At 64.5% G+C, this 177850-nt stretch carries 172 protein-coding genes and 1 other RNA gene; 53 read left to right on the forward strand and 120 right to left on the reverse strand.

Features of this window, described 5'->3' with window-relative positions:
• Positions 1-81: 81 nt before the first annotated feature.
• From trpB to NY78_RS11780, 4 genes are all read left to right on the forward strand, one after another.
• The gene (gene trpB, locus NY78_RS11765; protein ID WP_043636432.1) at positions 82-1266 is read left to right on the forward strand and encodes a tryptophan synthase subunit beta; all 1185 of its coding nucleotides are present in this window, start codon (positions 82-84) and stop codon (positions 1264-1266) included.
• Complete coding sequence (gene trpA / locus NY78_RS11770) at positions 1263-2033, forward strand: tryptophan synthase subunit alpha (RefSeq protein WP_043636045.1); 771 nt, start codon at positions 1263-1265, stop codon at positions 2031-2033. The genes trpB and trpA overlap by 4 nt, the downstream gene beginning before the upstream one ends.
• Before the next feature lie 137 nt (positions 2034-2170).
• Entirely contained in the window at positions 2171-2782 is a 612-nt protein-coding gene (locus NY78_RS11775) for a LysE family translocator (RefSeq protein ID WP_043636048.1), read from the forward strand.
• Positions 2783-2835: 53 nt separating this feature from the next.
• A complete protein-coding gene (locus NY78_RS11780) occupies positions 2836-3936 on the forward strand; it encodes a hybrid sensor histidine kinase/response regulator (protein ID WP_043636051.1) in 1101 nt (366 codons plus the stop codon).
• Here the strand turns inward: NY78_RS11780 and NY78_RS11785 are convergent.
• A complete protein-coding gene (locus NY78_RS11785; protein WP_043636053.1) occupies positions 3917-4330 on the reverse strand; it encodes a response regulator in 414 nt (137 codons plus the stop codon). The two genes, NY78_RS11780 and NY78_RS11785, sit on opposite strands and share 20 nt — an antisense overlap.
• 212 nt (positions 4331-4542) lie before the next feature.
• Entirely contained in the window at positions 4543-5199 is a 657-nt protein-coding gene (gene phoU, locus NY78_RS11790; RefSeq protein ID WP_043636056.1) for a phosphate signaling complex protein PhoU, read from the reverse strand.
• A 188-nt stretch (positions 5200-5387) separates the two neighbouring features.
• Here phoU and NY78_RS11795 point away from each other — a divergent pair, with 188 nt between their 5' ends.
• Positions 5388-6770: an MFS transporter gene (locus tag NY78_RS11795; RefSeq protein ID WP_043636059.1), complete on the forward strand. Its 1383-nt coding sequence runs from the start codon at positions 5388-5390 to the stop codon at positions 6768-6770.
• 403 nt (positions 6771-7173) lie between these two features.
• Here NY78_RS11795 and NY78_RS11800 read toward each other — a convergent pair whose 3' ends face one another.
• Both NY78_RS11800 and pyk read right to left on the reverse strand, forming a co-directional pair.
• The gene (locus NY78_RS11800; RefSeq protein WP_231583985.1) at positions 7174-7788 is read right to left on the reverse strand and encodes a MarC family protein; all 615 of its coding nucleotides are present in this window, start codon (positions 7786-7788) and stop codon (positions 7174-7176) included.
• 81 nt (positions 7789-7869) lie between these two features.
• Positions 7870-9306 carry a pyruvate kinase gene (gene pyk / locus NY78_RS11805; RefSeq protein ID WP_043636063.1) on the reverse strand — a complete coding sequence of 479 codons (1437 nt, stop codon included), beginning with the start codon at positions 9304-9306 and terminating at the stop codon, positions 7870-7872.
• Between the two features lie 179 nt (positions 9307-9485).
• On the opposite strand from pyk, the gene NY78_RS11810 reads away from it, so the two are divergent.
• The 6 genes from NY78_RS11810 (at position 9486) to NY78_RS23115 (ending at position 14591) form a co-directional block, all read left to right on the forward strand.
• Positions 9486-9797 (forward strand): DUF1844 domain-containing protein, encoded by a 312-nt coding sequence (locus NY78_RS11810; RefSeq protein ID WP_043636064.1) that lies wholly within the window; start codon positions 9486-9488, stop codon positions 9795-9797.
• A gap of 13 nt (positions 9798-9810) precedes the next feature.
• Positions 9811-10863, forward strand: a complete 1053-nt coding sequence (gene argC, locus NY78_RS11815; RefSeq protein ID WP_043636065.1) for an N-acetyl-gamma-glutamyl-phosphate reductase — start codon at positions 9811-9813, stop codon at positions 10861-10863.
• A gap of 117 nt (positions 10864-10980) precedes the next feature.
• Positions 10981-11226, forward strand: coding sequence for a Nif11-like leader peptide family natural product precursor (locus tag NY78_RS11820; RefSeq protein WP_043636067.1), 246 nt, complete (start codon positions 10981-10983; stop codon positions 11224-11226).
• A 4-nt stretch (positions 11227-11230) separates the two neighbouring features.
• Entirely contained in the window at positions 11231-11932 is a 702-nt protein-coding gene (locus tag NY78_RS11825; protein ID WP_043636069.1) for a DUF1847 domain-containing protein, read from the forward strand.
• Between the two features lie 137 nt (positions 11933-12069).
• Positions 12070-12843, forward strand: a complete 774-nt coding sequence (locus NY78_RS11830; RefSeq protein ID WP_043636071.1) for a bestrophin-like domain — start codon at positions 12070-12072, stop codon at positions 12841-12843.
• A 326-nt stretch (positions 12844-13169) separates the two neighbouring features.
• Entirely contained in the window at positions 13170-14591 is a 1422-nt protein-coding gene (locus tag NY78_RS23115) for a tetratricopeptide repeat protein (RefSeq protein WP_053062197.1), read from the forward strand.
• A gap of 195 nt (positions 14592-14786) precedes the next feature.
• Here the strand turns inward: NY78_RS23115 and NY78_RS11840 are convergent, their stop codons facing one another.
• Complete coding sequence (locus tag NY78_RS11840; RefSeq protein ID WP_043636074.1) at positions 14787-16088, reverse strand: phenylacetate--CoA ligase family protein; 1302 nt, start codon at positions 16086-16088, stop codon at positions 14787-14789.
• A 35-nt stretch (positions 16089-16123) separates the two neighbouring features.
• On the reverse strand, positions 16124-16990 hold the full coding sequence (locus NY78_RS11845; RefSeq protein WP_043636076.1) for a DMT family transporter: 867 nt from the start codon (positions 16988-16990) through the stop codon (positions 16124-16126).
• Positions 16991-17175: 185 nt separating this feature from the next.
• Here NY78_RS11845 and NY78_RS11850 point away from each other — a divergent pair, with 185 nt between their 5' ends.
• Both NY78_RS11850 and NY78_RS11855 read left to right on the forward strand, forming a co-directional pair.
• A complete protein-coding gene (locus NY78_RS11850) occupies positions 17176-17667 on the forward strand; it encodes a PH domain-containing protein (protein ID WP_043636079.1) in 492 nt (163 codons plus the stop codon).
• Positions 17668-18015: 348 nt separating this feature from the next.
• A complete protein-coding gene (locus NY78_RS11855) occupies positions 18016-18279 on the forward strand; it encodes a hypothetical protein (protein ID WP_231583971.1) in 264 nt (87 codons plus the stop codon).
• Between the two features lie 226 nt (positions 18280-18505).
• Here the strand turns inward: NY78_RS11855 and NY78_RS23120 are convergent, their stop codons facing one another.
• The 3 genes from NY78_RS23120 to NY78_RS11870 form a co-directional block, all read right to left on the reverse strand.
• Positions 18506-19474, reverse strand: a complete 969-nt coding sequence (locus NY78_RS23120) for an ankyrin repeat domain-containing protein (protein ID WP_053062198.1) — start codon at positions 19472-19474, stop codon at positions 18506-18508.
• Between the two features lie 1311 nt (positions 19475-20785).
• A complete protein-coding gene (locus NY78_RS11865; RefSeq protein WP_043636085.1) occupies positions 20786-21325 on the reverse strand; it encodes a carboxypeptidase-like regulatory domain-containing protein in 540 nt (179 codons plus the stop codon).
• Between the two features lie 9 nt (positions 21326-21334).
• A complete protein-coding gene (locus NY78_RS11870; RefSeq protein WP_047960166.1) occupies positions 21335-22108 on the reverse strand; it encodes a DUF4198 domain-containing protein in 774 nt (257 codons plus the stop codon).
• Between the two features lie 150 nt (positions 22109-22258).
• Between NY78_RS11870 and NY78_RS11875 the strand changes: the two genes are divergently transcribed.
• The gene (locus NY78_RS11875; protein WP_043636087.1) at positions 22259-22924 is read left to right on the forward strand and encodes a precorrin-8X methylmutase; all 666 of its coding nucleotides are present in this window, start codon (positions 22259-22261) and stop codon (positions 22922-22924) included.
• Between the two features lie 178 nt (positions 22925-23102).
• On the opposite strand, the gene ychF is transcribed toward NY78_RS11875, so the two are convergent.
• The 3 genes from ychF to tpx all read right to left on the reverse strand — a co-directional run bounded on the left by ychF (position 23103) and on the right by tpx (position 25497).
• A complete protein-coding gene (gene ychF, locus NY78_RS11880) occupies positions 23103-24209 on the reverse strand; it encodes a redox-regulated ATPase YchF (protein ID WP_043636094.1) in 1107 nt (368 codons plus the stop codon).
• A gap of 102 nt (positions 24210-24311) precedes the next feature.
• The gene (locus NY78_RS11885; protein WP_043636095.1) at positions 24312-24941 is read right to left on the reverse strand and encodes a YajG family lipoprotein; all 630 of its coding nucleotides are present in this window, start codon (positions 24939-24941) and stop codon (positions 24312-24314) included.
• Positions 24942-24981: 40 nt separating this feature from the next.
• Complete coding sequence (gene tpx, locus NY78_RS11890) at positions 24982-25497, reverse strand: thiol peroxidase (protein WP_043636096.1); 516 nt, start codon at positions 25495-25497, stop codon at positions 24982-24984.
• A gap of 187 nt (positions 25498-25684) precedes the next feature.
• Here tpx and NY78_RS11895 point away from each other — a divergent pair, with 187 nt between their 5' ends.
• On the forward strand, positions 25685-26344 hold the full coding sequence (locus tag NY78_RS11895) for a M15 family metallopeptidase (RefSeq protein ID WP_047960167.1): 660 nt from the start codon (positions 25685-25687) through the stop codon (positions 26342-26344).
• A 58-nt stretch (positions 26345-26402) separates the two neighbouring features.
• On the opposite strand, the gene NY78_RS11900 is transcribed toward NY78_RS11895, so the two are convergent.
• Entirely contained in the window at positions 26403-28976 is a 2574-nt protein-coding gene (locus NY78_RS11900) for a PAS domain S-box protein (RefSeq protein ID WP_043636097.1), read from the reverse strand.
• Positions 28977-29183: 207 nt separating this feature from the next.
• Here NY78_RS11900 and NY78_RS11910 point away from each other — a divergent pair, with 207 nt between their 5' ends.
• Positions 29184-30440: a diguanylate cyclase gene (locus NY78_RS11910; RefSeq protein ID WP_043636101.1), complete on the forward strand. Its 1257-nt coding sequence runs from the start codon at positions 29184-29186 to the stop codon at positions 30438-30440.
• A 288-nt stretch (positions 30441-30728) separates the two neighbouring features.
• On the opposite strand, the gene NY78_RS11915 is transcribed toward NY78_RS11910, so the two are convergent.
• The 30 genes from NY78_RS11915 to NY78_RS12055 form a co-directional block, all read right to left on the reverse strand.
• Entirely contained in the window at positions 30729-31298 is a 570-nt protein-coding gene (locus tag NY78_RS11915) for a WbuC family cupin fold metalloprotein (protein WP_043636104.1), read from the reverse strand.
• Positions 31299-31308: 10 nt separating this feature from the next.
• Positions 31309-31632, reverse strand: a complete 324-nt coding sequence (locus NY78_RS11920; RefSeq protein ID WP_043636106.1) for a hypothetical protein — start codon at positions 31630-31632, stop codon at positions 31309-31311.
• 28 nt (positions 31633-31660) lie between these two features.
• Positions 31661-32803 (reverse strand): glycosyltransferase, encoded by a 1143-nt coding sequence (locus NY78_RS11925; protein ID WP_043636109.1) that lies wholly within the window; start codon positions 32801-32803, stop codon positions 31661-31663.
• Positions 32800-34428 (reverse strand): glycosyltransferase family 4 protein, encoded by a 1629-nt coding sequence (locus NY78_RS11930; protein WP_231583973.1) that lies wholly within the window; start codon positions 34426-34428, stop codon positions 32800-32802. Before NY78_RS11930 ends, NY78_RS11925 begins: the two co-directional genes overlap by 4 nt.
• 97 nt (positions 34429-34525) lie before the next feature.
• Positions 34526-34915 carry a rhodanese-like domain-containing protein gene (locus NY78_RS11935; protein ID WP_043636127.1) on the reverse strand — a complete coding sequence of 130 codons (390 nt, stop codon included), beginning with the start codon at positions 34913-34915 and terminating at the stop codon, positions 34526-34528.
• A 9-nt stretch (positions 34916-34924) separates the two neighbouring features.
• Positions 34925-35770, reverse strand: a complete 846-nt coding sequence (locus tag NY78_RS11940) for a 4-hydroxybenzoate octaprenyltransferase (protein ID WP_043636130.1) — start codon at positions 35768-35770, stop codon at positions 34925-34927.
• Between the two features lie 627 nt (positions 35771-36397).
• Positions 36398-37672 (reverse strand): tyrosine--tRNA ligase, encoded by a 1275-nt coding sequence (tyrS, locus tag NY78_RS11945; RefSeq protein WP_043636133.1) that lies wholly within the window; start codon positions 37670-37672, stop codon positions 36398-36400.
• 37 nt (positions 37673-37709) lie between these two features.
• A complete protein-coding gene (locus NY78_RS11950; RefSeq protein ID WP_047960168.1) occupies positions 37710-38087 on the reverse strand; it encodes an SPOR domain-containing protein in 378 nt (125 codons plus the stop codon).
• An 11-nt stretch (positions 38088-38098) separates the two neighbouring features.
• Positions 38099-38575 carry a hypothetical protein gene (locus NY78_RS11955; RefSeq protein ID WP_043636135.1) on the reverse strand — a complete coding sequence of 159 codons (477 nt, stop codon included), beginning with the start codon at positions 38573-38575 and terminating at the stop codon, positions 38099-38101.
• A gap of 34 nt (positions 38576-38609) precedes the next feature.
• Entirely contained in the window at positions 38610-39386 is a 777-nt protein-coding gene (locus NY78_RS11960; RefSeq protein WP_043636138.1) for a TIGR00282 family metallophosphoesterase, read from the reverse strand.
• 25 nt (positions 39387-39411) lie between these two features.
• Complete coding sequence (locus NY78_RS11965) at positions 39412-40152, reverse strand: DnaJ domain-containing protein (RefSeq protein ID WP_156180930.1); 741 nt, start codon at positions 40150-40152, stop codon at positions 39412-39414.
• Positions 40153-40226: 74 nt separating this feature from the next.
• Positions 40227-41786, reverse strand: coding sequence for a ribonuclease Y (gene rny / locus NY78_RS11970; protein WP_043636142.1), 1560 nt, complete (start codon positions 41784-41786; stop codon positions 40227-40229).
• A 162-nt stretch (positions 41787-41948) separates the two neighbouring features.
• A non-coding RNA gene (gene ssrS, locus NY78_RS23720) (6S RNA) lies at positions 41949-42130 on the reverse strand.
• A gap of 35 nt (positions 42131-42165) precedes the next feature.
• Positions 42166-42420, reverse strand: coding sequence for a cell division protein ZapA (locus NY78_RS11975; RefSeq protein WP_043636143.1), 255 nt, complete (start codon positions 42418-42420; stop codon positions 42166-42168).
• Between the two features lie 45 nt (positions 42421-42465).
• The gene (zapB, locus tag NY78_RS11980) at positions 42466-42645 is read right to left on the reverse strand and encodes a cell division protein ZapB (protein WP_043636146.1); all 180 of its coding nucleotides are present in this window, start codon (positions 42643-42645) and stop codon (positions 42466-42468) included.
• A 44-nt stretch (positions 42646-42689) separates the two neighbouring features.
• Positions 42690-44051: a bifunctional UDP-N-acetylglucosamine diphosphorylase/glucosamine-1-phosphate N-acetyltransferase GlmU gene (gene glmU / locus NY78_RS11985; RefSeq protein WP_043636149.1), complete on the reverse strand. Its 1362-nt coding sequence runs from the start codon at positions 44049-44051 to the stop codon at positions 42690-42692.
• Between the two features lie 88 nt (positions 44052-44139).
• Positions 44140-44580 carry a F0F1 ATP synthase subunit epsilon gene (locus NY78_RS11990; RefSeq protein WP_043636152.1) on the reverse strand — a complete coding sequence of 147 codons (441 nt, stop codon included), beginning with the start codon at positions 44578-44580 and terminating at the stop codon, positions 44140-44142.
• A gap of 142 nt (positions 44581-44722) precedes the next feature.
• On the reverse strand, positions 44723-45148 hold the full coding sequence (locus NY78_RS11995; RefSeq protein WP_043636155.1) for a F0F1 ATP synthase subunit epsilon: 426 nt from the start codon (positions 45146-45148) through the stop codon (positions 44723-44725).
• Positions 45149-45153: 5 nt separating this feature from the next.
• Entirely contained in the window at positions 45154-46566 is a 1413-nt protein-coding gene (gene atpD, locus NY78_RS12000; RefSeq protein WP_043636157.1) for a F0F1 ATP synthase subunit beta, read from the reverse strand.
• Positions 46567-46584: 18 nt separating this feature from the next.
• Positions 46585-47469, reverse strand: a complete 885-nt coding sequence (locus NY78_RS12005) for a F0F1 ATP synthase subunit gamma (RefSeq protein WP_043636158.1) — start codon at positions 47467-47469, stop codon at positions 46585-46587.
• A gap of 91 nt (positions 47470-47560) precedes the next feature.
• Positions 47561-49069 carry a F0F1 ATP synthase subunit alpha gene (atpA, locus tag NY78_RS12010; RefSeq protein ID WP_043636161.1) on the reverse strand — a complete coding sequence of 503 codons (1509 nt, stop codon included), beginning with the start codon at positions 49067-49069 and terminating at the stop codon, positions 47561-47563.
• A gap of 4 nt (positions 49070-49073) precedes the next feature.
• Positions 49074-49625, reverse strand: a complete 552-nt coding sequence (locus NY78_RS12015; protein WP_043636164.1) for a F0F1 ATP synthase subunit delta — start codon at positions 49623-49625, stop codon at positions 49074-49076.
• The gene (locus NY78_RS12020) at positions 49622-50215 is read right to left on the reverse strand and encodes a F0F1 ATP synthase subunit B family protein (protein ID WP_442855200.1); all 594 of its coding nucleotides are present in this window, start codon (positions 50213-50215) and stop codon (positions 49622-49624) included. The genes NY78_RS12015 and NY78_RS12020 overlap by 4 nt, the downstream gene beginning before the upstream one ends.
• 45 nt (positions 50216-50260) lie before the next feature.
• On the reverse strand, positions 50261-50680 hold the full coding sequence (locus tag NY78_RS12025; protein WP_043636167.1) for an ATP synthase F0 subunit B: 420 nt from the start codon (positions 50678-50680) through the stop codon (positions 50261-50263).
• Between the two features lie 123 nt (positions 50681-50803).
• Positions 50804-51211, reverse strand: a complete 408-nt coding sequence (locus NY78_RS12030) for a bactofilin family protein (RefSeq protein ID WP_043636170.1) — start codon at positions 51209-51211, stop codon at positions 50804-50806.
• 57 nt (positions 51212-51268) lie between these two features.
• Positions 51269-52381, reverse strand: coding sequence for a rod shape-determining protein RodA (gene rodA, locus NY78_RS12035; RefSeq protein WP_043636173.1), 1113 nt, complete (start codon positions 52379-52381; stop codon positions 51269-51271).
• Positions 52382-52409: 28 nt separating this feature from the next.
• The gene (gene mrdA, locus NY78_RS12040) at positions 52410-54257 is read right to left on the reverse strand and encodes a penicillin-binding protein 2 (protein WP_043636176.1); all 1848 of its coding nucleotides are present in this window, start codon (positions 54255-54257) and stop codon (positions 52410-52412) included.
• Positions 54247-54717, reverse strand: a complete 471-nt coding sequence (locus tag NY78_RS12045; protein WP_043636178.1) for a hypothetical protein — start codon at positions 54715-54717, stop codon at positions 54247-54249. The genes mrdA and NY78_RS12045 overlap by 11 nt, the downstream gene beginning before the upstream one ends.
• Positions 54714-55667: a rod shape-determining protein MreC gene (mreC, locus tag NY78_RS12050; protein ID WP_231583975.1), complete on the reverse strand. Its 954-nt coding sequence runs from the start codon at positions 55665-55667 to the stop codon at positions 54714-54716. The genes NY78_RS12045 and mreC overlap by 4 nt, the downstream gene beginning before the upstream one ends.
• 154 nt (positions 55668-55821) lie before the next feature.
• Positions 55822-56862 (reverse strand): rod shape-determining protein, encoded by a 1041-nt coding sequence (locus tag NY78_RS12055; protein ID WP_043636181.1) that lies wholly within the window; start codon positions 56860-56862, stop codon positions 55822-55824.
• Positions 56863-56968: 106 nt separating this feature from the next.
• Between NY78_RS12055 and NY78_RS12060 the strand changes: the two genes are divergently transcribed.
• From NY78_RS12060 to leuS, 10 genes are all read left to right on the forward strand, one after another.
• Positions 56969-57922, forward strand: coding sequence for a TIGR01212 family radical SAM protein (locus NY78_RS12060; RefSeq protein ID WP_047960169.1), 954 nt, complete (start codon positions 56969-56971; stop codon positions 57920-57922).
• Between the two features lie 93 nt (positions 57923-58015).
• The gene (locus NY78_RS12065; RefSeq protein ID WP_043636183.1) at positions 58016-58825 is read left to right on the forward strand and encodes a penicillin-binding transpeptidase domain-containing protein; all 810 of its coding nucleotides are present in this window, start codon (positions 58016-58018) and stop codon (positions 58823-58825) included.
• Between the two features lie 237 nt (positions 58826-59062).
• Positions 59063-59539 carry a methylated-DNA--[protein]-cysteine S-methyltransferase gene (locus tag NY78_RS12070; protein ID WP_043636184.1) on the forward strand — a complete coding sequence of 159 codons (477 nt, stop codon included), beginning with the start codon at positions 59063-59065 and terminating at the stop codon, positions 59537-59539.
• 194 nt (positions 59540-59733) lie between these two features.
• A complete protein-coding gene (locus NY78_RS12075; protein ID WP_043636187.1) occupies positions 59734-60387 on the forward strand; it encodes a riboflavin synthase in 654 nt (217 codons plus the stop codon).
• Positions 60388-60429: 42 nt separating this feature from the next.
• On the forward strand, positions 60430-60852 hold the full coding sequence (locus NY78_RS12080; protein ID WP_043636191.1) for a DUF4019 domain-containing protein: 423 nt from the start codon (positions 60430-60432) through the stop codon (positions 60850-60852).
• 79 nt (positions 60853-60931) lie between these two features.
• Positions 60932-61408: a VOC family protein gene (locus NY78_RS12085; RefSeq protein WP_043636193.1), complete on the forward strand. Its 477-nt coding sequence runs from the start codon at positions 60932-60934 to the stop codon at positions 61406-61408.
• Between the two features lie 155 nt (positions 61409-61563).
• Complete coding sequence (locus NY78_RS12090) at positions 61564-62787, forward strand: bifunctional 3,4-dihydroxy-2-butanone-4-phosphate synthase/GTP cyclohydrolase II (RefSeq protein WP_043636195.1); 1224 nt, start codon at positions 61564-61566, stop codon at positions 62785-62787.
• A 49-nt stretch (positions 62788-62836) separates the two neighbouring features.
• Positions 62837-63307, forward strand: a complete 471-nt coding sequence (ribH, locus tag NY78_RS12095) for a 6,7-dimethyl-8-ribityllumazine synthase (protein WP_043636198.1) — start codon at positions 62837-62839, stop codon at positions 63305-63307.
• A gap of 12 nt (positions 63308-63319) precedes the next feature.
• Positions 63320-63796 (forward strand): transcription antitermination factor NusB, encoded by a 477-nt coding sequence (gene nusB, locus NY78_RS12100; RefSeq protein WP_043636201.1) that lies wholly within the window; start codon positions 63320-63322, stop codon positions 63794-63796.
• A gap of 70 nt (positions 63797-63866) precedes the next feature.
• On the forward strand, positions 63867-66380 hold the full coding sequence (leuS, locus tag NY78_RS12105) for a leucine--tRNA ligase (protein WP_043636204.1): 2514 nt from the start codon (positions 63867-63869) through the stop codon (positions 66378-66380).
• A 186-nt stretch (positions 66381-66566) separates the two neighbouring features.
• Here the strand turns inward: leuS and NY78_RS12110 are convergent, their stop codons facing one another.
• The 5 genes from NY78_RS12110 to NY78_RS12130 all read right to left on the reverse strand — a co-directional run bounded on the left by NY78_RS12110 (position 66567) and on the right by NY78_RS12130 (position 73807).
• Complete coding sequence (locus NY78_RS12110) at positions 66567-67766, reverse strand: acyltransferase family protein (protein WP_047960170.1); 1200 nt, start codon at positions 67764-67766, stop codon at positions 66567-66569.
• 401 nt (positions 67767-68167) lie between these two features.
• Positions 68168-69676: a metallophosphoesterase gene (locus NY78_RS12115; protein WP_231583977.1), complete on the reverse strand. Its 1509-nt coding sequence runs from the start codon at positions 69674-69676 to the stop codon at positions 68168-68170.
• Between the two features lie 507 nt (positions 69677-70183).
• Positions 70184-71329: a heme b synthase gene (ahbD, locus tag NY78_RS12120; RefSeq protein ID WP_043636207.1), complete on the reverse strand. Its 1146-nt coding sequence runs from the start codon at positions 71327-71329 to the stop codon at positions 70184-70186.
• Between the two features lie 216 nt (positions 71330-71545).
• The gene (gene hemB, locus NY78_RS12125; protein ID WP_043636210.1) at positions 71546-72529 is read right to left on the reverse strand and encodes a porphobilinogen synthase; all 984 of its coding nucleotides are present in this window, start codon (positions 72527-72529) and stop codon (positions 71546-71548) included.
• Positions 72530-72556: 27 nt separating this feature from the next.
• On the reverse strand, positions 72557-73807 hold the full coding sequence (locus tag NY78_RS12130) for an HDOD domain-containing protein (protein WP_043636213.1): 1251 nt from the start codon (positions 73805-73807) through the stop codon (positions 72557-72559).
• Positions 73808-73988: 181 nt separating this feature from the next.
• On the opposite strand from NY78_RS12130, the gene NY78_RS12135 reads away from it, so the two are divergent.
• Positions 73989-74207 (forward strand): hypothetical protein, encoded by a 219-nt coding sequence (locus NY78_RS12135; protein ID WP_047960176.1) that lies wholly within the window; start codon positions 73989-73991, stop codon positions 74205-74207.
• 18 nt (positions 74208-74225) lie between these two features.
• Here the strand turns inward: NY78_RS12135 and NY78_RS12140 are convergent, their stop codons facing one another.
• The 4 genes from NY78_RS12140 to NY78_RS12155 all read right to left on the reverse strand — a co-directional run bounded on the left by NY78_RS12140 (position 74226) and on the right by NY78_RS12155 (position 80993).
• Entirely contained in the window at positions 74226-75734 is a 1509-nt protein-coding gene (locus NY78_RS12140; RefSeq protein WP_197084241.1) for an SGNH/GDSL hydrolase family protein, read from the reverse strand.
• A gap of 87 nt (positions 75735-75821) precedes the next feature.
• Positions 75822-77009, reverse strand: coding sequence for a 12,18-didecarboxysiroheme deacetylase (ahbC, locus tag NY78_RS12145; protein ID WP_043636217.1), 1188 nt, complete (start codon positions 77007-77009; stop codon positions 75822-75824).
• Between the two features lie 112 nt (positions 77010-77121).
• Positions 77122-79605, reverse strand: a complete 2484-nt coding sequence (locus NY78_RS12150; protein WP_043636219.1) for a glycogen/starch/alpha-glucan phosphorylase — start codon at positions 79603-79605, stop codon at positions 77122-77124.
• 104 nt (positions 79606-79709) lie between these two features.
• Positions 79710-80993, reverse strand: a complete 1284-nt coding sequence (locus NY78_RS12155) for a glycosyltransferase family 87 protein (protein WP_231583978.1) — start codon at positions 80991-80993, stop codon at positions 79710-79712.
• 255 nt (positions 80994-81248) lie between these two features.
• On the opposite strand from NY78_RS12155, the gene NY78_RS12160 reads away from it, so the two are divergent.
• The gene (locus NY78_RS12160; protein ID WP_043636221.1) at positions 81249-81446 is read left to right on the forward strand and encodes a hypothetical protein; all 198 of its coding nucleotides are present in this window, start codon (positions 81249-81251) and stop codon (positions 81444-81446) included.
• Positions 81447-81536: 90 nt separating this feature from the next.
• Entirely contained in the window at positions 81537-82703 is a 1167-nt protein-coding gene (locus NY78_RS12165; protein WP_043636223.1) for a DNA polymerase IV, read from the forward strand.
• A gap of 573 nt (positions 82704-83276) precedes the next feature.
• On the opposite strand, the gene NY78_RS12170 is transcribed toward NY78_RS12165, so the two are convergent.
• The 37 genes from NY78_RS12170 to NY78_RS12350 all read right to left on the reverse strand — a co-directional run bounded on the left by NY78_RS12170 (position 83277) and on the right by NY78_RS12350 (position 119177).
• Positions 83277-83981 carry a hypothetical protein gene (locus tag NY78_RS12170; RefSeq protein WP_043636225.1) on the reverse strand — a complete coding sequence of 235 codons (705 nt, stop codon included), beginning with the start codon at positions 83979-83981 and terminating at the stop codon, positions 83277-83279.
• A 32-nt stretch (positions 83982-84013) separates the two neighbouring features.
• Complete coding sequence (locus NY78_RS12175) at positions 84014-84349, reverse strand: hypothetical protein (protein WP_043636227.1); 336 nt, start codon at positions 84347-84349, stop codon at positions 84014-84016.
• Between the two features lie 119 nt (positions 84350-84468).
• The gene (locus tag NY78_RS12180) at positions 84469-86148 is read right to left on the reverse strand and encodes a YIP1 family protein (protein ID WP_231583980.1); all 1680 of its coding nucleotides are present in this window, start codon (positions 86146-86148) and stop codon (positions 84469-84471) included.
• 105 nt (positions 86149-86253) lie between these two features.
• Positions 86254-87483 carry a hypothetical protein gene (locus NY78_RS12185; protein ID WP_082139990.1) on the reverse strand — a complete coding sequence of 410 codons (1230 nt, stop codon included), beginning with the start codon at positions 87481-87483 and terminating at the stop codon, positions 86254-86256.
• A 157-nt stretch (positions 87484-87640) separates the two neighbouring features.
• Entirely contained in the window at positions 87641-88501 is an 861-nt protein-coding gene (gene fliS, locus NY78_RS12190; RefSeq protein ID WP_043636232.1) for a flagellar export chaperone FliS, read from the reverse strand.
• Between the two features lie 39 nt (positions 88502-88540).
• Positions 88541-90232 (reverse strand): flagellar filament capping protein FliD, encoded by a 1692-nt coding sequence (gene fliD / locus NY78_RS12195; RefSeq protein ID WP_043636233.1) that lies wholly within the window; start codon positions 90230-90232, stop codon positions 88541-88543.
• Positions 90233-90349: 117 nt separating this feature from the next.
• Complete coding sequence (locus tag NY78_RS12200) at positions 90350-91243, reverse strand: flagellin N-terminal helical domain-containing protein (protein WP_043636235.1); 894 nt, start codon at positions 91241-91243, stop codon at positions 90350-90352.
• Positions 91244-91457: 214 nt separating this feature from the next.
• Positions 91458-92351 carry a hypothetical protein gene (locus NY78_RS12205; protein WP_231583981.1) on the reverse strand — a complete coding sequence of 298 codons (894 nt, stop codon included), beginning with the start codon at positions 92349-92351 and terminating at the stop codon, positions 91458-91460.
• Between the two features lie 17 nt (positions 92352-92368).
• On the reverse strand, positions 92369-93532 hold the full coding sequence (locus NY78_RS12210) for an SPOR domain-containing protein (protein ID WP_156180931.1): 1164 nt from the start codon (positions 93530-93532) through the stop codon (positions 92369-92371).
• 14 nt (positions 93533-93546) lie between these two features.
• A complete protein-coding gene (locus tag NY78_RS12215) occupies positions 93547-94914 on the reverse strand; it encodes a tetratricopeptide repeat protein (RefSeq protein ID WP_043636241.1) in 1368 nt (455 codons plus the stop codon).
• A gap of 21 nt (positions 94915-94935) precedes the next feature.
• Positions 94936-96150: an HD domain-containing phosphohydrolase gene (locus tag NY78_RS12220; protein ID WP_043636244.1), complete on the reverse strand. Its 1215-nt coding sequence runs from the start codon at positions 96148-96150 to the stop codon at positions 94936-94938.
• Positions 96151-96171: 21 nt separating this feature from the next.
• Entirely contained in the window at positions 96172-97833 is a 1662-nt protein-coding gene (locus tag NY78_RS12225; RefSeq protein ID WP_047960171.1) for a PAS domain-containing protein, read from the reverse strand.
• Positions 97830-98660 (reverse strand): hypothetical protein, encoded by an 831-nt coding sequence (locus NY78_RS12230; protein WP_043636247.1) that lies wholly within the window; start codon positions 98658-98660, stop codon positions 97830-97832. Before NY78_RS12230 ends, NY78_RS12225 begins: the two co-directional genes overlap by 4 nt.
• A gap of 33 nt (positions 98661-98693) precedes the next feature.
• Positions 98694-99509 carry a tetratricopeptide repeat protein gene (locus tag NY78_RS12235; RefSeq protein ID WP_043636249.1) on the reverse strand — a complete coding sequence of 272 codons (816 nt, stop codon included), beginning with the start codon at positions 99507-99509 and terminating at the stop codon, positions 98694-98696.
• Between the two features lie 97 nt (positions 99510-99606).
• Entirely contained in the window at positions 99607-100806 is a 1200-nt protein-coding gene (locus NY78_RS12240; protein ID WP_043636252.1) for an HD domain-containing phosphohydrolase, read from the reverse strand.
• Between the two features lie 94 nt (positions 100807-100900).
• Entirely contained in the window at positions 100901-101416 is a 516-nt protein-coding gene (locus tag NY78_RS12245) for a hypothetical protein (protein ID WP_043636255.1), read from the reverse strand.
• 8 nt (positions 101417-101424) lie between these two features.
• Complete coding sequence (locus NY78_RS12250; protein ID WP_043636257.1) at positions 101425-102831, reverse strand: hypothetical protein; 1407 nt, start codon at positions 102829-102831, stop codon at positions 101425-101427.
• An 8-nt stretch (positions 102832-102839) separates the two neighbouring features.
• On the reverse strand, positions 102840-103136 hold the full coding sequence (locus tag NY78_RS12255) for a hypothetical protein (protein ID WP_043636259.1): 297 nt from the start codon (positions 103134-103136) through the stop codon (positions 102840-102842).
• 10 nt (positions 103137-103146) lie between these two features.
• Positions 103147-103668: a hypothetical protein gene (locus NY78_RS24695; protein ID WP_043636260.1), complete on the reverse strand. Its 522-nt coding sequence runs from the start codon at positions 103666-103668 to the stop codon at positions 103147-103149.
• A 3-nt stretch (positions 103669-103671) separates the two neighbouring features.
• Entirely contained in the window at positions 103672-104091 is a 420-nt protein-coding gene (locus tag NY78_RS12265) for a hypothetical protein (protein ID WP_043636262.1), read from the reverse strand.
• A 360-nt stretch (positions 104092-104451) separates the two neighbouring features.
• A complete protein-coding gene (locus NY78_RS12270) occupies positions 104452-106371 on the reverse strand; it encodes a hypothetical protein (protein ID WP_043636265.1) in 1920 nt (639 codons plus the stop codon).
• Entirely contained in the window at positions 106368-107786 is a 1419-nt protein-coding gene (locus NY78_RS12275; RefSeq protein WP_043636268.1) for a hypothetical protein, read from the reverse strand. Before NY78_RS12275 ends, NY78_RS12270 begins: the two co-directional genes overlap by 4 nt.
• Positions 107786-108244, reverse strand: a complete 459-nt coding sequence (locus tag NY78_RS12280) for a hypothetical protein (protein ID WP_043636271.1) — start codon at positions 108242-108244, stop codon at positions 107786-107788. Before NY78_RS12280 ends, NY78_RS12275 begins: the two co-directional genes overlap by 1 nt.
• Positions 108241-109869, reverse strand: a complete 1629-nt coding sequence (locus NY78_RS12285) for a transglutaminase domain-containing protein (protein WP_043636274.1) — start codon at positions 109867-109869, stop codon at positions 108241-108243. The genes NY78_RS12280 and NY78_RS12285 overlap by 4 nt, the downstream gene beginning before the upstream one ends.
• Entirely contained in the window at positions 109856-110041 is a 186-nt protein-coding gene (locus NY78_RS12290) for a hypothetical protein (protein WP_043636277.1), read from the reverse strand. The genes NY78_RS12285 and NY78_RS12290 overlap by 14 nt, the downstream gene beginning before the upstream one ends.
• A 31-nt stretch (positions 110042-110072) precedes the next feature.
• Positions 110073-110741 (reverse strand): discoidin domain-containing protein, encoded by a 669-nt coding sequence (locus tag NY78_RS12295; RefSeq protein ID WP_043636280.1) that lies wholly within the window; start codon positions 110739-110741, stop codon positions 110073-110075.
• A 9-nt stretch (positions 110742-110750) separates the two neighbouring features.
• Positions 110751-111332: a hypothetical protein gene (locus NY78_RS12300; protein ID WP_043636283.1), complete on the reverse strand. Its 582-nt coding sequence runs from the start codon at positions 111330-111332 to the stop codon at positions 110751-110753.
• 304 nt (positions 111333-111636) lie between these two features.
• Positions 111637-112095, reverse strand: a complete 459-nt coding sequence (locus tag NY78_RS12305; protein ID WP_043636285.1) for a hypothetical protein — start codon at positions 112093-112095, stop codon at positions 111637-111639.
• A gap of 38 nt (positions 112096-112133) precedes the next feature.
• Positions 112134-113045 carry a hypothetical protein gene (locus tag NY78_RS12310; protein WP_043636287.1) on the reverse strand — a complete coding sequence of 304 codons (912 nt, stop codon included), beginning with the start codon at positions 113043-113045 and terminating at the stop codon, positions 112134-112136.
• Positions 113042-113764, reverse strand: coding sequence for a phage adaptor protein (locus NY78_RS12315; protein ID WP_043636289.1), 723 nt, complete (start codon positions 113762-113764; stop codon positions 113042-113044). Before NY78_RS12315 ends, NY78_RS12310 begins: the two co-directional genes overlap by 4 nt.
• 30 nt (positions 113765-113794) lie before the next feature.
• Entirely contained in the window at positions 113795-114514 is a 720-nt protein-coding gene (locus tag NY78_RS12320; RefSeq protein ID WP_043636292.1) for a hypothetical protein, read from the reverse strand.
• A gap of 31 nt (positions 114515-114545) precedes the next feature.
• Complete coding sequence (locus NY78_RS12325) at positions 114546-115517, reverse strand: phage major capsid protein (protein ID WP_043636295.1); 972 nt, start codon at positions 115515-115517, stop codon at positions 114546-114548.
• Positions 115518-115535: 18 nt separating this feature from the next.
• Positions 115536-116081: a hypothetical protein gene (locus NY78_RS12330; RefSeq protein WP_043636298.1), complete on the reverse strand. Its 546-nt coding sequence runs from the start codon at positions 116079-116081 to the stop codon at positions 115536-115538.
• A 91-nt stretch (positions 116082-116172) separates the two neighbouring features.
• The gene (locus NY78_RS12335) at positions 116173-116436 is read right to left on the reverse strand and encodes a hypothetical protein (RefSeq protein WP_043636301.1); all 264 of its coding nucleotides are present in this window, start codon (positions 116434-116436) and stop codon (positions 116173-116175) included.
• Between the two features lie 178 nt (positions 116437-116614).
• Positions 116615-116980 (reverse strand): zinc ribbon domain-containing protein, encoded by a 366-nt coding sequence (locus NY78_RS12340; protein ID WP_043636305.1) that lies wholly within the window; start codon positions 116978-116980, stop codon positions 116615-116617.
• A 125-nt stretch (positions 116981-117105) separates the two neighbouring features.
• Positions 117106-118890, reverse strand: coding sequence for a hypothetical protein (locus tag NY78_RS12345; protein ID WP_043636308.1), 1785 nt, complete (start codon positions 118888-118890; stop codon positions 117106-117108).
• Positions 118890-119177 carry a hypothetical protein gene (locus NY78_RS12350; protein WP_043636311.1) on the reverse strand — a complete coding sequence of 96 codons (288 nt, stop codon included), beginning with the start codon at positions 119175-119177 and terminating at the stop codon, positions 118890-118892. Before NY78_RS12350 ends, NY78_RS12345 begins: the two co-directional genes overlap by 1 nt.
• A gap of 224 nt (positions 119178-119401) precedes the next feature.
• Here NY78_RS12350 and NY78_RS12355 point away from each other — a divergent pair, with 224 nt between their 5' ends.
• Positions 119402-119818 carry a hypothetical protein gene (locus NY78_RS12355; RefSeq protein WP_043636314.1) on the forward strand — a complete coding sequence of 139 codons (417 nt, stop codon included), beginning with the start codon at positions 119402-119404 and terminating at the stop codon, positions 119816-119818.
• 23 nt (positions 119819-119841) lie between these two features.
• The gene (locus tag NY78_RS12360) at positions 119842-120036 is read left to right on the forward strand and encodes a hypothetical protein (RefSeq protein WP_043636317.1); all 195 of its coding nucleotides are present in this window, start codon (positions 119842-119844) and stop codon (positions 120034-120036) included.
• Between the two features lie 387 nt (positions 120037-120423).
• Here the strand turns inward: NY78_RS12360 and tsaA are convergent, their stop codons facing one another.
• Together tsaA and NY78_RS12370 are read right to left on the reverse strand one after the other, a co-directional pair.
• A complete protein-coding gene (gene tsaA, locus NY78_RS12365; RefSeq protein ID WP_043636319.1) occupies positions 120424-120939 on the reverse strand; it encodes a tRNA (N6-threonylcarbamoyladenosine(37)-N6)-methyltransferase TrmO in 516 nt (171 codons plus the stop codon).
• Between the two features lie 26 nt (positions 120940-120965).
• Positions 120966-121811 carry a hypothetical protein gene (locus tag NY78_RS12370; RefSeq protein WP_043636321.1) on the reverse strand — a complete coding sequence of 282 codons (846 nt, stop codon included), beginning with the start codon at positions 121809-121811 and terminating at the stop codon, positions 120966-120968.
• A gap of 165 nt (positions 121812-121976) precedes the next feature.
• Between NY78_RS12370 and NY78_RS12375 the strand changes: the two genes are divergently transcribed.
• A complete protein-coding gene (locus tag NY78_RS12375; RefSeq protein WP_043636323.1) occupies positions 121977-124631 on the forward strand; it encodes a methyl-accepting chemotaxis protein in 2655 nt (884 codons plus the stop codon).
• 29 nt (positions 124632-124660) lie between these two features.
• A complete protein-coding gene (locus NY78_RS12380; RefSeq protein WP_043636325.1) occupies positions 124661-125026 on the forward strand; it encodes a response regulator in 366 nt (121 codons plus the stop codon).
• Positions 125027-125204: 178 nt separating this feature from the next.
• Here the strand turns inward: NY78_RS12380 and tsaB are convergent, their stop codons facing one another.
• The 6 genes from tsaB to NY78_RS12410 all read right to left on the reverse strand — a co-directional run bounded on the left by tsaB (position 125205) and on the right by NY78_RS12410 (position 131348).
• On the reverse strand, positions 125205-125981 hold the full coding sequence (gene tsaB / locus NY78_RS12385) for a tRNA (adenosine(37)-N6)-threonylcarbamoyltransferase complex dimerization subunit type 1 TsaB (RefSeq protein WP_043636326.1): 777 nt from the start codon (positions 125979-125981) through the stop codon (positions 125205-125207).
• Positions 125974-127053, reverse strand: coding sequence for an RIP metalloprotease RseP (gene rseP, locus NY78_RS12390; RefSeq protein ID WP_043636329.1), 1080 nt, complete (start codon positions 127051-127053; stop codon positions 125974-125976). The genes tsaB and rseP overlap by 8 nt, the downstream gene beginning before the upstream one ends.
• Positions 127054-127179: 126 nt before the next feature.
• Positions 127180-128451: a 1-deoxy-D-xylulose-5-phosphate reductoisomerase gene (gene dxr, locus NY78_RS12395; RefSeq protein ID WP_043636330.1), complete on the reverse strand. Its 1272-nt coding sequence runs from the start codon at positions 128449-128451 to the stop codon at positions 127180-127182.
• Positions 128448-129962, reverse strand: a complete 1515-nt coding sequence (locus NY78_RS12400; RefSeq protein ID WP_043636333.1) for a hypothetical protein — start codon at positions 129960-129962, stop codon at positions 128448-128450. Before NY78_RS12400 ends, dxr begins: the two co-directional genes overlap by 4 nt.
• A gap of 15 nt (positions 129963-129977) precedes the next feature.
• Complete coding sequence (locus NY78_RS12405; RefSeq protein ID WP_043636334.1) at positions 129978-130766, reverse strand: phosphatidate cytidylyltransferase; 789 nt, start codon at positions 130764-130766, stop codon at positions 129978-129980.
• Between the two features lie 90 nt (positions 130767-130856).
• The gene (locus NY78_RS12410) at positions 130857-131348 is read right to left on the reverse strand and encodes a hypothetical protein (protein ID WP_043636337.1); all 492 of its coding nucleotides are present in this window, start codon (positions 131346-131348) and stop codon (positions 130857-130859) included.
• A gap of 128 nt (positions 131349-131476) precedes the next feature.
• On the opposite strand from NY78_RS12410, the gene NY78_RS12415 reads away from it, so the two are divergent.
• The 3 genes from NY78_RS12415 to NY78_RS12425 are packed head-to-tail and all read left to right on the forward strand — an operon-like array spanning position 131477 to position 133514.
• Entirely contained in the window at positions 131477-132472 is a 996-nt protein-coding gene (locus NY78_RS12415; protein WP_047960172.1) for a sensor histidine kinase, read from the forward strand.
• A complete protein-coding gene (locus NY78_RS12420) occupies positions 132469-132852 on the forward strand; it encodes a response regulator (RefSeq protein ID WP_043636339.1) in 384 nt (127 codons plus the stop codon). The genes NY78_RS12415 and NY78_RS12420 overlap by 4 nt, the downstream gene beginning before the upstream one ends.
• The gene (locus NY78_RS12425; protein ID WP_231583982.1) at positions 132849-133514 is read left to right on the forward strand and encodes a class I SAM-dependent methyltransferase; all 666 of its coding nucleotides are present in this window, start codon (positions 132849-132851) and stop codon (positions 133512-133514) included. Before NY78_RS12420 ends, NY78_RS12425 begins: the two co-directional genes overlap by 4 nt.
• Before the next feature lie 109 nt (positions 133515-133623).
• Here NY78_RS12425 and NY78_RS12430 read toward each other — a convergent pair whose 3' ends face one another.
• On the reverse strand, positions 133624-134739 hold the full coding sequence (locus NY78_RS12430) for an OmpA/MotB family protein (protein WP_043636345.1): 1116 nt from the start codon (positions 134737-134739) through the stop codon (positions 133624-133626).
• Between the two features lie 165 nt (positions 134740-134904).
• Between NY78_RS12430 and NY78_RS12435 the strand changes: the two genes are divergently transcribed.
• The 3 genes from NY78_RS12435 to NY78_RS12445 all read left to right on the forward strand — a co-directional run bounded on the left by NY78_RS12435 (position 134905) and on the right by NY78_RS12445 (position 138254).
• Complete coding sequence (locus tag NY78_RS12435) at positions 134905-136674, forward strand: chorismate-binding protein (RefSeq protein WP_043636348.1); 1770 nt, start codon at positions 134905-134907, stop codon at positions 136672-136674.
• A 123-nt stretch (positions 136675-136797) separates the two neighbouring features.
• Complete coding sequence (dapF, locus tag NY78_RS12440; RefSeq protein ID WP_043636350.1) at positions 136798-137655, forward strand: diaminopimelate epimerase; 858 nt, start codon at positions 136798-136800, stop codon at positions 137653-137655.
• A gap of 20 nt (positions 137656-137675) precedes the next feature.
• On the forward strand, positions 137676-138254 hold the full coding sequence (locus tag NY78_RS12445; RefSeq protein WP_043636352.1) for a VOC family protein: 579 nt from the start codon (positions 137676-137678) through the stop codon (positions 138252-138254).
• A gap of 247 nt (positions 138255-138501) precedes the next feature.
• Here the strand turns inward: NY78_RS12445 and dsrP are convergent, their stop codons facing one another.
• From dsrP to NY78_RS12475, 6 genes are read right to left on the reverse strand one after another with little or no spacing between them, the layout of a single operon-like run.
• The gene (dsrP, locus tag NY78_RS12450; protein ID WP_043636355.1) at positions 138502-139695 is read right to left on the reverse strand and encodes a sulfate reduction electron transfer complex DsrMKJOP subunit DsrP; all 1194 of its coding nucleotides are present in this window, start codon (positions 139693-139695) and stop codon (positions 138502-138504) included.
• An 8-nt stretch (positions 139696-139703) separates the two neighbouring features.
• A complete protein-coding gene (gene dsrO / locus NY78_RS12455; RefSeq protein ID WP_043636358.1) occupies positions 139704-140480 on the reverse strand; it encodes a sulfate reduction electron transfer complex DsrMKJOP subunit DsrO in 777 nt (258 codons plus the stop codon).
• A gap of 41 nt (positions 140481-140521) precedes the next feature.
• On the reverse strand, positions 140522-140938 hold the full coding sequence (gene dsrJ, locus NY78_RS12460; RefSeq protein ID WP_043636361.1) for a sulfate reduction electron transfer complex DsrMKJOP subunit DsrJ: 417 nt from the start codon (positions 140936-140938) through the stop codon (positions 140522-140524).
• 3 nt (positions 140939-140941) lie between these two features.
• Positions 140942-142555 carry a sulfate reduction electron transfer complex DsrMKJOP subunit DsrK gene (dsrK, locus tag NY78_RS12465; protein WP_043636364.1) on the reverse strand — a complete coding sequence of 538 codons (1614 nt, stop codon included), beginning with the start codon at positions 142553-142555 and terminating at the stop codon, positions 140942-140944.
• 43 nt (positions 142556-142598) lie between these two features.
• A complete protein-coding gene (gene dsrM, locus NY78_RS12470) occupies positions 142599-143600 on the reverse strand; it encodes a sulfate reduction electron transfer complex DsrMKJOP subunit DsrM (protein ID WP_043636366.1) in 1002 nt (333 codons plus the stop codon).
• A 36-nt stretch (positions 143601-143636) separates the two neighbouring features.
• On the reverse strand, positions 143637-144179 hold the full coding sequence (locus NY78_RS12475; RefSeq protein WP_043636369.1) for an RsbRD N-terminal domain-containing protein: 543 nt from the start codon (positions 144177-144179) through the stop codon (positions 143637-143639).
• Between the two features lie 167 nt (positions 144180-144346).
• Here NY78_RS12475 and NY78_RS12480 point away from each other — a divergent pair, with 167 nt between their 5' ends.
• Positions 144347-144859, forward strand: coding sequence for a hypothetical protein (locus tag NY78_RS12480; RefSeq protein ID WP_047960173.1), 513 nt, complete (start codon positions 144347-144349; stop codon positions 144857-144859).
• On the opposite strand, the gene NY78_RS12485 is transcribed toward NY78_RS12480, so the two are convergent.
• Together NY78_RS12485 and NY78_RS12490 are read right to left on the reverse strand one after the other, a co-directional pair.
• Entirely contained in the window at positions 144856-145113 is a 258-nt protein-coding gene (locus NY78_RS12485; protein WP_043636372.1) for an amphi-Trp domain-containing protein, read from the reverse strand. The genes NY78_RS12480 and NY78_RS12485 overlap by 4 nt on opposite strands.
• A gap of 95 nt (positions 145114-145208) precedes the next feature.
• Positions 145209-145712, reverse strand: coding sequence for a CinA family protein (locus tag NY78_RS12490; protein WP_043636375.1), 504 nt, complete (start codon positions 145710-145712; stop codon positions 145209-145211).
• A 235-nt stretch (positions 145713-145947) separates the two neighbouring features.
• Here NY78_RS12490 and serS point away from each other — a divergent pair, with 235 nt between their 5' ends.
• Positions 145948-147237 carry a serine--tRNA ligase gene (gene serS, locus NY78_RS12495; RefSeq protein ID WP_043636378.1) on the forward strand — a complete coding sequence of 430 codons (1290 nt, stop codon included), beginning with the start codon at positions 145948-145950 and terminating at the stop codon, positions 147235-147237.
• Positions 147234-147422: a hypothetical protein gene (locus tag NY78_RS12500; protein ID WP_043636381.1), complete on the forward strand. Its 189-nt coding sequence runs from the start codon at positions 147234-147236 to the stop codon at positions 147420-147422. The genes serS and NY78_RS12500 overlap by 4 nt, the downstream gene beginning before the upstream one ends.
• A 275-nt stretch (positions 147423-147697) precedes the next feature.
• Here NY78_RS12500 and NY78_RS12505 read toward each other — a convergent pair whose 3' ends face one another.
• Positions 147698-149314, reverse strand: a complete 1617-nt coding sequence (locus tag NY78_RS12505) for a TolC family protein (protein ID WP_043636383.1) — start codon at positions 149312-149314, stop codon at positions 147698-147700.
• Positions 149315-149560: 246 nt separating this feature from the next.
• Between NY78_RS12505 and polA the strand changes: the two genes are divergently transcribed.
• Positions 149561-152242, forward strand: a complete 2682-nt coding sequence (gene polA / locus NY78_RS12510) for a DNA polymerase I (protein ID WP_043636386.1) — start codon at positions 149561-149563, stop codon at positions 152240-152242.
• Positions 152243-152354: 112 nt separating this feature from the next.
• Positions 152355-153179 carry a tetratricopeptide repeat protein gene (locus NY78_RS12515; protein WP_043636389.1) on the forward strand — a complete coding sequence of 275 codons (825 nt, stop codon included), beginning with the start codon at positions 152355-152357 and terminating at the stop codon, positions 153177-153179.
• 110 nt (positions 153180-153289) lie between these two features.
• Here NY78_RS12515 and NY78_RS12520 read toward each other — a convergent pair whose 3' ends face one another.
• From NY78_RS12520 to dsrA, 5 genes are all read right to left on the reverse strand, one after another.
• Positions 153290-154366: a hypothetical protein gene (locus NY78_RS12520; RefSeq protein WP_043636391.1), complete on the reverse strand. Its 1077-nt coding sequence runs from the start codon at positions 154364-154366 to the stop codon at positions 153290-153292.
• Between the two features lie 173 nt (positions 154367-154539).
• Positions 154540-155964 carry a cobyrinate a,c-diamide synthase gene (locus tag NY78_RS12525; protein ID WP_047960174.1) on the reverse strand — a complete coding sequence of 475 codons (1425 nt, stop codon included), beginning with the start codon at positions 155962-155964 and terminating at the stop codon, positions 154540-154542.
• A gap of 159 nt (positions 155965-156123) precedes the next feature.
• Positions 156124-156351, reverse strand: a complete 228-nt coding sequence (locus tag NY78_RS25505) for a dissimilatory sulfite reductase D family protein (RefSeq protein ID WP_043636396.1) — start codon at positions 156349-156351, stop codon at positions 156124-156126.
• 57 nt (positions 156352-156408) lie between these two features.
• A complete protein-coding gene (gene dsrB, locus NY78_RS12535; RefSeq protein ID WP_043636397.1) occupies positions 156409-157572 on the reverse strand; it encodes a dissimilatory-type sulfite reductase subunit beta in 1164 nt (387 codons plus the stop codon).
• 16 nt (positions 157573-157588) lie between these two features.
• Positions 157589-158902 carry a dissimilatory-type sulfite reductase subunit alpha gene (gene dsrA / locus NY78_RS12540; protein WP_043636399.1) on the reverse strand — a complete coding sequence of 438 codons (1314 nt, stop codon included), beginning with the start codon at positions 158900-158902 and terminating at the stop codon, positions 157589-157591.
• A gap of 349 nt (positions 158903-159251) precedes the next feature.
• Here dsrA and NY78_RS12545 point away from each other — a divergent pair, with 349 nt between their 5' ends.
• The 8 genes from NY78_RS12545 (at position 159252) to NY78_RS12580 (ending at position 167226) form a co-directional block, all read left to right on the forward strand.
• The gene (locus tag NY78_RS12545) at positions 159252-159905 is read left to right on the forward strand and encodes a hypothetical protein (RefSeq protein WP_043636480.1); all 654 of its coding nucleotides are present in this window, start codon (positions 159252-159254) and stop codon (positions 159903-159905) included.
• Between the two features lie 56 nt (positions 159906-159961).
• Positions 159962-160477, forward strand: coding sequence for a hypothetical protein (locus NY78_RS12550; protein ID WP_231583983.1), 516 nt, complete (start codon positions 159962-159964; stop codon positions 160475-160477).
• A gap of 2 nt (positions 160478-160479) precedes the next feature.
• Positions 160480-161541: an acyltransferase gene (locus tag NY78_RS12555; protein WP_043636401.1), complete on the forward strand. Its 1062-nt coding sequence runs from the start codon at positions 160480-160482 to the stop codon at positions 161539-161541.
• Between the two features lie 261 nt (positions 161542-161802).
• Positions 161803-163128, forward strand: a complete 1326-nt coding sequence (locus NY78_RS12560) for a DUF2325 domain-containing protein (RefSeq protein WP_043636403.1) — start codon at positions 161803-161805, stop codon at positions 163126-163128.
• A 99-nt stretch (positions 163129-163227) separates the two neighbouring features.
• On the forward strand, positions 163228-163608 hold the full coding sequence (locus NY78_RS12565; RefSeq protein WP_043636405.1) for a RidA family protein: 381 nt from the start codon (positions 163228-163230) through the stop codon (positions 163606-163608).
• Positions 163609-163917: 309 nt separating this feature from the next.
• Positions 163918-164160 (forward strand): (2Fe-2S) ferredoxin domain-containing protein, encoded by a 243-nt coding sequence (locus NY78_RS12570; RefSeq protein WP_043636406.1) that lies wholly within the window; start codon positions 163918-163920, stop codon positions 164158-164160.
• 139 nt (positions 164161-164299) lie between these two features.
• On the forward strand, positions 164300-166051 hold the full coding sequence (locus NY78_RS12575) for a [Fe-Fe] hydrogenase large subunit C-terminal domain-containing protein (RefSeq protein WP_043636408.1): 1752 nt from the start codon (positions 164300-164302) through the stop codon (positions 166049-166051).
• Entirely contained in the window at positions 166048-167226 is a 1179-nt protein-coding gene (locus NY78_RS12580) for a SpoIIE family protein phosphatase (RefSeq protein ID WP_043636410.1), read from the forward strand. Before NY78_RS12575 ends, NY78_RS12580 begins: the two co-directional genes overlap by 4 nt.
• Positions 167227-167306: 80 nt before the next feature.
• On the opposite strand, the gene NY78_RS12585 is transcribed toward NY78_RS12580, so the two are convergent.
• Positions 167307-167672: a tetratricopeptide repeat protein gene (locus tag NY78_RS12585; protein ID WP_043636412.1), complete on the reverse strand. Its 366-nt coding sequence runs from the start codon at positions 167670-167672 to the stop codon at positions 167307-167309.
• A gap of 146 nt (positions 167673-167818) precedes the next feature.
• Complete coding sequence (locus NY78_RS12590; RefSeq protein ID WP_043636415.1) at positions 167819-168262, reverse strand: flavodoxin; 444 nt, start codon at positions 168260-168262, stop codon at positions 167819-167821.
• 181 nt (positions 168263-168443) lie between these two features.
• Between NY78_RS12590 and NY78_RS12595 the strand changes: the two genes are divergently transcribed.
• Positions 168444-168977 carry a class IV adenylate cyclase gene (locus NY78_RS12595; RefSeq protein ID WP_043636418.1) on the forward strand — a complete coding sequence of 178 codons (534 nt, stop codon included), beginning with the start codon at positions 168444-168446 and terminating at the stop codon, positions 168975-168977.
• A gap of 21 nt (positions 168978-168998) precedes the next feature.
• On the opposite strand, the gene NY78_RS12600 is transcribed toward NY78_RS12595, so the two are convergent.
• The 6 genes from NY78_RS12600 to NY78_RS25510 form a co-directional block, all read right to left on the reverse strand.
• Positions 168999-170810: an ABC-F family ATP-binding cassette domain-containing protein gene (locus tag NY78_RS12600; protein ID WP_043636421.1), complete on the reverse strand. Its 1812-nt coding sequence runs from the start codon at positions 170808-170810 to the stop codon at positions 168999-169001.
• A gap of 33 nt (positions 170811-170843) precedes the next feature.
• A complete protein-coding gene (locus NY78_RS23125) occupies positions 170844-173015 on the reverse strand; it encodes a sensor histidine kinase (RefSeq protein ID WP_053062201.1) in 2172 nt (723 codons plus the stop codon).
• Positions 173012-174049 carry an ABC transporter substrate-binding protein gene (locus NY78_RS12610; RefSeq protein WP_043636425.1) on the reverse strand — a complete coding sequence of 346 codons (1038 nt, stop codon included), beginning with the start codon at positions 174047-174049 and terminating at the stop codon, positions 173012-173014. Before NY78_RS12610 ends, NY78_RS23125 begins: the two co-directional genes overlap by 4 nt.
• A gap of 71 nt (positions 174050-174120) precedes the next feature.
• Entirely contained in the window at positions 174121-175827 is a 1707-nt protein-coding gene (locus NY78_RS12615) for a GGDEF domain-containing protein (protein ID WP_043636427.1), read from the reverse strand.
• 10 nt (positions 175828-175837) lie between these two features.
• Positions 175838-177097 carry a branched-chain amino acid ABC transporter substrate-binding protein gene (locus tag NY78_RS12620; RefSeq protein ID WP_043636430.1) on the reverse strand — a complete coding sequence of 420 codons (1260 nt, stop codon included), beginning with the start codon at positions 177095-177097 and terminating at the stop codon, positions 175838-175840.
• Positions 177098-177638: 541 nt separating this feature from the next.
• Positions 177639-177850 (reverse strand): hypothetical protein (locus NY78_RS25510; protein WP_231583984.1); only part of this gene is annotated, 212 nt, incomplete at its 5' end.

Consider the following 177850-nt stretch of genomic DNA (forward strand, 5'->3'; position numbering starts at 1 on the left):
GTTAAAAGTTTTTGGGAAGGGGTCCGGGGAAACCTTTTTTTCAAAAAAAGGTTTCCCCGGCCGCCGGAGGCACTCCTCATCATGAAAAAAGGTTATTACGGCGATTTTGGGGGACAGTTCGTGCCCGAACTGCTCATGCCGCCCCTGTTGGAACTGGAAGAGGCCATGCGCACCATTGTGCCGAGCGAGGCCTTTCAGACGGAATTGAAGGCGCTGCTGGCGGATTACGTCGGCCGGCCGTCGCCGCTCTATCGCTGCCCCAATCTGTCCAAGGAGCTGGGCTTTGATCTATGGCTCAAGCGCGAGGATTTGAACCACACCGGCGCGCACAAGATCAACAACACCATGGGCCAGGGCTTACTCACCAAGTACATGGGCAAAAAAGTGCTGCTGGCTGAAACCGGGGCCGGCCAGCACGGCGTGGCCACGGCCACGGCTGCGGCCATGCTTGGCCTGGACTGCATCGTCTACATGGGGGCCGAGGACGTGGTGCGCCAGTCCCACAACGTGCGGCGCATGAAGCTCCTTGGGGCCACGGTCGTGCCCATCGAGTCCGGCACCAAGACGCTGAAAGACGCCATCAACGCGGCGCTGCGCTATTGGATCGCCGAGCAAAACACCACCCATTACTGCTTTGGCACGGCGGCCGGGCCGCATCCGTTTCCGCTGCTGGTGCGCGAGTTCCAGGCGATTATTTCGCTGGAGGCCCGGGCCCAGTGCCTGGGCAAGATGGGCCGGCTGCCGGATTACGTGGTGGCCTGCGTCGGCGGTGGTTCCAACGCCATCGGCATGTTCCACCATTTCGTGCCCGACGCCTCGGTCAAGCTGATCGGCGTCGAGGCCGGCGGCACGGGCGAGCCGGGCTGCTACCACAGCGCGCCCATCAGCCTGGGCACGCCCGGCGTGCTCCACGGCATGCGCACCATGCTGCTGCAAACCACCGAGGGCCAGATCCAGCCGTCCCACTCGGTGTCGGCCGGCCTGGACTATCCCGGCGTCGGCCCGGAACACGCCGCGCTCGGGGCCTCGGGCCGGGTGCGCTACGACGTGGCCGTGGATAGCCAGGCCCTGGCCGCCTTTGAGGCCTTGTGCCGGCGCGAAGGCATCATCCCGGCCCTGGAAAGCTGCCACGCCGTGGCCTGGGCCTTGAATCCGGCCTCGGACATCCCCAAGGGATCGCAGGTGGTGGTCTGTCTGTCCGGGCGCGGCGACAAGGACCTCGACATCATCGAGTCTTATGCAAACAAGCCGGGAGGCGCGAAATGAGCCAGTCTCTTCTGACCACCCGCATGCTGGAGGCGCTCTCCGCCGGGCGCAAGGCGCTCATTCCCTTCCTGCCGGGCGGCTTTCCGGACAAGGAGCGGTTTTTCGACGAGCTGGCGGCGCTTGATGCCGGCGGAGCCGACATCATCGAGATCGGCGTGCCCTTTTCCGACCCCGTGGCTGACGGGCCGGTGGTGGAGCAGGCCTCGCTTGATTGTTTGCTTAACGGCACCTGCCTGTCCTGGCTGCTCCACGAACTGGAGAAGCGCAAAGGCCAGTACCGGGCCGGACTCGTGCTCATGGGCTATTACAACCCGTTTTTGCAATACGGCCTGGACCAGCTGGCCGAGGACGCCGCCGCCGCCGGGGTGTCCGGGTTTATTGTGCCCGACGTGCCCCTGGAGGAATCCGGTCCCTTGCGCGCCGCTTTGGACAAGCACAACCTGGACCTGATCCCGCTGGTTGGACTCAACACCTCCGAGGAACGGCTGGCCGCCTATGCCAAGGACGCGCGCGGCTACGTCTACTTTGTCTCGGTGCTCGGCACCACCGGCATGCGCGAATCCCTGCCGACCGAGATCAAGGAGCGCCTGACCGCCGTGCGCCGGCTTTTTAAGGTGCCCGTGGCCCTGGGCTTTGGCATCAAATCCCCGGACCAGTTGACCGCCTTCGGCGATCTCGTAGACGGTGTGGTTTTCGGTTCGGCCCTTATCGCCCACATCAAAGCCGGCGGCACGGCCGCCGAATTCATGCTCCGCTGGCGCAGCTGACCGCCCCTGATGCAGGCGACCGCCTCCCTGCCGTCCCGTCCCCGGCCTTTCCTGGGGCGGGGCGCGGGCGGGCGGTCCAAGGCTCCCGGCCGGCATGCGACCCGGCCGGGCAGCCTTTCCTGTCGCGGGAAGCCGCCATGACGACCAAAACCTATCTCGCCTATCTGCTGACCCTGGCCGCCAGTATGCCCACCCCTGGCCCGGCCATGTTGCAAGCCATGACCCTTGGCATGCGCCACGGCCCCCGGCCGGTGGCGGCGGCGGCCCTTGGCAACGCCTGCGCCACCGGCCTGCAAGTGACGGCCATCCTGTTTGGCCTGTCGCTCCTGGCCCGGGAACCGATCCTGTTGCGGCTGGTCCGCCTGACCGGCACAGCCTACCTGGCCTGGCTGGGGCTGCGCTTGTGGCGCGCCCCGTGCCGGCTTGTCCTGCCGGCCGATGGTGTGCCCACCACCCGTCTGACCGGGCTTTTCGGCCAGGGGCTGCTCGTTGCGGCGGTCAACCCCAAGGCCTGGGGTTTTTTGTCGGCCATGCTGCCGCCGTTTGCCGCTGCCGGCATGCCGGATGCGGCCGGCGTGGCGTTGCTCGTTTCGCCGGTCTGCCTGATCGGCTTTGGCGGCATGATGGCCTACGCCGTGTTCGGGTCGTGGCTGGTCCGGGTTCTGGCTTCGCCAGTGGCCCTGCGGCGGGTGTTCCGGCTGATGGCCGTGGTCATCTGGATCTGCGCGGCCTTTTTCGCGGCCGGATAATTCCCCTCACCCGGGCTTTGAGGTATGGCTCAGGCAACATGCAAGGATGTGCCATGCCCCAGTGCGCCAAAATCCTCTTTGTGGACGACGACCCTTCGGTGCTCGCTTCCCTGCGCCGCAGCCTGGGTCGTTGCTACGACCTGGACACGGCTCTTGGTCCTGAAGAGGGCCTGATCGCCCTGGCCGAAAAGGGTCCCTACGCCGTCATCATCTCCGATCTGCGGATGCCGGGCCTGTCCGGCGTGGAATTTCTGCGCCGGGCCAAGGTCATAGCCCCGGACGCCGTCCCCCTCATGCTCACCGGCCACGGCGACCTTGACGCGGCCATGGAAGCCATAAACGAAGGCCACATCTTCCGTTTTTTGACCAAACCCTGCCCGCCGCCCGTCCTTGCCCGTTCCCTGGACGCGGCGCTGACCCAGTACCGGCTGGCCGCCGCCGACCGGGAACTGCTGCGGGTGACCCTGGAAAACGCCCGGCTCAAGGACGACGTCGAGCGCATCATGCGCCACGACCTCAAAACGCCGCTGACCACCATCATCAGCCTGCCGCAAGTCCTGCGGCTGGCCGAGAACCTCGACGACGACCAGCGCGACATGCTCTCGCTCATTGAAGACGCCGGCTACACCATGCTGTCCATGGTCAACCTCTCGGCCGCCCTGTTTCAGATGGAGCGCGGCCAGTACCGCCTTGCCCCGGTTGCCGTCGATCTCATCCCCACCGTGCGCAAGCTCTTTGCCGCCCACGCCGACACGGCCGAAACCCACGGCCTGGCCCTGGAACTGACCCTGGACGGCCGCCCGGCCGGCCCGGAAGAACGCTTCATGGTGCGTGGGGAAGAGTTGTTGTGCTATTCCATGCTGGCCAATCTGCTGGCCAATGCCGTGGAGGCCTCGCCGGACGGCGGGCGGGTGGCGGTGGACCTGCGCCAGGCCGGCGACATGGCCGCCGTCGCCATAGCCAACCAGGGGGCGGTGCCGGAGTGCGTGCGGGAACGGTTTTTCGAGAAGTACGCCACGGCCGGCAAGACCAAAGGCACGGGCCTTGGCACCTACTCGGCCCGGCGCATCGCCCTGGTCCACGGCGGCGACATCGCCATGACCACCAGCGAGGCCCAGGGCACGATGGTGACGGTCAGCCTACCGAAAGCTTGATGAGGCTTGGACTGTGCGCGCAGACGTCTTCAAGTTTTTTAAGCAAGGTGTTGGGCGAAAACGGTTTGACCACGTAGTCGGTCACCCCGGCCTGCATGGCCGTGAGCACATGGTCGGTGTTGGCTTCGGCCGTGACCATGATCACCGGCAACTTGGCAAAGGTTTCGCTTTTGCGGATGCGTTCCAAAAGCGACAGCCCGGACAGGCGCGGCATGTTCCAGTCGAGCAGGACGAGGTCGACCCTGGTTTCATTGATATGTTTCCAGGCCGCGTCACCGTCTTCGGCGAACTGAATGTCTTTGATGCCCAGCTGGCGCAGGATATAGGCGATGGTCTTGCGCATGGGCTGCTGGTCGTCCACCACGAGGATGGCTATCTTCTTGGGAACGCTCACGGGCCGCCTCCTTGGCTAGCAGGTACGGAGGATAGCCCGACGGCCGAAAAATTTCCATGCCCCGGACGGGTTGGCCGCACCCAGGCTGCTTCGGGCGGCCTGGGTGCGGCAGTGGCCCGCAAGCGGCTGCCCTGCCCTTGCCGCCAAACGCCGTCTGGTCCTTGTCGGTCCGCGCGACTCGCTTTCGCCGCGCCGGGGATGCCGACCCGGCGCTAGTCGCAGCGATGCCGGCTGCAGGCCCCTTCGCGGGTAAAGACCACGGATTCGGCGATGTTGGTGCACTGGTCGCACACGCGCTTTAAGCCATGGGCGATGAAACTGATCTGTACGGCCCGCTCCACCGGCCGGGCAGCGTCGCGGATGATCTCGGTCATCTCTTTGAGGATGGCAACGTTGAGCTCCAGAATTTCGTCGGACTCCTCGCACAGCCGCTTGGCCATGACCATGTCGAGGTTGCTGAAGCACAGGGCGGTGTTGGCCAGGAAATCCCGGGTGGCCTCGGCCAGTTCTTCGAGCTTGGGCGGCGGCGGCACCGCGTCCAGCTCCAGCAGGATCAGCCCGCGTTCGGCGATGTTGACCGCCTGATCGCCAATACGCTCGATGTCGCCCACGCAGCGCATACAGCCGACGATGGCCCGCAGATCGCTGGCCACGGGCTGATACAGGGCCAACATGCGCAGGATTTCGGCGTCCAGGGCGCATTCCAGGACATCAATGGCGGCGTCGCCGGTCATCACGGCATCGGCCAGGGCCGGGTCACGCTCGAAAACCGAACGCACAGCCTTGTCTACGGCGGCCTGGGCCATGTGAAAAGCGGTCAGGGTTTCGGTCTTCAGTCGCTGGAGATCGGCCTCGATAATACGTTCCACACGCTCCCCCATCAGTCGGCTGGTTGCCGGTCTGACCCAAAAGACTACCCGCCGCCAGGGAAACTGGCAAGGGGGGCGCCAAAATGTCACATACCCCCGCGCGGCAGTCCCCACGCCGGCCAGCCGCCGCTTGACGCCGGCTGCGGGAAAGCCCACACCCACCGAAAAATCGTGATGAGGATGCCCCTATGTCCCGTGCCGCATCCGGCTCCCCGGCCATGGTCCTGGCCACTGTCTGCATCGCCCAGTTCATGGCCCCGTTTATGCTGACCGCCGTGGGCGTGGCCCTGCCGTCGCTTGGACGCGACCTCGGGGCCTCGGCCATGCAGCTTGGGCTGGTCGAACAACTCTACGTCGTCTCCCTGGCCATGGCCATGCTCGCCTTCGGCCGCCTGGGCGACATCGTGGGCCAGCGCCGGGTCATGCTGCCGGGGCTGGTGCTCTTCACCGGGCTGACCTGCTCGCTCGGGTTTACCGAGTCCGTGGTCATGATCATGATCCAGCGGTTTTTCCAGGGCCTTGGCGCGGCCATGATGCTCTCGGGGTCCCTGGCCATGGTGGCGGCGGCCTATCCGCCCCAGATGCGCGGCCGCAAAATCGGCCTTGTCTCGGCCTTCACCTATGCCGGCCTGTCGGTCGGGCCGGTCCTTGGCGGCTACGTCACCGGCCATTTCGGCTGGCGCTCGGTCTTTCTCATGTCCGCCCCGCTGGGCCTGGCCGCCACGGCCATGTGCCTGTTTGGCGTCCGTCCCGAAGTCCGCGACGCCTCGGACGAAACCATGGACTGGCCCGGCGCCCTGGCCTACGCGGCCAGTGTCTGTCTGGTGATGCTTGGCGCGGCCCATGCCCGGGAACTGCCCCTGGGACCGGCCATGATCGCCGGAGGCGTCATCGGGCTGGCGGTCTTTTTGCGCTTGCAGGCCCGCACCCAAAGTCCGCTGCTCGATGTCGGGCTGCTGCGGCGCAACCGGTTTTTCACCCTGAGCTGCTTTGCCGCCCTTGGAAACTATGCCGCCACCTTCGGCATCACCTTTCTCATGAGCCTGTATCTGCAATACGCCAAAGGCCTGCCGCCGCGTCTGGCCGGGCTGGTGCTCCTGGCCCAGCCGGTCATGCAGGTACTGGCCTCGCCCCTGGCCGGCCGGCTGACCGAGCGCATGGCCCCGGCCCGGCTGGCCACCATCGGCGCGGGGATAAGCGCCGTCGGCCTGCTGGCCGCAGCCGCCAGCATCGGCCAGGAAACCCCGCTGTGGCTGCTCGTCCTGGAACTGGCCGTGATCGGCACGGGCTTTGGCGTCTTTGTCACGCCCAACTCCACCGCCATCATGGGCAGCGTGCAAAAACGCCAGTTCGGGCTGGCCTCGGGCATGGTGGCCAGCATGCGTACGCTTGGCATGGCTGTCTCCATGACCAGCGTCACCCTGGTTTTTGCCGTTTTCATGGGCGATGCGACCATCAACCCCGGGACGCTGCCGGCCTTTGTCGCCAGCATGCGGGTGGGGCTGATCGCCTTTGCCGCCTATTCCTGCCTGGGAGTGATCGTGTCGTTTTTGCGCGGGGGCGCGCGGTGAGCGAGAGCGAGAGCGAGAGAAGAAAAGGCAGAAACGGAGACAGAGACAGAAGATGCCTCCGGCGGCCAAAGGGGTGACCCCTTTGGAATCCCACCTGGGGTTCGTTTGTTTTGACCGGGTGCGTTGTCAGGTCGATGCGCGAAAGTTGCGCAAGAGAAGACGAGAAGAGCCCGGGGTCGTGACAACTGGTCTTTGAGTTTGACGGGAACCACCGTTGCAGGGGTCCGGGGATGATCCTCCCGGCCCCCTGCAACGGGAGAAGTTTGGAGAGGGGGGTTCTTGCCGTGGGTTGCTCGTGGCAACGTCGGGCAGCTTCTCATAACAATACGAGAATATTAAAAAAACAACTCTTCTCGGGTATTGTCCCGTGTCGTTGGAAAAAACGAACTTCGCTGATGCGAAACTAATGCAGCGCCGGGAAGGCGGCCGCCAGCCCCGTGATGATGAACTGGATGCCCAGGGCCAGGGTAATGAGGCCAAAGATTTTGGTGAAAATATCCATGCCGGTGTGGCCGAGAAAACGGACAATGACCGGGGAATAGAAAAACGTCAGGTAGTTGACCACGCTCACGCCGCCGATGGCCGCGGCGATTTTGAGCAGCCCGTTCATGGAGCCGGCGCTTTCGGCAAACAGGATGATGGTGGACATGGTGCCGGCCCCGGTGGTCAGCGGGATGGCGATGGGCACCACGGCCAGCGGGATCATCTCGGACAGGGTGGCCGGAATGAAGCCCTCGGGCTCGTTGCACTTGCTTTTGAGCATGCCAAGACCGCTGGTGACCAGGAGCAGACCGCCGGCAATGCGGAAAGCGGCGATGGAGATGCCGAAAAATTCCAGCACGGCCGCGCCGATGACCAGGGAGACGACCATGGTGACAAACGAGCTGCCCGTGGCCACGGAGCACATGCGGTGCTGGCCCGGCACGTCGATGCCCCGGCACAGGTTCATGTGCAGCGGCAAGGCCGGGATGTTGTTGGCCACGGCAAAAAGGCCGAGGAGATAGTGCTGGAAGGTCATTTCCACAAAATGTCGCCGCCTTTGCGCTTGGCCTGGCCGGCCGGGAGAGGCTCCTGCTGACGCCTCCCCCGGCCGCCTGCCTTATTTGCAATAAATCTTGATCTCGTTGGTGCCCGGCGCGGCATTGCCCGGGGTCGGCAGGCCGGCGGTAATGACCACCGACTCGCCCGGGGCGAAATCCGGACAATCATCCACGAACGCTTCCACCCGCTCCATGTGGTCGGCCTCGCCGTCCCGGCCGAACTCGATCAGCCGCGGTTTGACTCCCCAGGCGAAGTTCAAAAACCGCATGACCCGCGGATCGGGCGTCATGGCGTAGATGTTCTGGCGCGGCCGGCGCGACGAGGTCAGCCGGGCGTTGGCTCCGCTGACCGTGTGGCACAGGATGGCCTTGGCTTCCAGGTTTTCAGCCAGCAGGCAGGCCGAATAGGCCACGAACTTGCGCGGATTCTTTTCGCGCTTGGGCGCGTACGGGGCCTGGATGCGCTCCAGATAATACTCCAGAGCGTTTTCCGAAATCTGCTGCATGACCTTGACCGCTTCCACGGCATAGTCGCCAACGGCCGTCTCTTCCGAAAGCATGACGCAGTCTGCCCCGTCCAAAATGGCATTGGCCACGTCCGTGGACTCGGCCCGGGTGGGGATGGGGTTTTTGACCATGGACAGAAGCATCTGGGTGGCCACGATGACCGGCCGCTGGGCATGGCGGCAGGCCCGGATGATCTTTTTCTGCATGATGGGCAGTTGCGGGATGGGACATTCCAGGCCCAGGTCGCCGCGAGCCACCATGACCGCGTCGGTCACGGCCAAAATCTCGTCGAGATTGTCCACGGCGTTTTGCCGCTCAAGCTTGGACACCACCGGAGCCCAGACGCCATGGCGCTTGATCTCTTCCTTGGTCTGCACCACGTCGGCGGCATTCTGGACAAAGGAAATGGCCACGGCGTCCACGCCGACGTCGAGACCCTCGTGCAGGTCTTTGATGTCCTTGGGGGTGAGCGCCGGCATGGGATGGTGTTTGCCCGGGAAGGCGATGCCCTTGTTCGAGGACAAAAGGCCGGCGTTTTGCGCCTCGATCTCATAGAGCCGGTCGGCCTTGAGTTCCCGGGTGACGTGGAACTGCAGCAAGCCGTCGCTCAAATTGACCGGCATGCCGACCCGCAGCCCGGCCAGCAGTTCCGGCACGTCGAGGGACACGAACACGCGCTCGTCCCGGGCCGGATCCGGCCGCTCGTCAGGCAGCCCGAGGAGCAGGGCCTCGCCCTTGTCCACCGTGCGCGGCGAGGCGGCCACCTCGCCGATGCGGGTCTTGGGACCGCACAGATCGGCCATGGCCGTCAGCGGCACGCCGAGTTCGCTTTCCAGCGACCGGATGGTCTGAACGATGGGCGCGAAATAGGCTGCGCCGGCATGGGAAAAATTCAGACGGAAAATGCGCACGCCATGGCGCACCATCTCGCGCATGGTGTCCGGCGCAAGGGATGCGGGTCCAAGGGTGGCGACAATCTTTGTCAGCATGTGTGCCTCCAGGTCATAAGCCGCATCCGCCCGGAGAAGCCGGGAAAAAGCGGATGCAAGCCGGACGGGTTTGGGGTAAGACTACCCCCGGCTGGTTGCCGTTTTGCGTCATCACCCTATGTAATAGGGAGCGCGGCGCAGGACAAGGCCCAATGCCCGCGCAAGGAGGACGTCGCCACATGAACATCGATTCCGACAACAAGGGAGAAGGGACCTGCAAGGGACACCGGCCCGGCCAGGAACCCTGCTTTCCCCCGGTCTCGTTTATCACGTTTGTCTTGTCCCTGGCCCAATCGGCCATGGTCCTCATGGGCGAAGCCCCGGAGCCGGAAAGCGGCCAGTACATCAGCAATCTTTCCGAGGCCAAGCACACCATCGACATCCTGGCCATGCTCGATTGCAAGACGCGCGGCAACCTGACGGCCGAGGAAGGCGACATCCTGGCCAGCCTGCTGTGCGACCTGAGAATGATTTTCGTCAAAAAGCAATAGCCGGAGGTCCGCCATGCAATCCATCCCCGTCGGTCTTGTCGGCGTCACCGGGTACACCGGCATGGAACTGGCCCGGATTCTGGCCGTCCATCCGGTCTTGAAACTCACCCGGGCCACCTCCCGGGCCGAAGCCGGCAAGCCCTTAAAAGCCATCTATCCCTTTCTGGAAGGCTTCCCGGCCGGCGATGTGGGCATAAGCGCCCCGGACGCCGCTGATCTGGCCGCCTCCTGCAAGCTCGTCTTCCTGGCCGTGCCCCACGGCGCAGCCATGGACTACGCCGCCGAACTGCTGGCCGCCGGGCTGAAGGTGGTTGACCTGTCGGCCGATTTCCGCCTCCACGACGCCGGCGTCTACGCCGACTGGTACAACCAGGATCACCGCCACCCGCACCTGCTGCCCGAAGCGGTCTACGGCCTGCCGGAACTCAACAGCGACCGTCTCAAGACGGCCAAGCTCACGGCCAACCCGGGCTGCTACCCCACCTCGGTCATCCTGGGCCTGGCCCCGGCGCTCAAAAACGGCCTGATCGAATTGACCGACATCGTGGCCGACAGCAAATCCGGCGCATCCGGGGCCGGACGCAAAGCCGCGACAGCCATGCTGTTTTGCGAGGTCCACGACAGCTTCCGGGCCTATAACCTGGGCAAGCACCGCCACACCCCGGAAATCGAGCAGGAGCTGTCCAAACTGGCCGGCGCGGCCATCACGCTGTCGTTTAATCCGCACCTGCTCCCCATTGACCGGGGGATCCTGTCCACCATCTATACCAAGCTGACCCGGGTGCTGGCCGTGGAAGACATCCACGCCCTGTACGCCGCCCACTACGCCGACAAGCCCTGGGTGCGCGTCCTGCCCGTGGGCAAGCTGCCGGAAACGCGTTACGTTCGCGGCACGATGTTTTGCGACATCGGGCTGGTGGTCGATCCCCGCACGAACCGGCTCATCGTCGTTTCGGCCATCGACAACCTGTGCCGGGGCGCATCGGGCCAGGCCGTTGCCTGCGCCAACCTCATGTCCGGCCTGCCCGTGGACGCGGGACTTTTTCTCGCGCCCATGATGCCCTAGGCGGCGAAACAATGCGGGGAGGGAAACCCTTTTTGAAAAAAGGGTTTCCCTCCCCGCGCCCCTCCCTTCCCCAAAACTTTCAAAGGGACGGTAGGGTTGCCAGGGGGATGTTCTGCCATGACCATGGACAATGTGCGCCGGCTGTTTGAGGTCTTCGAGACCGACAAGGAACTGCGCAAAAATCTCTATCTGGCCGAAAGCAGCGAGGCTCGCGAGGCGGCGTTGCGCGAGGCCGGACTGTTTTTCACGGACGACGAATTCGACGCCATGATCGATACCCTCCACGTCAAATGCCAGACCGTGGAAGAGGCCGAACGCTTTTTCGAGTTCCGCAACTGGTGGGATTTCCTGCGTCGGAGCTGACCCCATGCCCGATACCCCGGAACCGACTCTGCCCCGTTGCGCCGCCTGTCCCTATGACTGGTCCGAACGCTGGTGCCGCAGCGCCAAGGGCAAGGCCCCGGCCGATTGCCCGTCGCTTCGGATGCGCGATCTGGCCGAAACCTCGGTGGCCTGCATGGCGGCCGAGCCCTGCGGCGAATTCGCCCGGCAGGCCTCGCTCCAGGAAGCGAGCTGCTATGGCGGCCGTGAGGCCGGCTACGGAGCGGTCGTGCCGCTCAAGCCCCGGATCGTCGAGATCGTGGAGTTCGCCCGGCGCATGGGCTACCGCCGCCTCGGGCTGGCCTTTTGCATCGGCCTTCGGGCCGAGGCCGGCGTGGTCCATGAAATTTTGACCACCAACGGCTTTGACGTCGCCTCGGTCGGCTGCAAGGTCGGCGGCAAGCCCAAGTCGCTCCTGGGCCTGGGGCCGGCCGATCAGGTCGATCCCGAGGCCAGCCACGAGACCATGTGCAATCCGGTCTTCCAGGCTTTGGCCCTTAACGAAGCGCGCGCCGAGTTCAATATCCTCCTTGGCCTGTGCGTGGGCCATGACTCGCTTTTTTTCAAGCACGCCACAGCCATGGGCACGGTGCTGGCGGTCAAGGACCGGCTGCTCGGCCACAACCCCCTGGCCGCGATCTACCACTACGACAGCTATTATCGGTATCTCAAAAAACCCTTGCCCTAGGCGGGCTTTGATCCCGACGGGCGCACGGCTGCAGGACACGAAAACCGCTGTCCAGGCATGCGGCCCGCCCCGGGGTGGCCTTTTGCAACCGTTGCAGCCCCCCGGCGCATTGCCGGACGAGCGAGGACGCATCCGTCATGTACAACCTCTTTTGGTCCAGCGAGACTGCCGTCATCGTCGTCCTTGGCCTGCCGACCCTGCTCTATCTCGTGGCCGCCTCCCGCAAAAAGACCCCCCCGATCCAGTATTTATCCGAAACCATTGCCAATTACAGCCTGTTTAATTCCCTCTATTCCATTTTCCTCAGCATGGCGCTGGTCACCCTGCTCATCAATTTTTACACCGTCCAGGACGACACCCGCAAGGAATCCGAGGCCATGATCTCCATGGCCCGGCTCCTAAACGGCCTTTCCGACGCCCAGGGCCTCAAAACACGGCTGGTCGCCTATGCCAAGGCTGTGGTCGAGTACGACCTTCCGGCCCTCAAGGAAGGCCGGATGTCGCCGCAGGCGTCCGACGCCTTCGACGCCCTCTGGAATGCGGCCTACAAAGTCGCCCTGACCGCCAAAAACGAAGAGGCCATCCACCACCTGGTGCTTGAAGATTTAAGCGACATGACCAAATGCCGGCTGACCCGGCGGATCAAGGCCACGGAAAACCTGCACCCCATGATTTTCAGCCTCATCGTCGTCGGCTACTATGTCATGCTCATAAAGACCTGGCTCACCCGGGTGCCCAACCGGAAAACCCAGCTCGCCTTTGAACTGCCCATGTTCGTCATGATTCTGCTGGTCATCACCGCCATCATCGATCTCAACACGCCCTTTGTGGGCATCGTCAATATCGACGTGTCCGCCTTTGATTTCGCCCTCCAGCGGGTCACGGCCCTGTCGGGCCAGCCCCGCCCCTGACCGGGAGGGAGCGGGCGCTTGCCCCGCGCCAGTTTCCCGGGCAGCGTTCTCCCCGACCGCACAGGCAAAGCCGCCCCGCCGCATGAAGGGTCCGGTCCCAGGCCGCGCCCGGCCGGGACAGCCGGGCGCATAAATGGCTTTTGACGAGGGCCGGTCCGGGAACGTATGCTGCCCCGCGCCAACAGCTCCCAAACGGCCCGACGCCCAACCGGTCTGCGGTCGCCGGCAAGCCGCCCCTGGCCCTCCTCCCCGAGGAACCGGCAGCGGCACAATGGCCCAGGCGGCGCAGCGGGCCAAACGCAACCCCAAGACAGCATGGAGATTCAATGCGACAGGGTCACAAGGCATCCGGGCGCGCCCGCCACGATACGGTTGAGACGCTTTACGCCAAGGCGCTCACCCTTCACAAACGGGGCCAAAGCGAGCAGGCCGCCCCGCTGTACCGCAAAATTTTATCGAAAAACGCCAGCCACGACGGCGCGCTGCATCTCCTTGGCCTGTGCGCCCTGGAGGGCGGCGACCCGGAAAAGGCCGTCGGACTGATCGGCCGGGCCATTGCCGTGCGCCCGGATTATGCCGAGGCCCTGTTCGACCATGGCCGGGCCTGTCTGGCCTTGGGCCGCATCGAAGAGGCTGCCCGCGATTTCAGCCGCGCGACAGCGTGTTCGCCGCAATACGCCGAACCCCGGCACGCCCTGGGCCTGCTCCACCTGGAGACGGGCAACCCGGAAGCGGCCCTCCAGTGTTTCTACGGAACCCTGGCCATTGTGCCGGACGATCCGACCCTGTGGCTGCACACGGCCTGGGCGCTCAAATCCCTGGAGCGTCCCGAGGACGCCATCAAGGCCTGCACCCGGGCCGTGGAATTCGGGCCGGACACGGTCCCGGCCCGGTTGGAGCTGGCCGAGCTGCTCATCGAGGCCGGCCGGACGGACGCGGCGGCCGAACACCTGCAGGCGGTGCCGCAGTCGGCCTGGCAGTCCTTCCTCTGCGGCCGGGCGGCCCTGGCCGGGCAGGATATCCCGGCCGCCGAAAGGCATTTCCGGCGCTGCCTGGAGCTTGATCCCGAAGATGCCTTTGGCGCGGTAGCCCAGCTTGCCCTCCTTGGCCTGGAGCCGGCCCCGGAGCGCGCCCCCCTGGCCTGGGTGCGCCGGGTCTACGACGGGCAGGCCCGGCTCTGGGACCAGAGCGCTGCCGGGGAACGCGGCTACGCGGCCCCGGAGTTGCTGGCTGCGGCCCTGGCCGAGGTGCCGGGCGAACGCTCGGGGCTGGCGGTGCTCGACGCCGGCTGCGGCAGCGGCCTGTGCGCCCCCATGCTGCGCCCGATGGCCACGCGCCTGGACGGGGTGGACCTGTCCCCGGCCATGCTGGAGCTGGCCCGAGCCAAGGGCCTCTACGACCGCCTGGTCTGCGGCGACGTCGCGGAGTTTCTGGGCGGCGGCCGGGAGGAATACGACCTGATCCTGGGGGCGGCGGTGTTTATTTACATCGGCGAACTGGCCCCGATCCTGGCTGCGGCCTTTGCCGCCCTGCGCCCGGGCGGCCTGCTTGCCTTGACGCTCTTTCCCGGAACCGGGCAGGCCTACAGCCTGACGCCGGCCGCCTATTACCTGCACGACATCGACGCGGTCATCGACCGGGCCGGACAGGCCGGCTTCACCCTGGCGGCGCGCCATTTGGGCGTGCATGAATACCGCGATGACGCGCCCGTGACCGGCTGCGCCCTGGTCTTTGGCAAACCCGCTTAAGATCGTCCCGGCCACGCCCCAATTCCCACCCGCAGCCTCAAAAAAAGCCCCTGTCGAGCAACCGTCGACAGGGGCTTTTTCGCAGCGGGACACAGGCCTTGCCCATGCGGGAGGGGCCGGGGCCTCCCCGGCGGGTCCGGACAACACCCTGGCGGTCCAGGGCAAGGCCCAGCCCGCCCGTCGCGCTTCCGGGCCTTACTCTTCCTCGATGCCGTTGCGGTCGTCGATGACCCGCCGGGTCTTGCCGAAGCTGCGGGGCAGCGCGCCCGGGGCCAGGATGTCGATCCAGCCGCGCACGAAGAGGTGCTTGCGCATCTCGATGGAAATGGCCTCGGACAGGTTTTGGTCCTGCTCCGGGTTCACGTCCGGCTTGCGCTCCACCCGCACCACCATCTGGTCGCGGCCGTCGCGGCGCACGAGGCGGATCTGGAATTCGCTGTCCACGTCCTTAAAGGTCGACAAGACACTGGCGATCTGGCCGGGATAGATATTGACCCCGCGAAAGACGAACATGTCGTCGGAGCGCCCGAGAATCCGGTCGTGGCGCGGCAGGGTCAGGCCGCAGGGGCAGGGATCGGGCATAAGGCGGGTCAGGTCGCGGGTGCGGTAGCGGATAAGCGGCGCGGCCTCCTTGCAAAGCGAGGTCACCACCATTTCGCCGACTTCCCCGGGAGCCACCGGGGCCAGCGTCACCGGATCAAGCACCTCCAGGATGAACATATCGGCCCAATAGTGGATGCCGTCGTGGGCCGAGCATTCCAGACCCGCGCCGGGACCGTAGAGTTCGGTCATGCCGGTGATGTCAAAGCTCTCCTCGATGTCGAGCCACTTCTCAAAGCGCCGGCGCATCTTGTCGGTGTGGGTCTCGGCCCCGAAAATGACCTTTTTGAGCTTGATGCGCTTGCGCAGATCGCGCTTGTGGACCTCTTCGGCCAAAAGGAGCGCCATGGAGGCCGTGGAGCACAGACAGGTCGCGCCCATGTCTTCCAGCAGTTGGAGATGAATCTCCATGTTGCCCGGCCCGACCGGCAGGGCCATGGCCCCGAAATGCTCGCAGCCGAGCTGAAAGCCGGCCCCGGCCGTCCACAGGCCGTAGCCCACGGCGATCTGCACCCGGTCGAGCGTCGTCAGCCCGGCCAGCTCGTAGCAGCGAGCGAACATCTCCTTCCAGACGTCGATGTCGCGCTGGGTATAGGCCAGGATCTTGCGCTTGCCCGTGGTGCCGGAAGAGGCGTGGATGCGAACGACCTTCTCCTCGGGAACGGACAACAGCGGCAGCGGATAGCCCTGGCGCAGGTCCTCGACGGTGGTGACCGGCAGCCGGGTCAGGTCGTCCAGGGTCAGGGTCTGGCCCGGCTCGTACCCAACCGACGCCAGCCGTTCCCGATAGACGGGGTTGCCGGCAAAGGCGTGGCGGCAGGTCCAGTTGAGTCCGGCGGCCTGTTTTTCGGCCAGGGATTCCGGGGTCAGGTGCGGTAAAAAACGGTGTGCGGTCATGAACGGCTCCGGGGAAGCAAGATCGGTGGGGGCTTTTATCCGAAAACGGCAATAAAGAAAACGCCCACGACCATGACGGCTGCGCCGGGCAGGCGGTGGGCCAGATCTTGTTCGTGAAAAACCACTGCGCCAAGGAGCACGCCCAGGATGATGCTCAGGCGCTTGACGGCGATGACGTAGGACACCTGGGTCAGCGGCAGGGCGTGCATCTGGCAAAAAAGCCCGATTCCCTCCAGCAGCCCGGCCGTGGCTATGGCAAAGGGGAAACCGGGCAGTTCGCCCACAGACCGGCGCAGCCGCCTGGCGGCAAAAGGAATGAGGGCCAGGGCGCTGGCGGTATAGATGCTGGCGGCCCACACAGCCGGAGAGGAGGCCTGCAGGCCAAGCTTGTCGAGATTGGCCCCGATGCTCCAGACCACGGCCACAAGCAGCATCAGGCGCGTGCCGGTATTGGTCACCAGGGCCTTGATCGGCCCGAAAATGCCGTGGCGGCGTTCGCGCAGATTGAGCACGTAGGCCCCGACCGCAACCAGGGCAATGCCGACCAGGCCGCCGGGGCGGGGAAATTCGTCCAGGGTCAGCGGCGAGGTGATGAGCAGAAACAGCGGGGTAAAGGCCAGCATGGGCAGGGCCAGGGACAGGTCGCCGCGGTTTAGGGCCAGCCCGTACAACCAGAAGGTGATGCCGCCAAACGCGCCGCCAATAAGGAGCAGCGGCCAGAAGGCCGGGGCGAAAACGACCTCGGGCGAGCCTATGGCAAAGACCCATAAAAAGGCGGCCGCCACGGAACTGTAGAGGAGCATGGCCAGGGTGGGGTCGGTGCGGCCCATGGCCGATTTGAGGAAGGTGTCTTTGACCGCCTGGGTCGTGGCCGTAACCAGAGACAGAAAAAACCAGTTCATGCGCCGCCGTGCCGCCTTGTGCCCGGCCGCGCGGGCCGTTTTGGCGCACGGTACAGACGCGGGGCCTCCAGGGCAAGCGGCGCGGACCGGTTCGAGGCGCAGCAGCGGTTGCCAAACCATACGGCTTGGGCCACACATTAGGCAAAACACGCGGCGGACGGGCTCGCCGCCGCCCGGAGGCAGGCATGGAATGGGGGCAGGTCTTTCCGCTGGCGCCGGCGGCGTTCAAAACCGGTTGGCTGACGGCGCTCTTTGGCGGGATGCTCATCCTGTGGGTGGGGCTTTTTTTCTTTCTTTCCCACATGATAAACGGCGCTGCCGCCGCCGAGATTGCGCTGCGCCAGGGGATGCTGACCGCCCGGGGCGGGTTCTACGGCCGCGACATCCCGCTGGGCCAGGTGGACGTGGCCGGGGCCATGCGCCTCAATCTTGGGGCGGGTGGCCCCAAGGGCCTCAAATGGCGCACCAACGGCGTCGGGCTGCCGGGCTTGGCCGCCGGCTGGTACCGGCTCGTCGACGGGGAAAAGGCGCTGGTCTTCGTGACGGACAAGGCCCGGGCGGTCTATGTGCCCACCCGCCTGGGCTATGCCCTGGTCGTCAGCCCGGCCGACCCGGATGGATTCTTAAGCGCCCTGCGCCAGGCCGAACCAAGCCCGACAGCGGCCCCTGGCGATTAAACGTCGGCAGGGCCGACGCTCTCGTGTGGCCTTTTTAGCCAACAGTTCTCTGGCGCCATGGTTGTGTACACGTGCGTGGCGACGAGCACTCTTCATTGTTACCATTAAAACAGTTAAACATGCAATAAGTTCAATTAAAAAAACACTTGCCCGATCATGATTCCTGTGTGATGGAGGAAACCATCGGGGACTGTCCAGGCGTTGTATCCGGACAAGATGCAGTCACAATTCAAAGTGTCGTGCGCCAGACAATCTAACCAGAACAGAAACCCATGCTTCTCGGTGTTCGTATGATTCTGACGGACAAGCAACAGCATTACAAAACACTATTTCATGGAGGCTTTTCAATTGAAGAACGCATTGTTGACGCTCACCATTCTTGCTTCTCTTTGTGCGACCACCCTGGCCTTTGCCGGTTCGGACGACGCCAAATGGGTGGCCAAATGTATTGCCGACAACAAGGATGAAAAAGTCTCCATTGAAGTCATCACCAAATACTGCACCTGCATGAACAACAAGATGGACGACAACGAAACCCTGTCCATTTCGGCCTGGGAAAAGACGCATCCGACCGAACAGGCCGCCTGCGACAAGGAATCAGGCTGGAAGTAACGGTCGCGCCTGACCGGGATGGCCTCATCCCGGTTTGAGGTCGTAGTGCCGAAGCGGTGCGGCGACAGGACAAAGACAGTGAACCACCCGGGGCGGGACGCCATGTCCTGCCCCGGGTTTTGTTTGGCCAAGCGGTGGCGGCGTCATTTTTTGGAGGAGGCTGGCGGAGGGCACGAGAAAGCGGTGCGTGTGCTCCAGGAAAACAGTGACCCGCAGGGCCGCAGGGTCATGGTGCTGCGGCCGGGGGCGGGGCCGCCTCCAGGACCGCTGCCGCAGCGGCAAGGCCCCGGTCGCGGGCGGCCCCGGCCGGAGTTTTGCCCCCCTGGTCAAGGATGGCCGGATCGGCTCCGTAGGCCAAAAGCAGCCGGGCAATGGCCGCCGGATCGTCCCGGTCGAGCACGGTCTTGTCGAGCGGCTCCGGGTGGACTGGTTGCAGGCTGTGCAGGGCGGTGCGGCCTGCGGCGTCCTGGCGGTTTGGAGCAACGCCGGCTTCCAGCAAAAACCGCACAATCCGGATATCCCCCAGCCGAACCGCCGCCATAAGGGCCGTGCCGCCGCGAGCCGCCGCGTCCAGATCGGCACCCCAGGCACCAAGCAATCGCAGCGTGTTGACCGGATCGCCCCAGCCTGTGACGGCCTGGACGGCATAGGGGACGGCGTGGGGCGCGCGCGGGGCGGCCAATGCTCCGGCCGCCGCCAGTTCGGCCGCCCGGGCCAGATCGCCCCGATTGACGGCCTGCTCCAGGCTGGTCATGGGCGCTCCGAGCAGATGGGCAGGCCAGCGGGCGAAATCCCCGGCCAGGGTGAATACGCTCCAGGCCACCCCGGCCAGCGGCACGACCACGACCAGGGCCGCCGTGGCAACAGGCCGGCGGCAGGCCAGCCGGGCCAGAGAGCAGGTGAGTGCGGCCAAAAGACCGGTCAGCCCGGTCAGGGCAATGAGCCCCTCACAGGCCGGGACCGGAAACCCCCGGTACAGGTTGAGCGGCACGAGCAGGGCCATGGCGGCAACAAAAGCCCGGCCCAGGCAGCGGACCAAGGAGCGGCCCTGGCGCGGCCAGCCGACCAGCAAGGCCACAGGCACAGCCCAAAAGCCGTAGCGGCAATCCCAATACAGGGCGTCAAAGGACGGATACCGGACCAGAAAGGTCAGATAATCGACGGCGCAGGACAGGCAGGGGGAGAGGTCGGACATAAGCTCCTATCGGTGGATGGCTGAGTTCTGAACTCCAACCATTTCAGCGCATATTCCCGCCCACGCAGCTCACAAGTCAACATCCTCGGCGCAGCTGATTGACAAAAACAAGGATAACCTATAACCAACACCAAATGATTGACAGTTGCATATCAAAATACGATTACTTGCCGCAATCCTCTTGTGCTCCCTTCAGCGCTCTACTTTAAATATTTGCGATGCAACTAATTGATTTTATACATACATAAGGCCACTCATGCAGACAGGTATACCTATGGAAACAACAAAAATAGCATCTTTGTCAATTATATTCACCCTTTTTCTCACAATACTGATCGCAACTATGCCAAACAAAATCCATGCGACAGATGGATTCTATGTTATCAGCACGGCATTTATGACTTTCAAAGGAGACTGGAGCATCAGCCAAAAGTATTCAGCTCACGACGTTGTTTTCTATGCAGGCTCAAGTTGGTTTAGTCTGAAAAATGAGAACAAGGGCAATCAACCGAACACATACCCCCTCCAATGGACACTCCTGGCAAAGAAAGGCAACGATGGCAATGCTGGAGCCACAGGTCCGCAAGGTCCAACGGGAGCGACCGGACCACAAGGCCCAACAGGCCCAGCCGTGCAAACCGTTGCCGTTTGTTCTGACGGAGGGCAAACTGGAGCAGGAACCTGCTCGTGCAGTAACGGCAGACTCATCTCAAAAACAATAGCACAAGGGTATCAATATTGTAGGATAACCTCAGACACTGGACCCTGCATCGCATTTGGCGGATACAATAAAACGGGAGAATGCTGTATTTGCGCTCCAAACTAAAAATCAACAAATTCAGACAACTATTTGCGGCACATTTTCCCACCGTTACAAATTCCGGCAACAAAGCTAACTTCATCACTTTAAAGTATCATCCACTCCTTTGCCATTATCGTTGCCAGACCATTACTTTTGCAGTGCTTAACTAAATGAATAATTCAACTTACCACATTTTACCCAACAAAACAAACGGCCGGAACTTGCACAAGTTCCGGCCGCTGTCGTGGGGTTGGTTGGAGGGTTGTGGAGGTTGTGTGGGATGCGATCTATGGCTTGCCGGGAGAGGTCCCGGCCGGCTTGCCTGGGTATCGGGCCGGTGGCCGCGTCCAGACGCCACCGGTTGTGGCGGCCACCCGTACCGTCGGTTTGCGTCGACGTGTTGGAATCGCTTCTAGATCAATTGAAATTAAGAATCAAGATCAAAATTGAGATTGTCGCAATTTTCCCGCAAGACTGAGCCAACTCGCGAAGTTGAAAGGCTTTTTGCGCTAATAAGGAGAACAGGACGCCCGGCGTCGCCACCACCTCGCCCCGAGGGCCAGATTGGCCAACAGACTGAGGCCCAGGGCGACATCCCGCCAGCCCGGACCGATGCCGGCACTCGTCCCCAACGCGCCCGCCGCGCCAGCCCCGGCCACGCCCGCAGCCAAAGTCGCCGATGGCCCTCCCCGCGCCCCAACCGGCCCGGTCCCGTCGGCCTTCTCGGCCCCAAGCTCCACCGTCACGTTCCGCACGGCCCGATGCCCCTGGCCGTCGGAAGCGGCCACCTGCCACAGGCCACGCCCCGACGGCAGGAAGGCAAAGCCTCCCCGACCGTCGGTACGGGCGCTCTGGTAGACCGCCCCATCCGGGCCGGTCACCTGGACCTGGGCAAAAGCCATGGGGTCCCCATCGGCGTAGAGAAACACCATGGCCCGGGCCACACCCGGGTCCGCCTCGCGTGAGCCGACGCCATGGGCGGCCGCAGCAACCGGGTGCCAGACAGTCGCCGCCGCCGCCAACGTCAACACCACAAGCATCCGGAACATTGTTGCACCTTACTTCACAAAAAAGGTCAGGGTCGAACGCAACACTTCCTGATCGACCGCCCCATCAGCCGGCGCGCCTTTCATCTCGGTGCGCACCAGCCACAATCCCGGATGCGTGATGCGCACCTTGGCCGCCCCGGTATCGTCGGTCTCGGTGTAATAGGCGTAGGTGTTGGGGTTCTTGGTGAAGCCGTCATAGGTGGCGAGCACTGTGGCCGGGGTCGGCTGACCGTCGTAGAGCACCTTGACGGCCAGGTCCTGCCCGACCGCCACCGTGGCCGGATCGGTCAGAGGCACCAGTTCCAGACGCTGGCCGACCACCGTGTCGAACCCGGCCGTCTGGTCGCCAACCGCCACCAGGGCTTTGGCAAATTTCTCGTACAGATTGCTCCTGGTCGCGCCCGGCAATTCTTTTTTCGTTCCTTTCTTCATGCCCTCCGGCGTCAGGCTCCAGACCTGCGGCAGCCGGTTGACCAGGATAATCCCGGTTCCAGGCTTGGCAAAGGTCGCCTCACCAGTAAAGGTCAATGCCTTTTGATCGGCCGCCAACGACACCGGGACGGCCTTGCCATCGACAAAGACAAACGCCTGGACATCCGCCGGCGTTTCCAACTCCTCGCTTTCAATGAACACATGGGCCGAATGCACCCCAAATGGCACCGCCTTGCCAGGAACAGTCGACGCCGCCCCGGGCTTGATCACGGTTTCATGAGCCGTCGCCACTCCGACCAGGGCCAGGACCAGCGCCCCGGCGCACAGCGTAGCCGTCGTCAATTTATTCATGTCATCCTCTTTTCTCGATCTATTTATAAAATTACATAGTTGCTATTTCGTCTTAAATTAAATTTCGTGCTACTTGTCAACTCAAAATATCCTGCTTCCCGGCTTGGCCCAACGGCCGATGCCGTCTATCATGCCCGCAAGAGGTGGCCCATGCCCGAAACAACCCGCATCCTGCCCATTACCGCCCCGGAAGCCATAGAAGCCGCATCCCTGGCCATCATCGATGCCGAGGTCCCAGAGCCGCGGCCCTTTTCCGGCCCCCACTGGGCCATCGTGCGCCGGCTCATCCACACCACCGCCGACTTTGAACTGCCAAGCCTCGTGCGGTTTTCCGACGGCGCGGTCGAAGCCGGCCTGACCGCCCTGGACCAGGGGGCGACGATCATCACCGACACTGAAATGGCCCGCTGCGCCATCCCGCCGCGCCGTCTGGAACCCTTTGGCTGCACCGTGCGCTGCTTCATGAACGAACCGGCTGTCGTAGCGGCCGCCAAGGCCGCCAATTCCACCCGGGCCGCCCTGGCCGTGGACTTCGCCCTGGATCTGCCGGGACCGCTCATTTTCGTCATCGGCAATGCCCCGACCGCGCTTCTGCGCCTCCTAAAGCGCATCGACGGCGGCACGCCGGCCCCGGCCCTGGTCATCGGGATGCCCGTCGGCTTCGTCAATGCCGCCGAATCCAAGGCCCTGCTCCAGACCCGGGCGGATTTCCCCTGGATCACCATCAAAGGGCGCAAAGGCGGCTCGGCCCTGGCCGGGGCCACGGTCAATGCCTTGGCTATTTTGTTGCGTGAGGCGGGGGAAGAGAAGGCCTGATCGGGGCGCTGGCCCGGACGCGCCGGGGGGAGGACGTCCTCCCCTCGGCACCCGCCTGGGGAGACGTCATGCGGATGGATCGTATCGTCTGGCCGTCAATTGCGCAGGAGTGCAACTCCCGGCCCCCAAAAAAAGCCCGTCCAACCCCATGGCTGGACGGGCGGCGGCATCGAACAAACTAGACGTTAAACAGAAAGTGCACCACGTCGGCGTCGGCCATGACGTAGTCCTTGCCTTCCTGGCGCAGGACGCCGGCGGCCCGGCATTTGGCCTCGGTTAGGTGCTTGGTGTAGTCGTCAAAGGCGATGACCTCGGCCCGGATGAAACCGCGCTCGATGTCGGAATGAATCTCGCCGGCAGCGGCCGGGGCCTTGACGCCGGCAGTGATGGTCCAGGCCCGGACCTCTTTGGGACCGGCGGTGAAAAAGCTGATCAGGCCAAGGGTGTGGTAGGCCAGCCGCACCACCCGGTCCAGGCCGGATTCGGTCAGCCCGTAGGAGGCGAGGAATTCCAGGCGCTCCTCGTCGGAAAGCCCGGCCAGATCCTCTTCCATCCGCGCGCACACCACCACCATCTCAGCGCCCCGCGACTCGGCCACGGCCCGCACCTTGTCCACCAGGGGATTGTCCTTCCCGATGTCGTTCTCGGCCACGTTGGCGCAATAGATGACGCGCTTGGCCGAAAGCGGACGAATCTCCTCAATGAGGGCGATCATGCCCGGGGTGTCCGCGCCCTCGACCGAAATGGCCGGTTTGCCGGCCATGAGGTGGTCCAGCAGGCGTTTGCCGGCCTCGACCTTCTCAAGCAGATCGCGGTCCTTGCTGGCCCTGGTCTGCTTGATCATCCGGTCGAGCCGGTTTTCCAGGATCTGGGCGTCGGCCAGAATCAGCTCGGTGTCGATGACGTCGATGTCCCGGGCCGGGTCCACCGAGCCGGAGACATGGACCACGTCCGGGTCTTCAAAGGCCCGGGCCACGTGGATGATGACCTCGGTTTCGCGGATGTGGGCCAGAAACTTGTTGCCCAGACCCTCGCCCTTGCTGGCCCCGGCCACGAGGCCGGCGATGTCGGTGAAGCGCACCGTGGCCGGCAGCACCTGCTGCGGCTTGACCAGTTCGGCCAGGGCGGTCAGACGCGGATCGGGCACCGGGGCCACGGCCACGTTGGGTTCGATGGTGCAAAAGGGGTAGTTGGCGGCCTGGGCGTTCTGGGCTTTGGTCAGGGCGTTAAAAAGCGTGGATTTGCCGACGTTTGGCAGACCCACGATGCCGACGGAAAGGGCCATGGGGCGGTGATCCTTTTGCGGCGGAGGGAACCGCCGGATGGGGCCGTCTGGCGGCCGTTTGAAACGGAATAACCCGGACCGCGCGCGGCGGTCCGGGCCGGATTACTTGATTTCCCGCGTGCGCAGGATGGTCTTTTCCATGAAATGGATCAGCTCGTAATCGGACGCCATGCGGCTTAAGGCCTTGGACACGGTCATGCTCAACAGCTTGTCGAACTCCGGTTCGACCCCTTCGGCCGGCAGCTTCCAGACCGTTTCGGCCTCATAGCGCCGGGTCAGCTTCTGGCCGTTGTTATCCGCCGTGACATTGACCACGGCCACAGCCCGGGCCGCCAGCTGGGTCCCTTCCTGGCGGGGCTTGTAGGCCAGTTCGGCCAGTTCCACGGTGAGGGTGCGCACCACCGATTCCCGGGCCGGCGACGGGGTGAACCCCTTGTCGCGCAGGCCCTTTTCCACGGCAGTATGCATGGCCGGCGACGGATCGCAGGCCGTCGAGAGCTTGCCGCTCATGGACGAGGCCGGGTTGCACAACCCCACCTCGGCGCTTGGCCGGGCATCCTTGACCACGGTGGAGACTTCCACGCCGCGGCCCAGGGCTTCAGGTTCGACAACCACCGAGGGCGTCACCGTGGCCTGCTGGCCGGCACAGCCGGCAATCAGGACCACCAGGGCCAGAGCCGCAAAAAGGGCCGACGCCCGCAGGCGTCGGCACCGAGAGGAAACAGTATTCATGGTCGCACCTGCGACCGCCTCTTGGGCGGACAGGCCGTCTCTACAAGACCTTGCCCAAGGCCGCAAGGGCGGCGGCATAGTCCGGCTCATGGGTCACCTCGGGGACAAGCTCCATGTAGGCCACCTTGCGGTCGGCCCCAAGGACCAGCACGGCCCGGGCGAGCAGGCGCAGTTCCTTGATCAACAGGCCGTAGGCCAGGCCGAAGGAGGCGTCGCGGTGGTCGGACAGGGTCACGATGTTGGTGACGCCGGCCGCCTCGGCCCAGCGTTTCTGGGCAAAGGGCAGGTCCATGCTGATGACCAGGGCCTTGGCCTTGCCGGCAAGGCTGGCCATTTCCTTGTTGAATTTGCGGGCCTCAAGATCGCACACGGCCGTATCCAGGGACGGTACGGCAATGAGGATGAGTCCCTTTTCCGTGAAGTCGCCCAGCTTGGCCGGGGCCAGTTCGTTGGTCAGGACGGTGAAATCCGGGGCTGCGGCTCCAACGCCGACCGGGGCGCCGGACAGGGTCAGGCCGCCGCCAAGAAAGGTAATAAGACCGGTGCGCTCGCTCATAGGCGCGTTCCTCCTGGGTAATATGGGCCGCCGCAAAAGAGGTGACCTTAGGCTCTTATGGCCCCGCAAGGATTGAACGTCAACCCGATAGATCGGGCGGCAGTGAGACCACGCAGGAAAATATGCCTCCCACGATATTGACACCAGTCGGGCAGCAGGCATTGTACCCCCCAAAAGGAGTCCTCCCATGCCCACCTGCCGCCTTTCCCGTTGGCTGCTGGCCGCCCTTGCGGCCACCGCCCTCCTCGCCCCGGCTGTCCCGGCCATGGCCCAGGCCACGCCGGCCGAGGCCGGCCTGGTCGACATCACCGCCATTGCCCCGGATATCAAGCTCGACATCCGCTACGCCACCCCGGACAATTTCACCCATGTGGCCGTGTATCCGGCCCCGCGCTGCTTCCTGCGCGCCGACGTGGCCAAACGGCTGGTCGCGGCCCAGGCCGATCTCAAGGCCCAAGGCCTGGGACTCAAAGTCTACGACTGCTATCGGCCTTTTTCCATCCAGAAGAAGTTCTGGGCCTTGGTGCCAAACGAGGACTGGGTGGCCAAGCCGGTGGAAAAAGACGGCAAGCCGGCCACAGGTTCCAAGCACAACCGGGGCGCGGCCGTGGACCTGACCCTGGTGGACGCCGCCGGCCAGGAACTGCCCATGCCGTCCGGCTTTGACGACTTCACCGACAAGGCCCGGCGCGACTATGCCGGCGGCGACCCGGCGGCCCGGGCCAATGCCAAGCGCCTGGAAGCGGCCATGGCCAAGGCCGGATTCGATCCGCTGCCGAGCGAATGGTGGCATTTCGACGGCCCGGGCTGGCAAGGCTACGAGCTCCTGGACGTGCCGCTCAACTAAGCTGAACTATTTCAAGGTGCTGCCCCAAATACCCGCGCCATAAATCATGGACCCAGCCCTAGGCCGGGCGGGTAACGAGGGGCAGGTACACCGTAAACTGGCTGCCCTGGCCGGGCGTGCTCGAAAGCAGCACCGCACCGCCACAGCTTTTGACAATGCCGTGGACGGCAGCCAGGCCCATGCCGGTGCCCTGGCCGGGCTTTTTGGTGGTGAAAAACGGCTCGAACACGCGCTCGGCGATGTCCGGGGCCAGGCCGTAGCCGGTATCGGCCACCCAGACCCGCACGTAGGGGCCGGGACTGAGGCGGGCCAGGGGCATCCCGGCGGCAATGACGCCGCTTTCGGGCCGGGGCGGCGCGGGCACGGCAGCCAACCCGACGTGCATGACGCCGCCTTCGGGCATGGACTGGGCGGCGTTCAGGCACAGGTTGACCAGCACCTGATGGATCTGGGCCGGATCGGCCCGCACGCAAAGCGGTGCGTCAGGCGCAATCTGGCGCACCTCCACCCGGGCGTCCACCATGCCCCGGATGAGCTTGACCGTTTCCTTGACCAGCGGCCCGATGGGCAGTTCCGACACCGTGATTTCTCCCTGGCGGCTGAACATCAACAGTTGGCGCACCAGATCCCTGGCCCGCTCCGAGGCCCGCACCACATCGCTAAGCGGGCTAAAGAGCGGGTGGTCGGGGACGATATCGGACAGGATCATTTCGGTATTGAGCAGTATCGGCGTCAGGATGTTGTTGAAATCGTGGGCCACGCCGGCGGCCAGCACGCCGATGGCTTCGAGCTTTTCCGACTGCCGCAGCCGCCGTTCGAGTTCCAACTCGTAGGTCATGTCGCGCACCAGAAGGATATGGTTGACCACCTCCCCGTCGCTGTCGCGCACCGGCGAGATCAGGCCTTCGGCCACAACCTCGGCCTCATCCGGCCGCGTCAGGCGAAGCCGCCCCGACCAGCGCAGCCCCAAGGCCAGCATCTTGCGCACGGATTCGCTCAAAAACGGGGCAAGGAGTCCTTCCAACTCCTCGCGCCCAACCGCCCCCTGGCCGCCGGCCACGATCTGGGCAAAGGCCGGATTGGCATACTCCAACCGAAAATCCCGGCTGACAATGACCAAGCCCTCGGCGCTCTGGTCCACGGCCGAAACCAGGAGCATCCGTTCCCCCTCGGCCCGCTTGCGGTCGGTGATGTCCCGGGCCGCTCCCTCCACCCGGTCCAGCCGGCCGGCCTCGTCGAGGACAGCCCGGGCGTTGAGGGACAACCAGGCCGTGCGGCCGTCGCGCCGCATGACCGGCAGCTCGAAATCATAGACCCGGCCGTTTCTGGCCAACAGCCGCAAAAACTCCAACCGATCTTCCTGCCGAAGCAATATCCGCTGGAAAAAATCACCCTGCTCCCGCACCACATCCCCGGGTGAGAGATAGCCCAGGATGCGGGCCAGGGCCGGGTTGCAGGCCGCCATGGCCCCGCTTGGCTCAAACTGGAAAATGCCCTCGGCGGAGTGCTCGAAAATGTCGCGGTACTTGGCCTCGCTGCGAAGCAGCTCCCGCTCCATGTGCCAGTAGGCCGACACATCCCGGCCCATGGCCTGATATTCACCGATGCGCCCGGCCTCGTCAAAGATGGCCCGCACCGTCCAGCTCAACCGGCGCACCTCGCCCGAGGGCAGCATCAACGCATGGCGCAGTTCACACACCGGCTTGCGGGGAGTCAGGGCCAGCAGGCGGCGACGCATGATGCCGGCCTCGGCCGGGGGCAACTGCTCGTCAAAACTCCTCCCCACAAGCGCTTCCACCGGCATCCCCGCCAGTGCGGCCAGATTCCTGTTGACGAACACCTGGCGAAGCTCCGGATCAAGGCGCAGCACCAGCTCGGTCTGGTCCTCGACCATGGCCTGATACCGCCGCCGGCTTTCACTCAATTCCCGCTCGGTCGTTTTATGATCGGTGATGTCGGTGAGCATCCCGCACAACCCTTGCACCACCCCGCCCAGGGACAAGGGAATGCGGGCAGCCAGAAAAAAGCCTTCCCGGCCGTCCAGGCAAAGCTGTATCTCCTCCTCGCTGACGATGCCTGTGGCCATGGCCCCAAGCGCCGATGTTTGGAACCGGGCAAATACTTTCGAATCAATGCATTGGCTCAGAGGGCGACCGAGAAAATCGGCGGCGCTGCAGCCATGCAGCCGCACAAAGGCCCGGTTGACGTAGCGCACCACAAATTCCCGATCCACCAGATAAACGGCTGTCGGCGTGTGCTCTAGAACCTGCATGACATCAAGGTCCATCCCAGACGGCGCAGGCATCTCAAACACGCTCACCACGCCCCCCCAGCCTTCCTCTCCCAACCCCACGCAGGCCACCGCTGCCGTGGCGGCCGGTTGGCCGGTGGCCAGAGGGCAATCAGGGCAGGGGTCGGCATAGCCGCGCAACAGCCGGTGGCAGCTCTTCTCGGCGCCGCGCGAGAGGACTTCCCGGGCCAGGCTGTTGCCGCGCAACAACCGTCGCCTTGCATCAAAGACCGCCACGCCCACAGCCAGCCCTTCGACCAGGGTACGCGACGGCTCCCGGGTCAGAACCAGACTGCCTTCCTGGGCCAGGGACGCAGCCAGATGGATGGGGGAAACCGGCATCACGGCATCATTCCTTGCGAGTTCGTGTTCATCCGCGACATCCGCATACGCAACGAGACAGCCAACCGTCAAAAAAAAGACACCGCCAGCCCGGCCGGGACGCCCACCTGCTCCGGATCAATAGAAAATACCATCGTCTGTCTCTGGCCTTTTCTCCGGGATCAGATTAAGCTCACGAGTGTCCAGCCTTTCCATTGGTTGTAGCACATGGAAAAAGTCCTCATTGTTGAAGACAGCAAGGTCTTTGCCCGCATTCTCATCCGCAAGATTGAGGACGAACTTTTCTTTGATGCCTGTTGGGCCTCCAACTTTGAAGAAGCCCGTTACCTTATCGAAGAGAATCCCGACAACCACAACTACTTCGTCGCCCTGCTCGACCTGCACCTGCCTGACGCCGCCGATGGCCGCATTGTGGATTACGTTATACAAAAGGGCATCCCGTCCATCGTTTTCACCGGCGATGTCCAATCCGAGGTGCGCGACCGCATCTGGTCAAAAAAGGTCGTGGACTACGTCTCCAAGGAATCCCCGGACAGCCTCGACTACCTGTGCTCCCTGGTCCGCCGGATTTCACTGAATAAATTCATCCAGGTCCTGGTGGTGGACGACTCCTCCACCGTGCGCCGCCATCTCATGCGCCTGCTTGAGGCCCATGAATTCATCGTCCACGAGGCCGACACCGGCGACCGGGCCATTGACGTCCTCACCCGCCATCCGGAAATCCGGGTGGTCATCACCGACTACTTCATGCCCGGCATGGACGGCGTGGAACTGACCCGGCGCATCCGGCGGCTGCACCGCAAGGACGAACTGGCCGTCATCGGCATCTCCGCCTACGGCAACACCATCCTGTCGGCCCGCTTCATCAAAAACGGAGCCAACGACTTTCTCAACAAGCCGTTTTCCAGCGAGGAATTCTATTGCCGGGTGACGCAGAACCTGGAGATGCTCGAATACATCCAAAAGCTGCGCGAAACCTCCATCCGCGACCCCCTGACCGGCCTGTACAACCGCCGCCATTTCTTCGACGCGGCCAAGGCGCTCCACGATCAACTTTGCCGGGGCGAGTCGCCCATGACCCTGGCCATGATCGACATCGACCATTTCAAGAAAGTCAACGACACCTACGGCCATGGCGTGGGCGACGAGGTGCTCAAGCACGTGGCCCAAGGTCTGGCCAACCGGTTCCGGGGACATGACGTGGTGGCCCGCCTGGGCGGCGAGGAATTCTGCGTCCTGGCCCGGGGGCTGGCCGGCGAGCAGGCCATGGACGTCTTTAACGATCTGCGAAACAGCATCGAACGCTCCAAGGCCAAGGCCGGCAAGGCTTCCGTCGGCGTCACCATCAGCCTTGGCATCTGCGACAAACCCCACGCCTCGGTGGACGCCATGCTGGCCGCTGCCGACGCCGCCCTGTACAAGGCCAAACGAAGCGGCCGCAATCGCGTCCTCTGGGCTGAATAATTTCGCCTGAAAGGGAAGAGGCCTCCGGCGGCCGGGGCTTTGCCCCGGACCCCACCGGGGGGATGATCCCCCCGGACCCCTCAACGGGAGAACTTTTTCAAGGGGTTCATGGCGCTGGCAGGCTGTCCGGTCGACTCGTGCGGCGTCCCAGAAAACATACGATAGTCTAGTTTAAAACGTTACTATTCTTGCGTGTTGTCCTGTGTATCGCACAAACGCATTTCGTGACCCGACACACGCCAACCCCGATACTCGGACAGCACCCGCTCCGGCCGCCGGGTCGCACGGTCACCCCTTCCAGCCAAGCTTTGGCAATCCGACCAACTCCCGAAACCGGGCCTCCAGCCGCTGCAAATAGCCCGTTGCGGCTGCGTCGCCCTCGGCCGGGGCAAAGACGGCGAAATCCTTGTCGTCAACCGCCAGATACGGACCGGGCTTGACTTCAAAGACCGCCGTGTCCGGAACCAGGGCAAACACGGTATGCCAGACCCCGGGACGGATATCGATGGCCAGGAGGCCGGACTCCCGGGACAACACCACGCAGTCCGCGGCCCCAAAGCTGCCGTCGTCGGCAAAAGCCACATGCCCCAGGCTCCCGGCCAGCAACACAAAAGACTCGGACTTGGCCGGCGACAGATGCCGGTGGGGACGCACATAGCTGCCGGGTTGCAGCGTGTTGACCATGCGATGGGGATTGTCGGCGTCGGTTGCGTGGAAGCGGTGCATCGCCCGCAGCCGGGGACTTTCAGCCGCATCCCGGGCCTTTTGGGCCAGCAAGGCCGCATCGACCACGGCAAACCGGTCGTGGCCCGACTCGGTGGCCCCGGGGCCGATGCGGCGATAATGCGGCAGGGTCACAGCGGCTCCGCTAGCCGTGCAGCGGCAGACCAGCCGCAGTCAGGCGGCAATAGGCGGCCACAAGCTGGCCGGACAGGCACATGTCGCGCAGCACAACGGCCGCGATGACCAGCCAGAAACCCCAGCAGCAGGCGCTTTTCTCGCAACCGGAGGTCTGGCCGCGCTGCACGTGGAACAGATACAGGCTGATGATGGCGATGGGCAGCATGATCCACCAGCGGATGGTGGTGGCCTCGAAGAACATGAAAAGGACAAACAAAGCGCCAAGCGCGCCGGCAATCCAGGTCATGGGGGCATACGACGCGCACGGGCAGGCGCATTTCTGGTCGGACATGGCAGACTCCTTTAGGGGTTTGCCCGCCTTATAGCCCTGGCGACGCGCCCCTGTCCAGACAGGCATAGGCCTGGCCCAGGGCCTGGGCCACGGCGGCCGGGGAATAGGGTCCGGCCACGGCGGCCAGCCCCCCCGCGCCCAACTGTCGGCAAAGGGCCGCATCGCCAACGAGCCGGACCAACGCAGCGCCCAAGGCCGCAGCGTCGCCCGGCGGCACGAGAAGCCCGGTCACCCCGTCGCGGTTGACCGCCGGCACGCCCGACCGGGCAATGGCCGTGGACACCACCGGCTTGCCAAAGGCCATGGCCTCCAGCTGGACAATACCGAACATCTCGGCCCGCGCAACCGACGGCAGGCAAAATATATCGCAGGCGGCAAACCAATCGGAGAGCGCCGCATCCGGGATGCGCCCGGCCAGGACCACCCGCTCGCCAAGCCCGGCCGATTCGATCTGCCGGGCAAGCGCCCCGGCCAGGGGACCGCCGCCGCCGATGACCACCACCGCCTCCTCAGGCAAGGACTTGGCCGCCTCCACCAGTACGGCAAAGCCCTTGTAGGGCACCAGCCGGCCCAGGGCGAAAATGAGGCGACGTCCGCCAAAACGCGCCCGGATGGCGGCCACGCCGGCCGGATCGGCGAGCTTCGGCCCGGCCATGGTCTCGTCCACGCAAAACGGCGCCACCGCCCCCTTGCCAACAAACTCCCCGGCCCGGTCGGAGGCCGTCAAATGGACGGCCGTGGGGCCGATGACCAGATCGGCCCGACGGCACAGCCAGGTCTCCAAGGGGCGGACCAGGGCCAAAAGCGCCTTCTTGCCGATGACGTCGCTGTGCCAGTGGAGCACGACCTTGCCCCGGGGACGGACCAGATACAGGGCCAGGGCGGCCAAAATATTGGGGCAATGGACGTGGAACACGTCAAAGTGCGGGGCCATGGCCCGAAGCGCCGTGATATAGGCCAGGGAAACCGGCTGGGAAGACAGGGTGGCCAGCACCGGAGCCCGGGTCACCGGCACCAGCCCGCCGGCGTCGTCATAGGGTCCCGGCCCGGCAAAACAGAGCACTTCGCTGGCTATGCCCAGGCTGGCCAGGGCCACCGCCGTCTGCCGGCTGGCCGTCTCCACCCCGCCCGGGTCCGGCGGATAAAACTTGCCGACCTGGAGCACCCTCATGGCGAGACAGCCAGCCCCTCCAGGGCAGCGGTCACGGTGCGGCGCAGATTCTCCACCCGGCGCAGGGTGAATTCATTGAGCGGATCGGCTGCCACGTCCTTGACCAGCCACAAAGCCCCCAGCGGCTGGCCGGACTTGGCCAGAAGCGGCAGTTCAAGCTTCATCACCGCCGGCGAACACAACAGCTCCCGGTCCGAGGCGGCCGCGCCCTCGCGTCGCCACCGGAACACCGGGACCCCATCCGTGCCGGCCGCTCCAGGCAGGTCCGGCGCAATCCGGCACGACCCGGTCCCGGCCCCGGACAGCACCATCTCGGCCAGGTCAAAGCGCAGATGCTCCAGCGCCTCGGTCATGCGCGTCCACAACTCGGCCAGATCCCGGGACTGGGAAATTTCGATCTGATAGTGCAGAAACGTCCGCCGACCTCGGGCAATGCCGGTGTCATCAGACACGTCGCGCAGCCAGCCGAAAATCTTGTCCACGGCAAAATAGCTGAAATAGCCGGCTTTTCGCACCAAGAGCACCAGGGCCGCGCCGACAACCAGCAAAAAGACGCCGGCTGGGGCATTGCGCAAATTGACCAGCACCAGGGCGGACAAGGCCAGAAAAATGGTGATGCCGTACAAAAACAGCACGACCTTCCGCTGGGACCAACCCCGGCTCAAAAGCTTGTGATGCACATGGCGCTTGTCCGGCTCAAACATGTCCCGGCCGCGCATGAACCGCCGCAAGGGGGCGGTGATGGTGTCGAGCAGCGGCACGCCAAGGGCAATGACCGGCATAAGGAGCGTGGCCCCGACCTGGCTCTTGACCGAACCGGACACCGACAAGGCCGCCAGCATATAGCCGAGAAAATAACTGCCGCCGTCGCCAAGAAACAGGCTGGCCGGATTGAAATTGTAGCGCAAAAACCCAAGCGTCGCCCCGGACAAGACCGCAAAAAGCGCCGCCGTATGCGGTTCGCCGCGCATCAGCGCCAAGACGGCCTGGACGCCGCTGCCAAAAAAGACCACCCCGGCCGCCAAACCGTCCAAGCCGTCAATAAGATTGATGGCGTTTATCAGCAGCACAAACCAGAAGACCGTCACCAGATAGGACGAGATGTCGAACTGGATGACGAACAAGCCCGGCAGGGCAAACGACGCAATGCGCGCGCCGCCATAATAGGCGATGGACGCCGCCGCCACCTGGACCGCGAGCTTCAACTTGGAGGGCAGCGTCCATTTGTCGTCGGCAAAGCCCACGGCAAAAATCAGACACGCGCCCGCCAGGACAAAACACATGGTGCGATCAAAAAGCACCGCTGTCGCGGCCTCGGGCAACACCCAGCCAGCCAGGGCCAGACAGGCGAAAAAAGTCAGGAACAAGGCCAGCCCGCCGCTTCGGGGCATGGGCGAGGCGTGAATATTGCGCGCTTCGGGCATGGCCAGAACGCCAAAACGCCGCCCCACCCACCGGGCCACGGGGGTGAGAAACAGCGACAGGCCCAACGCGGCCATAAAAAGCACGATAATCGGCGTCATAACTCTTAGAGCGGCTTCCCGGCCGCCGGGCGCACCATAGGCCAACCCCGCCCGCCCGTCCACAGGCTGGGGCGTTGCCCCAGACCCCAGCAGGAGAGGCACTGCCTCTCCTGCACCTCTCCGCCAGGGCGCTGCCCTGGACCCGCCGGGGGGATGATCCCCCCGGACCCCTCGACAGGGCAAAAGGGAGGCGGCATTGCTAGGGGGTGGAGCCGGCGGTGGTTTTGCCAAAGGAGGCAAACCAGCCAAGCATGCCCCAGGTCAGGTTGGAGGCGTCAAAGCCCTCTTTCGCCAGTTTTTGAGCCACAAAGGGCGAGCGATGGCCGGTCATGCAGACCACCACCACCGGACGGTTCGGATCAAGCCCCAGGGCCGCCGGGGGGACGACCAGGGCGTCGGGCCGGTTTATGGCCCCGGGGATGTGAAACAGGGCGTATTCCCCGGCAGTGCGCACGTCCAGGAGCTGCGGCGACTTCTCCCCCATTTGCCGGCGAAGCCGCCACGGCGGCGTCTGGACCACGCCGGCCAGCAGCCAGACCAGATCCCAGACACCGAAAAACAGGACGAGAAAGAGCACCAGTCCCTTCATGCCAGCCTCCTACCGTAAAAAAACCGCCAACAGCGTCCCAACCCCCAACAGCGCCGCGATAATGCCGTTTAGGGTGAAAAAAGCCACATTGATCCGGGACAGGTCGTGCTCGGAAATGAGCCGGTGCTCAACGAGCAACACGGCCGAACACACGCCCCAGAACACATAGTACACCCAGGACAGCCCGGCGGCATAGCCGGCCAGCAGATAAAACAACGCCGCATCCACATGGGCAAAGGCGGCCAGGGCCAGGGCCGTGCCGACGCCGAACTTTGCCGGTATGGAATGCAGCCCCTGGCTGCGGTCAAAGTCCACATCCTGGCAGGCATACAGGACGTCGAACCCGGCCACCCAGCAGGTCACGCCGCAGCCGAACAACAGCGCCGGCAAGGCAAATTCCGGCCGGACCGCCAGCCAGCCGGCAATCGGGGCCAGACCCAGCACCGAACCCAAAACGAAATGGCACAGCCAGGTGAAACGCTTGGTCAGACTGTACAACGCGCCCCAGACCAGGGCCACCGGAGCCAACGCCAGACACAGCGTATTCAAGCCGGCGCAGGACGCCACAAAGACCACGGCCGAGCCTGCCGTGAACGCCCAGGCCGCCCGGAAGCCAACCTCGCCCGTGACCAGTTCTCGGCCCGCCGTTCGCGGGTTGATCCGGTCATAGCGCACATCGGCCAAGCGATTGACCGCCATGGCATAGGACCGCATGGCCACCATGGCCACGGTCAGCAGCACAAACGGACGCCAGCCCGGCCAGCCGCCGGCCGCAACAAACAGGCCAATATACGCAAACGGCAAGGCAAATACCGAATGCTCAATCTTCACCAACCGCGCTAAGGCCCCGATCATATGCAATGCTCCTGTGGAGTGGAGGGAGGAAGACCTGGGGGAGGGGACCCCTTTTTGGAAAAAAGGGGTCCCCTCCCCCAGACCCCCACCCTCCCCAAAAACTTTCAAGGGGTTGCAAGGGGAAGCTCTGTTTCACCTGCATTTCGTATAACGCTTCGAAACACCTTGCCGGGCAAGCGCCCAAGATGTTGCCGGAGTGCCGCCTGCCAAAACCTCGCCCCGTTTGCTGGGCCTTCCAGCCAACCCAGGCCCCGGGTGTTGCATCCAATCCCCGTACCCAAGGCGTTGCGTCCGCCTTCCTGTCCCGGGCAACCCTGTCTGGTTGTTCTTCCTCGAACCTGTCGGCCCCGTTTCGGGGCCGAGGGCAGGTTGGGGGCGGAATTTGGCCTGATGAGCCTGCCGCGCCAGCGGCGGCATCATCGGGCCAAATTCCGCCCCCATCTTCGGCAGCTTCCCGCCGCCGTCTTCTCTCCCGGCCCACTTCCCCCACTCCCGCCACCCCATCCGGGGGTCCGGGGGGATGATCCCCCCGGCGGGTGCAGGGCAGCGCCCTGCCAGGGTCCGGGACAGCGTCCCGGCGGGGTCCGGGGCAGCGCCCCGGCTATGCGCCCCAGCGCAGCGCCCCGGCTATGCGCCCAGCGTCACGACGCCGTAGTTCTTTTTCCCTTTGCGCAAAAGCAGGATGTTGCCGCCGAGGCAGTCGGCGGCGGTGATGGCCTGGGTTTCGGCCACGCGGGTATTATTGAGGTAGATGCCGCCGGCTTTGATGTCTTTGCGGGCCTGTCCAAGCGACGGGCACAGGCCGAGATCGACCAAGAGGTTGGGCAATTGCGGCAGTTCGGCCAGGGCCGGATAGTTCTTGCCGGGCGCGGCTTCCAGGGCGGCGCGCAGGGTGGCGGCATCCACGGCGTGCAGGTCGCCGCCGCCGAACAGGGCGTCGGTAACGGCTTCGACCTTGGCCAGTTCGTCTGGGCCGTGGATCATGATGGTGGTTTCCCGGGCCAGGGTTTTCTGGGCGGCGCGCAGATGCGGGCGTTCGGCGATCTCGACGGCCAGGGCGTCGATGGCGTCTTTCTCGAGGAAAGTGAAATAGCGCAGGAAGTTTAGGACGTCGCGGTCGTCGGCGTTGATCCAGTATTGGTAGAAGGCATAGGGCGAGGTCAGGGCGGTATTTAAGTAGATGGCCCCTTTTTCGCTTTTGCCGAATTTGGCTCCGGAGGCGGTGGTAATGAGCGGAAAGGTGAGGGCAAAGGCTTGAGCGCCTGTCTTGCGACGAATGAGTTCCAGGCCGGCGGTGATGTTGCCGAATTGGTCGCCGCCGCCGATTTGCAAGGTGCAGCCCATGGCTCGGTTCAAATGCCCGAAGTCCATGGATTGCAGGATCATGTAGCTGAATTCGGTGTAGGAGATGCCGGTATCTTCGCGGCCGATGCGCGATTTCACGGAATCCTTGGCCAGCATATAGTTGATGGTGAAGTGCTTGCCGGTATCGCGCAAAAACTCGATGACGGACATGGCCTGGGTCCAGTCGAGATTATTGACCGGAGTGACGCGGTCGGCCACGCCCTGGCGTTCGAAGAAAGCCATGGCCTGGGCCCGGATTTTTTCGGCCGAGGCAGCGACCATGTCGGCGGTGCGCAACTGGCGTTCCTTGTCCTTGCCGCTGGGGTCGCCGATGAGTCCGGTGGCTCCGCCAAGGAGAAACAGCGGCTTGTGCCCGGCTTTGGCGAAGCGGGCCAGGGCCAAAAGCGGCACGAGATTGCCGATGTGCAGGCTGTCGGCGGTCGGGTCGAAGCCGCAGTACATGACGCGGCCGGGGGTGTTGAGGTGTTGGCGCAGTTCGGCCTCGTCGGAGGATTGATGGACGAGGCCGCGCCAGGAGAGTTCGTCGAAGATGTTCACGGCGATTCCTTTAGGCGGTCAGGTGGTTAGGCGAAGATCAGAGGCCCGAGGCCGGCGCCGTTCCCGGCTTTGCAGCAGGCGTTCCTGGCGAGGTGGTCTTGGACGGCGTTTTACCGCGCAGCAGCGGCTTGGTCCCGGTGATAGTCTCCAGGCGCGACACGGTGTCGGGCTGGGCGTTGTAGACGTCGACCAGGACATTGAGGGCAAACTGGCCGTTTTTGATGTCGGTTTCAATGCGGCTGTCAAAGCCGTTCTGGACCAGCTTGGCCTTGAGCGCGTCGGCCTTCTGGGCGTGGCTAAACGAGCCGACCTGATAGGTGTCGTGGGGTTTTTGCCAGTCGTAAACGGTTTCATCGGCACAGCCGCCAAGGGCGAGCGCGGCCAGCAAGACAAGGGAAGCGAGGATACCGCGCATGGGCAGACCGCCTAGGGTTTGGCGTCGGGGCGACGACGCTGCTTGTCATTGTACTCAATGATCTCGGTGCGGCCGTTTTGCCGCTCGGTCACAATCATGAGCCGGTCGCCGTCCACATTGATGTTGAGGATGCGCGAGCACTTGGTGATGTCTGGAATGACGGCGTAGGTTTTGTCCCGGCCAACGGCCACCAGATCATAGGTGATGGGACATTCGGCGTTGCCCACGCCATGGCGGATAAGCACGGCGTCGTAGCCGTCGGCGAGGTCGCCCACGCTCATGTAGGACTGGGCGGTGAGCGCCGCGCCGGTGGCCTGATGGATGGTGCGTCCGCCAAGGAGCACGGTCGAGGCTGCGCCGTCGCGCACCACTTCCAGGGGGCCGGCCACGGTCATATAGATGGCCGTGCGCTCAGGCGCGGCCTGGGCGGCTTGGGCGGCCAGACCAATGCAGGCAAGGGCAAGAATCAGACGGGTGGCGATGCGCATGGGGAAATCCTCCAGTCGGGAGCTTGTGTGGCCCTCAGGCCAGCCGCCAACCACTGATAGTTACGACCTTGCCCGTGGCCGCGTCAATATCCAGCAACGCGCCCTGCATTTCCGGCGCGGCCCTGGAGACGACAAAACGGCGCGGCAGGCCGGTGCGAAAGCGGGCAATGACTTCCTCGGGGTCCATGCCGAGGCATGAGGCGGCCGGGCCGGTCATGCCGATGTCGGTCATATAGGCGGTTCCCCGGGGCAGATGCTGGGCATCGGCCGTCTGGACGTGGGTGTGGGTTCCAAGGACCGCGCTGACCCGGCCGTCGAGATAATAGCCCATGGCTTTTTTTTCACTGGTGGCTTCGGCGTGAAAATCCACCAGCCGCAGGGTCACGTCGCCGGGCAAACCGGCCAGGATGGCGTCGGCCGAGGCAAAGGGGCAGTCCACGGCCGGCATGAAGGTGCGGCCAAGGAGGTTGATGACGGCATAGGGCGGTCCGTCTTTGGGGCGATAGACGGCCCATCCGGCTCCCGGCGCACCGGCGGGATAGTTGGCCGGACGCAAGAGGCGGTCGGTGGTCTCCAGAAAAGGGGTGATGTCGGCGTTGCGAAAGATGTGGTTGCCGCCGGTCATGACGTCGATGCCGGCGTCGAGGAGTTGGCGCGCAGCCTTGGCGTTGAGGCCGATCCCACCCGAGGCGTTCTCGGCGTTGGCCACCACCCGGGCCACATTCCAGTCGCGGCGGACCTGGCGCAGGCGCTCAAAGACGATGGAACGGCCCGGCCGGCCGAAGATGTCGCCCAGAAACAGCATGCGCATGGTCCAAACCGGTCCTTGGCTGGGGTTAGACGGCCCAATCGGACGCCAGGGCCGGAAACAGGCGGATGGTCACCAGGAGATCGCCGGCCGGCCGGCCGCCCGTTCCGGGCTGCCCGGCTCCGCAAACGCGCAGTTGCGCCCCATCCGGGGTACCCGGGGCGATGATGAGACTCCCGCGCCGGGGCTGGTCGTTGCGCCCCCGGCCGAGACAGGCCGGGCAGGGGCTGCGGGCCACCCCCTGGCCGTTGCAGGCCGGACAGGCCCTGGCCGCCCGACCGGGACCGGCCGGCTGCCAGATACTGCCCCGGCCGTCGCACACCCAGCAGGTCCGCAGCCGGTTGCCCGTCCCCCGGCAGGCCGGGCAGGCCGCCCCCGGACCGAGGTTCAGGAGCAATTGGCCACCGGTCCGGGCCAGCGAGTCGGGGATGTCAAGGGCCAGGGCGACATCGTCGCCCTGCCTGGGCACAGCTTCGGTCTGGGAAACGGCCACGACCCAGGACCCGACAGTGGACGGGGATGGAGCCGGACCGTTTGCGTTGGCGGCCCGGGCCAGCCGGCGCTGCCCGTCGTAGGCCGCCCGCCTGGCCGGATCGTGGAGCACGCCGTAGGCTGCGCTGACAGCCAGAAACAACGCGGCAGCGGCCGGGTCGTTGGGAGCGGCATCGGGGTGGCAGGTCCGAACCAACCGGCGATACGCCTGTTGCAGCTGCCCGGCGTCGGCGTCCTGGGGCACGTTGAGGACAGCGTAGAAGTCGGGCTGGTTCATGGCCCCCTCAGACGGCCCGCCGGGCCATTTGGGCAGGCCCCCGGAGGACACGTCCGGGGGCCTTGCAAGCGGTGCTACTTGGCGATGCCGACGGCCCGGCGTTCGCGGATGACCGTGACCCGGATCTGGCCGGGATAGGTCAGGTTGTCCTCAATGCGTTTGGCGATGTCCTTGCAGAGGATAAACGTCTTGTCGTCGTCGACGTTTTCCGAATCCACCATGACCCGGACTTCACGGCCGGCCTGGATGGCGTAGGCCTTGGACACGCCCTCGAAATCAAGAGCCAGATTCTCAAGCTCTTCCAGACGCTTGACGTAGCTCTCCAGCAGTTCCTTGCGCGCGCCGGGACGGGCTCCGGACAGGCTGTCGGCGGCCTGGACCAGGGTGGCCAGGATGGACTTGGGCGGCACGTCCTCATGGTGGGCCATGATGGCGTGGAGAATGTCGCCGGATTCGCCGAACTTCTTGGCCAGATCCGCGCCGATGACGGCATGGGGGCCTTCGATTTCGTGGTCCACGGCCTTGCCGATGTCGTGGAGCAGCCCGGCGCGTTTGGCCCGCTTGATGTCCACGCCCAGTTCGGCGGCCATGATGCCGGCCAGGGAGGCCACTTCCAGGGAGTGCTGGAGCACGTTTTGAGAATAGCTGGTCCGGTATTGCAGCTGGCCTAAAAGGCGCACGAGCTCGGGATGGATGCCGTGGACGCCGGAGTCGAAGGTGGCCTGCTCGCCGATCTCGCGGATCTTGACGTCGAGTTCCTGCTCGCACTTCTTGACGATGTCTTCGATGCGGGCGGGGTGGATGCGGCCATCGGTGATGAGGCGCTCCAGGGCCATCTTGGCGATCTGGCGCTTGAGCGGCGAAAAGGCTGAGAGGATGACGGTTTCCGGGGTGTCGTCGATGATGAGATCGACGCCGGTGGCGGCTTCCAGGGCGCGGATGTTGCGACCTTCGCGGCCGATGATGCGGCCCTTCATTTCTTCGGAAGGCAGGGCCACGGCGGTCACGGTCTGTTCGCCCACGAAATCGCCGGCATAGCGCTGGATGGCCAGGGCCAGGATCTTCTTGCCGCTTTTATCTGCGGTTTCCTTGGCTTCCATCTCGATCTGGCGGACCATGCGGGCGGCTTCGTGGCGGGTCTTGGACTCGATCTCGTCCATGAGCCGCTTTTTGGCCTCTTCCATGGTCAGGCCGGACACTTCCTGGAGGCGCTTGTCGTGTTCGTCGGCCAGGCGCGAGAGTTCCTCGCTCTTTTCCTCGAGGTCGCGCTCCTTGGCGGTCAGGCGCTTTTCAACGGCGAGCAGCTCGGTTTCCTTGACAACAACCAGCTCCTGCTTTTCCTCCAGGCGTTCGCGGCGTTTGCGCACCTGTTCTTCCCGGTCGTCCAGGGACTGGGTCTTGTCGCGGAACTCTTTTTCCAGTTCCTGTTTTTGCCGGTACAGATCGTCCTGGGCAGCCAGGACAACTTCTTTCTTGTGGGCCGAGGCCTCTTTACGGGCTTCGTCGAGAATCCGCTCGGCCAGGGTTTTGGCCTCGTTGAGCGTTTTCTGGGAAATCCATTTATCGAGGTAATAGCCGGCCGGCACGCCCAGGCCGATGCCCACGAGGCCCATGAAGATGGTCGAAAATTCCATGGCTTCTCCCGAAGCGGGGAGAACACGGGCAAAGCCCAAGGGCAAGGGATCGGACGAATCACAATCCGGAAGATGCATGGCCCAGGCCGCGTGAGGTGTGGCAAAAGTCTGGTTGGGGATGCCGCTTGGGACAACAGCGGCACTCCGCATTCCAGTTTATAGCAAAGCCCCAGAGAGCCGTGTCGTCAGTTCTTTTGAACCTTGGCAACCAAGGCGGACGCCGCTGTTTGACCTTCAGGCCACCCGGTCGAAGCCGGGCACGCACACCAGCCACGCGTCGCGGCATCCAATTTTTGAGTATCGGCTCAAAAACAAACGAACGATCACGCACACCCCAGGGAACTTTTTATCAAGGCTCGCCGCCACGCGGCGCAACCGATCAATCTATCTTATGCAGCAGATTGTCCACCCGATCATGCAGATGGTCAAGTTGCTGGTTCGACATCAACATATCGTCAGCCAGACCTAAAGCGACAAAGGCCAGCAATTTCTCCTTGCCGAGCGTTTTCCCGCCCGCTTTAAGCAAGTTATATCGTTGCTCCACCAATTCCTTGGCGGCACTTACGCGCTCCGGTCCGGCATCTGTCTTAAACGACAGCTCAAGGCCCATTATGGACAGTGAATAACTGGGCATCGAAGGACCGAAGATTCCCCGCCAGTCTCAAGACCGGCCGGAGTGTTAGGGTTCAAGCTCCTCCTGAAGCTTTTCCAGAAGACCGTCTATGCGCTCGGCGACGGCCTTTTTCTCTTCGGCATAACGGGCCACTTCGGCCCGAAGCGCCGCATTTTCTTCTTCCAGAGTCTTTTTACGCGCAACGAGTTGTTCGACCCGTTGTTCGAGGGCGTCGAAAATGTCCATGGCTTCCTGCTAGCCTGATTTTCGTCGGAAAGCAAGCCGGGGCCTCATTTTCGGGCTTTGGTCACCTGCCGGCCCCGGCCCAGGGCCAACATCCCGTCCGCTACATCGGAAGTAATCACGGAACCGGCCCCGACAAGGGCGTCGTTGCCGATGGTCACCGGCGCAACCAGGGCGGAGTTGGAACCGATGAAGGCCCGCTCGCCAATGACCGTCTGGTGCTTGTGCACTCCGTCGTAATTGCAGGTAATGGTGCCGGCTCCGATATTGGACCCGGCCCCGATCACGGCGTCGCCCAGATAGGTCAGATGATTGGCCTTGGCTCCGGGACCAAGCACGGATTTCTTCATCTCGACGAAATTGCCGACCCGCGCCCGTTCTTCCATGACCGCCCCCGGGCGCAGCCGGGCATAGGGGCCGACCTGGCAGCCGGCGTCCACCCGGGCCTTTTCCAGATGGCAAAAGGAATGGATCACGACGTCTTCGCCAACCTCGGCGTCAAGGAGCACGCCGTGGGAGGCCAGCGTCGCTCCGGCCTTGATGCGGGTTTCACCGGAGAGTTCCAACGGCCCGCACAGCTCCACGCCCGGGGCAATGGCGACCTCCGGACCGATGCGCACGCTGTCGGCCGCCCGCACCACCACCCCGGCGTCGATATGGGCGTCGACAATGCGCCGGCGTAAAATTTCTTCGGCCCCGACCAGTTCCCGCGGGCTGTTGATGCCAAGATAGGCCTCGTCCGCCCCCCGGTTGACCGGCAGCACCCGCAGCCCGGCGGCCTGGGCCAGCCCGATCAGGTCGGTGATGTAGTATTCGCCGCTCTTGTTGTCGTTAGACAGCTCGGCCAGAAGCGGCGCGACAACGGCCAGACGCACAAGGTAGACCCCGGCGTTGATTTCGCCCGTGGCCGGTCCGTGGAGCGCCGGGTCAAAATCCTTGGCCTCGACAATCCGTACCGCGTCCCCCTGGCGCACCACCCGGCCGTAGGCGGCAGGATCGGGCAGCTCGATGGAGACAAAGGCGACGTCGGCCTTGGCAGCCAGGGCGGCGTCACGAAACCGTTGCAGACTCTCGGCCGTCACCAGCGGCGCATCGCCGTTGACCACCAGCACATGGTCAAGGCCGGCGGCGGCCAGAACCGGCAGGGCCGTGGCCAGGGCATGGCCGGTGCCGAGCTGTTCGGTCTGGCGCACGAAGCGGCCGGCCAGTTCCGGAAAGACGGCTTCCACGGACTCGGCCCGGTGGCCGACCACCGTATAGACCGCTTGGCCGCACAAAATCGCCAGGGCCTGCTCGACATACCAGAGCATGGGTTTGCCAAGCAGGGTTTTGAGCACCTTGGGGGCGTCGCTTTTCATACGGGTGCCCTTGCCGGCGGCCAGGACCAATGCTCCGATACGCTGTGCCATGAGGTCTTCTCCGATCCGTCAGAAGTGTCCGCCCGGCCAGGGGCCGGGCGGCGTCTTGGAAGTGTTGCCGCCAGGTCGGCGGCGGGGTCTAGCGCCCGCCGGACGGGGCCGAGCCGGGCAACCGGGCCACCTGGTGCAGTTTCATACGGGCCATGGCCCGCTGCAGGGCCGCTTTGGCCCGGGTATAATCCACGGCCTCCTGCCGCTCGACCGCCAATCGGGCTTCGGCCCGATCCCTGGCTTTACGCGCCCGGTCCAAATCAATCTCTTCAGGCAGTTCAGCCGCTTCAGCCAAAATCAACACCTTTTCCGGCGACACATCGGCAAAGCCGCCGCTGACAAACACGTACTCTGTTTTGCCGGCCACGCGGTAGCCAAACGATCCAATGCTCAGGGCGGTCAGAAAGGGAACGTGCAACGGCAGGGCGGTAAATTCGCCGGCCACGCCTGTGGCCGTGACCGATTCAACGGTCTTGGCCAGCACCAGCCGGTCCGGGGTGACAATCTCAAGGGCAAAGGTCCGGGCCATAGTGGATCCTTGGCAAAGGGTTTCACGGACTGCTTCCGGGGTGCTACCAGAAACACCCCGGGTCCGACAATGCAGACCAGGACGCATAAAAAAAAGGCGGCTCCTTTCGGAGCCGCCTGGGGTTCACATGTCCGAGGCGTGTTTAGTGCGTCGAAGCGGCAATGGTCCCGGCGTTTTCGCGCACGCGCATGCGGTAGAACGCACGCTGCATGGCGGCCTGGGCCCGGGCGAAGTCAACCTTGTCGCGTTCACGCTCGACGCGCTGTTTGGCCCGATCCTGGGCCTTGCGGGCGCGCTCGATGTCGATGTCCTCGGGGCGTTCGGCAACCTCGGCCAGAATGGTGACCTTGTTCCCGGACACTTCGGCAAACCCGCCGGCAATGAAGACGTAGTGCGCCTTCCCGTCGAGCTTGTACATCAGGCTGCCGATGCCAAGGGCCGACAGAAACGGGATGTGGTTTGCCATGATGCCGAATTCACCGAGCAGACCCGGAGCGCCCACGTAGTCAACATCCTGGGACAAGACAAGCTTGTCCGGGGTGACGATTTCAAGGCGGAGTTGGGCCATGATCGTTATCCTTTCTTGGCGTTTTCAACGGCCTCGTTGATGTCGCCGACCATGTAGAACGCGCCCTCGGGGATGTCGTCATGCTTGCCGTCGATGATGGCGCGGAAGCCCTTGATGGTGTCCTCAAGCTTCACGTAGCGGCCTTCCTTGCCGGTGAACTGGGCGGCAACGAAGAAGGGCTGCGACAGGAAGCGCTGGATCTTACGAGCGCGGGCAACGGTCAGCTTGTCGTCGTCGGACAGTTCGTCCATACCGAGGATCGCGATGATGTCCTGGAGATCCTTGTACTTCTGGAGGCTCGACTGGACTTCGCGGGCCGTGGCGTAATGCTCGGCGCCAAGGACCAGCGGGTCCAGGATGCGCGAGGTGGAGTCAAGCGGATCCACCGCGGGGTAGATGCCGAGCTCGGCGATCTGACGGGACAGAACCAGCGTGCCGTCCAAGTGGGAGAACGTGGTGGCAGGGGCGGGGTCGGTCAAGTCATCGGCGGGCACGTAAACGGCCTGGACCGAGGTGATGGAGCCTTTCTTGGTGGAGGTGATGCGTTCCTGGAGAGCGCCAAGGTCGGTGCTCAGGGTCGGCTGGTAACCGACCGCGGAAGGCATGCGGCCAAGAAGGGCCGACACTTCGGAACCGGCCTGGGTGAACCGGAAGATGTTGTCGATAAACAGCAACACGTCCTGGCCTTCCTCGTCGCGGAAGTACTCGGCGCAGGTCAGAGCGGTCAGGGCGACGCGGGCGCGGGCTCCCGGAGGCTCGTTCATCTGACCGTAGACAAGCGAGGCTTTGCTCAGAATGCCGGCTTCTTTGAACTCGTTGTAAAGGTCGTTGCCTTCACGGGTACGCTCACCGACGCCGGCGAACACGGACAGACCGCCGTGGTGCTTGGCGATGTTGTTGATGAGCTCCATGAGAACGACGGTCTTGCCGACGCCGGCGCCGCCGAACAGGCCGAGCTTGCCGCCCTTGGGGAAGGGGATGAGCAGGTCGATGACCTTGATGCCGGTTTCGAGCAGCTCGATGCTGGTGGACTGATCCACGAAGGCCGGAGCCGAACGGTGGATCGGCCACATGGCCGAGCTGTCAACCGGGCCCATTTCGTCCACGGGACGGCCGACGACGTTCAGGATGCGGCCAAGGGCGCCCTTGCCGACCGGAACGCGGATGGCCGCGCCGGAGTCGATGGCGGTCATGCCGCGCACCAGACCGTCGGTGGAGTCCATGGCGATGCAGCGCACGACGTTGTCGCCGAGGTGCTGGGCCACTTCGACCACGAGGTCGGTAGCGAATTCATTGTTAACGTTCTTGATGTCGAGGGCATTCAAGATATTCGGCAGTTTGCCCTCGGGAAATTCGACGTCGATAACGGCGCCGATGACCTGCACGATTTTTCCGACATTTCCGCTTGTCGCGCTCATTGTATCATGCCCCCTTGGTTATCCCTTGAGTGCTTCGGAACCGCCGACGATGTCCATCAGTTCCTTGGTAATGGCCGTTTGCCGGGCCTTGTTGTAGACCAGGGTAAGCGAGCTGACGAGGTCGTCGCAGTTCCTGGTGGCATTGTCCATGGATCGCATACGGGCAGCGTGTTCGCTGGCCGAAGTGTCAAGCAGCCCGCGGTAGATCTGGACATTGATGAACCGGGGAAGCAACTCGGCGAGCAAGCCTTCCACAGACGGTTCGTAGATGTACTCGGCCTTGGCTCCGCCATCCGCCTTGACTTCCTCGCCGGCTTCGGCAGGGGACAGGGGCAGCACGGGCAAAAGCGTCGGTTCCTGACGGGCGAGGCTGGCAAACTTCCCGAAGGCCATGATCACTTCATCGTAGGAGCCGCCGACGTAGCCGCCGATGACTTCGGAACCGATGCGTGTGGCCAGGGAGAAGTCGAAGGCTGCCATTTCGTTGACGTAGGCGGCAACGATCTCGAAGCTCGAGCGGCGGAAGCTGTCGCGGGCCTTGCGGCCCACGCACATGATCTTGACTTCCTTGCCTTCGGCGGCCTTGACCCGGGCTACTTTCAGGGCCGCGTTAATGATGTTGTTGTTAAAAGCGCCGCACAGACCGCGATCGGACGTGATGACGACCATAAGGACGGTCTTCACTTCGGCCCGGGCCTCCAGCAGCGGATGGATCGAGGAGTCGGCGCCCTTGGCCAGTTCTCCGAGCATCTCGTAGAACTTGTCGGCGTAGGGGCGAAACCGCTCGATGCGCGACTGGGCGTGGCGCAGCTTGGCCGAGGCCACCATGTTCATGGCCTTGGTGATCTGCTTGGTCTTTGTGACCCCGTTGATCTTGTTCTTGACGTCTTTGAGCGCAGGCATGGCTCCCCCTTTAGGCCTGTGTCAGCGTTGCGCGGCAGCCGCTTGCGGCCGCCTTTTTGCAAAAACCCTTCATGGTTTTTAAGCGCGACGCTTAGGCCTTGAAGCCCTTTTTGAACTCGTCGATGGCCGCGCCAAGCTTGGCGATAAGCCCATCGTCGAGCGCCTTTTTCTCCCGAATTTCGTTCAGGATGTCGCTCTTGGCGTTGGCAAAGTACTCCTGCAGGCCTTCTTCGAACTTGCGCACGGACTCGACCGGCACGTCGTCCATGAAGCCGCGGGTACCGGCGAACAGGGAGATGACCTGCTCGGCCACGCTCATGGGCTTGTACTGGGGCTGCTTGAGCAGTTCCACCATGCGCATGCCGCGATTGAGCTTCAACTGGGTGCCCTTGTCCAGATCGGAACCGAACTGGGCAAATGCGGCCAGTTCGCGGTACTGGGCGAGGTCGAGACGCAGCGTGCCGGCGACCTGCTTCATGGCCTTGACCTGGGCGGCGCCGCCGACGCGGGAGACCGACAGACCGACGTTGATGGCCGGACGGATACCGGCGTTAAACAGGTTCGGCTCGAGGTAAACCTGTCCGTCGGTGATGGAGATGACGTTGGTCGGGATGTAGGCCGACACGTCGCCCGCCTGGGTCTCGATGATGGGCAGAGCGGTCAGCGAACCGGCTCCCAGGGCATCGGACAACTTGGCGGCGCGCTCCAGCAAACGGGAGTGGAGGTAGAAAACGTCGCCGGGGTAGGCTTCACGTCCGGGGGGACGACGAAGCAGCAGGGCCATCTGGCGGTAGCTGACGGCCTGCTTGGAAAGATCGTCATAGATGATCAGGGCGTGGCGGCCGTTGTCGCGGTGGAACTCCGCCATGGTGCAACCGGAGTAGGCGGCCATGAACTGGAGCGAGGCCGGCTCGGAAGCGGTGGCCGAGATGATGGTGGTGTATTCCATGGCGCCGTAACGACGCAGGGTTTCGGCAACCAGGGCAACCGTGGACTTCTTCTGGCCGATGGCGACGTAGAAGCAGAACACGCCCTGTCCCTTCTGGGCCAGGATGGCGTCGATGCAGACAGCGGTCTTGCCGGTCTGGCGGTCGCCGATGATCAGTTCGCGCTGGCCGCGACCGATGGGGGTCATGGCGTCGACGGCTTTGAGGCCGGTGTACATCGGCTCGTGGACCGACTTACGGGCGATGATGCCGGGGGCCTTGATTTCGACGTTGCGGACTTCCTTGGCTTCAATGGGGCCAAGACCGTCGATGGGGCTTCCCAGGGGATCGATGACGCGGCCGGTGACGGCGTCGCCGACGGGCACCGAGAAGATCTTGCCGGTACGCTTGACCGGGTCGCCTTCTTTAATGTGGGTGTCTTCACCAAGAAGGGCCACACCGACGTTGTCCTCTTCCAGGTTGAGCACCAGACCCATGACGCCGCCCGGGAATTCCAGAAGCTCCATGGCCATGGCGTTCTGGACGCCGTAGACGCGGGCGATCTGGTCGCCGACGGACAGCACAGTGCCAGTCTCGCTCATCTCGACGCGAGACTCATAGTGCTGAATCTGCTGTTCGATGATCTGGCTGATCTCTTCCGCTTTGATTTGCATGGCCCTACTCACCCCTCTTGATTTGTTCTTTCAATATTTCAAGTTGGGCGCGAAGGCTCGCGTCCAACACCTTGTCGCCGACCTTGAGGACCACGCCGCCAATGATGGCGGGGTCGACGGCAAAAGACAGCACCAGCTTTTTGCCGGACTGTTTCTCAAGCTTGGACTTGATCTGATCCTGGCGGGCATCGGCAAGGACAAAAGCAGTGAGCAGCTGTCCGCGCATAACGCCTTCGGCTTCGTCCAAAAGGGTCCGGTAGTAGGCGGACACTTCAAGGACGAAAGGCAGGCGTTCCTTGTCAGCCAGAAGCGACAGGAAGTTAACGACCATGGGCTTAAGGGCCAGCTTGCCGACCACCCCGGAGAGCACCGCTTTCTTCAGATCGGCGCTGATGATGGGGTTGGCGAACACCTTAAGCAGATCCGGAGACGCCTCAAGGACGGAAGCAAATGCCTCCAGATCCTTGCCGTATTCCGCCGGGGCCTTCTTGCCGGCCTTCTTGGCCAGCGCGAAGAGCGCCTTGGCGTAACGGCGCGCGACGATGTTGCCGGTCAATTGAACACCACCTTGGTTAAGTATTCATCCACAAGCTTGTCCTGGTCTTTGGCGGTCAGCTTCTTTTCCAGCGAAGCCTTGGCGGCGGCGACCACGGAATCGGCCAGCTCGGACCGAAGTTCCTGCATGGCCACCCGGGCTTCGGCTGCGGCGGCGGTAGCGGCCTGCTCTTTGATCTGGACGGCCTTGGCCTCGGCAGCGGCAACGATGGCGTCGCGAAGGGCCTCGCCCTGACGACGATACTCGTCTTCGATGCGGGCCTTCTCGGCGGCCAGATCGCTGATCGAAGCCTCGATCTCGGCCAGACGCTTGGCCGCGTCGAGCTTGCGGCTGTCGAGGTCGGCCAACTGGTTCTCAATGGCCTGGCCGCGGCCACGGAAAAACCCGACCATCTTTTTGCCGGCCAGCTTGGCAATGACGCCGAACACCAGCACGAAGTTGACCACGCGGAACAGGAAATCCTTCCAGTTCAGTTCGTGGTGGGCCTCCGCGCCCCCGGCATCGCCCGACGCATACGCCAGGGCGGCCACGCCAAGCACCAGGGCCACTGTGGCGATGAGGTGGAGCCTTTTCAGGTGGAGCCTTTTCAATTGAACCCTCCCTTTCCTTGAGAAATCCACGAAAATCTTCGGGCCTTAAGCCGCCAGCACCCTGGCCACGGCCTTGGAAGCCAACCCCGACACCTTGCCCTCAAGGGCCTTTTTCGCCGCAGCGGACTGCGACGCGATCTCCGCCTTGGCGGCCTGCAGCTTGGCGACGGCGTCAGCGCCGGCAGCGTCGAGCAGTTCCTTTTCCTTGGCCTGCCCCTCGGCCTTCATGGCCATACGGCCGGCCGTGGCGGCCACCCGGGCAGCGTCCAGAGCCGACTCGTAGTCTTTGAGCTTGGTGTTGGCCGTGGCAGTGAAGGATTCAATGCCGTCCATCTGGGAGGCCATGAATTCAGCCCGCTTTTTGAGCACCCGGCGAATGGGTCCGATGAGAATGACATTGAGCAGGAACAGGATGAGCACAAAATTGACGAGTTGGACAAAAAACGTTGCGTTTAAGTCAATCATCGTCGCCCTCCGGGAGGTTGTGAAAATTTTTGCAAAGTCAGCAAGCGGCTGTAGCCGATTTGAGCCGGCCTGTCCAGCCCTTTTTGACAAAAATCGTACTGCCCCAAAGCCCTTGAATCCGCTCTACGACTCACTATCCGGGGTTTGTGAAGGTTCGGTCAAACTCCCCGCCGTCAAGGCGACCGGGGCCGCTTCCCCCGCTATCGCATCGCCCATGGACACCGTCCCGTCCAGACAGCCCCCCTCGTTGACCGACAGCACCGGTGTGCGCACCCTTCCGGCCAGCCGGCCCCGGGCGTGGATGGTCACCGAGGACGCAGCCGTCACCTCGGCCGACACCGACCCGTCGCACACCAAATGCCCCACCGCGACCCGGCCTTGGACCCGGGCCTCGCGGCCGACGACAAGGGTTCCCGACGAAACGATCTCGCCCTCAAATTCGCCGTCAATGCGCACCACCCCAGCAAAGGTCAGCCGTCCGACAAAGGACGTGCCGGCCCCCAGGAAGGCGTTGATGTCGTGCTTGCCCACAAAGCCCTCCGACCGCCGGGAAACGTGTCGCCCCGGGGGTCGCAAGACTCGGCCACGCTAGCTTTTCTTGAAAAGAAAGCGCCGCATCGAGACGTTGACGACGATGCCCACAAGGGTGAAATTCACGATGGTGGCGCTCCCCCCGTAGCTGATAAACGGCAGGGGGATGCCAACGACCGGCATGATGCCGAGCACCATACCCATATTGATGAGGATTTGCCAGAAGAAATAGAAGAATACGCCCGCCGCCAGGTAACTGCCAAAACGGTCTTTGGCATTTTTGGCCGTTGCGTAAAACTGAAGCAAAAACAGACAGAAAAGCGTCAGCAGCAAAATGCCGCCGATAAATCCCCACTCCTCGGCAAACACGGCCACGGCAAAGTCGGTGTGCTTTTCCGGCAGGTAGCGCAACTGGCTCTGGGTCCCCTCCAGAAAGCCCTTGCCCCACATTTGTCCGGAACCAATGGCGATCTGGGACTGGATGATGTGGTAGCCGGCCCCGAGCGGATCGCGCTGGGGATCAAACAGGGTCAGGATGCGCCCCTGCTGGTAGGGTTTGAGAAAAAACCAGCCGCACGGGACGAGGATGGGGCCGGCAATGGCCAGGGTCTTGAAAACCGGCGCGGTCAGCCCCCGGTAGAGGATCAGCCCGCACACGAGCAGCAGCACGTTAAGCCCCGTCCCCAGGTCCGGCTCGACGATGATGAGCAGGGCCACCGGCAGCGACACGGCCAGGATGGCGGCCAGATCCAGCCAGCCCATCCGCTCGGACCGCTTGGACAGGATCTTGGCCGTCAGCAGCAGCATGGCGATTTTGGCGATCTCGCTTGGCTGGAAGGAATAGCCGCCGATGGGCAGCCAGCGTTTGGCTCCGGCCACGGTCTTGCCAAAAAGCAGGACCAGCACCAGCATGACGGCCATGGCGATGAAAAGCGGCCAGGCGATGGTCCCCAGGTGCTTGTAGTCAAAGAGCACCATGGCCAGCATACAGCCCAGTCCGGCCAGCCCCCAGATGAGCTGGCGGTTGTAGAACGGCTGCATGGCCAGCTCGTCGCCCATGCGAAAGCCGCTGGCCGAATAGAGGTTGAGCACTCCCACGCCGAATAAAAGCGCTGTCAGGCCGAGCAGCGGCCAGTTCACGCACTGGATGAGACGTCTGTCAAAAGGCATGGCTTCCCCGGTTGCGGATCGGTTGGGGCTAATCCCCGGCGTCGACCGGATCGACGGCCGGCACTGCCGGCGCAGCCGTCCGCGGCCCCCGGGCCGGAGCTGGCCCGAAAAGCTGTTCGTAGACCTTGCGCACGATGGGTCCGCTGACCTCGCCGCCATGGCCGCCGTGTTCCACCAGACAGACCACGACGTAGGTTTTGCCGTCTTTTCGGCCCCAGCTGGCGACCCAGGCATGGTCGCGCTGCTCGTAGGGCATCTGGTTGGCCTTGCGCCGGACATCGGCGTTGATGAGCTTGACCACCTGGGCCGTGCCGGTCTTGGCCCCGGTGACCACATCGGAACGCAACAGCGACTTGCCTGTGCCTTGCTCGACGGTGGTCACCATGGCGTCGAGGATGATCTGACGGTCCGAGTCCTTGACCGGCAACTCGGCATCCACCTGGGGGGGCTCGGTCTCCACCAGCTCCGGCTTCATGAGCTTGCCGCCGCCGACCAGGGCCGAAAGATAGCGGGCAATCTGCAGGGGCGAGGCCAGCACATAGCCCTGGCCGATGGAGGCGATGACTGTTTCGCCCTTGGACCAGGCCGCCCCGAAACGCTTGCGTTTCCATTCCTTGGACGGGATCAGTCCGGCCTTTTCATGGGGCAGTTCGATGCCGGTGCGCACCCCGAACCCGCTGGCCGTGGCGTAGTCGTGCAGGCGGTCGATGCCCATGCGGTCGCCGAGCTTGTAAAAATAGATGTCGCAGGAATGCACCAACGCCCCGCGCAGATCCAGGGCGCCGTGCCCGCCCTTTTTCCAGTCGTGGAAATCCCGGTTGCCGACCTTGTAGACGCCCGGGCAGGCGACGATGTCGCCGGGCTTGATCAATCCTTCGGACAGGCCGGCTGCGGCCATGAGGAGCTTGAAGACCGACCCCGGCGGATAGACGCCCTGGGTCACCCGGTTCTGGATGGGATGGCGGGGATTGTCGCGCAGCTCCCGCCACTTCTCGGCCGGCACGCCCAGCACGAACATGTTGTTGTCAAAGCTTGGTTCGCTGACCATGGCCAGCAGTTTGCCCGTCTCCGGCTCCATGACCACGATGGCCCCGGCCTGGCCTTCGAGCAGTTTGGAGCATTCGCGCTGCAGGTTGGTGTCGATGGACAGCTTGAGGTCCTTGCCGGCCTGGGGCGGCTCCAGGATGAACTCGTTGTGCTGCCGGCCAAAGGCGTCCACCTCGACCTGCTTGCGGCCCTTGGCCCCCCGCAGTTCATCTTCGTGGGTCAGTTCAAGACCCTGCTTGCCCACCGAATCGCCAAGCGAGAGTTGGGGGTTTTTCTCCAGCTCGTCCTCGTTGGCTTCGGCCACGTACCCCAGCACATGGGACATGAGCGCGCCGGTTGGATACGAGCGTTTCTGGCGGATGACGATCTCCAGGCCCGGATAGAGGATGGAATTGGCTTCGACCCGAGCCAGGGCCTCGAAGGGCAGATCCGTGATCAGGATCAATGGTTCGAACGGTTTGACCCGTTTCTTGCCGCGTTTGAGCGTCTCGGCCAGGACATGCTTGTCCACGCCCGTCCACTCCGACACCTTGGCCAGGGTGGCGTCCACGTCCTCGCAGTCCTCGCGCACCAGGCCCAGGGCAAAGGAGGGTTCGCTCACCGCCAGGGGCACGCCGTTCTTGTCGACAATGCGGCCCCGGGCCGAGCCGATGAGCACTTGGCGCAGCTGGTTGTCCCGGGCCAAATCGGCGAATTTGCCGCCCTTGTGGACCTGCAGATACCACAGGCGCAGGGTGAACAGACAAAAAAGCCCCAGCACCAGGGCCTGGAGCAGAATCAGGCCGGAACGCGGGCCGTGTTGTTGCGGAGCTTCGGTTTCAAGCCGCATGGCGATTGTCCGGGAGATAATGGTGAATCAGGTAGAGCAGCCCCCACTCGATGGGAAAAATAAGGGTCTGCTGAGCGCACTCCACAAGCAGTCGGTCCATGGGCAGCGACCAGTCCTGCAGCAGGGCCATGATGTTTATGAGCAGAAAATGCATGGAGCCAAGGCTTGCCCCCAGGATGAACATGAAGAGAAAATTGCGGGCCTCAAAAAGCCAATGCCCGAAAAAATAAATCCCGGCCAACGCGCCGTACCACAAAATGCCGGCCCCGAAGGGCATGGAACCGGTGCCTTCGTGGATAAAGAGCCAGATAAAGGCCAGCCAGACCGACACGGGCCAGCGCTCTTCCTGCATGGCCAGGATAAGGCCGGGGGCCAGGAAGTCCACCCCGGGCACGAGGTTTTGCAGCCACACCCCGCCGAAGGTCACGCACACCCAAAAGACAATGTGGGCCGGTCTCATTGCCCTGTGGTCCGGACCGTCTTGCGGTGTTTCTTCTCGGCGTCGGGTTTGGCGGCGTCGCGTTTTTTGGCGGCCTCGGCGGGCTTGGCCGCCGCCGGAGCCGGCTGGGGAGCCGGCGTCGGGACAGCCGCCGGAGGCGGGGGCAGCGGCGCGCCCTGCCCCGGGGCCGGGGGAATGGCCGCCGGGCTTTTGAGTCCCTTGGCAGGCTTGGCCAGGGGGGCCTGGGGCGTGACCACCGGCGAGACCGGCTGGGCCGGGGCCGGCGCGGCCCCGCCTGGCGTCTGGAGGTCGGTGGTGCGAAAGAGCAGCCCCACTTCTTCAAGCTGGCGCGGCGAAAAGAGCGGCTGGGCGTGGATGAGCTGGAACAGCGACGACCCCGACCGGCCAATGCTCGTCACCCGGGCGATGGGCAGGCCCTTGGGGAAAATTTCCTCCAGCCCCGAAGTGACCAGGATCTCCCCTTCTTCGATGGGCGCTCCCTGCGGCACGTACTGCAGGGTCAATTCCTTGGACGGGCCTTCGCCCTTGACCAGGCCCTGGGTGCGGTTTTTCTGGGAAACGACCGGGATGTGGCTGTTGGGGTCGGTGATGAGCAGGATGGTGGCCGCGGTGGGGGAAATGCGCAACACCCGGCCGACCACCCCGTCCGGGGAGACCACCGGGGCGTTGACGGTCACGCCGTGGGCGCTGCCTTTGTCGATGAGAAACGTCTCCAGGGCGGCATTCGGCCCCAGACGATGGGAAATAATACGAGCCCCCAGGCGTGTCCAATCGACGGGCGGCGTCAAGGACAACAACTGGCGCAGGCGCACCACTTCCGAGGCATTTTCACGCAGCCCGGAAAGCTCCAATTTCGCGGCATCAAGCTCCAGACGCAGCTGGTCGTTCTGCTGCCGGATGCCCACGAAATACAGATAGCGGGTCCAAAACGACGAGACCTGTTCGTTCACCCATTTGCCCGGGGCCAAAACCCACCTGGCGAACTCCAGTCCGGTATGGCTCGCCAAGGTATCGACGTAGCCTGTCCGGATGTTCCAGGTGAAAAGGCCCAGGTAGAGAAAAAGGACGACGAGCAGGCCGATCGCGATCCGCTGGGGAGAAGGTTTAATCTATCGTGACCTCTTTTAACACGTCCAGGTTGTCCAGAGCCCGACCGGACCCGAGGACCACCGTCGAAAGCGGGTCATCAACAACCGTGATGGGCAGCGAGGTCTCCTCGCGCAACAGCTGGTCAAGGCCGCGCAGGAGTGCGCCGCCGCCGGTCAGGACAATGCCCCGGTCCACAATGTCGGCGGCCAGTTCCGGGGGCGTCTGTTCCAGGGCGATACGCACGGCCTGGACAATGCTTTCCACCTGCTCGGAGATGGATTTCTGCACTTCCTCGGCGGTGATGGTGATGTTTTGCGGAATGCCCGTGACCAGATCGCGGCCCTTGACTTCCATCTCCCCCTGGCTGGTGGAGTGGTGGGCCGAGCCGACCTGGATCTTGATCTGTTCGGCCGTGGATTCGCCGATCAGCATATTGTACTTGCGTTTGACGTACTGCATGATGGCTTCGTCCATCTTGTCGCCGCCAACGCGCACCGACTTGGAATAGACCACGCCGGACAGGGAGATGACCGCCACCTCGGTGGTGCCGCCGCCGATATCCACCACCATGTTGGAGGTCGGTTCGGTGATGGGCAAATTGGCCCCGATGGCCGCAGCCATGGGTTCCTCGATGAGGTAGACCTCACGCGCGCCGGCGCTCTGGGCCGATTCCTTGACCGCGCGCTTTTCCACCTGGGTGATGCCGGTCGGCACGCAAATGATGATCCGGGGCCGCACCAGCCGCCGGGAGTTATGCACTTTGGAAATAAAATGGCGCAACATGGCCTCGGTCACCTCGAAGTCGGCAATAACGCCGTCCTTCATGGGCCGTATGGCCACAATGTTGCCAGGGGTGCGGCCGAGCATACGCTTGGCTTCCAGGCCAACGGCCAGCACCTTGTTGCCGCCCCGGGGGTCTTTTTTGACCGCCACCACAGACGGCTCGGACAGGACAATACCCTTGCCCTTGACGAACACCAATGTGTTGGCCGTCCCCAGATCGATCGCCAGATCGTTGGAGAAAAGCCCCAATATCCTATTCAAAAAACTGGACATACCGCCTCGCTTGCCGCAAAATCGGCGCATACTCTCGCAGACGCGTTGTGTTTGCCGATTCGTCCCGCATTGTCAACGGTTGATTTGACACCCCGGAAAACCTGCCATGCCGCCCCGCGTCAGAACACTTTCCCAGGCCTTCCGAGCCATATTCGGCCGTCGGGCCAAAAAGATTCCGCTTGATGCCGGGAGTTCCTGTCCCAACCGGGACGGGGCACTGTCCCAAAACGGCTGTCTGTTTTGTAACGCGGCCGGATCGGGGACGGGATTGCACCTTAAAGGCTTCGGCCTCCGGGCGCAATGGGCTGTGCTGTCCCAACCGGCCAGAAGACGCAATGAGGCCCTTTTGGCCTACCTCCAGTCCTTCTCCAACACCTACGGACCGCCCGAACGCCTGGCCGCGCTCCTGGCCGAAATGGCCCAACTCCCTGACATTGAAGGGATTTGCCTGGGGACCCGGCCAGACTGCTTAAATAATAAAAAAATAAAGCTCCTGGCCGCCGCGCCGGTCGCCCACGTCCGCCTGGAACTGGGCCTGCAATCGGCCAACGACGCCACGCTCACCCGCATCAACCGGGGCCATACCGCCGCCGACTTCGCCCGGGCCACGATCGACGCCGCCGCCGCCGGCCTGTCCGTCACCGCCCACGTCATGGCCGGATTGCCCGGCGAGTCCGTGGCCGATTTCCTGGCCACCGTCGATTTCGTCGCCGCCCTGCCCATTGCCGGCGTCAAACTCCACAACACCCTGGTCGTGGCCGGCTCGCCCCTGGCCGCCCTCTACGCCGCCGGCGGCTACGTCCCCATGGCCCGGGAAGACTATGTTACGGCCGTCTGCCGGGCCATCGCCCGCCTGCCCGTCCAGGTCGCCATCGAACGCCAGAACGCCGACCCCGCCCCCGGCGAACTCCTCGCCCCGGCCTGGGCCGCCGACAAACAGGGAATCTTGCGCGATATTGCCGAGCGCCTGGAGCGTGAGGATATTTGGCAGGGGATGGAGAGGAAGACGGGGAAATGCCTCCGGCGGCCGGGGGGGATAATCCCCCCCGGACCCCCTTGATGGGAAACCTTGTTGGCGTTGGCTGACAATCTGCAATGAGCAATTTCACCTGGAACCGCAGCAAGCAATCGGCACCACAACAAGGCAACACCCATGCGACACGCCACCCTGCTCCTTACCCTTTTCCTGCTGGCCGTCCCGGCCGCCCAGGCCGGCGACGCGCCAGCCCTGGTCGAACGCCCGGACTGGCAGGCCCACTTCGCTGCCGCCGGCGTCGCCGGAACCATGGCGCTCCAAAAAGACGGCGCGCCTGAAATCCTGGTCTACGACGCCAAACGCGCCGCCACGCCCTTCCTTCCCGCCTCCACCTTCAAGATCCTCAATTCGCTCATCGCCCTGGAAACCGGCGTCGTCTCCGGACCGGAAGAAGTCTTTCCCTACGACGGCCAGCCCCGGTTTCTGCCAGCCTGGAACGCCGACCTGACCCTGCGCCAAGCCTTTGCCCTGTCCTGCGTGCCGATCTACCAGGACATCGCCCGGCGCATCGGTCCCGAGCGCATGGCCTGGTACGTGGTCGCCTGCAACTACGGCAATGCCTCAATTGCCGGCGGCATCGACCAGTTCTGGTTAAGCGGCGGGCTGCGCATCTCGGCCCTTGAGCAAATCGAGTTCCTCAAACGGCTCCACCATCGCCAGCTCCCCTTTGGCAACGCCGCCATCGACGCCGTCCTTGACATCATGATCGTCGGGCAAACCGGCCAGACTACCCTTCGGGCCAAGACCGGCCTGACCGCCCGCATCCAGCCCGGCACAGCCTGGTACGTCGGCCTGGTCAACCGCGGCCCGGACACCTGGTACTTCGCCCTGAACCTCGCCGTCCCCCACCCCGACGCCGCCGCCCCGCTAGCCGCCCGCAAAGACGTGGCCATGGCCATTTTGCGTGGCGAGGGGATCATGCAATGAAATAGAGATGCTGGGAGGGGGTCACCCCCTCCCAGACCCTCCCGTCCTGGGGCGTCGTTTGGGGCCGGACGAAGCGTCCGGCCCTAAAAGCCGCCCCAAGCCAGGTGGATCCGGGAAGATGGCAAGGCGGGATAAAATATCGTACAAGCACCCCAACGATCCCCCATTGCGGGGTCCGGGGGAATCATTCCCCCGGTGGGGTCCGGGGCAAAGCCCCGGCCGCCGGAGGCGCACACCATGTCCACATCCACTTCCACCATTGAGACCTGTCTGGCCGGGCCGTTGGCCCTGGAAATCGTTTGGAATGGCGACACGGTTGCGGGGCTGAAGCTGTCCTGGGCCGAGGGTAAGAGCCTGGAGCTGCGCACCCCGGCCGGCGAGGCCGTGCAGGCGGCGCTGGCCCGGTATGTGGCCGGCGAAGGCTGCCACTGGCCGGAGCTGCCCTATGCCTGGGACGGGACGACGGAATTTACGCGGCAGGTGCTGACGGAACTGGCCAAGGTGCCGGCCGGGCAGAAGGTCAGCTACGGATGGCTGGCCGCCCGGGTCGGACGCCCCAAAGCAGCCCGGGCCATCGGCCGGGTCATGGCCAACAACCGGTTTCCGCTGATCTTCCCCTGCCACCGGGTGGTCGGAACCAGCGGCGCGCTCACCGGCTTCGGGCCGGGCATCGACATGAAACAATATCTGCTGGAACTCGAAGGGGCGGCCTGAACCATAAAAAATACGGTAGTATTTTTTATAAAAAACGCTGGTTTTCAGGCTGTTGGCATGCGGACTTGTCGTTTTCCCTTGCGCGGATGCGGCACGCGGCCAAAGACCGGGCGCTGCCCGGACCCGCCGGGGCTACTCACCCCCGGACCCCTGCAAAGGGGAAGAGAGACGGGTGATAAGGATAGGATTTTTCTATGTTTACGGGACTGGTTATGGGGTTGGGCCGGATTGCGGCCGTTGAGGCGCGCGGCGATGAGACGCGGTTTCGCATCAAGGCGCTCTTTGCGCTGGACAACATTGTTTTGGGCGAATCCATTGCCGTCAATGGCACCTGCCTGACCGTGGAGACGGCCGGCCAACGGGAATTTACCGCCTATGCCTCGGGCGAGACGCTGTCGTGCTCCAATCTGGGCGCTCTGAAAATTGGCGGCACGGTCAATCTGGAGCGCGCCCTGGCCCTTGGCGACCGTCTGGGCGGGCATCTGGTGTCCGGCCACGTCGATTGTCTGGCCGAAGTGGAATCCGTGACCCCGGCTGGCCAGTCCGTTCAATACAAAATTACGTTTCCCGAAGAAAATTCGATGTTCGTGGTCCCCAAAGGGTCCGTGGCCCTGGACGGCATTAGCCTCACGGTCAACGAGTGCGGCGACGGTTTTTTAACCGTCAACATCATCCCGTCCACCCAGGGAGCCACGACCATTGCCGGCTGGAAGCCCGGCGTCGTGGTCAACCTGGAGACGGACATGCTCGGCAAGTACGTGCTGCGCATGCTTGGGCCGTGGAAGGACGCCAAGAACGGCAAAGCGTCGAAGATTTCCGAGGCGTTTTTGCGGGAGCACGGATTTTAGCGGGCGCGTCGCCACGCCGGTTCTGACCGAGAGGGGAATGCCATGAAAATGTTGTTTCTCGCCTTTTTTCTTGCGGCAGCGTTGAATTCGGGTCTGGCCTTCGCCCAAACGCCCGCAGACCAAGACAATGCGGCCCTGGCTGCGGCCACCAAATGGTTGGCCCTGTGCGATGCCGGCCGCTATCCTGAAAGCTGGCAGAACGCTTCGAGCTTTTTTCGCGGCGCCGTTGCCGAAAAAGACTGGGACGCCGCCCTGGCCGGCGTCCGCACGCCCCTGGGCGCGGCGACCTCCCGGACCGTGAAGTCGGCCAAGAGCGCAACCTCGCTGCCCGGCGCTCCGGACGGCAACTATGTGGTGATGACCTTCGACACGGTCTTTGCCAACAAGAAAGCCGCCGTCGAAACCGTGACCTTCATGCAGGACAAGGACGGCTCCTGGCGCGCCGCCGGCTATTTTATCCGCTAACGCGCGCTCGGCGCGACCGGGCCGGGCGATCACCCCCGCATCGCCCGCCTTGGGACGTTTGAGTACGAGGATTTCGCCCATGCCCATCGACTACCGCAGCGTGTGCCTTTTTGTGGCCGATATGGACCGCGCCCGGCTTTTTTACGAAGAAGTGCTCGGCCAGAGTCCGGTCCATGTGCTGGCCGGCTATGTCGCCTATCCGCACTTCTGCCTGTGGGCCACGGCCACGGCCCGGCGCATCGTTTTCGACGAGGACGCCGCCGCCCCGCACGGTCCCATGGGCCGCGACAATCTGGAGCTCTATTTCGAGGACGCCGCCATCGAAGACGCCTTTGAGCGCGTCATGACCCGGGCCGAAGTCATCCATCCCTTGAAAAAGGCCCCCTGGGGCCAGCGCGCCTTTCGCCTGCGCGACCCGGACGGCCATATCGTCGAGGTGGCCGAACCCATGGACGCCGTCATTTTGCGCCTCCATGACACCGGCCTTGGCCCGGTGGAGATCGCCGGGGCCACCATGATGCCCGAGGGATTTGTCCGCATGGTGCTGGGCGGCTGAGTCTGCCGACGTTTTCTCCTGCTATTTCCGACTGCTTGCCTTGCCAGCGTCCCTGAAGTAGATTGCCTCCCCTTTGCCCCGGCCCAAACCGGGTCTTTGGTCTTTCCCCCATGGAGCCGGTCGCCCCAGGCCGGCCCAAACGAGGTATACGCAAGATGCACATCACCCCCATCGATGAAGCCATCGAGGAAATCCGCGCCGGCCGGATGATCATCCTCGTCGACGACGAAGACCGCGAAAACGAAGGCGACCTCACCGTTGCCGCCGAAAAGGTCACCCCGGAACTCATCAATTTCATGGCCACCCACGGCCGGGGCCTCATCTGCCTGTCGCTGGCCCCCAACCTCGTGGACCAGCTCGGCCTGCCCATGATGACCGAGGACAACAAGTCGCCCTTTGGCACCGGCTTTACCGTGTCCATCGAGGCCAAGGTCGGCGTCTCCACCGGCATTTCCGCCTTTGACCGGGCAACGACCATTCTTTCGGCCGTGGCCGACGGGGCCGTGCCCGAGGATCTGGTCACCCCGGGCCACATTTTTCCGCTGCGCGCCCGGGAAGGCGGCGTCCTTGACCGCGCCGGCCAGACCGAAGGCAGCGTGGACCTGGCTCGTCTGGCCGGACTCAAGCCGGCTGCGGTCATCTGCGAAATCATGCGCGAAGACGGCAACATGGCCCGCATGCCGGACCTGGTCGAATTCGCCGAGAAGCACAATATCAAGATCGCAACCGTGGCCGATCTCATCCGCTACCGGATGCGCTTTGGCCACACGGCCGTCACCAAGGTGGCCGACGCCGCCCTGCCCACGGCCTTTGGCTCGTTTCGGGCCATCGCCTTTGAGGCCAGTTCGGATAAAAAGACCCACATCGCCCTGGTCAAGGGCGACATCGCCCCGGGCGAAGAGGTGCTGGTGCGCGTCCACAGCGAATGTTTGACCGGCGACGTGTTCGGATCGCTGCGCTGCGACTGCGGCAACCAGCTGCATCAGGCCATGCGCATGATCGAGGACGAGGGCAAGGGCGTCATCCTCTACATGCGCCAGGAAGGCCGGGGCATCGGTCTTGGCAACAAGATCAAGGCCTACGCCCTCCAGGACCAGGGACTCGACACCGTGGAAGCCAACCTCAAGCTCGGCTTCAAGGCCGATCTGCGGGAATACGGCACCGGCGCGCAGATCCTGGTGGAACTGGGCGTGCGCAAGATGCGCCTTATGACCAACAATCCCAAAAAGATCGTTGGTCTGGAAGGTTACGGCCTGGAAGTGGTGGACCGGGTGCCCATCGAGACCTGCCCCTGCTCCGAAAATACCTGCTATCTGACCACCAAGCGCGACCGCATGGGCCACATCCTGACCCTGCCGGACTGCGCCCCGGCCAAATAACGACCTAACGCCAGCAAGAAACGACGGGCAACCGTCCGGGAGAATCGCCATGCAGCACGTGAGCACCATCGAGGGACAGCTCGACGCCAAGGGACTCAAGTTCGCCCTGGTGGCCGGGCGCTTTAACGATTTCATCACCGACCGCCTCGTCGGCGGGGCCGTGGATTACCTGACCCGCCACGGCGGCGACCGGGCCGGCATCACCATCGTGCGCGTGCCCGGCGCGTTCGAGATTCCCCTGGCCGCCAAGAAGCTGGCCGCCTCGGGGGCCTACCACGGCGTCATCTGCCTGGGCGCGGTCATCCGCGGAGCCACGCCGCATTTTGACTACGTGGCCAACGAGTGCGTCAAGGGTCTGGCCCATGTCATGCTCGAGACCAACGTGCCGGTCGGGTTTGGCGTACTCACCGTCGACACCCTGGAACAGGCCATCGAGCGGGCCGGCAGCAAGGCCGGCAACAAAGGCGTTGAGGCGGCAGCCGCCGTGCTGGAAATGGTCCGTGTCCTGGAGCAAATCTAACCGAAGCCCACTATGCCAGAACCTGAAGAGAAAAAGCCGGCTTCCCGCCGCAAGGCCCGCAAGCAGGCCTTCGAGTGCCTCTACGGCCTGATTTTCGAGTCCGCTGTTGATGAACGGTCGCTTCTGCGCGTCTTTCGCCACTGCCCCCACGACGTGGCCGAGGGCGACGATCCCGCCGGCCAGCAGTTCGCCTGGGAGCTGGTCCAGGGCGTGTGGCAAAACCAGACCGACATCGACGCCTTGATCGTGCGCTTTTCCAAGAACTGGAAAATCGCCCGCATCGCCAAGGTGGAGCTGACCATCCTGCGGCTGGCCGTGTACGAAATCCTCAAACGGCCCGATATACCGCTGCGGGTGTCGCTCAACGAAGGCATCGAACTGGCCAAACGCTATGGCGACGAAAACTCGCGCAACTTCATAAACGGCATCCTCGACGCCATTGCCAAGGCCGTTGACAGCGGCGAGTTCGAGATCCAAAAAGACTTGTAATCGGTTCCCGCGTCACGAAAAACGACTGGAGCCGGTCGCTGCCGACCGTATCGCCAAGGAGCATTTCCCCATGAGCAGATATGTGCCCGAGGACGTCGAAACCAAATGGCAACGCATCTGGGAGGACGGCGGCCACTTCCACGTGGAAGCCGATCCGTCCCGGCCCAAGTACTACGTCCTGGAAATGTTCCCCTACCCCTCGGGGCGCATCCATATGGGCCATGTGCGCAACTACTCCATTGGCGACGTGGTGGCCCGGTTCAAGCGCATGGAAGGCCACAACGTACTCCATCCCATGGGCTGGGACGCCTTTGGCATGCCGGCGGAAAACGCCGCCATCAAGCACAAGCTCCATCCGGCCGCCTGGACCATCTCCAACATCGATTCCATGCGCGTCCAGTTGCAGCGTCTGGGCTATTCCTATGACTGGCGGCGCGAAATCGCCACCTGCCACCCCGGCTACTACGTCCACGAGCAGCGCTTTTTCCTCAAATTTCTGGAAAAGGGCCTGGTCTACCGCAAACACTCGCCCCAGAACTGGTGCGAAACCTGCGGCACGGTGCTGGCCAACGAACAGGTCATCGACGGCTGCTGCTGGCGTTGCGACAAGCCCGTGGTCCAAAAAGACCTGGAACAGTGGTTTTTGCGCATCACCGACTATGCCGAAGAACTGCTCGCCGACCTGGAAACCCTGGTCGGCGGCTGGCCCGAGCGCGTGCTCACCATGCAGCGCAACTGGATCGGCAAATCGGTTGGCGCGGAACTCACCTTCGCCCTGGCCGAGCCGGTGGCCGGAGCGGACGGCGTCACGGTCTTCACCACCCGGCCGGACACCCTTTTCGGGGCCACCTTCATGAGCCTGGCCGCCGAGCATCCGCTCGTGCCGGCCCTCATTGCCGGCAAGCCCCAGGAAGCGGCGGTTGCGGCCTTTGTGGACAAGGTCCGAAACCTCGACCGCATCGTGCGCTCGGCCGACGACCTGGAAAAAGAAGGCGTGTTTACCGGCGCGTACTGCATCAATCCGGCCACGGGGAAGCAGATTCCCATCTACGTGGCCAACTTCGTGCTTATGGGCTACGGCACCGGCGCGGTCATGGCCGTGCCGGCCCACGACCAGCGCGACTTCGAATTCGCCCGCAAATACGACCTGCCCCTGGCCGTCGTCATCCAGCCAGAAGGCGAGACGCTTGACGCGGCGGCCCTGGAAGCGGCCTACACCGAACCGGGCCTGCTCGTCGCCTCGGGCGAATTTACCGGCATGCCAAACGAGGCGGCCAAGAGCGCCATCATCGACTGGCTCGACGGGTCCGGACGCGGCAAAAAAAGCATCAACTACCGCCTGCGCGACTGGAACATCTCGCGCCAGCGCTACTGGGGCGCGCCCATTCCGGTCATCTACTGCGACACGTGCGGCATTGTGCCCGTGCCCGACGTCGATTTGCCGGTGGAACTGCCGCGCGATCTGGCCCTTATGCCCGACGGCCGCTCGCCCCTGCCCCATTCGCCGTCCTTTTACGAGGTCGCCTGCCCCACCTGCGGCGGCAAGGCCCGGCGCGAGACGGATACGCTTGATACCTTCTTCGAGTCCTCCTGGTATTTCGCCCGCTACGCCTCGGCCCGGGAGCAGGATCGGCCGTTTGATCCGGCCGAGCTGGCCTACTGGCTGCCGGTCGACCAGTACATCGGCGGCATTGAGCACGCCATTTTGCACCTGCTCTACTCCCGCTTTTTCGTCAAAGCCCTGCGCGACTGCGGGCTGGTCGCCTTTAACGAGCCCTTTGCCAACCTGCTGACCCAGGGCATGGTCATCAAGGACGGCTCGAAGATGAGCAAGTCCAAGGGCAACGTGGTGGACCCGGACATCATGATCGCCAAGTACGGGGCCGACACGGTGCGCGTGTTCATCCTCTTCGCCGCGCCCCCGGAAAAGGACCTGGAGTGGAGCGACACCGGCATCGAAGGCGCGTCGCGCTTCCTGTCGCGCCTGTGGCGGCTGGTCACCGACGAACTGTCCGGCCTGCTTTCGCCCGTTGCCCCGTGCTCCCCGGCTGCAAGCCTGGCCATCGACGCGCTGCCCCCGATCTTTGCCGAGCTGCGCCGCCGCGAACATGCCACGGCCGCCAAGGCCGGGGCCGACATCCGCGAACGCTTCCAGTTCAACACGGCCATTGCCGCAGCCATGGAGCTGGTCAACTTCCTCTATGCCAATGTCGACGCCCTGCGGGCCGAACCCAAGGGGGCCAAAGCCGTGTCCTCGGCCGTCGGCACGCTGCTGGCCGTGCTCTCGCCCATCGCCCCGCACATCTGCGAGGAGTTGTGGCAGGCCATCGGCCACACGAAGCTTTTGATCGAGCAGCCCTGGCCGGCCCACGACCCCTCGGCCCTGGTGACCGACGAGGTGGAAATCGTCATCCAGGTGTGCGGCAAGCTGCGCGGCAAGCTCACCGTGGCCCGGGACGCCTCCAAAGAAGACGTGGAACGCGCCGCCCTGGCCGAGCCCAACGTGCTCAAGCACATCGAAGGCAAGACCATCCGCAAAGTGATCGTCGTGCCGGGCAAGCTGGTCAACGTGGTGGCAAACTAACCAAGAGGGTATGAGACAGGGGGAATGCCTCCGGCGGCCGGGGGGATGATCCCCCCGGACCCCTGCAAAGGGGAACGGGGTGCAGCGCCACTCGTCGTGAGCTAATACAAGAAAAAAGCCGGGAGGATGGTCGTCCTCCGGCTTTTTTGCGTCCGGCTGGGGCGGGGCCGTCGCGCCAACCACCGCCTAGCTCCCGTCCCGCTCGACAGCCGCCTCGGGCGGCAACAAGCCGCCGGCCACGCAGCCGGAAACGGAAAGCGGATTTCGCGCCGGCTCCTTGGGGCCAGGGTTTCGCCGCTTGAGCACCGCGCCGGTGGCCACCGCGTAGAGCCCCGGCAAAGTCCGCGACAGGACCCGGCCCAGCCCGTACAGGACAATTATGGCCACAAGGCCCGGCAGGAAGAAGGCGACCATCTGCCCCGGGCCGGTGGTCGGCTGCCACAAGGCCAGCAAGCGCGACTGCAACACCGACACGGTCGGTTCGTGGGTTAAAAAGATGAAAAAGCTGTAGGCGGCCAGCCGGTGCAGCAGGGCATTGCCGGCCAGCCAGGACTGGCGCGACAGGCTCCACAGGGCCGCCACGCCCACCAGCTGATAGACCTTTTTGAGCGCCGCATAGGCGTACACATCCTGCCCAAGCCAGGGAGCCAGCCCCACCAGGACCGTGGCCAGGGCAAACAGCGGCAGCAGCCACCAATCCAGGGGCGCCGTCTTCCCCACATCCACCCGGCTGCGGGCCAGCAAGCCGCCAAGGTAAAACCAGAAGGCAAACCCGGCCAGGCCGTATTCGTCGGCCGGACTCTCCAGAAACCAAAGGGCCAGCAGCAGCCCCAGGCCGAGATACGGTATCCTTCGGAAAAAAAGCAGGAAAAACGGCGTGAAGGCAATGATCTTAAGCAGGTCGCGTAGAAACCACAGCGGATAGTTCAGCGGCGACGTGCCCAAACCAAAGAGCTTCGTCCCAATGCCGGCCTCCAGCAAATAGGAACGCCCGCCGAAGTTTTCAATGCTGCCGACAGTGAGCAGCCAGACGATCCAGATGCCGTTAAACAGGAGAAACGGCACACCAATGGCCAGAAACTTTTTCGCCATGAGGCCGGCATAGCCCGCTGGGGTCAGTTCGAGCTTTCGCAACAGCAGATAGCCGGAAATACAGAAAAAAAGCGGCACGGCCAGACAGGCCGGCCCCCGGTTGAAGGCTGTGGCGGCAAACTCCGTCCCCGGGTTGGCAAAGGGAATGAGGCTGCCGAGGAACCGGCCGCCGTGACACAAAACGATAAGCCCGATCAAAATGATGCGCAACACGTCGATGCGCGCCGATACGGCGGCATCGACCGGACCGCGACACGGGATCAACCGGCCTTTTGCAGGAAAGGAAGCGGACAAGGATACACTCCGGGAAGAAGGGACCGGTCCTGGGCGAGAGCGTCGCCGGACGGCACGGGAGGGTGGAATCGCTACTGCCATGCCGGAAGCGTCGCCGGCGGCGGTAGCCAGGTTACAAAGAAGAAAGTCCTGGCCGGCCTCGGCCCTTTTTCGAGACCCAGGCCGGACGCAGCGGTCGCTTGGGGACGCTCCCGTGCCGCCATGGCCCAAGGCTCGCACCTTGGGCCACATCGCCGGGACCACCGGGACCAGCCTTGTGCGGAAGAACTGGCCCCTGTGTCAAGGGTGTCAGGAGACGCGAGGGGCCGGGTCCGAGCCGACCGTCGCCCCCGTGCCGTTTGTTGCAAGCCATGGCTGCGGCTTGCCAAGACTCTGGCCAAGCCTCCTGCCTGAACCCGACCCTACCGGACAATCGCTCCAGGAGCCTTCCAGGTTTCCCAGACCGTCCGGGTCGGCGCGGCCATAGCCCGCCAGAAGTCCGGAAAATCCGCCTCGGTCACGTCGTCGACATGCTTGCTCCCCAGATCGAAAAACCGGGCATACGCTGCCCGTCGGGCCGGACACGTGCCCAGATCGCGGTAGGTGGCCTGCCAATCGCCCGGATCACGAAGCCCCCGGCCATAGGTCTCGGCGTACTCGTACTCCTGCCGCCAGCCTTTTCCCGCCGCCAGATCCAGGGAATAGGTGGTCACGTCAAGGACGGCCAGGGTGTCGCGGTCATAGGTGTAGGCCTGATAGCCCGGATTATTGCCGGTTATCGGCGAGATGGACGGGGCCAGACGCATCCCGCCCGCAGGCTTCCCGTCCGGCGTTGTAAAAAGGCGCACATCGTCGCGGTGGACATGGCCGGCAAACGAGGCCCGGATGCTTGTGGCGTAATCGGTGAGCAGCCGGACATACGCATCATTTTGGGACTCGACCAGAAACGGCTTGTACCGGGGCGCGCCCTGGTCGGCTGCTTTGCGAACATCGGACAGGGCATCGTCGCCGGGGGGGATATGGGCCATGACCCAGACCTTCTCGCCCCGCGCCCTGGCCCCGGACAGTTCACGCTCCAGGAAGGCCGCAACGGGCGCGCCAAGGCTGGCGTCCGGGTATTTGACCGACCAAAAGATGTTGTTGAGCACTATCAGCCGCAGACCGCCGGCTTCGGGCAGGGTCACGGCATAACACCCGTATTGCGGATAGGTGCCGAGAAAATCCGCCCGCGACGCCTCGTTTGGCAACAGCAGGGCCATGGCCTGGGCGGTCAGCGCCAGATAGGGGCTCTCCGGGCGGATGCGGTAGTCGCCTTCCACGCTGTCGTTGTTGCCAAGGGCCGCGTAGATCGGAACGCCGGGGTAACGGCGGGCCACTTCCCCAAAAAAATATTCCACGGTTTTCTGGATGAAGGCTTCCAGGCCGGCCTGGGTGTGGTCGCCGGTCAGCTTTGGATAGAGCTCCCAAAACTGATGGCACAGCAGGTCGCCGGGGAACAGGATGAAATCCGGATGGGGAACCTGCTCGGCCATGTCGTCTAAAAACGACTGCAAAAGCGCGTCATTGGTGTCCTGGCCATAGGGCGAGAGCCCGGCCGGCGCTTTGGACAAAATCTCGCGCCACTCGGCCACCGGCGCCGTGACCAGGGCTGGCACCAGGGCCGGGGCGGCAAACGGGGTGAAGTGGACATCGGAAAACAGCGCAAAGGTCCCGGCCGCCCCGGCACTGGACGCCGTATAGGAGGTCGCCGGCCCGTCGGGACAACCCGTCCCGGAAGCCTTGGCCGCGTGGGCCTGTCCCTGGGCCGAAACCGCCAGCACGGCCAGACACAGCGCCAAGACCGTGCCCAAGAGCCGCAACGGCCGAAAAATCCCGTTCCCAGGTCTCTCTCCAGGCATCCCCTGTCCACCGCTTAACAAACCGTCCCGCATACACCCTCCCCCGTGCCTCGCCATGTCCGACCGATTGATCACCCCATGTGCCCCCGGCCGCCACAAATCCGTTTCCATTTCTCCCATGCCGGCGGCGACCTGACAAGGCCATTGGGCCACATCATTCATCCCGGCCGTTTCTTTCCCGGCCAGGACCGGGCACTCTTCGGCCCCAGTCCCGGGACGCAAAAAAGCGGGGACCGCAACGCTGCGGTCCCCGCTTGGTGGTTTACGGCAATGCCGCCGGCGCATCAGCCCATCCAGCCCGCGCTCAAAAGGACGCCGGGGTGCGCTGCCGGCTGGCGCAACAACGGTGGTTCTCGTCAAGGTCAAACGCCGCAGGGCACGGCCCCGCCTCTTTTCCCATCTTCTCTTGCCGAACTTCCGACCGCCTATTTGGCAGCGTCCCCGGTCAAATCAAACCAACCCCAGGAGGGGATTCCAAAGGGACTCAGTCCCTTTGGCCGCCGGAGGCATTCTTCCTCTCCCTCTTCTCTCTCCAGTCTTCTACTTGTCTGCCTTGGGCGGGGTGTAGTCGCAAAGCGGCTCCGGGGCCATGTAGTTGCCGGACATGGTTTGCGCCCTGGCCCGGCAGCCGCCGCAGACGCGGTGGTACTGGCACACGCCGCACTTGCCCTCGTAATCGTCCTTGTTGCGAAACTGGAGGAACTGCCGGGAGGTGCGCCAGATTTCCGGGAACGGTTTCTCGCGCACCTGGCCGCAGTCGAGATCGAGGTAGCCGCAGGGCTGGACCTGGCCTATGGCCGAGATGAAGCAGAAGCCGGTGCCGCCCAGGCACCCGCGGGTCATGGCGTCCATGCCGAAGGTGTCCGGGGTGACGGGGACGCCCTCGGCCTTGGCCCGCTGGCGCATGATCCGGTAATAATGCGGGGCGCAGGTGGCTTTTAAGTGCATGTTCGTGGTTTTGCGGAAGTCGTAAAACCAGTTGAGCACTTCCTCGTATTCCTTGGCCGTGATGATTTCGGCCCCGAGCTGGGCGGCCCGGCCGGTCGGGACCAGCAGGAAGATGTGCCAAGCGGCGGCCCCGAGTTTTTCGGCCAGTTTGAAGATTTCCTTGAAGTTCCCCATGTTGTGCCGGGTCACGGTGGTGTTGATCTGAAACTCCATGCCGGCCGACTTCAAGTACTCGATGCCGCGAAGGGCTCCTTCGAAGGCTCCGGGCACGCCCCGGAAGTCGTCGTGGTCGGCGGCTGTGGGGGCGTCGATGGAGATGGAACAGCGGGCGATGCCGCTGGCCTTTATTTCCCGGGCGTTTTCCGGGGTAATGAGCGTGCCGTTGGGGGCCATGACGCAGCGCAGATCGTGGCTGCGGGCATGGCGCACGAGGTCGAAGATGTCCGGGCGCAGGAGCGGTTCGCCGCCGGTGAAGATGATGATGGGGCTGCCGGTTTCCGGGAAGGTGTCAATGAGGGCCTTGGCGTCTTTGGTGTCGAATTCGCCGGGCCAGGGATCGAGGCAGGCCTCGGCCCGGCAGTGTTTGCAGGCCAGGTTGCAGGCCCGGGTGACTTCCCAGGCAATGAGGCGAAGGGGCGGCGCGCCGGCCGGGCCGGTGGCCTGGGGATGGCCCCCCGGGTGGCCGAGAGGATCACTGCCGCCCGGATGGCCGGGACCTTTGGCATGGGGATGCTGCATATGCGATGCGCCGGGACAGGCCTCCCGGCGTCCTCCTTGGTCGGGATTTGACGCGGCGTGTTCCCGCGACGGTTCGCTTGATATAATGGTTGGGCCGGGTGAGGCAAGGTGCGGGGAGGAGGGGCCCAACGATTGAAGGGCTGCGACCTCCCCGGCCAATGCCGGGACTCGTCGCAGCCCTCATGATGGCGACAACCGTTTGCCTACCACCCCGGCCTACTTGATCCAGGGCAGCACTTCTTCCGCGAAATAGGTGATGATCATGTCCGCGCCGGCCCGTTTGATGCCGAGCAGGGCTTCCAGGACCGCCAGCTTGGGGTCGAGCCAGCCGTTGGCAATGGCGGCTTTGAGCATGGCGTACTCCCCGCTCACCTGATAGGCGGCGATGGGGGTGTCGAAGTTGTCGCGCAGGAGGCGCAGGATATCGAGATAGGGCATGGCCGGCTTGACCATGAGGATGTCGGCTCCCTCGGCCAGATCGGCCGCAGCCTCGCGCAGGGCTTCGCGGGAATTGGCCGGGTCCATCTGGTAGCCGCGCCGGTCGCCAAAGGCCGGGGCGCTCTCGGCCGCCTCGCGAAACGGCCCGTAAAAGGCCGAGGCGTATTTGACGGCATAGGACATGACCGGGATATGGGCAAAGCCGGCCTCGTCCAGGGCGGCGCGAATGGCCCCGACCCGGCCGTCCATCATGTCCGACGGGGCCACGATGTCGGCTCCGGCCCGGACATGGCTGACCGCCGTCTTGGCCAGCAAATCGAGCGTCGGGTCGTTTAAGACCTCGCCGTGCCCGTCGAGCACGCCGCAATGGCCGTGGCTGGTGTATTCGCACAGGCACACGTCGGTCACCACCAGGAGCTCGGGATAGGTTTCCTTCAGGCGCATGACGGCCCGCTGCACAATGCCGTCATCGGCGTAGGCCCCGGTGCCCATGGGATCTTTCTTCTCGGGCAACCCGAAAACAATGGCCGAACGCAGCCCCAAATCCATGGCCCGCCCCACCCTGGCAACCAGCCGCTCCACGGAAAACTGGGACTGGCCGGGCATGGAACCGATCGGCTTTTCAAATCCGGCGTCCGGGGTGTCGACCACGAAATAGCCCTGGATAAGATCGGCCGGCCGCAGTTCGGTTTCCCGGACCATCTCGCGCAGGGGAGCCGTGCGCCGCAGTCTGCGGCCACGGTGGAAGTCACCGATAAACACGATACGACCTCGTTGTTGGGAGTTGTCTCAGCTTTTGCGAACAGGGAAAAAGGCGCTGACAATCTCGTCGACCTGGCCAAAGCCTTCTTCGGCCAGCTCGCCCAGACGTTCGGGGGCCAGTCCCAACCGTTCCCAGGCCACGACGTCGAGGATGGGCACCGTGGCCGAAGCCGGCGGCGCCAGCCCCATGGCCACGGCCATGACGTCGGCCACATGGAGGATGGCCGGTTCCAGGCTGCCCTTGCACCCGGCCGGCTTATGGTGGCAGGCCACGCAGGACACCAGGGCGTCGGGAAATTTCCAGGCCCGAAGGAGCAGCCCGCCAACAAGGGGATGGGCAAAGCCCATGACTTCCTCTTCGGCGGCGTACAGGGGCAACCCGTTGGCCTTGGCGTAGTAAATGGCCTCCACGGCGGCGTGGGGCATCTTTTTAAACAGCACGAGCCGTCCGATGTCGTGGAGAATGCCGGCCACAAACAGCCGCTCCGCCCCGCCCTGGCCGGTCGCCGCGCCAAGGAGGCGGGCATAGACGCCGACCGCCACGGAATGTTCCCAGAACGTGCGCATGTTGATCAGTTCCGGGGGGATGTCCTTGAAGGCATTGATGGCCGAGATACCGAGCACCAGGGTGGAAATTTCCTGGCCGCCGATGACCATGACGGCCCGGGAAATGGAGTCGATGCGATGGGGCAGACCGTAAAACGGGCTGTTGACGAGCTTTAAGAGCTTGGCCGACAGGCTTGTGTCCTTGCTGATGACGTCGGCCACCTGGGAGGGCGAACTGACCGGCGAATCGAGCACCTGGCGGATCTTGAAATAAATATCGGGGAAGGAGGCGAGCTTGACCTCGCTGGCCACCAGATCCTTGACGCTGCCTTCCTCGCGGAAAAACAGGTCGGAGGAGGATTCGGCCTGGGGACTGGGGAAAAAATCCGGCGGCAACGGCATGCCCCGGGCCAGCTCCCGGGCCTGATGCAGCGCAGCGGCCTCAAACAGGACGGCTATGGCCGGAAATTCGGTGTCATTGGCCGCAAAACGCCGGGCAACAGCCCCGGCCGCCGCTTCAATGAAAGCCGGATCGAGGCTGGCGGCATCGCCTTGAGCGTCGGCCGCACCATCGCCCACGTCGGCCCGGGTGACCCCGCGTCGACGAAGACTTGCGATATGGCTTTCAGTAAGGACAATGCCCTTGGGCAGAAGCATGGAACCATCCGGCCCCTTGAGGTCGGCGGCCAGCTTCATGCCGGATTCCAGGGCGTCCACGGGCAACCAGGCCACGGCTTTCCCCCTTCGCGGTCGCCGCTGCCAGATGGGCGACCAGACGTACCTTAAGATAGTATTCCTTTTTGCGGGGCACGGTCAACCGCCGAAGACGCTTTACAGCGCAGCTCCCAGGGCGTATCAAGCCGCCGGGAAAATAAACGCCCGCACGGGCCCCGGGGGAAAGACGATGGACGTTATGGCTGTTGTTTCGGACAAGGAAATCGAATCCACGCCTGTTACTGTTGGCGAAACCCTCTCTGCCGAGGATCGCCTCGCCGTTGCCATGGAGGCGCTTGGCGCCATCGTGGCCGAAAACGACCTGACCTGCATGCGCGCCCTGTTCCGGATGCGCCGCCGGGCCGAAGTGGCCCTGGCCCGCATCGAGGCCGCCGCCGGCCACGACATCCGCCACTAAGCCCATCCCGTCCGGATCTCAGGGGTCGGCAAACAGCACCGCCGGTCCCTGATGAAACACCTGGGCGTTTTCGCCTGTCACCCGCACCATGATCCGCCGGTCGGCCCCCTCGGGCAAGGCCAGCCGATACCATTCCCCAACCGGCGACCAGATGCCGTCATCCGTGCCCTTTCGCAGGGCAAAGACTTCCGTTCGCCCGCCGTCCGGGGCCACGCTCTCCACGGCCACGACATCCCCGGGTCCCTGGATGCGCGGATAGATCCGAAGGCTCCTGGCTGTCGGCGGGACCGGCAGCACGATTTCCCCTGCCCCGCCCCCCTCGGCCACGCTGAAGCTGCTCCAGCCCTCGGCATCGGCCGGGCTGTCCTTGAGATTGGTCACGGCAACGGCCCTGACCGCGCCCTCGGTCGTCTTGGGCCGGCCGGAACCATCGGCCGGCCGCCAGGCGAGGCACTCGGGACAGACCGCCTCCAGCCGGGCGTCGTCCAGGACCGGTGCCCCGGCCAGGGCGGCCGCCGCCGGTTCACGGGCGGCCAGGGCCAGATACACCTGCCGGGCCAGCAGGAAATAGCCGTAGCGGGTGAGATGCAGGCTGTCCGACCAGACCCGGCGGACGGACGCAGGCGAGGCCAGGGCGGCGTCGAAAACCGGCTGGACATCAAGCCTGGCGGCCCCGGTCGCCTCGGCCACGGACGCAGCCGCCGCCGGCAGCGCCGTGCGGCCAAAGGCCAGGAGTCGGGCCTGTTCGGCATTGGGACCGCCCGTGCCGGCCTCCGGGGCTTCCAGGCGCAGGGGATCGGACACCAGGAGCACGGCCGCGCCTTGCTTTTCGGCCAGGGACACGGCCTGGGCCAGATTGTCCCGGTAGCCGATAAGCGCCCACTTGGCCTCCAGGTCGTGCATCCCGGGCACTCGGGAGGCGGCCAGCCGGTCCTCCCCGGCTGCCAGCCGGCCCAGATCGCGCCGCCAGCCGGCCAGCCGGCCCAGCCGCGCCCGCTCCAGGGTGGCCAGGGGCACGGACCGGGCCGCGTCGAGGTCGTTTAACCCGTCCATGATGACGTAGACATCCGGGGCAAGCGCCCCCAGTTCGGCCACGCGCAAAGGGGTGTGCAGCGAGTGGTAGCCAAACACCCCGGCGTTTAGGACCTCAACCCGACGCACGCCGCCGGTGGTGCGGTCGAACATGGCCTGGAGCAGGGCCGGATAGGCGTAGCGGTCGGTCTCCACCCCCGCCCCCAGGGTGGTCGAACCGCCCAGGCAGGCCACCCGCACGGTCCCGGGCCGCTTTGGCCCGATCTCCTCGCCGACCAGCCCGGCCGCGTTGTGACGAAAGCCGTACAGGGACACACTTGGCCTGAGGCGAAAGCCAAGGACAGGATCGAACGTGGCGGCCGGATCGTTGCGAAAGGCGTGGTGGTCAAGCCAGACCAGACGCGCCGCCGGGTCCGGCCCGGAAAAGGCAAACCAGGCCCAGGCCGCAACCGCCGCCAATACCGCCGCCCCCGCCCATCGCCCTCGCCTGCCCATGCCCGCGCCTCCCGGCGCGGCCCGCGCGCCAATAAAAAAGGCCGAAAGAGACATCCCTCGGCCTTTTGCTGTTTCCGCAATCCCGGCCTATTCGTCAGGCCGGATTTCGTCGTCGGTCAGATAACAAGCCGGATCGGGCGCCCAGACGTCGTCGTAGACCGCCTCGGCCCGCGCCCGGAAGTTGCCGCCGCAAATCGACAGGTAGCGGCAGGTGGCGCAGCGTCCCTTCACGTGGCGCTTCTTGTCCTTGAGCTTGGCCAGAAGTTCGATGGCCGGGTCGTCCCAGATCTGGGAAAACGGCCGCTCGCGGACATTGCCGAACACGTGGTGCCGCCAGAACTGGTCGGGATGGACCTTGCCGTCCCAGGAGATGCAGCCGATGCCCCGGCCGGAGTTGTTGCCCTCGTTAAAGGACAAAAGCTCCAGCACGTCGGCCGCCCGGGTCGGGTCCTCGCGCAGCAGGCGGTTGTACACGTGGGGGCCGTCGGCATGGTTGTCGACGGTCAGGACTTCCTTGGGCAGGCCGGCGTCGTGCAAGGCCCGGGTGTGGTCCATGATGAGGTCGACCACGGCCCGGGTGCCGGCGTGGTCCAGGTCCTCACTGATGAGTTCCGAACCGCGGCCGGAATAGACCAGATGGTAAAAACAGATGCGCGGCACTTCGCGTTCGCGCAACAGTTCAAACAGCAGGGGGACTTCCGAGACGTTGCGCTTGTTAATGGTAAAGCGCAGGCCGACTTTGAGGCCCTCGTTCTGGCAGTTCTCAATGCCTTGCAGGGCCTTTTGATAGGACCCGGGCACGCCGCGAAAGAGGTCGTGGACCGCTTCGCCGCCGTCCAGGGAGATGCCGACGTAGGACAGGCCCACGGACTTGAGCTCCCGGGCCTTTTCGCGGGTGATAAGCGTGCCGTTGGTGGAAATGACCGCCCGCATCCCCTTGGACACGGCATGGGAGGCCAGTTCGGTCAGGTCCTTGCGCACCAGCGGCTCGCCGCCGGAAAAAAGCATCACCGGCGCGCCATAGGCGGCCAGATCGTCGATCATGGCCTTGGCCTCGACCGTGCCGATGTCGTCCTTGCCTTCGGGGTCCACGGCCTTGGCGTAGCAATGCACGCACTTGAGATTGCACCGCCGGGTCATGTTCCAGACCACGACAGGCTTTTTATCCTTGGAAAATTGCAGCAGATGCGACGGAAGTTTGCCGGAGTGGCGACCGTAGCGCAGGGCGTCGGAAGCCTCCACCCCGCCGCAGTAAAGCTTGGATATACCGATCATTTAAGGTCCTTTGTTCGATGGGTGGGATGGCCCTATAATACATTTTGCGGGCAGGCGGTAGGGGCCGGCAGGGAGAAAAAACCGGCCGGCCCCGGGTGCGGCGACGGGAGAATCAGGCCTTTGGTGCGCTCGTCTTGGGCGGCGTGGGCTTTATCCCCCAGATGTCCTTGGCGTATTCGCGGATGGTGCGGTCTGAGGAGAAATAGCCCATGCGGGCGGTGTTGAGCACGGCCTTTCGCATCCAGAGGTCGGGGCGGGCATATTCCATGCCGATACGCTCCTGGGCCTCAATGTAGGACATGAAATCGGCCAGATGGAGATAGCGCTCGTTTTTGGCCAAGAGCTTTTCGAAAATCCAGTGGAACACGGCCGGTTCGTCGGGACTGAAGCGGCCGGCCGAGATGGCGTCGAGGACCCGGCGGATTTCCGGGTGCTTGCGGTAGTATTCCCAGGGATCATAGCTGCCCTCGGCCAAGTGGCGCTCCACTTCCGGGGTGGTGAGGCCAAAGAGATAGAAATTCTCCTCGCCGACCGCCTCGCGGATTTCGATGTTGGCTCCGTCAAGCGTGCCGATGGTCAAAGCGCCGTTTAAGGAAAACTTCATGTTGCCCGTGCCCGAGGCCTCGGTGCCGGCGGTCGATATCTGCTCGCTCACATCCGCGGCCGGAATGAGCTTTTCCGCCAGGGAGACGCGGTAGTCGGCGGCAAAGACCACCTTGATGTATTCGCTGGCCCGCTTGTCGGCATTGATGACCCGGGACAGGCGGCAGATGAGGTGGATGATCTCCTTGGCCTCGAAATAGCCGGGCGCGGCCTTGCCGGCGAACACGTAGACGCGCGGGGCCGGCGGAATATAGCCGTCCTCGGTGATGCGCAGATAGTCGTGGATGACGTGCATGGCGTTTAACAGCTGGCGCTTGTATTCGTGGATGCGCTTGGCCTGCATGTCGAAGAGGGCATCCGGGGAGAGCACGACGCCGGTGGTTTTGGCCAGAAATGCCGCCAGATGAGCCTTGCGCTCACGCTTGACCGCGGCAAAACTCTCCCGGAAGGCGGCGTCCTCGGCCAGGGGTTCGAGCCTTTGCAGTTGGTCGAGGTCGGTGATCCAGGCCTCGCCAATGGCTTCGGTGATGAGCCCGGCCAAGCCGGGATTGGCTTTGTACAGCCAACGCCTGGGGGTCACGCCGTTGGTCTTGTTGTTGAATTTCCCCGGCCACAGGGCGGCATAGTCCGGGAAGAGCACCTTTTTGACCAGCTCGGAATGGAGCTTGGACACGCCGTTGACCGAGTGCGACCCAACCACGGCCAGATGGGCCATGCGCACCTGTTTGCCGCCGTTTTCCTCAATAAGCGACAGGCGCTGGATCTTGCCCACGTCCACCGGGCCGGACAAGCGCACGGAATCGAGAAAGCGCCGGTTGATCTCGTAGATGATCTGCAAATGGCGCGGCACCACCTTTTCCATCAGCTCCACCGGCCACATTTCCAGGGCTTCAGGCATGAGCGTGTGGTTGGTGAAGGCCAGGGTGCTGGTGGTGATGTTCCAGGCCCGGTCCCAGGGCACGCGGCGCTCGTCCACCAAAAGGCGCATGAGCTCGGCCACGGTCAGGGCCGGATGGGTGTCGTTGAGCTGGATGGCGGCATGTTCCGGCAGTTCTTCGATGTTCCTGTTCTGCTTGAGAAAGCGGCGGGTAATGTCGCGGATGGAACAAAAGACCAGAAAATATTCCTGCACGAGGCGCAGCTCGCGGCCAAACGAGATGGATTCGCTGGGATAGAGAATCTTGGAAATCAGTTCGGAATAGACCTTCTGGTGAATGGCCTTTATGTAGTCGCCCTGGTCGAAGATCTCCATGTTGAAGCTGTCCGTGGACTGGGCGGCAAACAGTCGCAGATAATTCACCGTCTTGAAACCGTAGCCCACGATCGGGATGTCATAGGGCACGCCGACCAGATCCTGCCAGTCCACCCACAAGGGCAGATAGCTGCCGTCCGGGGCCTGATGGTTCTCCACCCGGCCGTAGATGGGCACGATGACCGACTGGTCGCGCCGCTCAAGCTGCAGCGGCATACCTTCGGCCATCCAGTAATCAGGACGCTCCACCTGCCGGTCGTTTTCAATGGACTGCTTGAACAGCCCGTATTCATAATGGATGCCGTAGCCGCAGCCCGGCATGTCCAGGGTGGCCAGGGAATCCAGGAAACAGGCGGCCAGCCGGCCAAGGCCGCCGTTGCCAAGGGCCGGGTCGCGCTCAAACTCCCGGATCTCTTCCAGATTGTAGCCCCAACTGGAGAGCAGCTCACCCATTTCGCCCTGGAGCTTCATATTAAAGATGTTGTTCCCCAGGCAGCGGCCGAGCAGATACTCGATGGAAAGGTAATACATGCGCTTGGCCCGGGCTTGGCGATAGCGGTCCCGGGTTTCAAGCAGTTTGTCCACGAGACGGTCACGCAGGGTCAGGGACAGGGCCGTGGCCACATCGCGGTTGCCGGCTTCGCTACAATGCTTGCCCAGGGAATGGGTGACGTGCTCGCGGATGGAGCAGGACAAATCTGCGGCTTCGAGACCGTGTAAGGGACAACTGTCGACAGGCATGGCTTCCTCCTGGAAACGAGGCGGGAGACTAAGCCCGGCATAGCAAGAAATGGGACCCGTTGTCCAACCAGGGGCCTGCCGTCACAACATCGCGACACCCAAAATCAATCCGCCTTCTGTGCATTTTCCAGCAGGGCGGCAGGCTCCTTCGCAGCAGCGGCCAATGCGGCACGGGCAAGAAACACCAGGCAGCAAAATACCGCCACGGCCAGCAGGAACAGCGGACTGAAGCCAAGCAGCCCGGCCAGGGGTTGGATGAAACCCGCCGCCCAAAACGTCGCAAGAAGCAGGTCCCTTCGCGGGAGGTCGCCGTGGGCCAGAGCCGGAAAAGCCAGCCAAAGCAGGCCTGCGTCATAATAATAGGCGTGGGGCGCAATCAGGATGGTCCCGGCCGCAGCCAGCCCGACAAACGGCAAGGCCATCGCCGTCTCCTTGGCGCACCCGCCGTTGCCTGCGCCGGCCCTGGCCCAACGCAGCCAGAGCAGGGCAACGACAACGGCTGCGGCCAGGGCCAGGGCATAACCGATCCAGGCGATGGGCAAATGCGTCTTGAGTGCAAGATTTCGAAAAACGCCGAGACAGGAAATGGCCTTCTCGCTTTCCATCGCCATGGACGTGCCGATAACCCACCGGGCATAGCCCAACCATTGTTGCGGCCACCCCGGGCCGAAGAGCAGCGTATTGGCCGCGCAAGTGATCCCAGCCGTGCCCAGGCCCCCGAGCAGGACGCGCCATCTGCCCCCCAACGCAGAGACGCCAAGGAGCGTCAGCCCGAACTGGGGCTTGTACAGCAAAAGCCCGAGAGCCACGCCGGCAAGCCAGTCCCGGCCGCGCATCCCGGACGTGGCGGCCACCGTGACCAGCAGGATGGTCAGCGGCGTGTTCTGCCCTCCAAGCAGGGCTCTGAAGACCGGATAAAAAAAGACCATGGCCGCAAACAGGGCCAGGACATGGCGCGACGCCGGCGGCGACACCCGACACAGGAGCGAGGCGGCCAGCAGGAGACACGCGGCCGAAAAGGCGGTCTGCAGGGCAAAGGCCGCCCGGTACGGCGCTTTGGCCAGCAGTGCGTACAACAGCGCCATCTGCGGCGGGTAGGCAAAAGGAACAAATCCGCTGTCTTCCCCAGGTTTCAGGGCAGGGATCAGGTCACGCTGGGCGTCGCGCTGGGTTTTTTCGTCATAGAGGTGCGACAGCTGGCCGCTGGCCACAATCCTGCCTGCCCCGTAAAATTCAGGGAAGTCGCCGCCAAGACGGCCGGTGGCGATCCGTGCCCCTTCGCCGGTGCAAAACAGAAACACCAACGCCACGGCCAAGGCGGCCAACAGCAGCCGGGGATACCAAGTGAGGCGCCATGGCGTAAGCAACGCCCCGATGCTTGAAGCCACGTCGCGTCTCCTTCCGGCAAGCACACCCGGGGCAGACCGGGAAAACAAGGCCGGACAAGCTGCCCGGATGCCGGGCCACCGCCGGAACCGACTACGGCAGCCGCCCCTTGGCCTGACCAGGGGCACGGTAGCGAATGTCCCCCAGCAGCACAACCTGCCCCTGCCTCCCAAAATACCGCAGTGAAGCTAAACTCCGACGGTGCGACGGCCGATAGGGTACGGTACACAGGGACTCTTTATCCCTCAGGAGGCCACATGGACGGTATTGGCGGCAGCACTGCCGGGGTCGCAGCCCCGGCCATGCAACAGCAGACGATGGGCGCGCAGGTTGTGACGGAAACCATCAACAAGATGAACACCGAGCCCAACGGCCAGATGAACGCTGACCACGATTTCCAGACCAAAGTCCTCGCCGGCATGGGCAAGGGCACCCAGATCGACGTCGGCGTCTAATCCCCCACCGGGAATAGTTCAAAGCGGCGCGACCAGCGGAAGTTGGTCGCGCCGCTTGCCTTTTGCCCGCCCCCGTCGCATGGCACACCCATGACGACCATCATGCACCTCGACATGGACGCTTTCTTCGCGTCCGTCGAACAACACGACGATCCGTCCCTGGCCGGACTGCCCGTCATCATCGGCCACGACCATCGCGGCGTCGTCTCGGCCGCCTCCTACGAGGCCCGGGTCTTTGGCGTGCGCTCGGCCATGCCTGTGTCCGAAGCCCGGCGACGCTGCCCGCATGGCGTCTTTCTGCCCGGCAACCGACGCCGCTACGCCGAAGTCTCCCGCAGCATCATGCAGACCCTGGGCGAATTCTCCCCCCTGGTCGAACCCGCCTCCATCGACGAGGCCTACGTCGATATTACCGGCACCCAAACCCTCTTCGGACCACCCGAAACCCTGGCCCGCACCATCAAGGAGGCCATCCGCGCCGCCACCGGCCTGCCCTGCTCCATTGGCATCGCACCAGTCAAATTCATCGCCAAAATCGCCTCGGACTTCGAGAAACCCAACGGCCTGACCATCGTCGCCCCCGAGGCCGCCCTCGACTTCCTCGCCCCCCTGCCCGTGGGCAAAATCCCCGGCGTCGGCAAACGCGCCGAACAAACCCTGGCCCGCCTCGGCATCCGCACCGTGGCCGATATCCGCAACCATACCCCCGACTTCCTGGCCCGACACTGCGGCAAATACGGCCTCGCCCTCTACGACAAGGCCCACGCCAAAGGCAGCGCCGCCATCACCACCGACCGGGCCGCCAAATCCATCAGCGCCGAAAATACCTTCGACAGCGATACCGCCGACCGCCAATACCTCGCCGCCTGGCTGCTGCGCCAAGCCGAACGCATCGGCCGCGAACTGCGCCAGGAACACCTGCGCGGCCGCACCATCACCCTCAAACTCAAATTCAATACCTTCAAACAAATCACCCGCAGCCGCACCCTGCCCGAAGCCACCGACTCCGATACCGCCATCTTCCAGACCGGCCAGGACCTCCTCAACGCCGAACCACTCCCCCACCCCCTGCGCCTTATCGGCCTTGGCGTCTCCCACTTCGGCGACGCGCCCCGGCAACTCTCGCTGCTCGACGATCCCGGCAAAACAGAACAACAACACAACACCAAAATCGACGCCGCCCTCGACGCCATCCGAAACAAATTCGGACGCGAAGCCATCATCCGCGGCCGGTTGTTCGAATATAATAAAAAGTAGTTATTGTTGGCGGTTAGCTTTTTTTAAAAAAGAGATGATGCCTCCGGCGGCCGGGGGGATCATCCCCCCGGACCCCTGAAGGGGGGACGCATGGCCCTGGCCGGGGAAGGGACTGCTGCGGACGCGGGAGCGCCTGGCGGCTGCGCCGCATGGGCCGTTGCCATTGGGGCTGCCGACACTCCCCGCCGGAAGCGGGGAGCACGGCAGCCCCAATGGCAACGGCCCGGTTCGCCCGAAAGACCGGGCCTTTCACCGGACAATTATGCCTTGTTACCGCGCCTTCAAGCAAATGCGGCCGGACGGTCTTGGGCAAGGCTTTGCTTGCCCAAGACCGTCCGGCCGCTGGCGAGTTCGGGGCTGGGATTTGGGGCCTGGGTCTGATCGCGGTTTCCGCGAGCTGACCCAGGCCCCAAATCCCAGCCCCGATATTCTCTCCGCCCCCACCCACCGAACGCGCTGCCGCCGCCCGCCTCACCCCCGTCGCAGGGGTCCGGGGGGATCATCCCCCCGGCGGGGTTCGGGGCAGCGCCCCGATTCTCTTCTCTTCTCTTCTCTACTCGACTCTCACTCCCCCTACGATCCAGCGCCGGCCGCAGGCACTGCAGGCGGCGCAGGGTTGGGGCTGGCCGGGGGCGGGGCTTTGTAGCCGTAGTTCCAGTTGGTCATGGGGCTGCCCATATCCATGGCCAGGGTGGCGGTGATGGCTGAGAGGGGTTCGGCGGGCATCCGGTTCTTGCGGGCGAAAATCACGTAATCTTCGGTCAGTCCGGTCTCCATCAGGCCGGAGTGGGCCATGGACCAGAGGCGTTCGCCGCTTCGGGCGTCGATGACGTCGAAGGTGAACGACACGCTGGAGTCGCCCCGGGTACCGCCGGACATGACGTAGGTAAATTTGCCGACCACGACCACATCGACGCCCATTTTCCGGGCCATGGCCACGGCCTGGGGGGTGGAAGCGGTTTTGAAATTGGCTTCGTAGAGCAGTTTGGGGAACACGCGGTCGCGGGTCCAGGTCTGCCAGACGACGCGGGTGAGTTGTTCGCCGAGATCCTGGGCGTAGGCGATGTCCTGGGTGACCTGGAAGGGCACGATGAGGGCCGAAACGGGCACGGGCGGGGCCTTGAGGGGTTCGACATAGACTTCGGGATTGTTCCGTTTGGTCCAGGAGTCGATGGAAAGCGTGTGTTTATCGGTCAGTTTCGGTTCCACGGCGCAGGCGGCCAGGACCAGGACGGCGGCCAGGGCGGCGAGGAGGAGACGGGACGGGGTGTGGGACATGGGGAAACCTCCAGCCCGGGCGGCTTGGCCCGTTATTGGCGCGTGGTGGTGACCACGGGCGCGTCGGAAAGGGTTTTGAGCAACTGCGCACGGGAGGAGAGCAGACTTTCCCGCAATTCGTGTCTTTTCTGGGGGGGCAGGAGGCGAAATTCCGGGCGCGAGGACATTTGCTTGAGCTCAAGCATTTCCTGGCGAATACGCCGGATTTTGAGCAGGAAGGCCTGTTCCTCCGGTCGAATCTTGGAGGCAACTTCAGCCAGTTCGGCCAATTCGCCGGCCATGGCCCGGAAGGTTTCGGGATGGATCTCCCTGGCCTTTCGTCGCCACTGCGCCACGGCGCGCCACTTTGCCCGCATCCATGTCCACATGGCCCACCCCGTCCTGTCGCCTTGGTTTCCGCCCCTGGGGCGGGGCGGAAACCAAGCCGTTTTGTCAGTATTGATCTTTCGCGTTTCACCGCCGCCGCGTCAAGGGGATGGAAGCCGGATCATTGCCCCGGGGTGAAGCTTTGCAGCATGGCCAGGAGCAGGAACAGGTAGATGGACCACTTGATGAAAATGGCGGCCAAGGTCTGGGTGTAAGCGGCTTCGTGGCATTTCTTGAGCCCGATGGCCTGCAAGGCCATGTACCAGATGAGAATGACGGGCGAGAGCAACTGGCCGGCCACGGGCACGGCGGAAAGCACTGTCGGCGCGGCGGAATAGCACAGCACCCGGAAGGTTTCATTGAAGCCTTTCTTGGTGCTGCGGAAAAGGAGCAAAAGGAGATGGGTAACCCAGGCATCGAGATAGATGCCGACGGAAAGCACCAGCGGCACAAGGAGCATGGCGCCCAGGAAGGTGAGGCTGGGCGAGTGCCCCAGCGAGCTCATGGCCTCAGGCCCCCCCGGGCTGCCGATGCGGGCGCGAAGGCCGAAAAGCGACCACATAAAATCGATCACCAGCAAAAATTCGCTGATGAGCAGATTAAAGACGAGGGCTTTGCCCTTGGGCCGGCCGATGGGCAGGGAGTCAAAAAAATCCATCGGGTGCAGCAAAATTTGACGAAGCGTCAGGAACAGGCCCGGGAAAAATCCGTAGGCATCCTGGCGTTCCCAGGGGATGGGGTCGGTGACGGCCTCCCGCTGGGGTTCCTCGGGTTCGTCTTCGGCCGGACGCTGGTGCTCGACCCGGGGTTTGCCGGGTTTGCGGTCGTCCATGGCCTGCAACCGGGCCCAGATGTCGCGTACGCCGTCGGAGCGCAGGGCCGGCTCGGGCTTTTTCGCGGCCGGCGGCGAGTCCTCGGACGCCTCGGCAGTCGCGTCGGCGGCGGAAATTTCTTTAGCACTGGGGGGTTGGACCGCAGGTGTTGCAACGACGGGTTCGACCGCCGCGGCGGGGGGCGGCGCAATCTCGGGGGCCGGCGGCGGGACCGGACGCTCGACCTGGGGTGGTTCGACCAATGCAACCGGTTCAACCGCTTCGACTGGTTCGACCGGAAGCCGGGTCGCGGGTTCATCTGTCCCATCCCGGGTCGCGGCTTGGGGCGCAGGGTCGGCCGGACGGCTTACGGGAGCCGGCGGCGTCTCGGGTTCGACCGGGGCCGCCGGGGGCCGCGTCGCACGGGTGCGGCTGCGGGCCGGGGCCGGGTCGACGAGACGCTGGTGCGTGGCCGGACGGTCCGATTCGACCGGCTTGGCCCAATGACTCAGCGAGACAGGTTCGTCCGGGTCGTCCCCCGGGGCGGACAAGTCTTCGGGTTCGACGTCCTGGCCCCGCCGCTCAGGGGGCATGGGCTCGGGCAGTCCGTCATGGGAGACCAGCGAAGCCTGCCCGGAATAGTCGGATGGGGGTGCAGGGGCGAAGGTGGCATCGGTCACAACGTCGAGTTCGGGAGCTTCGGTCGTTGCGACGCCGTCCTCGGGCACGATTTCCTGGGTGGACTCGTCCAGAGATTCCCAGGCGGCGGCCGGTGGTTGCCGGTCCTGCTTGGCTGCAGACCGACGCCATGAGGAAACGCCCTCCTCGCCGGCGGGCAGACGACTGCCAGGGGTCGCAGAGATGGGGTCGGGACGAAACCGAAACCGATGGCGACACTTGGGACAAGTGGCCATGGTCGGTGTCACCGGAGCCTTGGTATCGGGCAATTCCCTGAAAAAACCGCATTGAGGACAAGTGATGCGCATCATGTACCTTCGCAAAACGTCCCGGTGCTGCCGCCGGGCGCAAATCTGCAAGCACCAGTGTAGCTCCTCAAAGCCCGCAAGGCAACCGGGGGGCTGGAGAGTCCCGCTTCAGGCCGACCAGGGCAGGACAAACAAGCGGCCAGGGCCGTCTGACGGGGACAAGGCCGTCAGGAAATCGAGCGGGAGACTGGGATAATCGGCGTTTAAGCGGTGGGCCGTCGCCCCGGGCAAACGACTGAAGGCCGCGAGCTTCCCGGTAACGGCGGCCGAATCGGCCACCAGCCGGTTGTGATGCAAAATGGGGGCATCCAGGGCCAGGACCGTGTGCCCGGACACCCCTTCCAGGCGTTCATGCAGGGGCCGCACGTAGCGCGGGCCGCTGGCGGGATCACGGCGAAACAGGCGCAGCTGCCAGTCCGGCCACAGGCCGTGGCCCACCTTGGCCCGGCCGGGGTCGGGATAGAGGGTGAGCCGGGGAAAGTAGGCTCCACCCAGGCCCGGCGTGGCCATGATCCGGGCCGCGCTCGCTCCAAATCCCGGGCCGGGCCGCTCGTCAGGATCCAGCGTCAGCACCCAGCCGGGCGGACAGGCGGCCAGCAAGGCGTTGCGCTGGGCCGCGAAATCATTGTCCAGGGGCCGGGCCAGGTGCGTCACCGGCATGCCAAGCAGGGCGGCGCTCGTCGCAGCCTCCGGCACGACGGCGGCGTCCCAGACGATGACGGCCTGTCCGGCCAGTCCCCGGGCTGCCCGGAAAAAGGCGTCGAGCCGGGGTTCCTCCGGCCGGGCCAGCAGGGCCAGCGTGGGCATTTCCGGCCTGAGGGACGGCTGCGGCAGCGGCGGGACAAGGCGGCTGGCCGTCAGGAGCCGGCGCAACTGGGCCAATCCCCTGGTTTCCAAGGGGCCGGCCGGCTCGGGATTGACCGTGGTCAGGGCGCTGTCCGGGGAAAAACCGGCGGCCAGGAGCAGATGGCAGGCGGCCTGGGGCGAGGAATCGGCCAGGAGTTGGCAGCGGCCGGCCGGAGCCAGCCAGGACAGGCGGCCGGCAGAAACCAGGCCCTGAGCCGCTTCGGGATGCAGGGAAACAACGGTCAGCGACGTGGCGGCCGGCAGGTGGGCCGCCAGGGCGGCAGCCAGATCGCCGCTGCCCAGGCCCAGCAGCACCACCTGCGTATGGCGTGTGGCGGCCCGCAGGATGCGCCCGGCCCGCAGCTCGGTTTGCGCCGCGCCGACCGGGACGGGCAACGGCCCGGCCTCAGGCGAACCAAGCCGCCAGGACAGGACCTCGGCGGTGTAGGCAAAAAACGGATGCGGCAGCGTGCCGGATGAAAAAGCGTCCATGGACGTTGGTATCCCGGGCCGGGCCGGGGAACAAGCGGCAAAGGGCACGGTGTCGGGCCAGAGCGTCCAGGCCGGGGTGTCTTTCCACCCTCGACCGATGGCCGGGCAACTGGCCGGGCCACTTTTTCCCGTGTGAACAGCCCAGGGGCGAACCGGCTCAGCGGCTGGCGCGGCCCTGGGAATAGGCGGCCATGACCCGGCGCACCGGCGACACGGTCGGATGCGGCGCATCTTCGGTGGGCTGCAGCGCTTCAGCCTGCGCCCCGGCATCCACGTCGCCGTCAAGCGCGGCGGCCGAGGGCGGCAGGCCCGAGGGCACGGCCACGTCCGGCCTGGCCGTGGTGGCCGCCACGTCAACCTGGGCCGCGACAGGAGCTGCAACCGGCGGAACAGCCGGGGCCGAACCGGCAACCGTGGTCGACGCCGCAGCAGCCATGGCCGGGGTCACCAGCGTCGGCCGCGGGGCGGAGGAGGCCGCAGGACGCGTGGCGCTTGGCGCGGAGGCATAGCGGCCGGCCGCAGCCTGGGGAGCCAGGGAAACCATGGGCGCGACCGAGGTGGAACCGCCGATGTAGACGTTGCCTATGGTCGCTGCGGCCGAGCCCCCCGTGCGGGCGGCCTGGGTGGCCGACGAGGGTACGGCCTTGGTGGTCACCATGGCGTTGGCTTCGCTAAAGGCCTCGCGCAGGCCGTTTAAGATGCCGACCACTTCGTCAATCTTGGCCACATCCATCTTGAGATTGGCCATAAGCAACCGGGCGCTGCAAAAAAAATACAGCTTTTGCAGGCGTTCAGCCAGTTCACCGCCCTTGTTGACATTGAGCGAACCCTGAAGTTCAGAGAGGATGTCCAGGGCCTTGGAGATGAGGATGCCCTTTTGGGCATAATTTTTCTCGGCAATCTTTTCCTTGGCCCGATGCAGAAATTTGAGGGCTGCGTCAAACAGCATGATGACGAGATCACCTTGGGTGGTGGTGCTGACCTGGGTCTGGATATAATTTTTAACGGCGCTTTGCATGAAACTCTCCCCTTTTGCACCCTTATCGGACGAAACGAATTAATCTGAAGAGAGTTTGTCAACTGCCGACGTAAGTTGTTTTTGCTGTTCGTTGTAGGTGCCAAGCAGGGAGTCGACCTTGGCAAACCGCTTTCGCAAGTTTGCGGCATATGTGGAGATTCGCCGCTGCTCAAAGGCAATCTTGTCATCAATCATAGCGGTGATGTCGTCGTAGTTATCATCAAGAATATGCAGGGGGCCGTCGGTGGTATCGGTCAGTTCAGTGAGCAGATTGCTTAATTGCCCGAACTTGCCCTGCTTGAGCGCCACCTCGCCCGAGTGCGTTCCGGGAGAGACGTCGATGGCCCGGATAACCATACCGGCTTCGTCATAGCCGTGCTTCCCGGTGATGAGGTTGGAGTTGCTGCTAAAACTGGCCGGATGGCCGTTGATCGTGGCCGAGGTAATCTTCCCGTTGGAAGCAACGGTGTAAGACAGACCATACGTGCCACATTTAGTTGTATTTTTAATATATGATGTGATTGAAAAGTCAGAAGAACTCGTTCTTCCTGCATATTGATCCGCAAAGAGCTGGGCCACGGCGTCGGCATTCGACGACAGAATGGCGTCAAAGACGTCGTCATTAATGACAAGCAGACCTTCTGTTGTCGAACCTTCTTGCGCATCTGTCAATATGCCGAGCTGGGAAAGGGCGCTGTACTTGTCTGCATCGTAGTCAAAACCAATGCCAATACCAGCTACAGCATCCTTGAGATTCGTATCAATGAGCTGGATACCGTAGTTGCCGGTGAGGAGCGAGGCCTGATTTGTGGACGTATCGACCTTGGTACAATCTTGAATCAACGTTCGAACGGTATTCATCTGCTTGACGAACGACTCCACCTTTTCCTTGATGGAATCGGTATCGGTGGTGGTCGTCAACGTGGACGATCCTGTCCCTTTAAGGGTCAGGGTCTGACCTGTCACCAGATCCGTGATGCTGTTTGTTTCACGGGTGATCCAGCTATTGGCGGCAGCGGGCCAACCATCGAGCTTGAGCTGGGCGCTGGCGTTTGACGTAATGGTGCTGAAATTGGCGCTCCCAAAACCGGAAAGCGACGTGCCGCTGCCAATGGTCAAACTGGCGGTGGAACCGGTATCCATGCCGCGCAACTGCAGATAGTACTTGGTGCCGTCGTAAGAAACGCTGGCCTTGACGCCGGGATTGCTCGGGTCATTATTGATAATGCTCACAAGGTCGGTGAGCGTGCCATTGGCCCCGAGGGAGTTGGAATAGGTGACGCCCTTGTAGGTATAGGCAAATATCGCATCGCTGCTTGAGGGATTGATGTCGGTGGTGGCGCTGGCATAACCGGTGGTGGTGACCATGGCCTTGGCCGTGGCCAAGCGATTGACCACCAGTTCGTGGGTGCCGTTTACGGCTCCGGCGCCGGCCACGGCGGCAACCACCGTCGAGTCCGTGGAATCCGTCACCTTGGACATGAACTCGTCAATGGTGTCCATGCTGTCCAGGGTGGTCTTGAGCGTCAGCATCTCGGTGTTCAGTTCCTGGAAGGCTTCCTGCTTATTGGTCCAGGATTTTTTCCAGGTCTGCAGGGTCGTGATGCGGGACTGTTCGACCTGCACCAGCTTGGTGATAAGCTGTGTGAAATCGGTACCATTGCCGAGACCAGTATAGGTAATCTGGCCGGAAGTGGTAACCGGCGTATAGCTGCTGACGGTACTCGACATAACGCTCCCCTGGCGGAAAAGAATTCCGGGCGACAGGCCTTCGTCGCATGGGTAGCAAGGGGGATGCCAAAATTATGGTCGGGCCGCCGACGGCGGCCCGACCGAAGTCAACGAGGACTAGCCGCCGATGAGCTGGAGAGCCATCTTGGGCATGGAGTTGGCCTGGGAGAGCATGGCCACTGCGGACTGGGTCAGAATCTGGTTGCGCACGAAGTTGGTCATTTCCGTCGCCACGTCGACATCGGAAATCTGGGATTCGGCGGCTTGCAGGTTCTCGCCCTGGATCTGCAGGTTGGAGATGGTATTTTCCAGGCGGTTTTGCAGCGCGCCCAGATTGGCCCGGATCTTGTCCTTGGACGTGATGGCCGTGGTGATGGCCTTGAGCGCCTCCTGGGCCAGCTGCTGGGTGGAGATGCTGCGGCCCTTCGCCGTGCTGCTCGCGCCGATGCCGACACCCAGCGCCGAAGCGGTGGAGGTGCCGATCTGCACGTAGTAGTAATCTTCCGCCGAGTTGTTGCCGGAACCGAAGTGCACCTTGAGCTTGCCGGTGGAGTTGATCCCGGCGCCACTGTGGGTGGAACTGGAAAGGTTGCCGTTGAGCAGATAGATGCCGTTAAAATCCGTGGCGTTGGCGATTCGGGTGATTTCCGAGGCCATGGCCTGATATTCCGAGTCGATGATCAGACGCTGGTCCGAAGTGTAGGTACCGGTGGAAGCCTGTTCGGCCAGTTCCTTCATGCGGATGAGCTTTTCATCGACAACCTGCAAGGCTCCGTCCGCCGTCTGGATCATGGAGATGGCGTCGTTGGCGTTGCGCACGCCCTGGTTGATCGAGGCAATGTCCGACCGCATGAGCTCACGAATGGCCAGACCGGCCGCGTCGTCGGCAGAACTGTTGATGCGCAGGCCCGAAGACAGGCGCGAGGTGGATGTGGCCAGAGCGGAATACGAATTGGACAGGTTACGGCTGGCCGTGGCGGCCATCATGTTGTGATTGATAACGAGCGACATGGTTGTTTCCTCCTTGAATGCTGCGGGCGTCCTTGCCCTTTCGCCAATCCGCGGCCTGCCGTGGGCCCTCGGCCAGCTGCGGAAAGTGTGCCTCTATGTCTAGGTTATCGACGCCGCCCACGACGTTCTTTAGCCCTGCCCCGAGGCCACGCACAAAAAGACACCCGCCGGCCAAAGCCGACGGGTGTCCTTGCCTCAAACTGGGTCAGGCGGGTTAGCGGCGCGACTCCCGCCAGTCGGCCAGCACGGCCGCAGGCAGATGGGCGGCGTGAAACCGGCGCAGCAGGCCGTTGACCCGGCCAACGGCGGCATCGACCCGGGGCAGCCCCGGAGGCACGAGCAGGCCGGCGTCGTCCAGGCGGTCGTGGTAGTGGATGATGGACGGATCGAGGTCGTGGCCGGGACGGTAGGTGGCCGGGCGCAGATGGGTGGGAAAATTCATGGCCGGCCCGAGCAGCGTCGGCACAAGGCCCAGTTCGATCAGGGCCAGGGCCAGCCCCACCTGATCGGCGTGTTTGACGTAGGGGCCAAGCAGGCGGGCGTTGGCCAGGGTGAAGTGGGTCCATTTGAGCCAGTGCGGCCCGACCTGCCCGAAGGACGCGCGGTCAAAGAGGCACACCCCGCCGTTCATGTTGCCGGCCAAGGTCTCCCCGGCAACAAAATCCGCCGCCGCGACCGCCGCGTCCCGGGGCAGCCCGGCCTGATGCAGCAAGGCGCGCAGCAGGGGGAGCGGCGGCGACGGCGTGTCCACGGTCTTGGCCCGCACCCCCGGGCCGGGCAGCACGGCCGAAAGATCGGCGGCCAGGGCCACGTCGGCATCAAGCAAGGCCACGCAGTCCGCCCCGGCCAGGGCCTTGGAACGCAGTTGCACGAGCTTGTTGCAATAGGGCGAGGCCGAGTCGCCGTACGGTCGGATCGGAACCACATTGACCCGGACCTCGGCCAGAAACTCCCGGTAGACGGCCGGATGGTCGCCGACCAGATGGACGAAGACGTCTCCGGGGGCAACCGTGCCGGTGCCAAGCAGCGTGGCCAGAAGATTCACGCTTTGCAGGCGGAATTTGGGCTGGGCGTCCACCACAAAGGACACGGCCAGGGATGGGCTCACGGCGCTCCCCGGCCCGCTCACCGGCAACGCAGCCGGGATACCTCGGCCGCGTCCACCGTGTACAAGATGGGGGTAAGGCCAAGAATGGCCTTCACGCCGCCCCGGGCCTCGGCAGCCGCCCGACGATCGCCAAAACGTCCGGCCAGCACCCGATACCGGCGTTTGGCCCCCTCGCCGGAAACGGCCACACAGGCCGGCATGCCCCGGGCGCGTAATTTGACGGCCTGGACCCTGGCATTGTCGGCATCGGCGAAAAGACCGGTCTGCAGGGCCATATAGCCGGTCGCTGCGGCCGGCTTGGCCGTTTCTTTCACCTGCGTGGCGGGCGGTTGCGGTTTGTCTTTGGCTGCGGCCCCTGCCTTCGGCGCACCAGCGGCCGGCCCGGGGCCGGCGGTCGGGACCAGGGGAGCTGCGGCAATGCCCGGCCGGGGCGGGACGGCCCCTTCGCTCGGCGCGGCAGCCGGCGTCGCAGTCGGGGCCGGGTCCGCAGCCGGGGCAGGCGCTGCCTGGGGGGGCGGGGTCCAGGCCGGGGCGGCCTCCGGGGCAGGAGCAAGGCGCAGAGCAGCCCCCGCGTCCAGGACCGAAATCGGAGGCGGCCCGGCATCCCCGGAGGCAGGAGGCAGCGACGCCGGAGCCGGGGGGACAGGGGCGGCCGACAAGGCCTGCGGCCCAACCGGCCGGGCCGCAATCGCCGTCGGGACCATGGCCGGCGGCTCGCTGCCCGCCACCTGGAACCGGGCTTCGACAGCGGTCAGGCCCTCGGCCGCCAGGGTCAGGGTCCAGTCGCCAGGGGAAATGGGCAGGCCCGGGGCAAAGAGGTAGACCGCGCTTGCGGCCTCGCCCCGGCGCACCGGCACAAACCAGCGGTCCACCGCGGTTCCGCCGCCGGGCAGCGGCCGGGCCAGCCGGGCTTCCACCACGCTCCCGCCGCCGTCCCCGGTCAGGAGAAACCGGCAGCCAAGCCCCTTGTCGCCGGGCAGCGCTGCCTGGCCCGGACGCACGGCATTGCCCCCGGGCCAGCCGTCGCCAAGTCCCGTCTCCCGCAGCAACGCGCCGCAGGTCTCAAGCGTCAGGGCGGGCTGCGTAGCCGCCAAGAGCACGCCGGGCCCTGTCGCGGCCAGCGAGACCAGCAGCAGGCAGACGGGCAGCACATGTCCCAGGTGCGAAAGAAAACGCCTCATGGTGGTGAAGGCCGCTATTCGGCCAGATACCCGAGCAGCCGCCGGGCGGGTTCGTGGCCGGGGTCGAGTTCCAGGGCCAGGCCGAGAAACCGGCGGGCCTCGGCGATATTGCGGCACTTATGATGGGCCGTGGCAATGTTGTAGCCAACGGTCGGTCCCTGGCGGATCAGGTCCGGATCGAGTTTGAGCGCCTCTTCGAAGTGCGTCAGGGCCGTATAATAATCCTTGCCCTCGGCCTGGGCCACACCGAGGTTGTAGTGTACCCCGGCATCATCCGGGGCTACGGCCAGAGCCTTGCGGTAATTTTCCACCGCCTCTTTCCAGTTGCCCTGGCGACGCAGCAAGATGCCGCGATTATTAAACATCCAAAGATCAGCCCGGGAAATGGAGTCGCCCTTGGCGGCAATGGCCTCGGTGACAAAACGCAGGGCCATCTCCTGGTCCCGGTCGCCGATCTTGCGGGCCATCTCCATGAGCGAATCACTGACCATGTCCGCCGCCACCTTGCCGACCACCCGCCGGGCCTCCTCGAAAAAGACCTTGGCCCGGTCGGTTTCGCCCCGATCGAAGTAGGCCTCGCCAATGGCCACCTTGCGCTCGAAATTCAGCGGCGAAAGCTCGTCCAGACGGGTCAGGCAGGCCAGACGCTTGGCGTCCTCGCCGCTTTGCCCGTACAACTCCACCAGCCGGTTGAGCGGCTCGATATAGAGCTTCTCGGCCTTGACCGCTTCCTTGTAATGGCGCTCGGCCAGGGCATGGTCCCCACGGCCAAGGGCCACGTCGCCAAGGAGCAGATGGGCCTTGAGGCTGCCGGGCTTGAGTTCAAAGGCCTTGTCCGCCACCCGGCCGGCCTGCTCCAGGTCGCCGGCGGCAAGAAGCGCCGCCGCCCGGTCAAACAGCACCCCGAGTTGGGTGTTGGGGCGCACGGCAAAGGCGAATTTCTCAATCAGGGCATTGGCCGAGATGGGCTTGGTAATAAAGCTGTCGGCCCCGACCTCGTGGACGAGCACCATCTCGTCGCGGGAAATTTCCGCGCTGGCCACCACCAGACGGACCTTGTCGCCGTAAAAATTCTTGAGCGTCTTGACGGTCTTCAGGCAGGTGTTCTTGTGCAGGCGGCGTTCCAGAAAAATGAGCAGCGGGCCGCTGAGGCGTTCCACGGTCTTGCTGGCCAGGGTGGTCACTTCGTCGTAGTCGGCGACCTCGCGCAAGGCGGTTTTGACGTCGATGCGCAGATTCCCCAAGGCGTATTTGAGCTGACGCACGAAACTTTCGTCGTCGGTGCAGACCACAAAAAACCCTGTCTCGGCAAAATAATCAAGGGTGATCCGCTCGTAGCGTTTGGCCGCCTGTTCAGCCTTGAGCCGCATGGCATTGGACATGGGGACATGGTTCCTTTGCAGTTAGTCGCCGGGAACGGCGTTTCGCACCCGGCGCAGCAAGGCCAGGAGCGTCGGATCGGCCAGACTCCCCACCAACGCCTCGCCCGCAGGCGCCGTCAGGACCCGGCACAACAGATCCGGCGGCGTGCCGCAACACGTGAGCCGATCGACAAGGCCCTCGTCCACCACCGCTCCGGCCGCCAGCCGCGTTCCGTCAGGCAGGGGCACATCTTCTTCCAGGACCATGCCCGGGGTCAACGCCGAAACCGGCACCTGCGTCCGGGAAAATCCCTCGCATTCACCAGCCAGGACAGCCAGGACCTCAAGGACACGGGGGTCATAGACCCCGTCCCTGGCGGCCAGGGCGGCCAGAGCGGCTGCGCGGTTTTGGCCCGAGGTCAGCAACCGGTCATAGTCCAGGGCCGCCTTGAGCAGGCGCGCCCCAAGCGGAATGGCCGTCCCCCGGGGGCCGCCGCCCGCTTCCCCGGCATACGGCGTTTCCTGGTGGCGGATAATCTCAGCCACTTCCCGAAGCTTGGGAATGCTGTCCAGCAAATCTGCGGCAATGACCGGATGGCAGGCAAACAACCGGGCCTCGTCCCCGGCCAGGACGCCCTGACGCCGCAATCTGGCGAACATGGCTTCAGGCATGACCATGGTTCCAATCTGGGACAAGGAGACGGCCAGCTCGATGCGCCAGGCATCGGCCGCCTCCAGGTAGCGGGCCATGTCCGCCACCAGACGGCGCACCCGCATGGCCCGGGCGTGGCCTTCGGGATTTTGCAGGGCGAGCAGGTCGGTTAGGACCTTGATGATGCCGCGAAGCGCCCCCTTGAGAAAATCCCGCTCGGCCGTGGCCTGGGCATACAGCGCCGCCCCGGTCGTCAGGGCTTCGTTGAGTTCGTCCTCGGCGCAGGGTTTGGCCAGGAAACGAAACACGTGCCCGGTGTTGACGGCGTCCATAGCGGCGTGCAGGTCGGCATACCCGGTCAGCATGATGCGCACGGTGTCGGGGTGGCTCTTTTTGAGTCTGGCAAAAAACTCCAGGCCGTCCAGGCCCGGCATCCGCAGGTCCGAAACCACCACGGCATACGGGCCACGCTCGGCCACGGCCTCCAGGCCCCGCACCGGCCCAAGGGCCGTATCCACGACAAATCCCCGGCGCAGGGCACGCCGAAACGTCGCCAAGATCTCAGGATCGTCGTCAACGAACAGTATTTTCGCCTTGCCGCCCATTGGCCCACCACACCTGCCGGTTTAGAAAAGGGGGCGACTTGCCCCAGCCTGCGTCTGTCCTCCGTCTTCAAGGGGAAAACGGACAAAAAAGGTGGTTCCTTCCCCAAGCCTCGTGGTAAAATCGATGCCGCCGCCATGCCGGGCCATGACCGCGTGGCTGATGGCCAGCCCCTGGCCCGTGCCTTTGCCTACGGCCTTGGTGGTGAAAAACGGATCGAAGATACGGCCCCGGGCTGTTTCAGGAATACCCAATCCGTTGTCGGACACCGCGATTTCCAGATGGTCCGGCGTCAAGCGGCTGGCAATGACAATCCGGCCCCTGATCCACGGCTCGCCGACAACCCGCTCTTCCACGGCCTGGGCGGCGTTTAACACCACATTGAGCAGCACCTGGGAAACCTCATGCGGCAAACCGTACACCATGGGAAGCTCGGGGGAAAGCTCCAGGGACACCTCGGCCACATGTTTCCAGGCATTGCGGGTGATGGTCACGATGTCGCGCACACTGGCGTTGAGATCAAAAAAAAGCCTCTCCCCGGGCCCAGGGTGGGACATCTGGCGCATGGCCCTTACGATGTCGGCCACCTGGCCGATGCCCTTCCGGGTGTTGGCAATGGCTGCCGGGATTTCCTGGCGCAGATACTCGAGATCAGCCGCCTCGGCCAGTCGCCCGACCTCGACGGCGGCGCTGGCCATGGCCTCGGCGTCGCCGTCGCGCACCGCCCTGGCCAGCCCGTCGTAAGCCGAAAGCAGTGACAGCACCTCAGAAAACGCCTCGTCAAGAAAACCGGCATTATAGCCCACATACTGCACCGGGGTGTTGATCTCGTGGGCAATGCCGGCAGCCAGATGGCCGATAGCCTGCATCCGACGCTCGTGGGCGACCTTGAGCTCCCGGGCCTTGATCTCGGCCAGATCCTGGCCAAGGAGCAGTACGCCCGGGCGGTCGCCCTGCGAAGCCGGCACGGGATTGACGGTCAACCCGAGAAGACGCTCGTGATTGCCGGCCGTGCGGCAACGCACCTCATCCACCCGCACCGGGACAAGACTGCGCCGGCTCTCCTCCACGGCCGAGAGCACCACCTGCCCGTCCCAGTCCAGACCCACATCGAAAAAATCACGACCTGTCACCGCCGCCGCCGACAGCCCGAAAATGGCCTCGGCGCTGGCGTTGAAGCGGCGAATGCGGTTTTGCCCATCCAGGCTGACCAGGATGGAACGGATGGAGGCCAACAGCATTTCGATGTCGCGGCTGGCCAGGACCATCTCCCGCTCGGCGGCATCCTGGCGCGAAATATCGCGCACGATTCCGGCCACGCCGAAAAGCGTCCCGGCAGCATCCGCCAGAGGGTGGCACACGGCCTCCAGGTAGCGCTCCCCACCGTCGGGCGCCGTTGCCACCACCCGGCGCGTGACCGGCTTCCCGGTCTCCAGGGCCTCGGCTGCCGGGCACTGGGCGCACAGGTCCGAGGCCTGCGCCCCAGAGGGCAGACACGGTCCCGACGGGGTGAAATCCCGGCCCGGGACCAGCCGGCGCATGGCCGCGTTGACGGCCACCACCCGAAGCTCGCGGTCCAAAAAACACAACCCGGTATCAATGCCGGCGAACAGGGCCTCGAAAAAGGGCATCCGCGCATCCTGGGCCGACTGGTCCCCGGCCTGGCGGGCTCGTTGCCGCGTCATGCCGGGGCCTCCTCCAGCCAAAATGTCAGGCCGAACTCTCCGGACGGGGTTTCAATGCGGATGTCCAGACAATCCTCGCACCCTTCCTGGGGCAAGCCTCCGGCTGTGACCCGGCCTGTTTCCAGGAGCAGGGAGCCATCCCGCAGCATGTCGCCGAAAGAGCGCAGGACCATGTCGTACCAAGCGGCCAGACCGGTTCGGCCGTCGGCGCTCTCCACCCTGTCGGCCAACCGGGCGGCCAGCGGCCGGGACAGGCCCAGGCAGGCCGCAAACCGCCGTCCGCCAAGGATCGTGCCCTCGATAACCGCGGCTTCCGGATAGGCCGCCGGCCGGGAGGCGCTGCCAAAACCGGTGATCGCCGCCTCCTCGCCGATGGCCCGGCGCACAATTCGGATAATGGCTGCGTACAGGCACTCGACCACCCTGTTTTCCGCGAAATACTCCTGGAGATAACGCAGGCTGACCCGGCTCTTGTCGCGCAGGGCATAGTGACGGCCCATGAGCTCCTGGTACTGCGACCGAGGAATATGCCCAAGAAGCAACAAGGCCTCGCCGAGGTAGGTATGCTGGATTTTCTGGATAAAGAGCAGGTCGTCGAGGCTTCGTCGGGACAAATGGCGCTCCCCCACGGCAATGTCGCCGAAGAGCCTGGGGTCGCCGTCCTGACGGCCCCGGATGACGTCCACCTGGTCCGGGGAGAGCACGCCCCGCTCCACGGCAACCTCCCCGATCCGGCGGTTTTTCTCCCGCTGATAGCGCAGTCCGTCCTCCAGCTGTGCCTCGGTGATAGCCCCCTGCTCCACCAGAAAACGTCCAAGAAAGCTCATGCCCGTCCTCACACGGCGGCCTGGGCCGCCAGGTTAGTCGTCAACTCGCAGACGTGACCGCTCCACCGGAAAGGCGAACTCCTCCTGGACCTTGCGTTCAATGGCCCGTGAAAGCGTCTGGGCCTCGGGAAAGGCCGGATTGATGGCCTGGGCCATGGCCAGAAACTTGCTCGCGAGCTTGAGCTTGCCGCGCTCGAAGTAGGTTCTGGCAATGTTGTAGAGGAGATGGTCGTCGGTTTTGCTCAGGCGGTAGGCTTTGAAATAGTAAAGCAGGGCCTGTTCGAACATTTTGTGCTTGCGCATCTTGATGCCGAACTCGTTAAACAGGTGCTTGTGCTCCGGGCCAAAAGCCGCTTCCAGCGAAATGATGCGCCGGCACACGAGCTTGGCGTTTTCAAGCTCCCCCCGATCCAGATAGGTCAACCCCAGACCGAACGTGGCCCGGATATGCTCCTCGTCCACGCGCAGGGCGTTTTTGTACTCGAACTCGGCCGACATGAGTTCGCTCTCGCTGCGATGGGCGTCGCCGGCTTCCACGTTTTGTTGCACCCGGCGCATCATGGGCACGACCTTGTTCATGTACAGGTCGGGCTCGGGGAGATAGTCGGTCAGCAACTGTTCCCGGGAGATGGGCCGCCCCTTCCCCGTAGGAATGAAATTCTTGTTGAGATTGCGCACCAGATAGGAGCCGTCGGGTTGCTCTTCGGCAAAGATGTGGACGTTTTGCTTGACCCGGCGTTTGGTGGCCCCAAAGCCGATATAGGCCTGGGTCTGGGTGGAGAACACCCCGCGAAACGCTTCACCCGGCGGCGAGGAAATTTCTTTTGGCGTATGCGGTGCTGTTTCCATGGGGTCGCCGGATTATGAGGGTTGGGCGGCCAGGGAGGCCCGGAGAAAAAGGCTGCGCGAGCGGTCCAAACGGCCCCTTTTTCTGGCGTAAAACCGCCTAGCCATCAAGCATCATGGCAAAGGCCAGCTGCTCCGGCGGCGGCACCAGGACCCGTATGCGGCCCCTGGTCCCCCGGTCGGCGTCCAGACGGACCAGACGGCGAATGGAGACGGTATTGAGTTCCAGGCCCCGGCCCAGGGCGAGCTTGCCGCCCAGATCGGCCACATCCTGGTCCAAGAGCATCCCGGCCGCCAGCTCGTCGGTGGAAACCAGACGCGGTTCGTAGCCGTCGGGCAGAGTGGCCAGGGATTCCAGGGCGGCCAGCACTTCGGGATCATACCAGCCGGTGCGGTCGCGCATCCGCCCCAGGGCATCGACCTCTGGGTTCTCCGAGCGGCGCTTGCTGCCATAGTGGGCCTGCAGCGTGTCGAAGTCCAGGGCGACCTTGAGGATGCGCGCGCCGACGGGGATATTTTCGCCAGCCAGGCCGTCCGGAGGCAGCCCGCCGCCGTCATAGCGTTTTTCCTGGTAGGCGATGATTTCGGAGACCTCGCGCAGCCTGGGGATGTTGGCCACCAATTCGGCGGCAATCTTGGGATGCATGGCGAATTCGTAGGCCTTGTCCCCGGGCAGGGGGTCCCCCTGATAGGCCCGACGCAAGGTCTCGGCCGGCATGGCGGCGCAGCCGATCTGGGACAGCATGGCCGCCAGCTCCACCCGCCACCCCTCGGGAACGCCGAGATAATTGCCGATATCCACGGCCAGCCGCTTGACCCGGGAGGATTTGCCGAATGCCTCGGGACTGACCATTTCAAGCAGGTTGGTCAAAAGCTTAATGGTGCCGCGCACCGTCCCGCGCAACAGTTCTTTTTCGGCGGCGATCAGCTGATACTGGCGCAGGGCCGCAACCAGGGCCTCTTCCAGATCCTCTTCAGGGCAAGGCTTGGTAAGAAAACTGAAGACCTTGCTTTTGTTGACCGCAGCAATGGCCACGCCGATGTCGGCAAAACCGGTCAGGATGATGCGCACGGCATCGGGGCGCATCTCCCGGACGCGGCCGAGAAATTCCACGCCGTCCATGCCCGGCATCCGCAAATCGGACACCACCACGGCCACTTCAGGCAAAGCGGCCACGCACTCAAGCCCGATCTCCGGCCCGGCCGCCACCTCCACGTCGTAGCGCTTGCGAAAAGCCCGGGCATAGGCTGACAGGATTTCCTGATCATCATCAACGAATAAAATGCACTGCTTGGCCATGGGGGACCTCGGGGCTTACGGACGCGGTCGAAGGATGGGGAGGCCGGCGTCGCCCCAGAGTAGGCGATTTTGCAGCGTTGCTCAAGGCGAGCCGTCAGCATTGCGGCCAGTTGACGGTGGCCCGGGCCGCCAGCACCCCGGCCACGTCGCTGGCCTCGCCGACCGCTTTCTTGCCGGCCAGCCGGGCGCGCTCGACGGCCCGGCCGTAGGTGCGCCACTTCTCGGCGGCAGCCCGTACGGCCATGGCCACCTCGCCGGCAGAAGGGGCGGTGATGCCTATCTCGTTGAAGATGTCCGGGTATTCCGCTTCAGTCGGTGTGGGATCGAGGAGCAGCGCGGCGGCCTGGATTTCTTTGGCCTGATAGGCGGCCATCTGGCCGGAGCCTGGCGTCAGGACCGTGTTGCGCAGGCGTTCGGCCATGGCATCGAGTTCGGCACACACCGATTGCCTGGCCGCATCCAGGTCCGCCTCCCATGGTTGGCCGATCGCCACAGGCGTGTCGTCCGGGACAGTGAGGATGAGGCAGCCCCGATAGCCGGTGACGACTGTCAAGTCCTGGCCGTCCGAATGCCAGCCGGTGACGAAGCCGGATCGAATGACGATTTGCATATGCGCCCCTATTGCTGAATGAACGAGTTGGCATTCCCTGACGTGTTGAGCGCCGGAGAATACGGTGTTTGGCAATTCCGAAGGACCAGCGTCGGGCCGTAGGTATAGACGGTCGATCCGGTATAGGCGACGATGCCGGCCCATTCCGCCGAATCGATAAGGGCTGTTCCCTCCCAACTGGAGAACTCGATGAACGATCCATTGGACGGGAAGGCTCCGTACTTGACGTTTTTAATGATCAGCCCGGCCACATGCATGACTGACCCCATGAACGCATAGACCCCGATGGGGGCTCCGGTCAGGATGTTGCACCTCCCAATGTTTGCAAGGCGGCAGGTGTTCCCATAGATACACGCCGCCCCGTTCCACGTCGCAGACGAGACGATTTTGAACCCGTCGATCAATTTGACGGCCGAGGTGATGTAGAATCCGTGGATGTCCCCGGACAAGAGCAACTTGCAGCGGTTGCAGGGCTTGATGACGATGCTGCCACCGCCGACCGTCGCGGCGGCAAGAGCTTCAGCCGAACACACGATGGCGGTGTTCACCCCGTCAAAATTCACGCCGGACACCAGATAGCCACCATTCAACCCGCTCGTGCTGCTGCCGGTCAGGCCGATGATGTCCCCAATGACAATATTCTTGGCGGCGTCTGCGTTTGAAACGTAGTTACCGGCAACCGTAAACGTCTTGGCCGCCGTGTCGATGGACGCAATCGCCACTGTCGTTTCGGCCGAGGTGTTGCCGAGTATTTGGATCTTATCCGCGTCGGGATGGTCGATGGCGATAGTGCTGCTGATCGCATACGTGCCGTCCGCCACCTGGATGGTCACGGTGACGCCCGAAGCGATCAGTTTCCCGGCGATGGACCCAAGGGCTTTGCTGATGGAGGCAAACGGCATCCCTGCCGCACCCGTACCCGACACATCGCTGCCGGTGGTCGCCACATGGATTGTCGTATTGGCGCTGAGAAGCCCCTTGGCCGCCGTAGCCAGCCCGGCCGGGGTCACGGCCGTACCGGTATTGGCTCCGGCCTGCGTTTCGGCGGCCAAGGCCAGCCTGACCAGCCCGGCCAGCGTCGTCGAGGCCGACGGCAACGGGTCGCGCCCGCCAAGGGTGTGATTGTCGGCATGGCTGCACAGCGATTCCGGGATGTCGTTGCCGTGGAGAACGGCGGTCAGATTGGGGGTCAGGGCCGCTCCGGCGTCGACGGCCACGGTCACAAGGGTGCGCCCCGCCCCGGCGTCGTGGGTTGCAGTCGTCACCGTGCCCAGGCGGATGCCGTCGGCCTGGCAATCGCCCCACACTCGCAGGCCCGGGACAAATTCCCCGGTAAAGGCCTCGCCAGCGGCGTTGGACACGGCAAAGCTGTCGCCGGAAACAAAGGCCACCGAGGTATAGATGGGATCGCTCATGGTGCTCCTCAGGAAAATTGCGGACGCACGACCAGGGTCGCCGTCCGGCCGGTTCCGGACCAGTCGCCCAGGGTCAGGGCCGCCTGGATTTTATACGCGCCGGCCTCGGCCAGATCGCCGGGCCCGGTGACGTAACGCAGATGCGACGCGGTCTGGCCAACGACGGCTACAGCCGCCGGCCAGGAACGCACCGCGCCGGACGGCGTACGCACCAGCAACGCCGGGTTGCCCGCTCCGGCGATGTCGCGCCCGCAGTCCACCAGGATCTCCAGGCCCACGTCGCCTCGGTATATACTGTCCGCCATGGGATGTTCCTCACGTCTGTTCGATATCGATGGTCGAGCGCAGGATGCGCGTCAGACCCACCAGGGAAAAAAGCCTGTCCGCAATGGTTGGCGGCGAGGCCAGCCTGGCCACTTCGCGCCGTCCGGTTCCGGCCAGCCCTGCGCCAGGCCTTACGACCAAGCTGGACACCCGGGTCAGGCCCAGCGCCGTCACCGTTGCCTGGACGGGATGTCCGCCAAGGGCCAGGCCAGGCGCCCCGGCCAACCCGAACTCCTCGGCCAGTCCCAAACCTGGTTGCACATCCGCCACGAGTCTTGCCGGCCGGCCCTCGGCCGTTGCCGTCGAAACCGTCGCCGCAGTCCCCGGCCGGGCCACCGCCGTTCCCGGGGGGCAGGCCGGATGGGCCAACGGCAGGGCTGCGGCGGCCGGCGCAACCAGCCCCGCCGCCGCCGCCGTGGCCCAAACCTCCACCGCCGGCGCTTGCGCATGCTGTCCCCAGGCGGCCGGCGCGGCTGTCCAGGCCCGGGCTGTCTCGCTCCACGGCCCATTCATGGGCTACTCCAGGGTCAGGACGCCCGAGGCGTCAAAGCGCACCGTAAACGTCCCGCCGGTCACCCCCCGGTCTGCGCCGAAATCAAGCAGGCACACCAGCGGGTTGGTCAGGCCCCCGGCCGTCTTGGCGAGATAGATGAGCGCGTATCGCGCCGTCACCGTGGTCTCGGTCCAGGCCGGGTCGTTGGCCCGCAGCGCAGCCTTGCCGCCGGACGCACTCCAGCCGACCCCGCCAAGCGTCTGGCCGCCGGCCGCATAACCTGGGCCGAGCGCCTCGAAACCGGCCACGTCAGCCAGCCCGCCGTGGCTGGCCGAAGGGACGTAGGCGCTGGTCAGCAGGGCGCAACGCAGGGTGTCGGCGGGCAGATTGAAAATGCCCCGGCCAAGTCCTTCCTTGAAGCTCGTAAAAATGAGATCCGCCATGATTCCTCCTGGATCCTGCCGCCCGTTGGCCATAAAAAAAGCGCGCTCCGTTTCCGAAGCGCGCCCTGGCAGACCGGACTGCTGTTTTGCGCGAGCATCGCGCCTTTTATAACCTTCCCCTTCGCAGGGGTCCGGGGGCTACTCTCACCCCAGCCGCCGGAGCAACGCTAGTTCCCGCCAAGGGCAAACGCCAACAGTCACGGCCCTGGCCTCTGCTCGCCTTTTCCCGCGCCACTGCCGCTAACCGACGGGCAACGCGCCCGCTCAAAGCAAACCTCCTCCATGTGGGATTCCAAAGGGGTCACCCCTTTGGCCGCCGGAGGCACGCTTTCGACTTCTCTGCTCCCTGCAGACGCCGCCCTAGACCCGGTAATTGTAGTTGTGGTTAAAGCTCTCGCGGGAGCCGTTGGATTTCGACGTGGTCTCGCTTACCGAGCGCTGGGTGGATTCGGTGGTCGAGGTCGAGGTGCGTTCGCCAATGGATTCGCTGTAGCCGATCTGGGCCGAGGCGTTCACCGAATTGAGCGCGCTGGCCGCCATCTGGGCCGAAACCTGCGCCCCGGACCGGATTTTTTCCGATTCCAGGCGCAGCTCGCCAAGCGAGTTTTGCAGCAGCATATCCGCCTGTTTTATTGACACTTCCGCCGATTTCAAAAAGGCGTCCACCTGGGCGCCGTGGTCCCGGGAGCGCAGTTCGGCCTCGGCCTGACCGGCCTTGAGCCCGGCGTCATAGACGCCAAGGGCCAGTTCCTTGTCCTTGAGCAGAATGTCCGCCCGGGCCTGGGCCTGACGCAACTCGGCCTCAAACCGGGTGACGTCGGCTTTGTAGGCGTCAAGGCGCACGTCATTATTTTTTGAGGCCACGGCCAGGCGCGTCTCGGCCGCGACCTTGGCCGCGTCCACCTCGGCCCCAAAGGCCCGCACCTGTTCGGCATACAGACGCGCCTTGGCCTCCTGGCCGGCCAGGGCGGCGGCGTGGGCATTAAACCGGGCGGTATTGGCGTTGACCGCCGCTACATAGCCGGCCACTTGCGATTCGTAAGCAGCCAGCCGATCCCGGCCCAGGGCCGATTTGGCCGCCGCGCCTTCCATGCGGGCCTTGTAGAGGCCAATAAGGGCCGTCACCCCGGACAGCTCGGCCAGATACAGGTCGGCCGCCCGCTTCTGGGCCTCGCCAGCCAGCCGCGCCCCTTCGATGCGCACCTTGGCTCCTTCCAATTCGGCCAGGGAGGCCCGGATGCGCGCTTCAAACACGGCGGCATCGGCCTGATAGCGGGCCAATTGGGCATTGTGCACAGCCACTTCGGCCGAAAGCGCCTCATAGCCAAACTGGGCCAGGGCCTTGGCTCCTTCGAAGGCCCGGGCAGCGGACTGGTTGAAAAGCTCGATGCCCTGGGCTTCAAGGGCCAGGGCCTGCTCCACCGCTCCCCGGCCATTTTGGCTGGCCAGCTCGGCCTGCCGGGCCAGGAGATCCAGGTTGTGCCCGGCCAGGGTTTCGGCCGCGTCCTTGGCCGCCGCCCGGAACATGACGGCCATGGGACCGGACAGGCCTGATGCGCCCCGGGCGGCAAACTCGTCGGCAATGCCGGCGAGCTTTTCCGCCAGTTCGTCTTCCATGCGCCGTCTGGCCCGCTGCCACAGGCCGTCTTCCAGTTCCGGGCCAAAGCCGGCCCCGCCGTTTCGGACCTCGGCCTCCAGACGCTCGGCCAGGGCGGCGCGCAGGGACGAATCATAGGCCGCTTCCGGCGGCAGCATGAACAGATTGCCCGGGGCGACCAGGGCCGGCATGGGCGGCCGTTCGCCCTCAAAGACCGGGGTGACGGCGGCGGGCAGGTCCGGGATACGCAACTCGGCAAAGACCGGCGGATCAGGCAGCACGATGGCCGGGTCCGGCGGCAGTTCGATCTCGGGCAGATTGGGAACCGCTCCCGGGGCCTCGGGCAGGATCATGTCCGGCGTCTCCGGCAGAATGATGTCCGGCGGCACGAGGGTAAACCGGGGCATCTCCAGCCCTTCGAGAGCCAGGCCGGGCAGATCCGGCACCGCCGGGGCAGCCACAGCCTCCAGGGACACGGCCCCAAGCTGCGGCGGGGAGGCCACGCCCGGATACTGCGGCGCGGCCGGCAGATCGGGCAGATCCACGTCGGGATAGGTCAGCCGGGCCACGCCGCTTAGCCGGCCCAGAAAACTGATGGCCGAAACCCAGGCATCATTGGCATAATTCTGGGCCGTATCGAACTTGTTGCGGACAATGCCGGCCGCGCCGCTGGAATCGCTCATGAGGCCTCCTTGGCAATGGTGATGGGGACAAGCCCCTGGGCTGCGGCCTGGGCCACCTCGTGGTCATCGGCCACAAAAATCCCGGCCAGCGCCTCCAGGGACAACAGCCAGGCCTGGCCGGGCGACAGGGCGTAGTGGAAAAAGCGCGGCAGGGCCACGTCCATGGCCGGATTCAGGCGGTAGGCGCTTATGGCCTCGCCATCCTTCTCATTTCGAAGCGTCCAGGCATTGACCCCGCTGGCTTGGTAGGTACAGGCCGCATCCAGGGCGCACAGGGGCATGGCCCCGGTGTAGGCCGCGCCCTGGGCCTCGTCTGCCCGGGTGACGAACAACTGCACCGTGCCGTCGGCCTCGTGAGTCATGACCGCATGGTGCCACAGCCCGAGTTCCAGCGGGTCAGACACGGCCGGGACCAGGCCGAACTGGCTCTCGAAATGGGACAGCCGGGCAGCCAGCAGCCGGTTGCCGCCGCTTAGGAACAGGCCGGCCGCCTGCAGGCCCATCTCGAAGCCGTCGGGATACGGGTAGGCCTTGCCGGCGGCGTCGCGGTAGCCCTCCCCGGCCAGGACCGGCGCGCCGTCGCAGACCGCCAACGCCCGTCTGGCCCCGGTGAGCCGGTCGGTGTTGGCGGCGTAATCATTATTCCAAGGCGACCAGGGGTAGGTCAGGTCCTCTTCCCAGTCCGGGTGGAGATGGGGCGAGCAAAACCCGATCAGCGGCGACAGGTCCCCGGGACAGTCGTGGACAAAGGCCGCTCCATCCGCACTTCGCAGCAGGTAGGCGCGAATCGGATTCAAAACGCCCCTGGCGTCAAAGGTATAGTCGTACTCCAAAGGAGCATTCAGGCGCACCAGACAGCTCACGGAAAAAGGCGCGTCGTCAGGAATGTGCCCCCGGCCATAGAGCAGGCCCGAGGCCGCCCCGCCCGGCAACCGAAACACGCCGATGTCCCGGGCGATACCGGCCTGGGGCAGTCCGGCGTAGGCAGGCAGCCCGGCCTCGGCCGCCGGGACAATGGTCACGGCCGAACCAAGGCCCAGGCTCCAACCAGCCAGATCGCCGTCCGGCACGACGTTTTGCAGGCTGTCCAGGCCATCGTAGCGGGCCAGACAGTCCGGGATGACGTAGAACTCGCCTTGCCGCCCGGGTCGGCGGGCAGGCAGGGCACTCCCACCAGCCTCCCTCTCGCTGCTGCGCGCGCCAAGAATCTCGATATAATCCTGATCCCCCAGCCGGCGGCACAGGATGCGCTCCCCGGTTTCCAGCGCCACATGGCGGTCGTAGACAGGCAGATCCGAGACGTTTTCCCGGTGCATGACGGCAAGCTCCCGCAGGGCGTCACGGCGAAGCGGCGCGAGCAGGCCGGCATCGCCCACCAGCCGCACCCGTGGCGCGGGCCGAAAATCCGTTTCCATCACACCCTCCGGTCCAGGGGCAGCAGGGTCAATTCGATGGCGGCGATGTCCAACACCGCACCGTCCTCGCCAGCCAGACGTACTTCCCAGGTCCGGCCAAGCCCCCGAGGAAGCCGCGCCACGGTGCGACCGGGGAAGCCGTTTGCGCTGCCCGGCCCGACCTCGCCGTCAAGTTCGCTGCCGGCGTCGCTTCGGGCCTCAATAGCCAACCGGCCGGCAACCACGCCCTCGACCGCCACCCCCAACAGCCGGGCCGGGAGGCCGGCAGCAACCGGGGGCAGGGCCAGGCGCGCGGCAATAGGCGCACCGTCGTCCGTATCGCCGCCGATGCGGCCAAGGGACGCCCCATCGCTCACCATTACCCGCCCGCCGTGCAGGCAGGCGGCAACAACCGGCAACCCGGCCATGGCGGTCAGCGCCCCGCTCTCCAACTCCAGGGAATATCCGTACGCCGTCATGCCCATTCCTCCCCGTTGCCGCATCGACCAAGCGATGCCTCACCGGCTGTGCGGCCAAGGCCGGCCAGATGCCAGCGATCAAATCCGGCCGCCCCGCTGCCCCGGCTGTTTGGCAATCCCAGTCCAGCAAGCAAGGGTATCGGCGTGCTGACAGTGCCCTGCCCCAACTCGCCGGGCAGTCCGTGAGCGTAGAGACGCCAAAGCGGCCAGGCGCAGCCAGTTGCACCCAAACCGCCGGCCAAGCCCTGGCCGGCACAGCCAGGCCGGGCCAACCGACAGCCCCCAGCACTGCGGGCCGCCGTGCCGGCGGCGCCCAGGCCAGCCGGACGCAGCAACCGGACAAGGCCCGTCCCGCCGCCGCCGCCCAAGGCCGCGGCCGCCGCCAGCGGCAAGCAGGCCCCGGTCGCGCCGCCGGCCAGACCAGCCGTACCGAGGGTCGCCAATACCGCCTCGCCCCAGCCGAACCGGCCGGCAGCCGACGCTTCCGGCCGGGCAAAGAGGCATTCCCCCCTGGCCCCGCCAAGCCCCAGCGCCCCGGCCCCGGCCGGGAGGGCCGCCTCACCAACCGCCCCAAAGCTCCCCGAAGCCGTGCAGGCTAACACCGGCAACCTGACCTGCCCGCCCGATCCCCGGACAAAAAACACCCCGGTCTCCTGCCGCACCGTGAAAAAGGCCCCGGCGGTCAGGGCGTAATCGACCCAGACATACGGCCCGGGATCACCCAGGACCGGCAAGCCGGCCACCGCGCCTTGCAAGGCCCCAAGCGTCCAGTCCAGGGCCACCCACTGCCCGTCCTCAACCCGTCTCCAGGCCACCCAGGCATGGCCGGACCGGTCCACCCCCACCCGACCAAAGGCCGTGGCAATGCGGTCGACCGGCAACCCGGCAGCCAGCAGCAAGCCGTGGAGAAGCACAGCCCCGTCCTCGCAGTCGCCGGCCCCGCTGGCCAGGGTAGCGGCGGCGCAGCGCCAGACGTCTTCGTTTCCATCGGCAGCATAGTCGATGCGCCCGGCCACCAGGGCCAGCAGGGCGGCAGCAACCGCGTCGGGTTCATCGCCGGCAAGCCCGGCCACGGCCTCGGCCAGATCAGGATCGCCCTGACAAAGAAGCGCCACCACCGAGGTCGAAGACGTGGCCGTGCCCCCGGCCGGGCTGTCCAGGGAACAGACATAGGCCCGGGTGGTAACGGATGGCAGCCCGAGCAAAGCCTGGGCCGTGCGACCCAGATCGGACAGGGCACTGACAGCCAGGGGCAGGCCGACCACGCCGGCAGCCCCGGTCCCGGCCAGGACAAACAGCGGCGACAGCACGGCCTCGGCCAGCACCGGCGTCGATCCCGTGCCCAGGCTCTGGAGGCCAGACAGCGACACCCCGGCCCAGGCCGGATGCCAGCCCCCCTCCGCGGCCAAAACCAGGGGCAGCGGCAGCGAACAGACGCCAAGCGGCGGCCAGGAACCGACAGCAGCCAGTTCCGGCACAGGCAGCGGCAAGCCGGCCGCCTGAGTCGTGACGCCGCAGGTTCCGGAGCCGGCCGCCCCGACGGCCAGGGCCGCCAATCCGGCAGCGGCAACGGTTTCGTCCGGAACCGGGGTCATAAACAACAGATAATCGTCAAGGCTGGACATGGGGCCTCCCTGCCTGGGCCGGGTCCGACACAAACCGCCAGCGCAGACCGGCAAACGGCGCAGGGATATGGCGGGCCGGCCGGGTCGCCGTCGCGGACACGAAAAACCCGTCGTCGGCAGCGGCCATCGACCGGGTCACCAGGGGTGGGACCGGAAGAGCGACATATTCCATGGCAGGCCCTCGTTGTTGTTTCCCGGCGCAATCAGGCCGACACGCCGTAGAAGATGAGTTCACTGACGTTGTAGTTGCCGTTTTTGTCGGGTGTAAAACCCGTCACCACCAGCCGGTAACTGCGGTAGAAATGGTCGTTTGGGATATCCAGGCGATCCGAGAGAAACACGCCGTCCTCCCACCACCACGATCCTTCGTCGTAAAAAGGGCTTTGCGTGGCCACACGCATCCCGTTAAAGGCGGCAGCGGAAAACAGCGTGGTCCACTCGCTGTCGTCGTTTGAGGCCTGAAGCAGGAAATCCGTGGGATAGCCGCAGGGGCCGTAGCCGAAGGGACAGGAGCTGCCGTCGGACTGTCCCGAGGCGAACTGAAAGCCGGTCACCCGCACCGGATCGACAAAACGCACGCCCACGTATTCCGGGGCGGCGTTTCCCGGATGCGGCGACCAGCAGCCGTTTCGCCCGTCGCTGGAACCCACAGAGAAATCATGGACCTCTTCGGGACCAGGAACGCCGCTTGTGGAGTAAAAGACCTCCCCCTCGGCCAGGACCAGGACGTCGGCCTTGTCCGCCACATGGCCAAACGCATCCTGAAAGCGGTGCACCAGAAGCAGGTCGCGGTAAAAAGCAGTCTGCGCCGGATCGGGGACCACGGCGGCCACGTCCTGGCCGGTCTGGTAATAGACCACGGAGCTTGTCATGGGACCGTCCTAGGCTTGAAGGGAGAGGTCGCCGCCAAGTTGCAGGCGACCAGACACAATGCGCCCGCCCGGCGGCACGGAGCCGGCGAACCAGGCGACCCGCACACGGTTGTAGTCCTCGGCGGCCGCGCCGTCCGCGGCGTCCTGGAGCCACACGGCCTCGGGCGCAACCGGCGGCGCGGACAGGTCTTTGGCAACCGGAATCAGGGTGTTCCAGAGGTCCAGGGTTTCAAAGGCCCGGCAGACGCCGGAGGCCTCCACCCGTATCCCCTTGACCACGGCTAGGGTGAAAAACGCCGCTTCGGCATCGGCCAGATAGAACCGGCCGTAGCCGTAGTGGGAAATTTTGAGGTCAAAGACATCATCGCGGCCGGTGTCGGCGTAGATGATTTCCGTGGTCGGCAGCGACAGGCCCACGGCCAGTTCACCAAAGGTCTGGCCGCTTTTCGGGGTCTGGGCCAGGGTGACCCGGCTGCCGAAGGAATAGGGCGTGCTGCGGGCCTCGGAAAAGGCCCGGCCGCACACCACCGCGATGCGGGCCGGAAACCCGGCGAAGCGGCAGGGCAACGATTGCGGATAGGTTTCGGACATGGCCTTTCCTTCCGGACCCATGGCCCGGTCTGCGCACTTCCTCTCGGGGCCGGAACCAATTCCCGGCCCCCTGTCGTCGTAGGCGCTGTCTGGCCGTCACCGCTAGGATTCCAAAAGGAATCAGGCCCGTTGCAACAGCGGTTCCCGTCAGGCTCAAACGCCGACTGTCCCGGCCCAGAACCGACCGGATTATCCACCAGCGCCAAGCGCCCCTTGACAAACTTCTCCCATTGCCGGGGTCCGGGGGGATCATCCCCCCGGACCCCGGAAGCACTCTTTCTCTTCCTGCCTCTCCCTCTCCCCATTAACTCGCCGGCATGGTGACCACGAAGCTGTCGATGGTGGTGGTGGCCCCGGCGGTGATGGCCGTGCTGGACATATTGAGCTGCGCCCCGGAGGTGGACACCGAGCCGTCGAAGCGGGCGTGGCTGGTATCGGCTCCGGCGGTGCGGTCGTTGGCGTAGAACCGGAACCAGCCGGCCGTGCCCGAGGTGGTGGCCGCTCCGGACCAGACCTCGCCCGAGGCCTTGGCGCAGGCTCCGGCCGAAGGGGCGGCGAAGTTAAGGCCATTGGTCGGCGTTCCCGGGGTAAACGCCCCGGAAGAGACGGTGATTTCCAGCAGCGGACTGGCTCCTTCGCCGTCGTCGGCGCTGGCCGGCTGCACCCCCGGGAAGATGCGGATGACGCCGTTTTGCATGATGGTCTTGAAGCTCGAAGTGCCAAGCAGCATGTTGCGAAGGCCGGTGGAAAGACGCAGAGCCATGGTGGTCTCCTTGGGCAAAAGGTTGTCGCCGTAAGGCGTTAGTGACTTGCAAACAACAGGTAGCGGCCACGGGTGGCCGCGGCAGCAACCCGGCCTGGGGCCGGGATGGCGGCAGCCGCAATACGCCGGACCCGTCCGCCCGACAGCCCCAGGTGGATGCCGTCGGGCGCGGCCCAGACAGCGCCGTCGCCGTCAAGACTGCTCCCGGCTACGCTCTCGTGGCGGCCGGCGGATAGCAGGGCCAGACTGCCCACTATGGGCGCAGCCTGATCCACCCGGGCAAAGGTCATCTTTTTCGGATCGGTTCCGGCCACATGGACCACGCCGGCGTCGTCGCCGACGAAAAGCCCGCCGCCGACCGGGGCCAGCATCCGGATGCGTCCGACAAAGGGCGGCAGAAAGCCGCCCAGGCCGTCCACCCAGTCATAAAGCCCGGCCCCTTCGGTGAAGTGGACGCAGTTTCCGACCGCAATCCAGATCCGCCCGGCATGATAAGCCAGGGCGTGTCCGACCGGAGGCGGCCCAAAGCGCCCTATGCGGTCCGGGCCGGGATAGCGCTGTCCGGCCCAGGCCTCGGCCACACCCTGTCGGATGCGGCCGGTTTCAAAGCCGTTGGCGAAGTAGACGTCACTCCCAACCGTTACAAAGGCCATGGACGCGCCCGGAGTCAGGCCGGGGCGCAAAAGCGCCGGCTCGCCCTGGCCCGGGATCAGATACAGCCCGTCGCAGCACACGCCGTAGAGGTTGGCTCCATCGGAGAAAAGACCCGAAAAGCCATGCCCGCTTTGACGCTCAAAGCCCGGCCGGCGCATGAGACGTCCGGCCACCACATCCACATTGACGGCCTCGGCCAGTTCGTACCGGCCGGTGTCCGGGTCGCAGACCAAGCCTTGCGGCGCAGCCGACGCGCCGAGCCCCAGACAGGTGGTCAGGCGAAGCGGCCGGCTCACGGCCAGTCCTCCCCAAAGCCGTAGGGATCGCGCCCAGTCGGCACGTCCACGGGTTCGGTCTGCTGCGGCCCGTGCAAGGCGACCAGTTCGGCCAGCCAGGCCTCGTAGCGTCGCCCATAGGCCAGGGTCTGGACTTTGCTGCCATCAGCCCCTTCCTCCAGGCGCTCGAAAAGCTCCCGACAGGCAAAGGCAACCAGCAAGGGTCCGGCCAGATGCAGCGGCAGGCCATCGGGTTTGTCGCCCGCCCCGACCAGGGGCTGGGGCAGCCGGTAATAGTCGATCTCGATGCCAACGCCCTCCCGGGGCACGGGCCGGACATGCAGCCGACCGCCGGCCGCTGCGCCAAAGCGCACCCGACCCGGGGTCTGGCCCGGCGCAAGCCGCCTCAGGGCGGCCAGATCCGGGGCCAACCGGACCCGGCCGCAGGCGGGGAGGAGGACAGCAGCATCAGGTCCGTGCATCAAATCCGCCGGCAAAGCCGCGTCGGCCTGTCCCGGTTCCAGGCTGATCCTGGCCCGGGTCGCCAGCTCAGGCAGACGTGCAGCCCCGGCGGCTGCGTACAGGCCGCGCCCGAGCGCCCGGACGATGTCTTCCTCGGACACGCCCGGATCACCGACAATGCCGGCCACTTCGGCTACGAGACTGGCCAGGGTGTCGGGCAATGCGCGGCGAAGCCCCTCGGCATCCGCCCGGGGCAAGGAGATTGCGGCCAAAGCCATGGGTGTCTCCGTGAGGTTTGCCGGTTGGGGCTAATCGATGGTCAGCAGGCAGGGCTGATGCCGGCCGTCGGCAAAGGCGGCGGCAAAGGCCACGCCGGCCACAGGCTGGTCCACGTCGAGGGTGGCGTTCATGGCAGCCAGACTCCCAGGCGCGGCCCCGGGCACGAGCATGCTGCCGACCCCGGCCGTGCCGGCGGCCAGACAGCAGCCCACGCCCCCGGTCTGGGCAAAGAAGTAATGCCCGGCCGGCACGTTACACGTGGCCACGCCGGCCGGCAGGTTCTCCTCGGTGGCCGAAGCGGCCACGCCGCACCAGGGCGAGGGAATAAGCGACACCCGGGAATCGGTGGTGAGCGCCGCCCGCACCGGCTCGGCCAGGGTGCAAACGACCGTGCCGCCAGCCGGGCAGGCGGTATTGGACAGGATGCGATACTGCCGGCCCTGACCGTCGCTGCCGGCCACCTGCAGGTAGCCGTCCTCGTAGGCATTTTCGGCCACGGGACTGATGCCGACGGTCACCTGGACCACGCGGTCGCCAACCGAGGCCGGGGTGGCCGGGCGGTTGACGTGCTGGGCCTCGGCCAGCGGGGCCAGGGTCAGGGAGCCGGCGGCGATGCTGGCGGAAGCGGCCTTGGCGTAGCGAAACTTGCGTCCGTCGGCGGTGATGCGCAGGGCGCCGATGGCTTCGCGCTTGGCCGGCGAGGTTTCGCCCACATCCTGGGTAAAGGAGAGCTTCATGGGTTGGGCCATTTTTTCCTCCGAGTGTTGTCGTTACAGCGGGCTAGGACAGGTTGGCGTGGCAGGCATGGGCCTTTCTGTTGGAACAGATCAGGTTGCCGTGCCACAGGATCTTCATGGACCGGCCGGCCGGCCCGGCCAGATCGACCCAGGGCTGGCGGGCGAAAAAGCCGTTCTGGTGGATGGCGAAGCCCAGATGGTTGGTGTTGACGGCAAAGACGTGGCCAGCCGGGCAGTAGTCGTCAGCGGCCAGGACCATGCCTTCGTAGACAAGATGGGCAAAACCGGCCTGGGCCACGCCGTCGTCGGTGACAAAACGCTGCTGCACTTGCAGGATGCGCGAGACTTTGTTGTAGAGCGACTCGGTGGTCACAGCCACGTTGGGCTTGCCGTCGCGGCCATCGGAGACCTTGGCGGCGCTGCGCAGGGCCTGCAGCACGTCCAGGCTCATGGTCTCGGGGGCGTCAATGGTCACGCCCCGCCAGGGCTTGGCTCCGTCGGAAGCCACCAGATCGTTTTCGGCAATGCCGCCGTAGGGCTTGTCCGCGTCGGAGCTGGTCAGGGCGCGCAGGCCGGTCAGGGTCGGGGCCTCGTCGCCGGCCGCGGAATAGAGGGTGGAGGCCAGCCAGCTCGAGCAAGTGCGCTGGGCCGTCTCGATCTTCTGGGTGACGAACTGGACCACGGCATAGTCGCCAGCCGCAGCCACCTCGTCGGTCAGGTAGACCGTGGCGTTGCCGTAGGCGTGCTTCCAGTTGAAGGCTGCGGCGTTGATGGTCGCCCGGTCGTCGCTGGAGAGCGTGTCGGCCCGGGTAAAAAAGCCGCCTTCGGCGTCGGAATAGGACAGGGGCACGCGAATCTTCTCGCCCCCGCCCGGCCGCTCGAACAGGCCGGCCTGCCGGTTCATGAGGAGATCCAGGAGAAAGGAGTTGCGGAAATAGATGTCCACGGCCCGGCCGCCGGCTGCGGCGAAATAATCGCTGGTGATGGACTCGATTTCGGTCAGGGAAAGCGACATAGGGTATCCTCCTTCGGGTTACAGGCCGGCGTTGCGGCGACGGGCGGCCATGCGGGCGGCCAGGACGGCGTTTATGCCGCCGAATTGTTCCGGTGCAGCCAGGTCCGCATCCGCGCCGGCCGTGCGGGCCTGGGCGGTTGCCGACGGCGATGCGCCAAGGGCAGCGGCCAGGCGTTTGGAGCGCACCCGTTCGATGGTGCGGGCCTCGGCCTCGGTCTCGGCTTCGGCCCGAGCCTTGGCCAATTCCTCGGCAGCGACCTGCTGTTGGGCGGACAGATGATGGGCGTAGTACGCGCCGACATCGTCAAGCAGTGGATTGTCGCGCTTCTGGGCGTCCAAAGCGCCGCTGGCCGCCAGTTCCCGGAAATCGGGATGACGCTCGGCAAACTGCTCGGCCAGCGCCATCCGCTCGGCCTCCTGGCGTCTGGCCGCAACCGCGTCGAGACGGGCCTCGACCAGATCGTCCAGACGCTTTTCCAGGTCGGCAAAAACCGACTCCAGGCCGGCGATGCCGGGGTCCGCGACCGCAGCGGTTCCGGGCTTGCCTGTGGCTTCTGATTCCATGGCCTCCCCTTTTTGGGATGTAGGTTGACGCGACAAGGCCCGGCACGCCTTTGCGCGCCGGGCCTTGTCACGGACACTGGTTGCGGGCCGGCTAGGGCATGAGATAGCTCCCCTCCCGCAGCAGGGTTTCAAAGCGCGCTGCCGTGGCGGGATAGTCGGCGTTGCGATCGGTCAGCGCCTTTTGGCCGGTCCGGCCAAGGCGCATGAGCATCCGTTCCAAGTCGGCCAAGGCAATGGCGGCATCAGCTGCCGGCCGGGCGTGGTAAAACGGCTTGGGCAAAGCTCCGCCCCGGGCCAGTTCACTGCGGCGGCGGCGATACCAGCCGTAGGCGTCGGCAGCTCCGTGAAAGCGCATAAGAGGGCCTCCGGCGGCCGGGGATGATCCCCCCGGACCCCTGCAAAGGGAAAAGTTTATAATGCGATGCGGCAGACGCCACAGACTGCCCCTGCACCCCATTGTCTTCCATAAGGGATTCCAAAGGGGTCACCCCTTTGGCCGCCGGAGGCACTCTTTATCTAAATATATCTCAGCGCTACACGCTGCCACGCCGGGTCTTGAAGCGTTCCAGGACTTCGCGGCCAACGGCCGGCGACGTCGTCACCCCGCGCCGGCCTTCGCCGTCTTCCAGAGGCCGGAGGCCTTCGCCGTGCATCCAGCGGCGGTAGTTGGCCCGGCTGGGATCGGCCAGAAAGGCCTGGACATGGGGTTTGTCCGAATCCTTCTCAGCCACGACAGCGACCGATTCCAGCCAGTCGGCATCGGCCCGATAGCCCCGGCCGACAGAAAGGAGCCGTTTGGCCGAGCCGCCGCACAGGCACGTTCCCTCCCCGGCGTCCATGGCGGCCATGGCCTCAAACGTCCGGCCGCAGACGCGGCAGGTGAAATCATAGAGCGGCATCGCATCCCCTTGGTGCTTGGCGTTTCGATACCCGTGCCCCGCATGGCGTCAGGCTGCCCCTGACCGGCCGGCCCACGGGCCTTCCGGACGGGCGCGACCAACTGCATTTGCCGGTTGCAGCCGGCTTAGGCCCCTCCCATGCTTCCCCCGCGCCCCGCCAAGGGGGTCCGGGGGGGATTATCCCCCCCGGCAGGGGAGTTCGAGGGGGCAGCGCCCCCTCGATTGGCCTCCGGCTCCAGGCGCGCCAGCACGGCGGCACGGCTGTTCCAGTCGAGCTTTTCCAGCAAATCCTGGCGGTCAATGGCCCCCATTTCGTACAGGGCCAGGGCTTCCTCGCGCTGCTGCACCCGGGAGACGGGCATGGTGGAGCCGGAAACGACGGTGAGTCGCGCCGGGACCCGGCAGTTGTGTCCGTAGATCGGTTCCACGATCACGGAGCCGTGCTCGGCAAAGCTGATCCAGCGTTCCTCGGTGTACCAGTTCTGCATGTGGCTTAAAAACATCCGGCCGCGTTCGCGCACCAGCCGGGAATAGTTTCGTATTTTGCCGCGAAGGAGGGTTGCGGCCTGTTCAATCAGCGCGGCAATGGCCTGGTAGGCCACGACCGGATGGTCCGGAGCGGCGGCGCGCTCCAGTTCGCCGATGCCGGCGATCTGGCTGAACAGTTCCCGGTAGATGCCAAGCACGCTTTCAATGTCCTTGGTGTTGTTGGCAAATTCCAGATAGCGAATGCCTTGGGCGGCAGCCATCGACGTCGGGTTGACGATGCCCTGGCGGTTGGTAAAGGCCGCGTTGGCCACGCCGGAATCCCGGGGATTGATGATCTTGGGCCTTGCACAGCGATCCTTATGATAGGTGAGTTGGGACAGGCACTTGTTGATTTCAAGCTGGAGTTCGGCCAACTGCTCGAAGTCGGACGCCCCCCACAGGCTGGCCGGGTCGGTCAGGGAATTGACCAGGGCAAAGGGATAGCGGTCGTAAAGGTAGCAGGCCATGGCCTGTTCCGGGGTCAGGGCCGGGTTGATCGAGGGGTTGGGCCGATCAGACAGGACCAGGCTGCCGGGACCGGCCACGGTGACGCAGCGGATGAACCCCGGATAGAGCGGCCCGGTTTCGGTCATGGTGTAGTCGCGCACCCAGCACTCGCACACAAGGGTCGTGTCCTGGCCAAATCCATCCCCGCCGCCGACCCCGGCCAAGGTCCGCACCAGTTCGCCAAAGCGGGCGAAAAGGCCCTGGCGACGCCCGTCGCCGAGCATGATTTCCCGCCGCCCGTCGCCAAGGTCGGCCAACATATCGGCGTCGCTTGTAAGCTTCCCGGCTGCTTCGGGCCAACGCCGTGCGACCTGGCGCAGGCTCATGGGGGTGAAATGGAGCACGGCTTCGGCTTCCTGAATGTCCAAGCAGTTGGCCGGATAGACGCCGAAAGCAAAGGGATCGACGGCAATCGTTCGCACCTCGCCCAGGCCGTATTCCAGGTCCGGATCGAAAACGACTTTCTCCACGGCCACGCCGTAGGTTTCGCCGTTTATGACCGACCGCTCGTAGACCGCCTGCTGCTCCTGCTCGCTCCACCACCAGGCGGCGGCCCGTTCCAGGACGGAAAACACCTGTTCGTCGCCGGCCGGGCCGACCCGACTGACGTTAAACGTCGGCTGGTTGTCCGTGAGCATATTGACGGTGCGCTGCCGGTGCAGATGCAGCAGGTTGGCCCCGAGCTGCGGCACGCCGGGTTGGGCCGGTCCCTGCCAGGTGCGGCCCTGGCCCAGACGGTAGTTGCGGGTCCAGGCGTCGGGCAAGCCCTGGCGGACCTTGTCGCGCACCACGGTTTCGAGCAATTCGAAGACGCGGCGGCCGACGAGATCGGGCGTTTCAGCGCTGGGCAAAAGCTGGTTGACGGCGTCGGACATCAGTTCCCCCGTTTGGCAGACGTGCGTTTGGCCTGGGCAGCCACGGGCCGGGGCAGTAAAAACTCGCCGGCATCGGTGGCAAGACTCCCCTGTCCGGCCGGATCGTAACCCTGGGGATGATGCCGGCAGTGGGGACAGCGCACCTCCTCCCAGGCGGCGTCAGGAACAAAGGGCGGCGCAAACCCCGGCGCAAGCGGTCCGAACCCGGCGCTGGCAAGCGGCAAAGACAGGCGGGCGGGGTCAAAGGCGGCAATGTCGGCATGGCAGAGTCGGCAGCGCAGGATCATGTTCGGCATCTCCTTTCGCGGCGGTTGTTCCCGCCGCCCTCAAGACCCATAAGTCCACGAATAGCGGCCTCAAACCAGCCAGTTTTTGTCCCGACGCGGCAATTTCCGGCCGATCTGGAGGAAATCTTCCCAGAAGGCCCCGGGGGGCCTGATTTCCATTGAGCCGGAAATCGCTTTGGGTTAATGGTATTTGAATTCTAATTTTGCCTCGGAGGAGACACCCTATGCTTGGCATGGAAAAGAAAGTCCGGGCTATGTACGGAGACGACGTCGAGAGCAAGGTCAACAACCCCATTGTCGCGGAGCGGGAAACCGCGAATTCGGCCCGGGCCGGCCTTGTCATCGGTCTTTTGGCCATTATCCTGGCGCTCGGCGTGTACGTGGCCCTGGACGCCAAAATGAGCGTGGTGGTTCAGTCTGTGGCCGACATGCCGGCCAAGGTTGCGGCCCTGGACGCCAAGGTTGCGGCGTTCGAAGGACTGCCGGCCAAAATGCGCAAACAGATGGTGGCTGATCGTCTGGCGGAAATGGCTGCCACGGCCGAGGCCTTGACGGCCGGACTGGATGCCGAGGCCCACAAAGCCGCCATGGCCAAGATTTCGGACATGGCCAAGCAGCTCAAGGCCGACGTGGCCAAGTAACGCGGCGCACAAGGAGGAGGATCATGGGCGACTTCATGCTGGGATTTTCCGACGGATACCATTCCATCGCGTTTGCAAGCGGCCTGGAGCCGGCCAGCCGCCAAGCCTTCTCCATCACCTCGCCCTCGGCGCTGCAGACGCAGGAGGCCGACGTGCCCAAGGCTGATCCGGCCCTGGCCGAGATCCGCACCGGCCGGCTCACCGACGTTGCGACCTGAGGTTTTTCGGACGCACAATAAAAACGGCCGCATCCGGAAGGATGCGCCGTTTTTATTGGAATCGCAAGGTCCCAAAACGAGCAACCCACTGGTTTGGAACGCTCCTTTTGCAACCGACCGGATTGGCAGCCCGCGCCCAAAACCCCTCGAAAAATCTCTCCCGTTGCGAGGTCCGGGGGGATCACCCCGGCCGCCGGAGCAACGGTGGTTCCCGTCAAGGGCAAACGCCGGCTGCTGCGGTCCCAGCCCTTTCGCGTCTTTTCTTGCGCAACTGCCGCTCTCCGGCTCCGCAACGTCCACCGTCAAATCAAACTTTCCCCAGGAGGGGATTCCAAAGGGACTCAGTCCCTTTGGCCGCCGGAGGCCTCTTCTGCCCCTGCCTCTGCCCTACTCCCGGCCCGCGCCCTCGTTCGCCGTCACGAACCGGGCATCAGAGCGGGTGGCGGCCACGGCGTCCTTGCGTCCGTCCAACCAGCCGCTGCGTACCGGCCCGGCCGGGGCGTCGAAGGCCGGGGCGTAGGGCTTGATGTCGAGCAGTGGCGTACCGTCCAGGACATCGATGCCGCGCACGGTCAGGACATTGCCAGCCACGGACACCACTTCCACCACCGACAGGCCGATGGGATTGGGGCGTTTAGGGGCGCGGGTGGCGAAAAGCCCGCGCGGCGTGTCGTCGAGATAGGGGGTCACCGTGGTCTTGAAACCGGTCGACTGGTGAAAGCAGTAGAGGAGGTAGACGTGGGAAAAGCCGTCCACATCGGCCAGGGCCGGGGCCAGATCAGCGTCCAGCACCACCTGTCCCAGGACCTCCCTGGCCCCGCCGGGCTGAATGGGCATGCCTTCCAGGGTCGTAAACGGGGAGTGAATAATCCCGATGGGACGCATGGCAATGGTCTCGGACATGAACTTCTCCTTGGCGGGACACGGCCTCAGTCGTCGGCCTCAAACGCCTCGCTGGCCCGGGAGACGCCGTAGGCAAAGGCCATGGCCGCAACACCGATAACCGGGGCATAATAGGCCGGTGCGGCCAGGGCGAACCGGATCAGCAGCGTGGCCAGAGCGAATCCGGAATTACGGAACACCGAATGAAAGGCCGGCTGGTAGGTGTGGGAAAGCAGCACGATGAAGATGTCGCTGAAGATAAGGACCGTATAAAAGACGGAAAAGAAGGCATGGATATTGCCGGAAACGACGCTCTCCCAGCCGATCCACAAGCCGTAGGAAAGAAAGAAAATCAGCAGGCAGAAGGCCAGGAACTTCTTGGTGGCCACAAACGGGTAGAGCCAGGGACCCTTGCGGCCCTGGGCGCGCTTGCGGTAGCGCCGGTAATAGAGGCCAAGCCCCAAAAACACCACCAATGCCCCGGCCCCATCGGCCAGCATGGGCAACAGGACATCCACGGCCTCGACCAGGACAATCGGCTCGTGCAGATGCACCAGTTCCTTGAAGGCGTCGCGCAGAAGGATCAGGCACAACACCTCGAACTGTTTGCCCAGTGATTTGGTCACGGAACAGGGCAACACGAAAATGAGGTCCACCACCTCCTGGATGAGCACCAGGGTAAAGGCCAGATTGATGGCGTAGAAGTGGGAGACGGGCGTCACCCGGGACAGCATCGGCGGCAGCAGGCCACGGATGTTGAGTTCAATGCCGAGCAGGCCGATCAGAAAGGCAACGACCTGGCTGACGGCCACGACACGCCGGGTTTTGGGGTGCTCCCAGAAGGAGTGGAGCGGATCGAAAAGGTCGGTGGCGAGTTCGTAAAATGTACTCATAATATATCCTAAGCAGGCTTATGCACCATGGTTGCCCGAAAGAAAAGCCCGGAGACGCCGGCTTGCTTGCCAGAAGACGCCTGTTCGTTCATAGAACTACATAGCCTTGTCAGCCGCTTCTGTTCCTCGCTGACGCACTTTATCCCCCTGTCCCGGAGAGGCCCCATGAAAAAAATGCGCGACTGGTCCATCAGCTTCAAGATTGCCATAGCGTTCATCGCCATGCTGACCGCCCTGTCGAGCTTCACCATGCTCTACTTCAGCTACGAGTTGGGCCAGTATCGGGAGCAAAACGGTCAGCTGCTGCGCACCAGACTGACGACCGAAGCCAGGGACCGCCAGCGCGAGGCCGTCAACCAGGCCTACGGCGTCGTCAACTACTTCTACGCGGTCTCCCAGGATGAGGCCGCACTGAAACAACGCGCCCACGATCATCTCAAAGGCGTGGTGGACGCGGTTCTCGGGCAGGCCAAGGCCTTCTATGACGCCAACAAAAATACCATGCCCCGGGAAGAAATCGAGGCACACATCAAGGAATTGGTGCGCAACGCCCGGTTCGACGACAATAATTACATCTGGATCAACGACATGACCCCGCGCATGGTCATGCACCCCAGCCAGCCGGCCATGGAAGGCAAGGACCTGTCCGGCTACCGCGATCCCAAGGGGACGCCCCTTTTCATGGACATGCTCAAGGTGGCCAAAGACAAAGGCCAGGGCATGGTGGCCTATATGTGGGACAAGCCCGGCACGAAAAATGATCCCAAACCCAAAGTGTCCTACGTGCGGCTGCTGCCGGAACTGGGCTGGATTTTCGGTTCCGGAGCCTGGATTGACGACGAAACAGCCCGGCTGCAGGCCGAAGCCAAAACGCAACTGTCCAAGATGCGCCTGCTCGACGGCAATTACTTCTTCATCTACGAAAATATCCGTCCCATCCCGCGCTTCCTCATGCACCCCATCCGGCCGGATTTCGACGGCAAGGTTTTCGACACGCCGCTGTTCGAACGGGCCACCGGCATGATGCCGGGGCTGGGTGCGCCAGAAGTCCCCTACCCGGCCGGCAAGACCAACATCGCCACGGCCATGGCCGACGCCGTGGCCGCCTCCGGCGAAGGCTTTGTCAGCTACACCTGGCCCAAACCCCTGCCCGGCGGCGGCGAGACCACGGAATCCTTCGCCAAACTCAGCTACGTCAAATTGTTCAAGCCCTGGAACTGGATCATCGGCATGGGCGACTACATCGACGGCATCGACCGCAACGTGGCTGCCGAAGCCGGGAAACTCAACAACGCCATCCGGGCCATCATTATCAAACTCGTCATCTTCTCGGCCGTCTTTCTCGTGGGCATGGCCGTCCTGTGCCTCGTTATGGTGCGACGCCTGCTCAACCGCCCGGTCTCGGCCATCGTGACCTATGCCGACAAGGTGGCCGGCGGCGATTTGAACGCCACCGTCGAAGCCGACCTATCGGCTGAAATGGCCAGCCTGTCCGCCTCCATCCACGCCATGGTGGACCACCTCAAAACCGAGCTGGAATTCGCCAAAGGCATTTTAAACTCCGTCACCCTGCCCTGCGTGGTCGCCGATCCCTCGGGCAAGATCACCCTGGTCAACCGCTGGCTGGCCCACTTCCTGGGCGAGAAAAAAGAACCCGAGGCCTACGTCGGCCGCGACATGCACGAGGTGTTCGCCCACCATGCCGTCGTGCCCAAGGTCCTTGGCGAGGTCATGTCCCGCCATGAGATCATGACCAACGTGGAATACGACGGCGCCTACGCCTGGGGTGAGCGGTTCTTCATCAAGATCGACGCCGCCCCCATTATCGACGATGCCGGCCGCATGCTCGGCGTGTTCGCCATGCTCGCCACCCTGACCAAGGTCAAACTGCAGCAGGAAGCCCTGGCTGAACAAAACCGGCTCATCGCCGCCGCCGCCAATACCGCCGAAGGGATCTCCGCCAAGGTCACGGGAAACGCCCGGGATCTGGCCCAACGCATCGAAAGCACCAACGAAGGCGTCTCCTACCAGCGCCAACGCACCATGGAGACCGCCACAGCCATGGAGGAAATGAACGCCACGGTCCTCGAAGTGGCCCAGAACGCCGGATTGGCCGCAGGCAGCGCCAATGAAGCCCAGACCCGGGCCCGCCAAGGCTCGGACATGGTGCGCCAGGTGGTGGCCGCCATCGAAGACGTCAAGAAAATGGCCGAAACCCTGCGACAAGACATGGCCGAACTCGGCAACACCGCTGAAAATATCGGGCAGGTCCTGGGGGTTATCTCCGATATCGCCGATCAGACCAACCTGCTGGCCTTAAACGCCGCCATCGAAGCCGCCCGGGCCGGCGATGCCGGCCGGGGATTTGCCGTGGTGGCCGACGAGGTGCGAAAGCTCGCCGAGAAAACCATGACCGCCACCCGCGAAGTCGGCCAGGCCATCACTGCCGTGCAACAGGCCGCCCGGCGCGGCAACCAGGAAACCATCCGGGCCGCCGAAGCCGTTTCCCGCAGCACTGAACTGGCCGGAAAGGCCGGTGAAGCGTTGGCGGCCATCGTCGGCATGGTCGAAAACACCGCCGATCAGGTCCGAGCCATTGCCACTGCCGCGGAACAGCAATCGTCCACGGCCACCGAAATCAGCCGGGCCACCGAAGAAGTCAGCCGCATCGCCGAAGACATCCGCGCAGGCATGGACGCCTCGATCGAAGCCGTGCGCGGCCTCAACGAAGAGGCCCAGGAACTCGGGGAATTGATCGAAAGCATGCAGACCGCAGCCCAGGACGAGCCTGACGCCAAGCCGGCCCGCCTGCCCGCATAGACCCATCACCAGCCCAAGGAGAATCACTCGTGGCCCGGATACTCATCGTCGACGACGCCGCCATCACCCGCACCATGTTGCGGAGCATTCTGGAAAAAGCCGGCCATCGGGTGACCGAAGCCGCCGATGGCGACGCCGCCCTGGCCGTCTTCCGCGAACAGCCCGCCCAGGCCGCCTTCGTCGATATTTTCATGCCCGGCAAGGAAGGCCTCGCCACCATCAAGGAACTGCTCGAAATAAGCCCCACCCTGCCCATCATCGCCATCAGCGCCGGCAGCACCTTCACCGACACCGAAACCCTGGGCTGGGCCAAAAGCTACGGAGCCAAATATACCCTGCCCAAACCCCTGGCCGCTGCCGCCGTCCTGGAGACACTCAAACAGATCTTCGGATAAACAAAGAAGACGCGAGCGTGAGTAGAAGCGGGGTGGCCACAGGCCACCCCGCTTCTACTCACGCTCGCACCAACCAATCGCACGCACTCCCCACTTCTCCCTTTGCAGGGGTCCGGGGGGATCATCCCCCCGGCCGCCGGAGGCCTCTTTTCGTCTCCGCTCTCCCCTCTCGCGCTCCCTAGCCCTGCATTGACTGCAGGACCCGGGCCTGGGCTTCTTCGGGACTGAGGCCGCGGGCGGCGGCGAAGGCGGCAAGGTTGTCTTCGGCATCGCAGGGCCGCAGGTAGAGCGGCTCGATGGCCGTAAAGCCATAGCTGGCCCGGGCGGCGGCAGCCAGGACGATCTGCGGGGCGGGTTCATGGTATTCGGGGCCGAGGATGGTGGCCAGGGGGGCGGTATTGAGGAAAACGTCCCGGGAGCGGGCAGCGCCTTCGCCGACCAGCCACAGCGGCCCAACGGCGGCGGCATCGGCCAGGCGTTCGGCGGCAGCGGCCACGGGCAGGGCCACGGGCGGTCCCATGGGCATGGGCGGACCGTCGGTCAGGAAGGTTTGCAGGTAGACGAATCCGGTGCGGGCGTAGGTGATGGCCACGAGGACGCCGGTGCCCTGTCCGGCGGCAGTGGCGGCCAGAAGCGGCAGGTAGTCCAGGCCGGCCATGGGCACGCCGCTGCCAAGCGACAGGCCAAGGGTGGTGGCCAGGGCAACGCGGATGCCGGTGAAGCTGCCGGGGCCGCGCACACAGGCGATGCCGCCGAGGCTGGCCGGGGCGACGCCGGCTTCGGCCAGCATTTCGCCGATGATCGGGATGAGTATTTCGGCGCTGCTGCCCGAGGTCACGGCCCGGCGATGCCAGAAGGCTTGGCCGGGCCGGCCGAGGGTGACGGCCAGTTGCGGCGTCACCCCGTTAATGACAAGGAGCGGCCCGCTTCCGGGCTGGGAAACGCCATCAGCCATTGATGAGACTCAGATTGCGCCGGATGTCGTTGACCGTGGCCAGGAGCATGAGGCCGATCAGGAAGGCCAGCCCGAGTTTGGTGGTGAGCTGGCGCATCCGTGGGCTGACGGGCTTTCGCATGATGATTTCGAGGGCGTAAAACAGCAGATGTCCGCCGTCGAGGACCGGAATGGGCAGGAGATTGAGCACGCCGAGGTTGACGCTGATGAGCGCAGCCAGGGCCACGACGTTGCCAAGGCCCTCGCCGGCCTGTTTGCTGACCATCTGGGCGATCATGATGGGACCGCCGATGCTGTCGAGCGGCACGACTCGCTCAATGAGCTTTAAAAGGCCGGTATAGGTGACGACAACGACATTCCAGGTCTGTTTGACGGCTTCCGTGGCGGCGGAACCAGCACCAAGGGGCACGGCCCGGGTCTTGCCCGAGGCTACGATGCCGACCAGGGGGACGCTTTCTTCTTCGCCAAAGAGGTTTTTGACGGTGCGCAGCGTCGGGGTCAGGGTGAAGGTGGCGTCTTTGCCGTCGCGGTTGACGGTGAGGGTGACGGGCTTGCCGTCGCTGCCCCGGATGGCGGTGGCCAGGGTATCCCAGTTGGGCACGGGGACGCCGTTGATATTGATGACGGTATCGCCGGCAACCAGACCGGCCGCGGCGGCGGGGCTGTCCTTTTGCACCTGTCCGACCACGGGCAGCACTTCAAAGCGGCCCTCGGCGGCGAGCAGTCCCCAGAAGAGCAACCAGGCCAGGAAGAAGTTGAACAGCGGTCCGGCGGCCACAACAATCATGCGCTGCCAGGCCGGGCGCAGGCGGAAGTGGGTTTCCGGCGGGAAATCATCTGGAGCGGTGTCGTCCGGGTCCTGGGCCACGAGTTGGACATAGCCGCCAAGGGGGATGGCGGAGAGGATGTAGCGTGTCTTGCCCCGGGTAAAGCCAAAGATTTTCGGCCCGAACCCCAGGGAAAAAGTGGTCACGCCCATGCCGAAGGCCCGGGCGGCGATGAAATGTCCCAGTTCGTGGAAAAAGATGAGGCCCCCAAGGACCAGAGCCACGGCAAGGATACTTTCGATCATGGGCACTCGCAAACGCCTGGGGACGGATCGTCCGGGCGTGGTGTTTGAGCGGCGGCCGGGTGGTGGGGAAATCCGACCACCAGCCCGCCGAATGGTAATAATAAGCCGGGATGGCGCAAAAGCAACTTATTGCCGCGTCCTGGCCCAGTCCGTGACCTCCCGGCGCACCTGGACATCGAGGTCCATGACGGCGGCGGCATCGGCCAGGGGCTGGCCGGCATGGGCGCTTAAGGCCTCGGCGATGGCCGCCGGGATGTCCATGAAGCGCAGGCGGCCTTTGAGGAAAAGATCCACGGCCACCTCGTTGGCGGCATTGAGGGCCACGGTGTGGCTGGGACCGCCGGCCAGGGCCTGCCGGGCCAGGCCCAGGCAGGGGAAATCGTCTTCGCGGGGGGCTTCGAAGGTGAGCGAAGCCAGGGCCACCAGATCCACCCGGGGCACGGACAGGGACCGCCGCCGGGGATAGCCCAGGCAGTAGGCAATGGCCACGCGCATGTCCGGGGGGCCAAGATGGGCCAAAAGCGATCCGTCGTGGAGCTGGGCCAGGGAATGGACGATGCTCTGGGGATGGACCACCACGTCCACCTGGGCCACGGGCAGGCCGTAGAGGCGGCAGGCCTCGATGACTTCCAGGCCCTTGTTCATGAGGGTGGCCGAATCCACGCTGATTTTAGGCCCCATGGACCAGTTGGGGTGATTAAGCGCCATGGCCGGGGTCACGGCTTCCAGGCACTCCCGGTCGGCACAGCGAAACGGCCCGCCCGAAGCGGTCAACACCAGCCGTTCGACCAGGGGCAGATCGGGCAGTCCTGCGCCGCCCAAGGCCTGGAAAAGGGCATTGTGTTCAGAATCGACCGGTAAAATCACGGCTCCGGAGCCGGCAGCGGCGGTGCGGATGAGATCGCCGGCCAGGACCAGGGATTCCTTGTTGGCCAGGGCCACGACCTTGCCGGCGGCCACGGCGGCCAGGGTCGGCGTCAGTCCGGCCGCGCCCACGATGGCCGAGACGACCAGATCGACTTCGGGCATGGCGGCCATGGCGGCGTAGCCCGGCGGTCCGACCAGGATGTCGGGGGAGTAGCCGGCCGGGAGCAGTGCGGCCAGGGCCTTGGCCCGCTCCTCGGTGAGGACGGCCAGGACGGCCGGGCGAAAGGCGCTGGCCTGTTCGGCCAGAAGCCGGACATTGGTCGCGCCGGCCAGGGCGAAAACCTCGTAGGCGTCGGGATGCTCGGCCGCGACCTTAAGCGTGCTCACCCCGATGGACCCGGTGGCTCCAAGCAGGGCCAGTCGACGACGGCGGCCGGTATCGGCGACGGTCAAAGCGGAAATATAGCCGGCCCCGTCAGCGCCGGAAGCGCTGGTCGGGGCGATCGGATGATCGACTGGAATCGGGGTCATGCGTCGCGTCGCGCCTTTGCCGGATCAGCGGCCCCGGGAGGGGCGATGCCGTACCGGCCGAGAATTTCGGTGACGCGGGCGGAAAGGTTGGTGCTGACCTTGCCGAGCGCCGCCAGATTGATGCACAGGTAGATATCCACTTTGTAGTTGGCGTATTCCCACAAACCGGCCAGGGACCGGGTCAGTTCCGGCTCGATTTGCAGCAGCCGAAGCTTTTCCTCAAGTTCGGCAGGATTTTTCGCCTTCCACAGGAGCATCTCGGGCTGCTCGGGGTCGTCGTCGAAGAACTGCTTGCGCCGGATCTTGTTCAAGCCGGCCTCGGCCAGCGCGTCCACTTCGGCCTTGGCGGCCCGGCGGGTCCGGGCGGATTTGATCTGGATGCGGGCGGCGTCGGCTTCGCCCTTTTCGCGCAACAGATGGGCGAAATCGAGTTCCATGATGTGTTCCAAGACGTTGCCCAATCGCTTGGCCTCGAAGTAGCCGGCGGCCTGGACGAGCCAGACGACTTCCTTGGCCGAGAACTCGCGCAAAGCCCGGGAAAAATCTTCACGCACCACCCGAAGCGACACCATGGCCCCCAGGCAAAGGGCTACCACCAGCTCGCCGAAACGTTCGCGGGCATCCTCGGCATCGACGGTTTCATCCAGCAGGGCGGTCCGGTAGTCGGCGGTCGTGGTGTCCATGGCCGCCACCCGGCTGGCGAACTGGAGTTCGTCGCGTTCCAGACGCTTGTCGCTGTCGCCCAGATCGGACCGCTGGCACAGGCTCAAGGCGGCTTCGGCATTGGCGCGGCCGTCTTCGGAGTCGACGGCGTCTTCAAAAGCGGTCTGGACGCGGGTTTTGGAGATGGCCTTGGTGGTGCCTTTGAGCTTGGAAAGCACGGCGTCGAAGGGATAGGCCACCATGAGGAGCTGGCCTTCGCGCAACAGCCGATAGCGTCGCTCGGTCAGAATATCGTCGTAGGCCCCGCGCACCTCTTCTTTGATAAAGCGGTCGATGTAGGCGCGCCAGTAGAGTTCGTCAAAGACCATGGTGGAGGTGATTTCTTCGATCTTCCCCAGGGAACTTTCGCCGAAATGGCGGATGACGGCGTCGCTGAAATTGTCTTTGACGAGGCTTGAGGCATAGACCGCGCCTTGCAGGCACTTGGCCAGGATGGTTTCCTGGCGCTCCAGGCGTTTGGCCAGTTTTTCCTGGGCAGCGGCGTCGCCCACGGCCTTGGCCTTGCCGTAGTGGTTGAGTTCCAGGAGATAGGCCGAAAAATGCTCTTTGATAAAGACGTGCCCGGGATGCAGGCCCTCGGCCCGGCGCAGCAGCATGTCCATGAGACTTTGCTGTTCGGTTTCAAGCAGGGGAAACTCATTGATGCGGCCGCGATTGGCTCGCAGAAATTCCAGAAAAACCCGCTCCTCCAGCACTTCCCGGCGGGCCTTTGCGGCCTTGAGTTCCTCCAGGCGTTCCAGGCAGGCGGCAAAGCGGCCGTCCCGGTCAAGCGGGGATGCGTCGTCCATGGTGTGGCGGCTCCTTTAGACCAGCCCGAGCAGGGACCGGCCGGCGGCGTAGAGCAGGATGGCGGGCAGCAATCCGTCCACGCGGTCGAGCAGGCCGCCGTGGCCGGGCAGGATCGTGCCGGAATCCTTGACCCCGGCAACCCGTTTGAGGGCAGACTCGAAGAAATCGCCGAACTGCGAAACCGCAGCCAGCACCGCGCCGGCCAGGGCCAGGGGGACGAAGGGGGCAGGGGTTGCGGCGGCGAACACGGCGGCAACGACAGCCCCGGCCGCCACCCCGCTCACCGAGCCGGCCCAGGTCTTGCCCGGGCTGACCGCCGGCCAGACCTTGGCCCCGCCCACGAGATGGCCGCCGTAGTAGGCCCCGGTGTCGGCGGCCATGACCACGGCCAGGACAAAAGCCGTTTCCAGGGGCGAAAACAGGGTCATAAGGCCCAGGGTCACGGGCACGTACAGCATGGCGGCCGCAAGCCGGCCCTGCGGCGGGGAGGGTTCCTGGCGAGCCGCGAAACGCCGCAGAAAATCGAATTGCTCGATCCAAAGCGCCCCGGCCAGCAGGCCGACCACGGCCGGCCACTGGCCCACAGCCAGGGCGGCCACGCAAAGCGCGCCCAGGAGATACCCGAGGGCTTCAAGGACCGGGCCGGGCCGGTCGGCCATGGCGAAAAACTCCCGCATGCCAAGGATAGAGGCAATCGCGATGAGCCCGGCCAGGGGCCAGCCGCCGCAAAGGACGGCCGCAGCCAGCACAGGCAGGCCCACGGCGGCGGTGAGAAGTCGTTTTTTTTGCGATATGGCTTGCATGATGGTTTCAGGCGGCCCGGTTGGGGCGCACAGGTTGTGTAGGCCATTTGCCGTACCAGGGCAACGTCTCAAGCCCGGGCAGCCCGACCCTCAGGCGTCTGCTTCCCACCAATTGACCGGCTCAAACGTCACGGGCATGACCCCGGCCAGTCCGGGCAGCACCGAGCCTTCAATCAGCTGCGACAACCGGCCGGCCAGATTTTTGTAATAGATGTCGCAGTCAACCAGAAACCAGGCATCGCCGTCGGCCAGGCCTTCGGTCACCACCATGATATACTCGAACCCCTGGCCGAACCGGGGTTGGCCATTGCCGGCGTCGGCGGCCTGGGCAAACCGGGCAAAGCGGTCGAACACGCCGGCGAGGGCCTCGCGGCGGGCCGGTGCGGGGTCGGGATCGGTCTGAAAGGTCAGGGTGATGTAGCCGGAACGGTCCGGCCGGACAAATTCGGCAATCTTGAGGACGCCCTCTTTGGCCGGGCCGCCATCGCCGAGATCGAGATGAAACCCGGTAAATCCGGCCAGTTTCTCATGGGCCTTGAGTTCCCGCAGTTGCCGCTTGAGGTCGATGACGCCATCGGACATGGGGGTCCCCCTCCGGTTTGGACGCGGTGGATGCACTGCTGCCGCCTTGTAAAAGCTTCCTTGGAGACGTATGCTTTTTTCATGTGTAGCGCCACTGGGTTCCCCTGCCATTGTCCCGGAGACCTTCGTTGAGGGCCAGGCCGCCCAAACAGCCGCCGGCCCTGGCCTGGACGCTGGGTTTTGTGGCCGCCTCGCTCCTGCCGCTGGCCGCCTGTCTGGCCGCCCTGGACCCGCAGGCCCGCACGGCCGGCGTCCTGGTTGCCGCGTTCCTGGGCCTCCTGACCGCTGTGGCCGGGGCGACGTTTCTGGTCCGGCGCATGGAGCAGCGCCTGTCTGTAGCCGAGCAGGAAGGCCGGTTGCTGCGCCGCCAGATTTTAACCCTCGGCAAACTGGCCGCCATCGGCGAAATGGCCGCTGGCGTGGCCCATGAGATCAACAACCCCGTGGCCATCATGATGGAGGAGGCGGGGCTTGTTTTGGACATCCTGGAAGACGACGCGCCCGCAAGCCCGGACGATCAGGCCGAAATCCGCCGCGCCCTGAACCAGATCCGGATCCAGGGGGCGCGGTGCAAAGACATTACCCACATGCTCCTGCCCATGGCCCGCAAGACCGACGACGCCCCGACAGCCATCGATCTCAGCGCCCTGGCCGGCGAAATGGCCGCCTTGTCGCAGCGGCGCGCCAGCCACGTCCAGGTGCGCCTTGTGACCGATCTGGCCACGGACGTACCGCCCGTGTCCGGTTCGGCGGCCCGGGTGCAGCAGGTTCTTTTAAATCTCATCAACAATGCCCTGGACGCCATGACCCCGGGCGGCGGCGAGCTGACCATCACCACCCGGCGCGTTGGCCATGGGGGCGAATTGCTCGTGTCCGACACCGGCCACGGCATCCCCGAAACGGTCATCGACCGGGTGTTTGAACCCTTTTTCACCACCAAGGCCCGCGGCAAAGGCACCGGACTTGGCCTGTCCATCAGCGCCGGCATCGTCCGTGAGCTTGGCGGCGACATCTCGGTGCGCTCCGTCCCAGGACAAGGCACGACCTTTCGCGTCGCGCTGCCGGCCTTTGCCGACCGGCCAACCCCGGCCCCTGCCGACGCTGCCCTGCCGGAGACTGCATGAACGCCACGGTCTTGCGCTTGCTGCTGGTTGACGACGAAGCGGGCTTTACCGAAGTGCTGGCCAAACGGCTGCGCCGCCGGGGCCTGGACGTCACCGTGGCCCAAAGCGGCAGCGAAGCCATGGAGGCCGTGGCCCAGGGCAGTTTTGACGCCGCAGTGGTAGATTTCAAGATGGCCGACATGGACGGGCTTGCCCTGCTCAAATGGCTCAAAAGCCAGATGCCGGGCCTGCCGGTCTTCATGTTGACCGGTCATGGCTCCGGGGAGGCGGCCCGGGAGGGCCTGGCGGCCGGAGCCGCCGACTACCTCATCAAACCCTGTGATTTACACGAACTGCTGGCCAAAATCGCTGCCGCGACCGGCCGGGAGATTGCCTCATGACCATAGGAAAAGGAGCGCCGCCTGTGGATGACGACACCGCCCGTTTCGACGCCCGGGCTGCGGCCTGGGACGCCAATCCCTTTCGTTTCAAACTGGCCCGGGACATTGCCCAGGCCATGACCGCTGCCGGGATCTTCCGCCAGCCCATCGCCTGCGCCCTGGATTTCGGCTGCGGCACCGGGCTTTTGACCTTGGAACTGGCCGAGCGGGCCGGACAGGTCACGGGCTTGGACACCTCGGACGGCATGTTGGCCGAGCTGTCGGCCAAGATCGAACGGGCTGGCCTTGGCAATGTCGGCGTTCTCAAAGCCGATCTGGCGGCCGGCGATCCCCTGCCCGGCAACTACGACCTTGTGGCCAGCGCCATGGCCCTGCACCACGTGCCCAAGCCCGAGCCGGTGCTCAAACGCCTGTTTGCCGCGCTGGCCCCGGGCGGCGCCCTGGCCCTGGCCGACCTTGACAGCGAGGGCGGGTTTTTTCACGACGACAACGCCGGGGTCTACCACCACGGCTTCGACCGCATTGATCTGGCCGACATGCTGGCCGGCATCGGCTTTACCGGCATCGACGCCGCCACGGCCGCCGCCATCGAAAAGCCCGGCAAAAACGGCGCACCCAAGGCGTTTACCGTCTTTTTGATGACCGCCCGCAAGCCGGTCTGATCCGGCCCCAGCCCGGCATTCCCCGGATGTTCCCGAACCGGCCCTGGCCTGCACGGAAACAGTGCGGGCCAGGGCCGGTCCCAGGCATCGCCAGAGCGCACGGGACGACTCAGGAACCGGCCGCCGTCCCGCCGGCCCCGGCCGGGGCGTCGGGCAGCGGCGGCGGCAGGGCGGGCTGACCGGACTGGCCTTCCGCCGGCCGTTCCGACCCGGCCGGAGCCGGCTGCGCGTCGTTTGGCCCACTGTCGGCCGGTTGTGACTCCAGGCCAGCCGGAACCTCGGTTGATGGCGGGGCCGGGGCCGCCGCCGGCGATGGGGCCGGTTCGCTGCCTGCCGGCGAAGCTGGCGTCGGTTCCCCTGTTTTCCCTCCGCCATCGCTCGTCCCGGTTTTGGCTGGCGCGCTCCCGGCCGGCTCGGTCCCCAGGGTCTGGGGAGCGGTCGGGGCCGGGCCTGCAGGCGGCGTCGTCTCGCGCAAAAGCTCCGAGTCGCCGCCCTCCCCGGCTCCACCCGGCTGTTGCCCGCCGCCGGACACCGTGCCGCGCAGGGACTGGGAACCGGTCTCGCCGGCCAGAAGCGGCACATCGGCCACAATGATGTCCACCCGACGGTTCTCCTGCCGGCCTTCGGGCGTGGCATTGCTGGCCACAGGCTGATAAAAGGCCCGGCCCATGGCAGTGAAGCGTTCCGGCACAAGCCCGCTTGTCTCGGAGAGATGGCGGATCACGGAGGCGGCCCGGGCGGCGGACAACTCCCAGTTGGAGGGATACAGGGCGGAATGAATGGGCATGTTGTCGGTATGCCCGACCACGTAGATGCTCTTGCCCTTGACCTTGGCCAGCACGGTCCCGACCCGACTCAGGATATCGCGGCCCTTGGGCATGATCTCGGCGCTGCCCGAAGCGAAAAGGATCTTGTCCACAAAATTGATTTCGAGCTTTTCCCGGAACTGGCGCACCCGGATATCCCGGCTGTCCACCTCGCCGCGCAGATCAGCCACCAGGGCGTCGTAGGCGGTCTGCAATTCCTCGGTCTTGCGTTCGAGGTCCTTGGCCCTGGTTTCGGCCTTGCGCTCTTCCACCTTGGATTGAAACAACTGTCTGGTAAGATTTTCGAGGGCTTCCGGAACCCCCTTGCGGTGGTACAGGGAATTGGCCAGATAGGCGGTCAACCCCACCGGGAGCAGAACCAGGATCACCATGAGCACTTTGAGCATCCGTCCACGCATAGAGGCCTCCAGAAAAAGCCGTGCTGCCGACGGCCTGTCATGCGGACTTGTGCGACCGGCCCGGCCCCATGCCCTGATCGGTCAGCCCCAGTCTTACCCGCTATCCCCCCAAAAGGCCACCGCCCCGGCCTTTGTCACAATCCCGCCCCGGCAAGGCGGGCGGCCATGAAGGGCGATGCCTGGTTTGCCGGGGCCGGCCCGGCCGGCGACGCCGCCACCCGGGATTGGCCCCGGACCTTTGCCGCCCCGGTCTGGAGCGGCCTGGCCCACAGCCTGAAAGAGGTCCTGCCGCTTCTTCGGGCCGCCCTGGCCGAGCAGGAGCGCGGCCGTTGGCTGGTGCTGGCCCTGGCCTACGAAGCGGCTCCGGCCTTTGACGCCTGCCTCCCGGTCCATGCCCCGACCGGGGAGCCGCTCGCCTTTGCCGCCGCCTACGACGCCCCCTTGCCGGCCAAGCCCCTGACCCAGGCCGGCCCGCCCACTGCCGCGCCCTGGACCCCTGGCCTGTGCCGCGAGGCCTACGACCGGGCCATCGCCGCCATCCAGCGGCACATCGTCCTTGGCGAGTGCTATCAGGTCAATTACACCTTTCCCCTGGAAAGCCGCTTGGCCGGCGACCGGGACGCCTGGTTTGCCGCCCTGGCCGCCCGGCAGCAGGCTGCCCTGTGCTGCCGCCTGGATCTGGGCGAACAGTCGTTGCTGTCGTTTTCGCCGGAGCTTTTTTTCAAGCGCCAGGGCGAACAGGTTACCGTTCGGCCCATGAAAGGCACCCTGGCCCGCGGCGTCACGCCCGAATCTGACGCCGGACAGGCCGCCGCCCTGGCCGCCTGTCCGAAAAACCAGGCGGAAAACCGCATGATCACCGATCTCGTGCGAAACGACCTGGGCCGCATCGCCCGGCCGGGCAGCGTGGTCGTCAGCGACCGCTTTGCCGTGGAGCCCCTGGGCGCAGCCTGGCAGATGACCACAACCGTCACAGCCGCCGTGCCCCGCAGCCTGGACCTTATCACCGTCCTGGCCGCCCTTTTCCCCTGCGGCTCCATCACCGGCGCGCCCAAGCGCAGCGCCATGGACGCCATCCGCCGCCTCGAACCATTTCCCCGGGGCTTTTACACCGGAGCCATCGGCTGGGTGGCCCCGGACGGCGAGTGCCTGTTTAACGTGGCCATCCGCACCGTCACCCTGCGTCACGCCGACGGCCGTTGCCGCTTTGGCGTCGGCGGCGGCATCACCCATGATTCCCGCCCTGCCGAGGAATACGCCGAATGCCGGACAAAGGCCCGGTTTCTGACCGACCCGCCGCCCGATTTCGCTCTGCTGGAGACGCTTCGCCTGGACAACGGCCGTTATTCATTTCTGGCGGAACACCGCGCCCGGCTGGCTGCCTCGGCCCGGACCCTGGGCTTTCCCCTGGACGACCGGGCCATCGACGCCGCCCTGGCCCGGGCCGAGCAGGAGGCGGCCGGCCAGTGCCGCCGGGTGCGCCTGCTCCTGGCCGCCTGCGGCCAGGCGACAACCGAGTCCTTCCCCCTGCCGGGCAGGCTCACCCGACCGGCCCGGCTCGGCCTGTGCCCCGATCCGGTCGCCGCCAACGACCCGACCCTTTTTCACAAAACCACCCGGCGGGAGCGCTACGACCACGCCCTGGCCGCCCGCCCGGATTGCGACGACGTGCTCCTGGTCAACACCAGGGGTGAGGTTACGGAAAGCTGCCGGGCCACGGTAGTGGTCCGCCTTGGCTGCCGCCTGCTCACCCCGGCCCTGTCCTGCGGCCTGCTTCCCGGCGTCTACCGGGCGCGGCTGCTGGCCCGGGGCGTCCTTACCGAGGCGATTCTCACCCCGGACGATCTGGCCCGGGCCGAGGGGCTGTGGCTGGTCAATTCCCTGCGCCTGTGGACCCCGGCCGTCCTGGTCCGGCCCGTGGCCGCTTTGTCCTGACCGGCCGCCAAAAAATAGCGGACGGCCAGTCCCAAACACCACACCCCCGGCCCCCTGGCCGCCTCTCGACGCAGCCCAGGCGATCTGCTAGCCTCGGGCTACATTATCCGAAAGGAGTCTGGTATGGATATCGAGGCTGTTTGCGGCAAATCCGTTCCGTTTTTCAAGATGCAGGGCTGCGGCAATGATTTCGTGTTTGTGGACAACCGCGCGCTGGAGATCGATCCGGCGGCCATGCCCGAGCTCGTCATCCCGGTGTGTCGCAAAGCCTTTGGCGTCGGAGCCGACGGCATGATCTTTTTCGACCACGCTCCGGCCGATTCCGGACTGGCCTACATCTGGCATTTTTTCAATGCCGACGGCTCCCGGGCCGAGATGTGCGGCAACGGCTCGCGCTGCGCCGCCCGGCTCGCCTGGATGCTCGGCATCGCCCCGGCCAGCCATGTGTTCGGCACCGATGCCGGTCCCATCGAGGCCGAAGTCGACGTGGATTCCAATCAGGTGACGGTGCAGCTGACCCCGCCCAAGGATCTGCGCCTCAACATGGAAATCGAGATCGACCGCCGGCCCTTTCACCTGCACTCGGTCAACACCGGCGTGCCCCACGTGGTCGCCGTCATGGATCATATCGAGATGGTCGAAGTCTGGAAGCTCGGCCGGGCCATCCGCCAGCATCCGGCCTTTGCCCCGGCCGGGACCAACGTCAATTTCATTGCCTCGGAAGAACACGGCAGCCTGTCGCTTCGCACCTACGAGCGCGGCGTGGAAGACGAGACCTATGCCTGCGGCACCGGGGCCGTGGCCTCGGCCATCATTGCCCGGGAACTGGGCATGACCGGCGAGGAGACGGAAATCACCACCACCGGCGGCGAAGTGCTCGGCGTCATCCTGCGCGACGGCAAGACCTATCTGCGCGGCGCGGCGGAACTGGTCTTTCAGGGCGAGTTTTACCCGCAAAGTCTGGGGATCGATACCGAATGATCCTGTAGCGGAGTTCGATCATGCACTACACCGGCATCAATCACCTGGCCATGGCCACGGCCGACATGGACGCCACCATCCGCTTTTGGCGGGATCTTCTGGGGATGCGTCTGGTGGCCGGTCTTGGCCGGCCCGGGTACCGGCACTATTTCCTGGAAATCTCCCCGACGGACATGCTGGCGTTTTTCGAGTGGCCCCAGGTCGAACCGATCCCGCCCAAGGACCACGGCGTCCCGGTGAAGGGCCCTCTGGCCTTTGACCACGTCTCCATCGGCGTGCGCGACCGGGACGATCTGTGGGACATCAAGGACCGCCTGGAAGCAGCCGGCTTCTGGGTGTCGGAGCTGATCGACCACGGGTTTATCTTTTCGGTCTACTCGTTTGATCCCAACAACATCGCCATTGAGTTCAGTTGTCCGGTCCCCGGGGTGGACATCAGCGGCCATCCCATCATGGCCGACCGCCACCCCTCGGCCGTGACCCGCGAGGGCTCTGAGCCCCAGCCCGGCAAATGGCCGGCCCACACGCCAACACCCTTTGCCGAACGCCGCATTTACCCCGGCGAGGGCCGGGAGCTGGTCCTGGTCGAAGACGAGTAGCCCGGTCACTCCAGCCGTTCCGGTCGGTTTTCTGGCCCGTCTGCGACCCGCCCGAAGAATCCGGCAGCGCCTGAGCGCGCCCCGGGCGCACGGCCGCCTTGCTGCTCCCCCCAAGCCGGCCCCCTGGCCGACAGGCCGGCCGCTTCCCCGGTAAACCAGCGCCGCCCTCCCCTGCCCAGTCCCGGCAAACCCAAAAGGCCCGCCTCCTCTCGGAGACGGGCCTTTGCTTGAAGCAGGTCGGCTGGCGCTATTCGGCGGCCGGGGGCGGAACCATGGACAGGTTGCCGCCTTCGACTTCGACGCGCACTTCAATGGCGATCTTCCACAACACGGTCAGCACGATGCCGCCCAGGGAGAAGATCATAAGCGAGATCATGATTTCCGGGATCGTGGGCGAGTAGACGGTAACTTCCTCAAACGGGTTGGGCGTGAACCCACCGATCAACAGGCCAAGGCCCTTGTCGATCCAGGAGGCGATGACCAGCATGATCAGGCCCGTGACCAGGGCCGGGGTCTTCTGGCGCACCGGCGTCGGAATGAGGAACAGCAGGCAGCCAAGCCCGAGGACCACGGCGGTCCACATGAAGGGCACCATCATGGTGTGGCCGTCGATGCCGTTAAACAGGTAGATCAGCGGGGCCATATGCCCGGGCATGTTGCTGTAGAACGAGGTGAACACTTCAAGCAGGAAGAAGAAGATGTTCACGCACATGGCGTAGGTGATGATGACGGCCAGGCGGTTGATGGCCTTCTGGCCCGGGTCAAACCCGGTCAGGCGACGCAAAAACAGCACCAGCAAGAGCAGGATGGCCGGACCGGAGCAGAACGCGGAGGCCAGGAACCGGGCAGCCATGATGGCTGTCAGGAAATAGTGGCGTCCGGGCAGGCCGGCGTACAGAAAGGCCGTGACGGTGTGGATCGAGAAGGCCCAGATGACCGACACGATGGCCAGGATCTTGACCCACTTGGGCGGGGTCATGTCGTTTTTGAAGTACTGGAGGCTGGTCCAGCCGACGATGATGTTCAGGAACAGATAGCCGTTTAAGACCACCATATCCCAGAACAAGACCGAGTGCGGCGTGGGGTTTAACAGCACGTTGAGCATGCGTTGCGGCTGACCAATGTCGACGACGATGAAACCCAGGCACATTACGACGGCGGCGATGGCCAGGAACTCTCCCAGGATGATCATCTTGGAGAATTCTTTGTAATGGTGGAAGTAGTAGGGCAGGACCAGCATGACGGCCGAGGCGGCCACGCCGACCAGATACGTGAACTGGGCGATGTAAAAGCCCCAGGACACGTCGCGGTTAAGCCCTGTGATCTTCATGCCGAAGGTCAACTGGTAGAGCCAGAACCCCAGCCCCAACAGCATGACCATGCCCAGGGCGGTCAGCGTGCCCCAATAACGGGGACTTCCTTTGAGTGCTTTTTCCAGCATGGCTTACCTCACAGGATGTAATACACGCTCGGCGAGGTGCCGGCGTCCGGTTTGCGGCGGATGGCGAAGTGCTCGCGCAGCACCTTGCGGATGTCGGACTGCTCGTCGGACAGGTCACCGAACACCAAGGCGCCCTCGGCCGCTTCCACGCATTTGGGCAGCTTGCCAACGGCCAGCCGCTCAGCGCAGAAGTTGCATTTTTCCACCACGCCGCGCATCCGGGTGGGGAAGTGGGGGTTGAAGTCTTTGATAAACGGACGCGGGTCCTGGAAGTTGAAGCTTCGCGCGCCAAACGGGCAGCCGGCCATGCAGTAGCGGCAGCCGATGCAGCGGTGGAAGTCCATCATGACGATGCCGTCAGGGCGCTGGAAGGTCGCCTGGGTGGGGCAGACCTTGACGCACATGGGGGTTTCGCACTGGTTGCAAAGGAGCGGGAACTGACGGTGTTCCACCTCTTCGGAGAGGTAGTGGCCGTGTTCGGTGGGGAAGGACTCCTCGTAGGAGGCTCCCCAGAACCACTTGATTTCTTTAGGCCCGGCGATGTCGGGCACGTTGTGTTCGTCGTGGCAGGCCTTGCGACAGGCGGCAATGCGTTCGGGAGTGAACTTGGCGGAATAGACCGCCATGCCCCAATGCTTGGCCTTAAGGCCCTCCTCGTAATTGCCCACAGTCGGCAAACCGGCAGCGTGGGCCGGAGCGTCGCCCAGGAAACCGAGGCGCGCAGCGCCGATTCCCATGGCCGAGACGGCTGCCAGTTTCAGGAACTCTCGTCTGCTATTTTTCATGGTATGGTCCCCTTAAATGGAGGTGTCACCGGCGCGCCGGCCTAGTGTCCGCCCGTAGCCGCCGAGGCGACTGGGGGAATGGGCGACTTCTGGTTCGGCGTCAGGTTGTGGCAATCCCAGCAATAGGGGGCCACGCCTACCGTTTCGTGGCAGCGGTCACAGAACTTGGCCTTGTCTGGGTGGCAGGACATGCACGTGTTGGTCAGGCTTTTGACGTACTTCTGGCCCTTGGCGTTGACGAAGATACGGCTGCCGTCACGCACAGCCTCGTTGCGCCATTCGTTTAAAAGCTGCATGTGTTTGTCGCGCATCTCGTTGGTGGGAAGCACGCACTCTTTCTGGTCCTTGGGCAGTTCCGGCTTGACCTCGAACTGATGCCCCATGTTGTACACCACGGGCACAAGGGCGAGGGCCAGGAAGAACAGAATGCCTGGTATGATATATTTGGCATTGTACATAGGTTATTCCTCCTCGTCCTCCATCCCCGGCAGGGGGTTTTGCCTGAGATCGGTGGTACGCTTTTTCTCGCCATCGAGAATGATGGCATTTCCCACCAACTCATGCACGCCGGAGACGCCGACACCCGGGGCCCAGTAGTCGCAAAGGGGCGGCAGGGTGGCACGGTCGATGGCGCAGATGCAGGCCAGGTTGTTGACGCCGTGACGATCGCGCACATACTTGACCGCGTTGCCCCGGGGGAGGCCGCCGCGCAGGCGCGTTTCAGTGAACTCTTCGTTGTTGAGACCCGCGCCGCCGCCGCAACAGAAGGTCTGTTCGCGGATGGTGTTCTCGGGCATCTCGTAGAACTGCCGGCAGACATTTTTCATAATGTAGCGGGGTTCTTCGAGCAGACCCATGCCTCGGGCGGGGTTGCAGGAATCGTGGAAGGTGGAAACGAAGTTGTCGTTGCGCGACGGATCGAGATTGAGCTTTTTGTTCTTGATCAGGTCGGCGGTAAACTCCGCGATGTGGAGCATCTTGGTGCCGGCGGCGGCGTCGAACTTGGTGCCGGTGATGGGGGACACCGGGGTCTCCAGGAAGTCGGCCGGGCCGTTCATGGTGGACATGTACTGGTTGATCACGCGCCACATGTGGCCGCACTCGCCGCCAAGAATCCACTTGACGCCCAGGCGTTTGGCCTCGTTGTACATCTTGCCGTTGATCTTCTTCATCATCTTGTCGGAGGTGAAGAGACCGAAGTTGCCGCCCTCGGAAGCGTAGGTGCTCCAGGTGACGTCCAGGCCCAGATGTTCAAACAGGATCAGGTAGCCCATGTAGGTGTAGATGCCCGGATCAGCAAAGATGTCGCCCGAGGGGGTGATGAAAAGGATTTCGCAACCCTTTTTGTTCACATTGGGGCGGATGCGCTTGCCGGTGATGTCCTCTATGTCGTCACAGAGGAAATCCATCATGTCCTTGTAGGCGTGGGGCTGGATGCCGAGGTGGTTGCCGGTGCGGTTGCAGTTGGCGGCCGGCTCGAGAATCCAGTTGATGTTGCAGCCCACTTCGTGGAGCAGCTCGCGGGCCATCATGGTGATTTCGGCGGTGTCGATGCCGTAGGGGCAAAACAGCGAACACCGGCGGCATTCCGTGCACTGATAGAAGTACAGGAACCATTCCTTGATGACGTCTTCTTCGAGCTTGCGGGCCCCGGCCAGCTTGCCGAGCACCTTGGCGGCGGCCGAGAACTCGCCGCGGTAGATGGAGCGCAACAGTTCGGCGCGCAGCACCGGCATGTTTTTCGGGTCGCCGCCGCCGATGAAGAAGTGGCACTTGTCCGCGCAGGCGCCGCAGCGCACGCAGATGTCCATGAAGACCTTAAACGATCTGTACTTCTTCAGGAGCGAACGGAACTTTTCCATGACGATGCGCTGCCAGTCGGGCGGCAGCTGCCAGTCGTCGTCGGTGGGGCTCCAGACGCGGGGGTTGGGCATGCCGAGATACTTGAGGATATCGGGTTTGCCCGGGTAGCTGAAATTGCCGGTTTTAAACGGCGTCTTCGTGTCCATCCACGACTTGACCGGCGTGGTGTAATTAATCTTGATGAGTTCTTCCGGTGGCGGATACTTGGCCATGATCGCTCCTCACTTCTCTCCAGAAATAGTTGATTCCGGCCTGTTAGGCCTCTTTATCCACGGGGAGTCCGGCTTCGATCATCTTCTCGCGGAATTCGTCCTCGTAGGCTTCATAGGAATGGGCCTTCACGGCGGGGTCGTTCCAGGGGTTCACCCACATGGCCCGACGGCTCATGTTGGGGCAGACCCGGGTGGGCGAGAGGAAGATGCCGCCCATGTGCATGAGCTTGGAGAAGGGAAAGTAGATGAAAAGCGCGCACACCAGGGTCAGGTGGGCGTACACCGAGGCGTCAATGGGCGTGGTGGGCAGATGCGGGTGCAACGTCACCAGACCCATGGTCAGTTCCTTGACGGCGATGACGTCGACCTTGACCACGTAGCGCATCCACACGCCGGTCAGCACGATGCCAAGGAGCAGGAACAGCGGGAAATAGTCCTGCATGAGCGTGATGTAGCGGACCTTGCCGTCGAAAACGCGACGGGCCAGGAGGAACAGCAGACCGACCAGGATCAGCGCGTCGGACTGGTACATGACCGGCAGGCCGATCTGGAGAATGGAATCCAGAAATTCGGCAATGCCCACCGGACCGGGCACCGGCATCATGAAAAAGCGCAGGTGCCGCACAAAGATGAGCAGGAAGCAGTAGTGGAAGATCAAGGCGAACAGCCACAGGGATTTCTCCGAACTGTAGCCGACCTTGGGTCCGTCCTGCTGGAGCTTCACCGACGTGTTGCGGAAAAGCGACCGGAAGCAGAGCACCTCCAGGACCATCCGCATGAACACGCCTTTCTTGTCAACCGGATTGTCCCAGGGGTTGTTTGCGATCCAGGGCAGCGATTTCTGCTGACCACCGGTGGTGGGAATGCAAAACGGAACCGGGCTTTTGGCCCAATCCACGATGCGCATGGTAAACCCCACCAGAAAAATGATGATTGCGATGTACGGGAGTGCAATCCCGAACAGCGCGCTCATCCCCATCCCCACGCCCAACCACGGGATGACGATAAGCGCCAGTACCGCGAGAAAGGAGTAAAACGCTGCCATGTACCCTCACCTCGTTAAAGGTTTCCCCATTGACGCCTACTGGTCCTCCCCTCCCTCGGCGGAGAGGTCGCAGACGAGATTGGCCCGTTTAAGGAGCCGGTCGTACTGTTTCTTGATCTGATCGATCCGAAGGGCATAAATCTTTTCCCGGCACTCGCAGTAGATGTCGAGCGAGAACAAGGCCAGTACGTCGATGGCGGATTCCAGGGCGAGAAGCTGGACGAACAGGTTGTGTTCGATGATCTTCGGCCACAAGGCTTCCCGGACCGCCTTTTTGAGCAGAAAAATGAATGCCGTCGCCTGGGACGGCGTAAAATCCTGGACAGCGCGCACCCGTACGATCTCGTCGAGGAACGGGATGAACGTGGCTGCGTCCGGCGCTTCGCCGCAGGTGGCAAGCCCCATGACAATGCCGCGCATGCCGGCCTCGAACCGGTGACGCACGGGATTGGCAAACGGATCGTCGCGTTTTTTCCACAGCACGGCCGTATTCTCGGAGTAGGTGCCGAGAATCAGGTCGAACCAGGCGTCGAGGACGACCTGCTGGTCCAGGACAAGAAAATCCACCAGTTTGAGCATGGAAATGTACCTTTCTTCACAAATGCTTAACAGGCTGGTTCCTTACCAGAAAAGCGCAAATTGTAAAGGACGGAAATCCTCGGGCCAGGACGGAAATCATCAGGGATTCCCGAGGACTTGCCGGCCGGTCGCGCATTTTGCTAGTCTTGGAAAAAAAGAGAGCCGCCATGCAGCCCACACCCGCACAATTTGATATCCTTCGCGCCGCCGCCGCGTTTTCCGCGGTGGAGCGCTACAGCGGGACCATGCCCAAACGGCAGGCCCTGCATTATGACAAGACACAATTGACGGGCCTCGAACATGCCGGATTTCTGGAGCGGGTCAAGCTCTCATTTCCCTGCGGCAAGGACGTCGAGGGCTGGCGGCTGACGGGGTTTGGGCGGCTGATCCTGGCCGACAGGGCGGCCGACGACGCCCTGGAACCAGAACATCTGCGTATTCTTTCAGACGTCTACCACTATTCCCGGCTGTCCCAGAATCGGGGCATGATGCCCAAGGAACTGGCCCGGACCTTTGACGCCGACGACGTGCGCGACCTTTTCATGCATGGCTATCTGCTGCGCATCCATCTCAAGGGAGCGGTCAAGGCCAAGGGCTGGGTGGTGTCCAACAAAGGCCTTGCCGCCCTGCGCCGGGCGACCGGTCCGGTCTTTGTCGGAGCCGGACCCCAGAAAAACTAGAACTCGCCGCGAAGACCGGATTCGCCCGGCTGGTGCGGATTCCACGACAACCGCACGTCCAGGCCCTCGCGGTCGGGCCGCTTGGTGGCCTTTATTTCCACGTCCAGCATCACCGCCGGCGTCAGCCGGATCGAGACCCGTCCGGCCGCAACGCCCAGGCTGCCGGCCCGCAATTCCCGGGCCATGGCTTCAAGCCTGTCCGCCGCCTCCCACACGCCCATCACCCCGCCCAGGCGGGCTGTCTGGATCCCCATGCGACCTCCCCGGCTGCCTGTCGGCGGCCATCATGCCCCCACCCCGGCCCAGATGACCGGCTGACGACGGGTTGGCGACAAGACGCCGACAGACTTCAGGCTTGAGGTCCGGCTGCCTGCCGGGCCAGGGCAAGCAGTCCCTCCATGGCTTCGGCCACGGCCAGCCGCTTGACGGCCAGCCGGTCGCCAGCGAACTGAAACCGCTGCACTTCGGTAAAATCCGGCCCTTCCCAGGCCATCCAGACCGTGCCCACGGGTTTTTGCGGTGTGCCGCCCGATGGGCCGGCAACACCGCTGATGGCCACGGCCACATCGGCCCGCAACACCCCGCGAGCCCCCCGGGCCATGGCCAAGACCGACTCCCGGCTCACCGCCCCCTTGGTGTCGAGGATCACCTGGGGCACGCCCAGCACATCGCGTTTGATGCCATTGGCATAGGCCACCACGCCGCCGCCAAACCAGGCCGAGGCCCCTGGCGCATCCGTCAGCACGCTGGCAAGCAAGCCCCCGGTGCACGATTCGGCGCAACCAAGCATCCATCCCCGGGCTGTGAGCGCCTCGCCCAGAGCCCCCGCCAGTTGCCGCAGGACCTCTTCCATATTGCCTCCTTGGCCATTTTGCCCCGCCTATCCGATTTTCGCCGGCCTGTCACCGGGCCTTTTCCCAGGCTTGCTTCGAGGCTTGTTGCCAAATTTGTAGAATCGAGACCGCCCACACACTCCACACCCAACCCCGGCAGCGGCCCGGAAAGACCCGGCACGAGGCGTCCAGGCTTGACGCGGCAAACGCCGGCCGCGTACAGGCATGGCCGATGGATTCTGACAAGGAGCGAGTATGCTGGATCTTAAATTCCTGCGCCAAAACCCCGAGGCAGTGGCCGCGGGCCTGGCCAGACGGCGTTTTCCCTTCGACATGGCGGCCTTTCTGGCCTTGGAAGAACGCCGGCGCGCCTTACTCACGGCAGTTGAACAGAAAAAAGGCCAGCGCAACAGCGCCTCGGCCGAAGTAGCCAAGATCAAGCGGGCCGGCGGCGACGCCGCCCATGTTCTGGCCGGACTGGGCACGCTGTCCGACGACATCAAGGCCCTGGACGAGAGCGCCAAGGCCATCGACGTCGAAGTGGCCGAGCTGCTCCTTGGCGTGCCCAACATCCCCCACGCCACCACCCCGGACGGGGCCAACGAGAACGACAATCCGACCGTGCGCGTGGTTGGCACGCCGCGTGAATTCACCGAATTCCCGCCGCGCGAACATCAGGACGTGGGGGCTGCCCTCGGGCTTGACGCCGAGCGGGCCGCCAAGCTGTCCGGCGCCCGCTTCGTGGTCCTTCGCGGCGGCCTGGCCCGGCTGGAGCGCGCCCTGGCGGCCTTCATGCTGGACCGGCACATTGCGGCCCACGGCTACACCGAGGTGGTCGTCCCCTATATCGTCTCCGACGAAAGCCTCCTCGGCACAGGCCAGCTGCCCAAATTTGCCGCCGACCTGTTCAAGATCGAAGGCGCCCCCTCCTACCTCATCCCCACGGCCGAGGTGCCGGTGACCAACCTGCACCGGGGCGAGGTGCTGCCCGAGTCGGCCCTGCCCTTGGGCTACGTCTGCCACTCCCAGTGCTTCCGCTCCGAGGCCGGGTCCTACGGCAAGGACACCAAGGGGCTCATTCGCCTGCACCAGTTCGGCAAAGTGGAACTGGTGCGCTTTGTCAATCCCGACGCCTCCTACGACGAACTGGAAAGGCTCACCAGCCATGCCGAGGCCATTTTACAGGCCCTGGAGCTGCCCTACCGGGTGGTGGCCCTGTGCGCCGGGGACATCGGTTTTTCCTCGGCCAAGACCTATGACCTGGAGGTCTGGCTGCCTGGGCAAAACAAATACCGCGAAATCTCCTCCTGCTCCAATTTCGAGGATTTCCAGGCCCGTCGCGCCGACATCCGCTTCAAGCCCGAGGGCGGCAAAAAGACGGCCTACGTGCATACGTTAAACGGCTCCGGCCTGGCCATCGGCCGCACCATGGCCGCAATTCTGGAAAACTATGTCCAGGCCGACGGCGCGGTGGCGCTGCCCAAGGTCCTCATCCCCTATATGGGCGGCCTGGAAGTTCTGGAACCGGAGGAGAAGCAGGCATGAACACCGACGAAACGCGCAAGGCCTTCTGGGCCGACGTCAAACGCGGCCTCTTGATCGGCGGCGCAGTTGGCGTCCTGGGCGGCATTTTTTTCATGGACATGCGCCGGGGCTTGGCCCTGGGACTCATCGGCGGTTTTTTTGCCGTGCTCACCCGCCGTTCCCTGGACAAGCGCCGGGGCAGATAGCCCTTCCAGGCAGCGTGAACGCGCCCGGCAGCCATAGGGTTGCCGGGCGTTTTGCGTCTGGCTGGCCCGCCGCGCCGCCCCTGGTTGGGGGCACCCTCGCCATGTACATGGCTTTGCTGCCACGCCTGTCCAGGCCGCCTCCTGCGCCGGGGCTTCGGCCGCATTGAGCACTCACCCAGGCCGCCCCAAACCCCAAACCGCCCCCGCCCGCGCCATAAAAAAAACGGCAGGCCCCTCGGCCTGCCGTCCTGTGCGTCGCAGAAAATCCCGGCAGTCTAGTTGTTGACCGCCAGGTTGAGATTCTTCGTGCCCATGGCCACGTAGATGTCGGCCAGGGCGCTTTGGTAGTCGGTCAGGGCCTGGGTCAGGTTGAACTCGGCAGTGCTGACCCGGGCCTGGGCGTCGAGGACGTCGGTGCTGGTGCCGACCTGGGCCTGATAGCGGGCCACGGCCATGCGGAAACCTTCCTTGGACGCTTCCAGGGCGGTGCGGGCCACCGAGATGCGTTTGGCCGCATCCTGAATGTTAAGATAGTAGGTCTTGACCTGATAGCCGACGTCCAGGCGCAGCTTGGCCAGATCGGCCTGCAGCTTCTTGACGTTTTCGCGGGCGGCCTGCATGCCGAAGTAGGTCGAGCCCCAGTCCCAGGCCTGCAGCGAGGCGGTGATGCCGACGGCCGTGGTTTCCGGGGTGGTCGAACCGGAATTGTCCTTGAGATCGAGGTCCAGGGTGTTGCCCTGCTTGGTGTAGGTAGCCTGGGCCTGGACCTGGGGATAGAGCGGGCTGGCCGCGATCTTGGCGCTGCGCTCGGCGATCTGCACGGACTTGACGGCCATGTACAGGTCGGGGCGCTGCTTATAGGCCAGATCGAGGCAATCCTCGATATTCATGGCAAAGGGGATGTAGGACAACTCGCCAAGATAGTTGGTCTGCTGATTGAGCGGCAGGTTGAGCAGGGAGTTGAGCTGGGCGATCTGCACCAGGACGTTGTTCTCGGCCTTGAGCAGATCCTGCTCGGCCTGGGCCAGATCGGATTCGGCCTGCAACACGTCCAGGCGAGGCTTGAGGCCGACATCGTAATAGGCCTGGGCCACTTTGTACTGGGATTCCAGGCGGGCCACGGAATCCTTGTTGCTCGAGACGTTGGCCCGGGCCTGCAGCAAGGTCAGGAAGGCCTGCTGTACGGCCTTGACCAGGGTCAGCTCGGTGTATTTGATATTGGCTTCGGCCTGCTCTTTGGTCAGCGCGGCCTTTTGGTAGGTGTTTAACAGCTTGAAGCCAGTGAAAAGCGGCTGGGTGACCTGCAACTGCAGCTGGTAGAGGTTTTGCCAGTAGCCTTCCCGGGTGGACGCCGTGCGCGTCGTGGCCAGGTTTGAACCGGTCATGGTGTTGATCAACTGGTTGCCCGGGTTCACCAGGGCGGTCGAACTGACGATCTTAGCGTCGGTGCGCTGGAAGGCGTAGCTGACGGTGCCCACCGGACCGAAGTTGGCCAGGGCCTGACGCCGGGACTCTTCCGAGCCCGACAGGGTGGCCCGGGCGGACTGCATTTGCGGGTTGGCTTCCAGGCTGCGCTGGACGCTTTGCTCCATGTCGAGGGACTGGGCTTCGCCAGACTGGGCGACCGCCTTGCCGCCGGCCTGGGCAACAGCCGGATCCGTCTGCTTTTCCTTGACAAATTCAGGCAGAGGGATCTTGTTGATCTGGTTTTCGAGGCCAGGATCAGCGGTCTGGGCAGAGGCTGCGCCGGACTGGGCGGTTCCCGAGTAGCGCTTGGCCACACGGTCCTTGTTCGTGGCCGGATCCTGGGCAAAGGCCTGTCCGACAAGAAAACCAAAAATCAAAAAGCCCGTGATGATAATCCGATAGGGCCGTTTCGCGTCTGCGGTCATGCCGTGTCCTCTCCATGTCGAGAGTTTTCCCTGAAGCAGGGCAATCTCCCGATAATACAATTGATCCGGATTGTATACTCTTGTGAACAGCCATTCACAAGCTTGGCATACACCCCATTCCAGCGCGGTAGCGTATCCGGGTTTGCCACCCTTGTCGAGTCCGCTTCGCTCTTGGTTGCATCCGGCCGCCCCCTGCCGTACAAGCCAGGGCATCAGCGCGGGAAAAAGACCGCCAAAAGGAGCTTCATGACCCTGACCAAACGGCTTGGCTTCGCCCAAACACCGCTTTTTCTCATCGACGGAAGCGCCTATATTTACCGTGGCTACCACGCCTTCCGCGACATTTCCCGGTCAGACGGCTTCCCCACCAGTGCGCTGTTTATGATTTTCCGACTCCTGTTCAAACTTCTCAAAGAGCAGGAACCGCGCCATCTGGTCTTTTTTCTCGACGGAAAGGGGCCGACCTTCCGCAGCAATATCTATGCCGCTTATAAAGCCAATCGCGAGGCCATGCCCGAACCGTTGGCCCGCCAGCTCGAACCCCTGCGCCAGGGCCTGGCCCTGCTCGGGGTGCCGGTCATCGTGCCCCAGGGAGCCGAGGCCGACGACGGCATCGCCAGTCTGGCCGCCCGGTTCAGTCCGCAGCTGCCGGTCGTCATTGTCGGTGCGGACAAAGACCTCAAACAGTGCTTAAGCGACCAGGTGGCCCTGTACGATCCGTCCGGCAAGGCCGAACGGCTGACCACCCTGGCCGATTTTACGACCGAGTGCGGCATTGCCCCCGCCTCCTGGCCCGATCTGCAAGCTCTGGTCGGCGACGCCAGCGACAATATCCCGGGCATCCCCGGCATCGGCCCCAAGACGGCGCTCGACATCCTGCGCCGCCTGCCCACCCTGGAAGCCGTCCGCCAGGGCCTCGACACCATAAAACCCACGGTGCGCAACAAGATCGAGCCGGCCTTTGAAGCCCTGTTCACCTACCGCGAGCTGACCCGTCTGCGCACCGACCTCCTGCCCGAGACCGGTCTGGCCGACACAGCCCTGGGCACCCCGGACCAGCCGGCCTTGCAGGCCTTTTTGGAGGGCTACGAACTGCGCACCCTGGCCCGGGAGGTTCCCGGCCGGCCGGCCCAGCCCCAGGCCCCGGCCCGCAAGGAACCGGCTTCCCCGGCCCAGCTCTCGCTCTTTGACGCGCCGACAGCCCCGGCCCGAAAAACGTCCGCTGCGCCCTCTGCGAAAGCCGCGAACACGCCGGACACGCCGGACCCAGGGGCACAGGCCGAGCCAAGCGCCCGACCCGTGGTTGCCCTGGACGCCCTGCCCGATCCAGCCGGCCGTACCCTGGCCCTGGTCCCCCTGGAAGGAGGCCTGAGCCTGTCTTTTGGCCCGGACGAGCATTTCCTGGATGCCGCCCCCCCGGCCCTGGCCGCCTGGCTGGGTACGGCCAAACGGGTGGCCGTGCCCTCGGTCAAGGCCATGCTGGCGGCCCACGACGCCTATGCCGCCCTGCCCCTTGCCCTGTGGTTCGACCTGGGCCTGGCCGCCTATCTGCTCAACCCCGAAAGCCGCTCGTATGGCTTTGAGCGGCTGCGCGACAGCCTTTTTTCCGACCCGGCCGTGGACGCCAGCGCCATTTCCCCGACCGACACCGGCCGGGCCGCGGCCCTGTTGGCCGACACCCTGGCCGCCCGGCTGGAAACGGCCGGCCTGACCCGGCTGGTGGCCGAGCTGGAACTGCCGCTTATTCCGGTGCTCCTGGCCATGGAGCGGGCCGGCATCGGCATCGACCGGGCCGCCTTTGCCCGCTTCGCCGAGGAGGTCGGGACGCGCCTGGCCGCCTTGGAAGCCGACATCGCCGCCAAGGCCGGCAAGCCCTTCAATCCGCGATCAAGCCAGCAGCTGGGCGAAATTTTATATACCGACCTGGGCCTCAAACCCCACGGCAAGACCCCGGGCGGCGCGGCGTCCACCTCCCAGGAAGCCCTGGAGCGGCTGGCCGGGGCGCATCCGCTGGTGGACCGGATCCTGGAATTTCGAAAGCTCGAGAAACTGCGCTCGACCTATCTCGGCCCGCTGCCGGCTGTGGCCGACCCGTCCGGGCGCATTCATACAACACTCAATAACATGGCCACGGCCACCGGCCGGCTGTCGAGCTCCAACCCCAACCTGCAAAATATCCCCATTCGCGGCGAGTTCGGCCGACGAATGCGTGACTGCTTCATCGCCGCCCCCGGCAACAGGCTGGTCGCAGCCGACTATTCCCAGATCGAACTGCGGGTGCTGGCCCATCTGTCCGGCGAGCCGGCCCTGCTCGACGCCTTTGCCCACGGGGCCGACATTCACGCCCGCACCGCCGCCCTGCTCTTTGACACGGCCGAGGCCGACATCGCCCCGGACCAACGCCGGCAGGCCAAGACCATCAATTTCGGCCTGCTCTACGGCATGGGACCGCAAAAGCTCTCCCGGGACCTCGGCATCAAACTCGATGCGGCCAAGGCCTTTATTGCCCGCTATTTCGAGCGCCTGCCCGGACTGTCCGCCTTTTACGACGGCATCGTGGAATCGGCCAAGACCCAGGGCTTTGTCACCACCCTGGCCGGGCGACGCCGGCTTTTGCCCGACATCAGTTCGGCCAACAGCCAGCTTTCTTCCCAGGCCCGGCGTCAGGCCATCAACACCGTGGTCCAGGGCGGCGCAGCCGACATCATCAAGATGGCCATGCTGGCCGCCGCCCGGGACGAGACCCTCGCCAGCCTTGGGGCGACCCTGGTGTTGCAGATTCACGATGAACTGTTGCTGGAAACCCCGGCCGATGCCGCCCAGGCCGCCGGCGAACGGCTGGCGGCCCGCATGACCGGCGTGTATCCCCTGGCTGTTCCCCTGGAAGTCGATTGGGGCATCGGCCAGACCTGGGGCGAGGCCCATTAACGGCAAAGGACTTTTCATCCGCGCCAAAGTTGCCTACCATCGGAAGGCTTCATGACCCGCTGGGTGCAGCGACACGCCGCTTGCGGCAAATGGATCGACAAGGAACAGACGGATGCCGCCAACCGGTAAATCCATTCGGGAAGATTTGGCCCGGGCCAAGGCAGCGTATGCCAAAAACGACGAACTGCGCGCCGTGCAACTCGTGGCCCTCTCTTTGCGCTCGTTTCTGTCCGTCAAACTGCCGGGCAGTGAACGGACCCCCATTGAAGGCCTGTTGCGTGAAAGCCTGGCCAACATCAGCAAGCTGCCAAGCGTCAAAAAATACGTCCCCAACGGGATTCCCTACACCAAGGGCCAGGAGCAAAAGCTGGCCGTCTTTACGGTCTCCCTGGCCAAAAAGATCGAAGCCGATCTGGCCGATGAGGGGCTCGACGCCATGCGTCAGCGCAAGCTTCGCATCGATCACGCCATCATCAAGGGAACCAAGCTGTTGGCTGACGGCAATCTCCTGGAAGCCCAACGGAATTTCCGGGCGGCTGTGGAGGAGTACGTCGATGAGAAGGGACTTTTCCCGCTGCTCGCCTCGCGGCTGATCGATGCCGGGCAGCCCAAGGCCGCCTTTGAATACCTCAAACGCGCCCTGGAAGAAGCCCCCGAAAACCCGCGGATTTACGATTTCCTGATCACAGCCGGCGCCAAGGGCGAGGATTGGGCGACGGTCGAACGGCTGCTGCTTGAGGCCAAGTCGCGTACCGGTTCCCTGCCCCTCTACGACCAGGCCCTGGCCCAGGCCGCCGCCCGGCTTGGCCATTGGGATCTGGCCCGTTCGGCCGCCACCCAGGCCCTGGCCGTCGATCCGAAACTGGAAGACGCCAAACGGGTCCTGGCCGCCGCCCACAAGCAGGCTGCAAACAGCGCGTCCGCGCCGACTGACTAAGCGCGTCCCTGAACAGTCCAACGAGTTTTTGCCAAAACGGACGGGGAAGCGGCGAAGCGGCCGGCCTCGCCCGGACCGGCGGCGGCAATCCAGACCAGGGTCAGCCCGGTTTAACGGCCGGCCAACCGGCCCAGGGCGGCGACCAAAGCCGCAGCATGTGCGGGCCAGGCCCGGGCCAACCGCGCCGCCTCGTCCTCGGGACACGGCCAGCCAAGGCCGCTGCCGGCCCGGGCCAGTTCTTCAGGGGAAAACGAGCGCAGAAACTCCAGGATGCCGCCTCGGGTTGGCGCGTCGAGCCCCAGCGCCGCCAGTCCCGAGACAAAACCCTCCACCGCCGCTGCAGCCACATCCTCGCCAGCCAGCACCAGTTCTCCCACGCCTTCCACCCGATCCAGACGCAGGCGCAGGGTCATGTTGGTGAAAAAGGCCAGGGCCGCCAGCTTGTCGGCCAATGGCCCGGCCTCGGTGAAATCCTGCCCGGCCCCGTAGCCGCGAACGGTAATGAGCCGCACGGAAACGGCCTCGCCCGTCACCTTGGCCACGAAATCCCCGGCCGCGTGGTGCCAGGGACCGATACTGGCCCCGGAGTCGGCATGGTAATAGCGGGTCAGAATATGGGCGGCCTGCCGGTAAATTTCCAGGGCGGTCCGGGCATCCAGGCTGCGTTCGCCAGCGTCGTAGTCCCAGAGCCGGACCCGGCCGGTCCCGTCCTGATGGAATTCATGATAGCCGGCAAACCAGTCTTCGAGCAAAAAGGCCAACCCGTTTGCCGCGGCAAAGGCGTAGGGACAGGGCAGAAAATCGGGCGAAAAGCGCTCCCGCAAACCGGCCAGCAGCCCGGCCTCCTGTTCCAACATGGCGGCGGCCGCCGGAGTCGCCGCCACGTTCACGCACAGCTTCGCCTCGCTCCCGCCGGCGCGCACGGTCAGGCTGGCCGGATGATACAACGCCCCGTGCTTCTCCGCCCGGATGACCAGTTCGTCGATCCCGGCCCGGTCTGCCGGACAACCGGCGGCCATGGCCGCCGCAAGCAGCGCCGCGTTGGCCTGGCCGCCGGCAAAGGCCTCCAACCCGGCGAAATAGGCTGCGTAGGTCAGGCCGTCGCCGCCCTCTACCGCAACCGCTCCAAGTTCGGGCCGATAGTCCAGCCAGCCTTGCGGCGAGGCAATCTGACGGGTGATGATCATTGGTTACTCCTTGTCGGCGAGGGACCGGGGCGAAACCGGCGGCAACGTCGTGGGGCGTGCAGTCTGAAGCAGACCCGGAAAGTTCGCGCCAAACCGCGCTTCGGCCGCGCCCCAAGCCTTGGATGCCCTAAACCCTGTCCGTCCGCAGGGTTCCAAAAAAATGCGCCGGAAGATTACCCCTTGGCCGCGCAACGGGCCAGGGCGGCAGCCACGAAATGATCGGCCCAATGGGGCGCGCCGTCGGCATGGATGTGGGTGTAGGCGGCAAAGGTGTTGGCCGTGACCAGGCCATCCAGGCCATCAAGCATTCCCACCCCCCGCTCCATGGCCAAGGCGAAGGACTCGGCCCCGGGCAGGCCCGGCCCCCCGCTGCCAGCGCAGGCTCCAAGCGCCGCCTGGCATTTGGAATAATGGAATTCATGGCCGCGAAGGACCGTTCCGACGGGATGGTAGGGATTTTCCCGCACCACCCGGGCCACGCTGTAGCCCAGACCCTGGGGCCGGGCGCACAGGGTCGTCGTGACCGGAAAGACGCCGGCCATGGGGTAGACCGTGCCCGCGACGTCGAGCCCCTGGCACAGGTACATGAATCCGCCGCACTCGGCATAGATCGGCAGCCCGTCGGCGGACAGATCCCGCACCCGGTTGCGCACAACGGCATTGGCGGCCAGGGCCTCGACCTGGGTTTCCGGGAAACCGCCGCCCAGATAGAGGCCGTCAAGCTCGGGCCAGGGCGCAGCATCCAGGATGCTCACGTTGACCAGCCGGGCTCCGGCCCGTTCCAGGGCTTCAAGGTTTTCCGGATAATAAAACCACAGGGCGGCGTCGCGCACCACGCCGATGACCGGCCGGGTTCCGTCGCCCCGGGGGGCCGGCCACGCCGGAGGGGCGGCCTCGGCCAGGGCTGGCGCGGACCGGGCAATGGCCAGCAGGCGATCAAGGTCGACATTGTCCCGGATGATGGCGGCAATGCCATCCAAAATGGGGTCCACGGCGTCCTGCTCGCGGTTGGACACCAGACCCATGTGGCGCTCGGGAATGGGATTGACGGCAATTTTCGGCAGCAGGCCGAGCACCGGCACGCCGGCCAGGGTTTCGATGGCCTCGCGCAGGATGTCGCGGTGGCGCGGACCGGCCGTACGGTTAAGGACCACGCCGGCCAGGTTGAGGCCTGGTTCGAAGCCGGCCACGCCGGCCACGATGGCGGCAGCGGTGCGGGTCATTTTGGTGGCGTCGAGGATGAGCACCACCGGGGCGGTGAGTGACCGGGCCAGGGCAGCGGTGGAGCAGGAACCGGCCACGTCCATGCCGTCAAAGATGCCCCGGTTGCCTTCGATGATGCTGATGTCGCCGCCGGCGGATTTTTCGAGAAAAAGGGAGGGAATGCGCTCGGGGGGCAATAAGAAAGGGTCCAGATTGGTGGCGTCGTGGCCGGCGGCAAGGCCGAGCCAAGCGGCGTCGATGTAATCCGGACCCTTTTTAAAAGGGCGGACTCGCAGACCCGCAGTGGCCAAAGCCCGGCAGATGCCGAGGGAGAGGATGGTTTTTCCGGCCCCCCCGGAGAGTCCGGCCAGGACCAGACGCGGGCGATCGTTCACGGCGCGTTTCTTTAGGCACACCTTGCGGCGCGTCGGAGAGTTCGGGTTTCACGAGCAGGTTCTGCCCCGGCCAGGAGGGCGCCGTGGGAACGGTTCCGTTCGAGGCGTGCCGCCAAAGCCGAAAGATCCGACTCGCAAAACGCTTCGCACCGCTTCGGGCTAATCTTCCTCGGCCTTCTGCTTGCCGGCGCCGGTCATGCCGTACATGGTCGTGGAGCCGCTGGACCAGAATTCCAGCTTGCCTTCGTTGACCAGCTCGGTGAGGACCTTTTTGACTTCGCGCTGCTTTTTGTCCGGGAAGATTTTGCAGAAATCGCTGAAGTAGAACTTGGACTTGCCAGTTTTCCCCGTAAGGAATTCGAGAACTTGCTCTTTCTCGGAAGGCATACCGTCCCCTCTTTGTTTGATCCGGGCGGGGATCGCTCCCCGCCCGGAAGTGGTTAGTTAAGCCTCGATGTGCTTGGTGAACTTGAACTGGGTGCTCTGGCGCCACGTGTAGTAGGCCGGATCACGGAAGTCATCGATGCAGTGGTGGGTGAATTCCAGATCGCACAGCTCGAAGAACTTCTCCCAGCCAATGCGCTCGGCCCACTCGCCCAGGCGCTCGTACTTGCGAGCTTCCTTGGCGTACACTTCAACGATCTGCTTGACCATCTTGGTCAGCGTCGGCCAACGGGGCGGCTCGTTGGGGATAAAGGCCACAACGACCTTGGAGAACTTGGGCATGGAGATGCGGTTGGACACCTTGCCGCCGACCATGAGCACGATGCCGTCGCCCTCGCCGGAGGCGAGCGGCATGGCCGGGCACATGGTGTAGCAGTTGCCGCAGTACATGCAGCGCGAGGCGTTGACAGCCACGGAGTTGACCTTCTTGCCGTCGATCTCGACCTTGGCCGGCTTGATGGCGCCGGTGGGGCAAGCGGAGATGGCCAGGGGCACTTCGCAGATGTTGTCCAGACGGTCATGCTCGACGATCGGGGGCTTGCGGTGGATACCGACGATGCCGATGTCGGAGCAGTGAACCGCGCCGCACATGTTGAGGCAGCAGGCCAGCGAGATGCGGACCATGGCCGGCAGGGTCATGGACTGGAAGTACTCGAACATGTCGTCCATGACGGCTTTGACCGGGCCGGAGGCGTCGGTGGCCGGGGTGTGGCAGTGGACATACCCCTGGGTGTGGACGATGTTGGAGACGCAGGCGCCGGTGCCGCCGATGGGGAACTTGAAGCTTCCGCCGGCGAACTTGCGCGAGGCCAGGTCGGCGGTCAAGGCGTCAAGGGCAGCCTCGGTCTCGACCATGAACTCGATGTTGTTGCGGGTGGTGAAGCGCAGGTGGCCGCCGCAATGCTTCTCGGCGATCTCGCAGATCTCGCGGATGTGCGTGACGCTCATGAGGCGGGCGCCGCCGACGCGCACGGTGTAGACCACGTCGCCGGACAGGCCGACGTGCTTGAGCACGCCGGGTTTGACGATCTCGTGGTAGTCCCACGCGCCTTTGTTTTTCTTGATGACCGGCGGATAGAACTCCTCGAAATTACGAGGACCGATATCCGTGATCCGGTTTTCCATGGGCTTGTCGGGATTGTATCCGGAAGAGATGAATGCCATTTCTTATGTCCCCCGCTTATCTCATGTGTCTCTGACGGTAGCCCGCCTCGTCGTGTGCAAAACCGCCCGGCACTTCCTCTTCCTTGAAGAAGATGTACGGGTTGGAGCGCGGCTCTTTGACGTGCTGCGGCATGGCCTTGATGTTGGTGACCTCGAGCAGCTTCTGGAAGGACAGACGCTTCATGGTCTCGCCCACGCGCTCGCGGTTCTTGCCTTCTTCCATCCACCAGTCCCAAATGTTCTCGATGACTTCCTTGATCTCGTCGTAGGGCTTTTCAACCACAACGAAGGGAACGAGCAGCGAAGACATCTGCGCGCCGTCCAGGATGGGGGCCTTGGCGCCGAGCAGGATCGAAGTACCGGTTTCGAGACCGATCTTCACGGCAGCGGGCATGGTGTTGATGCAGTGCATGCAACGGGTGCAGTTGGCATTGTCGATGGACAGCTTGGCGCCGTCGTAGGACATGCAGCCGGTGGGGCAGCGATCCACGACTTCCTTGACGATGTCGAACTTGCCCCAGTCGCGACCGGAGTGGGAGCCGCCGCCCGGCTTGAATTCGCCGGCGACATAGGCCTTCACGCGGTCCTGGTCGATGCGGATGTCGTCCTTCCAGGTGCCGATGACCGAGAAGTCGGAACGGGCGATGGAGGCGACGCAGCCGTTGGGGCAGCCGTCGAACTTGAACTTGAACTTGTAGGGGAAGGCCGGACGGTGCAGTTCGTCCTGGTAGTCATTGGTCAGGGTGTGGCACAGGTCCTGGGTGTCGTAGCAGGCGAATTCGCAGCGCGACTGGCCCAGGCAGTCGGCCGGGGTGCGCAGGTTGCCGCCCGAGCCGCCGAGGTCGGTGTTCATCTTGTGGGTGACGTCGAAGAAAATTTCTTCCAGCTGCGGGGTGGTGGTGCCGAGCAGCACGATGTCACCGGTCGAGCCGTGCATGTTGGTCAGGCCGGAACCGCGCATATCCCAGATGTCCATGATGCCGCGCAGGTAATCGGCGGTGTAGTACTTGCCGGAGGGCTGGGCCAGACGCACGGTGTGGAAGTGGGCCACGCCCGGGAACATCTCGGGCTGGTCGCAGTAACGGCCGATGACGCCGCCGCCGTAACCGAAAACGCCCACGATGCCGCCATGCTTCCAGTGGGTCTCTTTGTCCTTGAAGGAAAGTTCCAGCACGCCGAGCAGATCGTCAGGGCAGTCAACGGGGACCTGATAGTCCACGCCGTCGGGGTTAGCGGCCCGGTGGGCTGCTTCCTGTTTGATGTCGGACACGAAGCTGGGCCAGGGCCCAGTTTCGAGCTGGTCCAACAAGGGAGTTTGGTGTTTCGCCATTTGCTTCCTCCAGTGGGGTTTGAAGAGTTACCGCCTTAACCAGCTAACACGCGCTCCGTGCGGGCTTGCGCGCCGCTTAGGGCGCCCTCCCCACCGACCGACCCTGCTCGCCGACGGATGGGGTGTTATTCAATTGGGGGTCAGGAAACGAAACGTGAACTTTTGAACAATCGCTCCCGATCTAAAATGACAACAGCCGTTATGTCAACGGCAAACCGGGCTTAGAGCGAGAACTCCCGGAACATTGTTCTTACCACGAGCCACCCCGCGTTGCAAAGCCTATTTCCGGCCACCCCGGGTCCACGGCCCGAAACTTGCCAAACGCCGCCTTTTGCACCATCACCGCTGCATGCCGTCTCCCCGACCTGCCCCGACCTGCCGCCGTTGCGGCCGCTGCTGCCGCCTGGGCGGTCCGGCCCTGCACGCGGCCGACGCCCCGCTTGTCCGCCACGGCCGCATCACCCTGACCCAGCTGGTCACCCTGCGCCGGGGGGAAGGCGTCACCGACAACGTCGTCGGCACGGTCGGACCCTCGCCGGCCGAACTGGTCAAGGTCCGCCCGGTCCCCGGCGGCCGGGCCTGCCTGCTGTACCGCGACCCGCCGGCCTGCGCCGTCCACGACGCCAGCCCGGTGGAGTGCCGCGCCCTTTTTTGCGACGATCCCGCCGCCCTGGCCGGCCTGTATGCCACGGACCGCCTCACCCGGGCCGACCTGATCGAGCCGGGCAGCGCCCTGGCCGAACTGTGCGCCCATCACGAGACCGAGACCGATCTCACCCGGCTGGCCGGGCTGTGCCGTCTGGCCGCCGGCGGCGATGCCGCCGCCCGGGAGCAGGTCGCGGCCCTGGCCCGCTTCGACGCCGCCATGCGCGACCTGCTCCCGGCCCGCCTTGGCATCGACCCGGACACGCTGCCCTTTTATCTCGGCCGCCCCCTGGCCCAGGCCCTGCCCGCCCTGGCCGCGGCCGCCGTCCCGGGTGGTCTTTACAAGCGCCGGCCATAGGCCTACATCCCATCCTGCCAGTTTTGCCGGCACTCCGGCTTGGGGGAGTTCACCAGATGATGTTCAAAGCACTGCTCGTCAGCCTCTGCCTCTTTTTCGCCTCGCCGCTTGCCGCCGCAGAGGATTCCAGACACACCTTCGGCAAATACAGTTTCGGCCAGGACTGCCAGTCGCTTTTTTCCGGCCCCTCCTATGCCGTGGAAAAAGCCCGGCCGGTCTGGGACCCGAAATATCAGATGTTTGGCCTGGAGCATGACCCCGACGTCAACGCCAAAAGCCCGTTTGTGCTCCACTACGACCGCGACGAAAAGCCCAACTTCCAAGGCGTGCCGCTGGGCCGCGTCTATTACGGCTGCACCAAGTCCTCGGGCCGCTTTTCGCTGGTCCTTATGACCCATGACCTGATTTCTGTGCCCCTGCTCGTGCAAAAGGCTTCCGCCCTCTACGGCCCGCCCACCATGACCACCATGATTCAAACCATCTGGAACCTGCCGGACCTCTACGTCCAGATCGATCAGGTCTATATGATCATTTACGACACCCGGGCCGGCAAACCAGACGGCCAGTCCTAGGCATGGCTTCCGGGCGCAATCTGCGCTTCATCGAGGCAGCCCGCACCCTGGCCATGCTCGTAGTCGTCTGGTCCCACGCCAGCAACACGGTCTGTTTCCGTGAAGGCGACTTTTCGGTCACCCCCCTTTTCACCTCCTGTCTGGTCACCTTTGCCGTACCGGCGTTCTTCTGTATTTCCGGCTACCTGCTCTCGCTTTTCACCCCGCCGTCCGACCCGTCCCAGTCCGTGCGCCCGTTGCGACAGGCCAAAAAAATCGTGCTGCCGTTTCTGGCCTGGAACGCCGTCACCCTGCTCGTGCTGCGCCTGGGCTACGGGATACCGCTGGTTTCCTGGTCCGGTCTCGCCGATCTGCTCACCGGCGTGGCCCAGCTCTACTACCTCTTCGCCCTGCTCCAGTTGCTCGTCCTGACCGCCCTGGCCGCTCCCTTTGCCAGCCCGCAACGGCTGACCGCCTGGACCGCCATCGCGGCCGCCGTCACCGTGGGCTTTTACGCCGCCTCGACCCTGGCCCTGTATGTGAGCCCTCCGACCAGCCACGCCTTCGAGCTGGTCGCCATCAAGTGCGGGCCGGTTTGGATAGGGTTTTTCTTCCTGGGGGCCTGGCTGGCCCGACACGGCGACGTTTTCGACGCCCTGTCCCGGCGCTGGCCGCTGCTTGTGGCCCTGGCCGTTGCCGCCTTCATCGTCTATCTGGCCGAAGTGGACGGACAGGCCCGCCGCCTGGGGGCCAACTACCGCCAGTATTTCCTGCTCTCGGGCCTGCTCTTTCAGACCGCCGGCAGCCTGGCCCTGCTGACGGCCTGCCGGGCGGCCGAAGCCCGGGGCGGACGGCTTTTTGCCCTTCTGGCCGAGGCCGGCCGGGACACGCTTGGCGTCTATCTGGCCCATTACACGATTGTCCTGATGTTTTACGCCCTGCTTCCCCCGCCCGTGGCCCCGGCCCTGCGCCTGCCGATTGGCGCGGCCGCCCTGGTCGTCTCGTTTGCCGGTTCCCTGGCCCTGACCCGGCTGGCCCGCCGCCATGCCGGCTCCCGGCTCTCCCGACTGTTTTTCGCCGTTTAGAGGAAGACGGAAGAAGCCTCCGGCGGCCGGGGGGATGATCCCCCCGGACCCCTGCAAAGGGGGACGCTTTGTACGGCTGGAATCCCGCACGCATTTGCCTTGCCGTCGGTCCAGCCGCAGAGCTGGCCGCCACGGCGGCCGACCGGGATTGCCCGGAGCGTGCGGCAAATGAGTTGGCAGCACTTCTTTAATTGACAATGATTTTCAATTTCGACTAAGGAAGGTTCCCAGAGGCCACGCGGACGGCCCCGGAGGACCCCCATGGAACGCAAGACCCTGTTTGAGAATGCCGAGTTTGCCTGCCCCATCGTCGGCACCTGCCTGACCCTGTCCGAACTGCGCCGGATCTGCCGCAAATTCGGCGACGCCGTGCCGGAAAACGCCTCGGACTACGAGGCCCACGTGTTTTTGGTGGGCCAGGCCAAGATCGCAGGCAGCCCTGCGGTCAAATACCTGCAAAAATACCTCGATAAGAAATACCGCCGGGAACTGCGCGCCTTTTGGAAAACCGAAGACGAGGCCGCATTGCGGCGGCTGTGGCGCGACCGGGCCGATGCCGGCGACGTGCCCGGGCCGTTCTGGGCGCTGATGTCCCACCCGACGGCCAGCGACGGCCTCCTGCGCGATGTCTACGGCGAAATACACATGCTCTCCCACCGGGTGGGCGCGGCCAACCGGGCCGACCTGTCCAAGCTCGCGCACCTGGAGGACAAGCTGACCGAAGTGACCGCCGCTCTGGAGGATAGCAAAGTCGTGCTGCGCCAGGCCGTGTCGGTCTGGAAAACCCGCTGCCGCCAGGCCATGGAAGAACTGGCGGCCGAACGGGGCAAGCGCCGCAGCGCCGAACGCGAACGCATCTCCCTGCGCCAGGCCATTGAAAATTCCGCGGTCGCGGCCGTGAGCCGGGAGCGCGACGTCCTGCGCGACCAACTCCTGGAAGTGTCCGACCGTTTGGCGTCCACCGAGGCCGAAGCCGCCAGGCAAGCCCTGCTCCTTGAGCGCATGCACGCCGATCTGCACAGGACCCGGCAGGAACTGGCCGACCGCGACAGCGAAGTGGCCGCCCTGGAAGCCTCGCTCTTTTCCGCCCTGGGCGACGCCGCCGCCGCCCACGCCGCCCATGCCGAGCACCACCAAGGCGAATTGGCCGGCCTGGACGACCAGATGGGCGGCCATTGCCAGGGCAACCCCGCCTGCACCGGCGGGTGCGCCGCCGACCCGGCCGCCTGCAAATGCCGGGCGGCCCTGCAGCGCGGCCTGCCCGTGGACACCGCCATCACCGGCAAACGGGTCCTCTACGTGGGCGGCCGGTCGTCGCTTGTGGCCCATTACAAGGTCCTGGCCGAGAAATTCGGCTGCGAACTGCTCCACCACGACGGCGGCCGGGAACAGTCCTCCCACCGGTTGTGGGAACTGCTCGGCTCGGCCGACGCCGTGGTCTGCCCCGTGGACTGCGTCAGCCACGAGGCCTGCTCGCTGGTCAAACAAGCCTGCAAAGGATGTCTCAAACCCTTGATCCTGGCCCGATCCTCGGGGCTTTCCAGCCTCGCCCGCTCCCTGGCCGAACTTGGCGCGCCGGCGCAGTAGGCCTCCCACCTTCCCCGGGCCACGGTTGCATCCGCCGGCCCGACCGGCTATTCCTTTCGGGAAGCGCTCCGCACGGGGCGCTCCCCAAAGGAGATTTTTATGACCCCTCGCCGCAATATTTCCTCCGGCTCCAAATGGGAACCGCTTTTGGGCTATTCCCGGGCCGTCGTGGCCGGCAACACCGTCTACGTCTCCGGCACGGTCGGCGCTGCGGCCGACGGCACCATCCCGGACGGGGCCTATGCCCAGACCGTGCGCGCCCTGGAAATCATCCGCGACGCCCTGGCCCAGGCCGGCGCGGACATGACCAATGTCGTGCGGACCCGGCTGTTTTTGGCCGACATGGGCGATTTCGACGCCGTGGCCAAGGCCCATGGCGAGGTGTTCGGCGACATCCGCCCGGCCACCACCATCGTCGAAGTGGCCAAGCTCGTGGACGCCGCCTTCCTGGTCGAAGTCGAGGCGTTGGCTGTTATCTAGGAGCCTTGGGAAAAAGCAGGAAGAGTGCCTCCGGCGGCCAAAGGGCAGTGCCCTTTGGAAACCCACTTTAATGAAAGGTTTCCAGAGGAGGACTCCTGCCGCAGCATGGCAAGAGCGGGCCAGGACGACCCTGCGGCGCAAGCCGCCCCATGGTCCTTGCCGTTTGGGAAATCGTGACCATGTTCTCCAAAGCCGTCCCGCACGGCCCGGCGAGTGGCGTTTTCGCAACAAGCCGGCTGGTTTCCCCTTGCGGGGATTGTTTTTTGCGGGTAATTTGTGAAAAAAGTATCATAATGAGGCCCGCAGCCCATGAAACATGAGATCGTCATCTGCATGGGCAGTTCGTGTTTCGCCAGAGGCAACCGCAAACACCTGCTCATGATCGAACAGTATCTGGCCGACCACGGGCTGACCGAATCCGTTGTCCTGACCGGTTCGCGTTGTGAGGACCAATGCCGTTGCGGCCCCAACATCCGCATCGACGGCCAACTCTACGGCGAAATCAGCGGCGAACGCCTGCTCGAACTCTTAAGCCGCCATCTGGCCGGCTGATTCCCTTGCCCAATGCCATCCCTGGCGGTACACCGGCCCTTGTCCGGCCAGCTCCCCCCCGTTTCCACCCTCCGAGTGGTTCCCGGCAACGGCGGACTCCCCCAGCGATGCCCCTAAAGCCCTTCTCCCGGGAGGCGACATGCTTTCGCATTACCCCATCTATACCATCGAAGCCGAGTGCCAGGACTGCTATCGCTGCCTGCGCCAATGCCCGGTCAAGGCCATCCAGGTGGAAGGGGGCCGGGCCACGGTTGTGCCGGAACTGTGCATTGCCTGCGGCCAGTGCGTGGCGGCCTGTCCGTCCCACGCCAAGCAGGTGCGCAGCGACCTGTTTCCCGTCTACAAGCTGCTTCGTTCCCAGCGCCCGGCCTACGTGTCCCTGGCCCCGTCGTGGGTGACGGAATTTCCCGACGTCTCCCCCGAATCCATGATTGCCGCCCTGCGAAAGCTCGGGTTTTCCGGGGTGTCGGAAACAGCCCTGGGCGCCCAGGAAGTCTCGGCCGCCGTGGCCGGCATCCTGTCCCAAGGCGGCCCGAGACTGCAGCTCTCCACCGCCTGCCCGGCGGCAGTGGATTTCATCCGCGGCTACATGCCCGAGCTGGTCCCCAACCTGACCCCGCTGCTTTCGCCCCTGCTGTCCCATTGCCGGATGCTGCGCCGCGCCTACGGCCAGGACATCGGGGTGGTCTTTTTTGGTCCCTGCGTGGCCAAGAAAACCGAATCCGACAACCATCCGGCCCTGCTTGACGCGGCCATGACCTTTACCGATCTGCATGTGATGTTGCGCGAGGAACATATCCGCCCGGAGGACCTCGTGCCCGGACCGGCCGACATGTTCATGCCCCATCCGGCCAGGGAAGGCGCGCTGTATCCTGTGGAAGGCGGCATGTCCGACACCATCAAGGCCTATGCCGGCAACGACCAGGTCTGCTTCACCACGCTGTCGGGCATCGCCACCATTGAATCCGCCCTGCAGGGCATGCACAACCATGTCTTGCCCCGTCCGGTGTTCATCGAGATGCTGGCCTGTGTTGGCGGCTGCGTGCGGGGGCCGTGCGTGTCCAGCCGTCGCCCCAGGCTCCTGGACCAGCTCGACGTCTTTGACCGGGCCGTCCACCCCGGGGCGGATCTGAGCGTGCGCCAGCCGTCGGTGTCCATTGCCGAACGCAAGAATCCCTCGCCGGTCGATCTGCCGGTCTACAGCGAGGACCAGTACACCAAGGTGCTGCGGCTTATCGGCAAGTTTGCCCCGGAAGACGAGATCAACTGCGGCGGCTGCGGCCACGAGTCCTGCCGGGGGCTGGCCCGGGCCATGCTGGAGGGCTTGGCCGAGCCGTCCATGTGCGTCCACTTTCTGCGCAAACGGGCCACCCGAAAAGCCAACGCCCTGTTGCGCTGCATCCCGGCCGGGGTGGTCATCGCCAACAACAAATTGCAGATCATCGAGTGCAACGAGCATTTCGCCCGGCTGTTTGGCGAGGAGACGCTCATGGCCTACGAGGCCAGTCCGGGCATGGAAGGCGCTGCCCTCGATAAGATCGTGCCGTTTATAAGCCTCTTTCGCCGGTCGCTCGAAACCGAGACCGACATCCACCGCGACGCCCTGCGCTACGACGACCGGGTGTTTAGCGTCAGCATCTTCACCATCGAACCGCGAAACGTCATTGGCGGCATCGTCTTTGACGTCACCGGATCTGAGCTTCGCCGCGACGAGATCGCCACCCGGGCCAGGGAGATCATCCGCAAGAATCTGGAAACCGTGCAGGAGATTGCCTGCCGCCTGGGTGAGAACATGGCCGACACCGAGATCCTGCTGCGCTCCCTGGCCGAGGGCTTCTCCAGCGGGGCCAAGCGCATTGGCGACAAGGACATGCGGGGTCGCCGGTCATGACCGAAGACATGTTTGTGGAAGTGGAGGCGACCCAGCGCAATCGCTATGGCGAGGACATCTGCGGCGACGCCTTCAAGACCTTGCGCATCGCCGACGAGGGGCGCGTCATCGCGGTCCTGTCCGACGGCCTAGGCCATGGCGTCAAGGCCAGCATCCTGTCGCTCATGACCGCCACCATGGCGCTTAAATATACGGCCAAGGACGCCGACATCGTGCGCACGGCCGAAGTCATCATGGACGCCTTGCCGGTGTGCCAGGTGCGAAAGATCAGCTACGCCACCTTCACCGTGGTCGACATCTTTTCCGACGGGGCCACCCGGGTGGTCGAGATGGACAACCCGCCGGTGATCCTGTTGCGCGACGGCCGCAACCAGAACCTGGACTTCGAGGAAGTGTCCTCGCCGCGCTACAACGACCGGGTCATCCGGGTCTACGATCTGACCATGCAACCCGGCGACCGGCTGATCTTCACCTCCGACGGCATCACCCAGGCCGGGCTTGGCTCGGAACGGATGCGCCTGGGCTGGCGCGTCAAGGGCTGCCGGGAGTATGTCGAAGAGACCGTGGCCAAGGACCCGAACATCTCGGCCCGCACCCTGTCCCAAAAGATTCTCGGCCAGGCCCTTCGCCAGGAACCGTTCCAGCGGGCCTACGACGACATGACGGCGGCGGTCATCTATTTTCGCCGGCCGCGTCGGGCCATCGTGCTCACCGGCCCGCCGTACGCCGCCCACCGCGACAAGGAATTCGCCGAGATGCTGGCCGAATTTCCCGGCCGCAAGGTTATCTGCGGCGGCACCACCGCCAATATCGTGGCCCGGGAACTTGGCCGGGTTATCCGCGACAGCCTGCGCGGCGGCGGATCGGGCGACATCCCGCCGGCCGCGGATATGGAAGGCGTGGATCTGGTCACCGAGGGCATCCTGACGCTGACGCGGGTGGCCCGGCTGCTCGAACAGGACGATGCGCCCCGGGAGAAAAATCCCGCCGTCGAACTCTATAATATCCTGGTCGACAGCGATTCCATTGAATTTGTCGTCGGCGCACGCATCAACGAAGCCCACCAGGACCCCAACCTGCCCATCGACCTGGAAATCCGGCGCAACATCATAAAGCGCATCTGCAAGGTTCTGGAAGAAAAGTACTTGAAAGAAACCCGGATGAGCGTTTTTTAGCGCTGCGGGCTGGGAAAAGGGCCGCGTCCGGCCGGAAACCGCCAGGCCGGGCTGGACGCGACCCCGCGCCGGGGGGGGCATTACTCCCCGACGGCGCAAGCCCGATCGGGATACGCCCGGGACGGCAGGGCCGTCGCGAAGTGCCCAAGAATCGTTTTATAGAGTTTGCTGCCGCAACCGGCCCGGCCCCGGGCCAGGGTCAGCGCTTTTTCAAACTGTGCTGCGGCTTCGTCGTGCTGCCCGGACTGGTGCAGGGTCAGCGCCAGCCGGTAGGCTGAATTGGCGGTCACCACGTCCAGGCCGCCGTCTGTTTCGCCCAGTTCCACCGATTGGCGCAGCAGCGCCTCGGCCTGGTCCAAATCACCCGAGGCCATAGCCTCCATTCCTGTTTCGCGAAGCTTGCGCACCTTGCTGGTGAGCAAGCATTTTCCACCTGTGCAAGCCATACTCGTTCTCCTTTCCTCGTATCCGCCCGGGGCTGCCTCGATCTCCGGCCGCCCGGTCATATCAACTGAACCCCAGGCGGGATTCCAAAGGGCTCAGCCCTTTGGCCGCCGGAGGCATGCTTTCTCTTCGTCGTTGCAGCATACCCCTATGCCGCGCTTTGCAGCACGTCCCTGGCCCAGCCGGCAGCCTCGGCCTCGTCCGGGTCGCCGTCGATTTTAAGCGGCAGCCCCACGACCTTGGCCCCGAGCTGTTCGGCCTTTTCGGCTATGGCGTCCACGGCTCCGCAAAAGTGCGTGTAGCTGGAGTCGCCGCAACCAAAAACCGCCACCGCGCGCCCTTCGAGGCCGGCTTTTTCCAGGGCATCGTAAAGGGGCACAAAGTTTTCCTGGAGTTCGATTTCGTCATCGCCCCAGGTGGAACAGCCAAACAGGACCAAATCGTAGCCCTCGGCCAATCCATCGGCCGACACCGTGGCCGCATCGTGCACATCCACCAGCATGCCTTCGCTTTGCAGCGTCCGGGCCACATACCCGGCCACGGATTCCGTATTGCCGGTGGTGGACCCGAAAACAACGAGCGCCTTGGTCATCGTCTCCTCCGTGGGGTTTACGGACAGTCGGCCGTCCCGGGGGAGACGGGCGCTGTGTTGATTTGATATTTAATGAAAATGATTTTCAATGTCAATACCATTCACTGCCATTTCCGTCGCTTCCCCCGCTGCCCGGCCCGCAGTAGGGTTGCCGCAGCAACCCGCAGCCAAAGGAGGAACCATGGCCCGCAATATCGAAATAAAAGCCCGCATTTTGAATGTAGCCGCCCTGGCATCGGCGGTGGCGGCTCTGGCGACGGCCGGCCCCACGGTGCTGACCCAGGACGACACGTTTTTCCATTGCCCAAGCGGCCGCCTCAAGCTGCGCCAGCTCTCGCCCAGGGAGGGCCAGCTGATCTTCTACCAGCGCCCGGACACGGCCGGTCCCAAGACCTCGCGCTACGACATCAGCCCGACCGACGCGCCGGCCGACCTGCGCCGCACCCTGGGGTTGGCCCTGGGGGAATGCGGCCGGGTGCGCAAAGCGCGCATCCTCTACCTGTGCGGCCGCACCCGGGTGCATCTGGACCGGGTGGCGGGACTGGGGGACTTTCTGGAACTGGAAGTGGTTCTGGGCGAGACGGAAGACGAGGCTGTCGGGCTGGCCGAGGCGCACCAGCTCATGGCCGCCCTGGGCATCGGCCCGCAGGATCTGGTGACCGGGGCCTATGTCGATCTGCTGGCAGCGGCCGGCCAGGACGGCCGGCCGCTGTAAACGGCGTTTGGGACGGGGACGTCAGGCCAGTTTGGCCGAGAGTTCGCCCCAGCGCATGTACAGGCGCTCCACTTCGGCTTCGGCGGCCTGGAACACCTCCAGACGCCGGGCCAATTCGTGGCCGTCGGTGGCGATGGCCGGATCTTCCAGGGCGAGCCTGGCGGCCTCGACTGCGGTTTCCGCCGCCAGGATGGTCGCTTCGATCGTGTCGTATTCCCGCTGTTCCTTGAAACTCAGCTTCTTTGAGGGCGCGTCCGTCTTGGGCTTGCCCTTGGCCTGGGCCTTGGCCTCCCGGGCCTCGGCCCGCTCCCGGGCCAGGAAATCCTCTTCCCACTGGGCGTAATCGGCATAGACCTCGGCCCCGCCGGCCCCGTCCAGGCCAAGGAGCACCGTGGACACCCGGTCAATCAGCGACCGGTCGTGGGTGATGAGCACCACCGCGCCCGGGAAGTCCACCAGACTTTCCTCCAGCATCTCCAAGGTGGAGATGTCCAGGTCGTTGGTGGGTTCATCCAGAAGCAGCACATCGGCCTGGCGCAGCATGAGCCGGGCAATGAGCACCCGGGCCTGCTCGCCGCCGGACAAAAGGCCCACCGGCAGATCGAGCTGGTCCGGGCGCAGGGCGAACCGCTTGGCCCAGGTGACCACATGGACCGGCTGGCCCCGGTAGATGACGCTGTCGGCATCCGGGGCAAAGGCGTTTCGCAGGGTCTGGTCCTTGTCGAGCTGTTCGCGCTTCTGGTCGAAGGTGACGATCGACAGGCTCGGTGCGCTGGTCACGCTGCCGGCGTCGGGACGTTCTTCCCCGGCCAGGACCCGCAGCAAGGTGGACTTGCCCGAGCCGTTGGGACCGACCAGTCCCAGGCGCACTCCGGGCGACAGCACAATGTCCAGGCCGGAAAAAAGCGTGCGGCCGTCATAGCCCCGGGACAGGTTCTCGGCCACGACGAGCCGTTTGGTCTGGCGGCCGGTGCCGGAAAAATCGATGGCCGCCTTGGCCGTGGCCCGGTTGCGCTCCCGGGTGGCGGCGAGATTTTGCATGAGCGTGCCGGCCGCGTCGATGCGGGCCTTGGCCTTGGTGCCCCGGGCCTTGGGACCGCGCCGCAGCCATTCGATCTCGCGCCGCGCCTTGTTGGCCAGGGTGCGCTCCAAGGCTCCCTGGGCGGTTAAAAAGGCCTCTCTGGCCTCCAGAAGCGCGCTGTAGGGACCATCCACGGCCAACACGCCCTCGGGATAGACCGGCGACAACTCCACCGTGCGGTTGGCCACGTTTTCCAGAAAAAACCGGTCGTGGCTGACCACCACAAAGGCAAACAGCGCCCCGGACAGGAAGCGTTCCAGCCAGAGAATCGACCGCAGGTCCAGATGGTTGGTCGGCTCGTCCAGGAGCAGGACATCGGGTTCGGCAACCAGAGCCCGGGCAATGGACAGGCGCTTTCGCCAGCCGCCGGAAAGCGACTCCACCGAAACCGTGGGATCGACAAAGCCCAGACGGCCAAGGACCACGGCCGCCCGGCCGCCGGCCTCGGCTTCGGCCGGGCCGAAGGTCTCGGCCACGGCCCGGGTGACAATCTCGGCCACGGTGTCCCCGGGTTCGAAGGCGTCCTGCTGGGACACATAAGCCAGCCGCGCCCCCTGGCGCAGGGTGCGCTCCCCGGCGTCGGACCCGATCAGCCCGGCCATGATTTTAAGGAGTGTGGACTTGCCCGACCCGTTTGGGCCAATAAGCCCGATGCGTTCCCGCTCGCCTACGGCCAGGGAAATGCCGGAAAAAAGCTGGCGGATGCCGAAAGACTTGGAAATGCCGCGAAGGTTGATAATGCAGACGCTCATGGCCGCCTTGAGTAGACAAAGCCGGCCAGGGCGTCAAATGCCGTCTTGCCCGGCGGGAGCGCTTCCGGCCCCTGCCAGCTCGAAACAAAAACGGCTTCCCTGGCCAAGCGCCGACTCCACCCAGATGCGACCATGATAATTTTCCACGATATGCCGGGAAATAGCCAGGCCCAGGCCTGTGCCGCGCACATGGGGCGGTTCCTGCTCCGGGGAATCCAGCTGGTAAAATTTTTCAAAGACCCGGGAACATTGCTCCGGCGGGATGCCCGGCCCGGTATCGGCCACACAGACCGTAAGGCCGCCCGTCGTGTTGCGCCGGGCCGACAGGGTCACCTGCCCCTGTTTGGTATATTTGGCCGCATTGCTCAGCAAATTGAGCACCACCTGGACAAAACGGTCGCCATCGACATGGACGTCGGGCAAGTCGTCGGAGAAATCCGTGGCAAAGCGGACCGGACCATGGCCCGAAAAAAGCCCCCGGCCCGAATCCGCGGCCCGGGCCAGCAAACCGGCCGCCGGTGTCGTGCGGTCATGCCACTCCACCTCTCCGGCCTCGATCTTGCCCATATCCAGGAAGTCGTTGACCAGCCGGGTCAGGCGTTGCCCCTCCTCCATGATAATGCCCAGGTTGCGCCGGATACGCTGGCCTTTCCTGGCCAGGACCGGGTCTTCGACCGCTTCCGGGGTGCAGACGGCCAGAAAATCCTTATCGATGAGTCTGACAAAGCCCAGGATAGAGGTGAGCGGGGTGCGCAATTCGTGGGAGACCGTGGCGAAAAACGAGGATTTGAGCGTATCGAGTTCAGTCAGCCGGGTATTGGCCTGTTGCAGTTGGGCAGCCTTTTCCGCCAGCTCCCGGGTCCGCTCGGCCACAAGGCCTTCCAATTCCCGATTGAGCAGGGCCAGCCGGCTCTCGGCGTTTTTGCGTTTGGTGACGTCCTCAAAAGCGGCCACCACGCCGATGGCGTCGCCAGTCGAGGCCACAGACAGGGGAGCGGCGCTCACGGCCAGGATGCGCACCACTCCCGAGGCCTGGCGGTAGCGCAGCGTCTTGCCGAAACGGGGGGATTTCCGGCGCTGGGCCATGGCCACCGGCAACGCCTCGAAAGGCAGCGGCCGGCCGGAACGGCTCTCGAAACGCGCTTCCCAGCCGGGCTGTCCGGCGTCTTCGCCCAGGATTTCCAGCCCCCGGGCATTGATGTAGGTGAGAACGCCGGCGGCATCGAAGGTGGCGATGCCGACCGGGCTGGTGCCGGTGACGGCCCGATAGCGGGCTTCGGACAAGCGCAGGCGGACCACCATTTTTTGCAGGGAGTAGAGAGCCAGGGCCACCAAGGCCAGAACCCCGAGCGAAACCAGGCCGTTGACCGCCGCCAGCCGGGCGGCCGGAGCCATGGTTTCGCTGGCGTCGGCGGTGACGACCACGTCCCAGCCGCATTCCGGCAGATGCGCGGCCAGGGCCAGACGTTCCCGGTGCGGTCCCTGGTAGCGGACAAACGATCCGGCGGCGGTGGCGTCCAGGGCCGCAGCCAAAGGCAACCCGGCCACCAGGACCTTGGGGGAAAGGGTTCGGGATCGGGCCAGCAGCACATCCTGGAAAACAATGGCGGCCCCGTCCTCCTTGCCCATTCGTGATTCTTCCAGAAGCCTGGCCCCGAACTCGCCGACTTCCAGCCCCAGGGCCAGCGCCCCAAGCACGCTGCCCTGATCGTCCACAACCGGGGCAGCCACCACCAACGTGGGCCGTTGGCTGATCTGGCCGAGCAGGAGGGTTTCCGTGGCCAACTCGCCGGCCAGGGCCTGCCGGAGATACTGCCGGTTGGACAGATCGATCCCGACAAGCTCCGGACGCGAGGCCGCCGCAACAATGCCGTCGGCACGAATCAGCAGCAGCTCCTCAAAAGAAGGATGGCTCAGACGACGGGCCATCCGCTCGCCAGAGGCGTTTCTGGCCGACTGGCCCAGATAGCCCGGCCCCAGCGCCAGTCGAAAAATCTTTTCATGACTCCAGAGCCGCACGTCGTGACGCAGTTCCGAGAGCCGGCTGCCGAGTTCCCGGACCTGGACGGCCAAGGTCTGGCGCATCTGCTCGACGACAAGGTTTTCGACAGACTGGCGGGTATAAAAAAAGGACAGGGCCACGGTCAAAGCCAGACCCGCAAAAACGAGACACAGGATCGGAACCAGCCGGACGGTCCCTTTCATGGCAACACAATCCCGGCGGCTTCAATGATCTCAAAAGGGATGTCGATCCCCAGACGCGCAGCGGCGGCGAGGTTGAGCATCACGACGCCCTGGTCGTTTAGGCCCACCGGCAGGGTCCCGGCCGCAATTCCCTTGGCGGCAATTGCGGCGGCCATGGTCCCGGCCAGATAGCCCTGCTCCTGCCCGGACTCCAGCACGCCAAACAGATGACCGTCCCGGATTGCCACACCGGCAAAACCCAGCAACGGCTTGCGGTTGTTTTCCCGTGTCCAGGCCATGAGCGCTTCGGGAGCAACCACGCCCTGGCCATCGTCCCGGCGGATGCTCTGGTAGAGGCCCAGGGCCAGGATATCGACCTCGTCCTGATAGCGTTTGATTTTGTCGCGCCACTCGCTTTCGGTGCGCACCACGTCCACGTGGCGCACCTCCAGGGCGAACGGCCCGTTTTGGGCCAGCTCCTCAGCCAGATCAGCCACGACGTAGCGGCCCGATTCCGAATCCTCGACGATCAGGGCCACGGTTTTGGCCGCCGGCAGGATGCGTTTGCCCAGGGCGAACGCATCCCGGTAATGCCATCGCTCCCGGATGCCCGAGACATTGGCCGCCGGGTAGCCATAGTTGGCAAGCGGGGCATTGACGCCGCAAAAGACGACCTGGGGACCTGGCTTGTCCTTGAGATAGGGCACAACGAGATAGTGCTGGGCGGGGTCATCCACGGCAATGACCACATCCGGGGCAAACTGCCGGATGCGTTCAACCATGTGCCCGGTCTGCCGGGCCAGGGACTCAGGATCGGGCTGGCGTTTGGCGTCGAGGTAGGCGAACTCCACCACCGGCGACAGCGGAGCCAGGGCTTCGAGCAGCCCCTGGTTGATGTGTTCACACCAGATATAGTCGGCGTCATAGCTCTGGGCCACGAACACCCGAAGCGGCGGCCCGGCCAAGGCGAGGTTTCCTCCTGGCCGACCGGTCGGCGCCAGGACCCACAGCACGACGGCAAGAGCCAGCAGCCCCGGCCTGGACCGCATATTCATGCGCTTGTCCCCCAACGGGCGATAAAAGCCAGGGAAGGGCCGGGTAAACCCCTCGTGCGGCCCAGCCGCTACTACGTCCTGCCCACTGCCGAAGAGGGGGCGATCACGACCTGATTGCGTCCGCTTTCCTTGGCCCGGTACATGGCCTCGTCGGCCCGGGCCACCAGCATGGCCGGCCCGACATCGGCTTCATAGTCGGCCACCCCGAAACTGGCGGTCAGGTAGCCGACACCGGGGAAATCGGTCTCCCGGATCTCCCGGCGCAAGGTTTCGGCCAGGTTCCTGGCCTCTTCCACGGCTGTTTCCGGACAAATCAGCAAAAATTCCTCGCCGCCCCACCGTCCCACGATATCCGTATCCCGCACGGCGGTCATCAGGATATCGCTGATGCGAACCAGCACCACATCGCCGATCCCGTGGCCAAATGCGTCGTTGACGTCCTTGAAGTTGTCGATGTCGATCATGATCACGGTGAAGGCCGTGCCATACCGCTCGGCCCGCCGCCATTCTGCCGCCAGGGATTGGTCGAGTTTGCGGCGGTTGCACAGCCCGGTCAACCGGTCCGTGAGGGAAAGCACGGCCAATACGCGGTTTTTCTCATCCAGTTCGTGATTTTTCTGGGCCAGTTCCCGGGTCCGTTGCCGCACCTTGTCTTCGAGATTGACCACAAGGTCGTGGATGCGCCTGTTCATGGCCCGCAGGGATTCGGCCAGTATGCCCAGTTCGTCGCCGCCGGACACGGCAATTGCCGCGTCAAGATTGCCGTCGCGGACGCTGCTGGCATACTGGGTCAGGGTCACGAGCTTACTGGTGATGGCGTTGTGGAGCATCCGTCCCACCAGGATGACGCTGCCAAAGCCAAGCAGGGCCGACACGAGGATGATGCCGCCGGCAATACGGCTGGCCCAAAGGATGCGTTGCTTGGCCCGGGCCACATCAGCCGCAGTAATCCGCTTGAATTCCTCGGAGATCGGGTCAACGGCCTTGGCCTGGAGAGCGAAATCATTGGCATTGGCGCTCGTGGCGGCCACAGCGTCAAGGAGACGGGCAGCCAACCGGTCAAAGGCCTCAAAGAGCCGGGCGGCCTCAGCCTGCAGGGCCGGATCGCGGCCCGCCTCGGTGGCGACCAGACGCCGCAGGACGTCGATCTTGTTGCTGGCGGCCTGCATCACCGGCCGTTGCCGGGTGATTTGGTACTGGCGTACCAGAAGATCGGTCTCGCGCAGGGGATAGGCGGCCTGGGGCAGACGGTCCAGACACTTGGCCAGCCCGGCCAGCGCGGCGGCAAGCTGGGCATCAAGCCCGGTCTCCGGGTCGCCGATGAGGGTTACGAGCTCGTTTTCGCTCAGCAAGGTCTGGGAAAAGCGCTTGGCCGTGGAGGTAAAAAAATTCATGTCCACTTTGTGCCGGGCGATGGCGCTGCCCGGGGCCAGAGCGGCAATGGCCCGGCGTAAATCCTCGCTCAGTGCGATGACCCTGGCGGCCACGGCCAGGGCCGGTTGATTGTAACGTTCCTGGGCCTGGGCAAAGCCGATCACCGGCGCATGCAGCACAAAATCCCGATACAGGCGTCTGGCTTTCTCCAACTGGCCTTCCAACTCCAGCACCCGGCCACGGATGTCCATGTTGGCCACAATGTCGGTTTCAGCGCCGCGCACCACCGCCAGTCCGACGAAACCGGCCACGCTGGCCATGGCAAAAAAAAGAAAAAGTACGGCAAAGGACAGCCACAGCTTGGCGGTTATGCTGCAATTGTCCCAAAAAGACCAACGCTGCATGGCTTGGTCCTTACCGGGGCGCATAGGTATAGACGACATTGGCGGTAAGCCCGGCCACACCCTTGGCCGGGTCATCCATGCGAAGAACATTGAACCGTGGTTCGGCACAATCGCCAAAAGCGTCGCACTGCAACGCGCCGCCAACCCCCGGATACTTGGCCGTCGCAGCCAGGGCCTCGCGAAGCGCCTGCCGGCCGATGACAAGCTGACCATTTTTCCGCTGTACTGCGGCCCGCTCCAAAGCGGCAAAAAGGATACCGGCAGCGTCATAGGCGCTGGTATAATAGTCTGTTGGCGGCTCCATGTGATACTTCTCGCGATACCGCGCACGAAGGATATCCAAGGCCGGACCAGTCGGCGGCGTCGGCCCGACAAAATACATTCCCTTGGACGCATCCCCCACGGCCTCGATAAAGGTGTTCTCAATAAGCGAACCGTCGCTCATGAGCGTCACCCCGGCCATTTCCGGCATGGACCGCGCCGCCAGCAACACATAGTTGCCTTCGGGCTGAAACAGCGGGAAGAAAAGCAATTCCGCCTTGGACGCAGCCACGGCCTCCAGGACAGGACGCATGTCGGCATCGCCTTTGTCCACGGCCGCGAACAAGACCGTGCGTCCGCCCAGACGCTCAAATTCCGTGCGAAATCCTTCGGCCAGACCCCGGGTGTAGATGTCGCCGTCGTGAATCATGGCCGCGCCGCGAACCCCAAGCACCTCATAGGCAAAACGGGCGGCAGCCGGGCCGGAATGTTCTTCGTTGGAGGCGGTGCGAAAATACCCCGGCTGCCATTTGGGCGCGCGCTGGCCGCCGATGGAGGTGAGGAACGGCGCACTGTTGTTGCCTGAGATCATGGACAAGCCGGCCTCGGTCATAACCTGGGCTGCGGCTGCGGCATCGCCGGAGCAGGTCGTGCCGAAAATAGCCGCCACGGCCGGGTCGGAAACAATGCGCAGGGCGGCGTTGGCCCCGCCTTCAGGCCGACAGCCGGTATCCTCGATGACCAGTTCGACCGAATGGCCGAGCACCTTGCCGCCGTGATCGTCCAGGGCCAGCTCCAGACCCCGCAACTGCTCAAGTCCCAGAGGCGCCACCTTCCCGGTCAGGGCCTGGATCACGCCCAGCCGCAGCGCACCGCCGGCCGGTATCTCGACGCAACCCAGCACATCGGTGCAGTTCTGGGGTTTGCCGTTGGACACCATTGACCACCCGGCAGCGACCGCCAAAAGCAGGCCCACGATCCCCCCGGCCCAGAGCAAACGTCGTCCCATGCATCCCCCGTAAGCATACCGTTGCGAAGCGGACATTCGCCCCAACCCCATGCATCGACCGCTTCAGCGCAATTCCCGTCAAGCAGGCCTTCAGCCCCAATCGGCCCGAGGATCTCCTTTTGATACTTCCCAGGGCAATGTAATGGATTTCGGCCAAAGGAACCACCCCTTGCCGTCCAATGGGAAAACACCACCCCCAAAGACCGCCCGAAGAACCAGACGCACAGTCTTCATGCCCCGGCAACGCCTTCGAAGCCCCCCTGTCAGGCACGTTCCAGAGCGGCATCGCTGCACTGTCGCAGGATAAGCCGGGGAGAATCCCAGTGCGGGCCGACAAGCGGTGAAAGGGACCGGACAACTCTGCCGACACTGTCAATCTTCCCGATGAGCTCACTGGAATCAAGCCTTTTCGCTGTATACCGGGTGTCGAGGCCCAAAACACCGAATGCCTTCTCAAGAATCTGTGTGCTCCCTGACGGCATTTTGGAACTTGTCCAAGACGTATGGACCAAGAAGCGCCTTGTCAGTGACGACGCCGGGCTCAATTGATCAAATCAAAACTGCTGCATAATTTACTAATGTCGATGGCGTGTTCATTTTTTTCCGAAAGGTGATTTTCAATCTCCAATACCTGGCTAAAAACTACGTTTTGAACCTGAAAAAGCTCGCCTTGGTCACACCTTGCAAAATTTACGATCGTCTCGGAAGCGACTTTCTTTGCCGTTCCTGGATACATAAAAAAGAAAGGCCCTG

Origin of the sequence: Desulfovibrio sp. TomC, from assembly GCF_000801335.2 — a bacterium.
GTDB lineage: Bacteria > Desulfobacterota > Desulfovibrionia > Desulfovibrionales > Desulfovibrionaceae > Solidesulfovibrio.

Coding starts and splice junctions, on each gene's coding strand:
- trpB (WP_043636432.1), top strand. CDS start 82: ATGAAAAAAGGTTATTACGGCGATTTTGGGGGACAGTTCGTGCCCGAA.
- trpA (WP_043636045.1), top strand. CDS start 1,263: ATGAGCCAGTCTCTTCTGACCACCCGCATGCTGGAGGCGCTCTCCGCC.
- NY78_RS11775 (WP_043636048.1), top strand. CDS start 2,171: ATGACGACCAAAACCTATCTCGCCTATCTGCTGACCCTGGCCGCCAGT.
- NY78_RS11780 (WP_043636051.1), top strand. CDS start 2,836: ATGCCCCAGTGCGCCAAAATCCTCTTTGTGGACGACGACCCTTCGGTG.
- NY78_RS11795 (WP_043636059.1), top strand. CDS start 5,388: ATGTCCCGTGCCGCATCCGGCTCCCCGGCCATGGTCCTGGCCACTGTC.
- NY78_RS11800 (WP_231583985.1), bottom strand. CDS start 7,788: ATGACCTTCCAGCACTATCTCCTCGGCCTTTTTGCCGTGGCCAACAAC.
- pyk (WP_043636063.1), bottom strand. CDS start 9,306: ATGCTGACAAAGATTGTCGCCACCCTTGGACCCGCATCCCTTGCGCCG.
- NY78_RS11810 (WP_043636064.1), top strand. CDS start 9,486: ATGAACATCGATTCCGACAACAAGGGAGAAGGGACCTGCAAGGGACAC.
- argC (WP_043636065.1), top strand. CDS start 9,811: ATGCAATCCATCCCCGTCGGTCTTGTCGGCGTCACCGGGTACACCGGC.
- NY78_RS11820 (WP_043636067.1), top strand. CDS start 10,981: ATGACCATGGACAATGTGCGCCGGCTGTTTGAGGTCTTCGAGACCGAC.
- NY78_RS11825 (WP_043636069.1), top strand. CDS start 11,231: ATGCCCGATACCCCGGAACCGACTCTGCCCCGTTGCGCCGCCTGTCCC.
- NY78_RS11830 (WP_043636071.1), top strand. CDS start 12,070: ATGTACAACCTCTTTTGGTCCAGCGAGACTGCCGTCATCGTCGTCCTT.
- NY78_RS23115 (WP_053062197.1), top strand. CDS start 13,170: ATGCGACAGGGTCACAAGGCATCCGGGCGCGCCCGCCACGATACGGTT.
- NY78_RS11840 (WP_043636074.1), bottom strand. CDS start 16,088: ATGACCGCACACCGTTTTTTACCGCACCTGACCCCGGAATCCCTGGCC.
- NY78_RS11845 (WP_043636076.1), bottom strand. CDS start 16,990: ATGAACTGGTTTTTTCTGTCTCTGGTTACGGCCACGACCCAGGCGGTC.
- NY78_RS11850 (WP_043636079.1), top strand. CDS start 17,176: ATGGAATGGGGGCAGGTCTTTCCGCTGGCGCCGGCGGCGTTCAAAACC.
- NY78_RS23120 (WP_053062198.1), bottom strand. CDS start 19,474: ATGTCCGACCTCTCCCCCTGCCTGTCCTGCGCCGTCGATTATCTGACC.
- NY78_RS11865 (WP_043636085.1), bottom strand. CDS start 21,325: ATGTTCCGGATGCTTGTGGTGTTGACGTTGGCGGCGGCGGCGACTGTC.
- NY78_RS11870 (WP_047960166.1), bottom strand. CDS start 22,108: ATGAATAAATTGACGACGGCTACGCTGTGCGCCGGGGCGCTGGTCCTG.
- NY78_RS11875 (WP_043636087.1), top strand. CDS start 22,259: ATGCCCGAAACAACCCGCATCCTGCCCATTACCGCCCCGGAAGCCATA.
- ychF (WP_043636094.1), bottom strand. CDS start 24,209: ATGGCCCTTTCCGTCGGCATCGTGGGTCTGCCAAACGTCGGCAAATCC.
- NY78_RS11885 (WP_043636095.1), bottom strand. CDS start 24,941: ATGAATACTGTTTCCTCTCGGTGCCGACGCCTGCGGGCGTCGGCCCTT.
- tpx (WP_043636096.1), bottom strand. CDS start 25,497: ATGAGCGAGCGCACCGGTCTTATTACCTTTCTTGGCGGCGGCCTGACC.
- NY78_RS11895 (WP_047960167.1), top strand. CDS start 25,685: ATGCCCACCTGCCGCCTTTCCCGTTGGCTGCTGGCCGCCCTTGCGGCC.
- NY78_RS11900 (WP_043636097.1), bottom strand. CDS start 28,976: ATGCCGGTTTCCCCCATCCATCTGGCTGCGTCCCTGGCCCAGGAAGGC.
- NY78_RS11910 (WP_043636101.1), top strand. CDS start 29,184: ATGGAAAAAGTCCTCATTGTTGAAGACAGCAAGGTCTTTGCCCGCATT.
- NY78_RS11920 (WP_043636106.1), bottom strand. CDS start 31,632: ATGTCCGACCAGAAATGCGCCTGCCCGTGCGCGTCGTATGCCCCCATG.
- NY78_RS11925 (WP_043636109.1), bottom strand. CDS start 32,803: ATGAGGGTGCTCCAGGTCGGCAAGTTTTATCCGCCGGACCCGGGCGGG.
- NY78_RS11935 (WP_043636127.1), bottom strand. CDS start 34,915: ATGAAGGGACTGGTGCTCTTTCTCGTCCTGTTTTTCGGTGTCTGGGAT.
- NY78_RS11940 (WP_043636130.1), bottom strand. CDS start 35,770: ATGATCGGGGCCTTAGCGCGGTTGGTGAAGATTGAGCATTCGGTATTT.
- NY78_RS11950 (WP_047960168.1), bottom strand. CDS start 38,087: ATGCGCGGTATCCTCGCTTCCCTTGTCTTGCTGGCCGCGCTCGCCCTT.
- NY78_RS11955 (WP_043636135.1), bottom strand. CDS start 38,575: ATGCGCATCGCCACCCGTCTGATTCTTGCCCTTGCCTGCATTGGTCTG.
- NY78_RS11960 (WP_043636138.1), bottom strand. CDS start 39,386: ATGCGCATGCTGTTTCTGGGCGACATCTTCGGCCGGCCGGGCCGTTCC.
- NY78_RS11965 (WP_156180930.1), bottom strand. CDS start 40,152: ATGAACCAGCCCGACTTCTACGCTGTCCTCAACGTGCCCCAGGACGCC.
- rny (WP_043636142.1), bottom strand. CDS start 41,786: ATGGAATTTTCGACCATCTTCATGGGCCTCGTGGGCATCGGCCTGGGC.
- NY78_RS11975 (WP_043636143.1), bottom strand. CDS start 42,420: ATGCCCAGTTATTCACTGTCCATAATGGGCCTTGAGCTGTCGTTTAAG.
- zapB (WP_043636146.1), bottom strand. CDS start 42,645: ATGGACATTTTCGACGCCCTCGAACAACGGGTCGAACAACTCGTTGCG.
- glmU (WP_043636149.1), bottom strand. CDS start 44,051: ATGGCACAGCGTATCGGAGCATTGGTCCTGGCCGCCGGCAAGGGCACC.
- NY78_RS11990 (WP_043636152.1), bottom strand. CDS start 44,580: ATGGCCCGGACCTTTGCCCTTGAGATTGTCACCCCGGACCGGCTGGTG.
- NY78_RS11995 (WP_043636155.1), bottom strand. CDS start 45,148: ATGGCCCAACTCCGCCTTGAAATCGTCACCCCGGACAAGCTTGTCTTG.
- atpD (WP_043636157.1), bottom strand. CDS start 46,566: ATGAGCGCGACAAGCGGAAATGTCGGAAAAATCGTGCAGGTCATCGGC.
- NY78_RS12005 (WP_043636158.1), bottom strand. CDS start 47,469: ATGCCTGCGCTCAAAGACGTCAAGAACAAGATCAACGGGGTCACAAAG.
- atpA (WP_043636161.1), bottom strand. CDS start 49,069: ATGCAAATCAAAGCGGAAGAGATCAGCCAGATCATCGAACAGCAGATT.
- NY78_RS12025 (WP_043636167.1), bottom strand. CDS start 50,680: ATGATTGACTTAAACGCAACGTTTTTTGTCCAACTCGTCAATTTTGTG.
- rodA (WP_043636173.1), bottom strand. CDS start 52,381: ATGCCTTTTGACAGACGTCTCATCCAGTGCGTGAACTGGCCGCTGCTC.
- mrdA (WP_043636176.1), bottom strand. CDS start 54,257: ATGCGGCTTGAAACCGAAGCTCCGCAACAACACGGCCCGCGTTCCGGC.
- NY78_RS12045 (WP_043636178.1), bottom strand. CDS start 54,717: ATGAGACCGGCCCACATTGTCTTTTGGGTGTGCGTGACCTTCGGCGGG.
- NY78_RS12055 (WP_043636181.1), bottom strand. CDS start 56,862: ATGTCCAGTTTTTTGAATAGGATATTGGGGCTTTTCTCCAACGATCTG.
- NY78_RS12060 (WP_047960169.1), top strand. CDS start 56,969: ATGCCGCCCCGCGTCAGAACACTTTCCCAGGCCTTCCGAGCCATATTC.
- NY78_RS12065 (WP_043636183.1), top strand. CDS start 58,016: ATGCGACACGCCACCCTGCTCCTTACCCTTTTCCTGCTGGCCGTCCCG.
- NY78_RS12070 (WP_043636184.1), top strand. CDS start 59,063: ATGTCCACATCCACTTCCACCATTGAGACCTGTCTGGCCGGGCCGTTG.
- NY78_RS12075 (WP_043636187.1), top strand. CDS start 59,734: ATGTTTACGGGACTGGTTATGGGGTTGGGCCGGATTGCGGCCGTTGAG.
- NY78_RS12080 (WP_043636191.1), top strand. CDS start 60,430: ATGAAAATGTTGTTTCTCGCCTTTTTTCTTGCGGCAGCGTTGAATTCG.
- NY78_RS12085 (WP_043636193.1), top strand. CDS start 60,932: ATGCCCATCGACTACCGCAGCGTGTGCCTTTTTGTGGCCGATATGGAC.
- NY78_RS12090 (WP_043636195.1), top strand. CDS start 61,564: ATGCACATCACCCCCATCGATGAAGCCATCGAGGAAATCCGCGCCGGC.
- ribH (WP_043636198.1), top strand. CDS start 62,837: ATGCAGCACGTGAGCACCATCGAGGGACAGCTCGACGCCAAGGGACTC.
- nusB (WP_043636201.1), top strand. CDS start 63,320: ATGCCAGAACCTGAAGAGAAAAAGCCGGCTTCCCGCCGCAAGGCCCGC.
- leuS (WP_043636204.1), top strand. CDS start 63,867: ATGAGCAGATATGTGCCCGAGGACGTCGAAACCAAATGGCAACGCATC.
- NY78_RS12115 (WP_231583977.1), bottom strand. CDS start 69,676: ATGCGGGACGGTTTGTTAAGCGGTGGACAGGGGATGCCTGGAGAGAGA.
- ahbD (WP_043636207.1), bottom strand. CDS start 71,329: ATGCAGCATCCCCATGCCAAAGGTCCCGGCCATCCGGGCGGCAGTGAT.
- NY78_RS12135 (WP_047960176.1), top strand. CDS start 73,989: ATGGCTGTTGTTTCGGACAAGGAAATCGAATCCACGCCTGTTACTGTT.
- NY78_RS12140 (WP_197084241.1), bottom strand. CDS start 75,734: ATGGGCAGGCGAGGGCGATGGGCGGGGGCGGCGGTATTGGCGGCGGTT.
- ahbC (WP_043636217.1), bottom strand. CDS start 77,009: ATGATCGGTATATCCAAGCTTTACTGCGGCGGGGTGGAGGCTTCCGAC.
- NY78_RS12150 (WP_043636219.1), bottom strand. CDS start 79,605: ATGCCTGTCGACAGTTGTCCCTTACACGGTCTCGAAGCCGCAGATTTG.
- NY78_RS12160 (WP_043636221.1), top strand. CDS start 81,249: ATGGACGGTATTGGCGGCAGCACTGCCGGGGTCGCAGCCCCGGCCATG.
- NY78_RS12165 (WP_043636223.1), top strand. CDS start 81,537: ATGACGACCATCATGCACCTCGACATGGACGCTTTCTTCGCGTCCGTC.
- NY78_RS12170 (WP_043636225.1), bottom strand. CDS start 83,981: ATGTCCCACACCCCGTCCCGTCTCCTCCTCGCCGCCCTGGCCGCCGTC.
- NY78_RS12175 (WP_043636227.1), bottom strand. CDS start 84,349: ATGTGGACATGGATGCGGGCAAAGTGGCGCGCCGTGGCGCAGTGGCGA.
- NY78_RS12180 (WP_231583980.1), bottom strand. CDS start 86,148: ATGATGCGCATCACTTGTCCTCAATGCGGTTTTTTCAGGGAATTGCCC.
- NY78_RS12185 (WP_082139990.1), bottom strand. CDS start 87,483: ATGGACGCTTTTTCATCCGGCACGCTGCCGCATCCGTTTTTTGCCTAC.
- fliS (WP_043636232.1), bottom strand. CDS start 88,501: ATGCAAAGCGCCGTTAAAAATTATATCCAGACCCAGGTCAGCACCACC.
- fliD (WP_043636233.1), bottom strand. CDS start 90,232: ATGTCGAGTACCGTCAGCAGCTATACGCCGGTTACCACTTCCGGCCAG.
- NY78_RS12200 (WP_043636235.1), bottom strand. CDS start 91,243: ATGTCGCTCGTTATCAATCACAACATGATGGCCGCCACGGCCAGCCGT.
- NY78_RS12210 (WP_156180931.1), bottom strand. CDS start 93,532: ATGAGGCGTTTTCTTTCGCACCTGGGACATGTGCTGCCCGTCTGCCTG.
- NY78_RS12215 (WP_043636241.1), bottom strand. CDS start 94,914: ATGTCCAATGCCATGCGGCTCAAGGCTGAACAGGCGGCCAAACGCTAC.
- NY78_RS12220 (WP_043636244.1), bottom strand. CDS start 96,150: ATGGGCGGCAAGGCGAAAATACTGTTCGTTGACGACGATCCTGAGATC.
- NY78_RS12225 (WP_047960171.1), bottom strand. CDS start 97,833: ATGACGCGGCAACGAGCCCGCCAGGCCGGGGACCAGTCGGCCCAGGAT.
- NY78_RS12230 (WP_043636247.1), bottom strand. CDS start 98,660: ATGAGCTTTCTTGGACGTTTTCTGGTGGAGCAGGGGGCTATCACCGAG.
- NY78_RS12235 (WP_043636249.1), bottom strand. CDS start 99,509: ATGGAAACAGCACCGCATACGCCAAAAGAAATTTCCTCGCCGCCGGGT.
- NY78_RS12240 (WP_043636252.1), bottom strand. CDS start 100,806: ATGGCCAAGCAGTGCATTTTATTCGTTGATGATGATCAGGAAATCCTG.
- NY78_RS12245 (WP_043636255.1), bottom strand. CDS start 101,416: ATGCAAATCGTCATTCGATCCGGCTTCGTCACCGGCTGGCATTCGGAC.
- NY78_RS12250 (WP_043636257.1), bottom strand. CDS start 102,831: ATGAGCGATCCCATCTATACCTCGGTGGCCTTTGTTTCCGGCGACAGC.
- NY78_RS12255 (WP_043636259.1), bottom strand. CDS start 103,136: ATGGCGGACAGTATATACCGAGGCGACGTGGGCCTGGAGATCCTGGTG.
- NY78_RS24695 (WP_043636260.1), bottom strand. CDS start 103,668: ATGAATGGGCCGTGGAGCGAGACAGCCCGGGCCTGGACAGCCGCGCCG.
- NY78_RS12265 (WP_043636262.1), bottom strand. CDS start 104,091: ATGGCGGATCTCATTTTTACGAGCTTCAAGGAAGGACTTGGCCGGGGC.
- NY78_RS12270 (WP_043636265.1), bottom strand. CDS start 106,371: ATGAGCGATTCCAGCGGCGCGGCCGGCATTGTCCGCAACAAGTTCGAT.
- NY78_RS12275 (WP_043636268.1), bottom strand. CDS start 107,786: ATGGAAACGGATTTTCGGCCCGCGCCACGGGTGCGGCTGGTGGGCGAT.
- NY78_RS12280 (WP_043636271.1), bottom strand. CDS start 108,244: ATGACGGCGTACGGATATTCCCTGGAGTTGGAGAGCGGGGCGCTGACC.
- NY78_RS12285 (WP_043636274.1), bottom strand. CDS start 109,869: ATGTCCAGCCTTGACGATTATCTGTTGTTTATGACCCCGGTTCCGGAC.
- NY78_RS12290 (WP_043636277.1), bottom strand. CDS start 110,041: ATGGAATATGTCGCTCTTCCGGTCCCACCCCTGGTGACCCGGTCGATG.
- NY78_RS12295 (WP_043636280.1), bottom strand. CDS start 110,741: ATGACAAGCTCCGTGGTCTATTACCAGACCGGCCAGGACGTGGCCGCC.
- NY78_RS12300 (WP_043636283.1), bottom strand. CDS start 111,332: ATGTCCGAAACCTATCCGCAATCGTTGCCCTGCCGCTTCGCCGGGTTT.
- NY78_RS12305 (WP_043636285.1), bottom strand. CDS start 112,095: ATGGCTCTGCGTCTTTCCACCGGCCTTCGCAACATGCTGCTTGGCACT.
- NY78_RS12315 (WP_043636289.1), bottom strand. CDS start 113,764: ATGGCTTTGGCCGCAATCTCCTTGCCCCGGGCGGATGCCGAGGGGCTT.
- NY78_RS12320 (WP_043636292.1), bottom strand. CDS start 114,514: ATGGCCCAACCCATGAAGCTCTCCTTTACCCAGGATGTGGGCGAAACC.
- NY78_RS12325 (WP_043636295.1), bottom strand. CDS start 115,517: ATGTCGCTTTCCCTGACCGAAATCGAGTCCATCACCAGCGATTATTTC.
- NY78_RS12330 (WP_043636298.1), bottom strand. CDS start 116,081: ATGGAATCAGAAGCCACAGGCAAGCCCGGAACCGCTGCGGTCGCGGAC.
- NY78_RS12335 (WP_043636301.1), bottom strand. CDS start 116,436: ATGCGCTTTCACGGAGCTGCCGACGCCTACGGCTGGTATCGCCGCCGC.
- NY78_RS12340 (WP_043636305.1), bottom strand. CDS start 116,980: ATGCCGCTCTATGATTTCACCTGCCGCGTCTGCGGCCGGACGTTTGAG.
- NY78_RS12345 (WP_043636308.1), bottom strand. CDS start 118,890: ATGTCCGACGCCGTCAACCAGCTTTTGCCCAGCGCTGAAACGCCCGAT.
- NY78_RS12350 (WP_043636311.1), bottom strand. CDS start 119,177: ATGATCCTGCGCTGCCGACTCTGCCATGCCGACATTGCCGCCTTTGAC.
- NY78_RS12355 (WP_043636314.1), top strand. CDS start 119,402: ATGCTTGGCATGGAAAAGAAAGTCCGGGCTATGTACGGAGACGACGTC.
- NY78_RS12360 (WP_043636317.1), top strand. CDS start 119,842: ATGGGCGACTTCATGCTGGGATTTTCCGACGGATACCATTCCATCGCG.
- tsaA (WP_043636319.1), bottom strand. CDS start 120,939: ATGTCCGAGACCATTGCCATGCGTCCCATCGGGATTATTCACTCCCCG.
- NY78_RS12370 (WP_043636321.1), bottom strand. CDS start 121,811: ATGAGTACATTTTACGAACTCGCCACCGACCTTTTCGATCCGCTCCAC.
- NY78_RS12375 (WP_043636323.1), top strand. CDS start 121,977: ATGAAAAAAATGCGCGACTGGTCCATCAGCTTCAAGATTGCCATAGCG.
- tsaB (WP_043636326.1), bottom strand. CDS start 125,981: ATGGCTGATGGCGTTTCCCAGCCCGGAAGCGGGCCGCTCCTTGTCATT.
- rseP (WP_043636329.1), bottom strand. CDS start 127,053: ATGATCGAAAGTATCCTTGCCGTGGCTCTGGTCCTTGGGGGCCTCATC.
- dxr (WP_043636330.1), bottom strand. CDS start 128,451: ATGACCCCGATTCCAGTCGATCATCCGATCGCCCCGACCAGCGCTTCC.
- NY78_RS12400 (WP_043636333.1), bottom strand. CDS start 129,962: ATGGACGACGCATCCCCGCTTGACCGGGACGGCCGCTTTGCCGCCTGC.
- NY78_RS12405 (WP_043636334.1), bottom strand. CDS start 130,766: ATGCAAGCCATATCGCAAAAAAAACGACTTCTCACCGCCGCCGTGGGC.
- NY78_RS12410 (WP_043636337.1), bottom strand. CDS start 131,348: ATGTCCGATGGCGTCATCGACCTCAAGCGGCAACTGCGGGAACTCAAG.
- NY78_RS12420 (WP_043636339.1), top strand. CDS start 132,469: ATGAACGCCACGGTCTTGCGCTTGCTGCTGGTTGACGACGAAGCGGGC.
- NY78_RS12425 (WP_231583982.1), top strand. CDS start 132,849: ATGACCATAGGAAAAGGAGCGCCGCCTGTGGATGACGACACCGCCCGT.
- NY78_RS12430 (WP_043636345.1), bottom strand. CDS start 134,739: ATGCGTGGACGGATGCTCAAAGTGCTCATGGTGATCCTGGTTCTGCTC.
- NY78_RS12435 (WP_043636348.1), top strand. CDS start 134,905: ATGAAGGGCGATGCCTGGTTTGCCGGGGCCGGCCCGGCCGGCGACGCC.
- dapF (WP_043636350.1), top strand. CDS start 136,798: ATGGATATCGAGGCTGTTTGCGGCAAATCCGTTCCGTTTTTCAAGATG.
- NY78_RS12445 (WP_043636352.1), top strand. CDS start 137,676: ATGCACTACACCGGCATCAATCACCTGGCCATGGCCACGGCCGACATG.
- dsrP (WP_043636355.1), bottom strand. CDS start 139,695: ATGCTGGAAAAAGCACTCAAAGGAAGTCCCCGTTATTGGGGCACGCTG.
- dsrO (WP_043636358.1), bottom strand. CDS start 140,480: ATGAAAAATAGCAGACGAGAGTTCCTGAAACTGGCAGCCGTCTCGGCC.
- dsrJ (WP_043636361.1), bottom strand. CDS start 140,938: ATGTACAATGCCAAATATATCATACCAGGCATTCTGTTCTTCCTGGCC.
- dsrK (WP_043636364.1), bottom strand. CDS start 142,555: ATGGCCAAGTATCCGCCACCGGAAGAACTCATCAAGATTAATTACACC.
- dsrM (WP_043636366.1), bottom strand. CDS start 143,600: ATGGCAGCGTTTTACTCCTTTCTCGCGGTACTGGCGCTTATCGTCATC.
- NY78_RS12475 (WP_043636369.1), bottom strand. CDS start 144,179: ATGCTCAAACTGGTGGATTTTCTTGTCCTGGACCAGCAGGTCGTCCTC.
- NY78_RS12480 (WP_047960173.1), top strand. CDS start 144,347: ATGCAGCCCACACCCGCACAATTTGATATCCTTCGCGCCGCCGCCGCG.
- NY78_RS12485 (WP_043636372.1), bottom strand. CDS start 145,113: ATGGGGATCCAGACAGCCCGCCTGGGCGGGGTGATGGGCGTGTGGGAG.
- NY78_RS12490 (WP_043636375.1), bottom strand. CDS start 145,712: ATGGAAGAGGTCCTGCGGCAACTGGCGGGGGCTCTGGGCGAGGCGCTC.
- serS (WP_043636378.1), top strand. CDS start 145,948: ATGCTGGATCTTAAATTCCTGCGCCAAAACCCCGAGGCAGTGGCCGCG.
- NY78_RS12500 (WP_043636381.1), top strand. CDS start 147,234: ATGAACACCGACGAAACGCGCAAGGCCTTCTGGGCCGACGTCAAACGC.
- NY78_RS12505 (WP_043636383.1), bottom strand. CDS start 149,314: ATGACCGCAGACGCGAAACGGCCCTATCGGATTATCATCACGGGCTTT.
- polA (WP_043636386.1), top strand. CDS start 149,561: ATGACCCTGACCAAACGGCTTGGCTTCGCCCAAACACCGCTTTTTCTC.
- NY78_RS12515 (WP_043636389.1), top strand. CDS start 152,355: ATGCCGCCAACCGGTAAATCCATTCGGGAAGATTTGGCCCGGGCCAAG.
- NY78_RS12520 (WP_043636391.1), bottom strand. CDS start 154,366: ATGATCATCACCCGTCAGATTGCCTCGCCGCAAGGCTGGCTGGACTAT.
- NY78_RS25505 (WP_043636396.1), bottom strand. CDS start 156,351: ATGCCTTCCGAGAAAGAGCAAGTTCTCGAATTCCTTACGGGGAAAACT.
- dsrB (WP_043636397.1), bottom strand. CDS start 157,572: ATGGCATTCATCTCTTCCGGATACAATCCCGACAAGCCCATGGAAAAC.
- dsrA (WP_043636399.1), bottom strand. CDS start 158,902: ATGGCGAAACACCAAACTCCCTTGTTGGACCAGCTCGAAACTGGGCCC.
- NY78_RS12545 (WP_043636480.1), top strand. CDS start 159,252: ATGCCGTCTCCCCGACCTGCCCCGACCTGCCGCCGTTGCGGCCGCTGC.
- NY78_RS12550 (WP_231583983.1), top strand. CDS start 159,962: ATGATGTTCAAAGCACTGCTCGTCAGCCTCTGCCTCTTTTTCGCCTCG.
- NY78_RS12555 (WP_043636401.1), top strand. CDS start 160,480: ATGGCTTCCGGGCGCAATCTGCGCTTCATCGAGGCAGCCCGCACCCTG.
- NY78_RS12560 (WP_043636403.1), top strand. CDS start 161,803: ATGGAACGCAAGACCCTGTTTGAGAATGCCGAGTTTGCCTGCCCCATC.
- NY78_RS12565 (WP_043636405.1), top strand. CDS start 163,228: ATGACCCCTCGCCGCAATATTTCCTCCGGCTCCAAATGGGAACCGCTT.
- NY78_RS12570 (WP_043636406.1), top strand. CDS start 163,918: ATGAAACATGAGATCGTCATCTGCATGGGCAGTTCGTGTTTCGCCAGA.
- NY78_RS12575 (WP_043636408.1), top strand. CDS start 164,300: ATGCTTTCGCATTACCCCATCTATACCATCGAAGCCGAGTGCCAGGAC.
- NY78_RS12580 (WP_043636410.1), top strand. CDS start 166,048: ATGACCGAAGACATGTTTGTGGAAGTGGAGGCGACCCAGCGCAATCGC.
- NY78_RS12585 (WP_043636412.1), bottom strand. CDS start 167,672: ATGGCTTGCACAGGTGGAAAATGCTTGCTCACCAGCAAGGTGCGCAAG.
- NY78_RS12590 (WP_043636415.1), bottom strand. CDS start 168,262: ATGACCAAGGCGCTCGTTGTTTTCGGGTCCACCACCGGCAATACGGAA.
- NY78_RS12595 (WP_043636418.1), top strand. CDS start 168,444: ATGGCCCGCAATATCGAAATAAAAGCCCGCATTTTGAATGTAGCCGCC.
- NY78_RS12600 (WP_043636421.1), bottom strand. CDS start 170,810: ATGAGCGTCTGCATTATCAACCTTCGCGGCATTTCCAAGTCTTTCGGC.
- NY78_RS23125 (WP_053062201.1), bottom strand. CDS start 173,015: ATGAAAGGGACCGTCCGGCTGGTTCCGATCCTGTGTCTCGTTTTTGCG.
- NY78_RS12610 (WP_043636425.1), bottom strand. CDS start 174,049: ATGAATATGCGGTCCAGGCCGGGGCTGCTGGCTCTTGCCGTCGTGCTG.
- NY78_RS12615 (WP_043636427.1), bottom strand. CDS start 175,827: ATGCAGCGTTGGTCTTTTTGGGACAATTGCAGCATAACCGCCAAGCTG.
- NY78_RS12620 (WP_043636430.1), bottom strand. CDS start 177,097: ATGGGACGACGTTTGCTCTGGGCCGGGGGGATCGTGGGCCTGCTTTTG.